213 protein-coding genes, 1 tRNA gene and 3 pseudogenes (2 of these 217 only partly in view) are annotated in these 229573 nt (G+C 68.6%); 118 read left to right on the top strand and 99 right to left on the bottom strand.

What is annotated here, in order from left to right; genetic code table 11:
- Positions 1–436 carry the 3' portion of an SDR family oxidoreductase gene (locus G6N23_RS19725; protein WP_085259194.1) on the top strand. Its footprint begins 428 nt before the window's first position, so only the last 436 of its 864 coding nucleotides appear in the window; the start codon falls outside the window, past its left edge; it ends in the stop codon at positions 434–436.
- 126 nt (positions 437–562) lie between these two features.
- Here the strand turns inward: G6N23_RS19725 and G6N23_RS19720 are convergent, their stop codons facing one another.
- The 3 genes from G6N23_RS19720 to G6N23_RS19710 form a co-directional block, all read right to left on the bottom strand.
- Positions 563–2089, bottom strand: a complete 1527-nt coding sequence (locus G6N23_RS19720; RefSeq protein ID WP_085259193.1) for a PE-PPE domain-containing protein — start codon at positions 2087–2089, stop codon at positions 563–565.
- Between the two features lie 79 nt (positions 2090–2168).
- The gene (locus G6N23_RS19715; protein ID WP_085259192.1) at positions 2169–2984 is read right to left on the bottom strand and encodes a tyrosine-protein phosphatase; all 816 of its coding nucleotides are present in this window, start codon (positions 2982–2984) and stop codon (positions 2169–2171) included.
- A 75-nt stretch (positions 2985–3059) separates the two neighbouring features.
- Positions 3060–3203, bottom strand: coding sequence for a hypothetical protein (locus G6N23_RS19710; protein ID WP_095173665.1), 144 nt, complete (start codon positions 3201–3203; stop codon positions 3060–3062).
- 130 nt (positions 3204–3333) lie between these two features.
- Here G6N23_RS19710 and G6N23_RS19705 point away from each other — a divergent pair, with 130 nt between their 5' ends.
- On the top strand, positions 3334–3981 hold the full coding sequence (locus G6N23_RS19705; RefSeq protein ID WP_085259231.1) for a TetR/AcrR family transcriptional regulator: 648 nt from the start codon (positions 3334–3336) through the stop codon (positions 3979–3981).
- Here G6N23_RS19705 and G6N23_RS19700 read toward each other — a convergent pair.
- The gene (locus G6N23_RS19700) at positions 3978–4877 is read right to left on the bottom strand and encodes an alpha/beta hydrolase (protein ID WP_085259191.1); all 900 of its coding nucleotides are present in this window, start codon (positions 4875–4877) and stop codon (positions 3978–3980) included. The genes G6N23_RS19705 and G6N23_RS19700 overlap by 4 nt on opposite strands.
- A gap of 49 nt (positions 4878–4926) precedes the next feature.
- Between G6N23_RS19700 and G6N23_RS19695 the strand changes: the two genes are divergently transcribed.
- Positions 4927–6267, top strand: coding sequence for an FAD-binding oxidoreductase (locus tag G6N23_RS19695; RefSeq protein WP_085259230.1), 1341 nt, complete (start codon positions 4927–4929; stop codon positions 6265–6267).
- Positions 6268–6276: 9 nt separating this feature from the next.
- Here the strand turns inward: G6N23_RS19695 and G6N23_RS19690 are convergent, their stop codons facing one another.
- The 3 genes from G6N23_RS19690 to G6N23_RS19680 form a co-directional block, all read right to left on the bottom strand.
- Complete coding sequence (locus G6N23_RS19690) at positions 6277–6813, bottom strand: TetR/AcrR family transcriptional regulator (protein ID WP_085259190.1); 537 nt, start codon at positions 6811–6813, stop codon at positions 6277–6279.
- Positions 6814–6998: 185 nt separating this feature from the next.
- Positions 6999–7811 (bottom strand): thioesterase family protein, encoded by an 813-nt coding sequence (locus G6N23_RS19685; protein WP_085259189.1) that lies wholly within the window; start codon positions 7809–7811, stop codon positions 6999–7001.
- A 15-nt stretch (positions 7812–7826) separates the two neighbouring features.
- The gene (locus G6N23_RS19680) at positions 7827–8696 is read right to left on the bottom strand and encodes an SMP-30/gluconolactonase/LRE family protein (protein ID WP_372508910.1); all 870 of its coding nucleotides are present in this window, start codon (positions 8694–8696) and stop codon (positions 7827–7829) included.
- A 77-nt stretch (positions 8697–8773) separates the two neighbouring features.
- Here G6N23_RS19680 and G6N23_RS19675 point away from each other — a divergent pair, with 77 nt between their 5' ends.
- Positions 8774–9688, top strand: a complete 915-nt coding sequence (locus G6N23_RS19675; protein ID WP_085259188.1) for an acyl-CoA thioesterase — start codon at positions 8774–8776, stop codon at positions 9686–9688.
- On the opposite strand, the gene G6N23_RS19670 is transcribed toward G6N23_RS19675, so the two are convergent.
- Positions 9683–10378 (bottom strand): DUF427 domain-containing protein, encoded by a 696-nt coding sequence (locus G6N23_RS19670; protein ID WP_085259187.1) that lies wholly within the window; start codon positions 10376–10378, stop codon positions 9683–9685. The two genes, G6N23_RS19675 and G6N23_RS19670, sit on opposite strands and share 6 nt — an antisense overlap.
- A gap of 144 nt (positions 10379–10522) precedes the next feature.
- Between G6N23_RS19670 and G6N23_RS19665 the strand changes: the two genes are divergently transcribed.
- From G6N23_RS19665 to G6N23_RS19635, 7 genes are read left to right on the top strand one after another with little or no spacing between them, the layout of a single operon-like run.
- Positions 10523–11080, top strand: a complete 558-nt coding sequence (locus G6N23_RS19665; RefSeq protein ID WP_085259228.1) for a hypothetical protein — start codon at positions 10523–10525, stop codon at positions 11078–11080.
- Positions 11080–11796 (top strand): NIPSNAP family protein, encoded by a 717-nt coding sequence (locus G6N23_RS19660; RefSeq protein WP_085259186.1) that lies wholly within the window; start codon positions 11080–11082, stop codon positions 11794–11796. Before G6N23_RS19665 ends, G6N23_RS19660 begins: the two co-directional genes overlap by 1 nt.
- A gap of 50 nt (positions 11797–11846) precedes the next feature.
- Positions 11847–13019, top strand: a complete 1173-nt coding sequence (locus tag G6N23_RS19655; RefSeq protein WP_085259227.1) for a cytochrome P450 — start codon at positions 11847–11849, stop codon at positions 13017–13019.
- A gap of 4 nt (positions 13020–13023) precedes the next feature.
- Entirely contained in the window at positions 13024–13992 is a 969-nt protein-coding gene (locus G6N23_RS19650; RefSeq protein WP_085259185.1) for a zinc-binding dehydrogenase, read from the top strand.
- Positions 13989–14741 (top strand): HpcH/HpaI aldolase family protein, encoded by a 753-nt coding sequence (locus G6N23_RS19645; RefSeq protein WP_085259184.1) that lies wholly within the window; start codon positions 13989–13991, stop codon positions 14739–14741. Before G6N23_RS19650 ends, G6N23_RS19645 begins: the two co-directional genes overlap by 4 nt.
- The gene (locus G6N23_RS19640; RefSeq protein WP_085259183.1) at positions 14741–15472 is read left to right on the top strand and encodes an SDR family NAD(P)-dependent oxidoreductase; all 732 of its coding nucleotides are present in this window, start codon (positions 14741–14743) and stop codon (positions 15470–15472) included. Before G6N23_RS19645 ends, G6N23_RS19640 begins: the two co-directional genes overlap by 1 nt.
- The gene (locus G6N23_RS19635) at positions 15454–16932 is read left to right on the top strand and encodes a flavin-containing monooxygenase (RefSeq protein WP_085259182.1); all 1479 of its coding nucleotides are present in this window, start codon (positions 15454–15456) and stop codon (positions 16930–16932) included. The genes G6N23_RS19640 and G6N23_RS19635 overlap by 19 nt, the downstream gene beginning before the upstream one ends.
- Here G6N23_RS19635 and G6N23_RS19630 read toward each other — a convergent pair.
- Positions 16913–18028 (bottom strand): alcohol dehydrogenase catalytic domain-containing protein, encoded by a 1116-nt coding sequence (locus tag G6N23_RS19630; RefSeq protein WP_085259226.1) that lies wholly within the window; start codon positions 18026–18028, stop codon positions 16913–16915. The genes G6N23_RS19635 and G6N23_RS19630 overlap by 20 nt on opposite strands.
- Positions 18029–18042: 14 nt before the next feature.
- Between G6N23_RS19630 and G6N23_RS19625 the strand changes: the two genes are divergently transcribed.
- The 16 genes from G6N23_RS19625 to G6N23_RS19550 all read left to right on the top strand — a co-directional run bounded on the left by G6N23_RS19625 (position 18043) and on the right by G6N23_RS19550 (position 34241).
- The gene (locus tag G6N23_RS19625) at positions 18043–18528 is read left to right on the top strand and encodes an acyl-CoA thioesterase (RefSeq protein WP_085259181.1); all 486 of its coding nucleotides are present in this window, start codon (positions 18043–18045) and stop codon (positions 18526–18528) included.
- A gap of 36 nt (positions 18529–18564) precedes the next feature.
- Positions 18565–19005 carry an SRPBCC family protein gene (locus tag G6N23_RS19620; RefSeq protein WP_085259180.1) on the top strand — a complete coding sequence of 147 codons (441 nt, stop codon included), beginning with the start codon at positions 18565–18567 and terminating at the stop codon, positions 19003–19005.
- Positions 19006–19063: 58 nt separating this feature from the next.
- A complete protein-coding gene (gene fadD5 / locus G6N23_RS19615; protein WP_085259179.1) occupies positions 19064–20680 on the top strand; it encodes a fatty-acid--CoA ligase FadD5 in 1617 nt (538 codons plus the stop codon).
- Between the two features lie 300 nt (positions 20681–20980).
- Positions 20981–21718 (top strand): MlaE family ABC transporter permease, encoded by a 738-nt coding sequence (locus G6N23_RS19610; protein WP_095174103.1) that lies wholly within the window; start codon positions 20981–20983, stop codon positions 21716–21718.
- 1 nt (position 21719) lies between these two features.
- A complete protein-coding gene (locus tag G6N23_RS19605) occupies positions 21720–22589 on the top strand; it encodes an ABC transporter permease (protein WP_085259177.1) in 870 nt (289 codons plus the stop codon).
- Positions 22589–23809 (top strand): MCE family protein, encoded by a 1221-nt coding sequence (locus tag G6N23_RS19600; RefSeq protein ID WP_085259176.1) that lies wholly within the window; start codon positions 22589–22591, stop codon positions 23807–23809. The genes G6N23_RS19605 and G6N23_RS19600 overlap by 1 nt, the downstream gene beginning before the upstream one ends.
- The gene (locus tag G6N23_RS19595) at positions 23806–24834 is read left to right on the top strand and encodes an MCE family protein (RefSeq protein WP_085259175.1); all 1029 of its coding nucleotides are present in this window, start codon (positions 23806–23808) and stop codon (positions 24832–24834) included. The genes G6N23_RS19600 and G6N23_RS19595 overlap by 4 nt, the downstream gene beginning before the upstream one ends.
- Positions 24831–26429 (top strand): MCE family protein, encoded by a 1599-nt coding sequence (locus G6N23_RS19590; protein WP_085259174.1) that lies wholly within the window; start codon positions 24831–24833, stop codon positions 26427–26429. The genes G6N23_RS19595 and G6N23_RS19590 overlap by 4 nt, the downstream gene beginning before the upstream one ends.
- Positions 26430–26435: 6 nt before the next feature.
- Complete coding sequence (locus G6N23_RS19585) at positions 26436–28001, top strand: virulence factor Mce family protein (RefSeq protein ID WP_085259173.1); 1566 nt, start codon at positions 26436–26438, stop codon at positions 27999–28001.
- Positions 28002–28018: 17 nt separating this feature from the next.
- Positions 28019–29170, top strand: coding sequence for an MCE family protein (locus tag G6N23_RS19580; RefSeq protein WP_085259172.1), 1152 nt, complete (start codon positions 28019–28021; stop codon positions 29168–29170).
- Entirely contained in the window at positions 29164–30756 is a 1593-nt protein-coding gene (locus tag G6N23_RS19575) for an MCE family protein (RefSeq protein WP_085259171.1), read from the top strand. The genes G6N23_RS19580 and G6N23_RS19575 overlap by 7 nt, the downstream gene beginning before the upstream one ends.
- The gene (locus tag G6N23_RS19570) at positions 30726–31382 is read left to right on the top strand and encodes an Rv1363c family protein (protein WP_085259170.1); all 657 of its coding nucleotides are present in this window, start codon (positions 30726–30728) and stop codon (positions 31380–31382) included. Before G6N23_RS19575 ends, G6N23_RS19570 begins: the two co-directional genes overlap by 31 nt.
- Positions 31379–32332: an RDD family protein gene (locus G6N23_RS19565; protein ID WP_085259169.1), complete on the top strand. Its 954-nt coding sequence runs from the start codon at positions 31379–31381 to the stop codon at positions 32330–32332. Before G6N23_RS19570 ends, G6N23_RS19565 begins: the two co-directional genes overlap by 4 nt.
- Positions 32329–32874, top strand: a complete 546-nt coding sequence (locus tag G6N23_RS19560) for an Rv1363c family protein (protein ID WP_085259168.1) — start codon at positions 32329–32331, stop codon at positions 32872–32874. Before G6N23_RS19565 ends, G6N23_RS19560 begins: the two co-directional genes overlap by 4 nt.
- Positions 32871–33572, top strand: a complete 702-nt coding sequence (locus tag G6N23_RS19555) for a mammalian cell entry protein (protein ID WP_085259167.1) — start codon at positions 32871–32873, stop codon at positions 33570–33572. Before G6N23_RS19560 ends, G6N23_RS19555 begins: the two co-directional genes overlap by 4 nt.
- 3 nt (positions 33573–33575) lie before the next feature.
- Positions 33576–34241 carry a YoaK family protein gene (locus tag G6N23_RS19550; protein ID WP_085259166.1) on the top strand — a complete coding sequence of 222 codons (666 nt, stop codon included), beginning with the start codon at positions 33576–33578 and terminating at the stop codon, positions 34239–34241.
- An 87-nt stretch (positions 34242–34328) separates the two neighbouring features.
- On the opposite strand, the gene G6N23_RS19545 is transcribed toward G6N23_RS19550, so the two are convergent.
- The 10 genes and pseudogenes from G6N23_RS19545 to G6N23_RS19500 form a co-directional block, all read right to left on the bottom strand.
- Positions 34329–35138: a mannan-binding family protein gene (locus G6N23_RS19545; protein ID WP_234808473.1), complete on the bottom strand. Its 810-nt coding sequence runs from the start codon at positions 35136–35138 to the stop codon at positions 34329–34331.
- A gap of 37 nt (positions 35139–35175) precedes the next feature.
- The gene (locus G6N23_RS19540; RefSeq protein WP_085259164.1) at positions 35176–35784 is read right to left on the bottom strand and encodes an Rv1363c family protein; all 609 of its coding nucleotides are present in this window, start codon (positions 35782–35784) and stop codon (positions 35176–35178) included.
- Positions 35785–35803: 19 nt separating this feature from the next.
- Positions 35804–37054 (bottom strand): MlaD family protein, encoded by a 1251-nt coding sequence (locus G6N23_RS19535; protein ID WP_085259224.1) that lies wholly within the window; start codon positions 37052–37054, stop codon positions 35804–35806.
- Positions 37051–38277 (bottom strand): MCE family protein, encoded by a 1227-nt coding sequence (locus G6N23_RS19530; RefSeq protein ID WP_085259225.1) that lies wholly within the window; start codon positions 38275–38277, stop codon positions 37051–37053. Before G6N23_RS19530 ends, G6N23_RS19535 begins: the two co-directional genes overlap by 4 nt.
- Positions 38278–38315: 38 nt before the next feature.
- Positions 38316–39521, bottom strand: coding sequence for an MCE family protein (locus G6N23_RS19525; protein WP_085259163.1), 1206 nt, complete (start codon positions 39519–39521; stop codon positions 38316–38318).
- Positions 39518–40571, bottom strand: a pseudogene (locus G6N23_RS19520) (MCE family protein). Before G6N23_RS19520 ends, G6N23_RS19525 begins: the two are co-directional and overlap by 4 nt.
- 4 nt (positions 40572–40575) lie before the next feature.
- Positions 40576–41670: an MlaD family protein gene (locus G6N23_RS19515; RefSeq protein ID WP_085259162.1), complete on the bottom strand. Its 1095-nt coding sequence runs from the start codon at positions 41668–41670 to the stop codon at positions 40576–40578.
- Positions 41667–43316 (bottom strand): MlaD family protein, encoded by a 1650-nt coding sequence (locus G6N23_RS19510; RefSeq protein ID WP_085259161.1) that lies wholly within the window; start codon positions 43314–43316, stop codon positions 41667–41669. Before G6N23_RS19510 ends, G6N23_RS19515 begins: the two co-directional genes overlap by 4 nt.
- Positions 43316–44173, bottom strand: a complete 858-nt coding sequence (locus G6N23_RS19505; protein WP_085259160.1) for an ABC transporter permease — start codon at positions 44171–44173, stop codon at positions 43316–43318. Before G6N23_RS19505 ends, G6N23_RS19510 begins: the two co-directional genes overlap by 1 nt.
- 1 nt (position 44174) lies before the next feature.
- Positions 44175–45044: an MlaE family ABC transporter permease gene (locus G6N23_RS19500; RefSeq protein ID WP_085259223.1), complete on the bottom strand. Its 870-nt coding sequence runs from the start codon at positions 45042–45044 to the stop codon at positions 44175–44177.
- 369 nt (positions 45045–45413) lie between these two features.
- On the opposite strand from G6N23_RS19500, the gene G6N23_RS19495 reads away from it, so the two are divergent.
- Positions 45414–46007 (top strand): hypothetical protein, encoded by a 594-nt coding sequence (locus G6N23_RS19495; RefSeq protein ID WP_234808471.1) that lies wholly within the window; start codon positions 45414–45416, stop codon positions 46005–46007.
- Between the two features lie 75 nt (positions 46008–46082).
- Entirely contained in the window at positions 46083–46736 is a 654-nt protein-coding gene (locus G6N23_RS19490; RefSeq protein ID WP_085259158.1) for an Rv1363c family protein, read from the top strand.
- 27 nt (positions 46737–46763) lie between these two features.
- On the opposite strand, the gene G6N23_RS19485 is transcribed toward G6N23_RS19490, so the two are convergent.
- From G6N23_RS19485 to G6N23_RS19470, 4 genes are all read right to left on the bottom strand, one after another.
- A complete protein-coding gene (locus G6N23_RS19485) occupies positions 46764–47852 on the bottom strand; it encodes a phosphodiester glycosidase family protein (RefSeq protein ID WP_085259157.1) in 1089 nt (362 codons plus the stop codon).
- Between the two features lie 123 nt (positions 47853–47975).
- On the bottom strand, positions 47976–48698 hold the full coding sequence (locus tag G6N23_RS19480) for a pirin family protein (RefSeq protein WP_085259156.1): 723 nt from the start codon (positions 48696–48698) through the stop codon (positions 47976–47978).
- A gap of 18 nt (positions 48699–48716) precedes the next feature.
- Positions 48717–49841 (bottom strand): NDMA-dependent alcohol dehydrogenase, encoded by a 1125-nt coding sequence (locus tag G6N23_RS19475; RefSeq protein WP_085259155.1) that lies wholly within the window; start codon positions 49839–49841, stop codon positions 48717–48719.
- Between the two features lie 68 nt (positions 49842–49909).
- Positions 49910–50653 (bottom strand): glucose 1-dehydrogenase, encoded by a 744-nt coding sequence (locus G6N23_RS19470; protein ID WP_085259154.1) that lies wholly within the window; start codon positions 50651–50653, stop codon positions 49910–49912.
- Positions 50654–50701: 48 nt separating this feature from the next.
- On the opposite strand from G6N23_RS19470, the gene G6N23_RS19465 reads away from it, so the two are divergent.
- Genes G6N23_RS19465 through G6N23_RS19455 form a run of 3 tightly spaced genes read left to right on the top strand, consistent with a single transcriptional unit; the run spans position 50702 to position 52842 of the window.
- Positions 50702–51541, top strand: a complete 840-nt coding sequence (locus G6N23_RS19465; RefSeq protein WP_085259222.1) for an alpha/beta hydrolase — start codon at positions 50702–50704, stop codon at positions 51539–51541.
- 45 nt (positions 51542–51586) lie between these two features.
- Positions 51587–52339, top strand: coding sequence for a DUF2786 domain-containing protein (locus G6N23_RS19460; protein WP_085259221.1), 753 nt, complete (start codon positions 51587–51589; stop codon positions 52337–52339).
- The gene (locus G6N23_RS19455) at positions 52336–52842 is read left to right on the top strand and encodes a TIGR04338 family metallohydrolase (RefSeq protein WP_085259153.1); all 507 of its coding nucleotides are present in this window, start codon (positions 52336–52338) and stop codon (positions 52840–52842) included. The genes G6N23_RS19460 and G6N23_RS19455 overlap by 4 nt, the downstream gene beginning before the upstream one ends.
- Before the next feature lie 33 nt (positions 52843–52875).
- On the opposite strand, the gene mymT is transcribed toward G6N23_RS19455, so the two are convergent.
- Positions 52876–53025 carry a copper-binding metallothionein MymT gene (mymT, locus tag G6N23_RS19450; RefSeq protein WP_085259152.1) on the bottom strand — a complete coding sequence of 50 codons (150 nt, stop codon included), beginning with the start codon at positions 53023–53025 and terminating at the stop codon, positions 52876–52878.
- Positions 53026–53143: 118 nt separating this feature from the next.
- Here mymT and G6N23_RS19445 point away from each other — a divergent pair, with 118 nt between their 5' ends.
- A complete protein-coding gene (locus G6N23_RS19445) occupies positions 53144–53803 on the top strand; it encodes an O-methyltransferase (protein ID WP_085259220.1) in 660 nt (219 codons plus the stop codon).
- Between the two features lie 128 nt (positions 53804–53931).
- On the top strand, positions 53932–54375 hold the full coding sequence (locus tag G6N23_RS19440) for an SPW repeat protein (protein ID WP_085259151.1): 444 nt from the start codon (positions 53932–53934) through the stop codon (positions 54373–54375).
- Positions 54376–54401: 26 nt separating this feature from the next.
- Here G6N23_RS19440 and ilvD read toward each other — a convergent pair whose 3' ends face one another.
- The gene (gene ilvD / locus G6N23_RS19435; RefSeq protein WP_085259150.1) at positions 54402–56123 is read right to left on the bottom strand and encodes a dihydroxy-acid dehydratase; all 1722 of its coding nucleotides are present in this window, start codon (positions 56121–56123) and stop codon (positions 54402–54404) included.
- Positions 56124–56201: 78 nt separating this feature from the next.
- Between ilvD and G6N23_RS19430 the strand changes: the two genes are divergently transcribed.
- The 4 genes from G6N23_RS19430 (at position 56202) to G6N23_RS19415 (ending at position 59639) form a co-directional block, all read left to right on the top strand.
- Positions 56202–56786: a DUF305 domain-containing protein gene (locus tag G6N23_RS19430; protein WP_085259219.1), complete on the top strand. Its 585-nt coding sequence runs from the start codon at positions 56202–56204 to the stop codon at positions 56784–56786.
- The gene (gene ricR / locus G6N23_RS19425; RefSeq protein WP_085259149.1) at positions 56783–57076 is read left to right on the top strand and encodes a copper-sensing transcriptional repressor RicR; all 294 of its coding nucleotides are present in this window, start codon (positions 56783–56785) and stop codon (positions 57074–57076) included. Before G6N23_RS19430 ends, ricR begins: the two co-directional genes overlap by 4 nt.
- Positions 57077–57153: 77 nt before the next feature.
- Positions 57154–58365, top strand: a complete 1212-nt coding sequence (locus G6N23_RS19420) for an MFS transporter (protein ID WP_085259148.1) — start codon at positions 57154–57156, stop codon at positions 58363–58365.
- 161 nt (positions 58366–58526) lie between these two features.
- Entirely contained in the window at positions 58527–59639 is a 1113-nt protein-coding gene (locus G6N23_RS19415; protein WP_095173669.1) for a L,D-transpeptidase, read from the top strand.
- Positions 59640–59642: 3 nt separating this feature from the next.
- Here the strand turns inward: G6N23_RS19415 and G6N23_RS19410 are convergent, their stop codons facing one another.
- Positions 59643–61628 (bottom strand): M13 family metallopeptidase, encoded by a 1986-nt coding sequence (locus G6N23_RS19410; protein WP_085260579.1) that lies wholly within the window; start codon positions 61626–61628, stop codon positions 59643–59645.
- 53 nt (positions 61629–61681) lie between these two features.
- On the opposite strand from G6N23_RS19410, the gene G6N23_RS19405 reads away from it, so the two are divergent.
- Both G6N23_RS19405 and G6N23_RS19400 read left to right on the top strand, forming a co-directional pair.
- On the top strand, positions 61682–62398 hold the full coding sequence (locus G6N23_RS19405; protein ID WP_085260580.1) for a hypothetical protein: 717 nt from the start codon (positions 61682–61684) through the stop codon (positions 62396–62398).
- Positions 62395–63108, top strand: coding sequence for a hypothetical protein (locus tag G6N23_RS19400; protein WP_085260581.1), 714 nt, complete (start codon positions 62395–62397; stop codon positions 63106–63108). Before G6N23_RS19405 ends, G6N23_RS19400 begins: the two co-directional genes overlap by 4 nt.
- Before the next feature lie 9 nt (positions 63109–63117).
- Here the strand turns inward: G6N23_RS19400 and G6N23_RS19395 are convergent, their stop codons facing one another.
- Together G6N23_RS19395 and G6N23_RS19390 are read right to left on the bottom strand one after the other, a co-directional pair.
- Positions 63118–63633, bottom strand: a complete 516-nt coding sequence (locus G6N23_RS19395; RefSeq protein ID WP_085260582.1) for a helix-turn-helix domain-containing protein — start codon at positions 63631–63633, stop codon at positions 63118–63120.
- Positions 63630–66614, bottom strand: coding sequence for an MMPL family transporter (locus tag G6N23_RS19390; protein ID WP_085260583.1), 2985 nt, complete (start codon positions 66612–66614; stop codon positions 63630–63632). Before G6N23_RS19390 ends, G6N23_RS19395 begins: the two co-directional genes overlap by 4 nt.
- Here G6N23_RS19390 and G6N23_RS19385 point away from each other — a divergent pair.
- Positions 66565–66729: a hypothetical protein gene (locus tag G6N23_RS19385; protein WP_162291741.1), complete on the top strand. Its 165-nt coding sequence runs from the start codon at positions 66565–66567 to the stop codon at positions 66727–66729. The genes G6N23_RS19390 and G6N23_RS19385 overlap by 50 nt on opposite strands.
- A 72-nt stretch (positions 66730–66801) precedes the next feature.
- A pseudogene (locus G6N23_RS19380) lies at positions 66802–67278 on the top strand (hemophore); the annotation flags it as partial.
- Positions 67279–67294: 16 nt separating this feature from the next.
- On the opposite strand, the gene G6N23_RS19375 reads toward G6N23_RS19380, so the two are convergent.
- The gene (locus G6N23_RS19375) at positions 67295–68476 is read right to left on the bottom strand and encodes a lysylphosphatidylglycerol synthase transmembrane domain-containing protein (protein WP_234808587.1); all 1182 of its coding nucleotides are present in this window, start codon (positions 68474–68476) and stop codon (positions 67295–67297) included.
- A gap of 78 nt (positions 68477–68554) precedes the next feature.
- Between G6N23_RS19375 and G6N23_RS19370 the strand changes: the two genes are divergently transcribed.
- Positions 68555–69691, top strand: a complete 1137-nt coding sequence (locus tag G6N23_RS19370) for an AI-2E family transporter (protein ID WP_085260584.1) — start codon at positions 68555–68557, stop codon at positions 69689–69691.
- Here G6N23_RS19370 and G6N23_RS19365 read toward each other — a convergent pair.
- The 3 genes from G6N23_RS19365 to trmB form a co-directional block, all read right to left on the bottom strand.
- Positions 69651–72566 carry a trehalose monomycolate exporter MmpL3 gene (locus tag G6N23_RS19365; protein WP_085260585.1) on the bottom strand — a complete coding sequence of 972 codons (2916 nt, stop codon included), beginning with the start codon at positions 72564–72566 and terminating at the stop codon, positions 69651–69653. The two genes, G6N23_RS19370 and G6N23_RS19365, sit on opposite strands and share 41 nt — an antisense overlap.
- Positions 72567–72637: 71 nt before the next feature.
- The gene (locus G6N23_RS19360; RefSeq protein WP_234808597.1) at positions 72638–73294 is read right to left on the bottom strand and encodes an NYN domain-containing protein; all 657 of its coding nucleotides are present in this window, start codon (positions 73292–73294) and stop codon (positions 72638–72640) included.
- A gap of 32 nt (positions 73295–73326) precedes the next feature.
- Positions 73327–74100, bottom strand: coding sequence for a tRNA (guanosine(46)-N7)-methyltransferase TrmB (gene trmB / locus G6N23_RS19355; protein ID WP_085260876.1), 774 nt, complete (start codon positions 74098–74100; stop codon positions 73327–73329).
- A gap of 165 nt (positions 74101–74265) precedes the next feature.
- Between trmB and G6N23_RS19350 the strand changes: the two genes are divergently transcribed.
- The 5 genes from G6N23_RS19350 to fadD4 all read left to right on the top strand — a co-directional run bounded on the left by G6N23_RS19350 (position 74266) and on the right by fadD4 (position 80585).
- Positions 74266–75243 (top strand): hypothetical protein, encoded by a 978-nt coding sequence (locus tag G6N23_RS19350; RefSeq protein ID WP_085260586.1) that lies wholly within the window; start codon positions 74266–74268, stop codon positions 75241–75243.
- Entirely contained in the window at positions 75240–76850 is a 1611-nt protein-coding gene (locus G6N23_RS19345) for a hypothetical protein (protein ID WP_085260878.1), read from the top strand. Before G6N23_RS19350 ends, G6N23_RS19345 begins: the two co-directional genes overlap by 4 nt.
- Before the next feature lie 133 nt (positions 76851–76983).
- Positions 76984–78804, top strand: coding sequence for a phosphoenolpyruvate carboxykinase (GTP) (locus G6N23_RS19340; RefSeq protein ID WP_085260587.1), 1821 nt, complete (start codon positions 76984–76986; stop codon positions 78802–78804).
- A 79-nt stretch (positions 78805–78883) separates the two neighbouring features.
- Positions 78884–79021, top strand: a complete 138-nt coding sequence (locus tag G6N23_RS19335) for a hypothetical protein (RefSeq protein WP_179961141.1) — start codon at positions 78884–78886, stop codon at positions 79019–79021.
- A gap of 34 nt (positions 79022–79055) precedes the next feature.
- Positions 79056–80585, top strand: coding sequence for a fatty-acid--CoA ligase FadD4 (fadD4, locus tag G6N23_RS19330; RefSeq protein ID WP_085260588.1), 1530 nt, complete (start codon positions 79056–79058; stop codon positions 80583–80585).
- Here the strand turns inward: fadD4 and G6N23_RS19325 are convergent, their stop codons facing one another.
- Both G6N23_RS19325 and G6N23_RS19320 read right to left on the bottom strand, forming a co-directional pair.
- Positions 80586–81623: an FAD/NAD(P)-binding protein gene (locus tag G6N23_RS19325; RefSeq protein ID WP_234808588.1), complete on the bottom strand. Its 1038-nt coding sequence runs from the start codon at positions 81621–81623 to the stop codon at positions 80586–80588.
- Positions 81624–81773: 150 nt separating this feature from the next.
- The gene (locus tag G6N23_RS19320; protein WP_085260589.1) at positions 81774–82937 is read right to left on the bottom strand and encodes an acyl-CoA dehydrogenase family protein; all 1164 of its coding nucleotides are present in this window, start codon (positions 82935–82937) and stop codon (positions 81774–81776) included.
- A gap of 27 nt (positions 82938–82964) precedes the next feature.
- Between G6N23_RS19320 and G6N23_RS19315 the strand changes: the two genes are divergently transcribed.
- Positions 82965–83942 (top strand): MaoC family dehydratase, encoded by a 978-nt coding sequence (locus G6N23_RS19315; RefSeq protein WP_085260590.1) that lies wholly within the window; start codon positions 82965–82967, stop codon positions 83940–83942.
- Here the strand turns inward: G6N23_RS19315 and G6N23_RS19310 are convergent.
- From G6N23_RS19310 to G6N23_RS19300, 3 genes are read right to left on the bottom strand one after another with little or no spacing between them, the layout of a single operon-like run.
- Positions 83939–85093: an acyl-CoA dehydrogenase family protein gene (locus G6N23_RS19310; RefSeq protein WP_085260591.1), complete on the bottom strand. Its 1155-nt coding sequence runs from the start codon at positions 85091–85093 to the stop codon at positions 83939–83941. The two genes, G6N23_RS19315 and G6N23_RS19310, sit on opposite strands and share 4 nt — an antisense overlap.
- Position 85094: 1 nt before the next feature.
- Complete coding sequence (locus G6N23_RS19305; RefSeq protein ID WP_085260592.1) at positions 85095–86150, bottom strand: acyl-CoA dehydrogenase family protein; 1056 nt, start codon at positions 86148–86150, stop codon at positions 85095–85097.
- Between the two features lie 4 nt (positions 86151–86154).
- On the bottom strand, positions 86155–87051 hold the full coding sequence (locus G6N23_RS19300) for an alpha/beta hydrolase (protein WP_085260593.1): 897 nt from the start codon (positions 87049–87051) through the stop codon (positions 86155–86157).
- Positions 87052–87139: 88 nt separating this feature from the next.
- Between G6N23_RS19300 and G6N23_RS19295 the strand changes: the two genes are divergently transcribed.
- On the top strand, positions 87140–88372 hold the full coding sequence (locus G6N23_RS19295; RefSeq protein ID WP_085260594.1) for an alpha/beta hydrolase: 1233 nt from the start codon (positions 87140–87142) through the stop codon (positions 88370–88372).
- Between the two features lie 45 nt (positions 88373–88417).
- Positions 88418–89833 carry a WS/DGAT/MGAT family O-acyltransferase gene (locus G6N23_RS19290; RefSeq protein WP_085260595.1) on the top strand — a complete coding sequence of 472 codons (1416 nt, stop codon included), beginning with the start codon at positions 88418–88420 and terminating at the stop codon, positions 89831–89833.
- A gap of 106 nt (positions 89834–89939) precedes the next feature.
- On the opposite strand, the gene fadD12 is transcribed toward G6N23_RS19290, so the two are convergent.
- A complete protein-coding gene (gene fadD12, locus G6N23_RS19285; RefSeq protein WP_085260596.1) occupies positions 89940–91577 on the bottom strand; it encodes an acyl-CoA ligase FadD12 in 1638 nt (545 codons plus the stop codon).
- Between the two features lie 5 nt (positions 91578–91582).
- Positions 91583–92323, bottom strand: a complete 741-nt coding sequence (locus tag G6N23_RS19280; RefSeq protein WP_234808598.1) for a 1-acyl-sn-glycerol-3-phosphate acyltransferase — start codon at positions 92321–92323, stop codon at positions 91583–91585.
- Between the two features lie 160 nt (positions 92324–92483).
- On the opposite strand from G6N23_RS19280, the gene G6N23_RS19275 reads away from it, so the two are divergent.
- From G6N23_RS19275 to G6N23_RS19260, 4 genes are all read left to right on the top strand, one after another.
- A complete protein-coding gene (locus G6N23_RS19275) occupies positions 92484–93263 on the top strand; it encodes a crotonase/enoyl-CoA hydratase family protein (protein WP_085260881.1) in 780 nt (259 codons plus the stop codon).
- 173 nt (positions 93264–93436) lie between these two features.
- Complete coding sequence (locus G6N23_RS19270; RefSeq protein ID WP_085260597.1) at positions 93437–95272, top strand: acyl-CoA dehydrogenase; 1836 nt, start codon at positions 93437–93439, stop codon at positions 95270–95272.
- Between the two features lie 299 nt (positions 95273–95571).
- Positions 95572–100386 carry a PGRS repeat-containing protein gene (locus tag G6N23_RS22470; RefSeq protein WP_157997498.1) on the top strand — a complete coding sequence of 1605 codons (4815 nt, stop codon included), beginning with the start codon at positions 95572–95574 and terminating at the stop codon, positions 100384–100386.
- A 71-nt stretch (positions 100387–100457) separates the two neighbouring features.
- Positions 100458–100949: a hypothetical protein gene (locus G6N23_RS19260; RefSeq protein WP_085260598.1), complete on the top strand. Its 492-nt coding sequence runs from the start codon at positions 100458–100460 to the stop codon at positions 100947–100949.
- 23 nt (positions 100950–100972) lie between these two features.
- Here G6N23_RS19260 and G6N23_RS19255 read toward each other — a convergent pair whose 3' ends face one another.
- The 3 genes from G6N23_RS19255 to G6N23_RS19245 are packed head-to-tail and all read right to left on the bottom strand — an operon-like array spanning position 100973 to position 104069.
- On the bottom strand, positions 100973–101728 hold the full coding sequence (locus G6N23_RS19255; RefSeq protein WP_085260599.1) for a hypothetical protein: 756 nt from the start codon (positions 101726–101728) through the stop codon (positions 100973–100975).
- A gap of 43 nt (positions 101729–101771) precedes the next feature.
- A complete protein-coding gene (locus G6N23_RS19250; protein ID WP_085260600.1) occupies positions 101772–103244 on the bottom strand; it encodes an aldehyde dehydrogenase in 1473 nt (490 codons plus the stop codon).
- Positions 103245–103298: 54 nt separating this feature from the next.
- Positions 103299–104069 (bottom strand): class I SAM-dependent methyltransferase, encoded by a 771-nt coding sequence (locus G6N23_RS19245; protein ID WP_085260601.1) that lies wholly within the window; start codon positions 104067–104069, stop codon positions 103299–103301.
- A 44-nt stretch (positions 104070–104113) separates the two neighbouring features.
- On the opposite strand from G6N23_RS19245, the gene G6N23_RS19240 reads away from it, so the two are divergent.
- Both G6N23_RS19240 and G6N23_RS19235 read left to right on the top strand, forming a co-directional pair.
- On the top strand, positions 104114–105268 hold the full coding sequence (locus G6N23_RS19240) for a glycosyltransferase family 4 protein (RefSeq protein ID WP_085260602.1): 1155 nt from the start codon (positions 104114–104116) through the stop codon (positions 105266–105268).
- Between the two features lie 19 nt (positions 105269–105287).
- The gene (locus G6N23_RS19235; RefSeq protein WP_085260603.1) at positions 105288–105710 is read left to right on the top strand and encodes a thiol-disulfide oxidoreductase DCC family protein; all 423 of its coding nucleotides are present in this window, start codon (positions 105288–105290) and stop codon (positions 105708–105710) included.
- A gap of 20 nt (positions 105711–105730) precedes the next feature.
- On the opposite strand, the gene G6N23_RS19230 is transcribed toward G6N23_RS19235, so the two are convergent.
- Positions 105731–107245 (bottom strand): HNH endonuclease signature motif containing protein, encoded by a 1515-nt coding sequence (locus tag G6N23_RS19230; protein ID WP_085260604.1) that lies wholly within the window; start codon positions 107243–107245, stop codon positions 105731–105733.
- Between the two features lie 198 nt (positions 107246–107443).
- Complete coding sequence (locus tag G6N23_RS19225) at positions 107444–108064, bottom strand: TetR/AcrR family transcriptional regulator (protein WP_085260882.1); 621 nt, start codon at positions 108062–108064, stop codon at positions 107444–107446.
- A gap of 157 nt (positions 108065–108221) precedes the next feature.
- Here G6N23_RS19225 and G6N23_RS19220 point away from each other — a divergent pair, with 157 nt between their 5' ends.
- From G6N23_RS19220 to G6N23_RS19205, 4 genes are read left to right on the top strand one after another with little or no spacing between them, the layout of a single operon-like run.
- The gene (locus G6N23_RS19220; RefSeq protein ID WP_085260605.1) at positions 108222–108944 is read left to right on the top strand and encodes a hypothetical protein; all 723 of its coding nucleotides are present in this window, start codon (positions 108222–108224) and stop codon (positions 108942–108944) included.
- Positions 108941–109693, top strand: coding sequence for a hypothetical protein (locus G6N23_RS19215; protein ID WP_085260606.1), 753 nt, complete (start codon positions 108941–108943; stop codon positions 109691–109693). The genes G6N23_RS19220 and G6N23_RS19215 overlap by 4 nt, the downstream gene beginning before the upstream one ends.
- Positions 109690–110298, top strand: a complete 609-nt coding sequence (locus G6N23_RS19210; RefSeq protein WP_085260607.1) for a cytochrome c oxidase subunit 3 — start codon at positions 109690–109692, stop codon at positions 110296–110298. Before G6N23_RS19215 ends, G6N23_RS19210 begins: the two co-directional genes overlap by 4 nt.
- A gap of 5 nt (positions 110299–110303) precedes the next feature.
- On the top strand, positions 110304–110582 hold the full coding sequence (locus G6N23_RS19205) for a cytochrome C oxidase subunit IV family protein (RefSeq protein ID WP_085260883.1): 279 nt from the start codon (positions 110304–110306) through the stop codon (positions 110580–110582).
- Here G6N23_RS19205 and G6N23_RS19200 read toward each other — a convergent pair.
- Entirely contained in the window at positions 110564–112261 is a 1698-nt protein-coding gene (locus G6N23_RS19200) for an MmpA family trehalose lipid delivery protein (RefSeq protein WP_085260608.1), read from the bottom strand. The genes G6N23_RS19205 and G6N23_RS19200 overlap by 19 nt on opposite strands.
- Before the next feature lie 6 nt (positions 112262–112267).
- Entirely contained in the window at positions 112268–113533 is a 1266-nt protein-coding gene (locus G6N23_RS19195) for a cell envelope lipid trafficking protein PgfA (RefSeq protein ID WP_157997499.1), read from the bottom strand.
- 156 nt (positions 113534–113689) lie between these two features.
- Between G6N23_RS19195 and G6N23_RS19190 the strand changes: the two genes are divergently transcribed.
- Positions 113690–114829 carry an acyltransferase family protein gene (locus G6N23_RS19190; protein ID WP_234808599.1) on the top strand — a complete coding sequence of 380 codons (1140 nt, stop codon included), beginning with the start codon at positions 113690–113692 and terminating at the stop codon, positions 114827–114829.
- On the opposite strand, the gene G6N23_RS19185 is transcribed toward G6N23_RS19190, so the two are convergent.
- Positions 114766–116094, bottom strand: coding sequence for an oxygenase MpaB family protein (locus G6N23_RS19185; protein ID WP_095174107.1), 1329 nt, complete (start codon positions 116092–116094; stop codon positions 114766–114768). The genes G6N23_RS19190 and G6N23_RS19185 overlap by 64 nt on opposite strands.
- A gap of 100 nt (positions 116095–116194) precedes the next feature.
- On the opposite strand from G6N23_RS19185, the gene G6N23_RS19180 reads away from it, so the two are divergent.
- Positions 116195–116776 (top strand): TetR/AcrR family transcriptional regulator, encoded by a 582-nt coding sequence (locus G6N23_RS19180; RefSeq protein WP_085260884.1) that lies wholly within the window; start codon positions 116195–116197, stop codon positions 116774–116776.
- Positions 116777–116782: 6 nt separating this feature from the next.
- Here the strand turns inward: G6N23_RS19180 and G6N23_RS19175 are convergent, their stop codons facing one another.
- The gene (locus tag G6N23_RS19175) at positions 116783–117760 is read right to left on the bottom strand and encodes a phosphotriesterase family protein (protein WP_085260612.1); all 978 of its coding nucleotides are present in this window, start codon (positions 117758–117760) and stop codon (positions 116783–116785) included.
- Positions 117761–117842: 82 nt separating this feature from the next.
- Here G6N23_RS19175 and G6N23_RS19170 point away from each other — a divergent pair, with 82 nt between their 5' ends.
- Positions 117843–118793 (top strand): acyl-CoA thioesterase, encoded by a 951-nt coding sequence (locus tag G6N23_RS19170; RefSeq protein WP_085260885.1) that lies wholly within the window; start codon positions 117843–117845, stop codon positions 118791–118793.
- 3 nt (positions 118794–118796) lie between these two features.
- Here G6N23_RS19170 and G6N23_RS19165 read toward each other — a convergent pair whose 3' ends face one another.
- Positions 118797–119255 carry a MarR family winged helix-turn-helix transcriptional regulator gene (locus G6N23_RS19165; RefSeq protein WP_085260613.1) on the bottom strand — a complete coding sequence of 153 codons (459 nt, stop codon included), beginning with the start codon at positions 119253–119255 and terminating at the stop codon, positions 118797–118799.
- Positions 119256–119413: 158 nt separating this feature from the next.
- Between G6N23_RS19165 and G6N23_RS19160 the strand changes: the two genes are divergently transcribed.
- The 5 genes from G6N23_RS19160 to G6N23_RS19140 all read left to right on the top strand — a co-directional run bounded on the left by G6N23_RS19160 (position 119414) and on the right by G6N23_RS19140 (position 123464).
- Positions 119414–120511 (top strand): LLM class flavin-dependent oxidoreductase, encoded by a 1098-nt coding sequence (locus G6N23_RS19160; RefSeq protein ID WP_085260614.1) that lies wholly within the window; start codon positions 119414–119416, stop codon positions 120509–120511.
- Entirely contained in the window at positions 120508–121101 is a 594-nt protein-coding gene (locus tag G6N23_RS19155; RefSeq protein WP_085260615.1) for an FMN reductase, read from the top strand. Before G6N23_RS19160 ends, G6N23_RS19155 begins: the two co-directional genes overlap by 4 nt.
- Before the next feature lie 17 nt (positions 121102–121118).
- Positions 121119–121718 carry an NAD(P)H:quinone oxidoreductase gene (gene wrbA / locus G6N23_RS19150; RefSeq protein WP_085260616.1) on the top strand — a complete coding sequence of 200 codons (600 nt, stop codon included), beginning with the start codon at positions 121119–121121 and terminating at the stop codon, positions 121716–121718.
- 121 nt (positions 121719–121839) lie between these two features.
- Positions 121840–122523 (top strand): TetR/AcrR family transcriptional regulator, encoded by a 684-nt coding sequence (locus G6N23_RS19145; RefSeq protein ID WP_085260617.1) that lies wholly within the window; start codon positions 121840–121842, stop codon positions 122521–122523.
- Positions 122520–123464, top strand: coding sequence for a R2-like ligand-binding oxidase (locus G6N23_RS19140; protein WP_085260618.1), 945 nt, complete (start codon positions 122520–122522; stop codon positions 123462–123464). Before G6N23_RS19145 ends, G6N23_RS19140 begins: the two co-directional genes overlap by 4 nt.
- A 15-nt stretch (positions 123465–123479) precedes the next feature.
- Here the strand turns inward: G6N23_RS19140 and G6N23_RS19135 are convergent, their stop codons facing one another.
- Positions 123480–124856 carry an NADP-dependent succinic semialdehyde dehydrogenase gene (locus tag G6N23_RS19135; protein ID WP_085260619.1) on the bottom strand — a complete coding sequence of 459 codons (1377 nt, stop codon included), beginning with the start codon at positions 124854–124856 and terminating at the stop codon, positions 123480–123482.
- Between the two features lie 112 nt (positions 124857–124968).
- Between G6N23_RS19135 and G6N23_RS19130 the strand changes: the two genes are divergently transcribed.
- The gene (locus G6N23_RS19130; RefSeq protein WP_085260620.1) at positions 124969–125904 is read left to right on the top strand and encodes a hypothetical protein; all 936 of its coding nucleotides are present in this window, start codon (positions 124969–124971) and stop codon (positions 125902–125904) included.
- 83 nt (positions 125905–125987) lie between these two features.
- Here G6N23_RS19130 and G6N23_RS19125 read toward each other — a convergent pair whose 3' ends face one another.
- Both G6N23_RS19125 and G6N23_RS19120 read right to left on the bottom strand, forming a co-directional pair.
- On the bottom strand, positions 125988–130235 hold the full coding sequence (locus G6N23_RS19125; protein WP_085260621.1) for an alpha-(1->3)-arabinofuranosyltransferase: 4248 nt from the start codon (positions 130233–130235) through the stop codon (positions 125988–125990).
- Between the two features lie 58 nt (positions 130236–130293).
- Positions 130294–130467 (bottom strand): DUF2613 domain-containing protein, encoded by a 174-nt coding sequence (locus G6N23_RS19120; RefSeq protein WP_013827163.1) that lies wholly within the window; start codon positions 130465–130467, stop codon positions 130294–130296.
- Between the two features lie 245 nt (positions 130468–130712).
- Here G6N23_RS19120 and G6N23_RS19115 point away from each other — a divergent pair, with 245 nt between their 5' ends.
- Both G6N23_RS19115 and G6N23_RS19110 read left to right on the top strand, forming a co-directional pair.
- A complete protein-coding gene (locus G6N23_RS19115; protein WP_085260622.1) occupies positions 130713–131891 on the top strand; it encodes a glycoside hydrolase family 3 N-terminal domain-containing protein in 1179 nt (392 codons plus the stop codon).
- 80 nt (positions 131892–131971) lie between these two features.
- Positions 131972–132598, top strand: coding sequence for a TetR/AcrR family transcriptional regulator (locus G6N23_RS19110; protein WP_085260623.1), 627 nt, complete (start codon positions 131972–131974; stop codon positions 132596–132598).
- A gap of 11 nt (positions 132599–132609) precedes the next feature.
- Here G6N23_RS19110 and G6N23_RS19105 read toward each other — a convergent pair whose 3' ends face one another.
- Positions 132610–134097, bottom strand: a complete 1488-nt coding sequence (locus tag G6N23_RS19105) for a PE-PPE domain-containing protein (RefSeq protein ID WP_085260886.1) — start codon at positions 134095–134097, stop codon at positions 132610–132612.
- Positions 134098–134235: 138 nt separating this feature from the next.
- Between G6N23_RS19105 and G6N23_RS19100 the strand changes: the two genes are divergently transcribed.
- A complete protein-coding gene (locus G6N23_RS19100; protein WP_085260624.1) occupies positions 134236–134832 on the top strand; it encodes a TetR/AcrR family transcriptional regulator in 597 nt (198 codons plus the stop codon).
- A 1-nt stretch (position 134833) separates the two neighbouring features.
- Here the strand turns inward: G6N23_RS19100 and G6N23_RS19095 are convergent, their stop codons facing one another.
- Positions 134834–135676 (bottom strand): MaoC/PaaZ C-terminal domain-containing protein, encoded by an 843-nt coding sequence (locus G6N23_RS19095; RefSeq protein ID WP_085260625.1) that lies wholly within the window; start codon positions 135674–135676, stop codon positions 134834–134836.
- Between the two features lie 5 nt (positions 135677–135681).
- The gene (locus G6N23_RS19090) at positions 135682–137055 is read right to left on the bottom strand and encodes a 3-oxoacyl-ACP reductase (RefSeq protein WP_085260626.1); all 1374 of its coding nucleotides are present in this window, start codon (positions 137053–137055) and stop codon (positions 135682–135684) included.
- A 138-nt stretch (positions 137056–137193) separates the two neighbouring features.
- Between G6N23_RS19090 and G6N23_RS19085 the strand changes: the two genes are divergently transcribed.
- Positions 137194–138528 (top strand): acetyl-CoA C-acetyltransferase, encoded by a 1335-nt coding sequence (locus tag G6N23_RS19085; RefSeq protein WP_085260887.1) that lies wholly within the window; start codon positions 137194–137196, stop codon positions 138526–138528.
- Between the two features lie 170 nt (positions 138529–138698).
- On the opposite strand, the gene G6N23_RS19080 is transcribed toward G6N23_RS19085, so the two are convergent.
- The 3 genes from G6N23_RS19080 to G6N23_RS19070 all read right to left on the bottom strand — a co-directional run bounded on the left by G6N23_RS19080 (position 138699) and on the right by G6N23_RS19070 (position 142452).
- Positions 138699–139412: a DJ-1/PfpI family protein gene (locus G6N23_RS19080; protein ID WP_085260627.1), complete on the bottom strand. Its 714-nt coding sequence runs from the start codon at positions 139410–139412 to the stop codon at positions 138699–138701.
- Positions 139413–139430: 18 nt separating this feature from the next.
- Positions 139431–140399: a GlxA family transcriptional regulator gene (locus G6N23_RS19075; protein WP_085260628.1), complete on the bottom strand. Its 969-nt coding sequence runs from the start codon at positions 140397–140399 to the stop codon at positions 139431–139433.
- Positions 140400–140616: 217 nt separating this feature from the next.
- Positions 140617–142452: an acyl-CoA dehydrogenase gene (locus G6N23_RS19070; RefSeq protein ID WP_085260629.1), complete on the bottom strand. Its 1836-nt coding sequence runs from the start codon at positions 142450–142452 to the stop codon at positions 140617–140619.
- A 260-nt stretch (positions 142453–142712) separates the two neighbouring features.
- On the opposite strand from G6N23_RS19070, the gene G6N23_RS19065 reads away from it, so the two are divergent.
- Complete coding sequence (locus tag G6N23_RS19065; RefSeq protein ID WP_085260888.1) at positions 142713–143198, top strand: flavin reductase family protein; 486 nt, start codon at positions 142713–142715, stop codon at positions 143196–143198.
- A gap of 63 nt (positions 143199–143261) precedes the next feature.
- Positions 143262–144131, top strand: coding sequence for an inositol monophosphatase family protein (locus tag G6N23_RS19060; protein WP_085260630.1), 870 nt, complete (start codon positions 143262–143264; stop codon positions 144129–144131).
- Positions 144132–144174: 43 nt separating this feature from the next.
- On the opposite strand, the gene G6N23_RS19055 is transcribed toward G6N23_RS19060, so the two are convergent.
- From G6N23_RS19055 to G6N23_RS19035, 5 genes are all read right to left on the bottom strand, one after another.
- Entirely contained in the window at positions 144175–144930 is a 756-nt protein-coding gene (locus G6N23_RS19055) for a succinate dehydrogenase/fumarate reductase iron-sulfur subunit (protein ID WP_085260631.1), read from the bottom strand.
- Positions 144930–146846: a fumarate reductase/succinate dehydrogenase flavoprotein subunit gene (locus G6N23_RS19050; RefSeq protein ID WP_085260632.1), complete on the bottom strand. Its 1917-nt coding sequence runs from the start codon at positions 146844–146846 to the stop codon at positions 144930–144932. Before G6N23_RS19050 ends, G6N23_RS19055 begins: the two co-directional genes overlap by 1 nt.
- Before the next feature lie 47 nt (positions 146847–146893).
- Entirely contained in the window at positions 146894–147724 is an 831-nt protein-coding gene (locus tag G6N23_RS19045; protein ID WP_085260633.1) for a succinate dehydrogenase subunit SdhC, read from the bottom strand.
- Positions 147725–147791: 67 nt separating this feature from the next.
- On the bottom strand, positions 147792–148088 hold the full coding sequence (locus G6N23_RS19040) for an Rv0250c family protein (RefSeq protein ID WP_085260634.1): 297 nt from the start codon (positions 148086–148088) through the stop codon (positions 147792–147794).
- Positions 148089–148256: 168 nt separating this feature from the next.
- Entirely contained in the window at positions 148257–148712 is a 456-nt protein-coding gene (locus tag G6N23_RS19035) for an Hsp20/alpha crystallin family protein (protein ID WP_085260635.1), read from the bottom strand.
- A gap of 227 nt (positions 148713–148939) precedes the next feature.
- Between G6N23_RS19035 and nirB the strand changes: the two genes are divergently transcribed.
- Positions 148940–151504, top strand: a complete 2565-nt coding sequence (nirB, locus tag G6N23_RS19030; protein ID WP_085260636.1) for a nitrite reductase large subunit NirB — start codon at positions 148940–148942, stop codon at positions 151502–151504.
- A complete protein-coding gene (gene nirD / locus G6N23_RS19025) occupies positions 151501–151884 on the top strand; it encodes a nitrite reductase small subunit NirD (protein ID WP_085260637.1) in 384 nt (127 codons plus the stop codon). The genes nirB and nirD overlap by 4 nt, the downstream gene beginning before the upstream one ends.
- Positions 151885–151892: 8 nt before the next feature.
- Here nirD and G6N23_RS19020 read toward each other — a convergent pair whose 3' ends face one another.
- The 12 genes and pseudogenes from G6N23_RS19020 to G6N23_RS18965 all read right to left on the bottom strand — a co-directional run bounded on the left by G6N23_RS19020 (position 151893) and on the right by G6N23_RS18965 (position 166464).
- Complete coding sequence (locus tag G6N23_RS19020; protein WP_085260638.1) at positions 151893–153020, bottom strand: uroporphyrinogen-III synthase; 1128 nt, start codon at positions 153018–153020, stop codon at positions 151893–151895.
- Between the two features lie 27 nt (positions 153021–153047).
- Positions 153048–154439: a nitrate/nitrite transporter gene (locus G6N23_RS19015; protein WP_085260639.1), complete on the bottom strand. Its 1392-nt coding sequence runs from the start codon at positions 154437–154439 to the stop codon at positions 153048–153050.
- 248 nt (positions 154440–154687) lie between these two features.
- Positions 154688–155404: a sirohydrochlorin chelatase gene (locus tag G6N23_RS19010; protein ID WP_085260640.1), complete on the bottom strand. Its 717-nt coding sequence runs from the start codon at positions 155402–155404 to the stop codon at positions 154688–154690.
- Positions 155401–155700: pseudogene (locus tag G6N23_RS19005) on the bottom strand (winged helix-turn-helix domain-containing protein); the annotation flags it as partial. The pseudogene G6N23_RS19005 and the gene G6N23_RS19010, both read right to left, overlap by 4 nt.
- 87 nt (positions 155701–155787) lie before the next feature.
- A complete protein-coding gene (locus G6N23_RS19000) occupies positions 155788–157194 on the bottom strand; it encodes an MFS transporter (protein ID WP_085260642.1) in 1407 nt (468 codons plus the stop codon).
- 259 nt (positions 157195–157453) lie between these two features.
- Entirely contained in the window at positions 157454–158677 is a 1224-nt protein-coding gene (locus G6N23_RS18995; protein WP_085260643.1) for a sodium-dependent bicarbonate transport family permease, read from the bottom strand.
- A 112-nt stretch (positions 158678–158789) separates the two neighbouring features.
- Positions 158790–159335: a GNAT family N-acetyltransferase gene (locus G6N23_RS18990; RefSeq protein ID WP_085260644.1), complete on the bottom strand. Its 546-nt coding sequence runs from the start codon at positions 159333–159335 to the stop codon at positions 158790–158792.
- A gap of 8 nt (positions 159336–159343) precedes the next feature.
- On the bottom strand, positions 159344–160237 hold the full coding sequence (locus G6N23_RS18985; protein ID WP_085260645.1) for a 5-oxoprolinase/urea amidolyase family protein: 894 nt from the start codon (positions 160235–160237) through the stop codon (positions 159344–159346).
- Between the two features lie 31 nt (positions 160238–160268).
- Positions 160269–160928 carry a 5-oxoprolinase subunit B family protein gene (locus G6N23_RS18980; RefSeq protein ID WP_085260646.1) on the bottom strand — a complete coding sequence of 220 codons (660 nt, stop codon included), beginning with the start codon at positions 160926–160928 and terminating at the stop codon, positions 160269–160271.
- An 89-nt stretch (positions 160929–161017) separates the two neighbouring features.
- The gene (locus G6N23_RS18975; protein ID WP_085260647.1) at positions 161018–161977 is read right to left on the bottom strand and encodes an ABC transporter substrate-binding protein; all 960 of its coding nucleotides are present in this window, start codon (positions 161975–161977) and stop codon (positions 161018–161020) included.
- Between the two features lie 19 nt (positions 161978–161996).
- Positions 161997–165596 carry a hydantoinase B/oxoprolinase family protein gene (locus G6N23_RS18970; RefSeq protein ID WP_095173674.1) on the bottom strand — a complete coding sequence of 1200 codons (3600 nt, stop codon included), beginning with the start codon at positions 165594–165596 and terminating at the stop codon, positions 161997–161999.
- Positions 165586–166464 (bottom strand): type II toxin-antitoxin system RelB family anti-toxin, encoded by an 879-nt coding sequence (locus tag G6N23_RS18965; protein WP_085260648.1) that lies wholly within the window; start codon positions 166462–166464, stop codon positions 165586–165588. The genes G6N23_RS18970 and G6N23_RS18965 overlap by 11 nt, the downstream gene beginning before the upstream one ends.
- 151 nt (positions 166465–166615) lie before the next feature.
- Between G6N23_RS18965 and G6N23_RS18960 the strand changes: the two genes are divergently transcribed.
- The 3 genes from G6N23_RS18960 to G6N23_RS18950 are packed head-to-tail and all read left to right on the top strand — an operon-like array spanning position 166616 to position 169636.
- Positions 166616–167827: an acyl-CoA dehydrogenase family protein gene (locus tag G6N23_RS18960; RefSeq protein WP_085260649.1), complete on the top strand. Its 1212-nt coding sequence runs from the start codon at positions 166616–166618 to the stop codon at positions 167825–167827.
- A complete protein-coding gene (locus tag G6N23_RS18955; RefSeq protein WP_085260650.1) occupies positions 167824–168852 on the top strand; it encodes a phosphotransferase family protein in 1029 nt (342 codons plus the stop codon). Before G6N23_RS18960 ends, G6N23_RS18955 begins: the two co-directional genes overlap by 4 nt.
- Positions 168853–168874: 22 nt before the next feature.
- Positions 168875–169636, top strand: a complete 762-nt coding sequence (locus G6N23_RS18950; protein WP_085260651.1) for an SDR family NAD(P)-dependent oxidoreductase — start codon at positions 168875–168877, stop codon at positions 169634–169636.
- 1 nt (position 169637) lies between these two features.
- Here G6N23_RS18950 and G6N23_RS18945 read toward each other — a convergent pair whose 3' ends face one another.
- Entirely contained in the window at positions 169638–169979 is a 342-nt protein-coding gene (locus G6N23_RS18945) for a hypothetical protein (protein WP_133055466.1), read from the bottom strand.
- A gap of 70 nt (positions 169980–170049) precedes the next feature.
- Between G6N23_RS18945 and G6N23_RS22465 the strand changes: the two genes are divergently transcribed.
- Together G6N23_RS22465 and G6N23_RS22150 are read left to right on the top strand one after the other, a co-directional pair.
- Positions 170050–170181: a hypothetical protein gene (locus G6N23_RS22465; RefSeq protein WP_264070003.1), complete on the top strand. Its 132-nt coding sequence runs from the start codon at positions 170050–170052 to the stop codon at positions 170179–170181.
- A 31-nt stretch (positions 170182–170212) separates the two neighbouring features.
- The gene (locus G6N23_RS22150) at positions 170213–170371 is read left to right on the top strand and encodes a hypothetical protein (protein WP_234808589.1); all 159 of its coding nucleotides are present in this window, start codon (positions 170213–170215) and stop codon (positions 170369–170371) included.
- Positions 170372–170376: 5 nt separating this feature from the next.
- Here G6N23_RS22150 and G6N23_RS18935 read toward each other — a convergent pair whose 3' ends face one another.
- Complete coding sequence (locus tag G6N23_RS18935) at positions 170377–170547, bottom strand: hypothetical protein (protein WP_157997500.1); 171 nt, start codon at positions 170545–170547, stop codon at positions 170377–170379.
- Positions 170548–170729: 182 nt separating this feature from the next.
- Positions 170730–171614: an SDR family oxidoreductase gene (locus G6N23_RS18930; RefSeq protein WP_085260653.1), complete on the bottom strand. Its 885-nt coding sequence runs from the start codon at positions 171612–171614 to the stop codon at positions 170730–170732.
- Positions 171615–171698: 84 nt separating this feature from the next.
- Here G6N23_RS18930 and G6N23_RS18925 point away from each other — a divergent pair, with 84 nt between their 5' ends.
- Positions 171699–172271 carry a TetR/AcrR family transcriptional regulator gene (locus G6N23_RS18925; RefSeq protein WP_085260654.1) on the top strand — a complete coding sequence of 191 codons (573 nt, stop codon included), beginning with the start codon at positions 171699–171701 and terminating at the stop codon, positions 172269–172271.
- A 169-nt stretch (positions 172272–172440) separates the two neighbouring features.
- On the top strand, positions 172441–174105 hold the full coding sequence (locus G6N23_RS18920) for a steroid-22-oyl-CoA synthetase (protein WP_085260655.1): 1665 nt from the start codon (positions 172441–172443) through the stop codon (positions 174103–174105).
- Here G6N23_RS18920 and ligD read toward each other — a convergent pair.
- The gene (gene ligD, locus G6N23_RS18915) at positions 174102–175334 is read right to left on the bottom strand and encodes a non-homologous end-joining DNA ligase (RefSeq protein ID WP_085260656.1); all 1233 of its coding nucleotides are present in this window, start codon (positions 175332–175334) and stop codon (positions 174102–174104) included. The genes G6N23_RS18920 and ligD overlap by 4 nt on opposite strands.
- A 67-nt stretch (positions 175335–175401) precedes the next feature.
- Here ligD and fadD2 point away from each other — a divergent pair, with 67 nt between their 5' ends.
- Positions 175402–177072: a long-chain-fatty-acid--CoA ligase FadD2 gene (fadD2, locus tag G6N23_RS18910; protein WP_085260657.1), complete on the top strand. Its 1671-nt coding sequence runs from the start codon at positions 175402–175404 to the stop codon at positions 177070–177072.
- 130 nt (positions 177073–177202) lie between these two features.
- Positions 177203–178090: a type IV toxin-antitoxin system AbiEi family antitoxin gene (locus G6N23_RS18905; RefSeq protein WP_085260890.1), complete on the top strand. Its 888-nt coding sequence runs from the start codon at positions 177203–177205 to the stop codon at positions 178088–178090.
- A 95-nt stretch (positions 178091–178185) separates the two neighbouring features.
- Here G6N23_RS18905 and G6N23_RS18900 read toward each other — a convergent pair whose 3' ends face one another.
- Genes G6N23_RS18900 through G6N23_RS18885 form a run of 4 tightly spaced genes read right to left on the bottom strand, consistent with a single transcriptional unit; the run spans position 178186 to position 183137 of the window.
- Positions 178186–180384, bottom strand: a complete 2199-nt coding sequence (locus tag G6N23_RS18900) for an acyl-CoA dehydrogenase family protein (protein ID WP_085260658.1) — start codon at positions 180382–180384, stop codon at positions 178186–178188.
- A 33-nt stretch (positions 180385–180417) separates the two neighbouring features.
- The gene (locus G6N23_RS18895; protein ID WP_085260891.1) at positions 180418–181368 is read right to left on the bottom strand and encodes a 2-hydroxyacid dehydrogenase; all 951 of its coding nucleotides are present in this window, start codon (positions 181366–181368) and stop codon (positions 180418–180420) included.
- Positions 181365–182480, bottom strand: coding sequence for an alpha/beta hydrolase family protein (locus G6N23_RS18890; protein WP_085260659.1), 1116 nt, complete (start codon positions 182478–182480; stop codon positions 181365–181367). The genes G6N23_RS18895 and G6N23_RS18890 overlap by 4 nt, the downstream gene beginning before the upstream one ends.
- Positions 182481–182483: 3 nt before the next feature.
- Positions 182484–183137 (bottom strand): TetR/AcrR family transcriptional regulator, encoded by a 654-nt coding sequence (locus G6N23_RS18885; protein WP_095173676.1) that lies wholly within the window; start codon positions 183135–183137, stop codon positions 182484–182486.
- Between the two features lie 89 nt (positions 183138–183226).
- Between G6N23_RS18885 and G6N23_RS18880 the strand changes: the two genes are divergently transcribed.
- The gene (locus G6N23_RS18880; protein WP_085260660.1) at positions 183227–183802 is read left to right on the top strand and encodes a VOC family protein; all 576 of its coding nucleotides are present in this window, start codon (positions 183227–183229) and stop codon (positions 183800–183802) included.
- On the opposite strand, the gene G6N23_RS18875 is transcribed toward G6N23_RS18880, so the two are convergent.
- Complete coding sequence (locus G6N23_RS18875; protein WP_085260893.1) at positions 183799–184446, bottom strand: TetR/AcrR family transcriptional regulator; 648 nt, start codon at positions 184444–184446, stop codon at positions 183799–183801. The genes G6N23_RS18880 and G6N23_RS18875 overlap by 4 nt on opposite strands.
- 67 nt (positions 184447–184513) lie before the next feature.
- Here G6N23_RS18875 and G6N23_RS18870 point away from each other — a divergent pair, with 67 nt between their 5' ends.
- Both G6N23_RS18870 and G6N23_RS18865 read left to right on the top strand, forming a co-directional pair.
- Positions 184514–185422 (top strand): oxygenase MpaB family protein, encoded by a 909-nt coding sequence (locus G6N23_RS18870; protein ID WP_085260894.1) that lies wholly within the window; start codon positions 184514–184516, stop codon positions 185420–185422.
- Positions 185423–185687: 265 nt separating this feature from the next.
- Positions 185688–186653: a hypothetical protein gene (locus G6N23_RS18865; RefSeq protein WP_085260661.1), complete on the top strand. Its 966-nt coding sequence runs from the start codon at positions 185688–185690 to the stop codon at positions 186651–186653.
- A gap of 64 nt (positions 186654–186717) precedes the next feature.
- Here G6N23_RS18865 and selB read toward each other — a convergent pair whose 3' ends face one another.
- The 3 genes from selB to G6N23_RS18850 all read right to left on the bottom strand — a co-directional run bounded on the left by selB (position 186718) and on the right by G6N23_RS18850 (position 189941).
- Positions 186718–188514, bottom strand: coding sequence for a selenocysteine-specific translation elongation factor (gene selB, locus G6N23_RS18860; RefSeq protein WP_085260895.1), 1797 nt, complete (start codon positions 188512–188514; stop codon positions 186718–186720).
- Between the two features lie 13 nt (positions 188515–188527).
- Complete coding sequence (gene selA / locus G6N23_RS18855) at positions 188528–189835, bottom strand: L-seryl-tRNA(Sec) selenium transferase (protein WP_085260662.1); 1308 nt, start codon at positions 189833–189835, stop codon at positions 188528–188530.
- 11 nt (positions 189836–189846) lie between these two features.
- Positions 189847–189941 (bottom strand) — tRNA-Sec (locus G6N23_RS18850).
- Between the two features lie 120 nt (positions 189942–190061).
- Between G6N23_RS18850 and selD the strand changes: the two genes are divergently transcribed.
- On the top strand, positions 190062–191048 hold the full coding sequence (selD, locus tag G6N23_RS18845) for a selenide, water dikinase SelD (RefSeq protein ID WP_085260663.1): 987 nt from the start codon (positions 190062–190064) through the stop codon (positions 191046–191048).
- Positions 191045–191257 carry a hypervirulence associated TUDOR domain-containing protein gene (locus G6N23_RS18840; RefSeq protein WP_085260664.1) on the top strand — a complete coding sequence of 71 codons (213 nt, stop codon included), beginning with the start codon at positions 191045–191047 and terminating at the stop codon, positions 191255–191257. The genes selD and G6N23_RS18840 overlap by 4 nt, the downstream gene beginning before the upstream one ends.
- Here G6N23_RS18840 and nrfD read toward each other — a convergent pair.
- The 3 genes from nrfD to fdh form a co-directional block, all read right to left on the bottom strand.
- Positions 191254–192231 (bottom strand): NrfD/PsrC family molybdoenzyme membrane anchor subunit, encoded by a 978-nt coding sequence (gene nrfD, locus G6N23_RS18835; RefSeq protein WP_234808600.1) that lies wholly within the window; start codon positions 192229–192231, stop codon positions 191254–191256. The genes G6N23_RS18840 and nrfD overlap by 4 nt on opposite strands.
- A gap of 74 nt (positions 192232–192305) precedes the next feature.
- A complete protein-coding gene (locus tag G6N23_RS18830) occupies positions 192306–193280 on the bottom strand; it encodes a 4Fe-4S dicluster domain-containing protein (protein WP_085260666.1) in 975 nt (324 codons plus the stop codon).
- Positions 193280–196570, bottom strand: a complete 3291-nt coding sequence (fdh, locus tag G6N23_RS18825) for a formate dehydrogenase (RefSeq protein ID WP_085260667.1) — start codon at positions 196568–196570, stop codon at positions 193280–193282. The genes G6N23_RS18830 and fdh overlap by 1 nt, the downstream gene beginning before the upstream one ends.
- A gap of 89 nt (positions 196571–196659) precedes the next feature.
- On the opposite strand from fdh, the gene fdhD reads away from it, so the two are divergent.
- The 15 genes from fdhD (at position 196660) to eccE (ending at position 214157) form a co-directional block, all read left to right on the top strand.
- Positions 196660–197484, top strand: coding sequence for a formate dehydrogenase accessory sulfurtransferase FdhD (gene fdhD / locus G6N23_RS18815; protein WP_085260668.1), 825 nt, complete (start codon positions 196660–196662; stop codon positions 197482–197484).
- A 220-nt stretch (positions 197485–197704) separates the two neighbouring features.
- On the top strand, positions 197705–197998 hold the full coding sequence (locus G6N23_RS18810; protein WP_085260669.1) for a type VII secretion protein EsxS: 294 nt from the start codon (positions 197705–197707) through the stop codon (positions 197996–197998).
- Positions 197999–198032: 34 nt separating this feature from the next.
- A complete protein-coding gene (locus G6N23_RS18805) occupies positions 198033–198320 on the top strand; it encodes a WXG100 family type VII secretion target (protein WP_085260670.1) in 288 nt (95 codons plus the stop codon).
- Positions 198321–198392: 72 nt separating this feature from the next.
- A complete protein-coding gene (locus G6N23_RS18800) occupies positions 198393–199292 on the top strand; it encodes a class I SAM-dependent methyltransferase (protein WP_085260671.1) in 900 nt (299 codons plus the stop codon).
- Positions 199293–199558: 266 nt separating this feature from the next.
- Positions 199559–201391, top strand: a complete 1833-nt coding sequence (gene eccA, locus G6N23_RS18795) for a type VII secretion AAA-ATPase EccA (protein ID WP_085260672.1) — start codon at positions 199559–199561, stop codon at positions 201389–201391.
- The gene (gene eccB, locus G6N23_RS18790; RefSeq protein ID WP_085260673.1) at positions 201388–203010 is read left to right on the top strand and encodes a type VII secretion protein EccB; all 1623 of its coding nucleotides are present in this window, start codon (positions 201388–201390) and stop codon (positions 203008–203010) included. Before eccA ends, eccB begins: the two co-directional genes overlap by 4 nt.
- Entirely contained in the window at positions 203007–206969 is a 3963-nt protein-coding gene (gene eccCa, locus G6N23_RS18785; RefSeq protein WP_085260674.1) for a type VII secretion protein EccCa, read from the top strand. The genes eccB and eccCa overlap by 4 nt, the downstream gene beginning before the upstream one ends.
- A 31-nt stretch (positions 206970–207000) precedes the next feature.
- Positions 207001–207309 carry a PE family protein gene (locus tag G6N23_RS18780; protein WP_085260675.1) on the top strand — a complete coding sequence of 103 codons (309 nt, stop codon included), beginning with the start codon at positions 207001–207003 and terminating at the stop codon, positions 207307–207309.
- Positions 207310–207311: 2 nt separating this feature from the next.
- A complete protein-coding gene (locus G6N23_RS18775; protein ID WP_179961164.1) occupies positions 207312–208754 on the top strand; it encodes a PPE family protein in 1443 nt (480 codons plus the stop codon).
- A gap of 45 nt (positions 208755–208799) precedes the next feature.
- Positions 208800–209093, top strand: coding sequence for a type VII secretion protein EsxS (locus G6N23_RS18770; RefSeq protein ID WP_085260669.1), 294 nt, complete (start codon positions 208800–208802; stop codon positions 209091–209093).
- Positions 209094–209107: 14 nt separating this feature from the next.
- The gene (locus G6N23_RS18765; protein WP_085260670.1) at positions 209108–209395 is read left to right on the top strand and encodes a WXG100 family type VII secretion target; all 288 of its coding nucleotides are present in this window, start codon (positions 209108–209110) and stop codon (positions 209393–209395) included.
- 33 nt (positions 209396–209428) lie between these two features.
- Entirely contained in the window at positions 209429–210301 is an 873-nt protein-coding gene (locus G6N23_RS18760) for an ESX secretion-associated protein EspG (RefSeq protein ID WP_085260677.1), read from the top strand.
- A gap of 24 nt (positions 210302–210325) precedes the next feature.
- Positions 210326–211759 carry a type VII secretion integral membrane protein EccD gene (gene eccD / locus G6N23_RS18755; protein WP_095173678.1) on the top strand — a complete coding sequence of 478 codons (1434 nt, stop codon included), beginning with the start codon at positions 210326–210328 and terminating at the stop codon, positions 211757–211759.
- Positions 211756–213171 (top strand): type VII secretion-associated serine protease mycosin, encoded by a 1416-nt coding sequence (gene mycP, locus G6N23_RS18750; protein WP_085260678.1) that lies wholly within the window; start codon positions 211756–211758, stop codon positions 213169–213171. The genes eccD and mycP overlap by 4 nt, the downstream gene beginning before the upstream one ends.
- Entirely contained in the window at positions 213168–214157 is a 990-nt protein-coding gene (gene eccE, locus G6N23_RS18745) for a type VII secretion protein EccE (protein ID WP_085260679.1), read from the top strand. Before mycP ends, eccE begins: the two co-directional genes overlap by 4 nt.
- Here the strand turns inward: eccE and G6N23_RS18740 are convergent.
- From G6N23_RS18740 to bluB, 3 genes are read right to left on the bottom strand one after another with little or no spacing between them, the layout of a single operon-like run.
- Complete coding sequence (locus G6N23_RS18740; RefSeq protein ID WP_085260680.1) at positions 214154–215347, bottom strand: alpha/beta hydrolase family protein; 1194 nt, start codon at positions 215345–215347, stop codon at positions 214154–214156. The genes eccE and G6N23_RS18740 overlap by 4 nt on opposite strands.
- A 53-nt stretch (positions 215348–215400) precedes the next feature.
- Positions 215401–216300, bottom strand: coding sequence for an amidohydrolase family protein (locus G6N23_RS18735; protein WP_085260681.1), 900 nt, complete (start codon positions 216298–216300; stop codon positions 215401–215403).
- Entirely contained in the window at positions 216297–216878 is a 582-nt protein-coding gene (bluB, locus tag G6N23_RS18730) for a 5,6-dimethylbenzimidazole synthase (RefSeq protein ID WP_234808603.1), read from the bottom strand. Before bluB ends, G6N23_RS18735 begins: the two co-directional genes overlap by 4 nt.
- A gap of 106 nt (positions 216879–216984) precedes the next feature.
- On the opposite strand from bluB, the gene G6N23_RS18725 reads away from it, so the two are divergent.
- From G6N23_RS18725 to G6N23_RS18710, 4 genes are all read left to right on the top strand, one after another.
- Positions 216985–217326 carry a hypothetical protein gene (locus tag G6N23_RS18725; RefSeq protein WP_085260683.1) on the top strand — a complete coding sequence of 114 codons (342 nt, stop codon included), beginning with the start codon at positions 216985–216987 and terminating at the stop codon, positions 217324–217326.
- Positions 217323–218000 (top strand): phosphatase PAP2 family protein, encoded by a 678-nt coding sequence (locus tag G6N23_RS18720; protein ID WP_085260684.1) that lies wholly within the window; start codon positions 217323–217325, stop codon positions 217998–218000. The genes G6N23_RS18725 and G6N23_RS18720 overlap by 4 nt, the downstream gene beginning before the upstream one ends.
- Positions 217987–218223 (top strand): hypothetical protein, encoded by a 237-nt coding sequence (locus G6N23_RS18715; RefSeq protein WP_085260897.1) that lies wholly within the window; start codon positions 217987–217989, stop codon positions 218221–218223. The genes G6N23_RS18720 and G6N23_RS18715 overlap by 14 nt, the downstream gene beginning before the upstream one ends.
- 61 nt (positions 218224–218284) lie before the next feature.
- The gene (locus G6N23_RS18710; protein ID WP_085260685.1) at positions 218285–218941 is read left to right on the top strand and encodes a L,D-transpeptidase family protein; all 657 of its coding nucleotides are present in this window, start codon (positions 218285–218287) and stop codon (positions 218939–218941) included.
- 16 nt (positions 218942–218957) lie between these two features.
- Here the strand turns inward: G6N23_RS18710 and G6N23_RS18705 are convergent, their stop codons facing one another.
- Positions 218958–219260: a DUF732 domain-containing protein gene (locus tag G6N23_RS18705; RefSeq protein ID WP_085260686.1), complete on the bottom strand. Its 303-nt coding sequence runs from the start codon at positions 219258–219260 to the stop codon at positions 218958–218960.
- Between the two features lie 16 nt (positions 219261–219276).
- A complete protein-coding gene (locus G6N23_RS18700) occupies positions 219277–219579 on the bottom strand; it encodes a DUF732 domain-containing protein (RefSeq protein ID WP_085260687.1) in 303 nt (100 codons plus the stop codon).
- Between the two features lie 242 nt (positions 219580–219821).
- On the opposite strand from G6N23_RS18700, the gene G6N23_RS18695 reads away from it, so the two are divergent.
- Together G6N23_RS18695 and G6N23_RS18690 are read left to right on the top strand one after the other, a co-directional pair.
- Positions 219822–220970 (top strand): PPE family protein, encoded by a 1149-nt coding sequence (locus tag G6N23_RS18695; RefSeq protein ID WP_234808591.1) that lies wholly within the window; start codon positions 219822–219824, stop codon positions 220968–220970.
- Positions 220971–220981: 11 nt separating this feature from the next.
- Positions 220982–222238, top strand: a complete 1257-nt coding sequence (locus tag G6N23_RS18690; RefSeq protein ID WP_085260688.1) for a PPE family protein — start codon at positions 220982–220984, stop codon at positions 222236–222238.
- A gap of 11 nt (positions 222239–222249) precedes the next feature.
- Here the strand turns inward: G6N23_RS18690 and G6N23_RS18685 are convergent, their stop codons facing one another.
- Positions 222250–222864, bottom strand: a complete 615-nt coding sequence (locus tag G6N23_RS18685) for a TetR/AcrR family transcriptional regulator (protein ID WP_085260689.1) — start codon at positions 222862–222864, stop codon at positions 222250–222252.
- Between the two features lie 38 nt (positions 222865–222902).
- Between G6N23_RS18685 and G6N23_RS18680 the strand changes: the two genes are divergently transcribed.
- The 4 genes from G6N23_RS18680 to G6N23_RS18665 all read left to right on the top strand — a co-directional run bounded on the left by G6N23_RS18680 (position 222903) and on the right by G6N23_RS18665 (position 226542).
- On the top strand, positions 222903–224129 hold the full coding sequence (locus tag G6N23_RS18680; RefSeq protein ID WP_085260690.1) for a hypothetical protein: 1227 nt from the start codon (positions 222903–222905) through the stop codon (positions 224127–224129).
- Between the two features lie 89 nt (positions 224130–224218).
- Complete coding sequence (locus tag G6N23_RS18675; protein ID WP_085260691.1) at positions 224219–224953, top strand: hypothetical protein; 735 nt, start codon at positions 224219–224221, stop codon at positions 224951–224953.
- 254 nt (positions 224954–225207) lie between these two features.
- Positions 225208–225591 (top strand): Rv0313 family protein, encoded by a 384-nt coding sequence (locus G6N23_RS18670; RefSeq protein ID WP_085260692.1) that lies wholly within the window; start codon positions 225208–225210, stop codon positions 225589–225591.
- A gap of 75 nt (positions 225592–225666) precedes the next feature.
- A complete protein-coding gene (locus tag G6N23_RS18665) occupies positions 225667–226542 on the top strand; it encodes a glycoside hydrolase family 16 protein (RefSeq protein WP_095174109.1) in 876 nt (291 codons plus the stop codon).
- On the opposite strand, the gene G6N23_RS18660 is transcribed toward G6N23_RS18665, so the two are convergent.
- Positions 226539–227213 carry a TetR/AcrR family transcriptional regulator gene (locus tag G6N23_RS18660; protein ID WP_085260693.1) on the bottom strand — a complete coding sequence of 225 codons (675 nt, stop codon included), beginning with the start codon at positions 227211–227213 and terminating at the stop codon, positions 226539–226541. The genes G6N23_RS18665 and G6N23_RS18660 overlap by 4 nt on opposite strands.
- Positions 227203–228042 carry an oxidoreductase gene (locus G6N23_RS18655; protein WP_085260694.1) on the bottom strand — a complete coding sequence of 280 codons (840 nt, stop codon included), beginning with the start codon at positions 228040–228042 and terminating at the stop codon, positions 227203–227205. Before G6N23_RS18655 ends, G6N23_RS18660 begins: the two co-directional genes overlap by 11 nt.
- A gap of 137 nt (positions 228043–228179) precedes the next feature.
- On the opposite strand from G6N23_RS18655, the gene G6N23_RS18650 reads away from it, so the two are divergent.
- Complete coding sequence (locus G6N23_RS18650) at positions 228180–229001, top strand: glycoside hydrolase family 16 protein (RefSeq protein ID WP_085260695.1); 822 nt, start codon at positions 228180–228182, stop codon at positions 228999–229001.
- Here the strand turns inward: G6N23_RS18650 and G6N23_RS18645 are convergent.
- A protein-coding gene (locus G6N23_RS18645) for a hypothetical protein (RefSeq protein WP_085260696.1) crosses the window boundary here: on the bottom strand, positions 228998–229573 show its 3' portion. The gene runs 234 nt beyond the window's last position; only the last 576 of its 810 coding nucleotides appear in the window; its start codon lies off the right edge, out of view; it ends in the stop codon at positions 228998–229000. The two genes, G6N23_RS18650 and G6N23_RS18645, sit on opposite strands and share 4 nt — an antisense overlap.

The raw sequence follows: 229573 nt of genomic DNA, 5'->3' as shown, positions 1-229573 counted from the left end.
CGGCCGGGTGGTGGTCGCCACCTCCACCAGCGGACTGTTCGGCAACTTCGGGCAGGCCAACTACGGGGCAGCCAAGCTCGGCCTGGTCGGCATGATCAACACGCTGGCCATCGAGGGCGCCAAATACAACATCAAGGCCAACGCGATCGCTCCGATCGCCGCCACCCGGATGACCGAGGACATCCTGCCGCCGGAAGTGCTGGAGCGGCTCAAGCCCGAGTACGTCGCACCGGTGGTCGCCTACCTGTGCACCGACGAGATCGCCGAGACCGGCTCGGTGTTCATCGCCGGCGGCGGCAAGGTGCAGCGGGCGGCGCTGTTCGAGAACGCCGGCGCCAATTTCGACAACCCGCCGTCGGTCGATGACGTCGCCGCGCAGTGGTCGACGATCGCCGACCTCTCGACGGCCAAGGCAGCCAGCTTCTCGCTGCAGTAGGGCGTCCCGCACCACGCGTCCCACCCGTCACGAATTGTTCACCGAGTGTGCGGTTCGGTTGCCGAATCGGCCGATTTTCTAACCAAACCGCACACTCGGCGGCGGGGCGTAACTCCCGGAACGCTCTCAGAGTCCCAGGCCGGCGAAAATGGCGTTGATCTCCGAGATCGTGTTCGTGATGAGCTGGACCTCGAAACCGGCCGCCAGTGTGTAGATCGCGGTGTTGGCCGCGAACGGCAGACCGAATGCGTCGAGCAGATCACCGTTTTGCAGGTTGGTGGTGAACAGGCTCAGGTCGTAGGACGGCACGCTGGTGAACAGCGCGTTGGCGATGTCTGACGTCCCCGACAGCGCACCGTTGATCGCCGAGGTAGCGCTGGTGAACGCGTCGATGATGTCGGACAACGACGGCAGGGTCGTCACCGCCGTGTGCGTGACGGCGTCCGAGACCGCGGGGGAGAACGCCGCCATCAGCGCCGCCGGATCGGCCAGGTCGGCCTGGAACGCCTGCCAGCCCTGCTCAACCCGGTCGACGAGATCGTTGAACACCGTCGTCGGGTCGACGTCGGGGAACAGCCCGAACGGCGTGGCCACGTTGGCCGGTGCCGTCGAGTAGCCGAAGTCGCCGTCGCCGTAGCCGAGGTTGATCAGGTACGTCAGGGCCGGACCCAGCAGATCCTGCAGCGGTTTCGGCAGCAAGGCCACCAGCGGTGCGGTCTGGTCGATCATGTAGTAGTCGGTGAGGCTGCCCGGCGTGCCGAGCGACTCCGAGCCGGGCAGCAGGTGCGCGTCGGCGATCTGCTCGGGTGTCGGGCCGTTGCCGTCCACGCCTCCGTTCAGGTAGGTGCCGTGCAGCGTCCGGATGCCCAGGAAGGCGTTCAGGTCGGCCAGGAAGTTCAGCGGGTAGCGGGGGAAGTCGGTGAAGCCGTCGTATTCCATCGAGTAGATCGTGGTCTGGAAGGCATCCGACGGGGTCGAGCTGTCGAAGCTGAAGCCCAGGCTCGGCAGGTTCAGCGGCAGGTCGTGCGTCTGCCCCGAGGTCGTCTCGAAGCCGCTGAAGCGCTCCAGAATGCCGCCGTTGGGCGCGCTGGGGTCGCCGATCAGCAGGAATTGCACGGGCGAGCCGCCGAGGCCTTCCGCCTGCAGCTTCTCCATCTCCAGGCTGGCGATGGTCGCGCTCTGCGAGTAGCCGAACACGGTGCTGGTGGCGCCGGCCGCATTGTTGGTCTTGATCCAGTCGTCCAGGATCGTGAGGCCCTGACCGACCGAGGTGCTCTGGGCGGGAAAACCGCTGGCATCGTTGGGGTAGTTGAAGCGCAACACGTTGATGCCGTCGAGTGGATAAAGCCCCTCCGGCGTGAAGACGCCGTTCGCGAGCACACCGGGGTAGGTGGTGCCGGGATAGATCGGATGCAGCGGATTGTCGATGAAGAGCTGGTCGGCGGCCTGCACATACCCGGACCCGGGGATCGGGATGCCGCTGCCGCCGATCACCAGCCCGATCGCCGGATCGGTGGCACTGGCGGTATCGCCGACCGTGAGGAGCACGGCCCGAGCCTGAACGTCGGGTGGTGCTATCGGGCTGATCGCGACGATGCCGGCACCGAGGAGGGCGCAGCCAATCATCTGGTAGGGGCGGTGTTCAAGTTTCATGAGAAACCCCCTAGATAAACCTAGGTACCGACGTTAACTTTCCGGCTGGTCGAAGGCAAGGGGAATTTTCGGGTGGCCCTCAGCCGAGCAATGCGACGCGCAGGGCCTCCCGCTCGGCATCGAGGACACCGCAGGCGTGCAGGAAGCCGTCCAACGAGCCGAAGTTCTGCTCGATCGAGGCATGGGCGGCCTCCAGATAGTCGGCACGCACGCCGAGCACCTCGTCGGAGAGCCGCGCCTCGGTGAAGGTCAGCACCTCGGGAGTGATCTCGTCCTCCGGCCGCTGCCGGATCATGTCCATGATCCGGTCCCGCAGGACCGGTACCGCAGCATTGCTCCGCAGGTAGTCGGCCACCACCGCATCCCGGTCGACTCCGGCCGCCTGCAGCACCACCGCGACGACGAAGCCGGTGCGGTCCTTGCCGGCGAAACAGTGCGCCAGCACCGGCCGGCCCGCTGCCAGAAGCGACACCACCCGCTGCACCGCCCGGCGGGATCCGCCGAGGGTGGGGAAGCGCTGGTACTCCTCGAGCATGTAGCGGGCGGCGACATCGGCGGCCGAGTCGGCGTCGGGTTTCTCGGCCATCATCTTGCGGAAGGCGTCCTCGTGCGGCGACGAACTGTCGGGCGACTGGTCGCCCGCCAGGTCGGGGAAGGGCAGCAGGTGGATATCGACACCGTCGGGCACCAGGCCCGGCCCGCGACGCGTCACCTCCCGGGGGGAGCGCAGGTCGGCGACATCGGAGACGCCGATCCGCAGCAGCTGTTCGCGGCCGCGATCGTCGAGGCGGCTCAGCTCGCTGGACCGGAACAGCCGGCCCGGGCGCAGCGCGCCGGTGGTCTGGGAAACGTCGCGAAAATTCCACGCCCCGGGCAGTTCCGGCTGGGAGGTCACGTGGTCACGATAAGTCACCGCAGCAAATGGCCCCCGATCCGCGGTGGATCGGGGGCCGTGACGTCTGATGGGGGACTAGATCGGCGGGTAGTTCTGCGGGGGGTAACCGCCGCCCCCGTCGACACCGCGCAGACCCCAGGTGAGGTACTTGAAGAAGAACTCGGCTTCGTCGCTCAGCTCGTAATCCGGATTCGGATCGTAACCGTAACCAGGACCCATGTCATCAACCCCTCAGCTTGGATTGCACCAGTTTAGTCGCCTCGTCAACGCCCCAACAGCGGACTGCATAGAATCCTTCCAACCAGTTGATTGAGACCGGATGACTCCGGCGGCCGAATAGCGAGTGCACATGCCAAACGACAAGGGCGGGTCGGGGAACTCCGCCCAGGGGCCCTCCCGCCGCGAGGAGTTACTCGCGGTCGCCACCAAGCTGTTCGCCGCCCGCGGCTACCACGGCACCCGGATGGACGACGTCGCCGACGTGGTCGGCCTGAACAAGGCGACTGTCTACCACTATTACGCCAGCAAGTCGTTGATCCTCTATGACATCTACCAGCAGGCCGCCGAACGGACGCTGGCCGCCGTGCACGACGACCCGTCGTGGACCGCACGTGAGGCGCTGTACCAGTACACGGTGCGTCTGCTCGACCAGATCGCGGTCAATCCCGAAGGTGCGGCGGTCTACTTCCAGGAGCAGCCCTACATCACCGAGTGGTTTACCGAGGAGCAGGTCGCCGAGGTCCGGGAGAAGGAAGCCCAGGTCTACGAGCACGTGCACGGCCTGATCGACCGCGGTATCGCCAGCGGCGAGTTCTACCCGTGCGATTCGCATGTGCTGGCGCTCGGCTATATCGGGATGACGCTGGGGGCCTACCGCTGGCTGCGGCCCAGCGGACGACGCAGCGCCAAGGAGATCGCCGCGGAGTTCAGCACCGCACTGCTGCGCGGGCTGATCCGCGACGAGACCATCCGCGTCGAATCGCCGTTGGGGGTCTAGGCGGCCGGCGCTTTGAGGTTGCGGTCCAGGAACTCCAGCTGGTCGGCGACCACCCGCTCGAAGGCGTCGCCGACGTAGATGTCGAAGTGGCCCTCGGCGTAGCGCTTCACCGTGCCGCGGGGCGCCCGCGCGGCGTAGCGCAGCGTGGGGCCGGGCGGGGCGACCGAGTCGCTGTCGCAGACGCAGAACAGGATCGGGCAGGTCACCTTGGCCGCCAGCCGGCCCGGGCGGTAGCCGAGGACCTTCATCCCGAATCGTGCGGCGACTTCATTGCGCACGGTCTGCCCCTCCGGAACCAGCTGCAGGTAGCCCCGGTAGGAGTCCGGCGTGGTCATCAGCGCGACCTCCCCGGGGCGGCCGGCGGTGGCCACCATCACCGGTGGGTTGCCCAGCCGGGCCGCGGCCAGGTCGCGCATGGCCAGCAGGCTGACCCGAGCGAGGGTCAGCGGCGGGATGGTGCGTGCCGAGGCGATCCCGTCGGTGAACGGGCACTGCGCCACCACCGCCGCCACCGGCAGCCGTGCCGCGGTGGCGATGACGTGTCCGCCGCCGAACGAGGTGCCCCACAAGCCGATTCGGGCCGGGTCGATCCCGGCCAGGTTGTGCGCGAAGTCGACCGCCGCGGCCCAATCGGCCAACTGCATTCCCACGTCGAGCAGCTGGCGCGGTGCACCGTCGCTCGCGCCGAAATTGCGGTAGTCGAAGACCAGGCAGGCGTAGCCGGCCGCGGCGAACCGCTCGGCGTAGGCATCCAGGCGCATGGTGCGCACCGCACCGAGTCCGTGCGCCATGACCAGCAGCGGCGCCCCGGTCGGCCCGGCACCGTCGGGCCGGTACAGCCAGGCACTGACCGAGGCGTTGCCGGATCGGAAAGAGATGTCTTCGCGGGTTGCCATGCCAAAAAGGTAGCGCGGCATGTGATAGACCGGGGCGGTGTCAGCGAGCCTGCTGGGAAGCCTGGCCGAGGTGGTGGGTCCCGCCCACGTCACCGACGATCCCGACGTGCTGGCCGGACGCAGCGTCGACTACACCGGCCGCTACCGGGGGCGGGCCGGCGCGCTGGTGCGGCCGGGATCGCCCGACGAGGTTGCCGCGGTGCTGCGGGTCTGCCGGGACGACGGCGCGTACGTCACCATCCAGGGCGGCCGCACCTCGCTGGTGGCCGGCACCGTCCCCGAACACGACGACGTGCTGCTGTCCACCGAGCGGCTCACCACCACCGGTGACGTCGACGCGAAAGAGCGTCGGGTGCACGTGGGCTCCGGCGTCACCCTCGCGGCGGTGCAGCAGGCCGCTGCGGCAGCCGGCCTGGTGTTCGGAGTCGACCTGACCGCCCGCGACACCGCAACCGTCGGCGGGATGGCCTCGACCAACGCCGGCGGGCTGGCCACCGTGCACTACGGCAACATGGCCGAGCAGGTGCTCGGCCTGGAGGTGGCGCTGCCGGACGGCTCGCTGCTGCGCCGGCGCAGCGCGGTGCGCGCCGACAACACCGGCTACAACCTGCCGGCGCTGTTCGTCGGCGCGGAGGGCACCCTGGGCGTCATCACCGCCCTGGATCTGCGACTGCGCCCGGCACCGGCGCACCGGGTCACCGCGGTCTGCGGCTTCACCGAGCTCGACGCCCTGGTCGATGCCGCGCGGGTCTGCCGCGACGTGGACGGCGTCGCGGCGCTGGAGCTGGTCGACGCCCGTGTCGCCGCGCTCACGCAGGAGCGGCTCGGCGTCGCCGCGCCGGTGGCCGGTGACTGGCTGCTGCTGGTGGAACTGGCCGGGGACAGCGATCAGAGCGACCGACTCTTCGGCCTGCTCCAACAGGTGTCGGCCGCCGACCAGCCGGCGGTCGGCGTCGACGCCGCCACCCGGCAGCGGCTCTGGCGGGTCCGTGAGGCGGTGGCCGACGTGCTGGGCGCGTTCGGCCCACCGCTGAAGTTCGATGTCTCGCTGCCTTTGGCCGCCGTCGCCGGATTCGCCGCAGCGGCGCGAACCGTGGTGGGCAGGCACGCACCGGAGGCGCTGCCGGTGCTGTTCGGCCATATCGGGGAGGGCAACCTGCACCTGAACGTGCTGCGCTGCTCGGCGGCGGCCGAACCCGGTCTGTACGCGGCGATGATGCAGCTCATCGCGGAGTGCGGCGGCAACGTCAGTTCCGAACACGGGGTGGGCAGCCGCAAACGGCCCTTCCTGTCGATGTCGCGCGGGCCGGCCGATATCGCCGCGATGCGCACGGTCAAAGCGGCGTTCGATCCGACCGGTTACCTCAACGCCGCCGTGCTCTTCGACTGATCGGGGCCGTCAGTCCCGGTGCCGGATCCCCACCGCCTGACGCAGCTGCGCCAGGAACTGGTCGGAGTCGTCACTGCGAATGATGTAGTGCGAGATGGCAATCCGGATGGCCGCCGCCGCCTTCACCGCGGCATCCGGACCGGACAGCATCCGCTGCAGCCCCTCGCGCATCGGGACGATGATCCGGGAGAAGTCACTGAGCACATGCTTGGGTTCGATGTCGATCATCCGCACCCCGGTGGAGGAATGCTGATAGTCGACGATGAAACGCAATGCGGCATCCAGTTTTTCGGTGCCCTTCAGGCCCTCGGTGGCCCTGCTGAGGCCATTGTCGAAGACGTGGCGTTCGTAGCGCGAGAACGCCGAGATCAGTTCCTCTTTGGACGGGAACCACCGATACAGGGTGGGGCGTGACACGCCGGCCTGGGAAGCAACCTCCGACAGGCTGAGCTTGGTCATCCCGTTGCGGCCGAGGACCTCGGCGGTGGCCGCGAGGATCCGCTGGCGGGTCGAACCGTCGGGGCCGTCCACCGTGCTGCGGGTCATACCGGAGACTTTACAAAAAATAGCGAGAGTGTCACGCGGGTTCGGTGTCGTGCCATCGTTCCTCACCGTCGCGGGGCACCAGGGATAGGGCGGTGGGGCAATTATCGTGATCCGAGCGCCACAAGTCACGTGCGAGCACCGCTGCCACCACCGCGTGTCGTCGCGGTCTTCGCGGGGCCGGGTTGCTAACGCCGTCGCACCAGCACCGATTGCTGAATGCCGGCCACCGCACCCTGCTCGTCGAAGAGGGTGCCGATGGTCGTCGCGATGCCGTCCGGTCCGTAGTTGGTCTCGGCGCGGATCCCGATCCACTCGCCGTCGGGAATCCGGTGCACGTGCACCACCAGGTCGGTGTTGAGAAATGTCCACGTGCTGATGTCGAGTTTGGTGCCGACGCCGTTGGCGTCGTCGGCCACCGCGAACAGCCGCTGCAACGGGGTCATCGCCTCGCCGGCCACCAGGTCCACGACCGGTGAGATCCAGGACTCCCCGGCGCCGGGCGCGAGCGGCTTCGTCAGCCACCGCCAGTCCAGGCTGTGCACGTAATTGCGGTCCCAGTTCGCCTGCATGTTGTTGCTGCGGGCCTCGCTGACCGGCCGCAGCGGGGGAGCCGAGGCGTGCCGGACGTCACCGGTGTCCAGGGTCTGCAACCGCCACCCGGTCGCCCGGGCCACCGGCCGGGGACGTTGGTCGGGACCCGGTGCCAGCATCTCGGCGCTGATGAGTTCGATCTGCTTGCCGGCCCGGTCGACCTGCGCCCGGACCCACAGCGCACCCTCGGCGGGAACCGGCCCCAGCAGATCGACGGCGACCCGGCTCAGCCGGGTGTCGTCCCGGGCCTCGTGGCGCTCCAGTGCACGCACCAGCAGCGCCGAAACCGGTGCGGCGTGCTGGATCTGAGCCGACCAGGTGCCGCGAACCAGATCGGTGGCGCAGAATTTCTCGCCCCGCGGGTCGGCGGCGTCGAGCAGTTCGTAGTAGGAGTCCGTTGTGTCCACGTGTCGGATTCCCGTTCAGGGCAGCCCGGCGCCGGGTGTCTCCACGGTCACCATGTCCAAGCGGGATTCGCGTGTCCCGATCAGCCGCTTGGGGTAGGCGTCGGTGCTGGACAGCAGGAACAGGGTGCGACGGTTGGGCCCGCCCAGTGTGCAGGCGATCGCGGCCCGGTCGCCGACGTCGATGCGGTGGGTGACGGTGCCCCCCTGCGTCACGCGCTCGAACTGGTGGGCCAGCGTCATCGATGTCCAGACTCCGCCCGCCGCGTCGAGCGCGATGCCGTCGGGTGGTCCGTCGAGCGCGTCGGCGAAGATCCGGCGGTCACGCAGTCCGCCGTCGGCGCCGATCGTGAACGCCGTGAGCCGGCGGCCCATCGATTCGGCGACGATCAGCGTGGCACCGTCGCCGGTGATCACCATCCCGTTGGGAAAGTCGAGGTCCGTAGCGACGACGTGCACGCCGCCGTCCGGGTCGAGTCGCACGATCACGCCGCCGGTGTAGGCCTGCGAACCGATGTAGCTGCGGCCGGTCGCATCGATCACCATGTCGCCGAGATCGGCTGACACGTAGCCGCTGAGGTCGGCCAGCGTGGTGACCGTATCGCCGTCGTAGCGGAGCACCTGACGGTTCTCGGCGGACGCGATCAGCAGCGATCCGTCCGGCCGGAACCCCAGCCCGGCCGGGGTGTGCCCGGGCAACGGCACCGTCGTCATCGAGCCCCGCAGGTCCACCGTGTGGACCGCTTCGCCGAGCATGTCGGAGAACCACAGCAGACCCTCGAACCAGCGCGGGCCTTCGCCGAAGCAGAAGCCACCGGCCAGCGGTGCCGGAGTCGGTCCGGCCGCCGGGGTGTCGGGTTCGGAGCTTGTCTCGGCGATGCTCGACACGTTGTCCTCCAGTCCTGCGGTCGTGGGCGCAACCAGGCCTACTTTACAAAACGTGATGCGAATGTCACGCTCGCGGAATGGCTGAGATTTCCGCAAGCACCGGTACTGCCGATGGCGTAGAGACCTCGACCGCGCACTGGTCGGTCAGCGGCCTGCTCGACCTGTTCGAGGTGACAATGGATGGCCCGGACCGGTTCACCGGTGCGACGGGCCTCGCCACAGACGACGAACGACAGGTGGTGGAAGGCACCCAGCTGCTGGCGCAGGCCATCGTCGGAGCGGCGAAACGCTTCGGCGACAAGTCCATCCGTTCCGTGCACGCCGTGTTCGCCCGAGCGGTGCTGGTGGGGGAGCCGGCGGACTACGCCATCGACGTGGTCAGCGAGGGCCGCTCGACGGCCACCGCGGTCATTTCGGTGTCGCAGAGCGGCAAGCGCTGCGCGACCATGACGGTGCTCGCCGACCTCCCGACGGCCGACGTCATCACCCACCACTTGCCGCGCCCGGACGTCGCCTCACCCGCGCAGGCCAACCCCTGCGAGATGGCCATGCAGGGACGTCAGGTGCGCTTGGTCGACGTCGTCGACGTCAACAGTCCCGACGAGGTGGGACCGCCCGAGCTCTACGCCTGGCTGCACTACGACCCCATTCCCGTCCGTGACGACCTCGCCAAGGCGTTGATCGCTTATTTCACCGGCCATTTGGGCATCTCGACCACAATGCGCGCGCACGCCGGCATCGGCACCAGTCAGTCGCACCTGACGGTGTCCACCGCGCCGATGACCGTCACGGTGAGTTTCCATGAGCCGGTGCGGTGGGACGGCTGGATTCTCTACGGGCACGAGAGCACCCAGGTGGGCGCGGGCATGTCCTACGTCCGCGGCACCGTACACACCGAAGAGGGCGCGCTCATCGCCTCATTCGCCCAGGACGGCCTCATCCGCCCGCTGCGCACCAGCGACAGCAAGATCTCCGAACATGCGCGGCTATAGCGCCGCGTGGTCAACGGGCGCCGGCAGCGCCGCGAAGCCGCCGGCACGGGTCATGTCGAAGCTGAAAAACCCTGCGATAGGCAGACTTTCGGGCAAGGGTTCGGGATAACTCCAGGCCACGTCCTCGATAACGGTGTCGCCGACGACGGCGGACCAGTACCGCGCGTAACCCTTGTAGTTGCAATAGGTCGACGTCGTCGACGGCTGCAGCAGATCGGTGCGGACGAATTCCGGGGCGACGTACAGGCGGGGCTGCAGGGCGGTCTCGAATACGATCACCGTGACCTCGGTGTCCACCAACGCCTCGCCCGCGACCTCGACACGCAGTGCGCGCCGGGTGGGCCGGCAGTCGACCCGGTGATACGGGTTGGGCGGGTAGTGCACGAGCCGGCGGCCCTCCTCGAACCAGGTGTCCACCGCATCCCACGGGACCTGGACGAACCCCGGCGCCTCCGGCACCTCGCTGTGCGGCAGGGCGCCGACAGCGCCGGCCGGGAAGGCGTAGCTGAGCGGTTGACCGCGGCGGTGCACCAGCAGGACGCGTTCGGTGTCGAGCACGACGCGATCAGCGCGGACCGCCCGTACCCGGCGGGGGTGCGGTTCGACGTACACCAGATCTCCGGAGATCTCCGGGGAGAACCAGCCGGCGCGCTCGGTGCTCAGTGGGCCGTGCCCGGCGACCAGACTCATTTCACCGCACCCCTTGTTCAGATTGTGACTTTACAAAGTAGGCCCCAACTGTAATATCTCCCCAGAGTTGCGTCACGCGGCTGGGCGATACCCGCCAGGCCCGGTGATGCCTACCGGATTCTCATGACGAGCTGGGATGATGCGATGACGAGCACCGCTGCGGCACTGGAACCGCCGGCCGAGGAACGGTATCTGCGCTACCGCCTTGACGTCATTGCGCTCGACGTCACCGCGCTGGTGCAGGCGGCCGGCGGGTGGCTGTATCACCGGGTCGCCACCGGGTGGGACGTCACCGTGATGGTGCCGCCGCATCAGAACCTCCGGCCGCTGCAGATCCTCGGCGTACACACCGCCGACCTGGAGACCGGGCTGTCCGCGGCGACCGCCGACGCGGCGGGACACGGCCTGGCCGTCGTCGCCGACGCGTTCGTCAGAGATCCCCGGATCCGTCAGCGGGTGCAGCTGGCGCTGCGGCACAGCGTGACCGAGGTGGTCCTGTGGGGCGAAAGCTGGCCGGTGGCCATGAATCGCCGGCTCGGCGCGGTGCGCCATGTGCTCACCGTCGCGGGGCGGGCGTTCAAGAGGCAAGCACTCGTGGCCGCCGACGCCCCGGTCGACGCTCTGAGCGACTGTCCGGAGATGTTCCGAAGCGACCAGAAACGCTGCCTGCCTGTCAGTTCCGATCTGGTGCCGGTCGATTGATGCGCAAGCACCACGGCCACACGCTGCTGTATCTGCACGAGACCATCGACCTGGGCCGCGGCCTGAGCGCCGAATTCACCAGTGCGTTCACCGACGTCTACCAGCCGATGATGAACGAGCTGGGCGCCCGGCTGTACGGGATGTGGGAGACCACCCGCTACAACGGACACTGGCCGCAGGTCACGATCGTCTGGGAGATCGACGCCTTCGCCGACTACGCCCGCATCGGGCGGGCGCAGGGCCCCGATGGCAGCCACGAGCCTCCCGCCGCCGAGTGGTCGGCGTACCTCACGGGCATCGGCGCCTCCGGCGAGGGCCGCATCATGTACCCCGGCCCCCACAACAAGACCCTGTCGCAGCTCTGCGACGCCGGCTTCGACGCCACCCTGGTGATCCAGGAGATCATGCAGACCAAGCCCGGCCGCCAGGATGACTACATCCGGGAGCTGGAGCGCCTGTACGTGCCGTGGTCAGAACGCACCGGCAAACGCTGGCTCGGTTCGTTCACCACCACGTTCCGCTTCAACGAGGTCATTCACTACTGGGCGCTCGACGGTGACTGGGACTGCTTCGCGCAGCACTACCCGTCCTGGAAGGACCAGCCGCCGGCTGAGATCGTGACCTGGATGAGCGTAGCGCCGGCGCTGCGGGACGGCTGGGAGGACTCCATCCTGCAGGCCCTGCCGCCCTCCCCACTCCAGGGAGGCACTGCGTGAAAACAGTTGCGGCCCCGCACTTCTCCTATGACCCGTTCGATCCGGCGGTGATGGCCGACCCGCTGCCGTACTACCGCGTACTGCGCGATCACCATCCGGTGTACTACGTGCCGAAATGGGATCTGTATGCGCTGTCCCGGTTCGACGACATCTGGGACGCGCTCGCGGTCGGTGACGGCACGCTGGTCGCCTCCGAGGGAACGTTGCCCGCGGCCAACGTACTGGCCCACCACAACAGCGGACCGGTTCCGGATCCGCCGTTGAAGCCCCTGCCATTCCACGCCGTCTTCGACAAACCGATCTACGACGACATCCGCCGGCTGCAGTCACCGGCGTTTAGACCCCGGTCGGTGGCCGACTGGGAGGGCCGGATCCGCGCGCTGGCCAATCAGCGGCTGGACGAGCTGCTGCCGCAGGGCGGCTTCGACCTGACCGGTGACTACGGCGGAATCGTGGTGGCCCAGGTGGTCTGCGAGTTGCTGGGTATCCCGCTCGACTGCGCCGCCGAGGTGTTGGCGGCGGTGAACGCCGGCAGCCTCGCGCAGGCCGGCAGCGGCGTCGACACCGCCGCCGCCCGGCCCAACTACCTGGAGTACCTCATCCCGGCCGTGCAACGCCGGCGTGCCGGCCGGCGGTGCGACGAGCTGCCGATCGTCGACGGGATGCTGCGCTACCGCCTCCCGGACGGCCGTGCGCTCGACGACGTCGAAGCGGCCACCCAACTGCTGTGCATCTTCATCGGCGGCACCGAGACGGTGCCCAAGATCGTCGCGCACGGACTGTGGGAGCTGGCGCGCCGTCCCGAGCAACTCGCCGCGGTGCGGGCCGACCGGAACGGGGTGGAACGCGCCCGCGAGGAGATGATCCGCTACTGCGCACCGGCGCAATGGTTCGCCAGGACCGTCCGCAGACCGTTCACGCTGCACGACACCGCCATCGCGCCGGGGCAGCGCATCATCACGCTGCTGGCCTCGGCTGCCCGCGACGAGCGCGAGTACCCCGACCCCGACGAATTCCACTGGAACCGCCCGGTCAAACGCTCACTGGCGTTCGGCCGCGGACAGCACTTCTGCATCGGCTACCACCTGGCCCGGCTGGAAGTCACTGTCCTGGTGCAGGAATGGCTGCGCCGGGTCGGCGACTACCGCATCGTCGACGACGGCGCCACCAGACTGCCGTCGAGTTTCCAGTGGGGCTGGAACACCATCCCGGTGGAGGTCTGACGACATGTGGGCCCACCGGCTGATCGCGCCATACGAATTCGAGCGGATCGAGGTCCCCGACCTCACCGAGCATCAGGTCGGCGAGGACCAGGTGCTGCTGGCCTTCCTCGCCGCCGGGGTGTGCGGCAGCGACCTGCCCGCGTTCCGCGGGGCCCAGGGCAGGCTGCCCGGTGACAGCGGTGTCAGCGCGGCGGAGAAGGACGGTTTCCCGATCCACGAGATCGTCGGCGAGGTGATCGCCAGCCGGCACCCGCGGCACCGGCCCGGCGACCGTGTCGTCGGCTGGGCGTCCGGCTTCGACGGGCTGATGGCGCGGGTCGTCGCCGACGGTGAGGGGCTCGCCGGCTACGACCCGACGCTGACGCCCGCCCAAGCCGTGGGCCTGCAACCGCTGGCGTGTGTGCTCTACGCCGTCGAACAGCTTCCCGACCTGGCCGGCCGCCATGTGGCGGTGCTCGGGCAGGGCTCGATCGGCCTGCTGTTCAGTGCGGTCGCCAAAGCCGCCGGAGCGCGTCGCGTCACCGGCGTAGACCCCGTCGACCGGCGCGAGGTGGCCGCCGCCTTCGGCGTCGACACGGTGGTGCAGTCCACCAGCGATCGCTGGGTGCGCCACCTGGACACCGCCGACCGGCCGGAGATCGTGATCGAGGCGGTCGGCCACCAGGTCGCCACCTTGGGCCATGCCGTCGAAGCCGTCGCGCCCGGCGGCACCGTGTTCTACTTCGGTGTCCCCGACGACGACAGCTACCCGATCAGCATGCGCACCATGCTGCGCAACAACCTGACGTTGATAGCGGGTGTGACCCGGGACCGCGGGCGGATGCTGGAAGCCGCCGGCAAGTTCGCCGCCGAACATCCCGACCTGCTGGGCGACTACATCACCCATGTCTTCGGTTGCGAGGACGCGCAGGCCGCCTTCGAATTGGCGACCCGCCCGGTGCCGGACCGGGTCAAGATCGCGATCGTCGCATGACCTCGGCGTTGCGTGCCGCGCTGACCGAGCGGGCACCGCTGTGGGGCGGCTGGATCACCGGGCCGACGGTGCTGGGGCCGGAGGAATTCGCCCGGGCCGGCTACGACTACGTGGGCTTCGACGCCCAACACAGCTACCTCGACGACGCCGCGATCGCGGGGATGCTGCGCCATGTCGAACATCTGCCGATCGCCACCGCGGTGCGGCTGCCGAATGCGGACCCGGCGCCGATCGGCCGGGTGTTCGATGCCGGTGCCGACGCGGTGATCATCGCGATGATCGAGACCGCCGAGCAGGCGGCGGCCGCGGTCTCCGCCGCGCGCTACCCGCCGTCGGGTGTCCGCAGCTTCGGCCCGCTGCGGCCCGCGCTGGGCCGTGACCTGAGCGCCTTGGAGTCGCGGGCGGACGTCTTCGCCATGATCGAAACCGCCGGCGCACTGGCCGAGGTGAAGCAGATCTGCGCGGTACCCGGACTGGCCGGGGTCTACGTCGGGCCCGCCGATCTGGCGGTCTCGATGGGAGTGGACGTCGCCCAGGCCACCACCCACCCCGACCTGCGGGAGGCGATGTCCCGGATCCGGCAGGCGGCGTCCGCGGCGGGCGTGATCGCCGCGATCCACGGTGGATCCGGTGCGGCCGGACGCACGTTGGCCGGGCTGGGCTACCAGATGATCACGCTGGCCGCCGAATCCCAGGCGCTCCGGTGCGGGGCGCTCGAGCATCTCGACGAAGCCAGGGGCAGCCACTGATGAGCCGGGCACGGGTCGCCCTGGTCACCGGCGCCGCCCGCGGCCAGGGGTGGGCGATCGTCGAACGGCTGCGCGCCGACGGGTTCGCCGTCGCCGCCTGCGACATCAACGAAACGGAACTGGCTGCTGCCGTCTCGGCCCGGGCCGACGCCGCGGTGATCGGGGTCGCGCTCGACGTGACCTCCCCGGCGCAGTGGGACGCCGCGGTGGCAGCGACCGTGCAACGCTTCGGGGCGCTGACCGCGCTGATCAACAACGCCGGCGCCCTGCACCGGGCGGCGATCGCCGACGAAACCCCGGAGGCTTTCGAAAACGCCTGGCGGGTCAACTGTCTCGGCCCCTTCCTGGGCGTCCAGGCGGCGCTCCCGCAACTGCGCGCCGCCGAGGGCGCCGCCATCGTGAACACCTGCAGCACCGGGGCGATCCGGCCCTTTCCGCAGCACAGCGCCTACGGATCGTCGAAGTGGGCGTTGCGCGGGCTGACCCAGACCGTCGCCGCCGAACTGGCAACGGCCGGGATCCGGGTCAACGCGGTCTTTCCCGGGCCGATCGCCACCCCGATGCTCGACGACACCACCCAGCAGCGCCTTGCCGCGGTGGCCGCGACCGGGCGGCTCGGCCGGCCGGGCGAGGTGGCCGACGCGGTGGCGTTCCTGGTGTCTGACGCGGCGTCGTTCATCACCGGCGCCGAACTCGTCGTGGACGGCGGCCAATGCCTGCAGATCCGATGAGGGTCGGCATCATCGGTGCCGGGCCGGGTGGCCTTGCGCTGGGAATCCTGCTGCGGCGCGCGGGCTTCACCGATTTCACCATCTTCGACCGCGAGGACGGCGTCGGCGGCACCTGGCGGATCAACACCTATCCGGGTCTGGCGTGCGACGTCAAATCGCACCTGTACTCCTACTCTTTCGATCTGAACCCGCACTGGTCGCGGCAGTGGTCGAAGCAACCCGAGATCCTGGCGTACTTCCAACGCTGCGCCGCCGATCACGGTCTGGAACCGCACCTGATGCTGGGCACCGAGATCCGCTCCGCGGGGTGGGAACACGACCGACGGCAGTGGTGTCTGACCACCGCCGACGGCAACGAGCACCGGTACGACGTCGTGGTCTCGGCGGTCGGTCTGTTCACCCAGCCGGTGCTGCCCGACCTCGCCGAAGAGCAGCCGTTCACCGGCACCGTCATGCACTCGGCGCGCTGGGATCACTCGGTGCGGCTCGACGGCGCCCGAATCGCCGTGCTCGGAACCGGTTCCACCGCCGCGCAGCTGGTGCCGGAGCTGGCCCGGGTCGCCGAGAAGGTCTATTCGGTGCAGCGGTCGCCGACCTGGATCCTGCCCAAACCGGATCGCGGCTACACCCCGCGGGAGCACTGGGTGTTCACCCGCATCCCGCTGGCCAAGCGGCTGTACCGGATGCGGCTGTGGCTGCGCAGCGAGGCGAACATCTCGGTGATCGAGAACGGCAGCGACAAGACCCGTCAATTCACCGCGACCGCTCGAGAACTGCTGGACCGGAGCATCACCGACCCCCGGCTACGCGCCGCGCTGACCCCCGATCACCCGCTGGGCTGCAAACGCCTGGTGTTCTCCTCGGACTACCTGACCGCGCTCGAGCGACCCAATGTCGAGGTGGTGACCAGCCCGGCCAAGGCCCTGCGGTCGCGATCCCTGATCACCGAGGACGGCACCGAGTGCGAGGTCGACGTGGTGGTCTGCGCCACCGGGTATGCCGCTGCGGACTACCTCGGCCAGATCGAGGTGACCGGCGAGGGCGCCACCACCCTGCGGCAGGCCTGGCGCGACGGGCCGCACGCCTACCTGGGCATGGCGATGCCCGGATTCCCCAACTTCTTCATGCTCTACGGACCCAACACCAACGTCGGCTCCAACAGCGTCATCTTCGTGCTGGAAGCCCAAGCGCGCTATATCGTCCGGGTGCTCAAACATTTGCGGCGCCGACGCAAAACCTATGTCGCGGTGCGGCCCGCCGCGCTGGCCGCCTTCATCGCCAAGATCGACCGCTGGATGCACGGCACGGTATGGACCACCCGGTGCAGCAACTATTTCCGCGCCGCCAACGGCCGGGTGGTCACCCAGTGGCCCCGCGGCGCCGGCGCCTTCTGGGCGATGACCCGCCGGTTCCGGGCCGCCGACTTCGTCTTCGAACCGGTCACGGCTGATCGAACGTGATGACCTGGCGCACCGCGGCGCCGTCGGCCAACCGGTCCATCGCCTCATTGATGCCGTCGAGAGTGATGTCGGCCGACACCAGCTGTTGCACCGGCAACCGCCCGGCGCGCCACAGCGCGATGAATCGCGGGATGTCCCGCGCGGGCACCGCCGACCCGAGATAGCTGCCGATCAGCGAGCGTCCCTCGGCGACGAAGCCCAGCGGAGACAGACTGATCCGGGCGTCGGGCGGCGGCAGGCCGACGGTGATGGTGCGGCCCCCGGGGGCGGTCAGATCGATCGCGGTCTGCAGCGCGGCCGGATGGCCGACCGCCTCGATCACCATCGGAGCGCGCACACCGGCGTCGACGGCCTGCTGCGGCGTGTAGGTGCGTTGCACCCCCAGGCCGCTGGCCGCGGCGAGCTTCTCGGGGAGCTGGTCGATCGCGATCACATCGACGCCGTCGTGCGCCAGCACGGTCAGCACCGCCGCCATGCCCACCCCGCCGAGCCCGACCACAGCCACCGTCTGCCCGGGGGCCGGGCGGGCCACGTTCAGCACCGCGCCGCCACCGGTCAGCACCGCGCATCCCAGCAGCGCCGCCACCGGCGGGGGTACGTCCTCGGGCACCGGCACGGCGCTGGTCGCGCTGACCACCGCGTGGGTGGCGAAACCGGAGACACCGAGGTGGTGGAAGACCGGCTCGCCGGCCCGGCGTAACCGGATCCCGCCGCCGAGCAGGGTGCCGGCGCCATTGGCCGCGCTGCCCGGTTCGCAGGGGGTCAGGCCCCCGGTGGCGCACGCCGCGCACTGCCCGCACCGGGGCAGGAAGGTCAGCACCACCCGCTGCCCGGGCACCACCGTGTCGACGCCCGCACCGATCGCCTCGACGATGCCGGCCGATTCGTGGCCGAGCAGCATCGGCACCGGCCGCACCCGGTTGCCGTTGACCACCGACAGATCGGAGTGGCAGACCCCGGCGGCTTCCACCCGGACCAGCAGTTCCCCCGGTCCCGGAGGCGCCAAGTCCAGCTCCGTCACCGTGATCGGCCGGGACCGCGCATAGGGTCGTGGCGCCCCGATCCGCTCCAGCACCGCGCCGCGGATGGCAACCATGCTGGAATACAACCATGAGTTCCGCCGCAGCGGTTCCGCCCGCCCCGGAAGGGTTGACCAGCCGCGACTTCCCGGTGCACTGGCCGGTGCTGACCCGCTGGGCCGACAATGACATGTTCGGCCACCTCAACAACGCGGTGTACTACCAACTGTTCGACACCGCGATCAACGGATGGATCGCCGCCAACGTTCACGAGGCAGACCCGGTGGCGATGCCGGAGCTGGGGGTGGTGGCCGAGTCGGGCTGCCGTTTCCTGGGCGAACTGGCTTTCCCGGACCGGCTCGCGGTCGGCCTGGCGGTCACCCGCTTGGGGCGCAGCAGCGTCACCTACCGGCTCGCGGTGTTCCGGGCCCCGGATGCCGAAGCCGTCGACGACGCGGCCGGGGCTGCGCTGGCCGCGCTCGGACACTGGGTGCACGTCTACGTCGATCGCAGCACCCGGCGGCCGGTGCCGATCCCCGACGGCATCCGGGCACTGCTGGCCACCGCCCAGGTTTAGCCCGGCGGCCGTTTCGGGGGTGGCTATGCTCGGCGGGTGCCGCTCGTGAGCAAGACCGTCGAAGTCGCCGCCGACGCCGCCACCATCATGGGAATCGTCGCCGATTTCGAGGCGTACCCGCAGTGGAACCAAGAGGTCAAAGGAATCTGGGTGCTGGCGCGTTACGCCGACGGCCGGCCCAGTCAGCTGCGGCTGGACGCGTCGTACTCCGGCTTCGACGGCACCTTCATCCAGGCCGTGTACTACCCCAGCCCCACCCAGATCCAGACCGTCCTCCAGCAAGGCGACCTGTTCACCAAGCAGGAGCAATTGTTCTCGGTGGTCGAGATGGGACCCACCTCGCTGCTCACCGTCGACATGGACATCGAGACCGAGATGGCGGTGCCCAAGCCGATGGTCAAGAAGGCCGTCGGCAACGCCCTGGACTATCTGGCCGACAATCTCAAACGGCGCGCCGAAGAACTGGCGGCGGGTTAGCCTCAGCGTCGGGCGCAGCGGTCGACGCAGCGCCGTAGTCACGAAGCGGAGAGCCGAATTGACCCACCCAACAACTGATCCCGCCGAGCAGCCCTACCGCGCCCGACGCCAGAACTGGGTCAACCAACTGGACCGGCACGCCCTGATGCAACCGGATGCCACGGCGCTGCGGTTCCTGGGACAGACCACGACCTGGGCGCAGCTGCGGACGAGGGTCGGCGCACTGGCCGACGCGCTGAGTCGCCGCGGAGTCGGTTTCGGCGACCGGGTCATGATCCTGACGCTCAACCGGACCGAGTTCGTCGAGGCGGTGCTGGCCGCGAACATGCTGGGCGCGATCGCCGTCCCGGTGAACTTCCGGCTCACCCCGCCGGAGCTGGCCTTCCTGGTCGCCGACTGCGAGGCGCGGGTGCTGATCACCGAGACGGCGCTGGCGCCGGTGGCCGTCGCCCTGCGGGAGCTGACTTCCCTGCTGGAAACCGTGGTGGTGGCGGGCGAGGGCAGCGAAAGCAGCGCGGGCCTGATCGCCTACGAGGACCTGATCAACGAGACCGGCGAACCGCATCGGCCGGTGGATATCCCGAACGATTCGCCGGCCCTGGTCATGTACACCTCGGGAACCACCGGCCGGCCCAAGGGCGCGGTGCTCACCCACACCAACCTCACCGGCCAGGCCATGACGGCGCTCTACACCGCCGGCACCAGCGCCGGCGACGTCGCTTTCATCGGGGTGCCGTTCTTCCACATCGCCGGCGTCGGGAACCTGCTGCCGGGCATGTGGCTGGGTATCCCGACGGTGATCAATGCGCTCGGTGCGTTCGACGCCGGCCAACTGCTCGACGTGCTGGCCGCCGAGAAGGTCACCGGCATCTTTCTGGTGCCGGCGCAGTGGCAGGCGGTCTGCGCCCAACAACAGGCCAACCCGCGCGACATCCGGCTGCGGACCATGTCCTGGGGCGCGGCGCCGGCCTCGGATGCGCTGCTGCGGCAGATGGCGGAGACCTTTCCGGGCACCAAGATCCTGGCGGCATTCGGCCAGACCGAGATGTCGCCGGTCACCTGCATGCTGCTCGGCGAGGACGCCGTCCGAAAGCTGGGATCGGTCGGCACCGTCATCCCGACCGTCGCCGCGCGGGTGGTGGACGACAACATGAACGACGTCGCCGTCGGCGAGGTCGGTGAGATCGTCTACCGGGCGCCCACCCTGATGAGCGGCTACTGGAACAACCCGGAGGCCACCGCCGAGGCCTTCGCCGGGGGCTGGTTCCATTCCGGGGATCTGGTCCGGATGGACGACGAGGGCTACGTCTGGGTGGTCGACCGCAAGAAGGACATGATCATCTCCGGCGGAGAGAACGTGTACTGCGCCGAGGTGGAGAACGTCTTGGCCGGCCACCCCGACATCGCCGAGGTCGCCGTGATCGGCCGCCCGCACGAGCGGTGGGGCGAGGTCCCGATCGCAGTCGCCGCGGTCACCCGGGCAGATCTGGCCCTGGCCGATCTGGACGCCTACCTGACCGAGCGACTGGCGCGTTATAAGCACCCCAAAGGCTTGGAGATCGTCGACGCCCTGCCGCGAAACCCGGCCGGCAAGGTGCTCAAGACCGAGCTGCGGATCCGCTACGCGAGCGACCCCGGATCCGAGTCGGTCAGCGCCGCAAGAGATACCGCCTGAGACCATGACGGTTGAGGTGGCGGCACATTACTCTCCGGTAGGAAACCTGCGCATGTTGCGCCGAATCGATGCCACTCTCACGGAGCCATCAGGTATGGTCCGATGGTCGCCAACGGCACGTTGGGTCGCTATGGTGACGCGGGTCTCGAACAAACCATGGACGGACGGGAGACACACTGTGCGACGCGATCCCTTGCTGCGTCGTGACGCGGGGTCTCCGATGAGGGGGGTGTTGTGACCGCTCCTGCGCGTCCCCGCCTGGCCGATTTCGCCCGTGACCGGCTGGTGCCGCCATTGGTGATGGTCGGCGGGTTTTTCCGGATGTGTGCGCTGACAGCTCGTGCACTGTTCGTGCCGCCGTTCCAGTGGCGCGAGACGCTCCAGCAGGGCTGGTTCATCACCAGCGTCGCCCTGGTGCCGACCATCGCGGTCGCCATCCCACTGACCGTGCTGCTGGTCTTCACGCTGAATATCCTGTTGGCCCAGTTCGGAGCTGCCGACGTCTCGGGCGCCGGCGCCGGTATCGCGGCCGTCACCCAGCTGGGGCCACTGGTCACCGTGCTGGTGGTGGCCGGCGCGGGTTCGACCGCCATCTGCGCCGACCTGGGCGCCCGCACCATCCGCGAGGAGATCGACGCGATGGAGGTGCTCGGCATCGACCCGATCCATCGCCTCGTGGTGCCCCGGGTGATCGCCGCCACCGTCGTCGCGCTGTTGCTCAACGCCCTGGTGATCGTCATCGGCCTGTTCGGCGGCTTCCTGTTCGGGGTGTATCTGCAGAACGTGTCCGGAGGGGCGTACCTGTCCACGCTGACGTTGCTCACCGGACTGCCCGAGGTGCTCATCTCGACCGTCAAAGCCAGCGTGTTCGGACTTATCGCAGGCTTGGTCGGTTGTTATCGGGGTCTTACCGTTCGGGGTGGGTCCAAAGGGCTCGGAACGGCGGTGAACGAGACGGTGGTCTTGTGCGTGCTCGCGCTGTTCGCCGTGAACGTGGTGCTGACCACCATCGGCGTGAAGTTCGGAACGGGGACCTGACATGTCGACATCGGCAGTGCTGCGGGCCCGGTTTCCCGGGCTGATCGCGAACTACCACCGCTACGTCGGGGCGGCCGGACGTTCGCTCGACAAGAGCGGCCAGATGGGCTGGTTCTTCCTGACCGCGATCCGGCAGATCCCCTGGGCGCTGCGTAGATACCGCAGGGAGTCGCTGCGCCTCATCGCCGAGTTGGGCATGGGCACCGGTGCGATGGCCGTGATCGGCGGCACCGTGGCCATCATGGGCTTCGTGATGCTGGCCGGCGGCTCACTGATCGCCATCCAGGGGTTCACCTCGCTGGGCAACATCGGGGTGGAGACCTATACCGGTTTCGCCGCGGCGCTGGTCAACGTCCGAGTGGTCGGTCCGGTCAACGCCGGCATCGCCCTGGCAGCGACGGTCGGGGCCGGAGCCACCGCCGAACTCGGCGCCATGCGGATCAGCGAGGAGATCGACGCGCTGGAGGTGATGGGGATCAACTCCATCTCCTACCTGGTGTCCACCCGCGTGGTGGCCGGCTTCACCGTGATCATCCCGTTGTACGCACTGGCGCTGATCATGGCGTTCGCCTCGCCGCAGATCGTCACGACGCTGTTCTTCGGACAGTCGTCGGGCACCTACGACCACTACTTCCGAACCTTCCTGCGACCCGACGACGTGTTCTGGTCGTTCCTGGAGACCATCTTGATCGCGGTGGTGGTGATGATCACGCACTGCTACTACGGGTTCAACGCCAGCGGCGGGCCGGTCGGTGTCGGCGCGGCGGTGGGCCAGTCGATGCGACTCTCGCTGATCTCGGTGCCGACAGTCGTCTTGTTCGCCGCGTTGGCGCTTTACGGCGTCGACCCCAACTTCAACTTGACGATGTGATGGCGATGGCAATCGGGAGACAGAACAAGTCGCAGACCCCGCCCTACCGGATCGCGGGCGTGGTGACCGTCGCGGTCCTGGCGCTCATCACCGGGTTGGTGTACGGCCAGTTCCGCGGGGCATTCACCAAGACGACACCGCTGACCATGGTGGCGCCGCGGGCCGGCCTGGTGATGGATCCGGGTGGCCCGGTGACCTACAACGGGGTGCAGATCGGGCGGGTGGCCGCCATCTCGCCGACGGAGTACCAGGACAAGCCGGCTGCCAAGTTCACCCTCGATGTGGACCCGAAGTACATCAACCTGATTCCGTCCAACGTCGAGGCCAACATTCTGGCGACGACGTTGTTCGGTAACAAGTACGTGGCGCTGACTGCGCCGGAAAACCCGACACCGCAACGCATCACCACCAAACACATCATCGCCACGTCGGTGACCACGGAACTCAACACCCTGTTCGAGACCGTGACCAAGCTGTCGGAGAGCGTGGACCCGGTCAAACTGAACCTCACCTTGCACGCCGCGGCGGAGGCGTTGACCGGCCTCGGGAACAAGTTCGGCGAATCGCTGGTCAACGGAAACGCGATCCTCGACGACGTCAACGCCCGGATGCCCTCGTTCCGGCGCGACCTCAAAGGCTTCGCCAACCTGGGAGACGTCTACGCCGACGGCGCACCGGATCTGGTCGGCTTCTTGGAGAGCTCGCCCACCACGGTGCGGACGATCACCGCTCAGCAGAAGCAACTGGACGCCGCGCTGCTGGCGGCGGCCGGCGTGGGCAACCTCGGTGCCGACATCACCGACCGGTTCGGCCCGTACTTCCGGGCGCAGTTCTCCGACCTGGTTCCGGTGTCGGCGTTGCTGGACGAATACAGCCCGGAACTGTTCTGTGCCATCCGAAATCTCGCCGAGGGGGCGCCAAAGGTGTACGAATTCCTCGGCGGTGGAGACGGTTACGCGCTCGACACCGTCAGTGAGCTGGTCAGCCCGGCCAACCCCTACCTCTACCCGGATAACCTGCCGCGCTACAACGCCCGCGGCGGGCCCGGCGGGGCACCGGGCTGTTGGCAGGAGATCACCCACGACTTCTGGCCGGCGCCGTACCTGGTCGCCGACACCGGAGTCAGCCAAGCGCCGTACAACCATTTCGAGGTCGGATCGCCCTGGGCCATCGATTACGTCTGGGGACGCCAAGTCGGGGATAACACGATCAACCCATGAACATCACCAGAACCGCTATCAAACTCGGCGTCGTCGGCACGGTGCTGCTGCTCTTCACGGTCGGCTTGGTCGTGGTGTTCGGCCAGGTCCGGTTCGACCGGACGGCCCGCTACTCCGCGGAGTTCACCAACGCCAGCGGCCTGCGCCAGGGCCAGTTCGTCCGCGCCTCCGGGGTGGAGATCGGCAAGGTCAAGAGCGTGCACCTGGTCGACGGCGGCCGCCGCGTCGTGGTGGACTTCGACGTCGACCGCTCGCTGCCGCTGTACCAGTCGACCACCGCGCAGATCCGTTACGACGACCTCATCGGCAACCGCTATATGGAACTCAAGCGGGGTGAGGGTGAGGGTGCGGATCAGCGGCTGCCCGCCGGCGGGTTCATTCCGGCCTCTCGCACCCAGCCCGCCCTCGACCTCGACGCGCTGATCGGTGGTTTCAAACCGGTGTTCCGGGCGCTGGATCCGGACAAGATCAACACCATCGCCTCGTCCATCGTCACCGTGTTCCAGGGACAGGGCGGCACCATCAACGACATCCTGCAGCAGACCGCGCAGCTGACCGCGCACATCGCCGACCGTGACGCCGCGATCGGCGAGGTGGTCAAGAACCTCAATACCGTGCTGGACACCGCGGTCCGGCACCGCCAGACGTTCGACGAGACGGTCGACAACTTCGACAAGCTGGTCAAGGGGCTCAACGACCACCGCAGCGGCCTGGCCTTCGGCACCGCCGAATTCGGTAACGCCGCCGGCAATCTGGCCGACCTGCTGGCCGACAACCGTCCGCAGCTGCACAGCATCTTCCCGGTGGCGGGCCCGGAGCCGCCGGACCGGATGGCCGACGTCGAGGGTCTGTTGCAGCGGATTCCCAAGGCGATGAAGCTCATCGGACGCACCGGTGTCTACGGTGACTTCTTCAACTTCTACATCTGTGACGCGACCATCAAGCTTCCGGGCCTGCAGCCCGGGGGACCGGTTCGCAACGTCCGGCTCTGGCAGCAGCCGACCGGGAGGTGCACGCCCCAGTGAGGACTCTGGAACCGCCCAACCGGGCACGCATCGGCGTGATCGGCATCATCACGGTCGTGCTGGTGACGCTGGTGGGGCAGACCTTCACCACGGTGCCGATGCTGTTCGCCGAGCCGAGCTACTTCGGGGAGCTCTCCGACACCGGCGGGCTCAGCGCGGGAGACAAGGTCCGTATCTCGGGCGTGGACGTCGGCAAAGTCCAGGACCTGTCCATCCAGGGTGACCACGTCCTGGTGCGGTTCTCCGTCGGCGCCAACCCGATCGGCACCGACAGCCGGATCGGGGTGAAGACCGACACCATTCTTGGCCGGAAGGTCTTGGCGATCGAACCCAAGGGCGAGAAGAAGATCGCGCCGCAGGGGGTGCTGCCGCTGGGACAGAGCACCACGCCCTACCAGCTCTACGACGCGGTCTTCGATGTCACCAAGGCGGCGGGCGGCTGGGACATCGACACCGTCAAGCGGTCGCTGAAAGTGCTCTCGGAAACGGTCGAGGAGACCGCTCCCGACCTGAGCGCCGCTCTCGACGGCGTCGCCAAGTTCTCCGACACCATCGGCAAGCGCGACGACGAGATCACCCACCTGCTGGCCCAGGCCAACCAGATCGCCGCCGTGCTGGGAGACCGCAGCAACCAGGTCGACGCGGTGCTGCGCAACACCCAGACCCTGGTGGCCGCGTTCAACCAGCGCAGCCAGGCCATTTCGGCGCTGCTGGGCAACATCGCCTACTTCGGTGAACAGGTGCAGGGCCTGGTCAAGGACAACCCCGGCCTGGACCTGCACCACGTGTTCGAAGAGGCCGAGAACATCACCGGCATGCTCGTCCGGCGCCAAGACGACCTGCGGGAGATCCTCACCACGTTGGGCCGGTACCTGACCATCGTCAACGACGCGATCGCCTCGGGGCCGTACTTCAAGGTCTCGGCGCTCAACGTGATTCCGTTCTGGATCCTGCAACCGTGGGTCGACGCGGCGTTCAAGAAGCGCGGCATCTCGCCGGAGGAGTTCTGGCGCAACGCCGGCCTGCCGGAGTTCCGCTACCCCGACCCCAACGGGACCAGGTTCGCCAACGGTGCACCGCCGCCCGCGCCGCAGGTGATCGAGGGCACGCCCGAGCACCCCGGGCCGGCGGTCGCGCCGGGTTCGCCGTGCTCGTACGCGCCGGCGGCCGGACTGTTCCCGACCCCGGGCAACCCGCTGCCCTGCGCGAACCTGGACCCGAACGCGGGACCGTTCGGCCCGAGCGGACCGTACCCGGGCCCGACCGATGTGTTGGTCTCGCCGGCAAACCCCGATGGGTTGCCGTCGACGCCGGGAATTCCGATCGCCGGCCGGCCGGGCGAGGCACCGCCGGTGGTGCCGGGCACCCCGGTGCCGATGCCCGACGCCAATCCCGGAGCGCGCTCCGAACCGATGGGCCCGATGCCCGGGCCGGCTCCGGCCAACCCGGGTGCGGCGCCTCCGCCGGGGCCCAGGGCGCCCGGACCGCCGGCACCGCCCGGGCCGGGCGACCAACTGCCGGCGCCGTTCATCGCACCCGGTGAAGGCGGAAACAGTCAGCCAGGCGGCGGCGGCGGCTCACTGGAAGGGAGGTAGCCGGACGTGGGTACCGTTTTCGACGTTCGTAACGTGCGACTGCCCCAGATGTCGCGTGCGACGGTCATCGTGGGCTCCGCGCTGCTGGTGTTGGCACTGGTGGCGGGCTTCGGCGGCCTGCAACTGTTCCGCAAGCTCACCAGCACCACCGTGGTCGCCTACTTCCCCCAGACCGACGCGCTGTACCCCGGTGACGCGGTCCAGATCATGGGCGTGCGGGTCGGCGCGATCGACAAGATCGAACCGGCCGGCGACAAGATGAAGGTCACCCTGCACTACCGGAGCAAGTACAAGGTGCCGGCCGACGCCAAGGCGATCATCTTGAACCCGACCCTGGTGGCGTCGCGCAACATTCAGCTGGAGCCGCCCTACCGCGGTGGCCCGGTGCTCGCCGACAACGCCGTGATCCCCGAGGAACGCACCGAGGTTCCGGTCGAGTGGGACACCCTGCGCAACGACGTCACCAACATCATCACCAAGCTGGGTCCGACCAAGGAGCAGCCGAAGGGACCGATCGGCGAAGCGATCGAGAGCTTCGCCGACAGCCTGGCCGGCAAGGGCCAGCAGCTCAACACGACGTTCAGCAGCCTCTCGGATGCGCTCACCGCGCTGAACAAGGGCCGCGGCGACTTCTACGCCGTGACGCGCAGCCTGGCCCTGTTCGTCCGGGCGCTGGACCACAACGACCAGCAGTTCGTCGCGCTGAACCGGGACCTGGCCAAGTTCACCAACAACCTGACCAGCACCGATCAGGCGCTCGCGCAGGCCGCCGACCAGTTCTATGCCACCATGACGATCATCCGGGCGTTCTTGAACCAGAACCAGGAGCCGCTGGTCAAGAGCATCGACAACCTCGCCCAGGTGACCACCGCGATCACGCAGCCGGACCCGCTGGAGGGCTTCGAGACCGCATTGCACGTGCTGCCGAACGTGCTGGCCGGTGCGGGCGAGATCTACCACCCCGCCCAGGGCGCCGTCACCGGCTTCCCGGTGCTGCCGAACTTCGCCAACCCGATGCAGTTCATCTGCAGCGCGATCCAGGCCGGTAGCCGGCTGGGCTACCAGGACTCGGCCGAACTGTGCGCGGAGTATCTCGCCCCGGTGGCCGATGCGATCAAGTTCAACTACCTGCCGTTCGGTATCAACATCTGGACCAGCGCCTACACCACGCCCAAGCAGATCGCGTACTCCGAGCCGCGACTGCAGCCGCCACCGGGATACAAGGACACCACCGTTCCGGGTATCTGGGTGCCGGACACACCGCTGTCGCACAAGAACTCTCAGCCGGGCTGGATCACCGCACCCGGAATGCAGGGTGTGCAGCCCGGCCACGACACCGAGCGGCTGTTGACGCCCGAGTCACTGGCGCAGTTGATGGGCGGCCCGGATCCGGCGCCGATCCAGTCCCAGTACCAGACCCCGCCCGGGCCGCCGAACGCCTATGACGAGGCTCCCGGTCCGCTGCCCTTCGTCGGCCAGCCCCCCGGGGTGGCTCCGATCGCGCCGCCCCCGCCCGGGCCCAACGTGATCCCGGGCCCGGTGGCACCGCTTCCTCCGCGAGGTGAAGGCTGATGAGACGGACAACCGTGATGAAGACGGTCAGCCGGCGGGGCCGGCAAGCCCTGGTCCTGTTGATGGTGGCGCTGACGCTGACCTCATGTCGGGACTGGCGAGGAATCGCCAACGTTCCGCTTCCGGGCGGGCCCGGCAGCGGCCCCGGTGCCTACACGGTCTACGTGCAGGTGCCGGACACCCTCGCGCTCAACGGCAACAGTCGGGTGTTGGTCGCCGACGTGTTCGTCGGCGTGGTCGACCAGATCGAGTTGAAGAACTGGGTCGCCACCTTGAAGCTCAAGCTCAACAAGGACGTCCACCTACCGCGTAACGCCACGGCGAAGATCGGACAGACCAGCTTGCTGGGGTCGCAGCACATCGAACTCGCGGCGCCGCCGAAACCGGACGGCGAACTCAAGGACGGCGACACGATCGGGCTGAACAATTCGTCGGCGTTCCCGACGATCGAGCGCACACTCGCCGGTCTGTCGTTACTGCTGCACCGGGGTGGGTTGTCCGACCTGGAGACCATCACCACCGAATTCGACGCGGTCGTGGGTGGCCGGGCCGAGCAGATCCGGTCCTTCCTGGACAAGCTGGACACGTTCGTCGGCTCGCTGAACGATCAGCGCGACGACATCACCCACGCCATCGACTCCAGCAACCGCCTGTTGAGTTACATCAGTGCCCACGACAACGCCGTCGACAAGGTGCTGACCGACTTCCCGCCGCTGTTCAAGTACTTCAACGCGCAGCAGCAAGTCTTCATCAACGCCATCGACGGGATCGGCCAGTTGGGCCGGGCGACCAACGAACAGATCGCCCCGGTCCGCTCCGACCTCCACAAGGTGCTGACGTCGATGCAGTGCCCCGCGCGTGAACTCCGCAAGGCGTCGCCGTACATACCGGACCTGTTGCAGGTCATGATCACCGCGCCGTACCACGTCGACGGTGCCTTCAAGGCGGTCCGCGGCGACTTCATCAACTCCTCGCTGGTCGTGGACCTGACCTACGCGTCGATCGATAATGCGATCCTGACCGGCACCGGGTTCTCGGGGATGCTGCGGGCGCTCGAACAGTCCTTCGGCCACGATCCCGAGAAGATGATCCCGGACGTCCGGTATACGCCGAACCCCGCCACCGCACCCGGCGGTCCCTATGTGGAAAGGGCTGACCGGAATTGCTGACGTCTCAGATCAAACGGCAGCTGATGATCTTCAGCGTCCTGACCGTCGCCGCCCTGGCGGTGCTGGGGGTGTACTACCTGCGTCTGCCGAGCCTCGCCGGGCTCGGCCAGTACAGCCTCAAGGCGAACCTGCCCGAGGCGGGCGGCCTGTACAAGACCGCGAACGTCACCTACCGCGGAACCATCATCGGGCGAGTCACGGCGGTCGAGCCGACCGAAACGGGCGCGCAGGCGACGATGCAGATCTCCAACGATTACAAGATTCCAGCCGACGCGTCGGCGAACGTGCATTCGGTGTCGGCGATCGGTGAGCAGTACCTGGATCTGGTGTCCACGGACAACCCGGGCCAGTACCTGAAGAACGGCCAGACGATCACCAAGGGCACGGTGCCGTCGGCGATCGGGCCGGCACTGGACGCCGCCCAGCGTGGCCTGGCTGCGTTGCCGACCGGAAAGATCTCGGCGGTACTCGACGAGACGGCGACGGCCGTCGGGGGCTTGGGCCCGTCGCTGCAGCGCCTGGTCGACTCGACGCAGGCCATCGTCGGTGATCTCAAAGCCAACCTCGGCGATGTCGACGACATCATCGAGAAGGCAGCCCCGATCATCGAAAGCCAGGTCCAGTCGAGCGACTCGATTACGCAGTGGGCGCGCAACCTCAACATCCTCAGCAGCCAGGCCGCGAGCCGGGACGAGACGGTGAAGCACATCATCACCGATCTGCCGCCGCTGGTCGACCAGGTGCACACGATATTCAGTGACACCCGGGACAGCCTGCCGCAGATGATGGCGAACGCGGCGATCCTGACCGAGATGGCCAGGCGCTATAACCGCAACACCGAGCAGGTGTTGGTGTTCCTGCCGCAGGCCGGTTCCATCGTCCAGACGGTCAGCTCGACGTTCCCGGGGCGCGCATCAATAGACGTGGCACTCGGGGCCTTCCCGGGCCCGGTTTTCCCGATCCCGATTCCGGGCCTGAGCCTGGGCTACCCGCCGCCGTGTCTGACCGGCTACCTGCCGGCATCGGAGTGGCGGGCGTTCGCCGACACCAGTCCCGCCGACCTCCCCGACGTCTCCTGCCGGATTCCGCAGGACACGCCGTCGAACAACGTGCGCGGCGTCCGCAACATCCCGTGTGTCGACGTGCCGGGCAAGCGGGCCCCGACGCCGAAGGATTGCCGCAGCGACAAGCCGTACATTCCGATGGGCACCAACCCCTGGTACGGCGACCCGAACCAGATCCGCAACTGCCCGGCACTGGGGGCGCGCTGTGATCAGCCGATCGAACCGGGCCACGTGATCCCGGCGCCGTCGATCAATAACGGCCTCAACCCGCTACCGGCGGATATGGTGCCCCCGACGCCGCCGCCGCTGAACGACCCGCTGACCCGGCCGGGTACCGGTAGCGTGCAGTGCAACGGGCAGCAACCGAACCCTTGCGTCTACACCCCGGGTGGGGGTCCCGCTGCAATCTACAATCCACAGAGTGGCCAGGCGGTGGGGCCGGACGGCGTCGAATACTCCGTCGAGAACTCGACCAACATAGGAGACGACGCATGGAAGGGGATGCTGGCACCGTTCCGGTGAGTCCGGACGGGGAGCAGCAGACCGCAGACACCGCCGAGACCGCAGACACGACGGACGAGGACACCGCAGCAGACACCGCGACGACGGAGCCGGTACCGACCGATGTGGCAGACGCCGGGTCGGGGCAGTCCCGCCTCGGGCGTCGCCACCTGGTCGCCCTGTGTGTCGTGCTGGTCGTGCTGGCCGCGGGTCTAGCGACCGCGGGATACCTGGGGCTGCGGGATCACGCCGCGAGCCAGGCCATGGCGCGTGACAACGCGGAGGCGATCGCGGCGGCCAAGCACTGCGTGTTGGCTACCCAGGCGCCCGACAGTGCCGATATCGCCTTGGCGCAGCAGACGATCCTCGACTGCGCCGCGGGAGAATTCCGAACCCAGGCCACTTATTTCGCGGAGATCTTCGTCCAGGCGTATCGAGCGGCCAAGGTGCACATCGAGCTCACCGAGATGGGCGCCGCGGTCGAGCGGAACAATCCAGACGGCTCGGTCGACGTGCTGGTGGCCTTCCGGGTCAAGGTCGACAATGTCGAGACCCAGGGCAAGGAGGTCGGCTACCGGCTGCGGGCTCAGATGGTCCGCGAGGACGGTCAGTACCGGATCGGAAGACTTGACCAGGTGGCGCGGTGACCGACGCAGTAACCGCGGTGCCGCAGGCTCAACCGGCCGGGTGGCGGACCCGAGCGGCCGCGCTGGGCGTCGACCTGCTGCCCGGCGTGATCGTGCTGGCCGCGATGGCGCTGGCGGCGCTGTCCTTCCCGCACCGCGGAATATGGTGGTGGATCGCGGTGACGATCGCCGGGCTGGCGATCCTGGCGACCGCGGTCAACCGGACGTTGCTGCCGGCGTACGCCGGGTGGAGCCTGGGCCGCGCGTTCCGCGGGATCGAGGTGGTGCGCGGCGGCGGCAAGGCCGAGACTGTCGGCGCCGGCCGCCTGCTGCTGCGCGACGTGGCGCACCTGCTCGACACCGCACCGGTCTTCGCCGGCTGGCTCTGGCCGCTGCGCGACAGGCGTCGGCGCACCTTCGCAGATATCTTGGCGCGCACCGAGGTTCGCCCGGCCGTCAACCGGCAGCCCCCGGTGGGCATCCGGACCCGGACCGGCGCGGTATTCGGAGCGGCGGCCGCCCTGAGCGTCATCGCCGCCGTGGCCGGCTACTTCCTGGTCTACCAGCCCGAACACGCGTCGGATGTGGCGAGGACCCAGGTCTCCCGGCAGGGTCCGAAGATCGTCGCGGACATGCTGTCCTACGACCCCGAGTCGCTGCAGGACGATTTCGCCCGTGCCCAATCGTTGGCGACCGCGAAATACCGCGAACAGTTGGTGCCCCAGCAAGAAGCGATCGGCGGCGCCAAACCGACACCGAACTACTACCGGGTTGCCGATGCCGCGGTGCTGAGCGCGACGCCGCACCGGGCGACGATGCTGCTGTTCCTGCAGGGTCAACGCGGGGCTCCCGGCAAGGAGCGCCTGATCAGCGCCACTGTGCGGGTCACGTTCGCGAAGACGGCGGGGGACTGGCTCGTCGACGACCTCACCGTCGTCAGCAAGCCGCTGCCCGCCGAGGAGGAGAAATGAGTCCGCGGCGCCGGATCGGCCCCGACGACACGCCGCTGTTCGTCGAGCGCAACGCCCCGAGTCGGGTGCTGGCCACCGCACTGGTCGCCGCTGTGCTGCTGGGGGTCGCGGCGATCACGGTGTGCGCCCTGGTGCTGGTCTCGCACACGTCGCACCATCGGGCGGCGATGCGAGACGTCGAGGTGCTCGGCGAGGTGCAGTCCTTCATGACGATGTTCACCTCGCCGGATCCGTTCCACGCCAACGACTACCTGGCCGACGTGCTGGCGCACGCCACCGGTGAATTCGAGAAGGAGTGCCAGGACAAGGCCAACCGGATCCTGCTCGCGGTCGCGCGTAGCGAACGGACCACCGGGACGGTGACCGGGGCCGGGGTCGAGCGGTGGAACGACGACGGCAGCGCGAATGTGCTGGTGGCCGTGGAGAACACCGGGAAGTCACCGGACGGCAAGCAGGATGTCAGCGCCGCGTCCCGCTGGCTACTGACGGCAGAGAAGGAAGGGGACCAGTGGAAGATCAGCAATCTGAACCAGGTGCTGTGACCGAGACGTCCTCCGAGACCGGGGACGGTCGGATCGACCTGGAAGGCGACGACAGCGGCGAGCCCGAGGCCGGCGGAACCGACACCGACGGTGACACCGAAAGCAACGAGGCGGCTGATGGCGCCGAGGTCGAGGCCGGCGAGGAAACCGAGGCCGAACCCGAAAAGCCCCGTGCTCGTGGGCGAATCGGCCTGCGGGTGGCCGGAGCGCTGGCAGCCGCGCTGTTCGTGGCCTCCGCCGCCTTCGCCGCCGGCGCGTCCCAGCCGTATCTTGTCGACCGGGCAGAAGTGGCCACCAAACTGGATATCGCCCGCACCGCGGCCCGAGCGATCCACACACTGTGGAACTACACGCCGGAGAACATGGACACGCTTCCGGACCGGGCGGCGGTCTACCTCAGCGGCGACCTGGAAGCCCAGTACCGCAAGTTCATCGCCACGATCGCCGAGAGCAACAAACAGGCCAAGGTCACCGACAGCACCGAGATCGTCGGCGCCGCGGTCGAATCGCTGGACGGCCCCGAGGCGACCGTGCTGGTCTACACCAATACCTCGGCGACCAGCGAACTGAGCAAGAGCATCCCGCAGATCAAGTACCTGACCTACCGGCTGTACATGAAACGCGACCAGAACCGCTGGGTGGTCACCAGGATGCCGACGATCACCTCGCTGGACCTCACACCGCGGTTCCCGAACTGAGCCATGCCGGTCACCTCGCCGCTGTCACAACGGCGCACGGTGGCGGCATTGCTGCTGCTGACCTTCGCCACCGGGCTGATCGACGCGGTCAGCGTGCTGGTGCTCGGGCGGGTGTTCGTCGCGAATATGACCGGCAATGTGATCTTTCTGGGCTTCCTGTTCGTCGCCCACACCGGCATTGACCTGACCGCGGCGATCGTGGCGGTCGGTGGGTTCCTGCTCGGCGCGATCGTCGGCGGTCGCCTGGTGCGGGCACTGGGCCGGCGTCCCCGGACCTGGGTCACCACCGCGCTGGGCATCGAGGTGGCACTGCTGGTGGGGCTGGCCGCGCTGGCAGGGTTCGGTGTGCTGCGTTACCACGACGCCAGCAAGCTGATCCTGATCCTCGGCCTCGCGATGGCCTTCGGCGTGCAGAACTCGACCGCGCGCCAGTTCGGCATCCAGGAGCTCTACACCACCGTGCTCACCTCGACCATCGCCGGCATCGGCGTGGACAGCAGGCTGGCCGGCGGCACCGGGAACCGCGAAAAGCTGCGCTACGGCGTGGTGTTGACGATGATCGGCGGCGCCGTCGTCGGAGCGACGCTGACCCATGTCGCCGTTGCGCCGGTGATCGCGCTGACAGCGGCCGTGGTCACGGTGAGCCTGCTGCTCTTCCGTTACGGCTGAGCAGCGCAGGCGAAAGTGCCTCAGGCCCAGCTACTGTTGCGGCGGTCCCTGCGTCGCCTCTCCTTCGTCGAGGCTCGCTGAACCGCTCTACTGTTGCGGCGGTCCCTGCGTCGCCTCTCCTTCGTCGAGGCTCGCTGAACCGCCGTATTCCGGGCGGAGGATGGAACGCAGCGCCGCCAGCGGGATGTGCGCCTGGACGTTACCGCCGTCCATGTACCACTGCATCTGGTTGTACTGGACCGGGGAGTCGTGGCCGACCGGATAGTCGGGCATGTACAGGATCAACTCATCGGGGGTCAACGCCCACGACCGGTAACCACCGGAGAACACCTTGTCGGGGGTGAAGCGCTCCGCGACGAACGGGTAGTCGCCGGGCCGATGCTCCCAGAACGCCCGGTCGAGGGCCTCGGTGATGTAGGGCTCGCCGAGTTGCGGAATCGTCGCCAGCGGATCGACCCCGGGCCTGGTGATGTCGGCCAACTGCAGTTGCCGGCCGCCGGCCATATCGAAGGTGAAGGTGCGGTAGGCATTGTTGATGTACGGACCGTCGGAGTGGTAGTCCTCGTGGAAGACCGCGGTGAGCGCGTCGCCGTGCTGGAAAATCTCGAAATTCTCGTTGCCCCAACTGTCGGCGACCATCGAAGCGCCCTTGGCGCGCCAGTTGGTGAACAACTTCGCCAGGTAATCGCGGATCGGTGGCCCGGCCACCGGGTGATCGACCAGATCCCCCGGCACCGCCATCCGGATGTAGCGGGTTGCCAGCCGCTCGGAGTGCACGTCGGTGCTGCAGTAGTGCCCGTCCCAATCGCCGCCCAGCCCGTTGCAGAACGACGGCGCCGAGGCACCGGCGTCCGGTGTGGCCGCCACCGCCAGTGCCACCGTGGCCAGGGCCGTCATCCCCGTCAGTAGTCGGGTCGCCCACATAGCTTCCCTCCTAGGGCAATTCGACCTTGCTCGCCAGCCATCGACCGTCGACCTTCTGCATCGTCATCTTCATTCGGCTGCGATCCACCCGCGGATCAGGACGGGTGGTGTTGGTGACTGTTTGGTTGACCATCACCAGCACCACCACCTTGTCGGCGGACTCGGATTGGACGGCCGAGTCCACCACGACGCCCTGCGCCGACGCCTTGTTGTCGATCAACAGCTGGCGCAGCTGGACGCTGGCCTTGGTATAGGTGTCCTTGAAATCCCCGGTCGCGCCGTTGAGCACTGCGGTGAAGTCGTCGTCCACCCTGTTCGAGTCGATGCTGGTCAATACCTGGGCGTAGTCCACCGCGGCACGCTGCCCGGCTGCCCCGGCAGCGGCGATCCGGTGCTGCTGCCACAGTTGCCAGCCGAGCCCGCCGACCAGGCCGAACACCACCAGGTAGGCGGCGGCGATGCCCCCGAGCGTCAGCGACTCCCGCCGCGTCCGGGGGGACCGTGACCGCGGTGCCGGCAGCGCGGTGGTCTCGGCCGGCTTTTCGGCCGCGGCCGACTCCGCCTCGCGCGCAGTGGTTTTGTCGTCTTCGGTGGCATCCGGCTCGTCGTCGGTACTCATGGTGGCGTCTCCTTGAACATCAGCGTGGCGGCTCGATCAACAACGGCGGGCCGCCGTAGTCGGTGGGAATCGTGTAGCGGCCCTTGGGGGTCGGGTCGGTGGTCGCCGCCAGGTCGGCGCCGGGCGGCGGGCCGGCGGTGTCATCGCCGGGCGGACGCGGCGCGTTGTGAGCACCCCGTACCAACACGGACTGATCGGTGTCGCGACAGTAGCCGTACAGGAACGGTTCGGGGAAGTCCGCTGCCGACGGGGGCCGCCGCGGTGTCCCGTAGTCGCAGGTGTAGCGCGGGTAAATGTCGACGGTCGCCCACATTCCGCCCTCGTGGATCGCCGAGTCGAGCGCCGCGACCGTCGAGCCGCGGTAGTTCGGGAACAGCGCGTTGAGCGCCGGCGCCCGGACGTAGAGCAACTGTGCCGTGGTGACCAGGTTGCCGAGCAGCCCGACCATGGTGTCGGAGTTATCGTCGAAGAGCCCGTCGACCGACGACAGCATCCCGGGCGCCTGGTCGACCAGGCGTTGATAGCCGCCGATCATCGGGTTGATGCCCTTGAACACCTTGTCGAGGTTGTCCGTTGTGGCGGCCAGACCGTTGTTGACGTCGCTGAGCATGGTGAGCACGACCCGGCTCGATGTCAGCAGGCTCACCGTCTCCGGCAGCACCGTATCCAGGGTGGACAGCAGGAAGGTGCCGCCGTCGACGATGTCGGTGAGCTTGCGCGGGCCCTCATCGGACAGGCTGAGTTCCTTTTTGACCAGCTCGAGCTTGCCCGGGTCGGTCTGGGCCAGCATGCCGTCGGCGTCGGCCAGCAACTGCGAGATCGGAATCGGCGTGGTCGCCTGGTCCCGCGAGACCACGCTGCCGCCGGACAGGAACGGACCGGTGCTCGACAGGGGCTCGAAGTCGATGTACTGCTCCCCGGCGGCCGACAGGCCGGAAACCCGCACCTTGCTGGCCGCGGGAATCTGCACCGTCGACTCGATGTTGGCGACCGCGTCGACACCGGTACTGGTGATGCGCAGCGACTCGATCCGGCCCACCGGTACCCCGCGCACCGACACGTCCTGGTCGGTGAGCAGCCCGCCGGAATCCGGCAGCGCGATGGTGATCTGGTAGGTCGAGCGCGTCGGGTTCACCCGCAGTGCGCCCACCAGCAGGTAGGCGGTCCCCACCACCAGGGTCATCGCCAACGCGACCCCCGACAGCAGGTTCTTGCGCCGGTAACCGGCGCGGACCAGGGCCACCAGGCGCCGGCTGAATGCGTCGATCATGGCCTCGGTCCCGGTCCCGGCGGCCCCGGTCCCGGCGGGCCCGGCTCGACGGGGCCCCACTCGGCTTCGGCCGGGGTCGGCGGTATCGGCGGACCGACCGCCGTCCACGGTGCCTGCCCCATGTCGGAGTCCGGACCGCGTCCCACCACGCGTTCTTGTAGGCGCCACAGCGCGTACTTGATCGAGCCGGCCATCTTGGCCCAGTCGTAGCGCTTCGGGCCGTGGAACGCCGGGTCGCCCTTGAACCCGGCGTCGGGCATCGAGCCCCACACCAGACGGTCGATGCTGGCGTGCACCGAAACACCCGACCCGGAAGTCATCTTGATGAACGGCGCCACCAGCCGGTTCAGGGCGTACAGGCTGGTGTTGGGGTCGGTCGCCACGTCGTTCCACGCGCCGGCGAGCAGGTTGGCGTCCTTGATGAAGCTGTGCCCGGAATCGTCGGTCCCGGCAATCGACGGGAACCGGGTCAGCTGCCGGCTGGTCGCGCCCAGTTCCTCGACCAGGTCGGCGAGCTGGCTGGTGTTGTCCACCAGTGTGTCGGTCGCCGGACCGGCCGCGTCGAGGACGTCGGTGAGCGCGGCGCTGCGGGCATCGAGCCGGTCGGCCAGTTGGCTGGTTTCGCGCAGCGCCGTCTCGATCTCGCCGGAGCGGGCGTTGAGTTTCGCCAGTAGCTCGTTGGACTGGTTGATCAGCTTTCCGAATGCCTTGCCCTGGTCGCCGGTCGCCTTCCCGGCGCCGTTGACGAGATTGGTGAAGTTCTGCACCGCGCCACCGTTGACCAGCAGCGCCGCCGAGCTCAACACCGATTCCACGGTGGCCGCTGACGCGGTGGACTCCAGCCCGATGGCGTCGCCGCCCTTGAGCAGCGGCGCCGACGGGTCGAGGTGAACCGGCGGCTTGATCGCCACGAACACGTCACCGAGCGGGGTCGCCGACCGCAACTCGGCGGTGCTGCCCACCGGGATCCGGACGCCGTCCATGATGCGCAACGTGGTGACCGCGGTGTAGTTGCGCGCGACCATCGACTCCATCTGGCCGATGTCGGCACCGGAGAGCTTCACCTTGGCGTGCCCGGGCAAATTCAGCGCGTTGGCGAACACCGCGGTGATCAGATAGCCCCCGCTGCCGATACCCGGAGCCGGCAGCGGCAGGCTGTCCAGGCCGCTGGTGCCGCAGCCGGCCGCCGACGACGCGATGGTCGCGCTGCACAGCAGCGCCATCGCGGCCTTGGCTGTCCGCCTGTTGCGCGCCGCCACGTCTACTGCCCCATCATCGAGAGGCCGTCGAGGACATACGTCAGACCGAAGTCGGGGCCGTAATCGGCCAGAGTTCCTGTGCCACAACCCAACTGTCGAAGGTGCATCATGTTGCACAGCTCCTTGGTGCTTTGGCTGTCGACGAGGATCTTGTCCACCAGGGCGTGCAGCCGGACCGCCCCGTTGTTGGTGTCGACGGCGTTATAGAGGTTTTCCATTGTCATCGGCAGCAGGTTGAGGAGTTCTGCCAGGTCGCGCTGCTTGTCCACCAGGGTGGTCACGGCGGTGTCGCCGTTGAGAATGGCATGCTTGAGGTTGTCCCGGTTGGCCTGCAGCAGCGACGTCGCCTGGGTGACGATCTCGTTGATCTTGCGGCCGGTGCGCCCGGTCCCGAAATCCTCGTTGGCGAGCATCTGACTCAACTGGCGTGTGGTGGAGCCGAATTGACGCAACTTCGCGTCGTTGCGGGCCGCCGCGTCCATCAGCGAGCTGAGGTTGGTGATGATCGTGGTCAGCTGATCGCCGGTCGTCTCGCCGCGGTCGGAGCTGAGTTGCAGGGCCCGTGACAACTCGCTCAGCGTTGATTTGATCCTCTCGCCGTTGCCGTCGGCGATGTCGGCGCCGGCGTTGATCACGTCGGCCACCGGCCCGTTGCCCTTGCCGTCGCCGCCGAGCGATTTGGAGACCTTGTCGAGCATGTCCAGCACCCGATCGAACGCGACCGGCGTCCGGGTGCGGTTCAGCCCGATGGTGGTGCGGTCGGCCAGCACCGGACCGCCCGCATACGCCGGGGTCAGCTCGATCTGCCGTGCGGTCAGGATCGAGGTGTTGATGGTCACGGCGCGCACGTCGGCGGGGATCTTCACGCCGCGGTCGACGGTGAATTCGGCCTCGACGTACTCGCCCTTCGGAGTGACCTTGCGGATCTTGCCCACCGGCATCCCGAGCACCGCGACCACATTGCCTTCGTAAAGCCCTGCGGCGCTGTCGAATTGGGTGGTGACAGTGATATGACCGCCGAACGGGTTGAAGTAGTAGGCGGCCGCGGCGGAGACGATCAGTGCCCCGGCGATCAGCGCAGAGATCAGCGCCGTGACGCGGCGCCGGCCGGTGGGGGTGACTGTCGGCGCCGAACGGCGCGGCACCGCGACGGTGTCTGTCGGCTCCTCGATCGGATCGTCGGCGGCGACGGTCGGTGGCGCGCTCATTTGCAGTCCTTGAAGTACTCGATCATGCCGAACTGCTTGGCGCGGCCGCTGATGGCGCACATCCACGAGTCGATCGCGATCCCGTTGCCGGCGAAGAACTCGATACCGGGGCCGTAGCCGGTGGCGTTGGTGATACCCCGCAATGGTGGCGGCGCGGACTGGATCAGGCTGCGCAACAGGTCGTCGTGCTGGCCGAGCATGTCCGACAGCGCCCGCACGTTGATCAGCATCTCGTCGAGCATCGACCGGTCGGTGACCACGACGTTGTTCAGATTGCCGGTGAGGTTGGTCAGCGCAGCCAGCATGGCGTGGAAGGTGTTCTGCCGTGCCACCAGTTCCCCGATGAAGTCCTGGCCCTGATCAACCAGGTTTCCCAGGTGCGTCTGCTGGTTGCGCAGCGTGTTGGCCACCCGCTGGGTGCTGGCGAGCAGGGTGCCGAGCTGATCGCGCCGATCGGCGGTGAGCTTGGCCAGCGAGTGCAGATTGGCCATCGCTTGCGGAATCACCGGGGGGAAGTCCGCTCAGTTGTTGGCCGAGCACGGCCAGGGACTGCCCGAACTGGTCGGAATCGACCTGGTCGAACGTGGTGGTGGCGTCCTCCAGCAGCGACTCCAGCGAGTAGGGGACCTCGGTGTGGGCGAGGTTGATCCGCTTGCCGGGCAGTGCGCCGGAACCGGCGGGCTCCAGTTTCAGATACCGCGACCCGAGGATCGTCATCACCTGGATCTTCGCCCGGGTGTCCTTGCCCAGCCCGATGTCGTTGCGCACGGTCAGGCCGGCTTCGACGTGGTCACCGGCGAGCCGCATGCTCGCTACCCGGCCCACCTCGATGCCCGCGACCACGATCGGGTTGCCGGGGGCCAGCGCGGCGGCTTGGGCGAACTCCGCGGTGTAGCGGGTATAGCCGACGCCGAGCACCTTGACGAACAGCGCCGCGGCCACCACGACAGCCACCACGGCCAGTGCCCCGAACCCCAGCCAGGTGGTGTTGTAGGACTCCAGCGGCCGCGCCCGCCGCTGGCGGAAGAAGGTGCCGGGCCGTGACGTCATCGCGTTACCCATCGACGGTGTTCCTGCACTTCGGCGTGTGCCAGGCCAGGTTCTTCTGGGTTATCGGGCGAGCATTGCCGGGGGTCGCCGCGTTGACGATGATCGTGGTGATGTCGTTGAGGCCCGGGAAGAATCCGGCGACGTTCAGGTCGCAGAGGTAGGCGTTGCCGTAGGCGCCGTCCCCGAACGCCCGGCCCAGGCCCTTGAGCAGCAGCGGCAGGTTGGCCCCGGTGAACGCCAGCTGCGGTTCGATGCCGGCCATGTGCTTGGTGAAACCGGGCTCGCGGTTGATCATCTCCTCCAGGGACGGGAAGACCTCGTCGGCGATCCGCGAGAGCTGCCGCGTCACCTGGGCCAGCGACCCGACCGAGGACTGCAACGCCGGGCGGCGCGAGTCCAGGTCTGCTACCGCGATGCGGGCCTGGGTCAGCGCATGGTCGAGCTGGTCGTTTTGTCCGGCGATGGTGCCGGTCAGTCTGTTCAGGCTGGTGATGAGACCACCCAGCATCTCGTCGCGCCCGGCCAGTGTCGCGGTCAACGTCGACGACTGGTCCACCAGCGCGGTGATCGACGCCTGGTCACCCTGCAGCGACTGCAGCACACCGCGGGTCAGATCGTCGGCCTGCTTGGGATTGAGCAGCGACATCAGTGGTTTGAAGCCGTTGAGCAGGGCGCCGACGTCGAAGGACGGTTCGGTGTGCTCGACGCCGATCACGCTCCCGCGGGGCAGCAGTTCGGTGCTGCCGTGGGAACCCAGCGACAATCCGAGATACCGCTGGCCGATGATGTTCTGATACGTCACCGACGCGACCGTGTTGCCGTACAGCTTCTGGTCGCTTTGGACGATGAACGAGACTTTTGCTTTCGGGGGGCCGGCCGGCTCCCCGTCCAGTTCGACCTTCTCCACCCGGCCCACCCGCACCCCGGCCATCCGGACGTCGTCGCCCTCGCGCAGCCCGTAGACGTCGGTGAACACCGCCGCGTACGGGGTCGTCGCCCCGGCCACATCGCGGCGCAGAGTGGCGTAGACCAGCCAGGTCAGCACCATCGCGACGACCATGAACAGGGACAGTCCGATCACGGGACCGCGGCATTTCACTTCTGCCCTCCGGTGCTTGCGGGGGCCGGGGCGAACGACACCGCGTTGCCCCGCGCGAGGGGACCGAGCAACAGCTGGGTGGCCACCGATGCCGGCTGACGCTGCCCGGTGATGACACCGAGCTGGTCGCGTTCGGTCTGGCTGCCGACCGGACCGACATTGCCGCCGAAGGCAGCGGGACCGACATTGCCGCCGAAGGCGGCGGGACCGACCGACCCGACTGCGCCGCTAAAGGACGATGCGGGCGCAACCGGCGCCGGCGGCTGCCACTCCGGGGCGTGCGGTTGGGCCGGGATGGGAGGGCTCGCCGGTGGTGGCGGCGCGGGGTCGAGCGGGTCGGCGTTGCTGGGTACTCGCGGGAAGGGCCCGGTCCACCAGGGCAGTGGCGGGTTGGTGTCCGCCAGGCTGCGATCGGGGTTGATCAGCGGCGGCCCGACGGCACGCAGGTTCCCGTCGGGGCCGATCTCGGTGCCCGCCGGTGGTTCGAGGCCGGGCGGGAAGCGGTAGTACTGCGGCAGCAGTGTCTCGGGGAGGTCGGGCCGTACCGAGATCATCGGTGCGGTGAAGCAGCTCGGTCCCTTCAGTTCGCCGTACTGGGGGCAGTCCGCCCGGGTGTAGGTGTGCAGCGGGGTGAAGGACAGGTTGGCTCGCATGGTCTTGGTGATCAACCGGGGATCGTAGAGCTGGTCGAAGAACAGGTCGGAGAGCCGGTTGACCCGGGTGAAGATCGGGACGAACTTGTCGGCGTTGTTGGCCAGCACCCCCACCACCGGGGTGAGGTCGTGGGTGATGTGGATCAGCTGGTCGACGTGGTTGTCGAACGCCTCGCGGGCAACGCCCACGGTGTACTGGCCGCCGCCGACCAGCGAGGCCAGCTCGGCGCGCTTCTCCGCGAACGCCCGCATCGGCTCGACCGCCTGGTGCAGTGCGTCGACCAGGTCGGGGGCGCTTGCCTGCAGGCCGTGGGTGGCGTCGAGCAGCGCCGAGACCGTCGAGGGGCCGGGTTCGGTGGCGACGATGCCGTTGAGCTGATCCAGCAGTCGCGACATGTCGGCGCCGGCGCTCAGCAGCTTGACGCGCCGGTTGTCGGTGGCCGCGCCGACGGCGGCCAGGATGCCCAGACTGTGGTCCTCGCGGCCGCGGCCGGTGGCGGCCAGGATGTCGCGCAGTTTGGAGACCGTGGTCTGGAAGATCACCGTCGACAATTCAGCGTTCTCGGCGATGTGCGTGCCGTCGCGGACCTTCGAGCCGTCGGCTGCCTCAGATCCTGGGTCGACCAGCTGAATCGACGACACCGCGAAGACGTTCGACGGCACCACCCGGGCGGTCACCGAAGTCGGGATGTCCTTGGCGTGGTCGGGTTTGAGGTTGATGTGCACGTAGTTGGGTTTGCCGTAGGCGGCCGGGATCACGTCGGTGACGTTGCCGACCAGCAGGCCGTGGTACTTGACGTCGGACTGGGCGGGCAGTCCGTCGCCCACGTTCATCAGTTCGGCCACCACCCGCACGTAACTGTTGAGCGCGCCGGTGGACTTGGCCAGCAAACCGGCGGTGGCCAACGCGATCACCACCAGCACCGCGACGCCGGCACCCAGCAGCTGCTGTTCGGAGGGACCGCGCCCGTCGGTGTCGAGTGAATTGCCCATCAGCCACCGAACCTCGCGCCGGAGTCGATGCTCCACAACGCCATCGTCAGCAGCATGTTGACCATGATCACGATCGTGATGGACGCCCGCATGGCGCGGCCGGCGGCCACCCCGACGCCTTCCGGCCCGCCGGAGGCGTAGAAGCCGTAGTAGCACTGCACGGTGGAGGCCAGCCACACGAACACCACGCACTTGAGCACCGAATAGACGATGTCCTTGCCGCTCAGCATCATCGTGAAGTAGTGCAGGTACGGGCCGATCGACCCGCCGCTGATGATGCCGGTGACAACCTGACAGGTCAGGTAGGTGATCGCCAGGCAGGCCACGTACAGCGGGATCACCGCGAGCGTCGCGGCCAACAGCCGGGTGGTGACCAGGAACGGGATCGGCCGGATCGCGATCGAATCCAGCGCGTCGATCTCCTCGGCGATCCGCATCGCGCCGAGCTGCGCGGTGAACCGGCAGCCGGCCTGCATGGCGAACGCCATCGACGCCATGATCGGCGCCAGCTCCCGGGTGTTGACCAGCGAGGAGATGATCCCGGTCGCCGGGCCGAGGCCGAGCAGGTTCAAGAAGTTATAGCCCTCGATGGCCACCAGCGCGCCGGCGGTGAAGCCGAGCACCACCGCCACCCCGGCGGTCCCCCCGCCGACCACGATGGAGCCGTTGCCCCAGGCGATATCGGACAGCAGCCGCACGAACTCCCTGCGGTAGTGCCGCAGCACGGTCGGGACACCGGCCGCCGCGCGGCCGAAGAAGACCAGCATGTGGCCCAGCCGGATGGTGGGGCCGGATGCCATCCGGTAGGCCCGCAACAGCGGGCGCGCGATCGCCGGGACGTACGGGGAGACCGTCAACTCACAACCCCGTCCGGGGATACAGCACGTTGTAGAGCTCGCTGATGCCGACGTTGACGATCATCAGCACCAGGATCGACTCGACCACCGACGCGTTCACCGAGTTGGCCACACCGGCCGGCCCGCCCCGGGTGGACAGCCCCTTCTGGCAGGACACCACCGCGACGATCGCGCCGTAGACCACCGCCTTGATCAGCGCGACGACCATGTCGCCGGTGGTGGCGAACGAGGAGAAGGTCGCCACGAAGCTGCCGGGCGCACCCTTCTGGAAGTAAACGTTGAACAGATAGCTGGCCAGGAACCCGACGAAGCAGGTGATCCCGGTCAGGGCGACGCCGACCATGATGGCCGCGCCGAAGCGCGGGACCACCAGGCGGCGGATCACCGAGACGCCCATCACCTCCATGGCGTCGGTCTCCTCGCGCATGGTGCGCGAGCCCAGGTCGGCGGTGATGGCCGAGCCGACCGCGGCGGCCATCAGCATCGCCGCCACCAGGGAGGCGGCTTGACGGATGACGGCCAGCCCGGCGGCCGCGCCGGCCAGCGAGGTCGCCCCGACCTGGTTGGCCAGCAGTGCGAACTGGATGGACAGCGTCACCCCGATCGGCAGCGCCACCAGGATCGTCGGCAGCACCGCGGTGTTGGCCATGAATGCGCTCTGCCGGACGAACTCGCCCCACTGGAAGCGGCCGGTGAACAGGTCGATGAAGAAGAACTGCACGGTGCGCACTGCCAGGACGCACTGCTCGCCGACCGTGGTCAGCGATGCCAGCGGGTGGCGGTTGACGTAGCCGACGGTCCAGTCTTCGATAGCGGCCACCCCGTCAAGGGGCGCCTCATCGGCGAACTCACGCTGTGCCTGAGTGGTCATCGGTCGCCGGTCGTGCACTTGTGGTCACCTGGAGCGGACGAGTCCCCGGGGGGCCGATGATTCATGGCGGACATGGTAGCCACGGTTCTTACTCCAAGGTAGGGTTCCGCGATTCCGGCACCGAAGGGTGAAGGAACCGGTGGGATGTGCGCCGCGACGGTCCGAAGGCAACCCATCAGACGTCAGCGCGGCCTTTCATCCGGCAATGATGTCGGACACCATGCCGCCGCATGGGCGCTTCGGGCAACATGACTCGGGTTATGGACGGGTTACTCACCGGTAGCACCGATTTCGCGGATTCGGTGTCCTGCGAGTGGCTTCGGTGGCGATACTCGACGCTGGACGAAGCCGAGTGCGGGGAGACTGACGGTGCGGAGATGGTGGGTGCGGGCCGCCGCCGGTCTGGCCGCCTGCGCGGCGGCAACCGGGGTCCTGCCGGTGCCGGGCTCCGCCGTCGCAGACTCCGACCGGCCGCCGGCGCTTCCGGTATTTGCGCCCGTGCCCACCGACTGGTCGCCGCACATGGATTTCTGGCCGTACAACACCTTCACCTACCAGGTCACGCCCGAGATGATCGGCGGCATGTCGGACTCGTGCCAGTGGTTCGACGCTCAGTTCGGCCCGTTGATGGGCCAGATCAACGACTTCAACCGCACCCTCGCCGAGCGCCATGACGTCTACGTCGGCCTGCAGCCGCAGGCCGACGCGGTGCTGGCCAACATCGACCGGTCGACGGGTTTCCTGGGCCCGCGCCTGGCGCCGTTGACGATCCGCAACACCCCGGACAACTACGGACCGTATTCGCCGATCTACGGCGGCGAGCAGCTGACCGAGGTGTTGTTCCAGTTGTCCCGCATCGCCGACAGCATGAGGAAGAAACAGCCGGCCGGCTTCACCCGTGCCCATATCGATTCCGCCGCCGGGTGGGGCGATGCCTTGCGCAATTCCGGAGCCTGCACCTGAGCGCCCGCCGCCGCCGGTTCGGGTAGGTTCTGGTGCGTTGCGGCCGAACGGCTCGGTGCAGGGAGGGTAGGGCAGGTGTCGGACCGTGAAGACGAGGAAGCGGCCGACCTCGAAACGGGGACCGAAACGGCGGCCGAGACCGCCGAGGAGCCCGAGACGGTGACCGTCGAGTCGCCGCCCGCCGAGGCCGAGGCCGAGGCTGAAGCAGAGGCTGAGGCCGTCGAGGAGACCGCCGACGCTGTCCCCGCGACGGCGAAGAGCTCAAGGTGGCGGTGGATCGCCGCTGCGGTGCTGGTGCTGGGCCTGATCGGTGTGGCCTACGAGGGCTGGCTGCTGTACGCCCACCATCAGCGCGCGGTGGCCGCGGCGCAGGCGCTCGACGCCGCCGAGAAGTACACCCTGGTGCTGACCGGGGTGGATCCGGGCGCGATCGACAAGAACTTCGCCGAGGTCCTCGACGGGGCCACCGGCGAGTTCAAGGATATGTATGCCGCATCCAGCGAGCAGCTCCGCCAACTGCTGATCGAGAACAAGGCCGCCGCGCACGGCACCGTCATCGACGCGGCGGTCAAGTCCGCCACCAAGAACAAGGTCGAGGTGCTGCTGTTCGTCGATCAGGCGGTGAGCAACAAGGCCGCTCCGCAGACGAAGATCGACCGCAGTCGCATCGTGATGACCATGGAGAAGGTGAACGGGCGCTGGCTGGCCGCCAAAGTCGACATGCCGTGAACAATGACGGCGAACCGTCGACCGCGGCTAGTTGAGCGCCAACCAGCTGGGCAGCGCGCGTTCGTGAGCGTCGCACAGCACCTGAGCGGTGTCGCAGGATCCGCGCGGCACACCGGCCCCGGTCCACATGCCACCGGAGTCGCGGCGCAGCACGACCGCAGACGACGTACCGCCGTCGAGCAGGATGGCGTGATCGCTGCCCAGCCCGCGGAACAGATCCTGCATATTGTCCGGTGTGTAGCTGCCGCCCTGGAAGATGTACATCTCGTCTTTGGCCCGCGAATAACCCAGGGCGGTGCGTGCCGCGCTCGGTCCGCCGTCGTTGAGTTGGCCGGTGACGCCCGGGGCCAACAGGCCCAGCCCGCTCACCGCGACGAACCGGTCCCCGCGTTCCACCAGGCCGGTGATCGTCGGGCCGGCCGCGTCGTAGTCCCCGCCGTCGCGGCCGCCGCGCGGCCACAACACATATGGTGCGCCACGGGTCGGCAGGATCATCGTGGTCAACGTCGACCAGTGCTCATTGCCGCCGGACAGTCCCTGCTTGCCGGCGTAGGGGATCGTGCCGGTGACGGCGACGTTGGCCCGGCCTTTGCCGCGGGTGTTGTCGACGTAGGCGCCCAGCGGTGAACTGCATTTGGTGGTCCGCCAGGATCCGCCCCGCTGCCCGCGGATGTCGAAGAAGTTGGCGTTGATCGCCACCAACGGCCGGCCCAGCACCTGCCAGGCCTGCAGCGGTGTGTACAGCTCGGAAGCCTGTAGCAGCCCCTCGCTGGTGCGGGCCCGCGGATCGCGTTCGCAGCGGCTCTGGGAACCGCTGTGGCTGTCGACCAGCAGGTGCGGCTCGATGCGCTGCGAGGCCGCCTTGAGGACCACCAGGTGCCCCCCGTTGGACATCTCGTACCAGTCCCCGGCGGCGTTGAGCATCGGTGCGGGATGCCCACCGCCGAAGTTGTAGACCAGGTAGGAGCCCGGGGTGCGGGCGATCGCGGCAGCCACCTGGTCTTGGGCGGCGGCGTGCGCGGTCGGCTGGCCGGGGCCGATCGCCAGGGCTGCGCAGAGCAGCACCGCGCTGCAGCCGGCTGCTAGGCGACGCGCAAAAGCCGCTGGAGTCGGCACTGTTCGTCCCTTCGGCTCCGGACTGGGTGACACCGGCTCACGTTAGCCACCCGAACCGCCGGGAAACCGTACGTGACCGGACTGTGCCGCATCGGTGGCAGATCGGTTATCCCCCAGTGATGATCAGCCGCCGAGCCGGCCCCGCATCTCCCACACCAGGATCTCGGCCGGCGCCTCGGCGTGCACCCGCTGACCGGCGCCGCCGGTGAATCGGACCGCGTCACCGGTGTCCAGTGGGCCGACGCCCTCCAGATCGGCCCGGCCATCAGCGATGAACAGATGCAGATACGGCGCGTCGGGCAGTTCGACGCTGCCGCCGGGCGCCAATCGGGCGGCGTACAGCGTGGCGTCGGCGTTGCCGATGGTGATCGCCGCGTCGGGATCGCTGCCCGAGGCGACCGTGACCAGACCGCCGCCCGCCAGCGCGTCGCCGATGTCGCGCTGCTGGTAACCCGGAGTGCGCCCCGGGGTGTCCGGCATGATCCACATCTGCACGAAATGCACCGGGGCGTGATCGGATTCGTTGCGCTCCGAATGCAGGATGCCGGTGCCGGCCGACATCCGCTGCGCCAAGCCCGGGCCGATCACCCCGGAGTTGCCGAGTGAGTCGCGGTGGCCCAATTCGCCGGACAGCACCCAGGTGACGATCTCGGCGTCGCGGTGCGGGTGGGTTTCGAAACCGGACGCCGGTGCCACCACGTCGTCGTTGTTGACCAGCAGCAGACCGTGATGGGTATTGTCCGGGTCGTAGTAGTCGTTGAACGAGAACGAATGCCGCGAGGTGAGCCACGGTGCGCGGGTGACCGCCCGGTCTGCGGCCCGCCGCATGTCGAGCGTGGGAGGCATGAACTCCAGGCTAGCCCGTCACCAGTCCGACTCGTCGAAGGTGATCACGCCGCGGATGTTCTTGCCGTCGACCATGTCCTGATAGCCGTCGTTGATGTTCTCGAGCTTGTAGGTCGTGGTGATCATCTCGTCGATCTTGAGCAGCCCGGACTTGTAGAGGCCCACCAGTCGCGGCGTCTCGATGTGCGAGCTGCCGCCGCCGAAGATGTTGCCCTTCAACGTCTTCTGCAACATGGTGAACAGGAACAGGTTCAACTTGACGTCGGCGTCGACCATCGATCCCATGCCGGTGACCACGCAGGTGCCGGTCTTGGCGGTCAGCGTCAGCGCCTCTTCGACGTATTCGCCCTTCATGTCGCCGACGGCGATGATCACCTTGTCGGCCATCAGACCCCAGGTCTCTTCCATGACCGGCATCAGGGCCTCGGACATCGACGGGTACACGTGGGTGGCGCCGAACTTGACGGCCGCGTCGCGCTTGAACGGCACCGGGTCGATCGCGATGACACGTCGAGCGCCGGAGAGCACCGCGCCCTGCAGGGCGCTCATGCCGATACCGCCGACGCCGACGATGATGACGGTCTCGCCGGGCTTGACCTCGGCGACGTTGGTGGCCGACCCGAATCCGGTGGGCACCGCGCAACCCATGATCGCCGCCGTCTCGAACGGCACGTCGTGATCGATCTTGACCACCGAGTCCTGGTGCACGGTCATGTACGGGGAGAAGGTGCCGAGCAGGTTCATCGGGGAGACCGCCTGGGATCCGGCGTGGATCCGGTTGGTGCCGTCGGCGATCGCCTTGCCGCCGAGCAGGACCGCCCCGCGGTCACACAGCGAGCGGAAACCCTTCATGCACGGCGGGCAGGAACCGCAGGCCGGGATGAAGGCCATCACGACGTGGTCGCCCTCTTCCAGGCCGGTCACCCCCCTGCCGACCTTGGTGATGACGCCGGCGCCCTCGTGGCCGCCGAGCGCCGGCAGGCCGATCGGGGTCGCGCCGGTGGTCAGGTGGTAGTCGGAGTGGCACATACCCGCGGCGTGCATCCGGACCTGGACCTCACCGTCGACGGGGTCGCCCAGGTCGATCTCGTCGACCCGCCACGGCGAGTTCAGCTCCCACAACAATGCGCCCTTGGTCTTCATGACCGGCCATCATAGAACACGTTCCAGAAGCTGCCCCGACGGGTGCTCTCAGCTGGGCGGATGCCTCCCTAGCCGGTCTTGTGTGGGATGCCCACAGACAGGCCTCCGTCGATGACCAGGTCGGCCCCGGTCATATAGGAGGACTCGTCCGAGGCCAGGAAGACCACCGCGGTGGACACCTCCGCGGACTTGGCGCCCCGGCCCAGCGGAATCTGTAGCGAGTCGTCGGGGATCGCGATCGTCATCCGGGTGCGGATCAGCCCGGGCAGCACACTGTTGATCCGGATGTTGTGCGGCGCCAGTTCCACGGCGGCGGCCTTGGCCAGCCCGCGCACCCCCCATTTCGACGCGACGTAGCCGTACAGACCGGCGGTGCCGCGCATTCCCTCCACCGAGGAGATGTTGATGATGGAGCCACCGCCGGCTGCCTTCATCGGGGCGACCGCGGCGTGCATGCCCAGCATGGTGCCGGTCAGATTGACGTCGAGGACCTGCTGCCAGCCGGCGAGGTCGAAGTTTTCCAGCGCGTTGTACTTGGCGATCCCGGCGTTGTTCACCAGGACGTCGAGGCTGCCGAAGGCGTCGACCGCGGTCGCGGCGGCCGCCTGCCATTGCTCGGGCCGGGTGACGTCGAGGCGGACGAACCGCGCGGTGTCGGGACCCAGCTCGTCGGCGAGCTTGGTGCCCTCCTCGTCGAGGACGTCGCCGATCACGATCTTCGCGCCCTCTGCGGCCAGTGCCCGTGCGTGTGCTGCACCCATGCCCCGCGCGCCGCCGCTGATCAGGGCAACCTTGCCCTCGACTCGTCCCATGGCGCCTCAGGTTACCGGGGCGCGATGTTTGCCCGTTACGCTGCCCTGATGGCCGTCACCCGCACCGAGCGAACCTTCCAAGGTGTGCGCGGAGTGCGGATCGTCTACGACACCTGGACACCGCAAGCGGCCCCCCGCGCCGTGGTGGTGCTCTCGCACGGCTTCGGTGAGCATGCCCGCCGCTACGACCATGTCGCGACCCGGTTCGGTGAATCCGGACTGGTGACCTACGCGCTGGATCACCGCGGCCACGGCCGCTCCGGGGGCAAGCGGGTGCTGTGCCGGGACATCTCGGAATACACCGGCGACTTTCACACCTGTGCGGGAATCGGCGCCCGGGAACACCCCGGGCTGCCGCGCGTGGTGCTCGGGCACAGCATGGGTGGAGCGGTCGTGTTCAGCTACGGGGTGGACCGCCCCGACGACTATCAGTTGATGGTGCTGTCCGGGCCCGCGGTGGACATGGCCGGCACGGTGTCGCCGTTGCTGGCATTCGTCGCCAAGGCCCTCGGCGCCGTCGCCCCCGGCCTGCCGGTCGAGAAGCTCGACAGCAGCCTGGTCTCCCGCGATCCCGCGGTGGTGGCTGCTTATGACAGCGATCCGCTGGTGCACCACGGCCGGGTGCCCGCCGGGGTGGCGCGGGCGCTGATCAAGGTCGGCGAGACCATGCCGTCGCGGGCGGCCGCCCTCACGGCGCCGCTCCTGGTGGTGCACGGCGCCGAGGACGGCCTGGTGCCCGCCGAGGGCAGCAGGCGGTTGGCGGAGAGCGTCGGGTCCACCGATGTGCGGCGGACCGTGTATCCGGGTCTGTATCACGAGGTGTTCAACGAACCCGAGCGCGCGCTGGTGCTTGACGACGTGGTGGCCTGGATCGACGCGCACCTGTGAGTCGCCGTCGGCACCTCGTCGCCCGCGTCGGTTAGCGTGGCCGACATGAGCACCGACGACAAGATGTTGGCGCGCATCGCCGCCCTGCTGCGCCAGGCCGAAGGCACCGACAATGCGCATGAGGCCGAGGCGTTCATGGCCGCCGCGCAGCGGCTGGCCACGGCGACCTCCATCGACCTGGCGGTGGCACGGGCGCATTCCGCCGCCCGGACACCGGCGACCACACCGGTGCAGCGCACCATCACCATCGGATCGCCCGGCGCCCGCGGCTTGCGCACCTATGTTCAGCTGTTCGTGGGAATCGCCGCGGCCAACGACGTGCGGTGCGACGTCGCGTCGAACTCCACGTTCGTCTACGCCTACGGTTTCGCCGAGGACATCGACGCCACCCATGCCCTCTACGCCAGCCTGGTCGTCCAGATGGTCCGGGCCTCGGACACCTACATCGCCACCGGCGCGCATCGGCCCACCCCGACCATCACCGCCAGGCTCAACTTCCACCTCGCGTTCGGCGCCCGGGTGGGCCAGCGGCTGGCCGAAGCGCGCGACGAGACCCGCAAGGAGGCCGAGCAGGACCGTCGTCGTCCCCCGGGTACCGCGATCGCGTTGCGTAACAAGGAGATCGAGCTGCACGACTACTACCGCAGCGCGTCGCAGGCGCGCGGCACCTGGCGGGCCACCCGGGCCTCGGCGGGATATTCGTCGGCAGCGCGACGGGCCGGGGACCGGGCCGGCCGGCGAGCACGGCTGGGCGATGACCCCGAGTTGTCGGTGGCGCGGTCCGCGCTGGAGCGGTGACCGAGCGTTCCGAGCGCGACACCCAGCGCGCCAAGGTCTACGCCGCGGAGATCTTCGTGCGGACCTTGTTCGATCGCGCCACCGAGCGGGGTTCGGGCGACATCGACTTCTTCGGTACCAGGTTGACCCTTCCGCCGGAGGCCCGCTTCGGCTCGGTGGTGGCGGTACAGCGCTACGTCGACGACGTGCTGGCGCTGCCGTCGGTGCGCAGTCGGTGGCCGGGTGCGGTGGGACTGAGTGTGCGCGCGCGCCGCGGCGCCACCGCGGCGCACTACGAAAAGCACGGCGTGGCAGGCGTTATCGCGGTGCCGGACCAGCGCGGTGGGGACTGGGCGCTGCGGGAGCTGGTGGTACTGCACGAGATAGCCCACCATCTGTGCGACATCCAGCCGCCGCACGGTCCGGAATTCGTCGCCACGCTGTGCGAGCTGGCCGCGATCGTGATGGGCCCCGAACTGGGCCACGTGCTGCGGGTGGTGTTCGCCCAGGAAGGCGTCCGGTGACGCACGGCCGGGGTGCGTCACCGGCGCCTGTCCTCAGCTGCTGACGGGGACCAGATCCTCACCGCAGGTGCATTTGTAGGCTGCGCCGGCATCCGGGCAGTGGCACGCGGATTCAATCCGAACTCGGCATCCGCAGTCTCCGTGACCACAGGTCAGCACCGTTCCTGCCTCGTAGTTCGCCATGTGTCGCTCCTTCCGTGAGATCCGGCGGGCGCCGGTGCGACTAACTATATACCCTATAGGGGTATAGGGTAAAGGGCTCCGCGACGGAAATCGTGATAGCGGGATAGCCTCGGTGGACGTGACTGAAACTCCAACGCCCCGCGACGTCGACACCCTGCTGGACCGCATCCTTGCCGGCGATGACCCGGAATTGCAGGCTGCGCTGGCCGCCAGCGACGCGGCCGGGCTACCGCCGATCGCGGTCTCGGCGCAGCAGGGCAGGTTCTTGAGTCTGCTGGCGACCGCGACCCGCGCCACCCGCATTCTGGAGATCGGGACGCTGGGCGGCTACAGCACGATCTGGCTGGCGCGGGCCGCCGGGCCCGGCGGTGCCGTGGTCACGCTGGAGTACGAGCCGAGACACGCCGAGGTCGCCCGGGCCAACCTGGACCGTGCCGGCGTCGGTGACCGGGTGCAGGTGATCGTCGGCCCCGCGCTGGAGACCCTGCCGAAGCTGACCGGCAACCCCTTCGATCTGGTGTTCATCGACGCCGACAAGGAGAACAACGTCGGCTACGTCAATTGGGCGGTGAAGCTGTGCCGCCCCGGGTCGGTGATCGTGGTCGACAACGTGATTCGCGAGGGAGCGATTCTGGAGCCGCGGTCCGACGACGTGACGGCGCGCGGCAGCCGGGAGGCGTTGGAGCTGATGGGCAAGCATCCGAATCTGCAGGCCGCGGCGCTGCAGACCGTCGGTGTCAAAGGCTGGGACGGTTTCGCCCTGGCCGTGGTCCGATAGCGCCGGCCAGCCGCGGTTCGCCGGCCACTTCTTCGTTGCTGGTGAGCGGCCGCCGGGCGTAATCTTTCATCAGATGGATGGGTGCAGCTGGTACCAAACTGCCTGCCGCATAACAGAAAGGTTACGAAATGAGTACAGTCCATTCATCAATGGAACACCACCCTGATCTGTTAGCTCTACGCGCACGCTACGAGCGTGCCGCCGAGTCGATGTCTGCTCAGGGAACCTTCGGATTGACGGTGCTGGCGGCCGTCTACGGGGCGGTGTCCCCGTGGATTGTCGGATTCGATGCCACCACCAGGCTGGCAGTCAGCAACCTGGTCGTGGGACTCTGCGTCGCATTCCTGGCGTGCGGGATGGCGGCGGCGCTGGACCGCATGCACGGGTTGGCGTGGACCCTGCCGGCGTTCGGGGTGTGGTTCATCGTGTCGCCGTGGATCGTGATGCGCGGATCGCCCAGCGCGGAGATGATCTGGTCCAACGTGATCACGGGTGCGTTGCTGACCATCCTCGGCTTGAATGCCGCGTACTTCGGCATGCGGGCTCGGGGCGAGGCGGCCAGACACGCCTGACGCGCCGAAAAATCGCCGAAGGAGGCTTACCCGCAGACCGCCCCGATCGCCGCCGAACCCACCAGCTTGCGGTACTTCGCCAGCACGCCGGTGGTGTAGCGCGGCGGGGGAGGAGTGAAACCGTCCGCGCGGGAGGCGAATTCATCGGGGTCGGCCACGATGTCCAAGGTCGCATTGGCCACGTCGAGCCGGATCTTGTCGCCGTCGCGCAGGAACGCCACCGGCCCGCCGTCCACCGCCTCGGGGGCGATGTGGCCCACGCACAGCCCGGTGGTGCCGCCGGAGAACCGGCCGTCGGTCAGCAACAGCACGTCCTTGCCGAGGCCGGCGCCCTTGATCGCTCCGGTGATGGCCAGCATCTCGCGCATACCGGGTCCGCCCTTGGGGCCCTCGTAGCGGATCACCACAGCGTCTCCGGCGCTGATCGTGCCGTCTTCGAGCGCATCCAGTGCCGCGCGCTCACCGTCGAAAACCCGTGCGGTGCCCTCGAACACGTCGGTGTCGAAGCCTGCCGACTTGACGACCGCGCCCTCCGGCGCCAGGGACCCGCGCAGGATGGTGATGCCACCGGTCGGGTGGATGGGATCGGTCAGTGCGTGCAGCACCTTGCCGTCGACGATCGGGGGGTTGAGCTCAGCGATGTTCTCGGCCATCGTCTTCCCGGTGACGGTCATGCAGTCGCCGTGCAGGAGGCCCGCTTCCAGCAGGGTCTTCAACATGACCGGCACCCCGCCGATCTTGTCGATGTCGTACATGACGTGCGCACCGAACGGTTTCACGTCGGCCAGGTGTGGAACCTTCGCCCCGACCCGGGAGAAGTCGGCCAGGGTCAACTCCACCTCGGCTTCGCGGGCGATCGCCAGCAGGTGCAGCACCGCGTTGGTGGACCCGCCGAACGCCATCACCACCGCGATCGCGTTCTCGAACGCCTCCTTGGTCAAGATGTCGCGGGCGGTGATGCCGCGGCGCAGCAACTCCACCACCGCCTGGCCACTGGCGCGGGCGTAGCCGTCGCGGCGCCGGTCGACTGCCGGCGGGGAGGCGCTGCCCGGCAGTGACATTCCCAGCGCCTCGGCGGCACTGGCCATGGTGTTGGCGGTGTACATGCCCCCGCACGCGCCTTCGCCGGGACAGATGGATCGCTCGATGATGTCGACGTCCTCGCGGGACATCAGTCCGCGCGAACAGGCTCCGACCGCCTCGAACGCGTCGATGATGGTCACCTCGCGCTCGGTGCCGTCGGACAGTTGGGCATAGCCCGGCATGGTGGAACCCGCGTAGAGGAAGACTGACGCCAGGTTGAGGCGCGCCGCGGCCATCAGCATCCCGGGCAGCGACTTGTCGCAGCCGGCCAGCAGCACCGAGCCGTCGAGTCGCTCGGCGCACATCACCGTCTCGACGCTGTCGGCGATCACTTCGCGGGATACCAGGGAGAAGTGCATGCCCTCATGCCCCATCGAGATGCCGTCGGAGACCGAGATGGTGCCGAACTCCAGGGGGTAGCCGCCGGCTTCGAAGACGCCTTCCTTGGCGGCTTTGGCCAACCGGTCCAGCGACAGGTTGCACGGGGTGATCTCGTTCCACGACGACGCCACACCGATCTGGGGCTTGGCGAAGTCGTCGTCGCCCATGCCGACGGCCCGCAACATGCCGCGGGCGGCGGTCTTCTCCAGGCCGTCGGTGACGTCACGACTGCGCGGTTTGATGTCGGCGGACGCCGCTGAGGCGTCGGTGCTCCCAGAATTCACCAGCTCAGTATGCCGGTAGGGGGTGACCGGACAAAACGAATAAAATACCCCGCGGGGGTATGCGCTAGAGTGTTGCGCATGAGATCAGCCCTCGCCGTCGTCGTCGCGCTCGCCATCGGCGTCGCTGCCGGCGCCTGTAACCGCCAGTCGCCGGAATCTGCGCCGGAGCCCGCCGCGTCGAGCAGTCCTTCGGCGGCCAACACCGGCAGCCCCGCCGACATCGCCTTCCTGGAGAACATGGTCGTCCACCACCAGCAGGCGCTGGAGCTCACCGCCATGGTGCGGGGACAGAGCACGGATCCCGCGCTGGTGGTGCTCGCCGACCAGGTTGCCGCGCAGCAGCGCGCCGAACTGCAGGGCTGCCAAGCGCAGCTGTTGCAGTGGGAGGCGCCCGGCGTTCCGTCCGGCGGGCATGGCGCGGACCCCGATATCCCGGGCATGGTGGATCAGGCCACCATGGACAAACTGCGGGGACTGCGTGGCCCGGCTTTCGACAAGCTCTGGCTGCAATCGATGATCTCCCACCACCGGGGTGCGATCGCCATGGCGCACAACGAGATCCAACATGGCCAGAGTCCGGAGGCGATCAGCATCGCCCAGTCCCTGGCGGCGCGACAGCAGACCGAGATAGATCAGATGAACCAACAGTTGGGGACACTATGACCACCGATGCTCCCGGGTACTCCCCGCGGAAAGACAACTACGCCAAGCGGTTGCGCCGCATCGAGGGACAGGTGCGGGGTATCGCCAAGATGATCGACGAGGACAAGTACTGCATCGACGTCCTCACCCAGATCAGCGCGGTCAACAGCGCCCTGCGCTCGGTGGCGCTGAATCTGCTCGACGAGCACCTTGCGCACTGTGTCAGCGGGGCCGTCGTATCCGGCGGCGAGGAGGCCGACGCGAAACTCACCGAAGCCTCGGCCGCTATCGCGCGGTTGGTTCGTTCCTGACGCCCGCGCCGCTACCATGTGACCAGCAGTTACCGGGAGCGCGATGCGCCAACACCACTCGACGCTGCCCCCACACCATGACTGTCGAATCTGGAAATACCCGAACCGGTCCGTGGACGCCCCGGATCACAGCGCAGCTGGCCATCCTGTCGGCGGCCGCGTTCATCTACGCCACCGCTGAGATCCTGCCGGTCGGGGCGCTGCCCGCGATCTCGGAGGGCCTGGGTGTCAGCGAAGCGCTGGTCGGGACCCTGCTGGCCTGGTATGCGGTGGTGGCGGCGGCGACGACGATCCCGCTGGTGCGCTGGACAGCCCACTGGCCACGCCGCCGGGTCCTGCTGATCACCCTGTTCTGTCTGACCGCCTCGCAGGTGATCTCGGCGATGGCGCCGAACTTCACCGTGCTGGCCGCCGGCCGGGGGCTGTGCGCCGTCACCCACGGCCTGATGTGGTCGGTGCTGGCGCCGATCGCCACCCGCTTGGTGCCGCCCAGCCACTCCGGCCGGGCGACCACGGCGATCTACGTGGGTACCAGCCTGGCGCTGGTGGTCGGTATCCCGCTGACATCTGCCATGAGCCTGCTCTGGGGCTGGCGGCTGGCCGTCGTCGTCATCACCGTGGCGGCGGCGATCATCACTGTGGCGGCCCGCGTCGCGCTGCCCGCACTGGTGCTCAGCACCAATCAGCTGGCGCTGGTCGGGCGGCATCACCACCGCAACGGGCGGCTGCTGGGGGTGAGCACGCTGATGCTGGTCGCCGTCACCGGCCACTTCATCTCCTACACGTTCATCGCGGTGATCATCGGCGACGTGGTCGGTGTGCCGGGGGCCCGGCTGGCCTGGCTGCTGGCCGCGTTCGGCCTGGCCGGCCTGATCGCGATGCCGCCGCTGGCCAGACCGCTGGATCACCGGCCCAAGGCGATCACCGGCGGCTGCATGGCGGCGATGTCGGCGGCGTTCGTCGTCCTGGCGGCGTTGTCGATCGGCGGGCATCACACCACCGGCACGACCGTGGTGGGCGCGGCCGCGATCGTGTTGTGGGGGGCGATGGCGATGGCGGTGTCGCCGATGCTGCAGTCGGCGGCGATGCGCACCGCACCCGACGATCCCGACGGTGCGTCGGGGCTCTACGTGACGGCGTTTCAGGTCGGCATCACCGGCGGTTCGCTGGCCGGGGGTCTGCTGTTCGAGCGGGCCGGAACGTCGGCGATGTTGAGCGCATCGGCTCTGCTGGTGGGCATCGCGGCGGTGGGGATAGCGTCCAGCAAGCGGCTGTTCGTCGTTCCCTGAGGTTCCGCGCACGGTTACCTTCGCCACGGGGCAGGACGGTCAAATCGCAGCTCAACCCGGGTGCCGACCCGTTTCGCGTCGTTTTCGGCTCGCTGTAGGAGTTAGCTGGGGCTCGCCTTGTGCCACACTTGAAGCCAAGATTGTCCACCGGAGGTATACGCATGTCGGGATGGAAGCTCGCGGGCATCGGGGCCTGGCTGTCCACCGCGGGAATGGCCGCGGTGCTCACGCTGGGCTGCGGAGCGGCGCTGGCCGACCCACCGCAGCAGCCCGGCGACCCGGCGCCGGTGGACGCCGGGCCGGTCGATCCGGCCGGGCAGCCGCCCCCGCCGGAGCTGCCGCCACCACCGGACCCGTTCGCTCCGCCGGCGCTCCCGGCGGATCCGCCCCCGCCGGCGCCCCCGGCCGATCCGATGGCGTTCCCGCCCCCGCCGGAGCCCGCCCCACCCGCCCCCGGTGAGCCGTTGCCCGGCGAGCCGGCACCGCCGGGTGCGACACAGCCGGGTGCGGTTCCGGTGGCGGCCGGGCCCGTGGCCGGGCAGAACCCGGAGCCGTTCACCGGCACCCCACCGTTCCTGCCGCCCTCGTTCAACCCGCTGGACGGGTCCATGGTGGGTGTCGCCAAGCCGATCATCATCAACTTCCAGCGGCCGATCGCCGACAAGGCGATGGCCGAGCAGGCGATCCACATCTCCTCGAACCCGCCGGTACCCGGCAAGTTCTATTGGATGACTCCCAGCCAGGTGCGCTGGCGCCCGTTCAACTTCTGGCCGGCCCACACCACCGTCACGATCGACGCGGCCGGCACCAAGTCGACCTTCCGCACCGGCGACTCCCTGGTGGCCACCGCCGACGACAAGTCGCATCAGATGACGATCACTCGGGATGGCAAGGTGGAGAAGGTCTTCCCGATGTCAATGGGCATGTCGACCGGTGGGCACGAGACCCCCAACGGCACCTATTACGTGCTGGAGAAGTTCCCCACGGTGGTGATGGACTCCTCCACCTACGGGGTCCCGATCAACTCCACCTACGGCTACAAGGTGACCGTGCAGGACGCGGTCCGCATCGACAACAGCGGCGGCTTCGTGCACAGCGCCCCCTGGTCGGTCAACGACCAGGGCAAGCGCAACGTCAGCCACGGCTGCATCAACCTGAGCCCGGCCAACGCCAAATGGTTCTACGAGAACTTCGGCAGCGGCGACCCGGTCGTGGTGAAGAACTCCGTCGGCACCTACACCAAGAACGACGGCGCCCAAGACTGGCAGATGTAGCCGTCAGTTCCAGATGCGGACCCGCTGGGCGGGCTCCAGGTACAGCGCGTCGTCGCGAGTGACACCGAACGCCTCGTAGAACGCGTCGATGTTGCGGATCACCCCATTGCAACGGAACTCCGGCGGCGAATGCGGGTCCACCGCCAGGCGCCGGATCGCCTCGGCGTCACGGGATTTGGTGCGCCACACCTGCGCCCAGCCGTAGAAGACGCGCTGCACGCCGGTCAGGCCGTCGATTACCGGCGCCTCGGCCCCGTTCAGCGACAGCTGGTAGGCGAGCAGGGCGATCGACAGCCCGCCCAGGTCGCCGATGTTCTCCCCGACGGTGAACGCCCCGTTCACGTGCCGGCCGGGGTCCAGCGCGCGCGGCACGTAGGCCTCGTACTGGGCGATCAACGCTTCGGTGCGGGTGCCGAATTCGCTGCGGTCGGCGTCGGTCCACCAGTCGATCAGGTTACCGTCGCCGTCGTACTTGGCGCCCTGGTCGTCGAAGCCGTGGCCGATCTCGTGGCCGATCACCGCACCGATCCCGCCGTAGTTGGCGGCGTCATCGGCGTCGGGGTCGAAGAACGGCGGTTGCAGGATCGCGGCGGGGAAGACGATCTCGTTCATTCCCGGGTTGTAGTAGGCGTTGACGGTCTGCGGTGTCATGAACCACTCGTCGCGGTCCACCTCCTGACCCAGCTTCGCCAGTTCACGGTCGTAGTTGACCGCGTAGCCGCGCAGGAAGTTGCCGTACAGGTCCGCCCGGTCGGTGACCAGCGCCGAATAGTCACGCCAGGTGGCCGGATAACCGACCTTGGCGGTGAACTTGTCCAGCTTGGCCAGCGCCCGCTCCCGGGTCTCGGGGGTCATCCAGTCCAGGCCGGTGATGCTCGTCCGGTAGGCCTCCCGCAGGTTCGCCACCAACGCATCGATGCGGACCTTGGCGTCCGGCGGGAAATGCCTTGCGACGTAGAGCTTTCCGACGGCGTCACCCATCATCGACTCCACCAGGGACACGCCGCGCTTCCACCGGTCCCGGATCTGCTCGGTTCCCGACAGCCGGCGCCCGTAGAACTCGAAGTCCTCGGCGACCAGGGCATCGGTCAGGATCCCGGCGCGGCCGTGAATGAGCCGCCATCGCGCCCAGTCCTGCCAGTCGGAGAGCTCTATGGATTCCCACAGTGCGGCGAACGCCGTCAGGTAGTCGGGTTGGCGCACCACCAGTTCGGTGGCGACATCGCCGGAGACGCCGAGGGCGCCGACCCAGCCCGCCCAGTCGAAACCAGGCGCCTCCTTCGGCAGGCCGGCGAAGGTGCGCAGGTTGTAGCTCAGCTCGGCGTCGCGGCGCTTGACCACATCCCAGTGCGCACTCGCCAGCGCGGTCTCCAGCGCGACGATGCGGGCCGCGACCGCTTCGTAGCCGCTCGGGTCTCCGCCATAGACCAGCGCGAACATCCTGGCGATGTGGTGCGGGTAGGCGGTGAGGATCTCGGCGTGCTGTTCGTCGCGGTAGTAGGACTCGTCCGGCAGCCCGAGACCCGACTGGGTCAGGTGCAGTAGGTAACGGGTGGAGTCCTTGGAATCGGTGTCCACGTAGAGGCCGACGCCACCGCCGACGCCGGTGCGCTGGCACGCGCCCAGCACCACCGCCAGGGCGTTGCGGTCTGCGGCGGTGTCGATCGCGGCCAACTCCGCCAGTAGCGGCTGCACACCGCGGGCCTGCACGGTCTGCTCGTCGAGGAAGCTGGCGTACAGATCGCCGATCCGTCGTTCGTCGGTACCGGCCGGTGCGTCGGACCCGGCGGCTTCGGTGAGCAGCTCGCGGACCTGGATCTCGGCCCGGTCGAACAGGGCGCGGAAGGCTCCATCGGTGGCGCGGTCCGGCGGCATATCGTAGCTGTCGAGCCAGCGACCGTTGACATGACCAAACAGGTCGTCCTGCGGGCGGATGGCCCGGTCGAGATGGCTGAGATCGAGGCCGGAACGCGTCGCTGGTGAGGTCATCGGTGCCCATCCTTTCACGGCGAACGGTACAGCCGTCCTGTAGCGTCACCGCCATGCCTGACGAGGAGCAGCCCGACATCTCCACCGAAACGGACGACGGCGTCGGCGATCCCGGTGCGGCCACCGTGGAGGCGGCCGGCGCCGAGGGCGAAGCCGACGCGAAACCGGTCGTCAAAAAGCCCGCCCCCGGCAAGCCGGCGGCCAAGGCGGCCAAGGCGGCCAAGGCGTCCAAGGGCGGCGTGTTCTCCAGCTACGGACTGGTTTCGGCGTTCCTCGGCTTGGTCGCGGTCGGTGCGTTGGTGTTCGCTTTGATCACCTGGAATGTGCACCGGCGCGACGTCGACGAGCGCGCCTACCGCAGTCACGTGCTGCAGACCGCGGCCAGCTGGACCAGTGTGCTGATCAACCTGAACGCCGAGAACGTCGAAAAGGGGATGGCGCGTCTGCGCGACAAGACCGTCGGCGAACTCAACGCCGAGTTCGAAGCCGCTTTGGCGCCCTACCGGGACGTGGTGCAGAAGATCCAGTCGCGCAGCAGCGGCCGGATCGAGGCGGTCGCGATCGAGATGGAGCGCCACAACCTGGACGACCCGGCCGCCACCACCGAGCAGTCGCCGAGTCCCGGCCGCACCGACCCGGTGATGGTGATCGCCACCTCGATCGCCGAGAACGTCGGCGGTCGGCCGCAGACCGTGCACTGGGCGCTGCACCTCGACGTCAGCGACGTCGACGGCCACCTGATGATTTCCCGATTGAGGTCGATCCGATGAGCAAGCTGGGCAACCTGAAGTCGCGGACACTGTGGCGGGTACTGGCTTTCGACATTGTCGCGCCGCTGGCCGCGATCGGCGGTCTGCTGCTGGTCGGGCTGATGCTCGACTGGCCGCTGTGGTGGGTGTCGGTCTGCTCGGTGCTGGTGCTGCTCATCGTCGAGGGCATGGTGGTGAACTTCCTGCTGCTGCGCCGCGATGCCGTCACGGTCGGCACCGATGACGACCGGCCGGGCCTGCGACTGGGCGTGGTCAGCCTGGCCGCCACGGCGCTGGTCGCCGCGGCGGTGCTCGGCTACCTGCGCTGGACGGTGCCCGACCAGGAACTGGAGGCGGACTCCGGTGAGGTGGTCAAGACCGCCGTCGCCATGGCCGAGGCCGCGGCCACGGTCTCGCCGGCCAACCCGGACGCCTCGATCGAGAAGGCGGCGGCGTTCATGGTCCCGGACCGGGTCAACGCATTCCGGGAGAGCATCGGCCGGACGGCCACCGAGATGGCCAACCGCAACATCGCCGTGGACGCGCAGACGCTCAGCGCGGGCGTCGAGGCGCTCGGCCCGTCGGCAGCTCGGGTCGCGGTGGTGCTGCGCAGCGTTCAGTCTGTGGCGAACCAGCAGGTGAAGCAGGCGGTGGTGCCGGTGCGGGTGACGCTGACCAAGCGCGGGGGCCAGTGGATGGTGCTGGAGATGTCACCGATTCACGCGCGCTGACCCGCGGCCTCAGATGGCGTCGGGCGTGCCGCGGGTGTGCATCTTGACGAACCGGTCCGACAGCCGGCGCATCCGGATCATCAGCGAGGCCGGCGGACTGACCTTGCCGTCGAGGTATTCGCTGAGCGTGTCGGGGGGCACCCCGACCCGCGAGCAGAATTCCTGTCGGCTCAGGCCCGACCGCTCGATCAGCACCCGCACGTGGCGGGCGACCTCGGCGCGTTCGTTGGCCTCCAGGTGCGCGCGGGCTCGGGTCAGCACCTCCGACAGCGCCTTGGAGATGCCATAGGGTTCGGTGCCCTCCAGCACCTCTTCGACCTGGCGGGCGGTGCGCCCGTAGGGGTCGCGTTTGAGGGCCACCACGATCAGCTGCCAGGTGGCGATGTCGCCGGTCTGCAGGGCTGAGCGGATGGCAGAGGTGGGCCAGAACTCCACCGGCCGGTCGGTGCTGCCGGGCCGGGAATCGGGTCTTGAACCAGCCCGGGGTGGCTGCGATCCACGGCGTCGGTCCGCGGCCAACGTCACCTCGCCTCCTCCAGCATCGCCACCGCAACAGCCAGGCAGCGGCCCCGGACGTGGTCCCAGTCCGTGCCCGGTAGCGCACCGTCGCCGGAGGCGTCCTCCGCGCGTTCGGCGGGTTCCGGGTCGGCGAGCCGACAGAGCAGCTGCGTGGCCATCCATTGTCGTTCGGCTGGTTGACCAGAGTAGTACCTGTCGATCCCGCTGAGCGCCTCAGCAACGGTTTCCGGGTCGAGCACGTCGGCGAGCTCGGCGAGCTCGGCGTAGTCCCGGCGGCTGTTGCGCGACATCAGCAGGTACCCCTTGAGCCGCAGCGTCTCGGCGCAGGTGGGAATCTGCAGCCGGTCGCCGGTGGGCAGTTGGACGGCCGCGGTCTCCATCGGGCGCCGCCGTGACAGCGCCGGAATCTCGAGCCCGATTTCGTTTGCCGCCCACGCCTCGGTTTCCAGCGCGTCGAGCGCGACCGCGAGCCGGCGTCGCCACACCGTGACCGGGTGCACCGGCCGCACCGCCTTCGGCATCGCCCGACCGGTGCCGGTGCGCGCCTGCCAGCCGCCGGCCAGTCTGGCCAGCGCGTGGCCCCTCATCTTGCCGCCGGCGGGCGCCGCCGCCGCGCCGACCGGCAGCGCTTCGATCTTGGTGGTGACAATCTCGGCGTGGCCGCAGCCGCGCAGCGCCAGCGGGTCGCCGACACAGACGGCGTCGGGAACCAGGTCTTTGAGCCGGGCCGCCGATTTCACCACCACCCGCAGGTCGGCGCTGGGCGTGATCAGCGCGGAGATGTCATCGGGGATCACCACGACGTCGCCCAGATCCACTGTGGGCAGCGGCTTCTCGAAGTCCACCGAGGGCAGGATCCGGGCCAGCCAGCGCGGCAGCCACCAGTTCCACTCGTCGAACATCGCCATCAGTGCCGGCACCAGCACCAATCGCACCACCGTGGCGTCCACCGCGATCGCCACCGCGCAGGCCACCCCGAGTTCGGCGACCAGTGGCATGCCGGCGAACGCGAATCCGATGAATACCGCGATCATGATCAGAGCGGCGCTGGTGATGGTGCGCGCGCTGGTGCTCACACCGTGGGCTACGGCGTCATGGGTGTTGCCGGACTGCAGGAATCGTTCCCGGATCCGGGTCAGCAGGAAGATCTCGTAGTCCATCGACAGGCCGAACGTCATGGCCAGCACGATCGGCGGGATGAAGCTGTCGATCGACCCGGTGGGCGCGAGCCCGAGTCGTTCCAGCCACCCCCACTGGAACACCGCCACCAGGCTTCCGTAGGCGGCGGCCACCGACAGCACCGTCATCACGACGCCCTTGAACGCCAGGAACACCGACTGGATCGAGATCAACAGCATCAGGAACGCGATCAACGCGACGAACACCAGCACCATGGGTTCGGCTGCCGCGACCCGGTCGTCGAAGTCCTTGATCAACGCGGTCGGCCCGCCGACGTCCACTCGCACCGACGGCGAACCGGCCGCCGCGGGAAGGTGTTCGCGCATCCAATCGATGGTCTCGCGCGCGCCCATGTCCTCGGGATCGACCGACAGCACCGCGGACAGCAGGCCACTGCTGTCGTCGTTGCCGAAGACCGGCGGGGACACCGAGGCGATGTTGGGCGCCTGCGTCATCGCCTGACGGACCGCCGAGAAGGTCTGGGCGTGCGAGGGCGCCGACGCGTTCGCGCCGGGGATGGTGACCAGCACCCGGACCGGCCCCAACGCACCGGGGCCGAGGGCCTGGGCTGCCGCGGCGACCCCGCCGCGGATCTCATGGGAGGAGTCGAACTGACGCAGCATGCTGTTGCCCTGCTCCAGCGACAGCGCCGGCGCCGCGAGTGCCAGCAAAAAACCGGCAGCCAGCAGCGCCGACACCCACGGGCGGCGCATCACCCAAGCCGTCCAGCGGGCCCAGAACCGTGACGGCACGTTCTGCGGGCTGCGTGACCAGTGCAGCAAAGCCGACCGTTTGGCGACCGGGCGACCGAACACGGCCAGCACCACCGGGGTGAGGCTGACCGCCGCCAGCACCGCAACGGAGACCGCCAGGATCGCCCCGGTGGCCATCGACACCAGCACCGGCGTGTTGATCAGATAAAGGCCGGTCAGCGAGGCCACCACGGTCAGGCCGGACAGCACCACCGCCAGCCCGGACGTCGCCATCGCGGCGTCGACCGCCTCCTGGGGCTGGCGGCCGGCCCGCAGTTCCTCGCGGTAGCGCATCAGGATGAACAGCGAGTAGTCGATCGCCAGCGCGATCCCGAACATCGACACCGTCGAGGTGACGAACACCGACATCGCGGTGAACATCGACAGCAGGTAGACCAGCCCCATGGTGACGATCACGGTGCCGATCCCGAGCGCCAGCGGGATGGCGGCGGCCGCCAGGGAGCCGAACACCGCCAGCAACACGATCAGCACGATCGGCATGTTCCACTGCTCGGCCGCCGCGATGTCCTGCTTGGTCTTCGCCGATGCCGCCGCCCCCAGCGCGCCCTGCCCGATCACGTACAGGTTCACCGAACCGTTCTCGATCCGGCCGGGTTGCTCGCCTTCCACCCCCAGCTTGGTCCGCAGCTTCTTGGCGACGTCGACCGCTCCGGTGTTGTTGAAGTCCACCCGGAGCGACACCACGTAGGGCCGGTCGGGCCGTGGCGGCGGCTGGGTGTGATCGGGAATCACCGTCACGCTGGAGGCTTCGCCGGCAACCTGCTGCAGCAACGCGACGGCGTGCCGCATGTCCTGGTAGGTGGCCTCGGCGCGCGGGGCGGCTACCAATGCCAGTGGCGAAGCGCCCTGGTCGGGGAAGTGGTCCTCGAGCTGATACTGCACGTGGAGCGACTGCGAACCCTCCACCTCGAAGCCCCCGCCGGTGAGGTGACCGGACTGGGTGGCGGCAAGGTAGAGCGCCGGGACCACAGCCAGGAGCCAACCTGTGAAGACCACCCAGCGGAATCTGCGCAGGTTGCTGCTGAAGCGCATCATTAACTGCTGGATTTCGGTCTCCCCGCTCTCGCCCGCACCGGTGCGTCGCGTGCTGCGAGCCTACCGCAGCCGGCTGTTGCGCTGGCGGTTTCTCCTCGCCTCTGAGCTGGTCTGATGCCGTCTGGGAACCGCACTGTGACCAGGCCGACGTGTGCTCGGGTGGCGGCGGCCGGTGGTTGCTGACAGGATGGCGCTCGGACCTCTCGGATCGTGCCGGTGCCGCCCGCGGAGCATCCTTCGGCAGCAGAACACCAGTGCGCGTCCGCAGCGTGGCGGAACCGACCGGGAATCTCGCCAGTTGTTAGGAGTGTTCGTGAATATCACCCGTGCCGCCCTGCGGCGCAGCCTGTCGGGCGTGATCGCCGCCGCCGCCCTGGGCGGCGCTGTCACCGCCACCGTCCTGGCGGTCCCGTCCGCGCCCTCGGCGACCGCTTCCAAGGACCCCTGCGTGGCCAGCGAGCTCGCCCGGACGGTGGGTAAGGCCGTCACCTCCACCGGCGACTACCTCGACTCGCACCCGGACACCAACCAGGTGCTCACCGGGGCCCTGCAGCAGCAACCGGGCCCGCAGACCCTGGCAAACCTCAAGAGCTACTTCGACGCCAACCCGAAGGTCGGCGATGACCTGGCCAAGATCACCGCGCCGGTGACGGAGGTGAGCGACCAGTGCAAGCTGGCGCTCAGCCTGCCGCAGGTGCTCGGGCTGCTGCAGGCCGCACAGGCTCAGGGCGGACTGCCGGGCGGGCTGCCCGGCGGCGGCCTGCCGGTGAGTGGCCCGCCGGCCGGCGGGGTGACTCAGCCGGTGGCGGTTCGGTAGCGCCACCGTCGGCGGCGTCCTCGGTGCGGAAGACGAAGAAGAACACCACCCAACCGACGGCGCCGACGAGCAGCCAGCTGATCAGCCGATAGACCAGGACCGCGGAGATGGCGTCCGGCAGGCTCATCCCGCTGGACACCAGGCCCGGCACCAACACCGCCTCGACGACCAGCAGTCCGCCCGGGATCAGCGGAATCGTTCCTGCGGCACGGGCGGCGGCGTAGGCCACCGTCAAACCGGCCACCGACGCCCGTCCGCCGGCGGCATAGGCCGCGCACGCCAGGCAGGCGATGTCGGCGACCCAGTTGAACACCGACCAGCTGAATGCCGTCGACGCCGCTCGGCGGCCCAGGCTGACCGATTCCAGTTGCGCCAGCAGTCCGCGCCAGGCCGCCAGGCCGGTGCCGGCGGGCTTGTCGCGCACCGAGTTGACCCAGCACAGCGCGCGGACACCGATACCGTCGATCAGCTCCGGCCGTGATGCGACCGCCTGGGCCAGCAGCAGCAACGCGACGAAGCCGCCGAGGGTCAGCAGCAGGATGAACGGATTGTTGCGTGCCCCGAGCAGGAAAGCCCCGCCGAGCCCCAACAGTGCCAGCCCGACCGCCTGCAGCACTCCCGACATCACCAGCTGCCACGACGCCACCACCGGCGACGCTCCCCAGCGCCGTTGCTGCCGGTACAGGAAGGTCGTCGACAGCACCGGACCCCCGGGCAGCGTGGTGCTCAGCGAGTTGGCGGCGTAGAAGGCGGCCTCGGATCGCCACTGGCTCACGGTCACCCCGGCCGAGCGCAGCAGCGTGCGCTGGATCTGCGCGAAGCTGTGCATGGACGCCGCCGCCGCCAGAACCGCGCCGAACAGCCACCGACCGTCGGCGCTGCACAGACTGCGCCATGCGGTGGCCAGCTGGTCCCACACCAGCACGACCTCGACGGTCAGCACCACCGCGATGACACCGAGGATCACCGGACGCACCCACCGGTAGCGGGCGCCGGCGGGACGTTGCGGGGCCCGGGGCGGGGCGCCGATCACGTCGTGGGACACGGAATTAGAGGTTAACGGCGCGCCATGGATATTCGGCTACTCGATGTGCTCCCGCTGCGGCATCGTTACGCTACCGGGATGTCAGCCAGCGCAGACGAATCCGTACATCCCACGGTGCGCAAGGCGGCGGCGTGGGCCTGGCGCCTGCTGGTGTTGTTCGCCGCGGCGCTGGTGGTACTGCTGATCGCCCGGCGGCTCGAAGTGATCGTCGTCCCGGTGGCGCTGGCGATGATGATGTCGGCGTTGCTGCTGCCCGGCGTGGATTGGCTCGACCGGCGCGGGGTGCCGCGCGGCTTGGCGGTGTTCCTGCTGCTGCTCGGCGGGCTGGCGGCGCTCGCCGGATTGCTGAGCTTCGTGGTCGACCAGTTCATCGACGGGGTGCCCGGCCTGGTCGAGCAGGTCACCCAGGTGGTCAACTCGACCCAGCGGTGGCTGACCGAGGGGCCTCTGCATCTCAGCCGCGATCAGATCGACAGCGCCGGCGACACCGTTATCACCGGGTTGCGCAACAATCAGGCCAAGCTGACCAGCGGGGCGCTGTCGACGGCCGAGATCATCACCAAGATCTTCACCGGCGCCTTCGTCGTACTGTTCACGCTGATCTTCTTCCTCTACGGCGGCCGCAACATCTGGCGGTTCGTCGTCAAGTTCTTCCCGAGTGAGGTGCGCGAACGGGTGCACGAGGCCGGGATCGCCGGCTTCGAGTCGCTGATCGGCTACATCCGGGCCACCTTCCTGGTGGCGCTGGTCGACGCCGTCGGAATCGGCGTCGGTCTGGCGATCATGGCGGTGCCGTTGGCGCTGCCGCTGGCCTCCCTGGTGTTCCTGGGCGCTTTCATTCCTTTGGTCGGTGCGGTGCTCACCGGACTGCTGGCGGTGCTCGTCGCGCTGATCGCCAAGGGCTGGATCTATGCGTTGGTGACCCTGGGCCTGATCATCGCGGTCAACCAGCTGGAAGCCCATGTGCTGCAGCCGTTGGTGATGGGCCGCGCGGTGTCGATCCACCCGCTGGCGGTGGTGCTGGGAATCTCCACCGGAGGAATCCTGGCGGGCATCGTGGGCGCGCTGCTGGCGGTCCCGCTGATCGCCTTCATCGACCGGGCGGTGCGGGTCCTGGTCGGTCCGTCGGACGACAGCGTGTCCGACACGTCGTCAGACCCACCGGCCGTCACGATCAGTACCGGCCCTCCCGACGCAGCAGCTCCGCCGCACTGAGACCACCGGCGGCACCGCGCCGCTGCGGGTTGTCGCCGGATTTGTCGCCCTGGTCGCCGGGAGCGGTGAGCTTCTCGGTCGGCGGGTTGTCCGGGTCCGGGGGGTTCGAGGGGGCGCCCGGGGAACCCGGAACCGGGATGGCCGTGGTGGGGGCGTTCTCGACGTTCTCGGCCTCCGGGCTTTCCGGGGGCTTGGGCAGCGATCGCGTCTGCTCCTCGGAGGGCTGCGACTCCGGGGTGTCGGGTCGGCCCCGCGGGCGCGACGACGGCGCGCCACGGCCACCGCGCAGTTCGCCGAGCCATGACTCGATCTCGCGTTCCGGAACGGCCCCGTCGTTGCCGGGGGACTCCACCCGCTCGGTCACCGCCTCGGCCGCCGAGAACCGGGTGGTGGGCGGCTCGTCGGGACCGGTGCTGATCCGGTTGGTCCGGGCGCCCGACGGATTGCCGGTCACCGGCCTGGTCGGCAACTGTTCGACTGGGCGCGGGCGGGCCTGGACGGATCCGCTCGGGGCGGGGTGCGTGGGGTCGTGCGCGGGCCGCGGCGCGGCGGCACCTACCGGCGTCGGCGCGGCCGTCGCCGCCGGGAAGCGGCGGGTCACCTTCCGCCGCTCGTCGGGCAGCCGGATCTCGCCCAGCCCGATCCGGTTCTGCAGGCGCTTCATCCAGCGCGGAGCCCACCAACAGTCGTCGCCGAGCAGCTTCATCACCGACGGCACCAGGAACATCCGGATCACGGTGGCGTCCAGCAGCAGCGCCGCCATCAGGCCGAACGCCAGGTACTTCATCATCACCAGATCGGAGAACACGAACGACGCGGCAACCACGGCGAGAATCAGGGCGGCGGCGGTGATCAGCCGCCCGGTGGTCGCCGTACCGATCCGGATGGCTTCGGTGGTCGACATCCCGGATTCTCGGGCCTCCACCATCCGGGAGACCAGGAACACCTCGTAGTCGGTGGCCAGACCCCAGCCGACCGCGACAACCAGCGCGATCACCACCACCATCAACGGTGTGGGAGTGAAATTCAGCAGCCCGGCGCCGTGCCCGTCGACGAACATCCAGGTGAGGATTCCCATCGTCGCCCCGATGGTCAGCGCGCTCATCACCGCCGCCTTCAACGGCAGCACCAGTGAGCCGAACGCCAGGAACATCAACAAGGTGGTGGTGGTCAGCAGGATCACCAGCATCAGTGGCCCTTTGTCGACCATCGCGTGGATGCTGTCCTGCTCAAGCGCGGGGGTGCCACCAACCAGCACGGTGAGGCCCTTGGGTGTGCTCATGGCGCGCAGCGCCTTGATCTTCTGGGCCGCGTCGTTGCGGTTGATCAGGCCGTTCTCAATCACCCGGGCGGAGTGGTCCTTCGACGCTCCGGGCAGATACGGACGCTCCTTCCACATCTCGGCCGGGTCGTCGTCCGGCTCGACGAAGCCGCTGATCGCCATGGCCCGGTTGCGGATGTCGGCGACCTGCTGATCGGAGACCGGCTTGTCGGCGGTGCTCTGGATCACCAGCGTCAGCTTCTCGGTGCGGAAACCGGGAAAGATCTCGTCGAAGTGCTCCTGGGCCACCCGGGCGGTGTTGTCCGGCGGCAGGTACTTCTCGCTCATCCCGCCGAACGTCAGCTTGCCCAGCGGGATGATCAGCAGGATCATCGCGACCACGATCGGGATCGCAAACGCCAACGGCCGCTTCATCACGAAGTTGACCAGCTTGCCCCAGAAGCCGGCCTCGACCTCTTCGCGGGTCTTGGTCTTCTGGGTCTTCTCGGCGAACCAGCCGATGATGCGGTTGGAGAACTCCCAGTCCCGCAGGAACGGAACACGGTAGAGCGTGCGGACCCCGAGCGCGTCGACGTTGGAGCCCAGCACGCCCAGGATGGCCGGCAGCAGGGTGATCGACAGCAGTGCCGCCAGCCCCACCGCGGCGAAGAACGCATAGGTCAACGAGTGCACGAAACCCTGCGGCAGCACCAGCAAGCTGGCGCACGAGGCGATGATCAGCACCGCCGAGAACACCACCGTGCGTCCGGCGGTCATCACCGAGCGCCGGACCGCGGCCTCGGTGTCATAGCCCTCGGCGATCTCCTCTCGGAACCGGCTCACCACGAACAGGCCGTAGTCGATCGCGATACCGAGACCGATCAGCGAGACCACCGGCTGGGCGAAGAAGTGCACCGGCCCGAAATGGGTGGTGAGCTGCAGGATGCCCGTCGCCCCGGCGATACTCAAACCGCCGACGATTACCGGCAGGCTGGCGGCGATCACCCCGCCGAACACGAAGAACAACACCACCGCCACCAGCGGAAGGGCCAGCACCTCCATGCGCTGCTGGTCGCTGGCAATGGTCCCGGTCAGTGCGCTGGCGATCGGTTGCAGACCGCCGAGTTCGACCTTGCCGCCGTCGAGTTTCTGTAAGTCGGGTTCGGCCGTCTGGAAATTCTTGAGGATGGTGTCGTCGTCGTCGCCCTCGATCTGGATCGAAGCGAAGGCGTGCTTCTTGGCCGGGTCGGCCATGTTGGCGAGCGCTTCGGGATTGGTGAAGTAGCCGACCCAGCTCATGATCTGATCGGGATGATCGGCCTTGACCTTGTTCAGCCCGTTCTTGATCCCGTCGAACCACGCCTTATCGTCGACGGTCTCGCCCTCCGGCGCGGTGAACACCGCCACCACATGACTGGTGCGATCTCGGCCGTACACCTCGTCGCCGAGGACCGAGGCCTTGACCGACTGACTGCCGTCGTCGTAGAAGCCACTTTGGGTGACATGGTCACCCAGACTCATGCCGTAGACCCCACCGCCCAAGCAGAGCGCCACCATCACGCCGATTACGATGAACCGGTAGCGGTATACAGTTCGACCCCACCAGGCGAACACCTATACGCTCCTCACTAAAGTCTGTTGAGACATCTTTCGACCCGCGCGCCCCTTGTCAGGCTGTCCAGTTGTCACTCGCGCGAGGCCAGCAGTGAGCTCAGCGGCCGGAACGGCTGCAACCATGCGCCCTGCTCCGGCAGCGAATCCAGGCTGATCCGCGGCAGCCGCTCCCGGAATACACCAGGAATGTCTTCCAGGTCGACAAACTCCAAGGTATCCGAGGCTAGCGCCCAGCTGGCATGTTCGCGAAATCCGAGCACGCAGACGGCTATGCCGAGCCCGCACAGTTCTTCCAGGGGTTCCCGGAACGCCTGGCCGTCGGCGGAAGCCACCGCCACCGCGGCCAGTCCCTGCTCCTTCCGCAACGCGATGTGCGCCAGCATGTCGGAGTCGACATCACTGTCCTCGTCGATCTTCGGTTTGGCGAAGACCGCGAAACCCACGTTACGCAACGCCTCCACCCACGGCCGGACGACATCGGCGCTGCCCGGCGCGATGTTGGTGAACACCGTGGCCTCGGGTTCGACCGGCCACTGCGGGTGGCTCGCCGAGATCTCGGCGGTGCGGTTCAAAAGCCAGCGCCCGAGCGCGTCGAAGCGGGGCCGCTCCACCCCGGTCGGACGCCGCCCGAGGATCGCACCCAGACCCATGTCCAGATTCGGGGCGTCCCACACCAGCAGCACCCGGCGGGCCCGCGGCTCCTCAGCGGCCGGGTCCGCGATGACCATCGACGGGCCGGGGACCTCCGCCACGGTGTCGCTCACAATGGCTTCTCCCAGATCAACTCGGTGATCACACTGCCTGCGTCGCGGCCCTTCGCTTCGTACTTGGTGGTGGGCCGGGCGACCGAAATCGGTAATCCGGCGCGCCTCGAAGGGTCGGAAGGGTCGGTCACCCGGCGCAGGCCGGGCTCGCCGTCGCCGGCCTCGGCGATCTGTTCGGCGTAGCCGGCGTGGTCGGTCGCCGCGTGCAACACCCCGCCCGGCCGCAGCCGGTCCGCGATCAGGGCCATGGTGGACGGCTGCAGCAGCCGGCGCTTGTGGTGTCGGGCCTTGGGCCACGGGTCAGGGAAGAACACCCGCACTCCGATCAGGGACTCTCGCGCGATCAGGTGTTCCAGCACGTCGAGGCCATCGCCGCGCAGCAGCCGGATGTTGCCCAGCTGTTCCCGCTCGATCGCGCAGAGCAGCTGCGCCAGGCCACGCTCGTAGACCTCGACGGCGATGACGTCCAGATCGGGCTCGGCGCGGGCCATCGCGACCGTGGAGGTGCCGGCTCCGCAGCCGATCTCGAGCACCAGCGGGGCGTCCCGACCGAACCAGGGGCGCGGGTCCAGCGGATCGGGGCGGCCGGCACCCTCCGGCGCCACCACGTCCGCGCCCAGCTGGGGCCAGAGCCGCTCCCAGGTCTGGCGCTGGCCGGTGGAGAGCGCGGAGTGGCGATAGCGGACGCTGAAGTTTCGGCCACGCCGTGGGGTCGGTGCTTCGATATCGGCGACGTCTGATGGCGTCTCGACGTCGCGCTGCGCATGCATGCAGTCCATGGTGGCCCATGGGGTGCTGTGTACCCACGGCGCGGTCCACATTGATACCCAACAGTTGCCTAGATCGGCGTCGAAGCGCAGTGGTGACTCGCATCACGGGAGCGCAGCTGACACCATGGCCTCGAAGGTGCGGGCCGATTGGGCGATGCGGGAGGCATGGTCGTGATACAGGGGCACCAGCTCTTCGCCGACGGGCTGACCCGGCTGGCCGGCGAGATCTCCGATCCGGGGCTGTCGTCGATTGCCGCGGGCGTCGTCGCGCCGCTGCGGGTTGCGGTATTCGGCCGGCGCGGGGTGGGCCGGCGCACCGTCGCGGCAGCGTTGTCCGCCGCCGGGGTGTGCGTCGCCGACCGGCCTGACGCACCGGCAGACGCCCTCGTCCATGTGGTCGCCGAAGCGGTCAAGCCGGAGGACACCGCCGCGGTGCGGGCGGCGCGGCGCAGGCCGGTGCTGGTGGTGCTGAACAAAGTGGACCTGGCGGGGTGTTGCGGTGTCACCGACGTCGCGGCCGCCACTGACGCGCCGGCTGAATCGATGTCGGCGCTGTTCGCGCTCGCCGGGCTGGGGGAGCGACTGGACGCTGCGCTGTGGTCGGGGTTGTGTGGAATCGCTGCGCAGCCCGCCGACCTCAGCTGCGCCGAACACTTCGTGCGCTGCCCGCACGGGGTGCCGCGGCCGGTGCGCGAGCGGCTATGCGCCACCCTCGACCTGTCCGGGATCGAGCGGGTGCTCGAGCTGGCGCGGCGAGGCGGCACCGTGACGCAGGCCCGGATGATGCTGCGCCGGCTCAGCGGCGTCGACGGCGTCGTCGCGCGCCTGGGCGCACTGGGCGCCGGGGTGCGCCACCGGCGGATGTCGGAGGCGGTGGCCCGGCTGGAGGCGCTGGCGGTCGGCCGGGATTTCGCCGCCCGCATCGATGAGTTCCTGACCGATGACGCGACGGTGGCGGCCCGGATGTCCGCGGCGGCGGTCGTGCTCGGAGAGCGATGGGCGCCGGGCGACCCGGTGCTGCGGCGAGCCCGCCGGTGGCAGGCCTACCGCACTGCACCGGTGGGCATCACCGGGCGTGCCTGCGCCGCGGACATCGCCCGTGGGTCGCTGCGGGAGTGGGCCGCGACACGGGACCGCTCATGACCGCCGCTCGCGACATCGCCGACCCCGACCCGGCCGCCGCGGTGGACGCCCTGGTGGCCGAGATCGCTCCGGGGGTGCGCCCGCCGGCGGTGCGGCGCTGCGACGCCATCATGGTGACCGGCCCCTGGCTGGCGGGGGTCAGCGCGGTGGCGTCGGCACTGGCCGACCGGCTCCCGCAGTGGCGCGTGGTGGAAGCCACCGACCTGATGCCGGGGGAGGTGCCCTCGGCGGTGGTGTTCGTGGTGTCGGCGGCCGCGGCACTGACCGACTCGGACTGCGCGCTGCTCGACGCCGCGGCCGCCCACACCGACGTGGTGATCGGTGTGGTGTCCAAGATCGACGTGCACCGCCAGTGGCGGGAGATGCAGGAGGCGGCCCGCGAGACCCTCGCCGACTACGCGCCGCGGTACCGCGACGTGGCGTGGGTGGGGGCGGCCGCGGCACCTGAGCGGGGAGATCCGCGGGTGGACGGGCTGGTCGCCGAACTGGCCGAACTGCTCGGTGACGGTGCGGTAGAGCGCCGTAACCGGTTGCGGTCCTGGGAGTTTCAGCTGCGCACCGACGCCGATCGGATCGACCGCGACGCCCGCGCGGAGGGCCGGCGCGCCCGGGTGGCGCTGCTGCAGGAGCAACGCGACGAGGTGGTGCGGCAGCGGCGGATCACGAAATCCGAGCGGACGATCGCATTGCGCAGCCGCATCGCCCAGGCCCGGGTGCAGCTGGCCCACTTCGCCCGCAAGCGCTGCGCCTCGGTGCGCGGCGAGCTCGCCGAGGACGCCGCGGGAATGACCCGGCGCCGGCTGCCTGAGTTCGAGGCCTATGTGCGCGACCGGTTGCAGGAGGTCGTGGCCGAGGTCGACCAGGGCGTCGCCGAGCACCTGGCCGACGTCGCACAGGAGTTGGGTCTGTCCGGGGACACCGCGGCGGCGCCCTCGACCCCGCCGGCTCCGCAGAGCGAGCCCGGAGCGCCGGCGTTGGCGTCCCGGCGCCTGGAGACCCAGCTGATGACTCTGCTCGGCGCCGGTTTCGGTATGGGGGTGGCGTTGACGCTGAGTCGGCTGTTCGCCCATCTGGCCCCGGGTTTGACCGTGGCCGGTGCGGTGCTGTGTGTCGCTGTCGGGGTGGCCGTCACGGTGTGGGTGGTCCACATCCGCGGACTGCTGCGCGACCGGGCGGTGCTCGATCGCTGGGTGGGAGATGCGGCCGCCGCGCTGCGTTCGGCCCTGCAGGAGCAGGTGGCGCTGCGGGTGGTGGCCGCCGAGTCGGCACTGACCGCTGAACTGGCCGAGCGCAACGAAATCGAGGCGGCGCGGGCCGCTGACCGGATCGCCGCGCTGGACCGGGAACTGCGTGAGCACGCCGCCGCGAGCGCCCGGGCCGCGGCGGTGCGAGATCGGCAGCTGCCGACGCTGCAGCGGGCACTGGCCGCGGTGCGCTCCGAACTCGGCAGTTCAGCGAGCCTCGACGGAGGAGAGGCGACGCTGGGGCTGCCGGATCAGCCGAGCAGTTCAGTGAGCCTCGACGGAGGAGAGGCGACGCTGGGGCTACTGCCGGATCAACTGGATGAATCGGGTCCGGAGGAGACCACGCGAGCGGCCGCCGACTAGCCGGGTGTACGCCCGCTTCGCCGCGCGCCGATATGCACGGTAACCTCTTATCTAATGAAGGTATAAGAGGTGGACTGCGGCGCACATCAGCGGCAACGCCACGAAGTGACACAGGTTACAACAGGAGAGTTCAATGACCTCAGCGACCATCCCCGGTCTGGACACCGCCCCGACAAAACACCGCGGGTTGCTGGCCTGGGTCCAGGAGGTCGCCGAGCTCACCCAGCCGGACCGGGTGGAGTGGTCTGACGGTTCGGACGGCGAGTGGGACCGGTTGATGGCCGGGCTGGTGGAGGCCGGAACCGCGGTCAAGCTCGACGAGGCGAAGAAGCCGAACTCCTACCTGGCGCTCTCCGACCCCGCCGATGTGGCCCGGGTCGAGTCCCGGACGTTCATCTGCACCCGCACCGAGGAGGGCGCCGGCCCTACCAACAACTGGATGGACCCCGACGAGATGCGGGCCACCATGACCGAGCTGTACCGGGGCTGCATGCGTGGTCGCACGATGTACGTGGTGCCGTTCTGCATGGGGCCGCTGGGTGCTGAGGACCCCAAGCTCGGCGTGGAGATCACCGACTCGGCCTACGTGGTGACCTCGATGAAGGTCATGACCCGGATGGGTACCGCGGCGCTGAACAAGATCGGCACCGACGGGGACTTCGTCAAGGGCTTGCACTCGGTGGGTGCGCCGCTGGCCGAGGGTCAGCAGGACGTGCCGTGGCCGTGCAATGAGGAGAAGTACATCACCCACTTCCCGGAGACCCGGGAGATCTGGAGCTACGGCTCCGGCTACGGCGGCAACGCGCTGCTGGGCAAGAAGTGTTACGCGCTGCGGATCGCCTCGGCGATGGCCCACGACGAGGGTTGGCTGGCCGAGCACATGCTGATCCTCAAGCTGATCTCTCCGGAGAACAAGGCCTACTACATCGCCGCCGCCTTCCCGTCGGCCTGCGGCAAGACAAACCTGGCCATGATCCAGCCCACGATCCCTGGTTGGCGCGCGGAGACCCTCGGCGACGACATCGCCTGGATGCGGTTCGGTAAGGACGGCCGGCTCTATGCGGTCAACCCGGAGGCCGGCTTCTTCGGCGTGGCGCCGGGCACCTCCTACAGCTCCAACCCGAACGCGATGAAGACCGTCGAGGCCGGCAACACCATCTACACCAACGTCGCGCACACCGACGATAACGACATCTGGTGGGAGGGCATCGACGGGGAGACCCCGGAGCACCTCACCGACTGGAAGGGCAACGACTGGACGCCCGAGTCGGGCACCCCTGCCGCGCACCCGAACTCGCGGTACTGCACCCCGATGTCGCAGTGCCCGATCCTGGCCCCGGAGTGGGACGACCCGGCCGGTGTGCCGATCTCGGCGATCCTGTTCGGCGCTCGGCGCAAGACCACCGTTCCGTTGGTGAGCGAGGCCCGCGACTGGCAGCACGGTGTGTTCATCGGCGCCACAATGGGTTCCGAGCAGACAGCCGCCGCTGAAGGCACAGTGGGCAAGGTCCGTAGGGACCCGATGGCGATGCTGCCGTTCATCGGCTACAACGCCGGCCACTACATGCAGCACTGGATCGACATCGGCAAGAACTCCGACGAGTCCAAGCTGCCGAAGGTGTTCTTCGTCAACTGGTTCCGCCGCGGCGAGGACGGCCGCTTCCTGTGGCCCGGATTCGGTGAGAACAGCCGGGTGCTCAAGTGGATCATCGACCGGGTCGAGGGCAAGGGCTCCGGCGAGTCCACGCCGATCGGCACCGTGCCGCACGCCTCAGATCTGGAGCTGGCCGGACTCGAGGTCGACCCCGCCGATGTGGAGCAGGCGCTGACCGTCGACGTCGACGAGTGGCGTGCCGAGTTGCCGCTGATCGAGGAGTGGTTCGAGTTCATCGGCGACCAGCTGCCCACCGGCCTGCGCGACGAATTCGACGCCCTCAAGCAGCGCCTGGGTTAATCCCTGGCGAGCAGACACGGGGTTAGTCCGACTGGACTAAGACTAAGACCGGTAATTTCGGGTCATAGCGGGTTGGTCGATGTCGCACGGTTTCGCGACGCTGTTCTCGACCGGGAATCTTCCCGACCGCGTCCGTACCGATCCCGACGTCGCCGCCGCCCTCGTTGCCCGGGGCGCCTTTATGATCAGCGAACTCGGCCCGAACCCGACCAGTTGACACCCGTCAAGTTTGGCGGCGGTACAGTCTGCGCATGCAGATTCGCGAGCATCTCGGCGCCGACAAGCCGGCCATCATCTTGCACCCGTCCGGCACCGTCATCACCTTCGATGACCTCGAGGCGCGCGCCAACCGGTTGGCGCACTACTTCCGCCGCGCCGGGCTGGTCGAGGGTGACACCGTGGCGATCCTCATGGAGAACAACGAGCACATCCATGCGGTGATGTGGGCGGCGCGGCGCAGCGGCCTGTACTACGTTCCGATCAACACCCACCTGACCGCCGCCGAGGCCGCCTACATCATCGACAACAGCGCCGCCAAGGGAGTCATCGGTTCCGCAGCGCTGCGCAAGACCTGCGAGAACCTGGCCGAGTACCTGCCCAACGGCCTTCCCGAGCTGCTGATGATCGCCTCGGGAACCGAAGAGGCCGACCTGGACGGTTGGCAGCGCTATCCGGAATGCGTTGCCGATCAACCCGTCACGCCGATCGACGACGAGATCGAGGGCGACCTGCTGCAGTACTCGTCGGGGACCACCGGGCGACCCAAGGGGATTAAACGTGCACTGCCGCATCTACCGCCGGCCGAGGCGCCGGGGCTGATGTCGATGCTGGTGTCGGTGTGGATGACTCCCGACTCGGTCTATCTGAGCCCGGCGCCGCTGTATCACACCGCCCCGTCGGTGTGGTCGATGCAGGTGCAGGCCGCCGGTATCACCACGGTGGTGCTGGAGAAGTTCGATCCGGAGGGCTGCCTCGACGCGATCCAGCGCCATCGGGTCACGCATGCCCAGTTCGTTCCGGCCCACTTCACCCGGATGCTGAAATTGCCTGACGCGGTACGGGATTCCTACGACGTCTCCAGTTTGCAGCGGGTGATGCACGCGGCGGCGCCGTGCCCGGTGGAGATCAAGAAGCAGATGATCGACTGGTGGGGCCCGATCGTCGACGAATACTACGCCTCCTCCGAGGCGCACGGATCGACGCTGATCAGCGCCGAGGAGTGGCTGGCCCGTCCGGGCTCGGTCGGCAAGCCGATGATGGGCGGGGTGCACATCCTCGACGAGGACGGCAACGAACTGCCCGCCGGCCAGCCCGGCGAGATCTATTTCGAGGGCGGCAACACCTTCGAATATCTCAATGACCCGGACAAGACGGCCAATTCGCGCAACAGCCGCGGATGGGCCACCGTCGGCGACATCGGTTACCTCGACGAGGACGGGTATCTGTACCTCACCGACCGCCGGCACCACATGATCATCTCGGGCGGTGTGAACATCTACCCGCAGGAAGCCGAGAACCTGTTGATCACCCATCCGAAGGTGATGGACGCGGCGGTGTTCGGCATCCCGGACAACGAGATGGGACAGCGCGTCAAAGCGGTGGTGCAAACCGTCGATCCGTCCGACGCCACCGACGCCTTCGCCGAGGAGCTGTCAGATTGGCTGCGAGAACGATTGGCGCACTACAAGTGTCCGCGTTCGATCTCCTTCGAGGCGCAACTGCCGCGCACCGACACCGGCAAGCTGTACAAGAACGAGCTGGTGGCGAAGTACTCCGGGTGATCACGTGCTGTAGCGCAGCCACAGCGGCAGGGCATCATCGAGCAACTGGATGAACTTGTGCAAGCCGACCCGGTACTCGCCGGATCCCAGCGGGGTAATCCGGTATTCGGGGAAAGCGATGCCGATCCCGAACAGCCCGGGAGCCAGGATCCCGTTGCTGGCATCGTAATTCAGCGGCCCCCATTGAGGTGTCACCGGAAGCTGTCTGCGCTCGAATCCCACGGTGTAGACGACGTGGCTGCACTCCCGGAGGCGCTCACCGAACTCGGGACTGTTGACCGAGCACCTGTCCAGGCGCGGCGGGTAGGTTCCGTCGATGTTCTCCCGGGCCCACCGGGCGGCCTGCCCTTTGAGGCCGGTGTCGTCGAACAGTATCCAATCCTGCAGATAAACAGCATATTTGAGCGGGCTGCGATAGAAGTTGATCACATTGCGTACCGGCGTCTCCAGAAGGTTCGGCAGGGCGATCATCGACGAGTGCGACGAGCCGAACACGGCGACGACGGCCCCGTCGAGATCGAGTTCTGCGAGTTTGCCTGGATCGAGGGCGGCTTCGACCGGGATCTCTTCGAGCCCGGTGTGGCTGAGCTTCCTGGGAACCGATCCGATCGCAAGGATGACGTTCTTCGACGTGAGGTCGCCCTGACCGGTGCGTACCGTCCAGCGGCGGTCACGTAGCCAGAGCTCGGTGGCCACCGTCGGCATCGGTACGACCTCCTCGCGCAGCTGACCCGAGACCCACACCAGCGGATCGGCGACCATCCGCAGCGGGCACGTCTGGCCCGGATCGATGTTCCCCAGTTCAAACGGAGGCGCTTGTCCGAAGCGAAAGGACGCGGAGGCGTTCAGGTAGTCGAGAAACAGTCCGACGTGAGTGTTGCTGGGCACGGCCCGCCATTTGGCTCCGAGATCGCCGGCGCCAAATTCCGGGTCTATCCACGCGATCTCCTTCCCGGCGATGCCGTGGTCAAGTAGCCGGCCCACCGCGGCGATGCCGGCCGGGCCCGCGCCGACCACGGCCCAGGAATAGCTGCCCATACCGCGATAGTTCCATCCGACCGACTTCCTCCGGTAGGACGCGACGCTCGAACCGGACGCAAATCGGCCCAACACGGCGCCTTCGGTGGTGCCGGTTGGGGCGACCCGAACCGGGCAACCACCTCCGGGAACACCGGCGGCCCGAGCGGGCTAGATCCCGCCGCGGGCCACCAACTGTGCGGCGATCACGTTGCGCTGGATCTCGTTGGTGCCCTCGCCGACGATCATCAGCGGTGCGTCCCGGAAGTAGCGTTCCACGTCGTACTCGGTGGAGTAGCCGTAACCGCCGTGGATGCGCACCGCGTTCAGCGCGATCTCCATCGCCGTCTCGGAGGCGAACAGCTTGGCCATGCCGGCTTCCATGTCGCAGCGCTGCCCGCTGTCGTAGCGTTCGGCGGCGTAGCGGGTGAGCTGGCGGGCGGCGGTCAGTTTGGTGGCCATGTCGGCCAGATAGTTACCGACACTTTGATGCTTCCAGATCGGCTGACCGAAACTCTCCCGTTGCTGGGCGTAGGCCAGCGCGTCCTCCAGCGCGGCGGTCGCCACCCCCAAGGCTCGTGCCGCCACCTGGATGCGACCGGTCTCCAGGCCCTTCATCATCTGGGCGAAGCCGTGGCCCGGTACTGCGCCCAGCACCGCCGTGGCCGGCACCTGGCAACCGTCGAAACTCAGCTCACAGCTCTCCACGCCCTTGTAGCCCAACTTGGGCAGGTCTCGGGAGATCGTCAGTCCGTCAATCGGGTTGTCCACCAGCAACACCGAGATCCCGCTGTGCCGCGGGGTGGCCTTCGGATCGGTTTTGGCCAGCAGCGCGATCAAACCCGAGTAGCGAGCATTGGAGATCCAGGTCTTGGCGCCGTTGATCACCAACGTGTCGGGTGCCGCAGCAGGCACCGCGGTGGTGGTCATGTTCTGCAGGTCGCTGCCGCCTCCCGGCTCGGTCAGCGCCATGGTGGCCCGCAGCGCGCCGGTGGCCATGGCGGGCAGATAGCGCTGCTTCTGCTCCTCGGTGCCGAACAATGTCAGGAGTTTGGCCACGACGGTGTGCCCGCCCATCGCGCCGGCCAGGCTCATCCAGCCACGCGCCAGCTCCTGGGTGATCAGTACGTAGCACGGCATCGACACCGGGTTGCCGCCGTATTCCTCGGGGATGGCAAGCCCGTAGATGCCGAGGTGCTTCATCTGCTCGATCCAGGCCTCGGGATAGGTGTTGGCGTGTTCGACATCGCGAACGGTCGGCTTCACCTCCCGGTCGACGAACAGGCGGACGGTCTCGACCAGAATCGACTCTTCGTCGGTCAGCGGGGACGTCATTGGTTCACCGTATGTCAGGATTTCCAGATGACGAGCGGCCCCTACTTCGACGAACTCCAAGTCGGTCAGGTGTTCGACGCGGCCCCGGCGATGACGCTGACAGCCGGCGCCGCCGCACTGCATCAGGCGATCCTCGGCGACCGGCTGCGTCTGCCGCTGGACGCCGAGCTGTCCCGGGTGGTCACCGGGGCGACCACGCCGCTGGCCCACCCTGGCCTGGTGTGCGACGTCGCGATCGGGCAGTCCACGTTGGTCACCCGCCGTGTCAAGGCCAACCTGTTCTACCGGGGCCTGGCCTTCTTCCGATTCCCGGTGATCGGCGACACGCTGTTCACCCGCACCGAAGTCGTGGGGCTGAAACAGAACTCGGCGAGGCCCGGCCGGGAGCCCACCGGGCTGGTGGCGCTGCGGGTGACCACCATCGATCAGGTCGACCGGTTGGTGCTCGACTTCTACCGCTGCGCGATGCTGCCGCTGTCACCGGGTGCTTCCGACACCGGCCACCGCGACGATCTGTCCACCGTCGGCGCCGGACTCGCGGCGCCACCGGATGTCACCGCGCACTGGGACGCCGAAGAGTTCCGGCGGCGGGTTCCCGGCCCGCATTTCGACCATGCCGAGGCCGGCGTGAAAGGTGCCGTGCTGACCAGTAGCGGCGATGTGGTCAGCTCGGCCCCGGAATTGGCCCGCCTGACACTCAATATCGCTGCCACCCACCATGACTCGCGGGTGGCGGGGCAGCGCCTGGTCTACGGCGGCCACACCATCGGACTGGCGCTGGCGCAGGCCTGCCGTCTACTGCCGAATCTGGTCACGGTGCTGGGCTGGAAGTCCTGCGATCACACCGGTCCGGTCCACGAAGGCGACACCCTCTACAGCGAACTGCATGTCGAATCGGCCGCCGACAACGTCCTGGGGTTGCGATCTCTGGTCTATGCGGCCGGGGCCGCCGGCGAGACGGATCGTCAGGTGCTGGACTGGCGTTTCACCGCCCTGCAGTTCTAGTGCGGGAGTTCGCGGAACGGGGCATCCCGGTACGGGTCGGGCTCCTTGGGCAGGCCGAGCACCCGCTCACCGATGATGTTGCGCTGAATCTGATCGGTGCCGCCTCCGATGGAGGTGAAGTAGGCGTTGAGCGCCCGGAACGTCACCGCGTCACCGACCGGATTCTCCGGTCCGCTCAGCATCGACTCGGCGCCGACGATCTCAGTGGCCACCCGGGCCGTCTCGTGCAGGATCCGGGACATCGCGATCTTGCCGAGCGCCAGCAGGGTCGCGGCCTCGGCGCGGTCGGTACTGGTCTTGGCCCGCTGGGTGTTCCACCGGTTCACCGTGGACAGCGCTTGCGCGCGGGCGATCTGCTGGCGGATGTGGGAGTCGCCCAGGCAACCGGCGTCGCGCGCCAATTCGACCAGGTCGCCGGACTTCTCACGGCGGCCGCGGGTGGTACGCGCGACATCACCCATCAGCCGGCGCTCGTAACCCAACGCGACCTGCAGCACCGACCAGCCGGCACCCGGCTCACCGATCCGGTTCGCGTCGGGCACCCGGGCGTCGGTCAGGAACACCTCGTTGAACTCCGATTCGCCGGTGATTTGGTGGATCGGTCGGATCTCCACACCGGGCTGGCGCATCGGCAGCATGAAGAACGTGATGCCGTTGTGCTTGGGCACATCGGGGTCGGTACGCGCCACCAGTAAGCCGTAGTCGGCGGTGGTCGCGAACGACGTCCACACCTTCTGCCCGTTGACGATCCAGTCGGAGCCGTCGCGTTCGGCGCGGGTGCGCAGGCCGGCTAGATCCGATCCCGCGCCGGGTTCGCTGTAGAGCAGGCACCACTTGCTCTCGCCGCGCAACGCCGGGGGCAGCAGCCTGCGCTTCTGATCTTCGGAGCCACAGTCGTGCACGGTGCAGGCGAACAGGTCGGCCCGGTCGTGCCCTGTTCCCGGGGCGCCCACCGCCGTGAATTCGGCTGCCACCATCCGGGATTGACGGTCGGTGAGCCCGCGGCCGTAGCAGCTCGGCTCCCAGCTGGGTGCGGCCCAGCCCGCTTCCAGGACGGCCGTGGCGAAGGTGGCCCGGTCGGTGTCGGGTGACCAGTTGGCGGCCAGCCAGGCCCGGACCTCGGCCCGCAAGGCGTCGTCGGTGTCGGTCATCTCACGCTCCGATCTCACGCAGGTAGCGCTCGCGGTGCCAGGAGGGGCTGCCGAACAGCTGGGCGTCGCCGCGGGCCCGGCGCAGATACCGGTGCGCGGGGTGCTCCCAGGTGAATCCGATGCCGCCGTGCACCTGAATGTTGGTGGCGCCCACGAAGACGAATGCGTCCGAGCAGTAGGCCTGTGCCAGCGCGAGGTCGGCGAGCCAGCCCGGCGAACCGTCGGCGGCAGCCGCGGCGACGTGGCGCGCGGCCGACACCGCGGACTCGGCCTCCAACAGCATGTCGGCGCACATGTGCTTGACGGCCTGGAAGCTGCCGATCGCCCGGCCGAACTGATAGCGGGTCTTGGCGTAGTCGCGGGCCATCTCCATCGCGCGCCGGGCCGCACCGGCCTGCTCGCCGAGCAGCGCCACCGCCGAGTGGTCCAGCGCCACCGTCAACGCCTCGACGCCGCTTCCCGGCGTGCCGACCGCGGTGGCCGGGGCATCGGCGAAGCGGACGGCGCACAACCGGCGGGACTGATCGACCGTAGTCGACGGTTCCACGGTGACGCCCGGCCCGGCGGGATCGACGGCGAAAACGCCCGGCCCGGTGTCGGTGGTGGCCAGGACGTAGAGCAGATCAGCGGAGTCGGCGTCGAGCACGAACCGCTTCTCACCGGTAACCAGCGCCGTCCCGTCGCCGCGCGCGGATGTCACGGGAGCCGCCGGCGGGCGGGTCGAGGCACCCTCGGCGAAAGCGACCGCAACCCGGGACCGCCCGGCGGCGATCGCCGGCAGCACGGTCTCGCTTTGCGTCGGATCATCGAGGACCGCAAGGAGATTCACCGCGAGCACGGCCGTCGACAAGTACGGGCCGGCGAACAGTGCCCGGCCCAGCTCCTCGGCCACCACGCCCAACTCGACCGGTCCGGCGCCGGCGCCACCGTACTGTTCGGGCACCAGCAGCCCCAGCAGGCCCATCGCGCCCAGTTCGTCCCAGCCACCGTCGTCGGTCTTGGCCATCAACTCGGCGATCGCACCGCGCAGCGCGCGCAGCTCCTCAGAACCCACCATCTGATCAGCCCTCCCGAGCGAATGCGTTTCGCAGGCTGGCGCACTGGCTGGCGAAGAACGACCGCGAGACCGGCGCCTTGGCCAGCAGCAGATCGAAACCATGGAACGCACCCGCGATGGTTCCGACCTCGCACGGCACGCCTGCCTGCCGGAGCCGGTCCGCGTAGGCCAGATCCTCGTCGTGGAACATGTCCAGGGTGCCCACGCCGATCCAGGCCGGCGCCAGCCCGCTCAGATCGGTGCGCCGAGCCGGCACCGCGACCTGCGGATCTGCATCGCCCAGATACGACGTCCAGCCGAACCGATTGCTCCGCGGGCTCCACAACCGGTAGCCCGGATCGGCCGGTAGCTGCGCGCTGCGATCGTCGAGCATCGGGTAGACCAGCAACTGCAGCACCGGTTGGACCCCGCCGCGGTCGACGGCCAGTTGCGCCAGAGCGGCCGCCAATCCACCGCCTGCGCTCGCCCCGCCGATCGCCACCCGCGCCGGGTCGACTCCGGGCAGCCCGGCCAGCGTCGTCAGCCCTTCCCAGCAGTCCTCCAACCCGGCGGGATAGGAGTGCTCGGGTGCCAGCCGGTAGTCCACCGACGCGACGGTGATACCGAGTTCGTCGCTGAACCTCCGGCAGAGCCGGTCATCCTGGGCGGCCTGGCCGAGCACGTAGCCGCCGCCGTGGATCCACAGCAATGCAGGGGCGGGGTCGGTGGACCCGTCGCGTGGCCGAAAAACCCGGACGTTGCCGCCCGACGGCAGCGGCAGCACGTCGATGCCGCCGGGTTTGCGACGGCCCTGCATGCCGGCGAGCGCCCGCAGCAGGGGCAATGTCCGGGGCCCGATTCCGCCACGCGGAAGAAATCGGGCGGCTCTGCGCAGATCTGGATGGAACCCGCTGCTTACCACTGGCTCAGTATTGCCGGTCCCCGTTGACGGCGGCCGACTACCCACCCGATTACCGTTTACTCTCGCGTCAGCGCGGTACTCTCCCCCAATGACAGCAGCACCGCAGACCGGGGAGACCGGTTGGAACCTGACCGGCCGCCTGCGCTGGTTGAAGCGGGCCCGACCTGCGGACTACCTGCTGGCATTCAGCGTCGCTTCAGCTTCCCTGCCGGTGGTCGGGAAGCGGCTGGAACCCCTGGGCGGGATGACCGCGATGGGGGTGTGGGGTACTCGCCACATGCCGGAGTTCCTGTCCAGCGCGGCCAAATCGTGGCTGACGCCGGGGGCCGCCACCGTCCGCCAGCGCCAGCGTGAACAGACCCGGGCGGTCTCCGAGGCCGCCCTGCGCGGCGTCGTCACCGCCGCCGACCTGGACATCGACTGGCCCCAGCCGCAGCAGGCGCCGCCGGTGTGGAAGGCGTGGCAGCACCGGCGCCACATCCACCGTTCCGGCGTGCGGTACGGCAGTGACCCCGCCCAGGTGCTCGACGTGTGGGCTCCCCGAGAGTTGCCGACGACACCGGCTCCGGTGCTGATCTACATCCCCGGCGGCGCCTGGGTGCACGGCAGTCGGACGCTGCAGGGCTATGCGCTGCTGTCGCACCTGGCCGAGCGCGGCTGGGTCTGCCTGTCCATCGACTACCGGGTCGCGCCGCACAACCGCTGGCCGCGCCACATCATCGACGTCAAGACCGCGATCGCCTGGGCGCACGCCAACGTCGACAAATTCGGCGGCGATCGCAACTTCATCGCCGTGGCGGGCTCCTCGGCCGGCGGACATCTGGCCGCGCTGGCCGGACTGACCGGAAGCGGCCGGGGCGATCGGGACTACGCCGACCAACTCCCCGACGGCGCCGACACCTCGGTGGACGCCGTCGTCGGCATCTACGGACGCTACGACTGGCAGGACCGGTCCACTCCCGAGCGGGTCGCGTTCGTCGACTTCCTGGAACGGGTGGTGGTCGGCAGATCGATCCGGCGACACGGTGACCTCTACCGCAAGGCCTCGCCGATCGCGCAGGTACATTCCGGGGCGCCCCCGTTCCTGGTGGTGCACGGCAGTGCCGACACCGTAATCCCCGTCGCGCAGGCCAGGGCCTTCGCCGACCGGTTACGGGCCGTGTCCCACTCCAAGGTCGGGTACCTGGAACTACCGGGAGCAGGACATGGCTTCGATATGACCGACGGAGCCCGCACCGGTGCGGTGAGCACGGCAATCGGGTTGTTCCTCAATCAAATTCATCGGGACCGCACCACGATCGGCAGCAAACAGGTCATCTGAACACCGGCGGCCGCGGTAAGGTCCCTGCATGGGGATGGTTCGACGGTGAAGCGGCTCAGCGGCTGGGACGCGGTGCTGCTTTACAGCGAGACACCGAACGTGCATATGCACACCCTGAAGGTGGCGGTGATCGAGCTGGACCTCGACCGGCGCGGGTTCGACGTCGAGGCCTTCCGCCGGGTGATCCATAGCCGGCTCTACAAGCTGGACCCGTTCCGCTACCAACTCGTGGACATCCCCGGCAAATTCCACCACCCGATGTGGCGGGAGAACTGTGAAGTCGACCTGACCTACCACATCCGGCCGTGGTCGCTGCCTGCGCCGGGCGGTCGCCGCGAACTCGACGAGGCCATCGGGCAGATCGCCAGTACGCCGCTGGACCGTAGCCGCCCGCTGTGGGAGATGTACTTCATCGAGGGCCTGGCGAACCGGATCGCGGTGGTCGGCAAGATCCACCACGCGCTCGCCGACGGAATAGCCTCGGCGAATCTGATGGCCCGCGGAATGGACCTGCTGACCGGCCCGCAGTTCGAACGGGATTCCTACGAAACCGATCCACCGCCGACCGGTGGCCAACTGGTGCGTTCGGCGTTCCGCGACCATCTGCGGCAGTTGGGCAGGATCCCGGCGACGATCCGCTATACCGCGGCCGGCGTCGGGCGGGTCCGGCGCAGTAGCCGGAAGCTGTCCGCCGAACTGACCCGGCCGTTCACCCCGCCACCGACCTTCATCAACCACATGCTCACCGCGGAACGCCGGTTCGCCACCGCCACCCTCGCGCTGGCCGACATCAAGGCGACCAGCAAGCAGTTGGGGGCCACGATCAACGACCTGGTCCTGGCGATCTCGGCCGGCGCGTTGCGCACGCTGCTGCTGCGCTACGACGGAAAGGCGGACCATCCACTGTTGGCGTCGGTGCCGATGAGCTTCGATTTCTCCCCGGACCGGATCTCCGGCAACCGGTTCTCCGGAGTCCTGGTGGCGTTGCCGGTCGACGTCGAGGGCGTGCTGGAACGGGTCGAAAATGCCAGGCAGGCAGCCAATCTGGCTAAGGAGGCCCACCACCTGGTCGGGCCAGAGTTGGTCAGCAGGTGGTCGGCGTACCTCCCGCCGGCGCCGGCGGAGTCGCTGTTCCGGTGGCTGTCCAGCCGGGACGGGCAGAACAAGGTGCTCAATCTCAACATCTCCAACGTGCCCGGCCCGCGGGAGCGGGGCCGGGTTGGGGGCGCGCTGGTTACCGAGATCTACTCGGTGGGACCGTTGACCGCCGGCAGCGGATTGAACATCACCGTGTGGAGTTATGTGGACCAGCTCAACATCTCGGTGCTGACCGACGGCGCCACCGTTGACGACCCACACGAGGTGACCACCGCACTGGTGAACGAGTTCGTCGACATCCGCCGTGCCGCTGGACTTTCCGAGCAGCTGACGACCGTCGAAACGGCGATGGCCCCGGCCTGAGTCGGCCGTCTGGCGGGGCTCGCCCGATTCGCCGAGCGTGCAACGGTTGCGAAAATCTTGGCGAAAACTGGCGGTCGCTACACGTTCGGCGCCCCCCGGCGTGAAATCAGTCGCCGGCCATCGCCTGCAGTTCACGGCGCAGTACTTTGCCGGTGTTGTTGCGCGGCAGGGAGTCCAGGATGCTGATCTGGCGGGGCACCTTGTAGCCGGCCAGGTGGTCCCGGACGTGCTGCTTGAGTTCCTCGGGTGTGACGCAAGCGCCCGGCTCCAAGACGACGAAGGCCACCAGGCGCTGCCCGTAGTCGGCGTCGTCGACACCGATCACGGCGGCCTCGGCGACGCCGCCATGCCTGGTCAGTGCCTTCTCCGTCTCGATCGGGTAAACGTTCTCGCCGCCGGAGACGATCATCTCGTCGTCGCGGCCGACCACGAAAAGCCTTCCGGTGTCATCGAAGTAGCCCAGGTCGCCGGATGCCATGAAGCCGTCGTGAAACTGCTTCGAGTCGCCGCCGGTGTAGCCGTCGAACTGCGACGAATTGCGGACGAAGATCTGCCCGGTCTGCCCGGGCGGCACCTCGGTGCAATCGGCGTCGAGGATCCGGATCTCGGTTCCCGGAGCCGGACGCCCGGCCGTGTCGGGGGAGTAGCGCAGGTCTTCCGGCGTGGCCAGCGCGATCATGCCGGCCTCGGTCGCGTTGTAGTTGTTGTAGACCACGTCACCGTAGGCGTCCATGAACGCCGTCACGACGTCCGGGCGCATCCGCGATCCGGATGCAGTTGCGAACCGCAGTGAGCGGCAAGGGTATTGGGCCCGGATTTCATCGGGTAAACCCATGATCCGGTCGAACATGACCGGTACCACGCACAATCCGGTCGCGTCGTTGTCCTCCACGAGCGCCAGGGTGGCCTCCGGATCGAACTTGCGCCGGGTGGCGATGGTGCAGGCCATCGTCAAGGCCAGTGCCAGCTGGGAGAACCCCCAGGCGTGAAACATCGGTGCGGCGATGACGACGGTTTCCTCGGTGTGCCAAGGGATTCTGTCAAAGATGGCCTGAAGATCGGCGATCCCGCCGCCGCCGCGCCCGGAGCGACGGGCACCTTTCGGAGTGCCGGTGGTTCCGGAGGTGAGCATGACCAGCTTGCCCGAGCGGGTCGGCTTGGCCGGGCGCCGCCCGGCGTTGGCATCGATCAGGTCGTCCGACGTCAGGCCGGGAATCGGACTGTCGGTCCAGCTGACCACCCGGACGCATTCGGTGTCGGCCGGCAGGGCCAGATCGACCGCGGCGGTGAACTCCGCGTCGTAGAAGATCAGGTCGACGTGTTCGCGGGCCACGATCTCGGCCAGCGCCGGCCCAGCGAAGCTGGTGTTGAGCAACAGTACGTCGGCGCCGATCCGGTTCGCGGCGGCCAGCGCCTCGATGAAGCCGCGGTGATTGCGGCACATCAGGGCGACGGCGCGTGGTGTTCGGCCCGGCAGCCGTTGCAGGGCGGCGGCCAGCGCATCGCAGCGCCGGTCGAGCTGCGCATAGCTGCACGTGCCGCGTTCGTCGATGATCGCCGCCCGCTCCCCGCAACGCTGCGCCGCCATGGCGATCCCGGTGGTGGTGGTGCCGCCGTCGGCGGCCGCCGCGGCGGCGATCCGCAGGTACTTGTCGGGCCGCAGCGGCGCCAGCAGCCCGGCACGGGTGAAGGTTTGCAGCATCGATCCGATCCGGGCGAGCCGCTCGAACGGTCCGGGGGCCATCCCGCTCAGCCCAGGATCGGGAGGCGGCGCTCGCGCGCCAGCTCGTCCAGTGCGTCCTGCATGACGGCGCGCACGTGCGCGTCGACGACGTCGATATCGGGGTCTTCACCGAATTCGGCGATGATGTCGATGGGCTCGCAGACCTGCATGACGATCTTGGTGGGCAGCGGCAGGTTGATCGGCAGCACCGCCGACAGCCCGAACGGGAAGCCGAACGAGATGGGCAGGATTTTGGCGCGCAGCAGTTTGTCCAGCCGCAACGCCTTGGCCAGTCCGGTGCCACGCGACAGGTAGAGCTGGCTTTCCTGACCGCCGATGCCGACCGTCGGCACCAGCGGCACGTGCGCGTTGATCGCCGCGCGGATGTAGCCTTTGCGGCCGCCGAAGTCGATCTTGTTCTCCTGCAGGGTCGGCCGGTAGACGTCGTAGTCACCGCCGGGGAAGACCACCACCACGCCGCCGGAGCGCAGCGCCTCGTCGGCGTTGGAGTGGTTGGCGGGGATGAAGCCGGTCTTGCGGAAGAAGTCGGCGGTGACGCCGGTGAAGATCAGGTCGTGGCTCAACGTGTAGACGGGACGCTCGTAGCCGAACTTGTCGTAGAAGCCGGTGGCGAATACCGGGACGTCCATCGCGAACAGGCCGCCGGAATGGTTCGACACCACCAGGGCGCCGCCGTTGGGGAACGACTCCAGGCCGCGCACCTCGGCCCGGTGGTATCCCTTGACGAGCGGACGCAGCAAACCCATCACCCGCTCGGTCAGGCCCGGATCCCACTTGGTGATGGGCCTGGGCACGTCATCTGACCAGTCGTTATCCGGTGTGTCCACCGTGGCCCCTTCAATTGAAACGTGTTCTAGTTTTGCCCATGTTACCGGCCCGGCAGGGGTGGTCGATAGCATCGGCGAGATGAGCGATGACGCCAGCGTGAAACCGGAAGTCCTGGTCGAACAACTCGACCGAATCCTGATCATCACGATCAACCGTCCCGAGGCCAAGAACGCGGTCAACGCCGCGGTCAGCCAGGGTCTGGCGGACGCGATGGACCGTCTCGACGACGATCCGGGCCTGTCGGTGGGGATCCTGACCGGCGCCGGCGGGACGTTCTGCGCCGGAATGGATCTCAAGGCGTTCGCGCGGGGCGAGAACGTGGTGGTGCCCGGTCGCGGGCTCGGCTTCACCGACCGACCGCCGGCCAAGCCGCTGATCGCCGCGGTCGAGGGATATGCCCTGGCCGGTGGAACCGAGCTGGCCCTGGCCGCCGACCTGATCGTGGCGGCGCGCGACGCGGTTTTCGGGATTCCCGAGGTCAAGCGCGGGCTGGTGGCTGCGGGCGGCGGGCTGTTGCGGCTTCCCCAGCGCATCCCGCAGGCTCTCGCCATGGAGCTGGCGTTGACCGGTGAGAGCCTGCCGGCAGTGCGGGCACATGAACTGGGCATGGTCAACGTGCTGGCCGAGCATGAGACGGTGCGCAACGCCGCGATCATGCTGGCCGAGAAGATCACCGCCAACGGGCCGTTGGCGGTGGCCGCCACCAAGCGGATCATCACCGAATCGCGGGGCTGGGACCCGGCAGAGATGTTCGCCGAGCAGCTCAAGATCGCCCTGCCGGTGCTGACCTCCAAGGACGCCAAGGAGGGCGCGGTGGCGTTCGCCGAGAAGCGCCTGCCGCAGTGGACCGGCACCTGACGCTCCTCGCATCGACCTTGCTGGTTCGTGTCGACCTGCCCCGAGTCGAACTTCGTCGTCGGGCTCAGCGCGGCGTCGACAGCTGAGGCCGACCGCGGAGCGCGCCGCGGCTCTCCCGGCTGGGATGCGCTGAAACCCCGGTAGCCGTCGCGGGTCCGGCGCATGCTTGACCCATGGGTCATTACAAGAGCAATGTCCGCGACCTGGAATTCAATCTGTTCGAGCTGCTGGGGTTGGAACAGTGCCTGGCCGAGGGCGCCTTCGGCGATCTGGACGGCGACACCGTGCGCCAGATGCTGGCCGAAGCCGCCCGGCTCGCCGAGGGCCCGGTGGCCGAGTCGTTCGCCGAGAGCGACCGCCATCCACCGGTGTTCGACCCGGACACCCATACCGTGTCACTGCCCGAGCCGTTCAAGGCGTCGCTGCGGGCCTGGCAGGAGGGGGAGTGGTTCCGCATCGGCCTGACCGAGGACGTCGGTGGCGTACCGGCGCCGGCAATCGTCTCCTGGGCGATCAACGAACTTGTGCTGGGCGCCAATCCCGCGGTGTTCATGTTCATGGCCGGGCCGGTCTTCGCCAACATCCTCTACGACCTGGGCAACGAACAACAGAAGCACTGGGCGGCCATGGCGATCGAACGCAACTGGGGCGCCACCATGGTCCTCACCGAGCCCGATGCAGGTTCCGACGTCGGCGCCGGCCGGACCAAGGCGATCGAGCAGCCCGACGGCAGCTGGCACATCGACGGCGTCAAGCGGTTCATCACCAACGGCGACAGTGACGACCTGTTCGAGAACATCATGCACATGACCCTGGCCCGTCCCGAGGGCGCCGGGCCGGGAACCAAGGGGCTCAGCCTGTTTCTGGTGCCCAAATATCTGCCGGACCCCGAGACCGGCGAGCCCGGTGAGCGCAACGGGGTGTTCGTCACCGGGCTGGAACACAAGATGGGACTGAAGGTTTCGACCACCTGCGAGCTGACCTTCGGCCAGCACGGCACCCCGGCGAAGGGCTGGCTTGTCGGCGACTCCCGCAACGGCATCGCGCAGATGTTCCACGTCATCGAGTACGCGCGAATGATGGTGGGCACCAAAGCGATCGCTACGCTCTCGACCGGGTATCTCAATGCGCTGGAGTACGCCAAGACCCGTATTCAGGGCGCCGACATGACCCAGATGACCGAAAAGACCGCGCCACGGGTGACGATCATCCACCATCCGGACGTGCGTCGTGCCCTGATGATGCAGAAGGTCTATGCCGAGGGGATGCGGGCGCTGTACCTCTACACCGCGGCCCACCAGAACCCGCAGGTGGCCATGTTGGTCTCAGGCGCGGATGCCGAGCTCGCTGAGCGGGTCAACGACTTGCTGCTGCCGATCGTCAAAGGGGTCGGCTCGGAACGGGCTTACCAATACCTGACCGAATCGCTGCAGACGTTCGGTGGATCCGGGTTCCTGCAGGACTATCCGATCGAGCAGTACATCCGCGACGCCAAGATCGACAGCCTCTACGAGGGCACCACCGCCATTCAGGCGCAGGACTTCTTCTTCCGCAAGATCGCCCGCGACCGCGGCGTGGCACTGGGGCATCTGGTAGCCCAGATCGAAGAGTTCCTCGACAGCGGCGACGCGCGTTCCGAGCTTGCAGACTCCCGCAAACTGCTGGCCACCGCTCTCGACGATGTGCGGGCGATGGCCACCACGATGACCGGATATCTGCTCGGTTCGCAGCAGGATGCCCGCGAGCTCTACCGGGTGGGCTTGGAGTCGGTGAGGTTTCTGCTCGCCGCGGGTGACTTGGTGATCGGCTGGTTGCTGTTGCGGCAGGCCGAGATCGCGCTGGGTTCCCTGGATCGTGATCCGTCCGACGCCGACCGGGACTTTTACGCTGGAAAGGTTACCGGGGCAACGTTTTTCGCGGGCGTTGTGTTGCCGCGACTCGGCGCTGAGCGACGTATCGTCGAAAACGACGACCTGGCGGTGATGGAGCTGAGCGAGGACGCCTTCTAGGCTCTGGCCGGCTTTGGCCAGGCTTTGGCCGTCTTTGGCCGTCTTTGGTGGTCGCCGGCCTGCCGTCCACACCGCGAGCGTTGCGCGCGGGGCCGACCCGGCGCGCGATACGCCATTTTCATAACCCGAGGCACCCGATGTTGGGAATGCCCCAGTTTTAGGGACAGCCCGCATTTTTGACGCTAGCGTCAGAATTACCTAAGTTTCGGGCGCGTCAATTATGAGAGAGGCCTGGCCAAATGGCTGAGATTCGCCGTAGCCGTCGTGGAAGCAAGCGCAAGTCGTCGGCTGGAAGGCGGGTGATCGGATCCGCGGCTTCGGTGGGGGCCTTCTTGTCATTCGGGCTGGCGCCGTTGGCCTCGGCGCCGATGGCGAACGCAGACTTCGACGATCTGTTCACCGACCTGTTCGATCCAACTGCCTGGGGCAATCTGTCGACGGACTTCAACAGCCTGTTCACCTCGGACTGGGATCTGGCCGGGGGTGCCGATGCCAGCGGTGCCGAGTTGGCCCAGATGTGGGACACGTACTTCTACGCCCCGTTGCATGACGGGCTGCAGGACTGGATCAACTCTGACTTCGGGGCGCAGGTCAACGGCGTGATCAACCAGCTGTTCGCACCGTTCACCGAGGGCTTTTGCGGGATGATCTGCAACGGACTCGATGGCACGGCCGAAAGCGTCGATGGCCAGGCCGGTGGTCTGTGGTTCGGTGACGGCGGCGACGGCTGGTCGTCGGACCTCGAGGGTGTCGTCGGCGGTAACGGTGGGCATGCCGGTGGTATCGGCGACGGCGGCGACGGCGGCGCCGGAGGCTTCGGCGCCGACGGCGGTAACGGCGGCCACGGCGGCGAGATGTGGGGCAACGGCGGCGATGGTGGAGCCGGTGGGGCCGCCACGGCCACCTTGGCGGCGGGCAACGGCGGCATCGGCGGCAGCTCAGGTCAGGCACAGGACTTCTTCGGCATGGGCGCCATCGGCAACGGCGGCGACGGCGGTGTCGGCGGCGCGGGTTGGACAGGCGCCAATGGCACGGCGGGCACCGCGCCCGGCGGCACCGGTGGCAACGGGACGGCCGGCACCAACGGTGGTAACGGCGGCGCTGGCGGTGCGGGTTCGTCGATTCTGGGTCTGGGCGGCAACGGCGGCGCCGGCGGCGCCGGTGGTAACGGCGGCAACGGCGGGACCGGGGCGACCGGGGCAGCCGGGACGTTCGATGACAACGGGGATGGCAACGGCGGCACCGGCGGCAACGGCGGCGACGGTGCGATCGGCGGCAACGGCGGCAAGGGCGGCGCGGCCGGTACCGGCGCCTCGCTGTTCGGCGGCGGCGGCGTCGACGGCGTCGGTGGCGATGCCGGTAACGGCGGTGCTGCGGGTGTGGCCGGTGACGGCGGGGCCGGTGCGGCCGGGACCGCCGCGCACGTCGACGGCGGTAACGGTGGCACCGGTGGCGACTCGGGCACCGCTGCGGCCGCGGGCAGTGCCGGCACGGGTTCGGCCAACGGCAACGCCGGCGCGGCCGGCGCCGGACCGACCGGGGGCAACGGCGGGGCCGGAGGCAATGGCTACGACGCGTCGACGGGCGACGTCGCCGGTGCCACCGGCGGCAATGGCGGCACCGGCGGTAATGGCGGCGCCTACGGCAACGGCGGTGACGGCGGCATCGGCGGCAGGGGCGCCAACGGCCTCGCCGGCGACGCGGCTGCCGGTACCGACGGCACGATCGGTGGCGCCGGTGGCACCGGTGGGGCCGGCGGCCAGGGCGGCTCGGTCGCCGGCAATGGCGGCAACGGCGGCAACGGAGGTGTCGGTGGAACCGGTGGTGCAGGTACCAGCGGCACCGATGGCGCCGCGGGCACCGACGCGGCCGCCGACAGTGGAGCTGACGGCGGCATCGGCGGCGATGGCACCGACGGCACCAACGGTGGTGATGGTGGCGCCGGCGGCGCGGGAGGTGCCGGGGGCACGGCTGCCCACGGCAACGCCGGAAACGACGGCGCCGGTGGTCTGGGCGGCGACGGTGGAGCGGCCGGCAACGCCGGAAACGGTGGTGACGGCGGCGACGGCGCCAACAGCCTCACCGAGACCGTCGGCGGCAAGGGCGGCGACGGCGGTCAGGGCGGCGACCGCGGAACCGCCGGCAACGGCGGGCAGGGCGGCCTGAGCGGCGATGGCCAGACCCGGTCAGCTGATGGTGCGGCCGGCGCCGCCGGGACCGGCGGCAACGGTGGCCGGGGCGGCGACGGCAGCGGCGGCCAGGTGATCACCGTCGCCGGCCAGCAGGTGATCCAGAACGGCGCCGACGGTGGTGCCGGCGGTGCCGCCGGGGCGGAAGGCACCGGCGGCGTGGGCGGCAACGGTGGCGCGGGTGCGAACGGCACCGATGGCGTCACCGACCCGGTGACCGGTGATGGCACGGCCGGGTCGGCCGGCGGCAACGGCGGTGCCGGTGGTGCCGGCGGCGCCGGCGGCAGCACGTCGGGCGACGGCGGGGCGGGCGGTAACGCCGGCGTCGGCGGCAAGGGCGGTAACGGTGGCGGCGGTGCCGACGCCGAGGCGGGCAGCGGTAACGCCGGTGGCAACGGCGGCAGTGCCGGCGCCGGTGGCACCGGCGGGGCCGGCGGGCAAGGCGGCTCGGCCACCAACGGCAACGGTGGCGCCGGCGGTAATGCCGGTGCCGGCGGCGATGCGGGCACCGCGGGAAGCGGTGGTGACGGCGCCGGTGGCGGCACCGCGGATACCGCCGGTAAGGGTGGTGACGGTGGTGCGGGCGCCGACGGTGGTAACGCGGGCACGGCCGGCAACGGCGGTACCAGCGCCGGTGGTGGCAGCGTGGGCAACGCCGGCGACGGCGCCGCGGACGGTGCGAATGCCGATGGCGGTACCGGCGGTAACGGCGGCAACGGTCAGGTGGTCACCATCGGCGGTGTGCCGGTGGCCCAGGCCGGCGGCGACGGTGGCGCGGGCGGTGATGCCGCGACCAATGGCAACGGCGGAACCGGCGGTAACGGCGGTACCGGCGCCAACGGGGTCGACGGTGAGACCGACGGTGACGGCAACGGAACCACCGGCACCGACGGTGGCGCCGGTGGCGCCGGCGGCACCGGCGGTGCCGGCGGTACCGACTCGGGCAACGGTGGCGCCGGTGGACACGGTGGTGATGCCGGCGACGGTGGCGCCGGCGGAAGCGGCGTGGACGGCCCGAACGGCGGCACCGGCGGCTTCGGTGGCAGCGGCGGTACGGCCGGAAACGGTGGCACCGGTGGCACCGCGGCGAACGGCACCGGCGGTGCCGGTGGGGATGCCGGCAACGGCGGTGACGGCGGTACGGCGGGCAATGGCGGCAATGCCACCGACCCGGCCGGAACCGGCGGGGCCGGCGGCACCGGCGGCAACGCCGGCAATGCCGGCGACGGCGGCACCGGGGGCACCGGTTCGGTCAGCGGCGGCAAGGGCGGCGACGGCGGTGACCGCGGGACCGCGGGCTCCGGTGGCTCCGGTGGCACCAACGGCGACGGCACGACCGCTGCCGACGGCGACGACGGCGCCGACGCAACCGACGGCGGTGACGGCGGTGCCGGCGGCGCGGGCCTGGACGGCCAGCTCATCACCAACGCCGACGGCAGCGTGACCGCGCAGGCCGGCGGCCTCGGCGGTGACGGCGGCAACGCCGGCCGGATCGGCAACGGCGGCGTGGGCGGTGACGGCGGCAACGGTGCCTCCGGCTTCGGCGACGGTGGCGTCGGCGGCGCCGGTGGTGACGGCGGCACCGGTGGTGACGGCGGCACCGAATCCGGCGACGCCGGTAACGGCGGTAACGGCGGCGATGGCGGCACCATCACCGGCGTTGACGGTGCTAACGCGGCGGCGGGTTCCAACGGCAACGGCGAGGATGGCGGCGCCGGCGGTAACGGCGGTGATGGCGGTAACGGCGGTGACGGCGGCAACGCCGCCCACGGCGCCGGCGGCCTCGGCGGCAACGCCGGTAACGGTGGCGGCGCCGGTGATGGCGGTAACGGCGGCAACGGTGCCGGCGGCACCTCCACCAACCAGATCGACGGCCCCGCCGGTAACGGCGGCAATGGCGGCGATGCCGGGCAGCACGGTGGTGCGGCCGGCACCGCCGGGCACGGCGGAACCGGCGAGAACGGCCAGCAGGCCGCCGACGGGCAAGCCGGCAGCGCGGGCAGCGACCGCGCCGACGGCGGCGACGGCGGCAAGGGCGGCGACGGCGCGAGCAGCCGGGTCACGGTCAGGATCGTCGACGGTAAGCCCGTTTACACGGTCACGTCCCTCGCGCAGGCCGGCGGCACCGGCGGTGACGGCGGCAATGCCTCCACCCTGGGCGATGGTGGGCGCGGTGGCGACGGCGGTATGGGCGGCGCCATCGGCCTGGGCGGCAATAGCGCTTCCCCCGACATCACCGGAAAGGACGGTGGCAACGCCGGCAGCGGCGGAAACGGTGCCGGTGAGGGCGGCTCCGGCGGTGATGGCGGCCGTGGCGGCAACGGCGGTGGTGCTGCCAGCAGTGCGAACAACAGAGACACCGTCCTGGGCAACGGCGGCGCCGGTGGCAGTGGTGGAACCGGCGGCGTCAACGGCGCCGGTGGTAACGGCGGCAGCGGCGGCACCGGCGCTACTTACTCAGGCTCTGACTCCCAAGGCATCGGCGGCATCGGCGGCACCGGCGGTACCGGTGGGACCGGCACCGACGGTGGCCGCGGCGGCGGCGGCGGCGGCGGTGGCGGCGGAGGCGCCAGCGACCACGGTGGGACTACGAACCCCACCAACTACTTCGGCCACGGCGGAACCGGCGGCGCCGGTGGTGCCGGCGGCGATGCCGATGGCATTGGCGTGATCGGTGGCGCCGGGGGCACCGGTGGGACCGGCGGCGTCGGCGTCGGCATCGACGAGATCGGCACCGGTGGCACCGGCGGCGCGGGTGGCGCCGGCGGCCTCGTCGGCCCGAACGGCGACGGGACGGGGGGCAACGGCGGTGCCGGTGGCACCGGCACCGACGGGACGACCGGCGGCGACGGCGAGGCCGGTACCGCGGGCCAGGCCGACGGCACCCCCGGTACGGCGGGCGGCGCTGGCTCGAACCCCGCGTAACGCCGAAGCGCGACCAACGACCCCGGCACACCCACCGGGGTCGTTGTTCGTCGGCCACTACGCTCGCCGTTGTGGACACCCACACCCGGAAGTACCGACTACCCGACCACGGCTACACCCTCGTCCGGTGGGCGCACGAGCTGGCCAAAGGGCGCGGCGCGGTGGTGGTGGAACCCGATGTCGAGGGCATCCGTCGTCCCGACGGGGCACTGACTTTCGTCGATGCCGCGCCGTTCAAGACCGCGTGGCAGGGGCCGCTGTCGGTGCTGCGTGAACTGCTCGACCTCGAGGCCCGGGAGATCCGGGCGTGGAGCAAAACCGGCTTTGCCCGTTTCCACCGGGTGACCGCAGCCCGGCGAGTCGACCGGATCTGCCGGGAGCGGGGCAGCGAAGCCGCCGTCGACTGGGTGCTGGCGAACGCGACCGCCGAGGTGAACATCGGCGAGTTGCGGGACCGGCTGGGCGCGCGTCTGTACCACGCCGGCGGATTCGACGAGGACTACTACCGCGCCGAGGTGGGGCGCTGCATCGAACACCGCCGCCGGCGCCATCTCAACGGCTGAGCCCGCTGGCCTCAGCCGCGCCGTTACCGAACCTTGTAGGTGGACGGCCACGAGACCCGGGTGTCGTCGCCCACCAGGGCCGTACCTTTGGCGCCGACGGTGACGTTGTAGGCCTCCTGGCCCGGGCCGACTTCGCGGTTGGCGTGTTCTTGCGCCAGGTAATACAACTGGTCGATCTCCAGGTCGACGAACGCGACGAAGCTGGTCTTGCGCACCGCGTCGCCGAAGCCTGCGGTCATCCGGGAGGTCAAAAGATGCGCCCCGATCGCCACCGCGGCCAGGATGGCGAACGGAATCACCCAGTAGCACAGGTAGGTCAGCGCCGAACCGGTGTCGTGCAGGGTGGCGTCGGGCAGTGTGATCGGCGGGATCAGTGCCGACGCGGACATCGCCGCAAGCGCGCCCAGCCACAGCCACGTCAGCCGGTCGACGACGGGCGCGAACAGCTCGCTCTGCTCCACTGCCGCGGGCAGATCCGCCCGTGCGGCGGCCTGCACCAGGGGATTGCCGAGTAGCCGGTTGATCAGTACCACCGCGAACAGTGCGGCGAAACTCAGCGGCAGCACCCACCGCTGCGCGCCGCCGAGCGCCGGTGCCAGCGCCAGCACCGCGAACGTCGCGACGGCACCGATTGACGGGATCCGGGCCGCGGCCTCACGGCTGCTGAGCAGGGCGGCGACCCCGACGGCCAGCGCCACCGTTGCCGCGATCAGCAGCGGCGCATGTCCCACCAGCACCCAGTACACGGCCCACGGTGCAAACCACAGCAGCACGCCCACGGCCGAAGTATATGGGCTTACCGTTGCGCCGACGGCAACGCGCTCAGGCGTCCAGTGTGTAGCCCATCGGCATCAGCACGCTCTTCTGCTGGGTGAAGTGCTCGACGCCTTCCTTGCCGTTCTCCCGCCCGATACCGGAGTTCTTGTAGCCGCCGAACGGACAGCACGGGTCGAAGGCATACCAGTTGATCGCGTAGGTGCCGGTGCGGATCTTCTTGGAGATCTCGATGCCGCGCGGGACGTCGCTGGTCCATACGCTGCCGGCCAGTCCGTACACCGAGTCGTTGGCGATCTTGATCGCGTCGTCCTCGGTGTCGTAGCCGATGATGGACAGCACCGGCCCGAAGATCTCCTCCTGGGCGATGGTCATGGAGTTGTCCACGTCGGCGAAGACCGTCGGCTGCACGAAGAAGCCGTCGTCCAGACCTTCGGGACGGCCGCCGCCACACACCAGGCGGGCGCCCTCCTCGATGCCCTTCTTGATGTAGCCCTCGACCCGCTCGCGCTGCTTCTCGCTGATCAGCGAGCCGACTTGGGCGGCCGGGTCACTGGGCACGCCGACCGGCATGGCGGTGACGAAGTTCTTGATCGCTTCCACGATCTCCTCGTATCGCGAGCGCGGCGCCAGGATGCGGGTCTGGGCCACACAGGCCTGCCCGGTGTTCATGATTCCGGAGAACACCAGCATCGGGACGGCCGACGCCAGGTCGACGTCTTCGAGCACGATGGCCGCCGACTTGCCGCCGAGCTCCAGGGTGCAGGGCTTGAGCAGCTCCGCGGCGCGCTTGCCGATCTCCTTGCCCACGGCCGAGCTGCCGGTGAAGGAGAAGATGTCCACGTCGGCGTTGGAGGTCAGCGCCTGGCCGGTCTCCACGCCGCCCGGCACCACCGAAAGCACGCCCTCGGGCAGACCGGCGTCGGCGAACGCCTGCGCCAACGCATTGGCGGTCAACGGGGTCTCGGCGGCCGGCTTGAGCACCACGGTGCAGCCGGCCAGCAGCGCCGGGCCCAGCTTGTTGACCGCGAGGAACAACGGCACATTCCACGCCACGATCGCCCCGACCACACCGAGCGGTTCCCGGCGCACGATCGTCTGCCCGTAGGCGCCGGTGCGGATCTCTTCCCAACTGACCTCGTCCACGGCGGGCCCGGCGAAGAAGTTCAGCGCGCCGATCGAGCTCAGCCAGTGCATGGTCTCGACGCCCATCGGCGGCTGACCGGTCTCGGCGGCCAGCAGCGTGGTGAACAGTTCCTTGCGCTCCTCCATCAACTTGATCGCCGCGGCGATGACGGCAGCCCGCTCGGCCGGCGGGGTCGACGGCCACGGCCCGGAGTCGAAAGCGGCGCGCGCGGCCGCCACCGCCGCATCCACATCTGCCTTGGTCGCCAGCGGGACCTTGCCGACGTACTCGCCGGTGGCCGGAGAGCGGACTTCGATCACCTGGTCGGTGGACGGGGCGGTCCACTTGCCGCCGATGAAAAGGGTGTCGTATTCGGTCGCGGTGCTCACGGTCATGGCGCAACCCTACCTAGCCGACGCGAGGATTAGAACACGTTGCAGTCAATGGACTCAGTCGGCTTGTAGAACCAGCACCAGATTGCTGACCAGGAACTCGCGAAGGCCGGGTGCAGAGGTCATCCACCACGCCCATCGCGGGTGATAGCGGGGGAAAGCCGCGACGAGCGCACCGGTGTGACGGGCCCAGTCCAGCCCCTCGGCCGCCGACACCGCAAACAGTGACGAACCGTAGTTGTTCTTGGGCGGGTGGCCGTGCCTGCGGGTGTAGCGAGCCGCGGCTCTGCGCCCGCCCAGATAGTGGGTCAGGCCCATTTCGTGGCCGCCGAACGGGCCCAGCCACACCGTGTAGGACAGCAGGACCAGCCCGCCCGGCCTGGTGACCCGCAGCATCTCGTCCCCGAGCCGCCAGGGCCGCGGCACGTGTTCGGCGACGTTGGACGACAGGCAGATGTCCACGCTGTCGTCGGCGAACGGCAACGCCATCCCCGACGCCCGCACGAAGGTGCCCGGGGAGGTCGCGGACCCGGCCGCATGCATTGCATGCACTTCCCCGGGGTCGGGTTCCACACCGATGTAGCGCAGGCCGGCCTCGGCGAATGCGGTCGCGAAGTAGCCCGGCCCCCCGCCGACGTCGAGCACGGTGCTCCCGATCGGGTCGTCCCCGTGCACGCCCCGCCACAGGTCGGTGACCAGGGCTGCGGTGTCGAGGGCCAGCGCACCATAGAACCGGGCCGGGTCGCTCTGTTCGTAGCGGAACTGGCTCAGCAGGTGCACCGAGCGGGCCAGCGTCGCGCGTCGGGCGAACAGATCGGTGGCGGCCACCGGCCCAAGCCTAGGCCCAGCCCGCGGGACTACCCTGTTCTCCTGTGTCCGGTGTGCGCTCCGTCCTGCTGCTGTGCTGGCGTGACACCGGGCATCCGCAGGGCGGCGGCAGTGAGGCCTACCTGCAGCGCATCGGCGCGGAGTTGGCCGCCGCCGGAGTCGCGGTCACGCTGCGCACCGCCCACTACCCGGGTGCACCCAAACACGAAGTCGTCGACGGGGTGCGGATCAGTCGCCGCGGCGGTCGCTACACGGTGTACCTGTGGGCACTGGCGGTGATGGCGGCCGCGCGCGTCGGGCTCGGCCCGCTGCGGCGGGTGCGGCCGGACGCGGTGATCGACACCCAGAACGGCCTGCCGTTCCTGGCGCGGCTGATCTACGGACGCCGGGTCGCGATGCTGGTGCACCACTGCCACCGTGAGCAATGGCCGGTGGCCGGACCGGTGTTGAGCCGGATCGGCTGGCTGGTGGAGTCGCGACTGTCGCCGTGGCTGAACCGGCGTAACCAGTACGTGACGGTGTCGCTGCCCTCAGCACGCGATTTGATCGAACTGGGTGTGGGCGCCGAACGCATCGCGGTGGTGCGTAACGGCCTCGACGAGGCGCCGCCGGCGACGCTGTCCGGCCCGCGAGCCGAGGCACCCAGGGTGGTGGTGCTGTCCCGGCTGGTGCCGCACAAGCAGATCGAGGATGCCCTGGATGCGGTCGCCGCACTGCGTAGCCGGGTGCCCGGTCTGCGCCTCGACGTCATCGGCGGCGGTTGGTGGGGCGATCGCCTGGTGCAGCACGCCACGGCCCTGGGGATCACCGACGCGGTCACCTTCCACGGCCACGTCGACGAGGACACCAAACACCGACTGGTGCAACAGGCGTGGGTGCATGTGCTGCCGTCCCGCAAGGAGGGGTGGGGGCTGGCTGTCGTCGAGGCCGGCCAGCACGGGGTGCCCACCATCGGCTATCGGGCCTCCGGCGGCCTGGCCGATTCGATCGTCGACGGGGTGACCGGGCTGCTGGTCGACGATCACGACGAACTGGTCGGGCAGCTTCACCGGTTGCTGGCGGACGCGGTGCTGCGCGAACAGCTCGGCGGCAAGGCGCAGGACCGCAGCGCCGAATTCTCTTGGCGGCAAAGCGCTGACGGCCTGCGCGAGGTGCTCGAGGCGGTACGCGAACGCCGCTACGTCAGCGGCGTGGTCTGAGCGACGTGGCGGTGCACCGATGACGAACGCCCACGCTGCGCCGGTGCTGCTCTACGACGGCGTCTGCGGAGTCTGCAACCGATCGGTCCAGACCATCCTTCGCCACGACCGGCGCGGCACCCTGCGATTCGCCGCCCTGGACAGCGACTTCGCCCGCGCGGTCATCGAGCGCCATCCGGACCTGCAAGGCATCGACTCCATGGTCTTCGTCGACGACCCCGGTCAACCCGGCGAGCAGGTCAGCGTTCGATCGGCGGGGGCCCTGAAGGTGGTGCGCTATCTGGGCGGGCCGTTCCGGCTACTCCTGGCGGCCCGCATTATTCCCGCTGGAATCCGTGACCGTCTCTACGACCGCTTCGCCGCCGTCCGCTATCGAATCGGCGGCAAGCATGACACTTGTCCGGTGCCGGCGCCGGAAGTGCGCGCACGGTTCCTGGGTTGAGGGCAACATTGCTCGGCGGCTCAGGATGGCGGGGGCCTGGTGTTGAGAGCGCGTTCGGCGGCGATGGCCCGGGCGCGGTTCTGGGCCCGAGTCCGTCGTCGGGTGGGCATCATCAGGGTTCGGCCAGCCGAATCCGATTGTCGGCCAGTCGGTACGGGTAGGCGGCCGGTCGGTTCGCAGAGGGCGGGGAATAACAGCCGACTGCCGGGGTGGGTGGTGTAGGTTTGGCCGGTCGGACTGAGCCAGTCGATGGTCCCGTCGGCGTGTTGCCGGTCGCGCCAGCCGTGAAACGTCTTGATTAAGTGGTGTTTTCGGCATAGGCAACGCAGGTTTGACGGATGTGTCAGGCCGCCGAGAGCATAGGCGATGGCATGGTCGAGGTCGCAGAATTCAGCCGGCCGGTCACAACCGGGCCACCGGCACGTCATGTCCCGGCAGCGCACAAACTCATCGAGTGCGGTCGAGGGCCGGTACTTCGGTTCGGGGGGACTATCGGGTCCAGGGTGTCGCACCGGCTTGACGGTGGCGCCGGCGGCGATCAGTTCGGCCAGCATCGGTGCCGGGATCAGGGGTCCGCCCAGCAGCAGCGCGGGCCGGGCTTTCGGGGGCGGGTCGGGCTCGGCAGGGCGTGCTACTGGAGCAAACAGGTTCCGTCGGTCGATCGGCGGCGGCGGTGGGTCTTCACCGTTGCGGTGCGCGTCGACAGCGGTACCCATGCTTTCGGCGCTGGCGACCACGTGGATCAGCACCGAACTTGCCGGACGGTCCTGGGTGCCGGGGCAGTCCTCGTTGCCGCACCCGCAGGCCAGGGTCTGCCCGCCGGCGGCCAGCGCGCCGAGGGCGTCGGCGCGGCGTTGGGCGATGGTGCGCGGATCGTCGTCGCAGACGCTGTGCGCCATCGCCATCAGCCGCCGGTCGAGTGCTTCGGCGTCGTGGGCGTGCAGCCGGCCCCACACCGGGGTGGTGGCATGGTCGGTGTTGCGTTTGTCGACCACCAGGTCGCGGGAGCGGGCATTTTGCCGGCTGCGGCGCAGGGCCTCCGGGTCGTGCGCCTCGACGACCGCGTCGATGGCCTGCCCAGTCTTGAACGCCGACAGTGGCCCGTAGTGCAGGGCGTCGGCGGCTAGGGCGGTATCGACCGCGGCAAGCGCCCGACTGTCTTCGATCAAGGTGGTGTGCCAGGAGATGGTGGATACCAGTGCGGCGTTGAGCAGTCCGGCGGCGAACAGTGCCGCCACCTTGGGGAGACGTTCGCGCAGCGCCGAAGCCAAATACATCTGCCCGGATGCCTTCCCGTGGCTGATATCGCAAGCCGCACCGACTTCGGAGGCCACCGCGTCCCAGCCGTCGCAGGCCCATTTCGAATGCGCTGGGTCGTCGTAAAGTTTGCGGCCCATCAGCTCGGCGATCGCCGCCAGGCGGCGGGAAGCCGCGACGGACTCCGCTTGGGCCCACCCTCCGATCGCTGCCACCAGCGCGGCCTCGTCGAGCTCAGCGAGGGTGTCGGGGCCGGGCAGGTCGGTTGATTCGAACATACGTTCGATTGTATGCCTTTCCACTGACTCAAACTTTTTGTCAGGGTCGCGCTATTCACAGCGTGGCCATGAGGAGGTTGAGTGGGGCATGGCGCGCTAACTGAAAGTCCGTGTGTCATGCCGCTGTCGAACTACTACCTCCGGTTCCAGCGGACGGGACTGATTGTCAGGACCTAGTCGCTCCGGATGGCGCTGCCATCAGGCCTGCGGAACCATGCTGCGCAGGCTGCTGGTGACGAATTTCCGCAGCGCCACATCGCGTTCGCCTTCAGATTCTCCGGCCGTGGTGAGCAGCGCGTAGACACCGAGCAGGAAGAACGCCGCACTGTGGTAGGAGTCCACGTCATCGTAGAGTTCGCCGCGAACGCGTGCGCGTTCGATCTCGGCGGCCAGCAGGACGAAGGTCGGGTGATTGGTCCACTGCTCCGGTTCGGGCCGGTTGGGCGAGAAGTAGAGGCTCAGGACATCGCGGAACAGGGCTGAGCCCCAGCGATTTTCGAGGGCCAGAACCAACTCCACGATCACCGTCAACACCGCGGCCAGCTCACGGCGCGTGTCGAGGAATCGGCTCAGTTCTTCGGCAAGGCGCATTTCGTCTCGTCTGATCAGCTCGAGAAGTACATGCTCCTTGGTGGGGAAGTGGAAGTAGAAGGTGCTGCGTGCCACCCCCGCCGCTGTGGCGATGGCGTTGATGTCTGCGGCGTTGGTGCCGGCCCGCTGAAACTCCACGATCGCGGCATCGAGGAGGCGGGCCCGTGTTCTGCGGCGCTGGGCCTCACGCTGGGTCGCACTGGCTGGCACGCGCTCATTGTGCCGCACCCGAGCCACTCACTGACCACTGTCACCCAAAAAGACACTAAACGGGCCCCAGTATGCATATTCGAGTGATCGAACCCCATTTCTCGTTGTCATTTGTCAGTGAGTGTGTTAGACCTAGCAACCGAGCGGGTGGTGGCGGACCAGGCAGGGGCGGGCGATGACGGCAGCGACGGCGATGAACACCAGGGGCCAGCGCATCCTGTTGTGGACGGTGCCGCCGGCGGCGGCATTGTTCGCGCTGGCCTATCTGTTGTTCCCGGTGTTCTCGCCGCCGCTCTCGCCGACGTTGACCCCCGAACAGGTCGCGGCTTTCTTCGCCGAGAACGTGACCGGCATATTGGGCGTCACGATCCTGTGCAACCTCATCGCGTGCTCGCTGGTTCCGCTCTTCGCGGTGACCGCGGTGCAGATTTCCCGGACCGCGACGTCGAGCAGCGTCTTCACCTACGCCTACCTGCTCTGTGTCGGGGTCGGACTGACCGCGTTCATCCTCGCCGACTACTGCTGGGCGATGGCGGCGTTCCGGCCCGAACGCGACCCGCAACTCATCAGCCTGCTCAACGACATGGCGTGGTTCTTCTTCGTCGCACCCGTCGGCACCATCATCGTGCAGAATCTCTGCCTGGCCCTCAGCATCTACCTGGACGCCCGACCGGACCCGGTCTTTCCGCGTTGGGTGGCACACTTCAACATCGGGGTGGCGGCCCTGCTGGTGCCGAGCGCATTTTCGCTGCTGCATAAAACCGGGCCCCTCGCCTGGGACGGCTCGCTGTCGTTTACCCTGCGGCTCAGCGTTTTCGCGGTCTATCTCGTGGTCATGTTCGCCGTCCTCCGCGATGTGGTGAATCGCCAGGGTGACGAGCCTGAGGCGTTGGCATGACCACGACCGCGAAACTGGATCAGTGGATCGCCTTCTGGTCCGTCCCGGTCTTCTTCGCCCTGTTCGGGCTGGTCTTCGTTCCCTTGAGTTGGATGATGCCGCCCCGCTCGCCGAGCGCCTCGCAGACCCAGATCCTCGACTTCATGCAGGCGCACAATCTGCTGATCGCCTGCACCGTACTGACGCTGGCTTTCGGCCTGGCGCCGGTGTCGAATGCGTGTTACCTCATCCAGATCAAGCGGATGTCGGTCAGCCCGGTGTTTCGGTACACCGTCATGATGGGTGCGACCACCGGCACGATCGTCGGCATGCTGTTCGGCATGTTCTGCTTCGGGCTCGGCGCATTCCGGTCCGGCTACGACCCGGCCATCCTGGCGATGCTCTACGACTTCGGCTACCTGGCGTTCATCGGTTCGCTGGGATGTTTCTGCATCATGTGGATGGCATTCGGCCTCGCGATCATTCTCGACAAGAACAACATTCTGCCGAAATGGCTGGGCTACTACACTGTTTGGCAATACGTGACGGAGTTGATGGCGGCCCCGGTGTGGATCACCGAGTCGGGGCCCTTCGCCTGGAACGGTCTGATGACGTTCTGGCTCGCCATGACGTTGTACGTGTCATGGCAGTTCCTTGTGTACGTGTGCATCTACCGGTCGATCAAGAACCAGCCTGAGGTCGAGCTCGAAAACGCCTGGGTTACCGACGAACCCGCGGCTACCGGTTCCCACCAGAGGGCCGCCACATGACCGAGGTCGCAGCGGAGCCCGGCATAGGTGCCGACGCGACCCCGGACCGCCGGGCGCGCAGCCACCTTCCCGGTGAATCGAGCATGTGGTTCTTCGTCATCGGCGACCTGTTCATCTTCGCCGCCTACTTCGTGTCCTACATGTACTTCCGCGGCCAAGACCAAGCCGTGTTCCTGGCAAGTCAAGCCAAAGTGAACCTCAACATCGGCATCGTCAACACCGTTGTGCTGCTGACCAGCTCGCTCTTCGTGGCACTGGGCACGTCCGCGGCCCGAGCCGGCAAGACCACCGATGCGCACCGGTCGTTCTGCCTCGCAGTGGCCTGCGGCGCGGCCTTCCCCCTGCTCAAGATGTTCGAATACATCCCGGAGATCACCGCTGGAATGACACCGGGAACGAACCTGTTCTTCATGTACTACTTCGTGATGACGGGAATGCACCTGTGTCACGTTTTCCTGGGACTCGTGATCCTGTGCTTCGTCGTCCGCAGCCTGCGCGGACCGGCGAAACCCCGAATCTCCTTGGTGGAAACCGGCGCAATCTACTGGCACATGGTCGACGTGTTGTGGCTGATCCTGTTCGCGTTGCTGTACCTGATGAGGTGATCGCTGTGACTGCCTACCGTGGTAACCCCCTGATCTTCGTGTGGGCCCTGCTCACGCTTGTGACCATCGCGTCGTGGCAGACCGCCCGGGACGCCGGCGAGTCACACCACCTCAACGCCACCGTGACCGTCATCGTGTTGTTGATCGCCGCAATCAAAACCCAACTGGTGATATGGCATTTCATGGAGGTCCGGCACGCGCCCACCTGGCTCAAGATGACCACGAACGGTTGGCTGCTGGCGCTATTCGGATTGCTGTTCGGCTGCTACTTCGCCGCCGGATAGCATCGCCGAATCAGCGGCGCCGCCAGACCGGCCGCACCCACCGCCAGCATTGCCAGCCAGATCAGATGCGCCGCCAGCACAGCCCGGCGCGGGCCCGCGGAAACCTTGGGCGCGCGGCCACCGACCCGGTAGACGGTGAAGTCGGAATCGCGGTAGGCGATCGGCAGCCGCATCAGAGTCTTTGCCGCATTGCCCATTTCGCCACCCGCGGCGGACTCGGACACCACCCATCCCACCCCGTGGACGCCGAGCGTGGCTGGTTCGGCGCCCGACAGTAACGCCTGCTGCACCGCGCGGGCGTGATTGCCTTCGCCGGGTACGGTCTGGCCGCCGACGTTCAGATCGCCGGTGGCCAGCACCTCGGCGCGCACCCACCGGCCCAACGGGTCGAGCACCGGCGCCGGGCCGGCCCAGGAGAAGTGCCGCATCGTGTCGGCCGGCAGCACGGCCACCGGCCGCGGATCAGCGTTGATCTTCGCGGCCACCGCCGCCCAGCCGGGCGGGTACGCCACCGGTTCGACCCGCCCGGCCACGCCCCAGGCCAGGTCGGGAAGCGCGACGATCAGCGCGACACAGCACACCAGTGCCGCCCGCGCCGCGGGTAGCCGGTCCCGCAGACCCGCCACCGCGCCGGCGCCGGCCAGCGCGTAACCGGGCACCGCCAGGGCCACCCACTTCTGACCGTCGCGCAGCATCCCTGCGCCGGGCACGACATCGACCGCCCAGCGCAGCACCGCCAGCCCCGGGCCGGTGGCCAGGATCGCCAACAACAGCACGGTCGCGCCCGCCAGCACCAGCATCGGCCGCGCGGCGGGGCGGTCTCGCACCACCGGCAGCCCCAGCGCCACCACACCCAGGAGCGCCGCCGTCGCCACCAAGGCGAGAACCGTTGTCCGCGAGCCCGGTACCGCGTCGGCGTTCCAGATCCCGCCGAGCCCGGCGAGGCTGCCCAGGGTGCCCAGCCCCGGTTCGGCGCGGGCCGCGAACGCCGCCACCCCGGCCGACTCGCCGCGACCAGACCCCGGCCCCACTACCAGGGCCATCAGCCAGGGCAGCGCCGCGGTGGCTGCGATCGCCACCGCACTGGTCGCACACCACCACTTCGGCGGCCCGGAACCCGGCACCGCGACGCACACCAGCGCCACCACCGCGGCCAGCAGCAGCCCGGTCGGGGTCAATCCGGCCAACGCCAGGAAGAACACCAACCCGAACAGCCCGGCGCTGCCGGTTCTCAGTGCCAGCATCGCCACCGCAACCCATGGCAGGCACCCGTACCCGACCAGCAGGCTCCAATGTCCCTGCAACAACCGCTCGGCCACGTAGGGATTCCAGATCGCGACGGTGACCGCCACCAGCTGTCCGGGCAGCCCGGCATCCGGCAGCACCGCGGCAACCAGCCGCGCCGCACCGTAGCCGGCCAGCCACAGACCCGCGATCAGCAGCGCTTTGACCACGATGCCGCCGTCGGCCAGCCGCGAGGCCAGCGCCACCGCGAAGTCCTGCGGTACCGCCCGCGGCGCCGCCTCACCCAGGCCGAGGGCGGTCGACGTCAGATACGACCGCGGCGTCGACACCGCATCGCGCAACAGGAGATAGCCGGGGCGCAGCAGCGGCGCCAGAATGAGCAGCGTCAGCCCCAGTGCATAGCACGGCGCGAACCAGCGCCCGGCTCGCACCACCCGGGGTCAGGGCTGATCGGCGGCCGGATCCGGGTTTCCGCGATCCGGTGGGCTGGGCTCGGGCGGCGTCGCCGGGCGGTCCAACTGGGGGCGTTGCGTCGGCAGCTTCTCCGTCTCGGCCTCGGCACCGGACGTAGGCTCGGTCGTCGGTGATCTGGGCGCGAAGCCGCCGAAGAATCCACCGTCGGAGCCACCGCCCGGCCGGCCCAGGGCGGTCTCGGCGGGCAGGCTGAACCAGCCGACCAGGACGCCGCCGATCAGACAGATCAGCCCCGCGGCGGTGAAGGTGATCGGCAGGACGCGCGACCACAGAGCGACCCGGTCCCGCTCGTTGCGGGCGGCGTCGACCTGCGCCTCGATGGTCTCCTCGGAGCTGGTGACGGTGTAGTCGGCCAGCGCCACCTCGGGCTTGAGCGGGTCGCGAGCGTAGTAGTGGTTGGCGTGCACCTTCGATTTGACGATGGTGCCCGAGACCGGATCCACCCACATCGTCTTCTGCGCGGCGTAGTACCGCGTCATGGTGATGTCCTCGTCGGGGTCGCCGCCCTCGATGTTCCACATCCGGGCGGGAGCGGTGATCTCCCCGTCCTCGTCGTGGCCGTACAGCGACGGGTAGCGCACCGGCTCGGACAGGGAGCCGTCCGGGTCGTAGCCGACGTTCTGGACGAACCGGTAGGTGGTCAGTCCGTTGACGTCGTCCTCGCCCTCGTAGTTGGCCTCGTAGGCCTTCTGCGCGATCGGGTCGAAGTACTGGTAGGACTGCTTCTGGGTGTCGAAGGGGAACCGGTAGGACAGTCCCTCGTGCGGCAGTGCGATGTTGGTGGGCGGGCTGTCGTCGTCGTAATTGCGCGGGCGCTGCACCGAGCCACCCGGGTGGGCGTCGTCCGAAACCGCCTCGGCGGAGGCGCGATTCAGCGTCACGGTGTCGACGATGGCCAGCAGCAGGCCGGTGTCCTTCTGCCTGTCCGCACGCCGCAGCGACGAGCCGGCCTGCAGGGTCACGACGTCGGCGTTGGCGGGCGCCTCGACCCCGATCTGCTGCTGGGACACCAGCGGCACATCCTGGTCGACGACGGCGTGTTCGCTCCCGAGGGACTCCGGGTCCAGCGCGGCGCCGGAGCCGTTGCTGATCAGGGTCACGTCGAGATCAAGCGGAATCTTGGCGATCTTGCCCGCGGTATAGGTGGACAGCAGCAGTGCCGCGATCAGCAAAGCGGCGCCGAGGCCCATGACTGCGCATGCCGCGATACGCATCATGATTGCTCGGTTCACGTCGCCGTACCCTCCCTTTTCAACCCGCACCTAAATCTGTCTGACCCTAACAGCAGAAGTTCAAACAGCTACTGTGTGTCCATTGATGCTTTGGACCGCGATCAGGTGAACCAGCAGGTCGGCGGCGTGCGCAGCTTCCTGCCCGCCGTCGAGGGGATGCGCGCCTGCGCCGCGATCGGCGTCGTTATCACCCACGTCGCCTTTCAGACCGGGCACTCCTCGGGGATCACCGGCCGGCTGTGGGGGCGTTTCGACATGGCGGTGGCGGTGTTCTTCGCCTTGAGCGGGTTCCTGCTGTGGCGTGGACATGCGGCGGCCGCGCGCGGGTTGCGCCCGGCGCCGCCCGCCGGGCACTACCTGCGGTCTCGCGTCGTGCGGATCATGCCGGCCTACCTGGTGTCGGTGGTGGTGATCCTGGCGCTGCTGCCCGACGCCGGTGGCGCCAGCCTGACGGTGTGGCTGGCCAACCTGACGATGACGCAGATCTATGTGCCGCTCACCCTGACACCGGGACTGACCCAGATGTGGAGTCTGGCGGTGGAGGTCAGCTTCTACATCGCCCTGCCGGTCCTGGCGCTGGGGGCGAAGCGCCTGCCGGTGCGCGCCCGGGTGCCGGTGATCGCCGCGGTGGCGCTGCTCAGCCTCGGCTGGGGATTCCTGCCGATTCATACCCCCTACGGGGTGAACCCGCTGAACTGGGCGCCGGCCTACGGCTGTTGGTTCGGGGCGGGCATGCTGCTGGCCGAGTGGGCGTTCAGCCCGGTCACCCGGGTGCACCGGCTGGCGCGCCGGCGACTGCCGATGGCGTTGCTGACCCTGGTGGCGTTTGTGGTGGCCGCCTCTCCGCTGGCCGGCCCGGAGGGGTTGACCTCGGCCACGGTCGGCCAGTTCATCGTGCGCACCGCGATGGGCGGCCTGCTGGCCTGGGCGCTGCTGGCGCCGTTGGTGCTGGACCGGCCGGACACCCCGCACCGATTCCTCGCCAGCGCGCCGATGGTCACACTGGGCCGCTGGTCCTACGGGATCTTCATCTGGCACCTGGCCGCGCTGGACATGGTGTTCCCGGTGATCGGCCGATTCGCGTTCACCGGGGACATGGCGGTGGTGCTTGTGCTGACCATGGTGTTCACCGTCGCGATCGCCGCGGTCAGCTACGCCCTGGTGGAGCAGCCGTGCCGGGAGAAGCTGCGCGGATGGGAGACCCGGCACCCGGCCGAGCGGCCCGACGCCTCTCAGGCGGCCTTGCCGGACGGCGTGTACTCGGCGGCGTCGCTGGTGTACTCCGGCTTGCCGTAGGTCTCCAGCCGCCGCTTGAGCAGCCGGAGCACGTAGGCGCCGGTGATCCGGCGCAATCCCGGGGTTCGGACGGCACGTTCGACGACCATCAGGCGGCCCAGCACGAACGGAGCCGTGAGGGCGATCCGCACATAGTCGCCCGCCACCAGCGTGACGCCCATCTTCGCCGCTTCGGCGCGCTTGCCGCCGGTGAACATCCGCACGAAAAAGAGCTTGCTGTAGCTCTTCTCGACGGCGTCGGCGATGCGCTCGCGCAGGGTGTCCTCCTGCCGCAGGTAGGCGGTCATGGTCGAGCGGACCAACTCCCCACAGGTGTCGTGGTCGAAGTCGTCGCGCAGCAGTGCCGCACGGGCACTGAGCACCCGGATGATCTCGCCGGGCGTGGTCGGCAGCAACTCCTCGGGCAGGCCGAGCAGAACGCAGCGGTAGCGGGTGAACTCGACGACGGCTCGCTCGCTCGCCGTGAACTCCGTGCGCCCCTTTCGGCGGGCGTCCATCGCGATGACGTAGAGGTCGATCATGCCGGCCGGCATCTGATCGAGCTGCGGAATCGGCAGCCCGTAGATGCCGACGTCCCACTTCGGGGAGCGCTTGAGCGCGTTGAAGCGGACCATCGAGTGCATCAGCCGCACCATGGCGGCGGCCTCGAAGCCCGGCCCGTACCGCTCCAGTGCGCCGGGCAGGGTGGTGACTGCGAAGAAACTGGTGGTGTCGTTGACCCGCCCGGCGGCCCGCTTCCCCGACAGCGCGCCGGTCAAGGCCATCGGCAGCGCCGCATAGGTATTGAGGAAGGTCGCGATGAACGCGCCGCGGACGACGAACGGGGCCAACAGCGCCATCGGGACGCGGGAGTGCTCGGCGCCTTTGCGAACCAGATCCATGTCCAGCCAGTCCGGAACGGTTTCCATGTCGGCGATGAACGCGGCCAGCTGGGGCGGCGCGTCGGGCACCGCGTCGATGCCCTCCTTACAGGCCAGCTTGAGCATGCTGATCAGGGTGCTGACGCTGTACTGGCCCATCAGCGCGGCGTAAGAGTCGGACACCACATCGCCCAGCCAGGTCGCCGTCGAGATCAGCTCCACGGCGGCGTCGTCGGCCAGCAGCTTGGCTCGGGTGGAGGGCTTGCCGCGCAGTGCCGACACGTCATCGGGACTGGTGGTGGTGCGGTAGGGCTGCGTGTTGAAGTCCAGGTCGCCGTAGAGCTCCGGCAGCAGCTCGGCCTGACGGCGGACCCGCTCCTGCAGCTCGGGGTAGTACACGGGCAGCGTGGGCACAGAAGACCTCCGATTAACTAACATATCGTTAGTTACAAGTAACAGATCGTTAGTTATGCTGTCAAGCGTGATCCCGAGCAGCCGGCGGCGGATGACTGGCGAGGCACGGCGTGAGCAGATCCTCGATGTCACCCATGCGATCGTCGACGCCGAGGGCTTCCACGCGGCGACGCCTAACCGGGTCGCGTTGGCGGCCGGCGTCAACCGGTCACTGATCTACCAGCAATTCGGAAGTCCCGCAGGGCTTTTCGTCGCGCTCATCGACCGGGAGGCGGGCCGCGCCGCAGCCCAGTTCGCCGATGCGATCACCGGCACCGAAGACCCCGAGGCCGAGGGCTTCCTGGCACGGGTGTTCGACGGGGTGCTGCGCGCCGCCGACGGCCATGCGCCGACCTGGCGGTTGTTCCTCTTTCCGCCCCAGGGGGCGCCACCGGAGCTGCATCAGCGCCTCGCCCGCGCCGAGGCCGCCGTCCGTGGCTTCCTCACCCGCGAGTTGCTGCGCAGCGTTCCGGATCTGGCGGACCCGGACTACACCGCCCGCATCGTCTACGCCGTCGGTCGCGAGCTGCTGCAGCTGCGGCTCAGCGATCCCGAACAGGCCACACCCGAGCGGCTGCAAGCGCTGCTTCGCGCTCTGGAGCTGAACGCCGGGAACCGATCCCAGCCGCAGTGACCGGCCTCAGTAGGCCCCGGAGTGCTCGAAGATCTTGCGTGGATTGTCGACCAGCATGGTACGCAGCTGGTCATCGGTGACGCCGCGCTGCCGCAGCGCCGGGATCACGTCATTGTGGATGTGCAGGTAGTGCCAATTGGGCGCGGCCACCGAGCTCAGTTCGCCGGGCAGCGCGTCGAAGTAGCAGTTGGCGTCGTGGGAGAGCACCATCTTGTCGGCGTGCCCGCGCTCGCACATGGCCGCCACCGTGTTGACCCGGTCCTCGAACGGCAGGATCAGGTCGATGCCGAACCGGTCCATGCCCAGATACGAGCCGGCCGCGATCAGTTCCTCCAGGTAGCCCAGATCGGTGCTGTCCCCGGAGTGTCCGATCACCACCCGGGACAGGTCGACGCCTTCCTCTTCGAAGATGCGCTGCTGTTCCAGGCCGCGGCGCAGTCCGGCGTGGGTGTGGGTGGAGATCGGTGCGCCGGTCCGCCGGTGTGCCTGGGCGACCGCGCGCAGCACCCGCTCGACGCCGGGGGTGACACCGGGTTCGTCGGTGGCGCACTTGAGGATCGCCGCCTTGATCCCGGTGTCGGCGATGCCGGACTCGATGTCGCGGACGAACATGTCGGCCATGATCTCCGGACCGTCCAGCATGGTTCCGGGGCCCCGGTAGTGGAAGTAGAACGGCACGTCGTTGTAGGTGTAGACGCCGGTGGCGACCACGATGCTCAACGCGGTGCCGGCGGCGACGCGGGCGATGCGCGGGATGTAGCGGCCCAGCCCGATCACCGTCAGATCGACGATGGTGTCGACCCCGGCGGCTTTCAGCTCGTCCAGCCGGGTGATCGCCTCGGCCACCCGGGCGTCCTCGTCGCCCCAGGCTTCAGGATAGTTCTGGGCGATCTCGGTGGTCATGATGAACACGTGTTCGTGCATCAGGGTGACACCGAGGTCGGAGGTGTCGATCGGTCCGCGCGCGGTGCTCAGCTGTGACATGGCTTGATACTAGGGAGATACCCGCCATCTGCGCCGAGAATTGGTGTCAGGTCCGCTGATCCGTCGGAGGGGAGGCATGTTCATGACGTCAGAGGGGGCGGCGCAGCCGCGTTCGAGCACCACGCTGCGGTTCCTGGCCAAGGCGACTGATGTCGGCTACGGCGACCGGATCGATGGCGGACATGTGCTGGAGTGGGTGGACAAAGCCGGCTACGCGTGTGCGGCGGAGTGGAGCGGACGGTACTGCGTGACCGCGTTCATCGGTGACATCCGCTTCACCAGGCCCATCGCCGCGGGGGAGCTCGTCGAGGTCAATGCGCGCATCGCCCATACCGGGCGCAGCAGTATGCACCTGGCCATCACGGTCTCTTCCGGAGATCCCCGCACCGGGGATCTCACCCGGACAGCGCAGTGCCTGGCGGTGTTCATCGCGGTCGACGACGACAGCAAACCGGTTGCGGTGCCGGAGTTTATCCCCCGGACCGAGCGGGAGCAGCGCCTGCAGTCCGCGGCCCGACGCCGCGCCGCGAAGCGTGCCGACATCGACGCCGCCCTGACCGTTCAGCACTACAGCGACGACAGCTCGGCGCCGTGCGCGGTGCTGCGATTCCTGGCGGCGCCCACCGATGTCAACTGGGGCGGAAAAGTGCACGGCGGCAAGGTGATGCGCTGGATCGACGAGGGTGCATTCCTGTGCGCCTCGCAGTGGACCGGTGCACAGGTGGTCGCCTCGCGGATCACCGGTATTCGGTTCTACCGGCCGATCGTGATCGGCAACATGATCGAGGTCCGTTCCCGGCTGATCCACACCTCAGCCAGGCGGTTGTATATCAGCGTGCATGTTCGTTCGTCCGACGTGCGAACTGGTGCCGGCGAGATCGCGGCGCACGCGATGGCGCTGTTCGCGGTGCTCGGCGAGGATGGGCGCGCGATGACTGTGCGGCAGTGGAGTCCGGTCACCGACGAGGATCGTCGGCTGGACCGGCACGCACTGGAGCTCGCCGAGGTGTTGCGTCGCGCCGAGGCGGGGTAGTGCTCATGGGTTGCCCAACAGGTTGTCGCGGATCTGTGCGTAGGAGTGGGTGAACAGTTCCACCTCCCGCCGGCTGAGTAAGTCGAAGAGGTTGGCACGCACGGCGTTCACGTGGCCGGGCGCCGCGGCCCGCAGCTTTTCCGCGCCTGCGTCGGTGAGCTCGGCGTAGAGCCCGCGCTTGTCTTCGTCGCACTTGACCTGGTGAACCCAGCCGGCGTCGGTCAGCCGCTTGACGGCGCGAGTGACCCCGCTACGGGTCGCCACCGTGATATCGGCCAACTCGTTCATCCGCATCCGGTGCTGCGGGGCCTCGGACAGTAGCGCGAGGATCTCGAAGTCGGACAGGTTGATCCCCGACTCGGTGGCCAGCTGCCGGTCCAGGACGCGAAGCAGCAACCGCGTGCTGTCGAGATAACCGCGCCACATCCGCTGTTCCCCTTCGTCTAGCCACGACGTCTGCATGCTCCGAAATATAGTTGATATCGATATGGTTGTCGAGGGGTGGATGTCGTGGTTAACGTGCAAATTACCTCAGTTCAGGATCTAAAACTCGTTTTGATCGCAACTATCGTGTAGCGTGGCGAACCCGAAGCAAGGAGGCAGTCGTGTCGAGTACCGGTATGCAGTTCGGCATCTTCACCGTCGGCGATGTCACCGTCGACCCGACCACCGGCCGAGCGCCGACCGAAGCCGAGCGGATCCAGGCGACCGTGGCGATCGCCAAGAAGGCCGAGGAGGTCGGCCTGGACGTCTTCGCCACCGGCGAGCACCACAACCCGCCGTTCGTGCCGTCGTCGCCGACCACCCTGCTGGGCTACATCGCGGCGCAGACCGAGCGCATCCAGCTGACCACCGCCACCACGCTGATCACCACCAACGACCCGGTGAAGATCGCCGAGGACTACAGCGTGCTGCAGCACCTCGCCGACGGCCGGGTGGACCTGATGTTGGGGCGCGGCAACACCGGCCCGGTGTACCCGTGGTTCGGCAAGGACATCAGGGCAGCCCTGCCCCTGACGGTGGAGAACTACCAGCTGCTTCGCCGGCTGTGGCGGGAGGAAGTCGTCGACTGGAGCGGCGAGTACCGAACCCCGCTGCACGGGTTCACGCTGGCGCCGCGACCACTGGACGGGGTCCCCCCGTTCGTCTGGCACGGCTCGATCCGCAGTCCGGAGATCGCCGAACTAGCCGGGCACTTCGGCGACGGCTTCTTCGCCAACCACATCTTCTGGCCACCGTCGCACACCAAACGGATGGTGGCGTTCTACCGTCAGCGCTTCGAGCACTACGGCCACGGCGGCGCCGACCAGGCGATCGTGGGGTTGGGCGGTCAGGTGTTCATCAGGCCCAACAGTCAGGACGCGGTGAATGAGTTCCGGCCCTACTTCGACAACGCCCCGGTCTACGGCCACGGCCCTAGCCTGGAGGAGTTCAGCGCCCAGACCCCGCTGACGGTCGGCTCGCCGCAACAGGTCATCGACAAGACCCTGAGCTTCCGGGACTACGTCGGCGATTACCAGCGCCAGCTCTTCCTGGTCGACCACGCGGGCCTGCCGTTGAAGACGGTGCTCGAGCAGCTCGACCTGCTGGGTGAGCACGTCGTCCCGGTGCTGCGCAGGGAGTTCGCCATCGGCCGGCCCGCGCATGTGCCCGGCGCGCCGACGCACCGGGCGCTGGTCGAGGCCGCGAGCCGGCCCGAGATCGAGAAGGCGTCATGAGGCTGGTAGTGGTGAGCGGTGGACTGCGCGAGCCGTCGTCCACCCGGCTGCTGGCCGACCGGCTCGACGAGGCGGTACGCGCAGAGCTCGGCCGGGCCGGCATCGACGTCGTCACCGAGGTGGTCGAGCTGCGCCGGCTGGCCCGGGCGATCACCGACGCCATGGTCACCGGGTTCGCCGCACCGGAGTTGGAGCAGGCGTTCGAGAAGGTTGCCGACTGCGACGGGTTGATCGCGGTGACGCCGACGTTCAATGCGACGTTCAGCGGATTGTTCAAGTCGTTCTTCGACGTGCTGCCCGAGCGGACATTGAATGACACGCCGGTGCTGATCGCGGCGACCGGCGGAACCGAGCGGCACTCGCTGGTGCTCGACCACGCCCTGCGTCCGCTGTTCTGCTATCTGCACGCGCTGGTGTCGCCGACCGGTGTGTACGCCGCCACCTCAGACTTCGGAGTGCAGGGGCTGTCGAAGCGGATTGCCAAGGCGGCCAGCGACTTCGCCCGGCTTTTAGCGATCTGCGGACCCGGCCGTGGCAATACGGTCACCGCGGAACTCGATGAGATACACCGCCTGCTTGCAGGCGCTTAACAGAAGGAGCAGTGAAAATGACGAAGTTGGCGGTTATCTACTACTCGGCCACCGGACACGGCACGGCGATGGCGCAGCGGGTAGCCCGGGCGGGCGAAGCCGCGGGCGCCGAGGTGCGCCTGCGGCACATCGAGGAGACGCGGGACCCGGCCACGTTCGCCCAGAACCCGGCGTGGACCGCGAACTACGAAGCGACCAAGGATCTGCCCGCGGCCACCGGTGACGACATCGTCTGGGCGGACGCCGTCATTTTCGGTTCGCCCACCCGATTCGGTTCTCCCTCAGCGCAATTCCGTGCCTTCCTCGACGGGCTGGGCGGGCTGTGGGCCAAGGGCGAACTCGCCGACAAGGTCTATGCCGGCTTCACCTCAAGCCAGACCGTTCACGGTGGGCAGGAGGCCACGCTGCTGAATCTGTATGTCTCCCTGATGCACTTCGGCGGGATCCTGGTGCCGCCGGGCTACACCGACCCGATCAAGTTCGGTGACGGCAACCCCTACGGCGTCGGGCACGTCACCGGTCCGGACAACCAGAACGAGCTGACCGAGACCACCCTGGCAGCACTCGATCACCTGGCGACCAGGGTGGTGGGCGTCGCCGCCAAGCTCGCCGGGTAGCGCGGGCCGGGACGGCCGGGTCGGGTGCGTCCGGGGCGGCCGATCCCGGCGCCGAATGGGTATTGAAACGTGACCGGACTCACACTAGAGTGACCAGTGGTCATTCCAGTGAGGTGGTGCGATGCCGACGGTGACGTGGGGACGTGTCGACCCGGCGCGCCGGGCTGCGGTCCTGGAGGCCGCCGAGGCGGAATTCAGCGCACGCGGTTTTTCGCACGGCAGCCTGAACGTCATCGCCCGGCGCGCCAAGGTCGCCAAGGGCAGTCTGTTCCAGTACTTCGCCGACAAGGCGGACCTGTATGCGTTCGTGGCCGACACCGCCGGTCAGCGGGTCCGTTCCTACATGGAGCGACAGATCGTCGAACTCGACTCCGACCGGCCGTTCTTCGAGTTCCTCACCGACCTGCTCGACGTGTGGGTCGCCTACTTCGCCGACCACCCGCGGGAGCGGGCGCTGCATGCCGCGGCCAGCCTGGAAGTCGACTCCGACGCCCGGATCAGCGTGCGGACCGTCATCCACCGTCACTACCTGGAGGTGCTGCGCCCACTGGTGCGGCAGGCGCGGGACCGCGGCGACCTGCGCACCGACGCCGACACCGAGGCGCTGCTGTCGCTACTGCTGCTGATCTTCCCGCATCTGGCGCTGGCCCCCTACCTGCGCGGCATCGATCCCATCCTCGGACTCGATGAGCCCACCCCGGAACAACCGGCCCTGGCGGTGCGCCGGCTGGTAGCCGTGCTGGCCACGGCATTCGGTGGCGAGACGACTCGCCATCGGCATCCATCGGAGGAGGCAGTTCCATGACCCGTACCCACTTCGACTCCCTGGCCGCAGGCGGACTGAACTGGGATAGTTTGCCGCTCAAGCTCTTCGCAGGGGGCAACGCGAAGTTCTGGAACCCCGCCGACATCGACTTCTCCCGTGACCGGGCGGACTGGGACGCGCTGACCGACCGGGAACGCGACTACGCCACCCGGCTGTGCGCGCAGTTCATCGCCGGTGAGGAATCGGTGACCCAGGACATTCAGCCGTTCATGGCGGCGATGCGTGCCGAGGGCCGGCTCGGTGACGAGATGTATTTGACCCAGTTCGCTTTCGAGGAGGCCAAGCACACCCAGGTGTTCCGGATGTGGCTCGACGCCGTCGGCATCACCGAGCAGCTGGACAGCTTCCTCGAGCCCCTGCCGACCTATCGGCGGATATTCAACGAGGAGCTGCCCGAATCGCTCGGCACCCTGGCGGCCGATCCGTCACCGGCTGCGCAGGTGCGGGCGGCGGTGACCTACAACCACTTCGTCGAGGGCACGCTGGCGCTGACCGGCTACTACGCCTGGCACACGATCTGCGTGCAGCGCGGCATCCTGCCCGGCATGCAGGCCCTGGTCGGGCACATCGCCGACGACGAACGACGCCACATGGCCTGGGGCACGTTCACCTGCCGGCGTCACGTCGCCGCGGACGACGCCAACTGGGCGGTCTTCGAAGCCCGGATGAACGAACTCATGCCGCTACTGGGCAGCTACACCGCCGAGGGAGACGCGATCTACGGTGGCGACACCCCATTCGGCCTGTCCCCCGACGTGGTGTTCAACTACGCCATGGACAAGGGGATGCGGCGGTTCGGCACGATCAGCAGCGCCCGCGGCCGGCCCGTCAGCGAGATCGACGTGGACTACAGCCCGGTGCAACTGGAAGACACGTTCGCCGATGAGGACAGCAAGCTGTTGGCCACGGCCTCGGCCTGAACCCGGTGCCGGGCCTCAGGCGACCCACACGGTCTTGAGGTTGCAGAACTCGCGAATGCCGTGGCCGGACAGTTCCCGGCCGTAGCCCGACCGCTTGATGCCGCCGAACGGCAACTCCGGATACGACACGGTCATCCCGTTGATGAAGACCTGGCCCGCCTCGATCTCGTCGGCGAATCGGCTGATCTCGTTCTCGTCGCGGGTCCAGGCATTCGATCCCAGGCCGAACGGGCTGGCGTTGGCGATCTCGATGGCCTCGTCGATGCCGGCGGCCCGGTACACCGACGCCACCGGCCCGAACACCTCTTCGGTGAACAGCGGCATGTCGCGGGTGATGTCGGTGACCACGGTGGGCGGATAGAACCAGCCCGGGCGGTCCAGTCGCTTTCCGCCGCATCGGATCACCGCCCCGGCTGCGGCCGCGTTGTCGACCTGCTGCTCGACCTCGTCGCGGCCCTGCTCGGTGGCCAGCGGCCCGACGTCGGTGTCCGGGTCGGTGGGATCGCCGACCCGCAGCGCCGACATCTGCTCCGTGAACTTGGCGACGAAGTCGTCGTAGATGTCGGCGTGGACGATGAACCGCTTTGCGGCGATACATGATTGACCGTTGTTCTGTACCCGGGCGGTGACCGCGGTGCGCACCGCGGCCTCCAGGTCGGCCGACGGCATCACGATGAACGGGTCGCTGCCGCCCAGTTCCAGCACGGTGTGTTTGACCTCGTCGCCGGCGATGGCCGCGACCGACCGCCCGGCCGGTTCACTGCCGGTCAGGGTCGCCGCCACCACCCTCGGGTCGCGCAGCACCCGCTCGACGGCGCCCGATCCGATCAGCAGGGTCTGGAAGCAGCCATCGGGAAAGCCCGCGCGGGACAACAGGTCCGAGAGGTACAGCGCGGTCTGCGGCACATTGGAGGCGTGTTTGAGCAGGCCGACGTTACCGGCCATCAGGGCCGGCGCGGCGAACCGCACCGCTTGCCAGAGCGGGAAGTTCCACGGCATCACGGCCAGCACCACCCCGAGCGGCTGGTAGCGCGCATACGCCCTCGACGCGTTCACCGTCGCGGCGTCGGCGGGCTCATCGGCCAGTAGTGCTGCGCTGTGGTCGGCGTAGAACCGGAAGCCCTTGACGCATTTGAGCGCTTCGGCCTTGGCCGAGGTCAAGGTCTTGCCCATCTCCAGCGTCATCATCGCGGCGACTTCGTCGGCCTCGGCCTCCAGCAGGTCGGCGGCCGCGTGCGTCCAACGGGCACGCTGGGCGAAATCGGTGCGACGGTACTCGACGAAGCGGGCTGCGGCGCGGCCGATCGCGGCGTCGATCTCTGCTTCGGTGGCTGCGGTGAACGTCTTGACCGTCTCCCCGGTAGCCGGGTTGGTGGTGGCGATTGCTGGCACGCGGGGTCTCCTTCGGGCGCTGCGGTATGACGTGTGCAGGTCCAGCCTGCCACCATCGGACCGCGTAGGCTCGCGACGAACCAGCCTCAGACATCGATACGGGAGTCAACGGATGCGTTTCAACCCCCCGCCCAACTGGCCGCCTGCGCCGCCCGGCTGGGCGCCGGATGCCGACTGGGCGCCGGATCCGACGTGGCCGCCCCCGCCTCCCGGCTGGCAACTGTGGGTCGACGACTTCGGTCAGGGCGCAGCAGCTCCGGTGCCTTATCCGCCGTACGGGCCGCCGTGGCCGATGCCGGCACCCGACCACGGACACCGGCAACGCAAGGTGTTGTGGCTTTCGCTGGCCGCGGCCGCGGCGGCGGTCGTGGTGGTCGTCGGACTGGTGCTGGGCTTCGGCGGCCGGCTCACGGCCGAGGAGAAACCGTCGCGCAAACCCGACATCACCGAGCTGACCTCGGAGATGCTGGTCGACCGGGCATCCTTCCCGGACTCCTCGGGCGGCAAATGGATCAGCGGGGTGAACAGCGCCGGCGACAGCCCATCGGAGATGCCGAACCTGACCGTCGACCCACCGGAATGCGCGGACTTCTACTCCAGTCCCCAGTCGGCCTCCCAGACGGCGACGGCCACCTTGGCGCAGCTGCAACCCGGTGGTCTGCACTCGATGAGGGTGCGCCTGGCTCTGACGCCGGACCGCCCGAATCTCAAGGCCGTTCTGGACAAATGCCAGTCGTTCAAGCAGACCTTCGAGAGCGGCGGGCGGAGCGTCACCACTGATATCCAGCTCAGCCCGCTGGACGCCGAGGGAGTGCCGCCCTGGGCGGTCGCGACGGTGATCACGAGTTCCAGTAAGGCCGCCATCCGGCTGCCGATCGCGATCACCGCTTCCACCATCTCCGGGTACTACCGCGGCGTGCTCGTCGTGGCGACCAGCAACGAAATCGGGCTGCGGACCGAGCAGGACGAGGCCGACGATGCCGCCAATGCCGAGGCCCTGGTGAAACTGTTCAACACTCAGATCGAGAAGCTCGAAGCCGCACCGTAATTGGGGCGCTGCCGGGCCGGGGTTCGCAGCAGGCACCCCAGAGTTCCCCTGGGCCCGACTCCGTCGGGTTTGCGACCACCGGGTTAGTCGCGGTGGCCCGCTGCGCCCGACTCCGTCGGGCTTGCGACCACCGCCACCGCCACCAGTACCGCAACCGAGACCAAAGCCGCCAGCTGCACTCCCGCGGAATTGCCGGCGTAGCCGTCCACCGACCGCCACGGATGGCGGCACAACACCGCACCGGCCAGGATCAGGCCACCGGCGCTCAAACCGAGTCGAGCCGCATCAAAGGCGCGCCGGCGATGCCGCAGCGCGAACAACACGAGCAGCGCCGCCCCGAATACAACGGCTCCGGCGGTCCCGGCGATCAGGGCGCCGACCGCCAGCGCGCCGAGCACCGCCACCCGGCGACCGGGTTGCCAGGGCTGCGCCGGCGGACCGGGATCGTGGGTCCGGCGCGCCGGCCACCAGGCCAGCAGGGCCAGCAACGGCAACAGGGCCAGGCCACCGGCCATCCCCAGGCGGTACATCCGGTTGGGCGCGAACACACAGGTGATCGTGCCGTCGGTGCCCGCGGGCACCACCCAGCCCTGCTGCCATCCGTTGACCGCGACCGGGACCAGCCGGGTGCCCTCCGGTGTGCGCGCCACCCAACCGGCGTTGATGCTCTCCGGGACGACCAGCACCCGGGGCGTCGCCGCGCCGGAGACCGACACCTCCCGACGGGCCGCACCCCAGCTGCCGATCACAGCGGGCGTCGTCACCGAACCTGCGACGCCGTGCGCGGCCGCCGGCCCGGACAGCGTCGCGCCGTCGACGACGAACGCCGATCCCGGGCTGATCAGCAACTCCTGCTCGCCGGGCGGCAAGGCGATCGGCTGAGTGTCGCAGGGCCGTGCCGGCACCGGTTCGTCGTCGAGCAGGGCCCCCACAGTGGTGGTGATCGAGGTGTGGACGAACCGGCCGGCGATCGCGATGATCGGGCCGTGGCCGCAGCCGATACTGACCCGCCGAGACCGGTTGCGCGAGGCGTCGGCGGGGGACACCGGACGGCCGTCGGCGCCGAGCACAGCGACCTCGGCCAGCCCGGGCGGTTTGAGCTGGTCGAAGCCGATCGCCGTCCGGTCGATCACGTCCTGCCAGTCCAGCAAGCTGATCGTGACGGTGTCGGTGACCTGCGGCTGCAACCGCACCCGGTGTTCGTCCGACTCGCCCAGCTCCCGGACCTGCGGACCGGAACCGAGATCGACGGCCACCAGCCTGGGCCGTGCCGGCAGCGGGGACCTGCTGGCGGCGAACCGCAATCCGGTTACCTCGACCGGCCGCGGCAGCGTGAGGGTCAGTGTCGGCGGAGAACGGTGGGCGACCACGCGTTGCGACGCCGTCCAGGAGGTGCGCGGATCGCCGTCCGCGGCGGCGTAGGCCGATCCGAGCACGTCGAGCACATCGGCGTCGCCGTGGGCGCGCGTGGTGCCAGGCTCGGCGATCAGGTCGACCAGGTGGGGGCCCTGGCGGGGCCGCACCCAGACGGTCGGGGTCACCGACATGGGCCGCGGCACGTTCAGGGTGCGGCTGAAGGTGGCGGGCTCCTCGGGCTCCAGCATCATCGAGGCCGCGCAGCGGACCGTGTCGGATGCCGCCGCACACCCGGTCCGGCCGGGCAGGCCGGCCCCCAGATCCCACTGCGCAACCTGCGCACCCGCCGGTGGAGCCGGGACCAGCGCGGTGTGGCGCAGGTCGACCGGATGCGCGAAACCGGAGGCGTCGTACTGGGTGACCGACAGGTCGGTGATCCCGAACTGCACGCCGGCTGAGCCGTCGTCGGTGCCCGACGCGGTGATCCGCACCCAGGGCGTCTCGCCGTAGGGCAGCGCGGCGATCAGCGGCTCGCCCGCCTGGTCGAACCGCAGTGTGGTGGTGCCGTTGACGGTGGAGATCTGGATGCGCCGCACCTGCGCGCCGACGGCCGTCGCGCTGGGCGTCACGGTGATGGTGCCGTTGGTCAGCGGGTGGTCGAAGTCCACCTGCAGCCACTGACCTACCGCCGACTGCAGCGCGTTGGACACCCAGGCCGTGCCCGGGTCGCCGTCGATGGCGGCGGCCGGCGACGTCGACGGTGCGACGTCGGGCAGGGTGGTGGCATCCGAGGAGGAGCTCGACGCGGTGAGCCGCCCGCCGACCCAGCCGCCGAAGACGGTGGCGGCACCGGGCGTCGGATAGTCCGGCACCCGGCTGTGGGTGTGGCGGGTGTCGCCGGCGGCCCGGATCGTCGACGAGTGGTCGTCGACCCGGCCGTAGTCGGTCTCGCGAGCCAGCGGCGTGTCGGTGACGGTGACTCCACCATGGCCGGGGGCACCCAGGTCGGCGCGGCGGGCGTCAGCGGCCATCAGCACCGGACCCAACACCGGCTCGCCGCGCAACCGGCGGTGTTCGTCCAGCCGCAGCAGCACCTCCGGGCCCCCGGCGACCCGCGGCATCCGGTCCAGCTCCGCCAGGTACGGCGCGCCCGGATTCGCGTCGTCCGCCGGATCGCCGACGCGGTAGATCTCGATCGCCGGATAGGCCGGGCGCAGGCCGCTGTCGGACACGAATCCCGGCACCGTGCCCGATCCCACCGGCTCGCCGAACTGTGCCACCCGGTGCAGTCCGGGTGAGCCGTCGACCGCGCGGTGCACCAAGAGCGGCCTCGCCGACCGCGAGGTGTCAGGGTCCAGGTCGTTACGGACCACCAGATATGAGATGCCCTGCCGGGCAAGGGTGTCGGCCAGCCCGGCCGAGGGGCGGCCGGCGGCGAACAGGCGCTGCACCGAGTCCAGCGCCCGGATGGTCTGCGGCGGGGTCAGCGGAATCGAGTCCCGGACCCCCCAGGGGCCGGCGTCGAGCACCTGCAATGGTTCGTCGTGACTGCTGCCCCAGGTCTGGGTGGCGAATGGTGCGCCCGGAGCCACCAGGACCCGCCCCGGCGTCGGCCCGCCGTTGTTGTGTTCGCCCAGCCAGGCCGCGGCGTCGCGCCAATACTGGGGCAGCGCGGAAAATGTTCCCGGCGGGGTGAGCCGGCCGGTCCAGGCCAGCGAGGTGCTGACCATCAACGCGGTCAGGATCACCAGGCCGACCGCGGCGGCCTTGTGGTGTTCGGGGTGAACGTAGGCACGCCGCCACACCGCCGTCGGCGCGCTGCCCGGCAGCGGGATCCGGGACAACAGGTAGGTCAGCCCCAACACCAGCGGAATCCGGATCACCGACTCGAGCTTGTGCACGTTGCGCAGCGGGGCGCCGGCGCCGTCGAGGAACGCCTGCACCGGGTGGGCCAGCGGCGAACCCAGGCCGCCGGCATAGCCCAGCGCCAGCAGGGTCACCCCGACCAGCAGCATCGTCACCAGCCGCCCGGCGCCGGGAAGTCGCCGGCGCAGCAGGCCGGTCAGTCCGGCGAGCCCGCCGGCGGCCACCAGACAGGTGCCCAGGATCATCACCGGGCGGGTGACCAGGGGTGCCCCGGCGGTGGCGTTCGGAGCCACGAACGGTGTCCAACTGTGGGTGCCGCGCAACATCTCGGTCAGCGACGTCCACCGGGTGGTCACGCCGGCGGATTCGATGAAGTCCAGGAACGGCGGACTGACCCGGCCCAGTAACACCAGGGCCACCACCCACCACGTCACGGCCAGTGCCAATGCCAGCAACCACCAGCCGGTGAAGGACCACCAGCGCCGGTTCGGGCGATGACACAGCCACCAGATGATTGCCGGGAGGCAGCCGGCCAGCGTCGCGACGGCGTTGACGGCGCCCATCAGGGCGACCGCCACCCCGGCCTGGCCGGCCAGCATGCGCACCGGGCGCCCCGGGCGTTCGGTCCCCGGCGCGCCCAGCGCCCGGATGACCGGCAGCAGCACCCACGGGGCCAGCATCATCGGCAGGGTCTCCGACGAGATCGAACCCAGCGTGGTCAACACCCGCGGGGAGAGGGCGAAGGCCGCGGCGCCGATCAGCCGCGCGGTCGGAGTCCCGATCCGCAGCGTCTCGGCAACCCGCAGCAGGCCCCAGAATCCGACCGTGAGCAGCAGGGCCCACCACAGTCGTTGGACGACCCAGCCGGGCAGCCCCGCCACCTCGCCGATCAGGAAGAAGGCGCCGTGCGGAAAGAGGTAGCCGTACGCCTGGTTCTGCACCTGGCCGAACGGCAGTTCGCTGCTCCACAGGTTGACGGCGCGGGCCAGGAACCGCAGCGGATCAGCGGTCAGGTCGAGTTTGGTGTCGGGGGAGATCCGCCCGGGCGACTGGATGAAGCTGCAGGCCAACGCGAGCGCAGCGACCAACCACAGCCAACGCCTGGACAACCGTCCTACACCTTGCGACTCCGCCTGCGGACGGCCGGAAGCTGGCGGCGTCCGCAGGTCAGCCGCGGTTGCCGTATTCCACCCTGTTCAACACCGATGACTGCGGGTCGCCTCCGGCGATCTGCGGCTTGGTGTCCTGTTGCACCATCAAGGTGACCCCGAAGACCGCTGCCGCGCCGAGCAACACCCCGACGACGATGCTGATGGCTGCCGGCACCACGAACCGAGGCATGGTCTGGCTCCTTCCGCAATCCCGCGAGGTGAACTCGGGGCGCCATCGAACTGCCCCCGCTGGACCCCGACCGCCAACGTAGCATGCGGGTCCTGCGTCCCGGCGGTTCAGCGAGGCTCGACGAAGGAGAGGTGACGCTGGGACCGCCGCATGGGCCCCGGCGGTTCAGCGAGGCTCGACGAAGGAGAGGTGACGCTGGGACCGCCGCATGGGCCCGGTTCGTCCGGTCGTGACAGCATGGTGCGATGCCTGGACCGCTGACTCGACAACTGCCCGGCCTGCTGCTGGCGGCCGCCCTGCTGCCGGCGCTGGTGACCTCCTGCTCGCATGGAACCCAGACGCCTGCACCGGCATCGGAGGCGGAGTCGCCCGGTGCCACGACTTCCGGAGCAGCGGTGGCTCCGCTCTGCGGGCAGCTGGCGGCGTTGCCGATCCGCGACAAGCTGGCGCAGTTGGTGATGGTCGGGGTCCGCGATGCGGCCGACGCACGGGCCGTGGTGACCGACCATCATGTCGGCGGCATCTTCATCGGCAGCTGGACCGAGTTGTCCCTCCTGACTGACGGTTCGCTCAAGGAGATCGCCGGAACCGACGGGCTGCTGCCGCTGGCGGTCAGCGTCGACGAGGAGGGCGGCCGGGTGTCGCGGCTGTCGAAGTTGATCGGGCCCTCGCCGTCGGCGAAGGAGCTGGCCGCCACCCGCAGCGCCACGCAGGTGCGGGAGCTGGCGGCCGAGCGGGGCCGCAAGATGGCCGACCTGGGTATCACCGTGGACTTCGCGCCCGTCGTCGACGTGGTGGATGCCGGTACCGACGACGACACCGTGATCGGGGACCGCTCGTTCGGTTCGGATCCGGCCAAGGTCACCGAGTACGCCGGCGCGTACGCCCAGGGGCTCCGCGATGCCGGGCTGCTGCCGGTGCTCAAGCACTTTCCCGGCCACGGTCACGGCTCGGGCGACTCGCACACCGCGGGGGTGGTGGTCACGCCGCCGTTGGCGCAACTGCAGGACGAGGACCTGGTGCCCTATCGCACCCTGGTCACCCAAGAGCCGGTGGCGGTCATGATGGGCCACCTGGAGGTGCCCGGCCTGACCGAGGACCCCGCCAGCCTGAGCCCGGCGGCGGTCACGCTGTTGCGCACCGGCACCGACTACCACGGCCCGGCTTTCAGCGGCGTGGTGTTCAGCGACGACCTGTCGTCGATGGCCGCCATCACCGAGCACTACGGCGTCGCCGAGGCGGTGTTGCGCAGCTTGGCGGCCGGCGTCGACGTCGCGCTGTGGGTCACCACCGACGAGGTGCCGGCGGTACTCGACCGACTGGAGCAGGCCGTGGCCGCCGGCGAACTCAAGCAGGAAGGGATCGACGCCTCGCTGGCGCGGGTGGCAGCGATGAAAAAGCCCGGGACACACTGCCACCGGTGATCTCGCCACCGCGACCGATCACAGAAGTTACTCTTCGGTAAGATCATCGGTCAGGCAGAACGCGGAAGGACTCCGAGTCGATGGCAGCTGGCAGCAAGCGGTTACCGCGGGCCGTACGTGAACAGCAGATGCTCGACGCCGCGGTACAGATGTTCTCGATCAACGGCTACCACGAGACCTCGATGGACTCGATCGCGGCGGCCGCCCAGATCTCCAAGCCGATGCTGTATCTGTACTACGGCTCCAAGGAGGAGCTGTTCGGGGCGTGTCTGGACCGCGAGCTGCAGCGCTTCGTCGAGGCGGTGCGCACCGCTATCGACTTCCAGCAACCCCCGAAAGACCTGCTACGGAACGCGGTTCGGTCGTTTCTGCACTACATCGACGCCAACCGGGCGTCGTGGATCGTGATGTATGCCCAGGCCACCAGTTCGCAGGCGTTCGCTCATACCGTGCGCGAGGGCCGCGAGCGGATCGTGGAGCTGGTCGGCCGGCTGTTGCGCGCCGGGACCCGCAACCCCGAGCCCAGCGTCGACTTCGAGCTGATGGCGGTGGCGCTGGTGGGCGCCGGCGAGGCGATCGCCAGCCGGGTCAGCACCGGCGACACCGACGTCGACGAGGCGGGCCAGCTGATGATCGACCTGTTCTGGCGCGGCCTCAAGGACGCGCCCGGCGGCCGGGACGAGGCGGGCAGCGCCGCGGTCGGGTGACCGGCGCGGGCTCAGGCCGTGAAGAGGTCCTGGATGGTCGCGGTGATGTCTGCGACCGCGCCGTTCAGGGCGAGGAATTCGAAACCGGCCGCCAGGGTGCCCAATCCGACGAGTCCGGCGACCGGCAGGCCGATCGCGTTGAGGATGTCGCCTTGGGCCAGTTCCTGGGCGAACACGCTGGCGGCATACGCCGGTGCGGTGGTGAGTAGGGCGTTGAGGATGTCGGCAGTGGGGAGCAGGGTCGCATACGCCGTCGAGGCGATGCTGCTGAGCGCGTTGACGATATCGACCAAGCTGGGCAGCGTGTTCATGACCGCCGACCCGGTGCCGCCGAACAGGTCCGCCGCGGTGGGTAGCGACAGGTGCGACAGGTCGTCGACGAATGCGTTCCAGCCGTCCTGGGCGCCGTTGCCCAGCGCGGTGAGCACCTCCCCCCAGTCGAGGTCGGTCGGGAACAGCTCGAACGGGGTGGCCACGTCGGCCGGGCCGGCCGACCAGCCATCGGTGATGCTGCCGTAGCCGAGGTTCACCAGGACCCGCATAGCCGGTTCCAGTAGGTCGTAGAGCGGCTGGCCGAAGAGCGGGATCGACTGGAGCGGCATCAACAGCGGCAGGATCTCGCTGGGAATCATGAAGTACTGGGCGTTTCCGGCGTAGTCCTCGCTCATCGGCAACTCGATGGCCGTCGCCAGCTGCTCGGGGGTCAGATCCGGATAGATGGTGTGCTCGTAGATGATGCCCAGGACGGCGTTGAGGTCGGCGAGAAAATTGATCGGGTACTTCGGGAAGTCGGCGTAGCCGTCGTATTCCAGGGTGTAGACGCTGGTGGCCCACGGCGCGTCGTCCGGGATCGCGCCGTTGAACGTGATGCCCAGGCTCGGGATGCTCGGGTAGCTGCCGTCGGTCAAGACATCCATACGTTCGAACAGGCCGCCGTTGGGATTGTTGGGGGCCCCCAGCAGCACGAAGGACAGCTGGTCGGCGGTCGGCTGCTGGTCGGCGGGCAGCGCCAACAGATCGCGCATGACCATGGTGGAAATGGTGCTGCTCTGCGAGTAGCCCAGTACGACGAGGTTGTTGCCCTCCGCGATCTGCTGGTTGATCGTGTCGTGCAGGATGGTGACGCCCTGGGCCAGGGATGGGTCCAGTTCCAGGCTCTTGACGCCGCTGTTGGGGTAGAGGCCCTCCGGGGTGAACAGACCGTTCGCCGCATCAACGGGGTAGGTGGGCTGGCCGGCGAAGAACGGGGTGCTGGGGTTGATGTAGCGGGCGCTGAGCGCGTCGATGTAGCTCTGGGGAGGTATCGGCAGGCCGCTTCCGCCCATGATCCAAGATTCGGTGTCCAGCAATTTCGCTTGAGCCAGCACCGATTTCGTCCCGGCCGCGGCAGCGGGGTTCAGCGCCGGTGCCACGCTCAGTGCGACTGCCGAGGTGATCGCCAGCGGTGCGCCGAGGGCCCGCAGCGCCCGAGTGGTGTCAAGACGAAACGTGAAGGTCATCGGCATGTCCTTACAATTGACTTCTAGTTGCGGTCCTCACACCTGAGCAGCGGGAATGTCGGCCGAACCCGAGTTGACTGTTCACCTGAACAGCTAGATTAACTGTGACGGAGCTGTTAGCGCAATAGGGGAATCCCAATGAAAAATGCCACGCGGGCCGAACAGCGTGTCGCCACCCGTCGAGCCATGGTGGACGCGGCCGCCGAGTTGCTGCGGGCCGAGGGGGTCGCGGCGGTCACGACGCGCCGGGTTGCCGGCGCCGCGAAGGTCTCGCAGAGCACGGTGATGTACCACTTCCCGACCCGCGATGACCTGGTTAACGCGGCCGTCGCCCAGCTCGCCCTCGAGCTGGCCGATCAGGCTCGCGTCCATTTCGAGGAGACCACCGCAACCGCTGCGCTGGACCTGCGCGGTTTCCTCGATCTGCTCTGGCGTGAATTCACTACTCCGCAAGCACTTTCGGTAGCCCACTTATGGGCTGCGTGCTGGACGGACCCGCAGGTCGCCGAGACCGTGAAGTCGTTGGAGCAACACATCTTTCGCCTGGCCGTCACCGCCGCCGAAGCGCTGCCCGCTCCCGCCCCGGGCTTTGACGCAACCGCCTACATGGACACCGTGGTGGTGGTCATCCGTGGGCTGGTGATCTCGATCCCGGTGTGGGGACTTGACTTCATCAACGCGCATTGGGAGGTCAGCAAAGCCAACCTGCTGCGCGCCGCCGGTGTCCGGAGTTGAGCTATAGCCCCCGCACCGTGCCGGTCAGATACGGATAGCCCTTGGCGACGTTGCGCAAGGCCAGATCCCAGCCGCCTTCGACCCGGTCGACGTAGAGACCCGGGCTGGCCGGTAGCAGCATCGGCTTGCCGAATCGCACCGAGTAGTCAACGGCGTCCGGCAGTGCTCCCTCGATGTTCGCCAGAACCGCTGCCGCGGAGAACATCCCGTGAGCGATCACGGTCGGGAAGCCGAACAGCTTGGCGCCGAGTCCGCTGGTGTGGATCGGGTTGTGGTCGCCGCCGGCCGAGGCGTAGCGCCGGATCTGGCCGGGGGTGACCCGCAGTACCGCGTTCGGCGGGCCCAGCTTGGGCTGTTTGACCGGCGGCGGCTTGGGTTCGTCGGACAGGCTGGTGCGCTGCTGATGCAGAAACGTCGTCACCTGATGCCAGGCCGGATCGTTGCCGACGTTGATGTCGGTGACGATGTCGACCAGCAGGCCCTTGCGATGCTCGCGCAGGTTCTCCGCGTGCACGCTGATCCCGACGGTGTCGGTGACCGAGATCGGCCGGTGCTGGACGATCCGGTTCTCGGTGTGCACCGAACCCATTGCGGCGAAGGGGAAATCGAAGCCGGTCACCAGCGACATCACCGTCGGGAAGGTCAGCGCGAACGGGTAGGTCAGCGGTAGGTGATCGCCATAGCGCAGCCCGGTGACGGCGGCGTATTCGGCGACATGGCCGGGGTTGATGGCCAGCTCGTCGACCCGCAGGATGCGGTCGGGCAGGGTGCCGGCGCGCCGTACGAGCGGCAGCGCCCCGGCGACCGCGCGCACCATGTTCTTCCACCCACTCGGTTGGGACATGTCTGTCACGCCCCCAACATGGCCTGGCCGCAGACCCGGATCGTGTTGCCGGTCACCGCATTCGACGCCGGGCTGGCGAAGTAGCCGATCAGCTCGGCGACGTCGACGGGCTGGCCGCCCTGGAACAGCGAGTTGAGCCGTCGGCCGACCTCGCGGGTGGCCAGCGGGATCGCCGCCGTCATGTCGGTCTCGATGAATCCGGGGGCGACGGCGTTGATCGTGATGCCCTTGGGTGCCAGCACCGGCGCCAGCGCGTCGGTCAGCCCGATCATCCCGGCCTTGGTGGCCGCATAGTTCGTCTGGCCGCGGTTGCCGGCGATGCCGGCCATCGATGACAGGCCGATCACCCGGCCGCCCTCACCGATGCTGCCGCTCGACACCAAGCCCTCGGTAAGCCGTTGCGGCGCAAGCAGGTTGACCGCCAGCACCGCGTTCCATCGGGCGTCGTCCATGTTGGCCAGCAACTTGTCGCGGGTGATGCCGGCGTTGTTGACCAGCACGTCGGCCTTACCACCGTAGTGCTCCTTGAGGTGCGCGGTGATCGCCTCGACCGCGTCGTCGGCGGTGACGTCCAGGGCCAGTGCGGTGCCTCCCACCCGGGCGGCCGTTTTCTCCAGCGCTTCGGCCGCCTGCGGCACGTCGATGGCCACCACCTTGGCGCCGTCGCGGGCGAACACCTCGGCGATGGTGGCGCCGATGCCGCGCGCGGCGCCGGTGATGATCGCCACCTTCCCCTCCAGTGGGCGGTCCCAGTCGGCGGGGGCGGTGGCGTCATCGGCGCCGACGTAGAACACCTGACCGTCGACATAGGCCGAGCGGGCCGACAGGATGAAGCGCATCGTCGATTCCAGGCCGGTGGCTCCGGGCTTGGCGTCCGGCGACAGGTACACCAGTTGCGCGGTGGCGCCGCGCTGCAACTCCTTGGCCAGCGAGCGGGTGAAGCCCTCCAGCGCGCGCTGGGCGATCCGCTCGTCGACGCTGCCGGTCTGATCCGGGGTGGTGCCGACCACCACGAGGCGGCCGCAGCGCCCCACGTTGCGTAGCAGGGGGGTGAAGAACTCGTGCAGCCCGGTCAGCCCGGCCGGCGAGGTGATGCCGGTGGCGTCGAAGACCAGACCGCCGAACGAGTCGGCCCACCGACCGCCGAGGTTGTCGCCGACCAGCTCGTAGTCGCCGGCGAGCGCGGCGCGCAGCGGCTCGGCCACCCGGCCTTCGCCGCCGATCAGCAGTGGTCCGGCCAGCGGCGGCTCGCCGACCCGGTAGCGGCGCAGCGGCTCGGCCTGCGGAACGCCGAGTTGCTTGGACAGGAACGATCCGGGGCCGGAGTTCATGATCTGGGACAACAGGTCCGAGGGAAGCTTGGGGGCCTTAGGGGGCATCGTGCTGCCTTCCGTGTGGGGACGTGTGCCTGGTGCAGGCGACGGTGTCGACAACGAACTTACTCCAGAGTAAGAATACTGGGTAGTATCGGTTCAACCGCCCCGGCGATGCGGGGCGCCCCAGTAGACGGAGTGATCGTGGCATCTGGATCAGCTGCTAAGCCCACACCCGCCGACACCGGCGCGCGACGTCGCGTCGCCGTCCTCGGTGGCAATCGCATCCCCTTCGCGCGTTCCGACGGCGCCTACGCCAGCGCGTCCAACCAGGACATGTTCACCGCGGCGCTCGGCGGCCTGGTCGACCGGTTCGGCCTGGCCGGCGAGAAGCTGGACGCGGTGATCGGCGGCGCGGTGCTCAAGCACAGCCGTGACTTCAACCTGATTCGCGAGTGCGTGCTGGGCTCGGCGTTGTCGCCCTACACACCCGCGTTCGACCTGCAGCAGGCCTGCGGCACCGGGCTGCAGGCGGCGATCTGCGCCGCCGACGGCATCGCCGCCGGCCGCTACGAGGTCGCGGCCGCCGGCGGGGTGGACACCACCTCGGATGCGCCCCTGGAGGTCGGCAACGAGCTGCGCCGCACGCTGCTGGCATTGCGCCGGTCCAAGTCGAACTTGCAGCGCCTCAAGCTGGTCGGCAAGCTGCCCGCCGCCCTGGGAGTGGAGATCCCGGCCAACAAGGAAGCGCGGACCGGCCTGTCGATGGGCGAGCACCAGGCCGTCACCACCAAGCAGATGGGAATCAAGCGGGTCGACCAGGACGAGCTGGCCGCCGCCAGCCATCGCAACATGGCCGCCGCCTACGACCGCGGTTTCTTCGATGATCTGGTCACACCGTTCCAGGGGCTCTACCGCGACAACAACCTGCGGCCCGAGTCGAGCCCGGAGAAGCTGGCAACGCTCAAGCCGGTATTCGGCGCGAAGGCCGGCGACGCCACGATGACGGCGGGCAACTCCACGCCGCTGACCGACGGCGCGTCGGTGGCGCTACTGGCCAGCGAGGAGTGGGCGGCCGCACACCAGCGAACCCCGCTGGCCTACTTCGTCGACTCCGAGACCGCCGCCGTGGACTACGTCAACGGACCCGACGGGCTGCTGATGGCCCCGACCTACGCGGTGCCGCGGCTGCTGGCCCGCAACGGGCTGACCCTGCAGGACTTCGACTTCTACGAGATCCACGAGGCGTTCGCGTCCACGGTCCTGTGCCACCTGGCGGCGTGGGAGTCCGAGGAGTACTGCAAGGAGCGGCTGGGCCTGGACGCGGCGTTGGGCGCGATCGACCGGTCCAAGCTCAACGTCAACGGCTCGTCGCTGGCCGCCGGACACCCGTTCGCGGCCACCGGCGGGCGGATCGTGGCCCAGGCGGCCAAGCAGATCGCCGAGGCCAAGGCCGCCAAGAAGAACAAGCCGGTGCGGGCGCTGATCTCGATCTGCGCGGCCGGGGGTCAAGGCGTGGCCGCCATCCTGGAGGGATAGCGGGTCGGCGCCGAAGACGACGTTTGTGTTGCGTCAGCGCGGGGTAGTCGACAAGACGGTTTGCTCCGCGGGGTCGTCTGCCCCCAGCGGCACCGCGGAGCAACCCGGGCTTGGCCCGCCGCTGGACTGAGGGGATCCAGCGGCGGCCAGCTTCTGTCCGATGACTGCCGCTAACCGCGCCGGGCTCGGGCAGTCCCGATCGCCCGGTCCCACAACAGCAGCGCGGAGGCCTTCAGCTGCGCCGGTTTGGCCAGATCCTTGGCCATCAGCGTGGCAGCGGCCGCCTTGGTCTTCGCCGACGCCTTGGACATGTGCCCGGAGTCGAACGGTGGCTGTGGATCGTATTCCATCGACAACTGGATGACCTTCGCCCGGTCCTCGCCACCGATCCGCCCGGCCAGCCACAACCCGAGGTCGATCCCGGCCGAGACTCCCGCACAGGTGACGATGTCGCCGGAGTGCACGATGCGTTCGTCACCGACCGGGGTGACGCCGAAAGCCCTGAGCGCGGGAAGCGCCATCCAGTGCGAGGTGGCGCGTTTGCCGGCCAGCAGCCCGGCGGCGGCCAGGATGATCGACCCCGAGCACACCGACGCCGTCCAGGTGGCCGTCGGGTGCGTTCGTCGCACCCAGTCCAGCAGCCCCTCGTCACGGGCGTGTTCGGTAGTCGTCATGCCGCCGGGTATCAAAACGACGTCGGGGGAGGGTGTTTCGTCGAAGGAGTGGGTGGCCCCGACGACGAGCACGCCGGAATCGGCGGTGATCGGTCCGGGCTCGTGCCAGACGAATCGCACCTGCGTGTCCGGCAGCCAGCGCAGCACCTCATAGGGGCCGATGAAATCCAGGGCGGTGAAGCCGGGATACAGCACGATCGCGATCTGCATGAGTTTTCCCTTCCGGTGTCAGGCGAATGTTTTGCGGTAGTGATCGGGGGAGACGCCGAGCCGGCGGATGAAGGTGCGGCGCAACGTCTCTGCGGTGCCGAAGCCGCAGCGTCCGGCGATCGCCACGACGGTGTCATCGGTTTCCTCGAGCTGCCGGCGCGCAGCCTCGGTCCGCACCCGCTCCACGTAGGCGCCGGGAGCCAGCCCGACCTCGTCGGTGAAGACCCGGGTGAAATGCCGTGGACTCATGGCAGCACGGGCCGCCAGGTCGGAGATTCGATGCGGGCCGGCGGGTGCGGACTCGATCAGTTCCTGCACGTCGCGGATCGGCCGGCGACGGGCCCGGGGCAGCCAGACCGGGGCGGCGAACTGGGTCTGCCCGCCCGGCCGGCGCAGGTACAGCACCAGCCAGCGGGCCACCGTCTGGGCCAGCTCGATGCCGTGATCCTCTTCGACCAGTGCCAGCGCCAGGTCGATCCCGGACGTGACACCCGCTGCGGTCCACACCGATTCCGAGCTGCGTAGAAAGATCGGTTCCGGGTCGACGTCGATCGCCGGGAACTCGTGCGCCAGTGCGTCGGCGAATGCCCAGTGGGTGGTGGCGCGACAGCCGTCGAGCAGTCCGGCCGATGCGGCCAGGAAGGCCCCGGTGCACACGCTGATCACCCGGCGGGCGTGTGCCGCGGCGGTGCGGATCCACGCCAGGGTTGCCGGGTCGGCACGGGCCGCGTCGACCCCGATACCGCCGGGCAACACGACCGCGTCGACGGCTTCGGTGGGGTCGGGCAGGGCGGTGGTCGCCAGCATCGGGCCGCTGCTGGTGGCGATCGGCCGGCCGTCGGTGCTCGCCACGGTGATCTGGTAGCCGTCGTCGCCGCGGCCCGCACCGAGCAGCGCCAGCGAGGCCCCGGCGAATACCTCCGCGGGCCCGAAGACGTCCAGCGACTGGATGCCCGGATAGCCGAGGATGACGACCTTGCGTGTCACGCCATTAGTGTCGGTCGGCCGGCCCCGTGGCGTCTACGCCATGTATCCCACAAATCAGGACACGCGCCCTTGTGGCGCGAGCAGACGCAGAATCGCACTATCCGGCACGGGATAGTGCGATTCTGCGTCTGCTCGCCGGGTGTCACCAGCCCGGGAATGCAACAGGCCCCCAGGGGATCGCCCCGGAGGCCTGCGCGGTCTGTGTTGTGGTGAGGACTCAGAACGCCGCTTCGTCGAGCTCCATGATCTCGTTGTCGATGGCGTCGAGCACCGAGCGGGTGCTGGTCAGCAGCGGCAGGAAGTTCTTGGTGAAGAACGATGCCACCGCGATCTTGCCCTCGTAGAAGGCCCGGTCGGCGCCCTGCGTGCCGGCGTCGAGCTTCTCCACGGCCACCGCGGCCTGACGGGCCAGCAACCAACCGATCATCAGGTCGCCGACGCTCATCAGGAAGCGCACCGAACCCAGACCCACCTTGTAGATGCTGGAGATGTCCTCCTGCGCGGCCATCAGGTAGCCGGTCAGCGTCGCCGCCATGCCCTGCACGTCGGCCAGCGCGGTGGCCAGCAGCTCCCGCTCCGCCTTCAACCGGCCGTTGCCGGACTCGTTGGCGATGAACGCCTCGATCTCGCCCGCGACGTGTGCCAGCGCCTGGCCCTTGTCCCGGATGATCTTGCGGAAGAAGAAGTCCTGCGCCTGGATCGCGGTGGTGCCCTCATAGAGCGAGTCGATCTTGGCGTCGCGGATGTACTGCTCGATCGGGTAGTCCTGCAGGAAGCCGGAACCGCCCAGGGTCTGCAGGCTCTCGGTGAGCTTGGCGTAGGCCTGCTCGGAGCCGACACCCTTGACGATCGGCAGCATCAGGTCGTTGACCTTGACCGCCAGCTCGGCGTCCACCCCGTGCAGGGCCTTGGCCACCGCGGCGTCCTGGTAGCTGGCGGTGTAGATGTACAGCGCCCGCAGGCCCTCGGCGTAGGCCTTCTGGGTCATCAGCGACCGGCGGACGTCGGGATGGTGGGTGATGGTCACCCGGGGCGCGGCCTTGTCGGTCATCTGGGTCAGGTCGGCGCCCTGCACCCGCTCCTTGGCGTACTCCAGCGCGTTGAGGTAGCCGGTGGACAGGGTGGCGATGGCCTTGGTGCCCACCATCATCCGGGCCTGCTCGATCACGTCGAACATCTGCGCGATGCCGTTGTGCACCTCGCCGACCAGCCAGCCCTTGGCCGGCACGCCGTGCTGACCGAAGGTGAGCTCACAGGTGGCCGAGACCTTCAGGCCCATCTTGTGCTCGACGTTGGTGACGAACACCCCGTTGCGCTCACCGAGCTCACCGGTCTCGAAGTCGAACAGGAACTTCGGCACGAAGAACAGCGACAAGCCCTTGGTGCCCGGCTTGGCGCCCTCGGGGCGGGCCAGCACCAGGTGGAAGATGTTCTCGAACAGGTCGTCGGAGTCAGCAGAGGTGATGAACCGCTTCACACCGTCGATGTGCCAGGAGCCGTCGTCCTGCTGGACGGCCTTGGTCCGGCCGGCGCCCACGTCCGAGCCGGCGTCCGGCTCGGTGAGCACCATGGTCGAGCCCCAGCCGCGTTCGGCGGCGATCACGGCCCACTTCTTCTGCTCTTCGGTGGCGACGTGGAAGAAGATGTTGGCGAAGCCGGCGCCGCCGGCATACATCCAGACCGCCGGGTTGGCGCCGAGGATGTGCTCGTGCAGCGCCCACATCAGCGCCTTGGGCATCGCCATCCCGCCGAGCTCGTCGGCGATGCCGACCTTGTCCCAGCCGGCCTCCAGGGTGGCGCGCACCGACTTCTTGAAGGATTCGGGAAGGGTCACGGTGTGCGTGGCAGGGTCGAACACCGGCGGGTTGCGGTCGCCCTCGACGAATGAGTCAGCAATCGGCCCCTCGGCCAGCCGAACCATCTCGCCGAGCATCTCCTGAGCGGTGTCGACGTCCAGATCGGCGTACTCGCCCTGGCCGAAGACCTGGTCTAGCCCGAATACCTCAAACAGGTTGAAGACCTGGTCACGGACATTGCTCTTGTAGTGGCTCACTACTTCCTCCTCATGGAATGCCACCTGCGGTTGGGTACTCAGGCTTAAGTTACCCACCAGTAACGTGCCCTGAAATATACCTCCTGAAACGTGTAGTGCAAGCCAGTGTGAGCTACATGTCATAAGCTAATTAACCAACCAGTTGGTCTCATGCAGGTCGGGGATGGTTTACGGCCGATTCAGCCGAGGCCCCGACTCGGCGGGTAGGGTTCATCAGCGACCGATCCGACGAGGTGAACGAGTTCCCGGTGAATGCCCACGTGAGTTCCGCGAGCAATCTGAGCCCATCGTCGCTGCGGGAGGCGTTCGGGCATTTCCCGTCCGGCGTGGTGGCCGTCGCGGCCGAGGTGGACGGCGTGCGGGTCGGGTTGGCGGCCAGCACCTTCGTGCCGGTCTCGCTGGAGCCCCCGCTGGTGGCGTTCTGCGTGCAGAACACCTCGACGACGTGGCCGAAGCTCAAGGACTCGCCCCGGCTGGGCATCAGCGTGCTCGGCGAGGCTCATGACATCGCCGCCCGCACCCTGGCCGCCAAGACCGGCGACCGGTTCGCCGGGCTGGAGACGGTGACCAACGAAGGCGCGGTGTTCATCAAGGGCACCGGAGTGTGGCTGGCCAGCGCGGTTGAGCAGTTGGTGCCCGCCGGCGATCACACCATTGTGGTGCTGCGGGTCTGCGAGGTGACGGTTGATCCTGAGGTCGCGCCGATTGTTTTTCACCGCAGTTGTTTTCGCCGGCTCGGGGAGTAGCCCGGCGTCGGTGCCGCTGCGCCGGAGATGCGACAGCCGCCGCGCGTGTGTTGCGATGGGCAGATGGCGACTCTCAGTAGTGAACCCGGGCGGTTGCGGTCCACGGCCGAGACGCTGGTGGCCGAGGCGGCGGAATTCGTCCGGCGTCGCCGCGCCGAGGTGTTCGGCGCGGACCCGGCCGACGCGGCCCGCGACCTGGTCCAGACCAAAAGCAGCCCGACCGATCCGGTGACGGTGGTCGACACCGAGGCCGAGCGCTTGATCCGCGATCGGCTGAGGCAGCTGCGGCCCGGCGACGCCGTGCTGGGCGAGGAAGGCGGAGGCTCCGGCGACGTCTCCGGCCGGGAACCCGGCGCCGTCACCTGGGTGGTCGACCCGATCGATGGCACCGTCAACTTCATGTACGACGTGCCGGCCTACGCGGTGTCGGTGGCGGCGCAGATCGGCGGAGCGTCGGTGGCCGGCGCCGTCGCGGACGTGGTCGGTGGTCGGATCTACTCGGCCGCCCGCGGGCTGGGAGCCCAGGTCAGCGACCGGGCCGGCATCGCCGCGCTGCGCTGCACCGACGTCTCCGAGGTGTCCATGGCCCTGCTCGGGACCGGGTTCGGCTATTCGCCCCGGCGGCGCGAGGCGCAGGCGCAGTTGCTGGCGCGACTGCTGCCGCGGGTGCGCGATGTCCGTCGGATCGGGTCAGCGGCGCTGGACCTGTGCATGGTGGCCGCCGGGCGTCTCGACGTCTACTACGAACACGGGATCAAGCCGTGGGATCACGCGGCCGGGTCGTTGATTGCGGTCGAGGCGGGTGCGCGACTGGTGCTGCCCGGTCCGGAGCTGGACAGCGGTGACGTGATCATCGCCGCAGCGGACGGTATCGCCGACGAATTCATCGCGCTGCTGCGGCGTGAGGGTGGTTTGGCGCCGATTCCGCAGTAGCAACGCCGGGCGCCGGCGATCCCGGCGTGCTCGTCTATCCGGCTCAGTCGGACTTGCGGCCGAAAATCTTTCGGCCGGCCCAGGCGATCGGGTCGTATCGGTGACCGACCACCCGCTCCTTCATCGGGATGATGGCGTTGTCGGTGATCTTGATGCCTTCCGGGCACACCTCGGTGCAGCACTTGGTGATGTTGCACAACCCCAGGCCGGCGTCGTCCTGGGCGAAGTCGCGGCGGTCGGCGGTGTCCAGTGGGTGCATCTCCAACTCCGCCAGCCGGATGAACATCCGCGGCCCGGCGAACCGGGGCTTGTTCTCCTCGTGGTCGCGGATGACGTGGCAGACGTTCTGGCACAGGAAGCACTCGATGCACTTGCGGAACTCCTGGGAGCGCTCCACGTCCTTCTGCTGCATCCGGTACTCGCCGGGCTTGAGCCCTTCCGGCGGCTTGAACGCCGGCATCTCGCGGGCTTTCACGTAGTTGTAGGACACATCGGTGACCAGATCCCGAATCACCGGGAAGGTCCGCACCGGGGTGACGGTGATGGTCTGGTCCGGGGAGAACATCGACATCCGCGTCATGCACAACAGTCGCGGAAACCCGTTGATCTCGGCGGAGCACGATCCGCATTTGCCGGCCTTGCAGTTCCAGCGCACCGCCAGGTCCGGGGTCTGGGTCGCCTGCAAGCGGTGGATGACGTCGAGCACCACTTCGCCCTCGTTGACCTCGACTTCGAAGTTCTGCAGCTCGCCGCCGTCGATGTCACCGCGCCAGACCCGCAGCTGGGCGTTGTATGTCATTACGCTCTCCGTCCCGGGTGTTGGGCCAGTTCTTCGTCGGTGTAGTACTTCTCCAGCTCGTCGATCTCGAACAGCTCCAGCAGGTCCTCGCGCATCCCGGGCTGGGCCTCGGGGGTGATCGCGATATTGGGGACCGCACTGTCATCGGTGACTCGGCAGACCAACAAGGTCTTGCGCCAGCCCGAATCCATGCCCGGGTGGTCGTCGCGGGTGTGCCCGCCGCGGCTCTCGGTGCGTTGCAGCGCGGCCTTGGCCACGCACTCGCTGACCAGCAGCATGTTGCGCAGATCGACGGCCAGGTGCCAGCCCGGGTTGTATTCCCGGCCCCCGTCGACGGCGACGGCGGCGAACCGGGCCTTGAACTCCTCGATCCGGGACAGCGCCTGCTCCAGTTCGCCGGCGTTGCGGATGATGCCGACCAGATCGTTCATCGACTGTTGCAGGTCGGCGTGCAGGGTGTACGGGTTCTCCGCGGCACCGCCGCCGCGCGGCCCGTCGAAGGGCGCCAGCGCCAGATTCGCCGCGGCCTCCAGCGCCGCCGGTGCCACCACCGGCCGAGCGCCCAGACCCTGCACGTACTGCGCCGCGCCCAACCCGGCGCGACGGCCGAACACCAGCAGGTCCGACAGGGAGTTGCCGCCCAGCCGGTTGGAACCGTGCATCCCGCCGGAGCATTCGCCGGCGGCGAACAGTCCGGGCACCGCCGCCGCACCGGTGTCCGGGTCGACTTCGATGCCACCCATCACGTAGTGGCAGGTGGGGCCGACTTCCATTGCGTCCTTGGTGATGTCGACCTCGGCAAGCTGCATGAACTGGTGATACATCGAAGGCAGCCGGCGCTTGATCTCCTCCGGCGTCAGCCGGGAGGCGATGTCAAGGAACACCCCGCCGTGCGGCGAACCGCGTCCGGCCTTGACTTCGGAGTTGATGGCGCGGGCCACCTCGTCACGTGGCAGCAGGTCCGGCGTACGGCGGGCCGAGTCGTTGTCCTTGAGCCACTGATCGGCTTCTTGCTCGGTCTCGGCGTACTGGCCCTTGAACACCGGCGGGATGTAGTCGAACATGAACCGGGTTCCGTCGGAGTTCTTGAGCACCCCGCCGTCGCCGCGGACGCCTTCGGTGACCAGGATCCCCTTGACGCTGGGGGGCCACACCATCCCGGTCGGGTGGAACTGGACGAATTCCATGTTGATCAGCGTCGCGCCGGCTCGCAGTGCCAGCGCATGGCCGTCACCGGTGTACTCCCAGGAGTTGGAGGTGACCTTGAACGACTTACCGATGCCCCCGGTGGCCAGCACCACCGCCGGCGCCTCGAACAGGACGAACTTGCCGCTTTCGCGCCAGTATCCGAATGCCCCGGAGATAGCGCCGGTGTCGTCTTTGAGCAATTCGGTGATGGTGCACTCGTGGAAGATCTTGATCCGGGCCTCGTAGTCGCCGAACTCGGCGTGATCGTCCTGCTGCAGCGAGACCACCTTCTGCTGCATGGTGCGGATCAGCTCCAGGCCGGTGCGGTCGCCGACGTGCGCCAGCCGCGGGTAGGTGTGACCACCGAAGTTGCGCTGGCTGATCTTTCCGTCTTTGGTCCGGTCGAACAAGGCGCCGTAGGTCTCCAGCTCCCAGACCCGCTCCGGCGCCTCGCGGGCGTGCAACTCGGCCATGCGCCAGTTGTTGAGGAACTTGCCGCCGCGCATGGTGTCGCGGAAGTGCACCTGCCAATTGTCCTTGGAGTTGACGTTGCCCATCGACGCCGCGCAGCCGCCCTCGGCCATCACGGTGTGCGCCTTGCCGAACAACGACTTGCACACCACCGCCACGCTAAGGCCCTGCTGACGGGCTTCGATAACCGCGCGCAGGCCCGCGCCGCCGGCACCGATCACGACCACGTCGTAGGAGTGCCGTTCGACTTCAACCATGAATTCTCGCTTACCCTTCGTGTGAATACGGTTGTCGGCCTTGGGATTCAGCCGATGAACCTGAAATCAGTGATGGTGCCGCTGGCCACCAGCGCGACGTAGAGGTCGGTGAAGGCCAGCGTGGCCAGGGTGATCCAGGCGAACTGCATGTGCCGGCCGTTGAACCAGCTGATCTTCGTCCAGAACCAGTAGCGGATCGGATGTTTGGAGAAGTGGTTGAGGCGGCCGCCGAACACGTGCCGGCAGGAGTGGCAGCCACCGGTGTAGGCCCACAGCATCGCCACGTTGAGCAGCAGGACGATGTTGCCCACCCCGAATCCGAAGCCGCCCGGCCCGGTGTCGGAGTGCAGCGCCACGATCGCGTCGTAGGTGTTCAGTGTGGCCAGGGCGAAGGCTGCGTAGAAGAAGTAGCGGTGACTGTTCTGCATGATCAGCGGGAATCGCGTCTCACCGGTGTAGTGGGCGCGGGGTTCGGGCACGGCACACGCCGTCGGTGACTGCCAGTAGGCCCGGTAGTAGGCCTTGCGGTAGTAGTAGCAGGTGAGGCGGAAGCACAGCAGGAACGGCAATACCAATGCGCCCAACGGAATCCAGCGGGGGAACTCCGGCAGCCAGACGCCGAGGTGACTGGATCCGGGCACGCACGACGCACTGATGCACGGTGAGTAGAACGGTGTCAGGTAGTGGTACTGGTCAACCCAGTAGGCGCTGCCCCAGAAGGATCGCACGGTCGCGTAGAGGATGAACAGGTTCAGGCCGAGGTTCACCCGCAGCGGCGACAGCCACCAGCGGTCGGTGCGCAGGGTGCGATCCGCGATGCGTGCGCGAGTCGCCGAGAAGACGCCGGTGCCAGGACGGTTCACGGCGGGTGCGCTCATCTGTGGGGTTCCCTTCGGCTGGAGTTCGTCGGAGGGCGCCCCTATGCAAGCAGCACCCGGTGGGGTGTCAGTACCTGCCCTGGCCGCCGACGCCCTCGTCGTCGACGTCACGCCAGAATTCGCTGTCGTATTCGGTGTCGGGGATGGCGATCTTCTCCTGGGCACGTTCGGCGGCCCAGCGCTGCAGGTCGAGCTCGCCGGCGTCGGACTCCAGGAGCGCGACGTCGGTGAGGATGCGCTCGGCGTCCATCTCGATGCGGCGCATCCCGGGGATGTCGCCGAATCGGGTCTTCAGCCCCAGCACGCAGCGCCGCAGGTCGCCAATCAGGTTGTGTAGTTCGGCGAGTTCGGATGTGCCAGACACCGGTGCCTCCTCAGGTGTTACGGATCACAGTACGTTCACCCGATGCTAGTCACATCCAGAACCGGACGTGAGACAGATCACGTTGCGGCGGTGGCGCGTGCGGCACACGAAAAACCCCCACACACGCTGTGTGCGGGGGTTTTCCGGGCTCGGCGCGCCGGGTCGGGCCTACTTCGTGATGGCGATCCGTCGCGGCTCGCTGCCCGCATAGACGCCGGCCACCCGGACGCTGAGCACACCGGCGTCATAGGACGCCGTGACGGCGTCGCCGGTGACATGCGCCGGGACCCCGAACGAGCGGCGGAAGGAGCCGTAGCGCACCTCGCGCAGGGTCCGGTCGGCGTCGGCGGGGTCGGTGCCGGCGTACTCATCGCGACGTTCGCCGTGCACGACCAGTCGCCCGGCGTCGAGCTCGACGGTGACGTCCTTGTCCACGTCGATGCCGGGGAGTTCCAGGCGGATCACCGCGTCGTCACCGTCCTTGGTGATCTCGGCGGCGGGGTAGAAGCCGCTCGACGGCGTCCGCCAGTCGCTCGCGGTGGCTGGGCCGAAGAAGTCGCGTACCCACCGGTCGGTGTCGAAGGGGCGATTGAACGGACGTTGCCACAGGGTCAGAGTGCTCATCGGAGTCCATGCCTTTCTTGAGGGTGATCGCTGCGTGCCGGTCGGATGCCGGCCCGTCACTGGAAAGAACTTGAGTCGACCACGCTAAAGTTCCGCGTTCGCCGACGGTGAACAACCCCACAGTTCTACGGTCCTGGCAGGCGACCTCACAGGCCCGTGAGCACACCGTCACACGCTTGTAACGCATGGCGATACTGCGGCAATATCGGCTTTCTAATCTCATCCGCATGAGCCCGATCGAAACCCCCCGCGCCGTCCGCGACCTCGTCGTGGTCGGGCACGGAATGGTCGGCCACCGATTCGTGGAGGCTCTGCGCAGCCGGTCCGACAGTGGAAGCTGGCGGATCACCGTGCTCGCCGAGGAAGCCGAACCTGCGTACGACCGGGTCGGCCTGACCTCCTACACCGAGGGCTGGGATCGATCCAGGCTCGCGCTGCCCGGGAACGACTACGCCGGTGACGACCACGTCCGGCTGAGGCTGCGTGCCCGGGTCACCGAACTCGACTTGGCCGGCAAGTCGGTGCTCGCCGCGGACGGGCAGCGCTACGGCTACGACACCCTGGTGCTGGCGACCGGGTCCCGCGCGTTCGTCCCGCCGGTTCCCGGCCACGACCTGCCCGGTTGCCACGTCTACCGGACCCTGGACGACCTCGACGGCATCCGTGCCGACATGGAGTGCATGCTCGAAGCCGGACACACCCGCACCGGGGTGGTGATCGGCGGCGGGCTGCTCGGGCTGGAAGCCGCCAATGCCCTGCGCAACTCCGGGATACAGCCGCACATCGTGGAGATGGCGCCGCGGTTGATGCCCCAGCAGCTCGACGAGGCCGGCGGCATGCTGCTGAGCCGGATGATCTCCGAATTGGGCATCGCGGTGCACGTCGGTGTGGGCACCGAGTCGATCGAGCAACTCACCCACCAATACGGCTCGCCGACCCTGCGGGTACGACTCTCCGATGGAAACGAGATCGAGGCCGGGCTGGTGATCTTCGCGGCCGGGGTGCGCCCGCGCGACGAACTCGCCCGCGAGGCCGGCCTGGCGATCGCCGAGCGCGGGGGCGTTCTGACCGATCTGTCCTGCCGGACCAGTGATCCCGATGTGTACGCGATCGGTGAGGTGGCTGCCATCGAGGGCTGCTGCTACGGCCTGGTGGGGCCCGGTTACACCAGTGCCGAGGTGGTCGCCGACCGGCTGCTCGAGGGCGCCGCCGAATTCGGCGAGGCCGACATGTCCACCAAGCTGAAGCTGCTCGGGGTCGACGTGGCCAGCTTCGGCGACGCGATGGGGGCCACCGAGAACTCGCTGTCGGTGGTGATCAACGACCCGGTGAAGAACACCTACGCCAAGCTGGTGCTCTCCGACGACGCCAAGACGCTGCTCGGCGGCATCCTCGTCGGTGACGCCTCCTCCTACGGCGTGCTGCGCCCGATGGTCGGCGCCGAGCTGCCCGGTGATCCGCTGGACCTGATCGCCCCGGCCAGTGACGGCGGCAAGACCTCGCTGGGGATCACTGCGCTGCCCGCGACGGCGCAGATCTGCTCCTGCAACAACGTCAGCAAGGGCGACATCGTCGAGGCCATCGGGAACGGCTGCCACGACGTGCAGGCACTGAAGGACTGCACCAAGGCCGGAACCTCGTGCGGTTCCTGCATTCCGCTGCTCAAGGATCTGCTGATCGCCGAGGGGGTGGAGCAGTCCAAAGCACTCTGCGAACACTTCGATCAGTCGCGAACCGAGCTCTTCCAGATCATTCAGGTCACCGGTATCCGCACCTTCTCCGAACTGCTGGAGCGCTTCGGCTCCGGGTACGGCTGCGATATCTGCAAGCCGACCGTGGCGTCCATCCTGGCCTCGACCGGATCCGAGCACATTCTGGAGGGCGAGCAGGCCGCGCTGCAGGACTCCAATGACCACTTCCTGGCCAACATCCAGCGCAACGGCAGCTACTCGGTGGTTCCGCGGGTGCCGGGCGGCGAGATCAAACCCGAACACCTGATCCTGATCGGCCAGGTCGCCCAGGAGTTCGGTCTCTACACCAAGATCACCGGTGGGCAGCGGATCGACATGTTCGGCGCCCGGGTGGATCAGTTGCCGGCGATCTGGCGCAAGCTGGTCGACGCCGGCATGGAATCCGGTCAGGCGTACGGCAAGTCGCTTCGCACGGTGAAAAGCTGCGTGGGCAGCGACTGGTGCCGTTACGGACAGCAGGACTCGGTGAAGATGGCTGTCGACCTGGAGCTGCGCTACCGGGGTCTGCGTGCCCCGCACAAGATCAAGATGGGGGTCTCCGGCTGCGCCCGGGAGTGTGCCGAGGCGCGTGCCAAGGACGTCGGCGTGATCGCCACCGAGATCGGCTGGAATCTCTACGTCGGCGGCAACGGCGGCATGAGCCCCAAGCACGCCCAGTTGCTGGCCAGCGACCTCGACACCGAGACGGTGTTCCGCTACATCGACCGGTTCCTGATGTTCTACATCCGCACCGCGGATCGCCTGCAGCGCACCGCGCCGTGGATCGAGTCGATCGAAGGCGGCCTCGACCACGTCCGGCAGGTCGTCTGCGAGGACTCACTCGGGCTGGCCGAGGAGTTCGAGGCGGCGATGGCCCGCCACGTCGACAACTACACCGACGAATGGAAGGGCGTTCTCGACGACCCGGAGAAGCTGTCACGCTTCGTGTCGTTCGTCAACGCCCCCGACGCCGAAGACCCCACCGTCGCGTTCACCGAGCGCGATGGCCGCAAGATCCCGTTGCCCATCCCGGTTCTGCGCTCATCTGAGGAGGAATCATGATCACTGTCAACAACCTTCGGCCTAACAACATTGAGGCATGGACCACTGCCTGCCGGTACGACCAGCTGATTCCTGGCCTCGGTGTGGGTGTGCTGCTCGACAACGGCAAGCAGGCCGCGCTGTTCCGGCTCGCCGACGGCTCGGTGCATGCGGTGTGCAACGTCGACCCGTTCTTTCACGCTGCGGTGTTGTCGCGCGGGATCGTCGGGGACCGCGGTGGCCGGCTGTCGGTCATCTCGCCGCTGAAGAAGCAGGCGTTCGCGTTCGACGACGGCAGTTGCCTGGATGACCCCCGAGTCTCGGTCCGGGTGTACCCGACCCGGATCGTGGACGGCTACGTGCAGATCGGCCGGATCGGGGCAGCCCGGGCCGTGGCCTAGCCGCAGCCCTAATCCACCGCCAGCCGGTAACCGCGCTTGACCACGGTGGCGACGATGTTCTTGTCGCCCAGGGCGGTTCGGAGTCGCAGCACCGCGGTTTCCACCGCATGAGTGTTACTCCCGTTGCCCGGCAGCGCCTCCAGCAGATCATCGCGTGACACGACCTTGCCAGGGTTGTGGGCCAGCACCCGCAGGGTGGCCATTCCGGCGGGCGATATCGACCGGGTCACCCCGTCGACCATCACGCAACTGCTGCGGACCTCGATCCGGTGGCCGGCCGCGTACACGGTCTGGGTGCGCAACCGGGGCAGCTGGTCGACGATATGGCGGGCCAACGCGCCCAGGCGCATTCGCCCCGGCGACGAGGTGGGCACCCCCAGTAGCGCCAGCGGCCGCGCGGTCACCGGACCCACACACATCGCGTGCACATCCGAGCGCAGTGCCCCGAGCAGCTGATCGGTGAGGCCGAGTTCGGTGGCCCGCATCAGGGTCGCCAACACGGCCGCGGCCGATGTGAAGCTGACGGCGTCGAATTGTCGCTGGGCGATCTCGGTGGTCAGCTGGTCGAACTCACCGCCCGGCCGGGCTGCACGCCACCGGTAGACCCTGATGGGCAGCACGTCGGCTCCCCCAGAACGGAGTTGGTCCAACAGCTCGGGAATCGGGTCGCCGCCGCCGGTGGAGCCGTGCAACTGGACCGCGATTCGGCAGCCCCCGATGCCGGATTGCAATAGATAGCCCAGCATCGCGGCCGACGACTCGGATTCGGGCGACCACTCCTCGGGCAGCCCGGCTGCGCGCAGGGCGCCGACCGCCTTCGGCCCGCGTGCCACGATGCGGGCGGACCGCAGTGCCGTGATCAGATCGTCGACGAGCCCCCATCCCTCGGCGGCGGCGATCCAGCCGCGGAAGCCGATTGCGGTCGTCACAACCAGGATGTCAGGCGGTACGGCTATCAATTCCTCGGTGCGCCGGCGCAATTCGTCGTCGTCGGTCAGATCGATCATCGCGATCGCCGGCGCCGCGCAGACGGTGGCGCCGTGGCGCCGCAGCATGGTGCAGAGCTCGTCGGCGCGGCGAGCCGAGGTCACCGCAACCCGGTAGCCGCTCAGTGGTGTGTGATCTGGCCGGCTCATGAGCATCCCTCTGCGGTGGTGGATGCCTTATGCCGGAGCCAGCGCGGCCCGGACCGGTTGGACAACGAGGATCGGGCTGCGCACGTACCGCAGCCAGGTCACGCCGGCGGCGACGACATAGCCTGCCAGGAAGATCCAGAATGCCGCCGTCGCCGAGCCGCTGGACAGATATGACTGGCGCAGAGCCAGATTGATACCGACACCGCCGAACGCGCCGATGGCGCCGGCGAATCCGATCAGAGCACCCGACATGGCTCGCGCCCACTGCCGACGGTCGCTCTCGCTGAGACCCAGTGCGTGACTGCGGGCCTCGAACACCGACGGGATCATCTTGTACACCGAACCATTGCCGATCCCCGAGACGATGAACAACGCTACGAAGCCGATGACGAAGCCCACCATGGTGGAGCTGGCCGTCGGGCCGGCGCGATGGTCGTTGATGACGCTGACACCGGCGAGCAGTCCCGCGGCGGCGAACATCCCGCCGAAGGCGGCCAGGGTGACCCGGCCACCGCCGATGCGGTCGGCGATCCGGCCCCCGATGATGCGCGCCACCGATCCCAGCAGCGGCCCGAGAAAGGCGATTTGGGCAGCGTGCAGCGACGCCTGCGCGGGGCTCTGTCCGCTGCCCACGAAGCTGATCTGAAGCACCTGGCCGAACGCGAACGAGTACCCGATGAATGAGCCGAAGGTCCCGATGTAGAGCAGCGCGATGATCCAGGTGTCGGCCGCGGGCAGGATCGCGCGCATCGCGGTCAGATCGACCTTGTGGTTTTCCAGGTTGTCCATGTACAGGGCCGCGCCTATCGCGGTGATCGCGAGGAACACCAGGTAGATCGCGCAGACCCAGTGCGGCTGGCGATTGCCCACGGTGGCCAGCACCGCCAGGCCGACCAGCTGGATCAGCGGCACCCCGAGGTTGCCGCCACCGGCGTTGACCGCCAGTGCCGAGCCCTTGAGCCGGTTCGGGTAGAACGCGTTCACGTTGGTCATCGACGCGGCGAAGTTGCCGCCACCGAGACCGGTCAGGGCTGCGCACACCAGATAGGGCCACAGCGGCAGCCCCGGGTGGGCCAGCAGGACCATCATCGCCACCGTCGGGATCAACAGGACCAGCGCGGAGAAAATCGTCCAGTTGCGGCCGCCGAACTTCGCGGTGGCCATCGAATACGGGATGCGCAGCCCGCCGCCGGCCAGGGTGGCGGTGGCCGCGAGGAGGAATTTGTCCCCGCTGGAGAAGCCGTACACCGATTCGGGCATGAACAGCACCATCACCGACCAGATCGACCAGATCGAAAATCCGACGTGTTCGGCGATGGTCGACCAGATCAGGTTCCGCCGGGCGATCTTGCCGTTACCGGCCGCCCAGGCCACGGTGTCTTCGGGATCCCAATCAGTGATGACGTGTGAACGAGGCATGTGGTAACCGTAGAAATCGTTCGTTACCGCAAAGCTGCACCTGATGTCCCCCCCGTGAACTTCTGCTCACGGTCCGGTGGGGTGGATGTGAGACTCGATCGGTGTCCGCACCGTTGCAGCGGGCAAAACCGCCACGTCCGGGCCGTATTCGGGTGATTTCACACCTGCTGGCGGTGCGGGCGGCGCTCGGCTCACAGGCGGTCCGAAAACACCCACGCCGGAGTCGGCGGATGAGGAGATTCTCGCTACTACTGACCGTCGCGAAAAAGCCCTGACCGCAACGGCAGCCGGGTCTGTGCGGTGATGAATCGGTTGGCGACGATCCGGGCGAGGCCGGGATGGGTGCCCAGTGGTTCGGTCACCAGATCCGCCCCCGCCTCGTGCAGGCGCCGCTGAAACAGTCCGTCGGCCATCAGATACGAGGCGACCACCACCCGGGTCGCGCCCTGACTGCGCAAGGCCGCCACCGCGTCGGGGACGGTGGGCCCGCCGGTGGCGGCGAACGCCACTTCGACGCGCGTGCCGAGAAACCCCGACAGCATTCGCGCGGCCTGGTCCAGATCGGCGCGCGCCGTCGGATCCGACGAACCGGCCGCGGCGAGGACCACCGAGTCCCCGACCCGCCAGCCTGATTCGGCCAGTCGCGCGGCGACCACAGCGGCCACGCTCCGGTCCGGCCCCAAGGCCGGCGTCATGGTGACGTCCGGGTGTCCGCTGGCCAGCACGTGTGTGGGTACGTCGACCCCGACGTGATAGCCGCGGGCCAGGAAGGCCGGCACGACGATTGCCGGACGGCCGGTATCGGCTTCGGCGGCAAGAACCTCCGTCGGGGTGGGGCCCAGTACGTCGACGAAGGCCACCCGCACCGGCTGAGCCAGCAGCGCGCCCACCCGCTCGGCGAGTTCGCCGATCATGACGATGCCCTCGGGCCGGCGGGTGCCGTGTGCGACCAGGATGGGGATCATGCGGCCCCCGGTTGGTCGTCGACCGCAAGCCGGTATCCCCGCTTAACCACGGTGGCGACGATCTGGCTGTCGCCCAACGCGGTTCGCAGCCGAAGCACCGCGGTGTCCACCGCATGTGAGCTGTTGTCCCGTCCGGGCAGGGCCCGCAGCAACGTGTCTCGTGGCACGACGCTGCCCGGGCGGTGCGCCAGCGCCCGCAGGGTGGCCAGGCCGGCGGGAGACACCGGCTTGATCATCCCGTCCACGAAGACCCGACCGTCCTCAATCGTGATGAGGTGACCGGCCGCTTGAACGGTGCTCATGTATAAGGTTTAGCGGCAGCCGATTTCAACGGTGTTACCGACCGATTTCCAATCCGTTGCCCGGTGGGGCAGCGATTCAGCTCACACCGGCACGGTTTCGGCGTCACGCGGGGCCCGCGGGCTCGTGCCGCCCCGCACCCGCGGCGGCCGGCGAACGTACATCACCCAGGTCAAAGCCGCTGCAGCGCAATACGTCGTGAGGAAGATCCAGAAGGCCGGCGTCTCGGTGCCCGTGCTGGCATAGGCCTGCCGCAACGTCAGGTTGATGGCGACCCCGCCCAGCGCGCCGACCGCGGTGGCGAACCCGATCAATGCTCCGGAATGCGAACGCGCCCAGTGCCGGCGCTCGGCTTCGCTGCAGTCCAGCGACCGGCTGCGGGCCTCGAAGATCGAGGGGATCATCTTCAGCACCGAGCCGTTGCCCATACCGGCCAGGATGAACAGCGCCATGAATCCGGCGATGTAGAGCATGACGGTGGTGGAGGTGACCGTGCCGGGGGTGCGGTCGTCGAACGTACTTGTGAGGGCCAGTAGGGCGGCGGCCAGGATCATTCCGGCGAAGACGACGAACGTGACACGTCCGCCTCCGCGGCGATCGGCCACCCGGCCCCCGTAGATGCGCGCCAAGGCGCCCAACAGTGGCCCCAGGAAGGCGATTCGGGCGGCATACAGCGAGGCCTCCGCGGGACTGTGGCCGGTCTCCTCGAAAGTGACGTGCAGCACCTGCGCGAAGGCGAACGCGAAGCCGATGAACGACCCGAACGCGGCGCAGTACAGCATCGAGATGACCCAACTGTCGGGGACCGACAGGATCGATCGGATGCTGCCCACCTCTTTCGCACCGTGGTCGAGGTTGTCCATGCGCAGGGCTGCGCCGATGCCGACCAGGGCGAGCAGCACCAGGTAGACACCGCAGACCAGCTCGGGCTTGGTGTTGCCGACGGTGGCGAGCACCAACAGTCCGACCAGCTGGATGGCCGCCACCCCGAGGTTGCCGATACCGCCGCAGAGTCCCAGTGCGACGCCCTTGAGGCGTTGCGGGTAGAAGGCGTCGACATTGGCCAGCGACGCCGCGTAGTTGCCGCCGCCCAGCCCGGTCAGGGCCGCACACACCAGATACATCCACAGCGGCTGACCGGGGTTGACCAGCAATAACAGGGTCCCGACGGTGGGTATCAGCAGAATCAGCGATGAGGACACCGCCCAGTCGCGGCCACCGAACTTGGCGGTGGCCGCCACGTACGGTATCCGCACACACGCACCGACCAGGGTGGCGACCGCCGCGAGCAGCAGCTTGTCACCCGGTTTGATGCCGTAGACCGATTCGGGCATGAACAGCACGACCACCGACCACAGCGACCAGATGGAGAACGCGACGTGCATGGTTGCCGTGGACCAGATCAGGTTGCGTCGGGCGATGGCTTTGTTGCCGTTCTCCCAAGCCGCGCGGTCCTCTGGGTCGAATTCGCTGAGATGGGTGGGCGTCATTGAAAACTCCTCGTGCTCTGAGCCACCGTCGCGCCGGGTTGGCTCGGCGCGGTGGGCCGCGGTGCGAACATACCGATGTGAACTGGCAAGTTGCGGTGTGGAAGCTGTAAATGCCTTGGAGTGCAGCCCTACTGGTACACGCCGCCCGGCCCGGAACCGTTCACGGTGTGGGCAACGTCACGTAGTGCATGTGCGCGCAGCCGATTTCACACCGGCATAACGAGATTGATCGCGGCCGGTCAGGAAATCCTCTGCCCGGTCAGCTGATTGGTAGCCAGCTGTTGACAGCGTGAGTGATCTGAAGATACAGCGGAATGCCGATGGTCACGTTGTAGGTGAACGTCAGGCCCAATGATGAGGCGAGCGGCACCGTCGGACTGGCCTCCGGGATCGCGATTCGCTGCACCGCGGGAACGGCGATATACGACGCCGCGCCGCAGAGCACGGCGAACAGTACGTAGCTGCCCGTCTCGAAGTGGATCCCGGTGACTTGCGAGTAGGTGTGGATGATGAAAATCCCCGCTGTGGCAAAGATATTCGGGGCCAGCAACCCGAATGCGATCAATCCACGGCCCGCGGTCCGCAGGTCCTTGAGTTTGCGCGACGCCGTCATGCCCATCTCGAGCAGGAACAGGCACAGCATGCCCTGGAACGCCGTGACGAAGACGTGGTCGCCGTCCTCGATGACCGAGGCACCCTGCAGGCGGCCGAAGAAGCCGATGATGACTCCACCGAAGAGCAGGTACAGCCCCGGGTTGAGCAGTACTTCACGCAGCAGGGGTGCGCTGACCGGCGCCGCCGCCGTCACCACCGGCTCGACGGCGACCGGTTCGGGATGTTCGCGCTTCTCCAGCGACATCTCCAGCTCGTCTTCGACCTCTAACTGACGCCGGGTCTGGGGATGCTGTGCGCCCAGCTGGGCGGCGGTGACCAGCTCCAGGCGCGCCTTGGGGTTGTACCCGGGCTCGTCGGGCATGTTGCCCAGCGGGTCCATTCCGCGCTCCCGTAGCCGCGCCACCAGGAGCAGCGCCACGATGCACCCCGGGATCTCCATGATGGCCAGCATCACCGGCATGTAGGCGTCGAACGCGATGTCCAACGCCGCCAGCACGCCCAGACAGGTGGCGAACGTGCCCGCCGAATCCGACCCGTAATAGCCGGCCACCGTGGCTCGGTCGATACGTCGCATCTTGGTCATCCGGGTCAACAGTGCATAGGCGACGAATCCGATCGTGAGGTTGGTGAAGAACCCCAGCACGATGAAACCGAGTACTCCGCCGATGCTCGATGCGTCGATGGTGGCGAGCTCCTCGCCGCCCCGCCAGCCGATCGCCAGCAGCAGGTACAACGTCAAGCCCTGATACAGAACGTAGGGAAATTCGAATTGAACCTTCAGCAGGGGGATCAGGAAACCCAGGTAGAAAAAGAGGAGCAGCGGCTTGAAGAGGTTATGGGTGAAGTTGTGCCAGAACTCAAAGAGCATGGGGTCTCCCGTGTTGGTGTCCAGCGGGACAGAATACGTCGTGTGCCTGCCCACCGGCTGGCGTGAAGTGTCGCGTTTGCTGTGAGCGCCGCGACGGGTGGAAACACCCGGCCTACCAGACGTCGCCCTCGCGCCAGTCGCAGGCCAGCTCGGCGGTGGTATCCAACCCCAGGTCAACCGGCATCACGAAGACCGTGCCGTCCGCCTCCGGGGTGCGGACCGGCCCGGTCGGGGACAGCACGGAGGTCGGCCCGCGCCACGGTAGCCAGCCCCGCGCGGTGTAGAGCCGGCGACTGATGTCGGCCGAACTGAGCGCACCGAGCTCGAAGGCACCCCGGATCACCTGTTCGCAGGCGTCCAGGACCGCGGTGGCCAGCCCTCGTCCGCGGTGGTCCTCCCGGACGGCGACGGCTTCGACGTAGCCGCAGCGTAGGGATCGGCCCTGGTAGAGCAGCTGGCGCCGGATCACCGAGCCGTGGGCGATCAGGGCGCCGCGGTGCCAGATCAGCGCGTGCATCCCGCCGAGTGCGTGCTGCCAGTCGGCGTCGGAGAACGCATCCCCATAGGCCTCGATGACCAGCTGATGGGCGCCGCGGCGGGTCTCGTCGTCCAGATCGGAGGTGTGGATCAGGCGGGCGGTGTTTACCTTGCCGGGCACCCGCCGGCCTACCAGGTGGAGTGGTCGGAGGAGTGCCGACGCGGCCGCGACCAGTGCATCCGTACGGTCTGACCGGGCTTGACCTGGGCCAAGGTGTCGACGTCCTCCTCGACCACCACACCGACCACCGGATAGGCGCCGGTCACCGGGTGGTCGGGGCCGAGGATGATCGGAAACCCGTTCGGCAGAACCTGGATCGCGCCGCGGTCGGCGCCCTCGGCCGGCAACTGCCGGCCCGGCCAGCGGTATTCCAGTGGCATCCCGACCAGCCGCATCCCGACCCGGTCGCTGTGGTTGGTGACCAGCCAGTTGGTGCGCACCATGATGTCGGGGTCGACGAACCAGTCGTCGCGCGGCCCGGGCGTCACCCGCAGTTCTACGACGTCGTCGGGGATCGTCGCCACCGGCGCCTGGTCGATCTCGGGATAGTCACCGGTCGGTTCGCCGACCTGCAGCACGTCGCCGTCGCGCAACGGCGCCGGCCCGATCGCGGCCATCACGTCGTAGCTGCGTGAGCCCAGCACCGGCGTGACCTCGATGCCCCCGCGCACCGCCAGATAGGTTCGCAGACCCGACCGGGGTGTGCCCAGCGAGATCACCTGGCCGTCGTGGACGCGCTGGATACTGTTGGTGCCGAACGAGACTCCGTCGACTTCCGGGTCGGTGTCGGCGCCGGTGACCGCGATGTCGACGTCGCCGCCGCGGACCCGCGCGGAAAATCCGCCGAACGCCACCTCGACGGTGGCCCGGTCGTCGGGATTGGCCAGCAGACGGTTGGCCAGTGTGTGCGACCTACGGTCGGCGGCCCCGGACCGGGTGACGCCCAGATGGCCCAGCCCGGCCCGACCGAGGTCCTCGACCAGAGCCAGTGGGCCGGTGCGCAGTACCTCCAACGTGGTCATGTCATCCTCCCGTTCCCGATTCCCGCCACCGTCACGCGGCCCGGAATTGCACCGTCAGGCCCGGTGTGAGCAGCGCCGGGTCGGGCCGCCCCAGATCCCACAGCACCGCGTCGGTGCGCCCGATCAGCTGCCAGCCGCCCGGCCACTGGCGCGGGTAGATGCCACTGAACTGGCCGGCGAGCGCCACCGAACCGGCCGGGACGGCGTCGCGCAATTCGGCCCGGCGGGGCACCTGCAGCCGCGGGTCGCCGCCGATCAGGTAGGCGAAACCAGGAGTGGAACCGCCGAAGCCGACTCGCCAGGGCGTTGCGGTGTGGGCGTTGATCACCTGCGCGACGGTCAAGCCGGTGCGCTCGGCCACCTCGGCGAGGTCCGGGCCGTCATAGACCACGTCGATCACCACGTCGACGGCAGCGTCGCGCGCGGTGGTCTCGATCTCCTGCGGTTCGACGCTCAGCTTGGTCAGCCGGCGCCGGACGTCGTTCTGGTGGCCGGGTGCGGCCAGCTTCACCAATACGGTGCGGGACGCCGGCACGATGTCGAGCACGCCGGGCAGTGCCGCGGCGTTCAGGGCCGCGGTCCATGCCAGTACCTCGGCGGTGTGCTCGAACTGCAACAGCAGCGCGCAGTCGCCGTAGTCGAGGAATCTGTCGGTCTTGGGGAGATCAGGGAAAGCCAGTGTCGCGCCCATACCCCCGACCGTAGCCGTGCAAAGTGATCCAGGCCACACTTCTGCGGGCTATGCCAGAGGGGCCTTACCAAACGCGCAGAGTTGGGTCCCTACCCGACGATTCCGGCGATCGGCCCGGGCAGCTGCTCGGCCACCAGCGGGTAGCTCAGCGGGGAGGCGAAGGCGATCGCCCCGGCCTGATCCTTGGTGGTGAAGACGCTCCGCGACTCGAAGGCGGCGATGTCGGGATCGTCCAGCAGTGCCCGGCGTTCGTCGTCGCTTTCGGTGGTCCAGATCAGCACGTCGGCGCCGCCGAGGGTGGAACCGATCCGGTCGTGCTCGATGACCGCCGGGACGTCGGCGACGGTCAATCCCATCTGGGCGAGAAACTCGGTGCGCCAACCGGTGGCGGCGGCGACGAAGCCGTGCTCAGGGCCGCCCTCGCGGCGGCCCGCCAGCAGCAGCGCCTTCTTGCCGGTGAAGTCGGGATGCGCGGCGGCCACGTCGGCGAACTTGGCGTCGACGCCGTCGATGAGCGACCGCATCTGCTGAGGCTGGTGCACCGCCTTGCCGATGGCGGTGGCCTGGGTCTTCCACGGCTCGAAGAATGCTTCGCCGCCGGACTGCGGCACGGTCGGCGCGATCGCCGACAGCTTCTGATAGGTCTCGGCGTCCACCCCGGCGTTCGTCGCGATGATCAGGTCCGGCTTGAGGTCAGCGATCTGCTTGACCGCAATCCCGTTGTCCAAGTCCAACACCGCCGGTTTGGCGGGACCGAGGCGCTGCTGCGCCCAGGGCCAGACCGCGTACGGTTGGTCGCCGAACCAGGCGGTGACGGCGATCGGTACGACGCCCAGCGCCAGCAGGTCGTCCTGCCCGGTGTAGCCCGCACAGACCACCCGCTTGGGTGGTTCGCCGACGGTCGTCTCGCCGAAGAGGTGCGCTATGGTCACCGGTCCCGGGGCGCCGCGGTCATCGTGGCGTTCGGATGTGCAGGCCGCCGACAGCGCTGCGGCTCCGGCTGTGCCGCACAGGCCGAAGAAGCCGCGTCGGCTCCACTGGTCGCGCATCGCGTGAGATTAACGCCGTTCAGACAGCTTCGCCATACCCGCCGCCGCCGGGAGTTTCGATCACCAGGGTGTCGCCGGGCGCCACGTCGGTGGAGTCGCAACCGGCCAGTTCGGTCACGGCGCCGTCGGCACGCTCCACCCGGTTGTGTCCGAGTGCCCCGGGCGATCCGCCGGCCATTCCGTACGGGGCGACAGCCCGATGTCCGGACAGGACGCTGACCGTCATCGGCTCGCGGAACTCGATCCGCCGCACCCCGCCGTCGCCGCCGCGCCAGCGACCGGACCCGCCGCTACCGCGCCGGATCGTGAACTCCCGCACCAACACCGGGAAGCGCATCTCCAGCACCTCGGGGTCGGTCAGCCGGGAGTTGGTCATGTGGGTCTGCACCACGCAGGCGCCGTCGAACCCGTCACCGGCGCCCGAGCCGGAACCGAGCGTCTCGTAATACTGGTGGCCGGCGTTGCCGAATGTGACGTTGTTCATCGTCCCGGACCCCTCCGCCTGCACCCCCAGCGCGGCCAGCAGCGCCCCGGTGATCGCCTGGGAGGTCTCGACATTGCCGGCCACCACCGCGGCGGGGTAGCCCGGTGACAGCATCGTCGCCTCCGGGATGGCGATCTGCAGCGGCCGCAGACAGCCGTCGTTGATCGGGATGTCGTCTTCCACCAGGGTGCGGAACACATAGAGCACCGCGGCGGTGGCCACCGACGACGGCGCGTTGAAGTTCGTTGCCAGCTGCGGCGAGGTTCCGTCGAAGTCGATGGTGGCGCTCCGCGCGTCCCGGTCGACGGTCACCCGCACAGCGATCGTCGCCCCGGAATCCATCACATAGCGGTACTGGCCGTCGTCGAGGGAATCGATGACGCGTCGCACCGCCTCCTCGGCGTTGTCCTGGACGTGGCGCATGTAGGCCTGCACCACATCCAGCCCGAAATGGGCGATCATGGCCTGGATCTCGTCGATCCCCTTCTGGTTGGCGGCGATCTGAGCTCGCAGGTCCGCGAGATTCGTATCGGGGCTGCGCGAGGGGAACCGGCCTCCGGTGAGCAGTGATCGGGTCTGCGCTTCGCGCAACCGTCCGTCGTCGACCAGCAGCCAATTATCGAACAGGGCGCCTTCCTCCTCGACGGTGCGACTGTCCGCGGGCATGGAGCCCGGTGTGGTCCCGCCGATTTCGGCGTGGTGGCCCCGGGACGCCACGAAGAACAACACCGGGTCGCCCGGTTTCGCCGAGTCGGGGTAGACCGGGGTGACGACGGTGATGTCCGGCAGGTGCGTACCACCGTGGTAGGGATCGTTGACCGCGTAGACCTGGCCGGGCCGCATCTGCCCGGCCCGCCGGGCGATCACCTCCTTGACGGTGGCGCCCATCGACCCCAGATGTACGGGGATGTGCGGTGCGTTGGCGACCAGGTTGCCGTCCGCGTCGAACAGTGCGCAGGAGAAGTCCAGCCGCTCACGGATGTTCACCGATTGAGCGGTGGCTTCCAGTCGGGTGCCCATCTGCTCGGCGATGGCCATGAACAGGTTGTTGAAGATCTCCAGCAGCACCGGATCGGCATCGGTGCCGGCATCCACCGGTGCGGCCGCGGTCGTTCGCCTCAGCACCAGCTGCCCGTCGGCGGTCAGACCGGCCTGCCAGCCGTCGTCGACGACGGTGGTCGCGTTGTCCTCGGCGATGATGGCCGGCCCGGTCACCAGGTCGGCCTGGGTGAGCGATTCCCGGCGGCGCAGCGGGGCCTCGCGCCAGCGGCCGCCGGTGTAGAGGCGAACTGCTTCGGTTCCCGGCGGTGCGATCTCGGCAATGCCTGTCAGGTCGGGTTGTTCGGTGAGCCCGGTGGCTTCGACCGCGACCGCTTCGGCGATCAGCGGACGGTCCATCAAGAACGAATACATGCCGCGGTGGATGGCTTCGAATGCCGTCCTCATCTGGCCGACGTCGCCGAGCTCGACCGGTATCGACGTGTCGGTGCCCTGGTAGCGCAGGTGAACCCGACGCACCACCCGCATCCGGCCGGCCGGAACGTCTTGGGCGGCAAGCTCGGCGCGGGCCCGCTGCTCGAGCTCGTCGGCTACCCGCACCAGGTCGGTGGCATCGGATTCGAGCCGGGCCTCTATCGCCTGCTCCCGCATGACGGTGGTGTCGGCCAACCCGATGCCCAGGGCGGACAGCACACCGGCCATCGGTGGCACCAGCACGGTGCGGATGCTCAGTTCGTCGGCGACCGCGCAGGCGTGCTGTCCACCGGCGCCGCCGAAGGTGGTCAGCGCGTAGCGGGTGATGTCGTGGCCCTTGGCCACCGAGATCGTCTTGACCGCGTTGGCCATGTTCGCCACCGCGATGCGCAGGAACCCCTCGGCCACCTGCTCCGGGCTGCGGTCATCAGCGGTGGCCGAACGGATTTCGGCAGAAAGCCGGGTGAAGGCCTGTCGCACCGTCGCGGCATCCAGCGGTTGATCGCCATCGGGTCCGAACACCGCCGGAAAGTGCGCCGGTTGAATGCGTCCCAGCATCACATTGGCGTCGGTGACGGTCAGCGGCCCGCCGCGCCGGTAGCAGGCCGGTCCCGGATCGGCGCCCGCGGATTCCGGACCCACCCGATACCGGCTGCCGTCGAAGTGCAGGATCGAGCCGCCTCCGGCGGCAACGGTGTGGATGTGCAGCATCGGGGCCCGCAGCCGCACCCCGGCGACCTCGGCGGTGAACACCCGCTCGTATCCACCGGATCCCACGCTGTAATGCGAGACGTCGGTGGAGGTTCCGCCCATGTCGAACCCGATCACCGAGTCGAATCCGGCCAGCGCCGACATCCGCACCATCCCGACGATTCCGCCGGCGGGGCCGGACAGGATGGCGTCCTTGCCGCGGAAGTGGTCGGCGGCGGCCAGTCCGCCGTTGGACTGCATGAACATCAGCCGCACTCCGCCGAGCTGATCGGCGACCTGAGCGACGTAGCGGCGCAGCACCGGCGACAGGTAGGCGTCGACGACTGCGGTGTCGCCGCGCGGAATCAGTTTCGGTAGTGGGCTGACATCGCACGACAGCGAGATCTGGGTGAAGCCCAATTGTTCGGCCAGCGCACCGATGGCGCGTTCGTGCAAAGGGTTTCGATAGCTGTGCAGGCACACCACCGCGAGCGCACGAATCCCGTCGGCGTGAGCCGCGCGCAGCGCGTCGCCCAGGGTCTCCAGGTCCGGCGGGCGCAGCACGCTGCCGTCCGCACCGATGCGTTCGTCGACCTCGATGACCTGCTCGTAGAGCTGCTCGGGCAGCACGATGTGCCGATCGAAGATGCGGGGCCGGTTCTGGTAGGCGATCCGCAGCGCGTCGCCGAAGCCGCGGGTGATGACCAGCACGGTGCGCTCCCCGGCGCGCTCGAGCAGGGCGTTGGTGGCCACCGTCGTGCCCATCCGCACCGCGTCGATGATCCCGGCCGGAATCGGAGTCTCGTCGGGGACTCCCAGCAGCGCGCGGATGCCGGCCACCGCGGCATCTCGGTACTGTGCCGGGTTCTCCGAGAGCAGCTTGTGGGTGACCAGCTGGCCGTCGGGCCGCCGGGCCACGATGTCGGTGAAGGTGCCGCCCCGGTCGATCCAGAACTGCCACTTACCCGACACGGTTCATATTCTGCTTCGTCAGCAGCGATACCGCGAACTCGGCGTAGGCGTGCGCGGTCTCCTCGGGTGTCGCCGGGCCGGCGGCATTGAACCATTGCGGCAGCGATGTGCACATCGTCGCGATGGCGCGCCCGGCAATCCGGCGGTCCCCGACGTCGTCGAGCACGGCGGCACCGCCCTCATCGGCGACGCGGTCGATAGCGGCGTCGAGTATGTGCTGCAAGGCATTCCGGGATTCGGCAATGCGCTGCCGGTTCGCCGCGGTCAGGCTGCGCATCTCGCTTGCTCCGATGAAAGCCGACTTCTGACGATGAGTGTGAAACAGTGCCAGCGCCTCGACGATGCGCCGCACCTCCTCGATACCGGTGGCGGCACCGGTGCGGGCGGCCTCGACACGCCAGTGCAATTCGGCCATGGTCGCATCCAGGATCGCGACCAGCAGCGCCTGCTTGTCGGGGTAATGGTGGTAGATGCCGGGCACGCTCATGCCCGCGCGTGCCGCCACGTCGCGCATGGTGCTGCCGTGGTAGCCGGTGTCGACGAAGGCATCGATGGCCGCGCTCAGCACGGCACCCACAACCAGCGGCGGAAACGTTCGCCAGTCGCGGTGGACGGACTGTGGATCCTCGATGGCTGACGTGTCGTCCGAGGGGGTGGGTCCCGGGACGGTGCCCTGCAGGATCTGGGTCTCGGTCACGCCCAGCGCCTGCGCGTACTGCTGGAGACGAGTTACCGAGATTCCGGTCTTGCCGTTCTCGACGGCACTGACGGTCGCTGCGCTGACCTGTAGCCGTCGCGCCAACTCCCGGACGGTCAGACCCCGGGCCCGACGCGCCGCCCGGATCACACCGCCGGCCGATCCCGCCATTTTCCTCCCTGTGTTCAGAAAAACTGAACTATAGCTGCCCGGGGCGACTTCGCCAATGCCTTGTTTTGACTGGACAGCGCCTTCTGTGCCAAGGTTTGCACTGTTCGGGCCGAACGATTGGTCGGTTAGGTGACGGTGGTGATGGAGTGACATGGCAATCGAGCTGAGCTACTCGCCGGACGTGACGGCGCTCGTTGAAAAGACGCAGGCATTCATCGAAGACGTGGTGCTGCCCGTGGAGGACCGCCACGGTGGCGACATCGCCGCCGCGGGCGGTGACGCGGTGATCAAGGACCTGCAGGCCGCGGCCCGCGGGGCGGGGGTGTTCGCACCGCATGCCCCCGTCGAATACGGCGGCCTGGGCCTGAACATGTCCGACCGCGCACCGGTGTTCGAGGCCGCCGGATATTCACTCTTTGGTCCGGCCGCGGTGAATATCGCTGCCCCGGACGAGGGCAACGTGCATCTGCTGGCGGAGGTGGCCAGCGCCGATCAGAAGGCGCGCTACCTCGCCCCGTTGGCCGCCGGCGAGGTGCGGTCCGCCTTCGCGATGACCGAACCGGCGCCCGGTGCCGGCTCGGATCCAGCGGCGCTGGCCACCAAAGCCGAACGCCGGTCCGGAGACTGGTACATCAGCGGACGGAAGTGGTACATCACCGGTGCGGACGGCGCCGCCTTCTTCATCGTGATGGCCCGAACCTCCGGGGAGGCCGGACAGCGTGGTGGCGCCACCATGTTCCTGGTCCCCGCCGACAGCCCCGGCCTGACCGTCGGCCGGCACATACCGACCCTCGACCGCTCCATGGTGGGTGGTCACTGCGAGGTGCTCTTCGACGACGTGCGGGTTCCCGAGGATGCGGTGCTCGGCGAGGTGGACCGCGGCTTCGAGTACGCCCAGGTCCGCCTTGGCCCCGCCCGCATGACGCATGTGATGCGGTGGCTGGGCGCGGCCCGCCGTGGGCATGACACCGCGCTCGCCCATGTCGTGCAGCGTCAGGCGTTCGGATCCGCGCTCGGTGATCTGGGCATGATCCAGCACATGGTGGCCGACAACGAAATCGACATCGCCGCGACCCGGGCGCTGCTGGTGCGGGCCTGCTGGGAACTGGACCAGGGCGGCAGTGCAGGCGACGCGACATCGATCGCGAAGACCTTCGCCGCCGAGGCGATCTTCCGCATCGTCGACCGCAGCGTGCAGATGTGTGGCGCGCTCGGCGTCACCGAGGATCTGCCGCCCGCGCGGCTGTCCCGGGAGGTCCGTCCGTTCCGTGTTTACGATGGCCCCTCGGAGGTGCACCGCTGGGCGATTGCCAAACGCCGCATCGGTGCGGCCCGACGGGCGCTCAAGGCGACTCAGCAGTGACGGTCGAAGGCCTGGATCCGGCCGCCCTGCGCCGGTACCTCATCGACCGCGACGTACCGGTTCGGGGTGACCTCGCCGTCGAACTGATCGCCGGTGGCCGGTCCAACCTCACCTTCAAGGTCAGCGACGAGGTGTCGGCGTGGGTTGTCCGCAGGCCGCCGCTTGGCGGCCTGACACCGTCGGCGCACGATGTGGGCCGCGAATTCGTGGTCACCCGGGGGCTGTTCGGCACCAACGTGCCGATCGCCCGGCCCGTTGCGTTCGACGCCGACGGCACGGTGTGCGGTGCGCCGCTGACCGTGACCGAGTTCGTGACCGGCCGGGTGTTCCGGCACACCGACGATCTCGATGCGCTGTCCGACGCCGAATTGGCCGCCAGCGCCGCAGCGCTGGTACGCATACTCGTCGACCTTCATGCGGTCGACTACCGTGCGGTGGGGCTGGAATCCTTCGGCAGGCCGGACGGATTCCTGGAACGCCAGGTTCAGCTGTGGGCCCGCCAGTGGGACCTGGTGCGGACCCGCGAGAGCGACGATGCGGTCACCGGCGACGTGGCGAAGCTGGCCGCCGCACTCGCCGACGCCATCCCGTCAGGCGCCGAGCCCTCGGTCGTGCACGGCGACTTCCGTATCGACAACACCATCTGCGATCCCGAGCACGCCGGCACCATCCGGGCGGTCGTGGACTGGGAGCTTTCCACGCTCGGTGATCCGCTCACCGACATCGCCCTGATGTGCGCCTACCGGTCACCCGCGTTCGACCTCGTGTTCGGCCACCCCGCCGCGTGGACCAGTGTTCGGCTGCCGTCCGCCGATGCCCTCGCCGAGCAGTACGCGCAGCTCTCCGGACGCGACCTGGGGGACTGGAACTTCTACTTGGCACTGGCGAACTTCAAGATCGGGGTCATCGCCGAAGGAATCACCCATCGGGCTCAGCACGGCGTCGGAAACGTGCTGCATGCCGATCAGGCCGCGCAGGCCGCGCCGGAATTCATCGCCGCGGCACGAAAAGCATTGAATCGCTGACGAATCGAGAAAGGTGAATCGGGTGGGTGTACTGGACAAATTCCGGATGGACGGCCGGGTCGCGGTGGTGACCGGGGCGTCCTCGGGTCTGGGTGTGTATTTCGCCCGGGCGTTCGCCGAGGCCGGCGCCGACGTGGTGCTGGCCGCGCGGCGGGTGGAGAAGCTCGCCGATGCCGCCGAGCTGGTCGCCGGAACGGGACGCGCGGCCCTGCCGGTGGCGACCGATGTCGCCGATCCGGCGGCGGCCACCCGCATGGTGGAGGCCGCGATGGAGCGCTTCGGGCGGGTCGATGTGCTGATCAACAACGCCGGCATCGGAACCGCGCACCCCGCCACCCGGGAAACGCCGGAGCAGTTCCGCGAGGTGATCGACATCAATCTCAACGGGGCCTACTGGGCCGCGCAGGCCTGCGGGCGAGTGATGGGACCGGGGTCGGCGATCGTCAACATCTCCAGCGTCCTGGGACTGACCACGGCGGGGCTGCCGCAAGCGGCGTATGCCGCCAGCAAGGCCGGGCTGATCGGGCTGACGCGGGATCTGGCTCAGCAGTGGGGGAGCCGCAAAGGCATCCGGGTCAACGCGATCGCTCCCGGATTCTTCGCATCGGAGATGACCGAACAGTACCGTCCGGGCTATCTGGAAAGCGTCTCGCACCGCATCGTGCTGGGCCGGATGGGAGACCCCGAGGAACTCGCGGCCACGGCCGTATGGCTGGCCTCGGATGCCGGTGGTTACGTCACCGGGCAGACCGTCGTCGTCGACGGCGGGTTCACGATCAACTGAGTCAGTCTGCAACATCGGAGAACCGGATCGGGTCCTCCGGGCGGTCGTAATGTGCGTACCGCGCTTCCTCTTTCGTCACGTCGTCATATCCGCTGAACTGCACAGACAGGTCGTCGGCAAAGAGCAGCAACTGCTTGGACTTGAGGATCTGCGGGTCGTCGATGTCGAAGACCCGCGGCGGGGCGCCGTCCAGCGCCTTTTGCAACCGGGCCAAAACGGCCTCGTGGCCGGGACGGAACGGTTGCAGCGCGGCGGCTACGGCCGACGGTTCCGCCCGGGCGAGCTCGGGCCCTTCCTCGCGGGTTTCGTTGTCGAAGTCCCGGATCACCAAGTAGAAGGTCACCGAGGGGAGGCTACTCGGCTCCGCTTCCGCGACCTCTGAGCCTGCCGCGTCCAGGGGTGACAGCGCGGCCTTGGCCCGCCCGTGTGCGGTCGCAGCCCGGGACGTTGCGGCGATCGCCACCACCGATTCGGCAGACGTGCAGTGGATCGACGGCGAGGGCGTCGCCACCGGCCACCAGGAGCTGGATCGCCAAGGCCACTGAACTACAGGAAAAGCTGCGCGGTCTACCTTTCGTGAAGGCCGGCCCGGTTCGCCAGACCCGCGGGCTGGGTTTTCTGGCATGGGAGGCCCGCACGCCCGACGACGCCACTGTGGCTTCCGGCTTCGATGTGGCCGAGATTGCGAACGACCGAATCATCCGGATGTGGACGGTGCTCAACCCGTCGGGATAGCGACGCTAGGTCGACCGGGCATCGGTCAGTATCTCCACCAACGGCCCCGAGTGGTTGAGGGCTTCGGCGATAACGGAATTCAGTTCGGCCGGATCACTGACCTGTTTGCCGTACGCGTCACAGTCGCGCGCGAACGCGGCGAAGCGGTCGTTAACTAGTTGACTGAACAATTGCATGAGCGTGAGCCGGAAGCGCGAAACGCCCCTCCGGGCGGTCGTAATGCGCGAACCGCGCTTGCTGTTTCGTCACGTCGTCCTATCCGCGGAACTGCGCCGATAGATCCCTCGGCAAAGGCCAGCAACTTTATTGGACTTGAGGATCAGCGAGCCGTCGATGTCGAAGGCCGGCGGGCCCTTCCTCACAGGTCCGGGTAGCCCCCCGCGCTGAGATCAGCGAGCAGGCTGGGATGGCTGGGCTGCCAGCCGAACCGCTTGCGGGTGAGTGCACTGGAGGAGGGCTGGTCGACGGCGAAGATGGCGCCGAGTACGCCGTAAGACTCTGCCGCGACGGGCTGGACCGGTAGGCGCAGCCGGCTGCCGATGACTTCGGCGATCTCACGCATCGGATCACCTTGGTCGGCGACGGCGTGCAATATCGAACCGGCCGGCGCCTCTTCAACAGCGATCCGGAAAAGCCGTGCCGCGTCGAGTCGGTGCACCGCAGGCCATCGCTGGCCGCCGTCGCCGACGTAGCCCGAAACTCCGGTGCGCCGCGCCGACGCAATGAGCATGCTGGCGAAGCCGCAGCGCCCGCCCGCCTCGTGTACCGACCGTGGTAGCCGCACGAGTGCGGATCGGACACCGTGCTCGGCCAGCTTCACGACGGCCTGCGAGGTGCGGCCGCGGCCCCCGACCGGGCCCTCGGTCTGCGGAGGATCTTCCTCGGTGCTCGGGCGGCCGGCCACCGTTGGGGTGCCCGCCGCGAGTATTAGCGGCTTACCGGTGCCGACCAGCACTTCGCCCACCGCCGCGATCGCGCGGGCCTCGGCCTGGATGCCGGCCTCGAGATTGGTGAAGTCGTTGGAGAAGGCGAGGTGAATGACACCGTCGGCGTCGTCGGCCACCCGCTTCAGCATGTCGGTGTCGGCCAGGTCCCCCGAAACCGCCTCGGCGCCCAGTCGCCTGATGAGGCCGGCGGACGCCTCGGACCGGGCCAGACCGAGAGCCTGATGACCTGCAGCGATGAGTTCGGAGACGACGGCTGTCCCGATTCCTCCGCTGGCTCCGGTGATGAAAATGCGCATGGACGGCTCCGATCGGTGACGGGATAAATATCCCATCACTATACGCGGCGATGGGACATAAGTCGCATCACTAATATGATCGTCATGGCCCGCTGGCAACCGGACGCACGTGAACGCTTGGTTGCCGCGGCGCTGGAACTTTTCAACGAACAGGGGTACGACGACACCACCGTCGCGCAGATCTCTGAACGTGCTGGGCTGACCAAGAGCACGTTCTTCCGGCACTTCCCGGACAAACGGGACGTCCTGTCGGCCGGTCAGGAAGCGATCGGCCGCCTCCTGGCTGAGGGCGTCGCCGCTGCGCCCGCGGGCGCCACACCGCTGAACGCGGTATGTTCCGGCCTGCGGTCGGCTGCCTCGGCATTCACGCAGCTGAATCGGGAACTCGCCCCCAAGCTCAAGGCAGTCATCGCTACCAGTGCGGAGCTGCAGGAACGTAACGCGCTCAAGCAGATTGGGTTGGCCGCTGCCATTGCCGGAGCCCTTCGTCTGCGTGAGGTCCCCGAGCTGACCGCGGCCCTGGCCGCTGAACTCGGGGCGCTGGCGCTCAAGAAGGCGTACGCCCAATGGGCTGAGCCCGGCGAAACGCGGGATCTCGGGGACATCGCGTGCGAGGCGCTGCGCGAGTTGCACGGCGCAATGGCCCATCTCGAATAACGGACACCGAAATCGATCATCCAGCAGACGGACGCGGTGATGACCGGGTTGGCTGATGCGGTGATGATGGTCGCTGGACCCGACAGCAGCCGAATTGAGGAGTGTGATCTGTGGTCGTCATTGATCCCCACCGGCCCTTCCGCAGCGACGTCGATCTCGTCCACCCCTGATGCCTGACGACATCGCCTCCGCGCTGCTGGCCCGCCTCGGCGATCAGCATCCGGGACTGCGCACCCGGCAGCGGGATTGGACCTGGGACGAAGTGGTGCGAGAGTCTGCCGCGCGTGCTGCACTGGCCGCCGAACTCCGCCGTCACGGACCCTTTCACATCGGCGTGCTGCTGGACAACACCCCCGACTTCGTGTTCTGGCTCGGTGCGAGCGCGTTGTCGGGCGCGGTGATCGTCGGGATCAACCCCACCCGCGGGGACGCCGAGATGGCCGCCGAGATCCGCCACGCCGACTGCCAGCTGATCGTCACCGACACCGCCGGATCCGACCGGCTGCGCGGTCTGAACCACGGCCTGGACTCCGAGCGCTTCCTGGTCATCGACGGCCCGGACTATCCCGCACTGGTCGACGCGCACCGGGTGGAGCCGGCCGCCGCTGCCGGCGTCGGCGCCGAAACGCTGATGTTGCTGTTGTTCACCTCCGGCACCACCGGCGCCTCGAAGGCGGTCAAGTGCAGCCAGGGCCGGCTGACCCGGATCGCCGAAACCGCCACGAACAAATTCGGCCACGTGCGCTCCGATGTCGACTACTGCTGCATGCCGTTGTTCCACGGCAACGCGATCATGGCGTTGTGGGCGCCGGCGCTGGCCAACGGAGCCACCGTCTGCCTGACGCCGAAATTCTCTGCGTCGCAGTTCCTTTCCGACGTGCGGTATTTCGGCGCGACGTACTTCACCTATGTCGGCAAGGCCCTGGGTTATCTGTTGGCCACCGAGGAGCGTCCCGACGATGCCGACAACACCCTGGTCCGTGGCTTTGGCACCGAGGCGTCGCCGCAGGATCAGGCGGAGTTCCTCCGTCGGTTCGGCGCCGTGCTGCATGAGGGCTACGGGTCCAGTGAGGGCGGCAACGCCGCGCTGCCCGACCCGGCGGCGCCGCCCGGCGCGTTGGGCCGTCCTGCACACTCCGGCATCGCCGTCGTCGATCCACAGACCCGTATCGAGTGCGCCCGGGCGGTCCTGGACGAGCACGGCCGGGTGACCAACGCCGACGACGCGGTCGGCGAGATCGTCGACAAGACCGGCGCCCGTGACTTCGAGGGCTACTACAAGAACGAAGATGCCGACGCCGAGAAGATCCGCGACGGCTGGTACTGGACCGGCGACCTCGGCTACCGCGACGGGGCCGGCTTCCTGTACTTCGCCGGCCGGCGCGGCGACTGGATCCGGGTCGACGGTGAGAACACCTCGGCACTGACCATCGAACGGGTGCTGCGCCGGCATCCGCTGGTCATCAGCGCCGGGGTGTACGCGGTGCCCGACCCCCGCTCTGGCGATCAGGTGATGGGCGCCATCGAGGTCGCCGATCCGGTGGGTTTCGACGTAGCGCAATTCGGGGCGTATCTGGGCGCCCAGGCCGACCTCGGCAGCAAGGGCACACCCCGGTTCCTGCGGATCTCGGCCGGCCTGCCGGTCACGGGTTCGAACAAGGTGCTCAAACGCGAACTGCAGGAACAACGTTGGCACACCGACGACCCGGTCTACCGCTGGGTGGGCCGTGGCGGGCCGGTCTACACCCGGATGACCGACGACGACAAGCGTTCCCTGGACGCCGAATTCGCGTCCTACGGCCGGCAGAGTTATATCTCCCTGCCCCGCCGCTAGACCTTTCCGCCCTCCCAGGGGCTGTAGTCGGCGATCAGCTCCTCCTGCGGAGGGCGCTGCCCGGCCGGAACGTGCTGCAGGTTGATCCGGACCCGGTACCAGATCGAGCTCGGACCGCGCATGCCGTCGAGCAGTACATCCTCAGGCGCCAGCCGTTTCGCCGCCGCGGCGTGCCGTTCCCGCCACAGCTCCAGCGCGGCCATCGCCTCGTCGCGGGTCTTGGTGCGGGCGATCTCGATCAACGGCAGCGGTGAGGTGCGCCGGCCGTCGATGTTCTTGCGTGCGCCGCGCGGTGCCTTCTCCGCCGGGCCCTGCGCTTCGGCCAGCTCCAGCAGCGGCTCCAGATCGCCGACGGTGTCATCCATGCCGGCCCACGGGTCGCCGATCGCCGCGACCCGCTCCGGCACCGTGGCAATGGTGAACGTCGCCGGATCGGACTCGGGAACCTCGTCCCAGTACAGCGGTGTGGACACCCGAGCGTCGGCGGTGGCACGCACCGAGTAGGCCGAGGCGACCGTGCGGTCCTTGGCGTTCTGGTTGAAGTCGACGAAGACCCGGGCGCCCCGCTCTTCTTTCCACCATCGGCTGGTGGCCGCCTGTGGCGCGCGCCGCTCGATCTCACGGGCCACCGCCTGCGCGGCCAGCCGAACCTGCGGAAACTGCCAGCTCGGTGTGACGCGGGCGTAGATGTGCATGCCCCGCGAACCAGACGTCTTGGGCCAGGCGGTCAGCCCGTGATCGGCCAGCACTTCCCGGGCCAGCAGCGCCACCTCAACGATCTGCGGCCAGCCGACGCCGGGCATCGGATCGAGATCGACCCGCAGCTCATCGGGATGGTCCAGGTCGGCGGCGAGCACGGGATGCGGGTTGAGATCCACGCAGCCCAGGTTGATCACCCAGGCCAGCCCGGCCGCATCGTCGATGACGACCTCTTCGGCGGACCGGCCCGAGGCGTAGCGCAGTTCGGCGACCGACACCCAATCCGGACGCTTGGCCGGTGCCCGCTTCTGGAAGACGGCTTCGGCGTCGATGCCGTCGACGAAGCGTTTGAGGATCATCGGCCGCCCGGCCACGCCCCGCAGCGCGTCGTCGGCCACCGCCAGGTAGTAGTGGATCAGGTCCAGTTTGGTGCGCGGGGCGCTGCCGTCACGGCCCGGGAACACCACCTTGTCCGGGTGGGTAACCGCCACCCGGTGTCCCGCCACTTCCAGCGACAACCCGCCGGTCATGAAGCCATGCTAATGATCGGGTCGAATCCGCCGCCCGGCAGCGACCTGAGTCACATAAGGTTGCTCCATGGCAAAGCTCACCGACCTGCCCGGCCAGGCCGTAACCACGCTCAGCCGCTACCTTGAACGCGGTAGCGCCGAGCTGCACTATCTGCGCAAGGTCATCGAATCCGGTGCCGTGAGACTCGAGTCGCCGCGCATCATCGCGAACGCACTCGCCGACGGAGCCCGCTGGGGCGAGCTGGGAATGATTCCGGCCCTCAATGCCCGCCGCAACCCCGACGGCCTCGCCGTCATCGACGACGACGGCAGTATCACCTTCAAAGAGCTCGACGACGCCGCGAACGCGGTGGCCAACGGCCTGGTGGCGATGGGCGTGCGGGGCGGCGACGGGGTGGCGATCCTGGCCCGCAACCACCGCTGGTTTCTTATCGCCAACTACGGCTGCGCCCGGGTCGGCGCCCGGCTGATCCTGCTGAACAGCGAATTCTCCGGCCCGCAGATCAAGGACGTCTCCGAACGCGAAGGCGCCAAACTGATCATCTACGACGACGAGTACACCGCCGCGGTCGCGCAGGCCGACCCGCCGCTGGGCAAACTGCGGGCGCTGGGTGTCAATCCGGATTCCGAGGAGCCGTCGAAGAGCACCGACGAGACGCTGGCCCAGCTGATCGCGCGTAGCAGCAAGGAACCGGCGCCGAAGGTCACCAAGCACGCGTCGATCATCATCCTGACGTCCGGCACCACCGGCACCCCCAAGGGCGCCAACCGCAGCACCCCACCCACGCTGGCGCCGATCGGCGGAATCCTGTCGCACGTCCCGTTCCGCGCCGGTGAGGTGACGTCGCTGCCCTCGCCGATGTTCCACGCGCTGGGCTACCTGCACGGGACCCTGGCGATGTTCTTCGGCTCGACGCTGGTGCTGCGCCGGCGCTTCAAACCGGCCACCGTGCTGGAGGACCTGGAGAAGCACAAGGTGACGGGGATCGTCGTCGTCCCGGTCATGCTGTCGCGGATCCTCGACCAGCTGGAGAAGACCAGCCCCAAACCGGACCTGTCGCATTTGCGGATCGTGTTCGTCTCCGGTTCGCAGCTCGGGGCCGAGTTGGCCACCCGGGCGATGAAAGACCTGGGGCCGGTGATCTACAACATGTACGGCTCCACCGAGGTCGCGTTCGCCACCATCGCCGATCCGGACGACCTGCAGTACAACCCGGCGACGGTGGGACAGGTGGTCAAGGGCGTCAAGGTCAAGATCCTCGACGACAACGGTCATGAGCTGCCGCGGGGTGAGGTCGGGCGGATCTTCGTCGGCAACTTCTTCCCGTTCGAGGGCTACACCGGCGGCGGTGGCAAGCAGATCATCGACGGATTGCTGTCCTCGGGCGACGTCGGCTACTTCGACGAGCGCGGCCTGCTCTACGTCAGCGGCCGCGACGACGAGATGATCGTCTCCGGCGGCGAGAACGTCTTCCCGGCCGAGGTCGAAGATCTGATCAGCGGACACCCCGACGTGGTCGAGGCGACCGCCCTGGGCGTCGAGGACAAGGAGTGGGGTGCGCGGCTGCGCGCCTTCGTGGTCCGCAAGGAAGGCTCCAGCGTCGACGAGGACGCCATCAAGGTCTACGTCAAGGAGCACCTGGCCCGCTACAAGGTGCCGCGCGAGGTGGTGTTCCTCGACGAGCTGCCGCGCAACCCCACCGGCAAGATCCTCAAGCGCGAACTCCGCGACCTGTAGGGCGCACGTTCTTCCGCGAGCAGACAGAGAATCGCACGTAGGGGTCCTCCCGCGTGCGATTCTGTGTCTGCTCGCGGGTTATCCCCAACGGTGACTGGCCGCGGATGTGGCGTCCGCAGACACTGCGGGGATGTTTGACGATGCACGCACGCTGCTTCGCGACGCCGGCGGTCTTGCCACCACGCGGCAGTTGTTGACGGTGATGACCCGCCAGCAACTCGACGTTCAGGTGCGCAACGGCGGACTGGTCCGGGTCTGGTACGGCGTTTACGCCGCAGTGGAGCCCGACCTGGTTGGGCGTCTGCGCGCGCTCGACCTACTCATGCGGCAGCCCGCGGTGGCCTGCATGGGAACCGCAGCTCGGCTCTACGGCTTTGACACCGAGAGCACGACCGCGACTCATGTCCTGGACCCCGGGGTGCGGATGCGACCAACCACCGGCCTGATGGTGCATCAGCGATCCGGGGCCCCCTTGCGTTCGGTTGCAGGACGCCTCGCTACTTCGCCGGCCTGGACCGCGGTGGAGGTCGCGCGTGAACTTCGGCGGCCCCGGGCGCTCGCAACACTTGATGCAGCGTTGCGCTCGGGGTGGTGCACATCGCGCGAGTTGGAACAGGCAGTACTGGAGCAGTGCGGTCGGCGCGGGATCATCGCGGTGCGTGACCTGTTGCCCTACGCCGACGGGCGCGCCGAGTCGGCGATGGAAAGTGAAGCGCGGCTGGTGATGATCGATTACGGCGTTGCTACCCCTGAGCTTCAGTACCCGATCCATGGGCGGAACGGCGAAGTGTGGCGCGCCGATTTCGCCTGGCCGGAAGTGATGGTGGCCGCGGAATACGAGAGCATCGATTGGCATGCGGGCGGCCCAGCCATGCTGCGGGACAAGATCCGCAATGGCGGTATCCAGGATGTTGGCTGGACGTCGATTCCCATTGTCGTAGACGATGTCCGGCGTCATCCCGCCCGGTTGGCTGATCGGATCAACCGCCAGTTGGCCCGCTCCCGGCTGGCGAGCTGACCAATCCGGCTATCCCTGCCGAGCAGACGCAGAATCGCACGCAAAAGCCCCCGGGAGTGCGACTCTGTGTCTGCTCGCGGTACAGAAAGGCACCCTTACGGATCGCGGGGCAGACCCAGCAGACGCTCGGCGATGATGTTCAGCTGGACCTCCGAGGTGCCGCCGTAAATCGTTGTGGCACGGCTCATCAGCAGGTACTCGGCCCACTTGCCCGGCAGCTGCTCGCGGTCCCCGATCGCGGCGTCGCCGCCGAACGTCCCCACCGCGAACTCGGCGTAGCCCTGGCCGGTGCGCATCGACAGCAGCTTGGACACCGCCGCCGCCGGCATCGGGTCCTGACCGGCCAGCGTCAACAGCGTCGAGCGCAGATTGAGCAGCTTGGCGGCGTGCCCCTCGGCGATCAACTCGCCGGCCCTGCGGTGCTCGCCCTGATCGAACTGGCCGTCGCGCATGAACGCCACGAACCCGTCGAGGCTGGCCAGGAACGGCATCTCCGAGCCGCCGATCGAGACCCGTTCGGCCGTCAGCGTGTTGCGGCTGACCTCCCAGCCCCGGTTCACCTCGCCGAGCACCAACTCATCCGGGACGAACACGTCGTCGATGAACACCGTGTTGAACATCGCCCCACCGGTGAGTTCACGCAGCGGACTGATCGTCACGCCTTCGCTTTTCATGTCCAGCAGGAAGTAGGTGATGCCGTCATGTTTGGGAGCCGAGGTGTCGGTGCGTGCCAGCAGAGCCCCCCAGCTGGAGAACTGCGCGGCCGACGTCCAGATCTTCTGACCGCTGATCCGCCAACCGCCGTCCACCTTGGTGGCCTTGGTGGTCAGGCTGGCCAGGTCCGAACCCGCGCCGGGCTCGGAAAACAGTTGGCACCACACCATTTCCCCTCGGAACGTGGGCGGCAGGAAGCGCTGCTTCTGCTCGTCGGTGCCGAATGCCACGATCGACGGGATCAGCCACGCCGCGATGCCCATCGCCTGTCGGCGCACCCGCCCGGCGGTGAACTCCTGCTCGATGATGATCTGCTCGATCGGCTCGGCGGCCCGCCCCCACGGCTTCGGCAGGTAGGGCAACACCCAACCGCCCTCGGCGATCGCCACGGTGCGCTCGTCGTGCGGCATGGCCTTGAGTGCGGCCACCTCGGCGCTGATCTCGGCGCGCAGCTTCTCGGTCTCAGGGTCCAGGTCGATGTCGATCTTGCGCATCCCGCCGGCGGTGGCGGTGTCGAGGACCTGCTGCGGGTAGTCGGCGCGGCGGCCGAATGAGGCGGCCAGGATCAGCGCTCGCCGGTAATAGACGCCCGCGTCGTGTTCCCAGGTGAAGCCGATCCCGCCGTGCACCTGGATGCAGTCCTGGGTGCAGCGTTGCACCGCCTCCGGGGCCAGGGTGGCCGCGACGGCCGTTGCGAACTGCACCGTCGCACCCGCGGCGTCCCAGCCGTTCTTGTCGGCCTCGTCGATCGCCCGGGCGGCATCCCACACCGCGGCGGTGGCCCGTTCGGTGGTGGCGATCATCTCGGCGCATTTGTGCTTGATCGCCTGGAACTGACCGATCGGCCGGCCGAACTGTTCGCGGATCTTGGCGTACTCGGCGGCGGTGTCGGTGGCCCACCGGGCCACCCCGACCGCCTCGGCGGACAGCAGCGTGGAGATCAGCGCGTGTGCCCGCACCCGGCTGAGGTTGCTCAGGACGGCCGTGTCGGCGACCTCGACACCGTTGGCCCGCACGTGGGCGATCGGACGCAGCGGGTCCACACTGGTCACCGGTTCGATCTCGAGTTGGTCGGCGCCCAGCACCACCCACGCCTCACCGCTGTCGATCGCCACCGGCAGCACCAGCAAGGACGCCTCGGCGGCCGCCGCGACGGCGCGGGCCTCGCCGCGGATCACCAATCCGTCGGAGTGGGCGGTGGCCGTCAATCCCTGGCTGAGAGTGTAGGCGGCGATGGTCTCGCCGGTGGCCAGCCCGGCCAGCTCGGCGGCGGCCGGGTCGTGTGCGGCGATCAGGGCGCTGGCTATCGCCGAGGGCACGAACGGGCCCGGCACCGCGCCGTAGCCGAATTCGGCCAGCACCACCGCGAGCTCCAAGATGCCGAAACCCTGCCCGCCGACCTGTTCGGACAGGTGCACACCGGCCAGACCCTGTTCGGCGGCGGCCCGCCAGTACGGCGGCGGATTCTCGACCGGGGTGTCCATCGCCGCGTGCAGCAACTCGGACGGCACCGCCCGGGTCAGCAGCGACCGCACGGAATCGGCCAGGTCCTGATGCTCAGAAGTGATCGCTATCGGCATGATGCGCCTTTCGGTGTGGACGTAGTGGTCAAACTAACAACCGGTCGGTTGGTTGACCACGTGGGCCAGGGGTTGGCCGTCTCGCAACCGACGGCAGTTGTCGACGGCCGCGGTCAGATAACGGCGCATGGTGTCGGCGGTATACCAGCTGACATGCGGGGTCAGCACCACGTTGTCCAGGCCGAGCAGGGGGTTGTCCGCGCCGACGGGTTCGACGGCAAACACGTCGAGCCCCGCCCCGGCCAGCCGTCCGGTGGCCAGTGCCTCGGCCAGGGCGGGTTCGTCGACGACGTCACCGCGTGAGGTGTTGATCAGAATCGCGTCCGGCTTCATGCGCGCCAAGCCGGCGCGGTCGATCAGGCCCGCGGTCGCCTCGGTGAGCGGCACGTGCAGCGACAACACGTCGGCTTCGGTCAGCAGATCCGGCAGCGGCCGCCACCCGGGCCGACCGTCGTCGCGGGTGCTGGTGTGCAGTACGCGGGCGCCCATGGCGGTCACCATCCCGGCCACCCGCTGGGCGATGCTGCCGTAGCCGACCAGGCCGACGGTGCAGCCGCCGATGTCGCGGCAGTACTCACCGAGATCGGGATCGGTGGGCCAGCCGCGGCCCCGACGGGTCGAGCGATCCAGCGGTAGCAGCCGGCGCAGCACGGCCAGCATCAGCAGGACGGTGCCTTCGGCCACCGATGCGGCGTTGGCGCCCGGCATGTTGGCCACCGCGACACCGCATTCGGTGGCGGTGTCGACATCGATGGTGTTGATCCCGACGCCGAACTTCTGCACCAGCCGTAGTCGGGGCCCGCTGCGCAGGTCCTGCCCGGTCAGCGGCCGCAGCACATGCCAGATCACCTCGGCATCAGTCAGTTCGCGACGGAAGGTGGTGTCGTCGTCGGCGGCACACCACCGGATGTCCAGCCAATCGGATTCGGGCGCAACGAAATCGCTGACCTTCGGGCCGGGTACGAAGTGCGCCAGGACCCTCAACCCCACCGTTGGCCTATCCACTCGGCGATGATGTCGGCCTGAATGTCGCGGGCACCCGGGGTGGCGAAGTAGTGGTCGGTGTCGACGCTGCGCAGGGTCTTGTCGGTCGCGGCCAGGCCGGCGTGAATGCGCTCGGCGTCCGACGGGAATACCCCGGTGTCGGCCTCGGCGTTGATCACCAGCGCGGGCTCATGGATCCGGCCCAGGTGCGGTTCGGCGCTGGTCTGGGCGGTGCGCAGGCTCCACATTCCGAGCCAGTTGCGCAGGGTGCAGGACGCGGCGATACCCCGCGCGGACCGGTTGGCCTTGACCGGCACACCGGCGTAGCACATGTTGGGCGCACGAGTGGTGGGCTCCAGGGTCGGGTCGACCATGCGCGGGTCGGCCCACGTCCGCATCACGCTGAACGGTCGGTCGGAGAACCCCTCGGCGCCAATGCGTTTCAGCTCGGCTTCGGCCCAGTCGGTGATGGCGTGGTTGCGGGCGACCTGTGCGGCGCGGTAGCGGGTGATGAATTCCGGTGCGTAGGGCGGGCCGTTACCCTCGGCGAAGATGTCGAGGTCGGGATCGGACTGCACGGGGTCGTTCTCGTCGACGACGGCACCGTCCATCCAGGCGGTCAGCACCTCGGGACGCCCGGGGTGGGCGGCACTGGCGACGTAGCCGTCGGCGGGTAGCAGGTCGGTGAGCCCGGCCGCGGGCCGCATCCCGGGCAGCGGCGTGACGTTGGGGTGATGCGCCTGCGACTGGTAGGCCGCCATCAATGACCCGCCGCCGGAGTTACCCAGCAGCACCACCGTCTTCACGCCGGCCACCTCGCGCAACCACCGGACGCCGACCCCGATGTCCACCAGGGCGTGGTCGAGCAGAAAGTTGCTTTCGAAGCCGCGGAAGCGGGTGTTCCAACCCAGAAAGCCGATCCCGCGGGCAGCCATGAAATCGGCGAGGTAGTGCTCGCTGAAGTCGATCTGGTAGTGGGTGGCGATCATCGCCACATCCGGATTATGGCCTGCGGCACGGTGATACAGGCCCTGACAGGGGTGTCCTCCGGCCCCGGCGCGGTCCGCGGTGGGAGACGGCAGGCCGATGAACTCCCGGATGATCTCCGTCATGGTCTAAGAACCTTCCTCGGCGTAGATGGCCCGATAGAACACGTTGGCCAGGGTGCGGATGCAGGCGTCGTCATCGGGGTCGGCCGGCTCGGAGCCCGCGGGACGCGGCGTGGCCAGTTGGACGTAGCAGAACTGGTTGAGCATCGACACGATCGCCACCGCGAGCAGTTCCGGGTCGTCGTCGGCGCAGTAGCCGTCGGATTGGGCGCGCTTGACCATTTCGACGATGAAAGACGCTGGTACCGCGCATATTTCCGCCCAGTACCGGGCGAAGTCGTCGTTGACCATCGCCAGCTGGGAGACCCCGACCATCTCGGCCAACCGGTTGCGGTAGGTGTGCCAGTGCGCGGCGGCGGCCTGCTCGATCCGCTCCCGGTTGGACAGGCCGTGGCGCACCGCGCTGGATGCGCGTTCGCCGGCCTCGTCGCGAAATCGCAGTGCCCACTCGCGGACCATGGCCTCTTTGGAGTCGTAGTAGTTGTAGAACGACGCCGCCGACCGGCCGGCCTCGGCGGCGATGTCGGCGATGGTCGTGGCCAGGACACCTTTGCGGGCGATCACCGAGCGCGCCGCCGAGTCGATCGCGGCCTGGGTGCGCCGGCCCCGGTGGGTGGGTAACGGGGCGCGCGGAGCGGGCTGCTCGGAGAGGGGCGCCACCGAATCACCGATTCCTGTCACTGGAGGGTCTGGATAAGAACTGAATCTGATGTTAGATTCAGTTTCGGGTCTTGACCAGAGGAGTCGCCATGATCAAACCGCGCGGTGTCAACGCCGAGTTCGAGATCAGCGGAATCAATCACGTCGCGTTGGTCTGTGCCGACATGGCGCGAACGGTCGACTTCTACAGCAATGTGCTCGGCATGCCGCTGGTCAAGTCACTGGACCTGCCCGGCGGGATCGGTCAGCACTTCTTCTTCGATGCCGGCAACGGTGACTGCGTCGCGTTCTTCTGGTTCGCCGACGCTCCCGACCGCGTACCTGGAATCTCATCGCCGGCCGCCATTCCCGGCATCGGTGAGATCACCAGCGCGGTGAGCAGCATGAACCACCTCGCGTTCCACGTGCCGGCCGAGAAGTTCGATGCTTATCGCCAGCGCCTCAAGGACAAGGGTGTGCGCGTCGGCCCCGTCCTCAATCACGACATGTCCGACTACCAGGTCAGCGCAACCCTGCACCCCGGCGTCTATGTGCGGTCGTTCTACTTCTTCGACCCGGATGGAATTACGTTGGAATTCGCCTGTTGGACAAAAGAATTCACTGCAGACGAGGAGCACGCCACACCGAAGACCCAGGCCGACCGGCGGGTTCCGGCGGCACCCTAGTCCCGATACAGGCTCGGATCGCCGAGTTTGTCCAACAGCGCGGCCAACTGCTCGATCAACGACTCGGGTTTGAATCGCACTTCGCCGGCCAGCCAGGCGCTGATCGTCTGGGCCACCCCGCCGACGACGAAGTGTCCAGCGGCCTTGATCCGGTCGTTCTCCGGCAGGCGCAGGGCGGTGCCGGCGTGCTGACCGGACAACATCGCCAGCAGTGCGCTGGATTCCACCCGCTTGCGCACGACGACCGCGTTGCTCAGATGCACGCTGAACAACAGCCGCCCGATCCGCGCATCGCCGACGATGGTCCGCACGATGTTGGCGATGCCGGCCCGGGTCTGCTGGTCGGGCGGCGCCGACGTCACGATCGACTGTGTCTTGGCAGCCAGGTCGGCGATGACGGAGTCGAAGACCGCACTGACGAATTCGTCTTTGTCGGCGAAGCTTTCGTAGAAATAGCGCGCGGTCAGGCCGGCCTGCCGGCAGATACCGCGCACCGTCAACTCGGGGATCTGCGGCACCTCGGCCCCGAGCAGATCGAGTCCGGCCTCTAGGAGCCGGGCCCGACGCGATGCACGCCGGTCGGCGGCGTCGACACCGCCGTACGGGCGCGTTCCCGAGACATTGGTGTCGACCATGCCCATCATCTTGACACCGAGGCCGAACACGGAGCAATATCAGGAAACACATGTTCTCAGAATTGGGGTGGCGGCGATGACGGCAAGCGCATTGCTTCAGCAGGTCGAGCGGCCGGTCAGTGCACCACCGGACCCGAGCCGTCGCCGCGCTCCCAGGCAGCGCGGGGGCCTGGACATGTCCGACGGCCTGTTCGGTATGTCGTTGATAGCCGGCTCGGCCAACGTGATCATGCAGTTGGCGCGCCCGGGTGTGGGCTACGGGGTGGTGGAGAGCAAGGTCGACAGCGGCCGCGCCGATCTGCACCCGATCAAGCGGGCCCGCACCACGATCGGCTACCTGGCGGTGGTGGCCCTGGGCACCGAGGCCGAACGGCAGGCGTTCAAGAAGGCGGTCGACAGCGCCCATCGTCAGGTCCGCTCCACCAAGGGCAGCCCGGTCAAGTACAACGCCTTCGACCCGGAACTGCAGTTGTGGGTGGCGGCGTGCTTGTACAAGGGATCGGTCGACCTCTACCGGATGTTCTACGGCGAGATCGACGAGGAGGAGGCCGACCAGCAATACCAAGAGGCCAAGATCTTCGGCACCGCGTTGCAGATGAACGAGGAGATGTGGCCGGCCGACCGAGCGGCGTTCGACAAGTACTGGCAGGACCAGCTGGACTCCAACATCCACATCGATGGGCGGGTCCGCGACTACCTGTACCGCATCGCCGCGGCCCGGATGCGTGGGCTGACCCTGCCCGGCCCGCTGCACAAGCTGGTGGAAGGGCCGATGCTGTTCATCACGACCGGCTTTCTGCCGCAACGGTTCCGAGACGAGATGCGGCTGCCGTGGGATGCCAACAAACAGCGTCAGTTCGACGCCCTGATCGCACTGTTGCGGATCGTCAACAACGCCACGCCGGGGCCAGTGCGACGCTTCCCGTTCAACGCCTTGATGACCGACATGCGGTGGCGGATGCGGACCGGCCGGCCGCTGGTGTGAGGTGCGCTGACCGCCACTGCTTCGTCCCCTGGTTAGCGCCGTCAGGTGGTAGGACGCCAGGTACGGAGCCGCGACCGGCGAGGAACGAACTGCACACCGCGGCGGCGAAGGCGAGAGCGAATCCCGCGACAAACGCGGAGATCAAGGGAATCCGTTAGTTCCCAAAAACAACCTGTGAGAAAACTTGACGCAGAATCGGGACAGCCCTACAGTTACGCTACCGTCAATAGAAAAAGAACGACGGTTTCTAACAAGGGAGAATGTCATGAAGTTCCGTGCACTGGGTGTGGCGGTAGGTGGCGCCGCGGCAGCGGCGTTCCTGGCGGCCGGGACTGCCAACGCCGACACGGCCGAAACGCCGGCGCCTACGTGGACGCCGGTGTACCAGATCGACACCGCGGAGGTCCTCCAGCAGGCGAACTCGTTCATCAACACGTGGGCCGTCGGGTCCACTTTCGTCAGCAGCGAGGCCACGCTGGTGGGAACGACGTACCTCACGCCGTCGACGGGTGGGCTCAACACCCTGTTCATCGACGAGGCCACCAAGGACGTCTACAACCAGAATCAGCTGGGTCTGGGCTTCACCAACCTGTACTACGACGCCGACGGTGACGGCAAGGACGTCGTCGACATCCTGAAGACGCCGTTCGGAAACTTCAACATGTCATCGATGGCGTCGTTGTTCGCCCCTGCCGACGTGTCGACGCTGACCGAGGCCTCGCCGGAGAAGGCGCTGGAGAGCGCCGGGCTGTACAGCGCGCTGAACCTGGCGTATGGCAAGGACATTCCGGAGAACCTGACCTGGACGCCGGTGTACGGCACCGACGACGCCCAGTTGCTCGTCGACAACGATCCGTTCTCGCAGACCTGGAAGCTGGATGCCACCTTCGTTCCCAGTGCGGGCGACACGCTGGTTGGTACCAACTACCTCACGGAGTCGCTGTTCGGCGCCGGGATCAACGACGTGTTCGTCACCGACGATGGCGACGTCTACGCCCAGAACCAGCTGGGCTTCGGCATCACCAATCTCTACTACAACGCCGCCGGTGACGACACTGCCGCCGTCGACTTCCTCAAGACGCCGTTCGGCAACATCGACATGTCGTGGGCGGCGTCGTGGTTCGCGCCGGCCGACTACTCCGACGTCGACGTGATCACCCCCGACGCCGACCTGGCAGCCGCCGGTCTGTACAGCGCGCTCGACCTCGGCTTGCCGACGCCGGACGCGTAACCGACCACAACAGCACGCACGAAATGCCCCGGCTCGCCGGGGCATTTCGTGTTTGCGGGACCTGTTAGCGCACCACTTCGCGCTGGACGGCATCGATCCGCCGGGTCCAGCCCCGAGCGTCGAGGTACTCCAGTAGCGGGATCATCACCCGTCGGGTGGTGTGCAGCGCTTGCCGGGCCTGGCTGGCGGTGAACGGCTGATCCAGCCGAGCAAGCTCCCGCATCGCCATGGCGGGCGCGGTCGGCAACAGCACCAGGTGATCGGTGAGCCGCAACAGCCGCCCGACCCGTTCGGCCGCGGCCAGCTCACGGGAGCCCAGGTGCAGCGCGGCCAGGTCGTCGGCTTCCGGTGCATGGAACGGATCGGCGGCCAACCGCGATTCGAGCTCGGCGATCGCGGCGTCGGCCGGTCCCAGATCGCCGGGCGGGCCGGGCAGCCGGATCAGCCCGTGGTGCTGCTCCAGGCCGGTGCTGTAGACGACGTCGTCGAGCAGGGCCGGATCGGGGAGGGCTAACACGTCCACGGCTGCACCCCGGGAGAGCCCGGCGGCCAACGGATCTCGCTGCCGCAGTTCGTGCACTTCGGTCTGCAGGCGCTCCCGCCAGGCGTCGTAGGTGGGGGCATGCACCCACCAGTCGCCGATCACTCGGACGTGGGCGGGCACCGTGGTGTAGTCGCAGCCCAGGATGTGCAGTCGCTGTCGGGTGACGGCGCCGCGCCGCGCCACCTCGGCGTACGCCCGGCCGGTGTGATCAGTCAGATCCATTTCGGCCAGTGCGGCGGACCGCCGGCTCGCGTCGCCGCGCCGGTGCAGGGCGGGCGGGTCGGCGTCGAGCACCAGCGCCCCGCCGAGCAGGCGGCGGCTGCCGGGGTTGCGCAGCAGCAATCGGTCGCCGGGGATGAGCGGCAGCGGGCGCTGCAGGGTGAGCCGGGCATGGTCGTCGTCGAAACGCCGCAATCTCGCCGGTATCGCCGCGGTTCCGATGTGCACGGTGAGCTGTTCCGGCGCCGTGCCCAGCCCAGCTCCGGTGCTGCGCCGCACGTCGATGATTCCGGTGCGGCGCCAACTGTCCGGCGTGGTCAAGGCGGCACCGCGATGCACCGCATCGACGGCGATGCCACGCAGGTTGACCGCGACCCGAGCTGTGGGCCCAACAGTGGTCATCGGTTCACCGCAGCACTGCAGACCGCGGACGTCCACCGGCGCAAGTCGATCCCCGGCGAGCAGGTCCAGGTGGTCGCCACGGGTCAGCGTGCCGGAAGTCAGCGTGCCGGTCACGACCGTCCCGGCACCGCTGACCGGAAACACCCGATCCACCCATAGCCGCACCCGCCCGTCGGCTCGAGGCGCAGGCACGCCGGCCAGTACGTCGTCGAGGGCGGTGCGCAGCCGGTCCAGCCCGGTTCCGTCGACCGCCGACACGGCGACGACCGGGGCATCGCGCAGGCCGGTCTGGGCCAGCTCGATTCGGGCTTGCTCCGACACTTCATCGACACGTTGCGCGGTGGCGCGATCGGCGCGGGTGAGCACCACCAGGCCGTGCGAAACACCCAGGGCGGCAACGGCGTCGCGGTGATCATCGGATTGCGCACACCAACCCTCGTCGGAGGCGACCACGAAGCACACCGCCGGGGCGGGACCGAGCCCGGCCAGGGTATTGGGCAGAAACCGCTCGTGGCCCGGCACGTCGACGAAAGCCACCTGCCGGCCGGACGGCAGCCTGGTCCAGGCGAACCCCAGATCGATGGTGAGCCCGCGGCGGCGCTCCTCGGCCCAGCGGTCGGGCTCCATGCCGGTGAGCGCGCGCACCAGGGTGGATTTGCCGTGATCGACGTGGCCGGCGGTGGCGACTACGAACATGGTCGGAACACGCTCAGCCGATCCGGTCGAGGGCGGCCCGTACCGCGGCCAGCAGTCGCTCATCGTCATCCGGCGGAACGCAGCGCAGATCGAGCAGGCAGGCGCCGTCGTGTACCCGGGGCAGTACCGCGGGCTCGCCGGTGCGCAGCGCGGCGGCGACGGCCTCGGGCAGCCGGACCGCCCAGCCCCGCAGGGGTACGCCGGGGGCGCCACCGCCACCGACCCGGCCGTCGTGGGCGACCACGCCGGCCCCTACCGCGGCAGCCAACCGTTCAGCCCGGGTGCGCAAGTGATCCGGGTCGGCGTGCAGCGCCTGGGTCACCGGGGCGGCCGCGCCGGCGACGGTTGCCTCCAGTGCGGCCAGTGCGAGCTTGTCGGCGCGGACGGCACGAGCCAGCGGGTGCCGCGCGAGCCGGGTGATGATCTCGGCGCGGCCCAACACCATTCCGGCCTGCGGCCCGCCGAGCAGCTTGTCGCCGCTGGCAGTGACGACATCGGCGCCGTCGGAGAGCGCGGTGGCCGCATCCGGCTCCTCGGGCAGCAACGGGTCGGGCCCCAGCAGGCCGCTGCCCAGGTCGGCTACCAGTGGGACGCCGTATTCGCTTGCCAGTGGCCGTAATTCGCGCAGTCCGACGGCGGCGGTGAAGCCGAGCACGGCGAAGTTGCTGGGATGCACCTTGAGGATGCAGCCGGTTTGTGGGCCGAGGGCTTCGGCGTAGTCGCGCAGGTGGGTGCGGTTGGTGGTGCCCACTTCGCGCAGCGCCGCGCCGGTGGATGCGATCAGGTCCGGCAGCCGGAAGCCGGCTCCGATCTCGATCAGCTCACCCCGGCTGACCACCACCTCTTTGCCGGCCGACAGCGCGGTGGTGGCCAACACCAGGGCGGCGGCACCGTTGTTGACCACCAGCGCGTCCTCGGCGGCCGGGCAGGCGGCCCGCAGCGCGGCCCGGGCGGCGACACCACGCTGGGACCGGGCGCCGGTGGTCAGGTCGAGTTCGACGTCCACATAACCGCTGGCCGCGACCAGCGCATCGACTGCCGCCTTCGATAGCGGGGCGCGACCGAGGTTGGTGTGTACCACTACGCCGGTGGCGTTGAGCACCGGCCGCAGGGTGGTTGCCGAACTGTGCGAAAGCTGCTCCAGCAAAGAGGATTTCACCTGCTCGGGATCAAGATCGCCGCGCCGCGCCCGGTCCTGGGCGTCGCGCACCAGGGCGCGGACGACGTGGTCGCCCAGCCGGGTGCGTGCCTCGGCCACCGCCGGCAGCGTCAGCAGTGCGTCGGTACGCGGAATGCCGCGACGCGGATCGATCTGGCTCACAGCGCCTCCTATGGCGGAGGCGGACGGGAATCGAACCCGCCAGACCGAGCTGCTCGGCCTCACCGGTTTTGAAGACCGGGGAGCCCACCAGGACCCAAACGCCTCCGAGGATCAACCTATCGGCTGAGCTGCCCCGCGCGCGGTAAGTCACATCCGTCTCGGGCGTCCCGTGGCTGGACCAGGACGTCCTCACCTGCCCGGTGGTGCGTCAAGGGACACTGAACGGATGAATCCAGATGTCGTCCGGCTGACCGGCTACGCGCACGGCGGCGGCTGCGCCTGCAAGATCCCGCCCGGTGAACTGGAGGACGCGGTACGCGGCCTGGTCGGGCAGCCACACGATCGGGTCCTGGTCGGTCTCGATGACGGCGATGACGCGGCCGCGGTGCTGGTGCGTGACGACCTTGCGGTGCTGTCCACCGCGGACTTCTTCACCCCCGTCGTCGACGACGCCTTCGACTGGGGCCGAATCGCCGCCGCCAACGCGCTCTCGGACATCTACGCGATGGGTGGAACCCCGGTGGTGGCGATCAACTTGGTCGGGTGGCCACGGGAGACGCTTCCCATGGCGCTCTTGACCGAGGTGCTACGCGGCGGACTGGAGGTCGCGCAGCAGGCGGGCTGCCCGGTGATCGGAGGGCACTCCATCGACGACCCGGAGCCGAAGTACGGCATGGCGGTCACCGGGGTGGCCGACCCGAACCGGTTGCTGCGCAACGACGCCGCGGTGCCCGGGCTGCCGCTGACGTTGACCAAACCGATCGGGGTGGGGCTGCTCAACAACCGGCACAAGCGCACCGGTGAGGTGTGCGCCGAGGCGGTGTCGGTGATGACGGAGCTGAACCGCGACGCCGCGCAGGCCGCGTTGGCGCACGGTGTCGGGGCGGCCACCGACGTCACCGGCTTCGGACTGCTGGGTCACCTCCACAAGATGTGTCGGGCCTCGGGCGTGGGCGCGGTGATCGACCATGCGGCAGTGCCGGTCATCGAGGACGCCCGCGGGGCGTTGCGTGACGGGTATGTCTCCGGCGGCAGCCGGCGCAACCTGGACTGGGTGCGTCCGCACCTGCGCCCCGGCCCCGGAATCAGCGAGGATGAGCTGCTGCTGCTGGCCGACGCCCAGACCTCCGGTGGCCTGCTGGTTGTCGGAGAGCTTCCCGGGTATCCGGTGATCGGGCATACCGTGACCGGAAGTGGAATCGAGGTGCGATGAGCAAGTTCAAAGTCGGCGATCACGTGCGATGGAACTCCGAGGCCGGGCACGTGACCGGCAAGATCACCAAGGTCCATACCAAAGACACCGAATACAAGGGACACACCCGACGCGCCAGCCCCGATGAGCCGCAGTACGAGATCAAAAGCGACAAGACCGACCACATCGCCATGCACAAGGGATCGGCGCTGGAGAAGCTCAGGGATTAGCCCGCCGTGGTGATCGAATCCCCGGTGATGCCCGCTGCACGTCGTGCCGCCAGGCGGCGTTTCTGCGGCTCGATCGTGTAGCGCGGGTCCTTGGCCGATTCGATGCCGGCCTCGAACACCCCGAACCGGGTCAGCGCAGAGGCTGCCAGCAGCGCCAGCCCCGATACCGCCGCCACCGCGCGATTCCGCCCACCCAGTAACGTCCCGACGCCGCCGGCGACCGCCAGGCGTTCACTGGCCCGCAGCATCGTCCCGGCGCGGCCCCGATGCAGCGGTTCGGCGGCGACCGGGTCCATCCGGTGCGCCATGGCGCGCGTCGCGATCACATCGCCGAGCACCCCGAGCACGGCCAGCCGTCGCGCCGGCCCGGCCTCGCCCACCGGGGTGGTCAGCATCGCCAGCCCGCCGGAAGCCAGGCTCGCCGAGCTGACGAACACGAACGGCAGGTCGCGGTGCGCGTCGTGCCAGGTCGGGGTGGCAGTGTCGCCCAGCAGCACCGCGGTGTAGACGGCCAGCGGGGCCGCGAACGCGGCGGCCTCCAGGCCGGCCGGACCCTCCGCGGCGCGCAGCACCCCGCGCAGCGGGCCCAGCGGCAACCGCCCGCCGGTCATCCGATCCACCTCGGCGGCGGCGGCGACCGCGGTGCCGGCACCGAACCCGGACAGGATCCACGAGCCCAGGCTCATCGGTGAGGTCAGTTTGATCGTGCGCAGCATGTTGATGAAGCGTTCCGGGCGACCGAGGTCGCTGATCAGGGCCGCCGCGCTCAACACGATCGCCACCAGCGCCGCCAACCGCGAGTTGCGCCGCAACACGTTTCGGCCGGTGAGCTGGGCGCCGGCGGCCAGCAGGCCGGAGCCGCCCGCCAGGCCGCCGAGGAACAGGTACGCGGCGATCTCATGGGACCACGGCGCGGGCTTGACCACCGGGCGCCCGTAGTAGGAGGTGAACTGCACATCGGGCACCATCGGCATCTCGCGGCCGCCGTCGCCGCCGCCCCGGCGCCGGCGTCGGCCGCCGCTGCGCCGTGGACCATCCGGCACCGTGCTCACGAGCGTCCCCCCAGGAATGCGAGCGCGGCGGCGGCCAGCATGCCGGCCGCGGCCAGTGCCGAGCGCTTGAACATCGCCGGCAGGTCCGCGGTGCCCACCCGCGGATCCGGTGGCAGGCCGTACACCTCCGGCTCGTCGAGCAGCAGGAAAACCGACCCGGTGCCGCCGACCCCGTCGTGTTCATTGGCGCCGTAGAGCCGGGCCTCGGTGCGGCCCTGTGCGTGCAGCCGGGCCACCCGCCGGCGGGCGTCGGCGACGAGCTCATCGTGGTCGCCGAACTTGATCGATTCGGTCGGGCAGGTCTTTGCGCACGCCGGGATCTCGCCGTCGCCCAACCGGTCGTAGCACATGGTGCATTTCTGGGCTATGCCGGAGTTGCGCACCCCGGGGGCTTCGCCGCGGGCCGTCCTCGGTGCCGCCGTGCCGTCGGTGCGGCGCTCGATGACGCCGAACGGGCACGCCGGCACGCAGTTGCCGCAGCCGTTGCAGACGTCGTCCTGCACCACCACCGTGCCGAACTCGGTGCGAAACAGCGCGCCCGTGGGGCAGACGTCCAGACATCCGGCGTGAGTACAGTGTTTGCACACGTCCGAGGACATCAACCAGCGGAACTGATCCGTGTCGGGCGGCGCGACATCCGCGGTGGCTTCTAGGCCGCCAGGCATTTTCGGCATGCCCAGGCTGATCAGCCGCCGGCCGGACTCGCGAGCCTCCTCGATCGCGTCGCGGCCCTGCTCGATGAACGCGACGTGCCGCCAGGTGTTGGCGCCCAGGGCGCCGGTGTTGTCATAGGACGACCCGAGCAGCTCCAGCTCGCCGTCGGCCGGGTTGTGATTCCACTCCTTGCAGGCCACCTCGCAGGCCTTGCACCCGATGCAGATCGAGGTGTCGGTGAAAAACCCCTTGCGCGGGGGTTGCGAGGGCCACCGGGCATCGGCAGCGGGGTCGGTCGGTCCGGACAGTTGGCCCATCAGCCCCGCCTCTCCGGGTCGATATCGGTATTTCCGGTCTCCGGTGTTGCGCCGGAACGGCTTTGGTACTCGGCGATCAGGCGCAGCAATTCCGCGCCGTGCGGGCGCCGGCCCGGCCGGATGTCACACGACCCGGCCTTGGATTCCTGGATCTGCACGTTGGGGTCCAGGGTCACCCCGAGCAGATCGTTGGCGGCATCCCCGCTCACCACCGCGTCGCCGCCGACTCCCCAGTGGTACGGCAACCCGATCTGGTGCACGGTGTGCCCGCCCACGATCAGCGGCGTCATCCGGTCGGTCACCAGCACCCGCGCCTCGATCGCCGCCCGCGGCGAGATGATGGTGGCCCAGCCGTAGTTCTCCAGGCCCCGCTCGGCGGCCAGGGCGGGGGAGACCTCGCAGAACATCTCCGGTTGCAGCTCGGCCAGGTACGGCAGCCAGCGGCTCATCCCGCCGGCGGTGTGGTGCTCGGTGAGCCGGTAGGTGGTGAACACGTACGGGTAGACATCGGCGCCGGGCTCCCCTGCGCTCGGAGCCGACAGATTGTCTTTGCGGGGGAAGGTGATTCGGGCGGGATTGCGCTGCTGGCGATAAACAGCGTTGGCGACCGGCGACTCCTGCGGCTCGTAGTGGGTCGGCAGCGGCCCGTCCACCAGACCCTTGGGTGCGAACAGCCAGCCCTTGCCGTCGGGTTGCATGACGAACGGGTCGTCGCCGGCCAACGCGTCCGGACCACCCGAGGCCGGATCGGGTCGAGCACCCGGGGCACGGTCGATCACGAAGTCGGGCACATCATGGCCGGTCCAGCGGCCGGCCTGGGCATCCCACCAGACGTAGCGTTTGCGTTCACTCCACGGCACCCCGTCCGGGTCGGCCGACGCGCGGTTGTACAGGATCCGGCGGTCGGCCGGCCAGGCCCAACCCCATTCGGATTGGTTGGGGCTCGGGCCGCCGCGCGGCACCCGGCGGGCGGCCTGGTTGACGCCGTCGGCGTACACCCCGGAATAGATCCAGCAGCCGGCGGCGGTGGAGCCGTCGGCGCGCAGCTCGGTGTAGGACGACACCGGGCGGCCCGCGTCGTCGCCGGTGAGCTGCCGGCCGTTGATCTCGGCCAGCACGGACTCCGGATCGGGTTCCCCGTGCTCATCGACCGGGTAATCCCAGACCAGATCCAGCAGCGGCCGGTCCCGCGGATCCGTCGACCCGGCGAGCTTGGCGCGGATTCGGTTGCCCAGCTCGATGAAGAATTGCAGCTCGCTGATGCAGTCTCCCGGCGGGGCGACGGCCTGATGACGCCATTGCAGCAGCCGCTGGGTCTGGGTGAACGTCCCGGCCTTCTCGACGTGGCCGGCCGCCGGCAAGAAGAACACCTCGGTCTCATTGTCTTGCGCGCGCAGCTCTCCGGAGGCGATCTCCGGGCCGTCCTTCCACCAGGTGGCGGACTCGATCAGGTTCAGGTCCCGCACCACCAGCCACTTCAGGTGCGACATGCCCAACCGTTGTTGGCGGCCGTTGGCCGAACCGACCGCCGGGTTCTGGCCGAGCAGGAAGTAGCCCTCCACTTCGTCGGCCAGCATTCCGGTCACGGCCTGATAGGTGCCGTGTGGGCCGGTCAGCTTCGGCAGGTAGTGGTAAGCCCAGTCGTTGTCGGCGGTGGCGGCGTCGCCCCACCACGCCTTGAGCAGGCTGACCAGGTACGCGTCGGCGTTGGCCCAAAACCCCTTCTGGCTCTTCGATCCGACCCGGTCCAGGTACTGCTCCAGGGTGTCGTCGCGCCCGGCCTTGGGCATCGGCAGGTAGCCGGGCAGCAGGTCGTAGAGCGTCGGGATGTCGGTGGAGCCCTGAATGCTGGCGTGCCCGCGCAGCGCCATGATGCCGCCGCCGGGCCGGCCCACGTTGCCCAGCAGCAGCTGCAGGATCGCCGCGGTGCGGATGTACTGGGCGCCCAGGGTGTGCTGCGTCCAGCCCACCGCGTAGGCGAAACAGGTGGTGCGTTCGCGTCCCGAGTTGGCCGTGACCGCGCGTGCCAGGTAGCCGAACGCCTCGGTGTCGATGCCGCAGACGTCGCGGACCATCTCCGGCGTGTAGCGCGCGTAGTGCCGCTTGAGGATCTGGAACACTGTGCGCGGGTGGGTCAGGCTTTCGTCGCGCCGCACCCGGGCGTGTTCGAGTGCCGGTCCGCCGCTGCCCAGCGTCTCACCGGCCGAGCGCCCCGATGCGCTGGCGCCGTGCTCATGGCCGCCGCCGGGTGAGCCGATGTCGTCGCCCCCGGCGTCCGCACTTTGGTAGGCCCAACTCGACGGGTCGTAGTGCCCGGTCTGCGGATCGAATCCGGAGAACAGCCCGCCCAGGTCCTCGGTGTCGCGGAAGTCCTCACTGACCAGCGTCGCGGCATTGGTGTAGGCCAGCACGTAGTCACGGAACCACAGGTCGTGGGTGAGCACGTGGTTGATCAGCGCACCCAGCAGCACCACGTCGGAGCCGGCCCGGATCGGAATGTGCTTGTCGCACACCGCCGAGGTGCGGGTGAACCGCGGGTCGACGTGGATCACCACCGCGCCGCGGGCCCTGGCTTCTTCGACCCACTGGAACCCGACCGGATGGCACTCGGCCATGTTGGAGCCCTGGATGACGATGCAGTCGGCGTTCGCCATGTCTTGCAGGGTCTGCGTCGCGCCACCGCGACCGAAGGAGGCTCCCAGACCGGGAACCGTGGCGGAGTGTCAAATACGAGCTTGGTTGTCGATCTGAATCACGCCGGCGGCGGTGAAGAGTTTCTTGATGACGTAGTTCTCTTCGTTGTCCAGCGTGGCGCCGCCCAGCGAGGCGATCCCCATCGTTCGGTGCAGCGCGCGCCCCTTCTCGTCGTGGTCCTGCCAGGCGTTGCGCCGCGACGCGATGAACCTCTCGGCCACCATGTCGATCGCGGTGTCCAGTTCCAGCGGCTGCCACTGCGTCGCCCGCGGGGCCCGGTAGAGCACGGTGATCTGCCGGCCCGGGGAGTTGACCAGCTGTTCGCTTGCCGAGCCCTTCGGGCACAGCCGCCCGCGGGAGATCGGCGAATCCGGATCACCCTCGATCTGCACGACCTTCTCGTCCTTGACGTAGACGCGCTGACCACAGCCGACCGCGCAGTACGGGCAGACACTGCTCACCACCCGGTCGGCGGTCGCGGTTCGCGGTGCGATGGCGCGGGTGCGTTCGGAGGTGACGGCCGGCCCGCGGCCGAACACATCGCCGGTGCGCAGTTGCCGGATTACCGGCCACTCCAGGAATTTTCGCTGAACCATCTCGCCAGCGTAGCCCCGGCGTGCTCGAACGACCCGCCATTCCGGGGCAACCGGGCACGGGGCCGCATCGGACCCGGGATGATGGGGCGATGAGTCGGATTACGCAGCGTCGGCGGGTCAGCCACCTTGCCGCCGGTGACGCGACGCAGCGGCCCGAGACGCTGGCGGTCGAGGAACCGCTGGAGATCCGGCTGGGCGGTGTTCCGCTGACGGTCACGATGCGCACGCCGGGATCGGATATCGAGCTGGCGCAGGGCTTTCTGCTCACCGAGGGAATCATCGCCAGGCGCGATGACGTGCTGACCGCGCGATACTGCGCCCACCCGGACGGAACCAACACCTACAACGTGCTGGACGTGACGCTGGCCCCGGGCGTCCCGCCGCCGGCGGTCGACGTCACCCGCAACTTCTACACCACCTCGTCCTGCGGAATCTGCGGCAAAGCCTCGCTGGAAGCGGTGCGCCTTGCCAGCCGCCACAGCCCCGGCGACGACCCGGTTCGTCTTACCGCGGCGGCGCTGACGGCGATGCCCGATCAGTTGCGGGCCGCCCAGGATGTCTTCGCCACCACAGGCGGCCTGCATGCCGCGGCGCTGTTCGACTTCACCGACGGCGGCAGTATGCGGGTGGTCCGCGAGGACGTCGGCCGGCATAACGCCGTCGACAAGGTGATCGGGTGGGCACTCGAACACGCCGCGGTGCCGCTGACCGGGAGCGTGCTGCTGGTCAGCGGGCGGGCCTCGTTCGAGCTGACCCAGAAGGCGGTGATGGCCGGGATTCCGGTGCTGGCCGCGCTCTCGGCCCCGTCGTCGCTGGCCGTCGACTTGGCCGTCGAATCTGGATTGACCCTGGTGGCCTTTCTGCGGGGCGCTTCGATGAACGTTTACAGCCGGCCCGACCGCATCGTCGGCTGACAGGTCCGCAATCGCGGATATATCACCGGTCAACGATTCGTAGATCCTGTTAAATACCGGATGATTTGCCCTCAGCTGTTGACCTGACCGACGTCCCCGGGCGTACCGTCATTCCAGTGCCGCAGCGACTCCGCGACGACGCGGGCAGCGACTTGTCGCGGCCCGGGAACCGGACCGGCGTGGTTCGCGACTAACCGGTAGTGGAGAAAGGAGTGCGGTGATGAGTTTGTTGGATGCCCATATTCCGCAGTTGGTGGCGTCGGAGTCGGCGTTTGGGGCTAAGGCGGCGTTGATGCGTTCGACGATGGCGCAGGCCGAGCAGGCGGCGTTGTCGGCGCAGGCGTTTCATGTCGGTGAGGCGGCGGCGGCGTTTCAGGGGTCGCATGCGCGGTTTGTGGCGATGGCGGCGCGGGTGAATGCGTTGCTGGATATGGCGCAGGTGAATCTGGCTGATGCGGGCAGTACTTATGTCGCGGCTGATGCTGCTGCGGCGTCGGGTTACACCGGGGTTTAAGGGATATCGGGGCCAGAGAAAGGAACACAGTCTGATGTCGCAGATTATGTACAACTACCCGGCGATGCTGGCTCATGCCGCGGAGATGAATGGGTATGCGGGCACGTTGCAGGCGGTGGGTGCTGATATCGCCAGTGAGCAGGCGGCGTTGTCGGCGGCGTGGCAGGGCGATACGGGGATGACGTATCAGGCGTGGCAGGTGCAGTGGAATCAGGCGATGGAGGAGTTGGTGCTGGCTTATCGTGCGATGGCGAGCACGCATGAGACCAACACCTTGATGATGAACGCCCGCGACACCGCCGAAGCCGCCAAGTGGGGCTGACCGGTCGGGGACCGCGAGTAATCGGGGATTCCTCGCTGGTTACAGCGGCGTAGGGTCACTGGAATGCCTGAGATGCGCAGTGAAGGTGACAGTTGGGACATCACCACGAGTGTGGGCATGACCGCGTTGCGGGTGGCCGCCGCCAGGGCGTTAGAGGCCCGCAAGCCCGATCCGGTGGTGGTCGATCCTTATGCGGAGGTGTTCTGCCGGGCAGCGGGCGGGGACTGGCAAGCGGTGGTGGAGGGCAACCTGCCCGATCATCGACTGTTGACCAGTGATTTCGGCGAGCACTTTGTCAACTTCCAGGGCGCGCGTACCCGCTACTTCGACGACTACTTCCGCCGCGCCGCCGACGCCGGGGTGCGCCAGGTGGTCATGCTGGCGGCCGGGCTCGACTCCCGGGCCTACCGATTGGACTGGCCGGACGGGACGACGATCTTCGAACTGGACCAGCCCCAGGTGCTGGCCTACAAGAGTTACGTACTCTCGCAGCGCGGCATCCGGCCGACGGCGGAGCGGCGCGAGGTCGCCGTCGATCTTCGCGAAGACTGGCCCGCGGCGCTTGTCGCCAGTGGCTTCGATCCGGCCCAGCCCTCGGCCTGGATCGCCGAGGGCGTGCTGGTCTATCTGCCGGCTGACGCGCAGGAGCAGTTGTTCACCGGCATCGACGGCCTGGCCGCTCCGGGCAGCCAGGTAGCGGTCGAGGACGGCGCCCCGCTGTCCGACGAGGACTTCGCCGCGGCGGTGGAGGCCGAAGTGGCGGCCGACGACGACAGTCGCACCTTCCACCGGTTGGTCTACAACGAGCGCTGTGCGCCGGCCGATGAGTGGTTCGGCGCGCGGGGCTGGACCGCGGTGGCGACGCCGTTGGCGGACTACCTGCGCGAGCTGGGCCGCCCGATTCCGGGTCCGGACAGCGAGGCTGGCCCGATGATCGCGCGGAACTCACTGGTCCGGGCGATCAAACGGTAGGGATCGCCGAGAACGTCAAACCGCCTTCGCCAACCAGCCGCGGATGCGGTAACGTGCCACGCAATCGAAAATGATTTTCAATAAGGAGCGGTAATGGGTTGGACCGATGCCGGTGCTTGGGTGCCGGCTCTACCTGCCGACCAAGCGCCACGCGCGGTGACGGAAGCCACTCGACGATCGTCCCGACCGACCTCGACAGTTAGCTTATGCAATGCTAACTTCAGCCGAGTTAGCTTAGGCAACACTGGTGAAGGGGCGAGCCACGCATGAACAACGGTGACGCGGCTCTGTTGACACCGCAACCACGGGTTGACGAGGAAACCCTCAGCCGGTTCGCCACCTGCTGCCGTGCCCTGGGTATCCCCGTCTACCAGCGGCAACGGCCGGCCGACCTGGCCGCGGCCCGCACCGGCTTCACCGCGCTGACCCGGGTCGCGCACGAGCAGTGCGACGCCTGGACCGGCCTGGCCGCCGCCGGCGACCAGTCGCCGCGGGTGCTGGCCGCCGCCTCCCAGACCGCCGCCACCGCCGGGGCGCTGCAGCGGCGTCTGGACCTGCCGCAGGGCGCGCTGGGCTTCCATTACGACACCGGCCTGTACTTGAAGCTGCGCGCCACCGAAGCCGACGACTTCCACCTTGCGCATGCCGCCCAGCTGGCGATGGCGGGCCGCTGCGCGGAGGCCAACGAGCTGGTCGCCGAGATCACGCAGCGGCGTCCGGACTGGAACGACGCGCGCTGGCTGGCGATCGCGGTGAACCACCACGCCGGGCGCTGGTCGGACATGGTCAAAATGCTGACCCCGATAGTCAACGACCCCGACCGCGACGAGCTGTTCACCCACGCCGCCAAGATCGCCCTCGGCATCGCGCTGGCCCGGCTGGGCATGTACGCCCCGGCGTTGTCCTATCTGGAGGAGCCGGAAGGGCCGATCGCCGTGGCCGCAACCGACGGGGCCCTGGCCAAGGGACTGATCCTGCGGGCGCAGGGCGACGACGAGACGGCCGCCGAGGTGCTGCAGGACCTCTACGCCGCCGACCCGGAGAACGAGCAGGTTCAACATGCGTTGTTGGACACCAGCTTCGGGATCGTCACGACCACCGCGGCGCGGATCGAGGCGCGGACCGATCCCTGGGACCCCGAGACCGAGCCGAGCGCCGAGGACTTCATCGACCCGGCCGCCCACGAACGCAAGGCCGAACTGCTGGCCGAGGCCGAACGTGAACTCGGAGAGTTCATCGGCCTGTCCGAGGTCAAGAACCAGGTGCAGCGGCTCAAAAGCTCGGTGGCCATGGAGGTGGTGCGCAAGCAGCACGGACTGGCCGTCGGCCAGCGCACCCACCACCTGGTATTCGCCGGCCCTCCCGGGACCGGTAAGACCACCATCGCCCGCGTGGTGGCAAAGATCTACTGCGGCCTGGGGCTGTTGAAGAAAGAGAACATCAAAGAGGTGCACCGTGCCGACCTGATCGGCCAGCACATCGGGGAGACCGAGGCCAAGACCAACGCGATCATCGACAGTGCGCTGGACGGCGTGCTGTTCCTCGACGAGGCCTACGCGCTGGTGGCAACCGGCGCCAAGAACGACTTCGGGCTGGTCGCCATCGACACCCTGCTGGCGCGGATGGAAAACGACCGCGATCGCCTGGTGGTGATCGTCGCCGGCTACCGCGCCGACCTGGACCGGTTCCTGGACACCAACGAAGGTCTGCGGTCGCGGTTCACCCGCAGCATCGATTTTCCGTCCTACCAACCGCCGGAGCTGGTCGAGATCGCCTACAAGATGGCCGAGCAGCGCGACAGCCGCTTCGAGCAGTCCGCGCTGGAGGAGATGCAGGCGCTCTTCGGCCAGCTGGCCGAGGCGTCGCACCCCGACGCCAACGGGATCGCCCGGCGCAGCCTCGACATCGCCGGCAACGGCCGGTTCGTCCGGAACCTGGTGGAGCGCTCCGAGGAGGAGCGCGAGTTCCGGCTCGACCATTCCGAACAGTCCGGTACCGGTGTGTTCACCGATGAGGAGCTCATGACCATCACTACCGAAGATGTCCGTAACTCGGTGACGCCGTTGCTGCGTGGCCTGGGTCTGGAGGCGAACGCGTGAGCGGCGCTCAGCCCGACCGCAGCGATGAGGAGCGGCGTTCGTTCGCCTCGCGCACCCCGGTCAACGAGAACCCCGACCGGGTCGAGTACCGGCGGGGTTTCGTCACCAAGCATCAGGTCAGCGGCTGGCGGTTCGTGATGCGGCGGATCGCCTCGGGCGTCGCCCTGCACGACACCCGGATGCTGGTGGAGCCGCTTCGCTCGCAGGCCCGTGCGGTCCTGATGGGCCTGCTGGTGCTGGCCACCGTGGCGGGCGGCTGCTTTGTGTTCACCCTGATCTGGCCCAACAGTGCGGCCGCCAACGACCCGGTGCTGGCGGACAAGTCGACTTCGGCGCTGTACGTGCGGGTCGGCGACCAGCTGCACCCGGTGCTGAACCTGACCTCCGCCCGGCTGATCGTCGGGCGCCCGGTCAACCCAACCGCGGTGAAAAGCACTGGGCTGGATAAGATTCCGCGCGGCAACCTGATCGGCATTCCGGGCGCCCCGGAGCGGATGGTGCAGAACGCCAGCCGTGACGCGGACTGGACGGTGTGCGACTCGGTGGCCGGTACGGCCGCCGGGGTGACGGTGATCGCCGGGCCGCCGGGCGACGGCGGATCCCGCGCCGGCGCGCTCGACGCACAGCAGGCGGTGCTGGCCGACAACGGTGCGGGCGCCTGGCTGCTGTGGGAGGGCAAGCGCAGCCGGATCGATCTGTCCGACCGTGCCATCACCGGTGCCCTCGGGATCGGTGAGCGGGGCTCGGCCGTCCCCACGCCGCGTTCGATCTCGACGGGCCTGTTCAACGTGATCCCGGAGGCGCCCGCGCTGACGGCACCGCTGATCCCCGGCGCCGGCGACAAGCCGTCGTTCGACCTGCCGGCCGACGCTCCGATCGGCGCGGTCGTGGCGGCGCACACCTTGGAGGGCGGCTCGGAGGCGACCGTGCGCTACTACGCGGTGTTGCCGGACGGCCTGCAGCCGATCTCCGGGGTGCTCGCGGCGGTGCTGCGTAACACCGACTCGCACGGGCTGGAGAAGCCGCCGCTGCTCGGCGCCGACGACATCGCGCGACTGCCGGTGTCGCACGCGCTGGACACCTCCCGCTTCCCCGAGAAACCGGTCAGCCTCACCGATCCGGTGGCCGACCCGCTCACCTGTGCGCACTGGAGCCGGGCCGCCGGGGCCAGTACCAGCTCGCTGACGCTGCTGTCCGGCTCCTCGCTGCCGCTGCGCGACGGCGTGCGCACCCTGGATCTGGTCGGCGCCGGTGTCGGCGGGACGGCCGCCCGGGTCGCCCTGGACCCGGGCACCGGCTACTTCACCCAGAGTGTCAACAGCGACCCCACCGCCAATCCCACTGCGGGCCCACTCTTCTGGATCTCCGACACCGGGGTGCGCTACGGGGTCAACACCGAAGGCGGTACCACCGGTGGTGACGGTGACACCGTGTCCGCGCTCGGGTTGAGCCAGCCCGCACTGCCCATTCCGTGGTCGGTGCTGTCGCAGTTCGCCCTTGGACCGACCTTGTCGCGCTCCGACGCGCTGCTGGCCCACGACGGGCTGGCGCCGGACCAACGGCCCGTCCGCCGCGCTACGGCCGATCTGGGCGCCACTACCGGGGGAGAGACCCGATGAGTCGTTTGATTTTTGAGGCGCGTCGTCGGCTGCCGGCGCCGCCCACCGACAAGGGCACCATCACCATCGAGCCGCCGCCGGAGTTGCCGCGGGTGGTACCGGCGTCGTTCCTGCAGCGGGCGCTGCCGGTGGTGATCGTGATCCTGATCGTCGGCATGGTGATCGCGATGGTCGCCACCGGTATGCGGTTGATCTCGCCGGTGATGCTGTTCTTCCCGTTCGCTCTGCTGGTCGCGGCGGCGGGTATCTATCGCGGTGGGGACAAGAAGGCCCGCACCGTCGAGGTCGATGCTGAGCGGGCCGACTATCTGCGGTATCTGTCGGTGGTCCGGGACAACATCCGGGGTTCGGCCGCCAAGCAGCGCGCCGCCGCCGAGTGGTCGCACCCCGACCCGTCGGAGCTGGCCGTCGTTCCCGGTTCGCGCCGGCAGTGGGAGCGTGATCCGCACGACGAGGACTTCCTGGTGGTGCGCACCGGGCGGCATTCGGTGCCGTTGGCCAGTGCGGTGCGGGTCACCGACACCGCCGACGAGATCGATCTGGAGCCGGTGTCGCACAGCGCATTACGCAGCCTGCTCGACACCCAGCGCACCGTGCGCGACGTACCGGTCGGGCTGGACCTGACGAAGGTCTCCCGGATCACCGTGCTGGCCGAGAAGGACGGTGCCGCCGAAGACGTCGCGGGTGCAATACGGGCCTGGGTCGCCCAGGCCGTCACCTGGCACGACCCGACCATGCTCGGGGTGGCGCTGGCCTCGCCGGAGCTGGAGAGCCCGGCCTGGTCATGGCTGAAGTGGTTGCCGCAGGTGGATATTCCGGGTTCTGTCGATGGCGTCGGCCCGGCCCGCTACCTGGCCGGCAGCGCCGAGGAGTTGGTGGGGTTGTTGGCGCCGGTGCTGGCCGAGCGTCCGGCGTTCACCGGCGAGCCGGCCGAGTCGGGCCGGCATCTGCTGGTGATCATCGATGACCCGGACTTCGACGTGGCCGCCTCGGTGTTGGGGGCCGCCCGCGCCGGGGTCACCATCGTGCAGCGCGGCAGGGTCGCACCCAACCGCGAGCAGTATTCCGACCCCGAGCGCCCGATCCTGCGGATCAGTGCCGGGGGGAAGTTCATCGACCGCTGGCAGACCGGCGGCTGGCAGCGCTACGTGGATCAGGCCGACGCGTTGACCGTCGAAGAGGCGGCGCATTTGGCGCGGCGGCTGTCGCGGTGGGACTCCAACCCGACCCATGCCGGGCTGCGTTCGGCGGGCACCCGCGGCGCCAGCTTCACCACGCTGCTGGGTATTGCCGACGCTTCGCGCCTCGACGTGCCCGCGTTGTGGGCGCCACGCAGCCGCGACGAGGAACTGCGGGTTCCGATCGGGGTCACCGCGACCGGTGAGCCGCTGATCTTCGACCTCAAGGATGAGGCCGAGGGCGGCATGGGCCCGCACGGGTTGATGATCGGCATGACCGGTTCGGGTAAGTCGCAGACCCTGATGGCGATCCTGCTGGCGCTGCTGACGACGCACTCGGCCGACCGGCTGATCGTGATCTACGCCGACTTCAAGGGTGAGGCCGGCGCCGACATCTTCCGGCACTTCCCACAGGTCGTCGCCGTCATCTCGAATATGGCGGAGAAGAAGTCGCTGGCGGAGCGGTTCGCCGACACCCTGCGTGGTGAGGTGGCGCGGCGTGAGCTGTTGCTGCGCGAGGCCGGCCGCCAGGTCCAGGGCAGTGCGTTCAACTCGGTGACCGAGTACGAGGCGGCGATCGCGGCCGGGCATGATCTGGCGCCGATCCCGACGCTGTTCATCGTCGCTGACGAGTTCACCTTGATGCTGGCCGATCACCCGGAGTACGCCGAGCTGTTCGACTACGTTGCGCGCAAGGGCCGTTCGTTTCGGATCCACATCCTGTTCGCCTCGCAGACTTTGGATGTCGGCAAGATCAAGGACATCGACAAGAACACCTCGTATCGCATCGGGTTGAAGGTCGCCTCGCCGAGTGTGTCGCGCCAGATCATCGGGGTCGAGGACGCCTATCACATCGAGTCCGGCAAGGAGCACAAGGGCGAAGGCTTTTTGGTGCCCGCACCGGGCGCGGCGCCGATCAAGTTCCGCAGCACCTACGTCGACGGCATCTATGACCCGCCGCGGCAGTCCCGGGCCGTGGTGATGCATGCGATTCCCGAGCCCAAGCTGTTCACCGCCGGTGCGGTCGCCTCCGGTGCCGAGACCACCGTGGTGACCGAGCCCGACGATGAGACGCACGCCCCGCCGCGCAAGCTGATCGCCACGATCGGCGACCAGCTGGCCAACTACGGGCCGCAGGCACCGGTGCTGTGGCTGCCGCCGCTGGACGAGACGATCCCGCTGAACGCGGCGCTGGCCCGGGCCGGCGTCGGCGAGCGGCAGCTGCGCTGGCCGCTGGGTGAGATCGACAAGCCGTTCGACATGCGTCGTGACCCGCTGGTGTTCGATGCCCGCTCGGCCAGCGGCAACATGCTCATCCACGGTGGCCCCAAGTCGGGAAAGACCACCGCATTGCAGACATTCATCATGTCGGCGGCGCAGCTGCACTCGCCGCGCGAGGTGAGTTTCTACTGCCTGGACTACGGTGGCGGGCAGCTGCGCGCCCTGCAGGACCTCGCGCACGTCGGCAGTGTGGCCTCGGGGTTGGAGCCCGAGCGGATCCGCCGCACCTTCGGTGAGCTCGAGCAGTTGTTGACCGCCCGCCAGCAGCGCGAGGCGTTCCGGGACGGCAGCATCGGCTCGCTCAACGACGGTTACGGCGAGGTCTTCCTGGTCATCGACAACCTGTATGCGTTCAGCCGGGACAACACCGATGCGTTCAATACCCGTAACCCGTTGCTGGCCAAGGTGACCGAGCTGGTCAACGTCGGGCTGGCCTACGGCATCCACGTCGTGGTCACCACCCCGAGCTGGCTGGAGGTGCCGCTGGCGATGCGTGACGGCCTGGGGCTGCGTCTGGAGCTCAAGCTGCACGACCCGCGGGACAGCAATGTGCGGGTGGCCGGGGCCCTGACCCGCCCGGCCGAGGCCGTGCCGGCCAACCAGCCGGGCCGCGGCCTGACCATGGCCGCCGAGCACTTCTTGATCGCCCAACCCGATCTGGGCCAGATCGCCGAGATCAACGCGCGTCACCCCGGGCTGGCCGCCCCACCGGTGCGGCTGCTGCCGACGAACCTGGCGCCCGAAGAGGTCGGGACGCTGTGGCCGGCACCGGAACGCATCGTGATCGGTGTGCGCGAAGAAGACCTCGCTCCGGTGGAGGTGGACTTCACCGACAACCCGCTGGTGATGGTGCTCGGGGATGCCAAGTCCGGCAAGACCACCCTGTTGCGGCACATCATCCGCACCGTGCGGGAGAACAGCACCGCCGAGCAGGTGGCCTTCACCGTGCTGGATCGCCGCCTGCACCTGGTCGACGAACCGCTGTTCGCCGACAACGAGTACACCGCCAACATCGACCGGGTGATCCCGGCGATGCTGGGCCTGTCCGCGCTGATCGGCTCGCGCCGGCCACCGGCCGGGCTGTCGGCGGCGGATCTGGCCGGGTGGAGCTACCAGGGCCACACCCACTACCTGATCATCGACGACGTCGACTCCATCCCGGACTCCCCGGCGCTGAGCGGGCCGTACGCGGGTCAGCGGCCGTGGACCAACCTGATCGGGCTGCTGTCCCAGGCCAATGATCTGGGGCTGCGGGTGATCGTCACCGGCCGGGCCACCGGCTCGGCCCACGCGTTGATGACCAACCCGCTGCTGCGGCGCCTCAACGACCTGCAGGCCACCACGCTGATGCTCTCGGGCAACCCCGCTGACAGCGGCAAGATCCGCGGCCAGCGCTTCGGCCGGTTGCCGGCGGGCCGGGCGATGCTGCTCGGCGACGGCGACGAACCCACCTACCTGCAGTTGGTCAATCCGTTGTTCAGCCAGAGTCTGACGCGCTGATGCGCATCGAAGTGCGGAAGGAGAAATTGTCATGACGCTCAATGTGGTTCCGGAAGGTCTCGCCGCGGCCAGTGCAGCGGTCGAGGCGTTGACCGCCCGTCTGGCGGCCGCGCAGGCCAGTGCCGCCCCGCTGATCACCGCGGTGCTGCCGCCGGCGGCCGACCCGGTCTCGCTGCAGACCGCCGCCGGTTTCAGTGCCCAGGGCAGCGAACACGCCGCGGTGGCCGCCCAGGGCGCCACCGAACTCGGCCGCGCCGGTGTCGGTGTGGGGGAGTCCGGCGTCAACTACGCCGTCGGCGACGGTGCGGCCGCTGCGACCTATGGCGGCGGCAGCGTCTGATGATCTCCGCCCCGGTCTGGATCGCCTCCCCTCCGGAGGTGCATTCAGCATTGCTGAGCAGCGGCCCCGGCCCGGGTCCGCTGCTGAGCGCTGCCGGGGTGTGGAATGCGCTGAGCGTCGAGTACGCCACGGTCGCAGACGAATTGACCACGCTGCTCGGTGCGGTGCAGAGCGGCGCCTGGCAGGGCCCCAGCGCCGAGCAGTACCTGGCGGCTCACGTGCCGTACCTGGCGTGGCTGGGTAAGGCCAGCGCGGACAGCGCCGGAGTGGCCGCCCAGCACGAGGTGGCGGCCTCGGCCTACGCCAGCGCGCTGGCGTCGATGCCGACGCTGGCGGAGCTGACCGCCAACCACATGACGCACGGGGTGTTGGTCGCCACCAATTTCTTTGGTATCAACACGATCCCGATTGCGCTCAACGAAGCCGACTACGTCCGGATGTGGATCCAGGCGGCCACCACCATGAGCACCTACCATGCGGTATCCGGTGCCGCGCTGGCGTCGGCGCCGCGCACGGTCCAAGCACCTCCGGTGGTCAAAGCCGACTCGGCGCAACCGGCGGCGGACACTCCGGGCGGCGCGGATTTCTTCACCCAGCTGTTCAACCAGCTCGGCCAGCTGCTGCAGGATCCGGCCGGAGTGATCCGGGAGATCATGAGCAGCCCCAGCGCCTTGGTGACCTGGTTCCCGCTGCTGTTCTTCATCGCCTACGAGGCGTTCTTCATCCCGTTCGGCTTCACCTTCTGGGGGGTGATGCTGGGCGCCTCGATCCTGGTGCCGATCGTGCTCGGCGTCGGACTGAGCTATCTGGCCAACCTGGGCGAAGAAGGCGCACCCGAGGGCGTCGCCGAGTCCGTGCCGAACGCGGCCAACCCGTCGGGTGATCAGCCCAAGGCGGTGGTGGCGGGCTTCAGCTCCGGCATCGCCACGCCCGGTGCGCCGGGTGTGCCGGTTGCTCCGGCCACCTCGGCGGTCGCGCCGCCGCCCCCTGCGGCGGGCGTGATGGGATTCGGCTACCTGGTTGCCGGTGGCGATCCCGGCGCCGGTCTGGGTCCGACCCTGACCGACCGGAACAAGGCGCAGGCACCGGCCTCGCGGGTGCCCGCGGCCGCCGCGGCGGTAGGCAGCGCGGCGCGCGACAAGGCCCGGGCGCGGCGGCGCCGGCGCGCCGTACTGCACGACCACGCCGACGAATACATGGATATGGATTCCGGTCCGAGCTCCGGACCGGCGGAAGAGCCCGTGCCGGCGCCTGCTGCGGCGGGTTCGGACCGCGGGGCCGGTCCGCTCGGTTTCACCGGAACCGTGGGCCAGCGCCGCGCTGCGACGGCGTCCGGGCTGGCCACGTTGGCCGGCGACGGATTCGGGGGCGGACCCAATGTGCCGATGTTGCCGGACACCTGGAGTGAGAACGACCCGGACGATCCGGCGTCGGAGTCGAAGTAGAAGTGTCGAAGTAGAAGAGTCCAAGGAAGAGAAAGGAGTGCGGTGATGAGTTTGTTGGATGCCCATATTCCGCAGTTGGTGGCGTCGGAGTCGGCGTTTGGGGCTAAGGCGGCGTTGATGCGTTCGACGATGGCGCAGGCCGAGCAGGCGGCGTTGTCGGCGCAGGCGTTTCATGTCGGTGAGGCGGCGGCGGCGTTTCAGGGGTCGCATGCGCGGTTTGTGGCGATGGCGGCGCGGGTGAATGCGTTGCTGGATATGGCGCAGGTGAATCTGGCTGATGCGGGCAGTACTTATGTCGCGGCTGATGCTGCTGCGGCGTCGGGTTACACCGGGGTTTAGGGAGGGTTTGTCTGATGTCGCAGATTATGTACAACTACCCGGCGATGCTGGCTCATGCCGCGGAGATGAATGGGTATGCGGGCACGTTGCAGGCGGTGGGTGCTGATATCGCCAGTGAGCAGGCGGCGTTGTCGGCGGCGTGGCAGGGCGATACGGGGATGACGTATCAGGCGTGGCAGGTGCAGTGGAATCAGGCGATGGAGGAGTTGGTGCTGGCTTATCGTGCGATGGCGAGCACGCATGAGACCAACACCTTGATGATGAACGCCCGCGACACCGCCGAAGCCGCCAAGTGGGGCTGACCCAGGTGATCCGCTCGACGAGAGAACGTAGCGATGGGTGCTGAGCCCAACGCTGCCGAACTTACCGTCGAGCAGGCCTGGTACATCGCGGAAACCGTTGGCGCCGGGTCTTTCCCGTGGGTATTGGCGATCACCATGCCCTACACCGACGCCAGGGAACGCGGTGCGTTCATGGCGCGCCAGCGCGATGAACTGACACAGATGGGAGTCGTCTCGCCGGACGGCACGGTCAACCGGAGCGTGGCCGACTGGATCCGGGTGGTGTGCTTCCCGGACCGGTGGCTGGACCTGCGTTACGTGGGTTCACCGTCCAGCGGGGCCACCGAGATGTTGCGCGGCATCGTGGCGCGCCGCGACCAGGGCGCCGGTAACACCCGGACGGTGGTGGCGCTGCGCAACGCCCAACTGGTCACCTTCACCGCGATGGACATCGACGACCCGCGGCTGCTGGTCCCGGTGCTCGGGGCCGGATTGCGGCAGCGCCCCCCGGCGCGGTTCGACGAGTTCACGCTGCCCGCCCGGGTCGGAGTGCGCGCCGACGAGCGGTTGCGCGCCGGCGCCCCACTCGCCGAAGTCCTGGACTACCTGGGCATTCCGGCCTCGGCGCGACCGGTCGTGGAGGCGGTGTTCTCCGGCCCGCGCAGTTATGTCGAGGTTGTCGCGGGCTGCGCCCAGGACGGCCGGCACACCACCACCGAGGTCGGGATGAGCCTGGTCGACACCGACGAGGGCCGAATCCTGGTCACCCCATCGCAGGCCTTCGACGGCGAGTGGGTGTCGACCTTCCGGCCCGGAACCGACTTCGCGACCGCTGTCGCGATCGAACACCTGACCGCCACACTGCCCGACGGGCAGTGGTTCCCCGGTCAGCGACTGTCCCGAGATTTCACCACCCAGCTGACCTAGCAGATAACAGAGTAGGGAACATCAATGACCGACGCCCCGGTGCTGAGCAGCGCCGTCATGCCGATCGTCCGCATCGCGGTCCTGGCCGACAGCCGACTGACCGAGATGGCCGTACCCGCGGAGTTGCCGCTGCGCGAAATCCTGCCCGCGGTGCAACGCCTGGTGGCTCCCGACACCGGCGATGACAGCGAACCCGCCGACGGTGCGACGACCCGCCTGAGCCTGGCGCCGGTCGGTGGCGCGCCGTTCAGCCTGGATGCCAGCCTGGACACGGTCGGCGTGGTGGACGGCGACCTGCTGGCGCTTCGGCCGGTGCCGGTCGGACCGGCTGCTCCCGGCATCGTCGAGGACATCGCCGACGCCGCCGTCATCTTCTCGGCGTCTCGGCGTAAGCCCTGGGGGGCCACCCACATTCAGCGCGCCGCGCTGGCCGCCGGAGTGGGATTGATCTTCGCGGCCACCGGGCTGGCCACCGCGCACCGCGCGGTCACCGGCGAACCCGCCGGATTGTTCGCGGTGGCCGCCATCGCGGTGCTCACCGTTCTGGCGGCGCTGGCGGCCCGGACGCGTTCGGTCGACGCCGCGCTGTCCCTGTCGATCGCGGCGCTGGTGCCGGTCGCCGCCGCAGGCATCCTCGCGGTACCCGGCCTGTTCAGTCCGGCCCACCTGGTGCTGGGCGCGGCCACCGTCAGCGCGTGGTCGTTGATCTGCCTGATCCTTCCGCTGGGCGGCCGCGGTGAGCGCGGGATCGCGTTCTTCACCGCGGCAGTGGTCGCCGGCGTCGGAGTCCTGGGCGCGGCTGCTGTGAAAACGTTCTGGGAGCTGCCGTTCCTCAGCCTCGGCTGCGGGCTGATCACCGCGTCGCTACTGCTCACCGTGGCCGCCCCGCAGGTCTCGGCATTGTGGGCGCGACTGCCGCTGCCGGTGATCCCGGCACCGGGCGACCCGACCCCGTCGGCGCTGCCGCAAAGCGTTCTCGAAGACCTGCCGCGCCGGGTCCGGGTCACCGACGCCCACCAGACCGGGTTCATCGCCGGTGCCGTGTTGCTCGCCGTGCTCGGTTCGGTGGCCATCGCCGCGCAGCCCGAAGGACTTTCGGGCTGGGCCTGGTACGTGGTCGCGGGCATCGCGGCGGCCTCGGTGCTGCGCGCCCGGGTGTGGGATTCGGCGTGGTGCAAGGCGTGGCTGCTGGCCCAGCCGCACCTGACCGCTGTCGTGCTGCTGGTCTGCTACGCCGCGACCGGCCGGTATGCGGCCGCCTTCGGCGCGGTGCTGGTACTGGCCGCCCTGGTGGCGGTGTGGGCGGTGGTCGCGCTGAGCCCGACGGTCGCATCGCCGGACAGCTACTCGCTGCCGGTTCGGCGGTTGGTGGGCTTCCTGGCCTCCGGCGTCGACGCCACCCTGATCCCGGTCATGGCCTACCTGGTCGGCATCTTCGCCTGGGTTCTGTCTCGATGACGAGATCCACCACGAAGGTCGGAATGGCCGGTGCGGCAGTGGCATTGACGCTGCTGCTGGCCGGTCCGCCGGCGTCGGCGATCACCCCGCCGAAGGTCGACCCGACGGTCCCGCCGCCCAGCGGGGCACCCGGCCCCGTCGCGGCGATGGAGCAGCGCGCCGACTGTGCGAGTTCGGGCTTGCTGCCCGGCAGCGACGTGAGCACCGCGCCCGCCGGGCAGCGGATGCTCGACCTCCCCGCGGCATGGCAGTTCTCCCGCGGCGAGGGCCAGACGGTGGCCGTCATCGACACCGGCGTGCGGCCGGGACCGCGGCTGCCGGCGGTGGACCCGGGCGGCGACTACATCGGCACGACCGACGGACTGACCGACTGCGACGGACGTGGAACGCTGGTCGCCGGGATCATCGCCGGCCAGCCCGCGCCGGAGGGCCAGGACGGTTTCACCGGGGTGGCCCCGGCGGCGCGGCTGCTGTCACTGCGAACCGCCTCGGCGACGATCTCACCGAGGCTGGCCGGGGACGACCCCCGGACGACTCGCGTGGTCGTCGACATCACCGCCCTGTCGCGGGCCATCGTGCGCGCCGCCGACCTCGGTGCACGAGTCATCACCATCTCCACCACGACCTGCCTGCCGGCCGACCGCAACGTCGACCAGAGCGCGCTGGGCGCGGCGCTGCGCTACGCGGCGGTGGAAAAGGACGCCCTGATCGTGGCGGCCGCCGGCGACAACGGGCAGACCGGATCGGTCGGCGGCGGCAGCGAGGCATGCGAGTCCAATCCGCTCACCGACCTCAGCCGGCCGCACGACCCGCGCAACTGGACGGGCGTCACCTCGCTGTCGGTGCCGTCGTGGTGGCACCCGTACGTGCTGTCGGTGGCGTCGCTGTCCCCGGCGGGGCAGCCGTCGGCGTTCACCATGGCGGGGCCATGGGTGGGCGTCGCCGCACCGGGCGAGGACATCGTCTCGGTCAGCAACCGCGACGACGGCGGTCTGGCCAACGGGCTTCCCGGCAATCAGGGCAGGCTGGTGCCACTCACCGGCACCGGGTATGCCGCCGGTTACGTCGCGGGGGTGGCCGCGCTGGTGCGCAGCCGCTATCCCGACCTGAATGCCATGCAGGTGGCGCACCGGATCGTCTCCACCGCCCACAACGGCGCCCGTGCGCCCTCGGGCCTGGTCGGAGCGGGCAGCATCGACGCGGTGGCCGCCCTGACCTGGGAACTGACGCCGGCCGCCGATCCTGCCGACTCACCGTCGAAGAAGCTCTCCCCACCGCCGGCTCCGCAACCCGAGGACCCGGCGCCGCGGATCGTGGCCTTCGCCGGAACCGCGCTGCTGGCCGGGCTGGTCGCCGCCGTCGCCGTCGGCGCCGCGGCGGCAGCCCGCCGACGAAAGGAAAACCAGCTGTGAGCCCGCACCGTTCCACCATTCCCCGGCCCGGCCCGGCGCGAATCGCTTTGGTGCTGCTGGCCGTCGTGCCGGCGGTGATGGCCTACCCATGGCCGGCCACCCGGGACCGCTGGGTGCTCGGCGTGGGTATCGCCGTGACGCTTCTGCTGTTGAGCTGGTGGCAGGGCCTGCATCTCACCACGATCGTCCGCCGCCGGCTCGCCATGTCGCGCTCACGCCGTGGCGTGCACACCGGCCGGCGCGCGATCTCCGGCGGTGCGCGGGCCACGGCAGCGCTGCGGATCACCGCCTCGGCGGCCGGGGATGCGTTGCCGCTCTCGCTGATCGCCGGTTATCTGAACCGCTACGGTCTGCGGGCCGATGCCGTGCGCGTCACCAGCCGCGGCGCCCGGTCGGACGGCGGTGCCGCCGTCTTCGACACCTGGATCGGCCTCACCTATTCGGCCGCGCCGAATCTGGCGGCGCTGCAAGCCCGTTCGGAGCGGATCCCGCTGCAGCGGACCGCTGATATCGCGGCTCGGCGGCTGGCCGATCATCTCCGCGAGATCGGCTGGGACACCGCGCTTGTCGACGGGGACGAGATTCCCTCGCTGATCGACGCGGGGGCGCGGGAATCGTGGCGGGCGGTAGTCGACGACTCGGGCGATCACATCGCCGCGTACCAGGTCGCGATCGATGCGGCGCTGGCGGACACGTTGAGCCGGATCCGGGCTTCGAATGCTGGGGAGACCTGGACGACACTGGAATTCGCCGACGACGGCGGCCAGCTCACCGTCGCCGCGGCGTGCGCACTGCGCACCGGGTCGGCGCCGGACGGCGCCGCCCCCCTGGCCGGACTAGTGCCCGAGCAGGGCAATCACCGCGGCGCGCTGCTGGGCCTGCATCCGCTGTCGGGGAGACGTCTCGACGGCCACACCGCGCTGTCAGACGGCGAACTCGCCGGACTGCACTGGCCCGTCGCGGCGGCCGGTGTGCCCGCGCGCTAGAACATGTATCCGCGCAGGAATGCGGTCATCCGGCGCAGGTAGGTCGGCTGGCTGACGTGCAGTATGTGGTTGCCGGGGAACCAGTGCAGTGCGCAGCGATCCCAGTGCCGCCATAGCATTTCGGACTGCTCCGGCGGCGCCAGCCGGTCACCCAGGCCGGTGATGATCAGCCGCCGGTCCTTTGCCACCAGCGGCGGGTAGTTCAGCGGGGAGTGGTAGGCCGTGGCGGCGGTGAAGTCGTCCCGGGGGACGCGGCCCAGCAGCTGCCCGGCCTGTACCACCATATTGGCCGGAAACCAGTCCCGGATCTCCGAATCGACCGAGACCACCGGAACATTGGGGATGACCGCCTGCAGTCGGGGTTCGACGGCGGCCAGCAGTGCGCTGGTGTAACCACCCAGTGACAGGCCGGTCAACGCGATGCGGTCGACGCCGGTGAACTCGAGATAGTCGATCACCGAACGGAAGTCGTGGACGGCTTGGGCCATCGCCTCGGCGAAGCCCGACATGCCGTGCGAGAAGATGCCGTATCCGCTGAACGGCGAGTGCTTTTCGGCGCGCCGCCCATGGAACGGCAGGGTGAACAGCACGACGTCGTAACCGGATCGGTAGAACCAGGGCAACGAGAAGAACAGGCCGTTGAACAAATAGGCCGACCCCATGAACCCGTGGATGACACACAGCGTCGGCCGTGGCCCGTCGTCATGACGCCAGTGCTGGAACCGGGCGGTGTTGTTCTGGGCCAGGGCACTCCAGGAGTCCCGCATGGCCGGGTTGACCGCTTCGAAACCACTGTGGAACGCCACATTCTCCACCACCCCGCGCGCCACCCGTTCGGCGAGCGGATTGGCCCGCCGAGACGAGATCCGGGGCAGCGATGCCGGGGCCGGAAACGAGCGGGCCGGGTCGTGCGCGGCGGCCAACTCGGCGTAGAACGCCAGCCGTTCCCGCTCCCGCCGCGACTGCTCGCGCCCGACCGCGGTGGTCAGAACCGACGGGATCATCGATGCGGCGACCATGGAGGCGACCGCGGTGCGCAAGCCGATATCCGCCACCGCCGAGACATCGACGATCAGCTTGTCGCGTAACGACAACTCGCTGCGGTCCGGCAGGCCGTGCTCACCGGCGTCCTCGCCCGGAATGTCGGGCATCGGGATGGGCGGAGTCAGCGGGGTGGCGTCAGAGGTCACGGTCGCCGGCCTTTCTCGGGGTGCGGTCGCCCCCGTGGAGGCGCGGGGCACCGTCAACCGGATGGTAGCGCGATCGCGAACAGCCGGGCCGCGTTGTCGTGGAGAACGCCCCGCAGCCAGGTGTCGTCGATGCCGGGAACTGCGGTGATGGCGGTCAGCGCATCGGGATAGCCGTACGGGATGTTCGGAAAGTCGCTGCCGAACACGATCCGGTCGCCCGCGGCGCGCACTCGCGCCTGCTCGCCGGGCGGAAACGGCATGAGTTCGTCGACGAACGCGGTGAACGCCATCGTGGTGTCCAGGTGCACTGCGGCCGAATCCAGGCAGATGTCGAGGAACTCACGGTATTCCGGCATGCCCATGTGTGCGATGATCAGGCTCAACCGCGGATGACGGCGCAGTAGGCGCCGAATCGGCTCCGGACCGGTGAACCGTCCGGGTTGTGGTCCCGAGCCGCAGTGGATGACGACCGGAATTCCGGAGTCCTCGATCACGCCCCAAACCTCGTCGAGCAGTGGGTCATTGGGGTCGTAGTCACCGACCTGGATGTGCGCCTTGAAAACCCGGGCACCGGTGGCGATCGCCGCACCGACGTAGTCGGCTGCGCCCGGCTCGGGGTAGAACGTCGCGGTGGCCAGACAATCCGGTGTCTCCCGGGCGAATTCGGTCGACCACTGGTTGAGCCATTCGGCCATCTGCGGTTTGTGCGGGTAGACCAGCGAGGTGAATCTGCGTACCCCGAACGCCCGCAGCGTCTCGACCCGGTGGACCTCATCGGTGCGGTAGGTGATGGGCCAGCTGCGACCCACCATCGGGCCGGCCGAGTCGAAGTAGTTCCACACCTTGTCCATCACCGACTTCGGCATGAAATGGGTGTGCACATCGATGATCCCGGGCAGCCCGAGTCCGGCCCAGATCCGCCGCACCACGGCGGCTTCGTCGTCGTGCGTCACGCCTGCTCCCAGCTGTTCTCGGAGACGAACTCGCTCAAAGGTTTCCGGTACGCCCAGTCGTCGAGCTCCAGTGCGGGCCGGTCCGGAAACTCCGGGACCGGACCCAGACAAAGGATCGCCACCGGCTCGGCGTCGACGGGCATGCCCAACAGCTGCGCCAGCGGCCGCGGTTCGAACAGTGACACCCACCCCATGCCCAGTCCCTCGGCACGGGCGGCCAACCAAAGGTTCTGGATGGCGCAGGACACCGACGCCAGATCCATCTGGGGCAACGTGCGGCGACCGAAGATGTGGGCCTGCCTGCCCTCGCGCAACGCCACCACCAACAGTTCGGCGCAGTCGCGGATACCCTCCACCTTCAGTGCCAGGAATTCCTGTTCCCGTCGCCCGAGCGCGCGGGCGGTGCGGTGGCGCTCCTGGTCGACAAGGGTGTGGATGGCATGCCGCAGGCTGTCGTCGGTGATCCGCACGAATCGCCACGGCTGCATGAGCCCCACACTCGGCGCGGCGTGTGCCGCCGCCAGCAGGCGCGCCAGCACGTGTGGATCGACTGTGCTGTCGGGTACGAACCGGCGCATGTCGCGCCGTTCGGCGATCACCCGGTACACGGCTTGGCGCTCCGGTGCGCTGAAGAAAGGATCGGCCACGCGATCATGGTAGGAGCCATCCGAAGGGACACCCGCGATGAAACGTACCGAACCGCTCTGTCAGCCGCCCATCGACGCCGCCGCGCGCCTGGTATACGGCGAACCGCACCAGACCCCTGACGGCGCCACCGTCATCACGGCCGCCCGGATCCAGGCCGCCGGGCGCGATGGCGCCGCGGTGACCGCCACGCCGCTGGGCGTGGTGGTGATCCGTGGTGACCGGGCCAAGTGGGTGCCAACCGTCGATGCCGACCGGATCGCGCTGGTGGGGGTGATCACCGGACTGGTGTCGGCGGTGATCGCATCACTGGCGGTGCTGCGCCGCCCGCCGTGGCCTGACCTGCGGGCCGGCGGCGATCGCCGTGACGGGGCCGCATGACGCGTTCGGCTGCGCGTGCCACCGCTTTGGTCTCGGTGGCGGCCGCGGTGGCGGTCTACGTCCTGATGCTGCTGGGCTACCGGCAGGGCTGGGGCTGGCTCGCCTCCGTCGACTCCGCGGCGTTGGACGCCAGTTACGACATCGGCATCAAGCATCCGGACTGGGTGAGGTTCTGGGACGGATTGTCCACGGTTTTCGCGCCGGCGGTGTTCCGGCTGCTAACCATGGTCGCGGTCGTGGTCGAGGTGGTGCGGCACCGGCTGCGGTCGGCGCTGTTCCTGCTGGTGGCGGTCGAGATGAGCGGGTTGCTCACCGTCCTGGCCAAGGGTTCGGTCGATCGGCCCCGGCCGGTGACCGCGTTGGCCGCGACATCGTCGTCGTCGTTTCCGTCCGGGCACGCCCTGGGGGTGACGGTCGGGGTGGGCGCCCTGCTGGCTCTGGCGCTGCCGTTGCTGCGGCGCGGGGCCCGGGTGGCGGCGGTCTGTGCCGGCGTGCTGGTGGTGGCAGCGGTTGGTGTTGCCCGGGTGGCGCTCAATGTGCACCATCCCTCCGATGTGTTGGCCGGCTGGGCGATGGGCTGGGCGTACCTGGCGATCTGGGCGGTACTGCTCAAACCGTGGGGGGTTGACCGGCCGGGGCCCGCAGCACAGGATGATCGTGATGACCAGCTGTGAGCCCGATCCGGTCGGGGCGCTCGTCTGCTCCCGCAAGGGCTGCAGCGCCGAAGCGACCGTCGGCATGCTGTGGAACAACCCGAAGCTGCACACCCCGCGGCGGCGCAAAGTCTGGCTGACCTGTCCCGAACACCGGGAGTACTTCCGCGGCTATCTGTCCTCGCGCGGGCTGCTCAAATCAGAGGTCCCGGTCGAAGATCTCGAGCGTCGCGCCGAACCGTAGAACGCCCGGCGCGCCGGGCCCGGTGTTTGACCCGCCCCCGGCAGGCACCGATGATGAGTCAATGCGCCGACTGCTGAGCATGTTCTGCGCTGCATTGTGCACCGCCGGTTTGACGCCGGTCGCATCGCCGAGCGCCCGAGCCGACGTCAATCCGTGGTTCGCTCAGTCCGTCGGCAATGCGAGCCAGGTGATTTCGGTTGTCGGGGTGGGTGGTTCGGACGCCAAGATGGACGTCTACCAGCGCGGCGCGACGGGTTGGCAGCCGGTCGCCGCGGGAATCCCCACCCATGTCGGCTCGGCCGGGATGGCGCAGAAGGCCAAGAGCGGCTACCCGGCGACGCCGATGGGTGTCTTCACCCTGCCGTACGCGTTCGGTACCGCGCCGAATCCCGGTGGGGGACTGCAGTATGTCCAGGTCGGGCCGGACCACTGGTGGGACGGCGACGACCACAGCCCGACCTTCAACACCATGCAGGTCTGCAAGAAGGCACAATGCCCGTTCGACACCGGTGAGAGTGAGAACCTGCAGATCCCGCAGTACAAGCACGCGGTGGTGATGGGCGTCAACACCGCCCGCACGCCGGGCGACGGCGCGGCCTTCTTCTTTCACACCACCGACGGCGGCCCGACCGCGGGTTGCGTGGCCATCGACGACGCCAAGCTGGTGCAGATCATTCAGTGGCTGCGCCCCGGCGCGGTCATGGCCATCGCGCAATAGGCCGCAACGGTCGTCGTCAGGCCTCGGCGCAATACGTCGACCGGGCGATGCTGACGAACTGGTGCGCCTTGGTCAGCGTCAGGCTGGGGTTGGCGTTCTTCACGCCTTTGGCCGCCTGGTTGGTGCTGTGACCCGAGGCGAGATACTCGCATACGGTGTGGCCGCCGGCCACCGCATCGACGGGGTTCGGGTAGGAGATGCCCACCTGGTCGAGTGCGCCGAGGAAACCGCTGTCGGAGGGCTCGGCGGCCGCCGGTGCGGCCAGGCCCAGCAGACCGGCCACCGTGAACGCGGCCAACACGGGCTTGCGAACCTTCATGGCTTCCTCCGTGAATCTAGTTGGGGCAGAACGCGGTTTTCGAAAACGCCACGAAACGGGCGGCGTTCTTCACCGACAGGCTGCGATTGGAGATCTTCAGGGCACGCGCGGCCGCATCCGGCCCATGCCCGGACTGCAGATAGTCGCAGACCTGCCGGCCGACCGCGACGGCCTCCTGGGGATCGGTGTACTCGATGCCTGCCTGGTCGACCGCAGCGAGAAACACTGCGTCAGGGTCGTTCTCGGCGTGTGCGGGTGCGGCCAGGACGACCAATGCGGCGGCCCCGACCGCGGTCACAATCCATCGTGCGTATTTCACAATGGAATCAGCATCGCTGCCCTGAATTAACCAACAGCGGCCTCAAAATGAATGCCAGATGAACACTGTCGGCCCGATACGCGACCAATGCGTCCTACTGATGTCTGCACACCCAACAGTTCATCGACCCGCCACCGTGTTGACCACCTCGTTGTAACCTCCGGTTCACCTGAGCGACGTTTCGTTAATCCCCGCATAACCAATTGAGTGCCGACATCACAGGAGCTGAGCGAGGAGACGCCGTGTACCTGGACTACGGGGTACTGCCTCCGGAGATCAACTCCGGACGCATGTACACCGGACCCGGATCCGGATCGATGCTGACCGCCGCCGCCGAGTGGGAGAAGCTGGCGGCCGAAGTGCACACCGCCGCGGCCGCGTACGACTCGGTGACTTCCGGATTGGCCACCGGGCCCTGGACCGGACCGACGGCGACGGCGATGGCAGCCGCCGCGCAACCGTACGTGACCTGGCTGCGCGGCACCGGCGCCCAGGCCGAACAGACGGCTCGCCAGGCATTGGGCGCCGCGGAAGCCTATTCGACCGCGTTGGCGTCCGTGGTCCCCCCAGCGGTGATCACCGCCAACCGCGTCATGCTCAAGCAGCTGGTCGCCACGAACTTCTTCGGGCAGAACTCGCCGGCGATCGGTGAGGCCGAGCTCCAGTACGCCGAGATGTGGGCTCAGGACGCCGCCGCCATGTACCGTTACGCCGGTTCCTCGGCCGCCGCCTCGGCGCTGACCGCGTTCAGCCAACCGCCGCAGACCACGAACTCGGCCGGTCAGGTCGCCCAGTCCGCTGCGGTCGCGCAGGCCGGGTCCACGGCGGTCACCGGCAACACCGCTACGGCACTGTCGTCGCTGACCTCGATAATCGGTCAGGTGTCGCCGTTCACGGGGCTGGCGACGCAGGGTATGAGCGCGACGATGACGGGTTGGTCGGGCACCGCGAACTTCCTCAGCAACCTCAACAACGGCATCGGTCTGACGGCCTTCAACGCCGAAAACCCCGGCGGCCTGGGCGAGATCCTCAACCCGCCGTTTCTCGGCCCGGCCGGCCTGGGCCCGGGCGGGCTGAACCTGGGCGGGGGTCTGGGTAGTGCGGGTCTCGGCGGAGCCGGGTTGTCGGCGAGTGCGGGCAACGCGCTCAAGATCGGCGGACTGTCGGTGCCGCACGGCTGGGCGATGCCGGTCACGCTCGCTTCGAACGTCACCCCGGCCGGGCTGGCGTCCGGCGTGCCGATGGCCCCGGCCGCCGCCGGCGGCATGCCGGGAACGGCGTTCGGTGAGACCATGCTCGGCACCCTGGCCGGCCGAGGCCTCGGAGCCGCGACCGCCCGCGCCGCTTCGAACCGTCGCACCGTGGTGCCGCGCCCGCCGGCAGCAGGCTGATCCGAACCGACATGGATTTCGCGCTACTTCCTCCAGAGGTCAACTCCGGAAGGATGTACACCGGCCCGGGGGCAGCCCCGATGCTCGCGGCGGCGGCGGCCTGGGATGCCCTGGCCGCCGACCTGGAGACGGCGGCGGTCGGCTACTCCGAGGTGGTCTCGAGCCTGATCGGCCACGAATGGTCGGGCCCGGCGTCGGCGGCGATGGCCAAGGCGGCGACGCCCTACATCGCGTGGCTGCAGCAGAGCAGCGCCAAGGCCGAACAGACCGCAATCCAGGCCAAAACGGTTGCCGCAGCCTATGAGACCGCCTTCGCGGCGACGGTGCCGCCGGCGGTGGTGGCCGCCAATCGGGCGTTGCTCGCGACACTGGTCGCCACCAATTTCTTCGGGCAGAACACCCCGGCCATCGCCGCCACCGAAGCGCACTACGCCGAGATGTGGGCCCAGGACGCCGTCGCGATGTACAGCTACGCAGCGGCCGCGGCGCCCGCCAGCACACTGCCGCCGTTCGACGAGCCGCCGCAGACCACCAACCCGGCCGGGCTCAGCGCCCAGTCCGCTGCGGCCTCACACGCGGCCGGCACCAGCGGCCAGACTCAGCTGAACGGCGCGATACAGGCGGTGCTGCAACAACTGTTCCCACCGGCCGGCTCGGCGGATACGCCGCCGGCGTCGCTGGCCGACCTGATCAACCCGCTGACGCCCTACACCAGCGTTGCGGCCAGCGGGATCAGCTTCGACTCCAGCATGTACACCGTGGTGAGCAACGGTGCCGGCTGGGGAAGGCTGCTCTACGTCCGCGGTGGTGTCGGGGGCGCCTTGACGTTCGAGGGGCTGGGACCACGCGGCGTGTTGTCGGCGGCCACGACGCCGGCGGTCGGGGCGGGCCTGGGCCGGGCCACCCCGATCGGGGGACTGTCGGTGCCGCCGACCTGGGCGACCGCGGCTCCGGAGATGCAGCCGACCGCATTCACCCTGGCCGCCGCCGAGACCCGATTGCCGGCCGCCGTCGGCCTGCCCCCGGGGACGGCGTTCCAAGAGGCGATGATGGGAACGACCGCGGGCCAGGGCGCGACGACCGACACCAGCAGCCGTGGCGGCCAGAAGACCGGCAAGAAGAACGAAGAGCAAGACGGACAGCCGGCCACCACGCTGACCAATGGCAGCGGCTGGCTGGCCTCGTCCTGGGCCTACCACACCCGAAGGCGCGAGGGGCAGCCGCTGCCGGCTCATTGGCGGTCGAGCTCGTCGGACCAGCCCGCATAGCCGACGCGCCGCTAGCCGCGCTCGCGTTCCAGGTAGTAGCTGACCATCTCGATCAGCGTCCGCCGCTCAGTCTGCCAGTCGAAGGCACCGCCGATGATCATCTGCGCCAACACTATTCCCCGCAGTGCCGCCCAGATCACTTCGGCCACACCAGAATCCGCCGGGTCGTCGGAGACCAGCCGGCCCAGGTGGCTGATCGCTGCGTTCATCTGTAACAGGTGCTGGTGGGACTGCTCGCCGAGGCTGCCGCGGGTGGCCCGCAGGATCTCGAACGCGGCCAGCGAGGTCGGGCTGGCGTAGCAGCTCCACGCCGTGTCGACGACGGCCTCGATGCGCTGCCGCAGTTCCAGTTCGCCGACGTCGACCGCCGACAGGCTGGCCAGCAACCGGGCCACGCCTTCGTCAACCACGGCCATCAGCAGCCCGTTGCGGTCGCCGAAGTGGTATTGGATGACCCCCCATGTCACCCCGGCCCGCTCGGCGACGTGCTTGGCGGTCGCCGCGCCGAACCCTTCCTCGGTGATGCAGCGCACTGTCTCGTCGATGATTCGCGCCCGGGTGTCGTCGCCGCGTTTGCGGGGCGCGCTGGTTCGCCGAGTCGGGCTGGGACCTGCCGGAATAACCATTGTTGACTTTATAACATAGTCCCGTCTATTTTTTCCACGTGACCGAATCCAGGTATGCGTCGCTGACGCGCGACGAGTTGGCCGTGCTGGTACCCGAGCTGCTGTTGATCGGGCACATGATCGACCGCTCCGGAATGGCCTGGTGCATCAGCGAATTCGGCCGCGAGGAGATGCTGCAGATCGCCATCGAGGAATGGGCGGGCTGCAGTCCCGTCTACACCCGGCGTATGCAGCGGGCGCTGGGTTACGTCGGCGACGATGTGCCCACCATCTTCAAAGGGTTGCAGTTCGACATCGGTTCCCCGCCGCAGTTCATGGACTTTCGCTTCACCGTGCACGACCGCTGGCACGGCGAGTTCGAGTTGGCCAGCTGCGGTGCGCTGCTCGACGTGGAACCGCTGGGCGAGGACTACGTCTTCGGCATGTGCCACACCATCGAGGACCCGACGTTCGACGCCACCGCGGTGGCGACCAACGTCAAGGCGCAGTGCCGCCCGGTGCACCGCCCGCCCCGCACGCCATCGGACCGCCAACCGCACTGCTGCTGGACCGTCATCATCGACCAGTCCTACCCGGACGCCCAGCCGATCCCGGCGCTAGCGGTGATCAGCGAAACCCGCGCCGCCACGTGGGAACTCGGCGCGATTGATTCCTCCGATGAGGGACTGGCGGATTACACCGGCCCGCTGTTGTCCGATGTCGACTTCGCCGCGTTCTCCCACTCGGCGCTGGTGCGGATCGCCGACGAGGTGTGCCTGCAGATGCACCTGCTCTATCTGTCCTTCGCGCTGGCGGTGCGCGCCCGGGCCGACACCGACGAGCTGGCCGCCTCGGTGGGCCGGCGCCAGCTCACCGGGCTGGCCGGGCTGGGTGCGATGCGCATCAAGAACGCCCTGCGGCTCTCCGACGACGTCGACGGGGCGCTGCGCACCTTCGAGCTGCACCCGCTGCTCAATCCGGCCGGATATGTGCGCGCCGAGATCGGCGAGGGCCGCATCGTCGTGCATCACTCGCCCGCCCACGACGACAGCGCCTGGATCACGCTGTGTTCGCCGGCCGAGGTCAACCCGCTGCAGGCCATCGTGACTGCGGTCAACCCGCACCTGCGGGTGACGGTCGACGGATCCGACACCGACTGGACCGCGACGGTGAGCGAGACCGACACCGCGGCGGCCGAGTTACCCGAGGTGATGGTGACCAAGGTCAGCGGCGGGGCCAACTTCGTGTTCCGGCCCCGGAAATCGTTGCCGCTAACGGTTGTATAACCCTATGGTCTCGGCGGTGGCGGCGCACCCTGTCCTGCCTCTACCGTGGTGACGATTCCCCGCCGTTGTCGATCCAAGGTATGCCGCATATGTACGACCCGCAGGACGACGAGGTCACCCGGGAAGCCGACGCAATCGGGGCAACCGAGATGGCACCGACGGTGACGTCTGCCCCCGGAACCGGTTCCGTCGTGGACGCCTTCGCCTGGTCGCAGGAGGACGGCAGCGCCAGCGCCGAACCGGTGCCCTACGTCGACGACTTCTACGACCCGGCGCCGGGCACCGGCCGCCGTCCGGTCGCGCCACCGCCCGCGGCACCCGTGCCGGCCCGTCGGCACCCGTCGCAGTGGCCGCGCTACGCACTCGGTATCGGCATCCTGGTCGCGCTGATCGCGGTCGCCGGTGCGCTCTACAGCCTGGCGCGCTCCACCGAGGACGAGGCGCCGGTGCAGCCGGGCACCAGCGCCGTCGTGGTGCCGCCGGTGTCCAGTGCATTGCCGCCACCCCCGGCGCCCGTTGTCCCGCCGCCGCCGGTGGCCACCACCGCGGCTCCGCCCCCGGTGACCACCACCGAGCCTCCGGTCACCACGACAACGGCGCCGCCCACCACGACCACGACCACGCCGCCGCCGAGCACGACGACCACGACGACGGCACCGCCCACGACGACCACCACCGTGCCCACGACCACCACGGTTCCCCCGACCACGACCGCGCCGCCGACCACCACGGTGCCCCCGACCACCACGGTGCCGATGACGACCGAGTACCTGCGAATTCCGTTGGTGCCGATACCGATTCCGATCACCGTTCCGGAGAACTGACCGCGCCCCGGAGCAGGGGCACCAGCATGCGACTGGCACTGCTGATCCGGCTCGGTATGCCGTTGAACCGGTGCCGCGGCCGATTCGCTGGCTGCCGTCGCACTCCTGCCTGTGGGCGCTACGCTCCTCGGCTGGGCAGTCGGCGCCGGCTGATCGATGAACGCGACCGGGTTGACGCCGCCTGACGCTGGCCGGGCACTCCCCGCCGCAGGCACACTGGGGTGTGGCCATCGCGGCCGGAAGGGTGGTTAGCCATGAGTGACGACGGTGCCTTCGGATTCGACTCCGAGGACCTGGACCGGGTGATCCGAGAGGCGAGCGAAGGGCTGCGCGCGGCGTTCGACCGTTTCGCCGGCGGATTAACCTCCGGCAACCGAGGGGGCTGGGGCGCGATCTTCGCCGACCTGGCTCAGGCGGCGCGCTCGGGGCCGCCGACCACCGGCGAGACCGGTGACGGAGTGTGGGCCATCTACACCGTCGGCGATGACGGCGCGGCCCGGGTCGAGCAGGTGTACGCCACCGAGATCGAGGCCTTGCGCGCCAGCCAACGCAACCCAGATCCCAAACGAAAAGTACGGTTTTTGCCCTATGGAATTGCCGTCGGTGTGCTGGACGACAGTGCTGAGGAAACCGAGTGAGATAGCGCCCCGACAGGCGGGGCTCGCTTGGTTTGACACGGTTCTGACGTGAGTTACATTGCCACCGTGTCCGAGATGAACCGCCGCCAAGTGATGATGATGCTCGGTGCCGGGGCGCTGGCCGCCGCCGCCCCGAATCCGTTGGCCAGAGCCGTTCCAGTGCCTCCTGGAGCGCCCGGCGACCCAGCCGATCCCGCCGCACCGCCGGCCGCAGCTGCCAAGCCCGGCGGCTTCATCTGGCATGACGAGTTCGACGGGCCGGCCGGTTCCGCCCCGGATAGATCGAAGTGGACGGTCTCCAATCACCGAACCCCGATTCGTCGTCCGGTCGGCTGGGACCGGCCCGAGTACTTCTACCAATATCGCGACAGCCGCCAGAACGTCTTTCTGGACGGCAAGTCCAATCTCGTCATCCGTGCCACCCGCGACGGCAACACGTTCTTCGGGGGGCTGGTGCACGGCAACTGGCGCGGCGGCATCGGCACCACCTGGGAAGCCCGGATCAAGCTGAACTGCCAGACCGCGGGCTGCTGGCCGGGATGGTGGCTGTCCAACGACGACCCGGGTCGCGAAGGCGAGATCGACCTGATGGAGTGGTACGGCAACGGCGAGTGGCCGTCCGGCACCACGGTGCATGCCAACCCGTTCGGCACCGCGTTCGAAACGTTCGCCCTCCCGGTCGACGGGAACTGGCACAACTGGCGGGTCACCTGGAACCAGAGCGGCATGTATTTCTGGCAGGACTACGTCGACGGGATGGAGCCCTACTTCAGCGTCCCGGCCGTCGGCATCGAAGACGTGGAGGAACCGGTCCGGGTCTGGCCGTTCAACGATCCCGGTTACACGGTCTTCCCGATCCTGAACCTCGCCGTCGGCGGTTCCGGGGGCGGGGATGCCCGTCAGGGGTCCTACCCGGCCGACATGCTGATCGACTGGGTGCGGGTCTTCTAGCGGAGGCTAGCTCTCCGATTTGCGCTGCGGTCTGAGCCGGAAGGCTGCGCCGAGTTCGTTGGCAGCACACCGCGCAGCGCGGCCGCGGCCAGCCGCCGGGCGTGTTCCTCGGTGAGTGGGCAATGCCCGGTCATGCGGCGAAAGATCAGCGGCCCGAACAGCAGATCGATGACGTCGTCGACCGCGACGTCGGCATCGATATCGCCGCGGGTGATTCCCCGTCGCCACAGTTCGGTGATCGCCGCGCGTCGACCGTCGAGAAAGTACTCGCGAAAGTACGCCGCGCCTGCCGCATCGTCGACGCACGCCGCGAGCAACTGGGCGAACACCTGACCGCGGGTGCTCGCGTAGAACGCCGACACCCGCACCACCTGTTCGGTGAGATCGCCCACCGCGCTTCCGGTATCCGGCAGCGGCAGATCCTGGGCCATCATCGCCCCGAAAGCCTCGGCTGCCACCGCAGTTCGCGACGGCCAGTGCTTGTAGATGGTGGCCTTGCTGGCCCCGGACCGGGCCGCGATCGCGTCAACCGTGGCGGCGGCGAACCCGCCCTCGTCGAGTAGTTCTGCGGTCGCGTCCAAGATGGCCTGGTGGATTCGGTCGCTGCGGGTGCCGGTGGGACGGATGAAGGGGCGGCGGTCGCCCGCCCCGCCGTCGGGCTCAGGCGACATCGTCGAAGTCGGTCGATTCCGAGACGCTGCGCCACTGGGCCAACTCGGCCTGCACGTGGGCCAGCTTGGCCTCTACCGCTGCGATGGTGTCGTTGCCCAGCTGCAGGCGCACCGGGGGCCGCTCGGACTCGACCACGTCGATGATGGCCGCGGCCGCCTTGACCGGGTCGCCGGGCTGGTCGTGGTTGCGCTCGCCGGCCGTGATGCGCATCTGACCCGCCGGACCGTCGGCGTAATCGTCGATGCGGTTCTGCTGGATCTGCAGGCTGGACGAGTCGAGGAAGTCGGTGCGGAAGTAGCCGGGCTCCACCACCATCACGTGGACCCCGAGTGGTTTCAGCTCGGCATGCAGTGCCTCCGAGAGTGCCTCGACGGCGAATTTGGTCGATGCGTAAACACCCCATCCGGGCGAGCTGACGAACCCGCCCACCGAGGAGATGTTGACGATTGCGCCGGACCGCTGCGCCCGCAGCACCGGTGCGACCGCGCGCGTGACGGTCAACAGGCCGAACACGTTGGTGTCGTAGACGGCACGCACCTCGGCGTCGGTGGCCTCCTCGACCGCACCGAGCAGCCCGCGGCCGGCGTTGTTGACCAGCACGTCGATTCGGCCGAAGCGCTGCACCGCGGCCTGCACGGCCTGACGGGCCTGCTCCTCGTCGGTGACGTCCAGCGCTACGGCGAGCACGTTCTCGTTGTCGCCGAGAGCGTCGGTGACGGCTGCGGCGTGGCGTGCGGTGGCGACCACCCGGTGGCCGCGGTCCAGCAGATCCCGCGCGATCTGCAGGCCGAATCCGCGGGATGCTCCGGTGATGAACCAAACGCTCATGTCTTGTACCGCCCTCCGTTAGTGAACTGTACGTTCAGTTTAGATCGGTCCCGCGGCCGACGCAAGCATGAATTCCTGTCCAATCCGATCGCTGTTGTCGGCGCGCCCCGGCGGACGATCAATGCGACCATTCGAAGATGCCCGAGATGAATCGCCGCAGCATGATGTTGACCACCGGAATCGGGATGCTGGCCACCGCGATGCGCGCTCCGCAGGCGTGGGCGCAGCCGGCGCCGGCGGGCCCACTGCCCGCCGCCCCGGCCCAGACCTACCTCTTCCACGACGAGTTCGACGGTCCCGCCGGTTCGGCCCCCGATTCGGCGAAATGGGCAGTAGCCCGGGCGCGGGAATCCATGAAGGATCCGACGTTCTGGGAGCGGCCCGAGAACGTCGGGCAATACCGCGACGACCGCCAGAACGTCTTCCTCGACGGCAAGTCCAACCTGGTGCTGCGCGCCGCCAAAGACGGCAACACCTACTACAGCGGCAAGGTCCACAGCCGGTGGACCGGCGGCATCGGCCACACCTGGGAAGCCCGCATCAAACTGAACTGCCTGACCCCCGGCGCCTGGCCCGCCTGGTGGATGGGCAATGAGGATCGCGGCGAGATCGACGTGCTGGAGTGGTACGGCAACGGCAACTGGCCGTCGGCGACCACCGTCCACACCAAGGCGAACGGGGCCGAGTGGGCGACCCAGCAGATCGCCCTGGACAGCGCCTGGCACACCTGGCGGTGCCGCTGGGATGACGAGGGCATCCGGTTCTGGCGCGACTACGTCGACGGCGCCGCGCCCTACTTCACCGTTCCGGCGAACTCGATCGCGGACTGGCCGTTCAACGACCCGGGTTACCAAGTGTTTTCGGTGTTGAATCTGGCCGTCGCCGGTTCGGGTGGTGGCGACCCCGGGGCGGGCAGCTATCCGGCGGAGATGCTGGTCGACTGGGTGCGGGTGTTCTAGGCGGCGGTGTGTTCGTCGAGCCAGGCCACACCTTCCTGGGCCGCCCGGAACAGCGCGTCGCGCTCGCCGAAGTAGCCGGCGATCGCCCCGAGCCCGGGCAGGACACTCAGACGCTGGTAGAGCTTCTTGGGCTGTGGCCGTTTGGCCGCCTCCTCAAAGGTCGCCCGCAGGATCCCGGCCAGCTGCCAGACGGTCCCGATGACGCCCTGGCGTTCCGGCGGCGGTTCGGGTTCGGGCGGCGTCGGCACCTCCACGTCGTCGGGCAACTGCCGGTCGCACAGCACCGCGGCGAGCAGTCGCACCTGCTCGCTCCGGTCGGTGACGCCGTACTCCCGGGCCAGCGCGCACAACACGATCGCGTGGTTGACGAATCCGGCCAGTTCGCCGACCGGCACCACCCGCGCCAGCCACCCGAAGACGCGCGGTGACGCCACCACGAGGGTGTTCAGCGCGCCGACCCGATGCACCCACCAATGGATGCGCTCGTCGCGGCTCATCCGCTCCCAGGCGGCGGTGCCGGGAAGGTCGGCGGCATTCATCAATTGAGCCCCGGCGATTCGGGCCCGATCGGC

The organism is Mycolicibacter terrae (assembly GCF_010727125.1).
GTDB classification, from domain to species: Bacteria; Actinomycetota; Actinomycetes; order Mycobacteriales; family Mycobacteriaceae; genus Mycobacterium; species Mycobacterium terrae.
Note: the sequence above shows the minus strand (reverse complement) of the source record. Positions and strands in the feature narration are given on the sequence as shown.

Coding starts and splice junctions, on each gene's coding strand:
- G6N23_RS19160 (WP_085260614.1), top strand. CDS start 119,414: ATGCAGTTCGGCATCTTCACCGTCGGCGATGTCACCGTCGACCCGACC.
- G6N23_RS18715 (WP_085260897.1), top strand. CDS start 217,987: ATGACCAGCTGTGAGCCCGATCCGGTCGGGGCGCTCGTCTGCTCCCGC.
- G6N23_RS18830 (WP_085260666.1), bottom strand. CDS start 193,280: ATGGGCCAACTGTCCGGACCGACCGACCCCGCTGCCGATGCCCGGTGG.
- wrbA (WP_085260616.1), top strand. CDS start 121,119: ATGACGAAGTTGGCGGTTATCTACTACTCGGCCACCGGACACGGCACG.
- G6N23_RS19315 (WP_085260590.1), top strand. CDS start 82,965: ATGACGAGCGGCCCCTACTTCGACGAACTCCAAGTCGGTCAGGTGTTC.
- G6N23_RS19235 (WP_085260603.1), top strand. CDS start 105,288: ATGACGAACGCCCACGCTGCGCCGGTGCTGCTCTACGACGGCGTCTGC.
- selB (WP_085260895.1), bottom strand. CDS start 188,514: ATGTTCGTAGTCGCCACCGCCGGCCACGTCGATCACGGCAAATCCACC.
- G6N23_RS19600 (WP_085259176.1), top strand. CDS start 22,589: ATGGCGATGGCAATCGGGAGACAGAACAAGTCGCAGACCCCGCCCTAC.
- G6N23_RS19625 (WP_085259181.1), top strand. CDS start 18,043: ATGAGTTCCGCCGCAGCGGTTCCGCCCGCCCCGGAAGGGTTGACCAGC.
- G6N23_RS18870 (WP_085260894.1), top strand. CDS start 184,514: ATGACGGCAAGCGCATTGCTTCAGCAGGTCGAGCGGCCGGTCAGTGCA.
- G6N23_RS19400 (WP_085260581.1), top strand. CDS start 62,395: ATGAGCAAGCTGGGCAACCTGAAGTCGCGGACACTGTGGCGGGTACTG.
- G6N23_RS19675 (WP_085259188.1), top strand. CDS start 8,774: ATGGCTGAGATTTCCGCAAGCACCGGTACTGCCGATGGCGTAGAGACC.
- G6N23_RS19560 (WP_085259168.1), top strand. CDS start 32,329: ATGAGTCCGCGGCGCCGGATCGGCCCCGACGACACGCCGCTGTTCGTC.
- G6N23_RS19175 (WP_085260612.1), bottom strand. CDS start 117,760: ATGTCACAGCTGAGCACCGCGCGCGGACCGATCGACACCTCCGACCTC.
- mycP (WP_085260678.1), top strand. CDS start 211,756: ATGACGAGATCCACCACGAAGGTCGGAATGGCCGGTGCGGCAGTGGCA.
- G6N23_RS19510 (WP_085259161.1), bottom strand. CDS start 43,316: ATGGGCAATTCACTCGACACCGACGGGCGCGGTCCCTCCGAACAGCAG.
- G6N23_RS19345 (WP_085260878.1), top strand. CDS start 75,240: ATGACCGCCGCTCGCGACATCGCCGACCCCGACCCGGCCGCCGCGGTG.
- G6N23_RS18995 (WP_085260643.1), bottom strand. CDS start 158,677: ATGCTCTTTGAGTTCTGGCACAACTTCACCCATAACCTCTTCAAGCCG.
- G6N23_RS19095 (WP_085260625.1), bottom strand. CDS start 135,676: ATGTCCCAACCGAGTGGGTGGAAGAACATGGTGCGCGCGGTCGCCGGG.
- G6N23_RS19180 (WP_085260884.1), top strand. CDS start 116,195: ATGACTGGCGAGGCACGGCGTGAGCAGATCCTCGATGTCACCCATGCG.
- G6N23_RS19390 (WP_085260583.1), bottom strand. CDS start 66,614: ATGATGCGCTTCAGCAGCAACCTGCGCAGATTCCGCTGGGTGGTCTTC.
- G6N23_RS18975 (WP_085260647.1), bottom strand. CDS start 161,977: ATGCGCGACCAGTGGAGCCGACGCGGCTTCTTCGGCCTGTGCGGCACA.
- G6N23_RS19420 (WP_085259148.1), top strand. CDS start 57,154: ATGACTGTCGAATCTGGAAATACCCGAACCGGTCCGTGGACGCCCCGG.
- G6N23_RS19060 (WP_085260630.1), top strand. CDS start 143,262: ATGGCGACTCTCAGTAGTGAACCCGGGCGGTTGCGGTCCACGGCCGAG.
- G6N23_RS18685 (WP_085260689.1), bottom strand. CDS start 222,864: ATGGTTATTCCGGCAGGTCCCAGCCCGACTCGGCGAACCAGCGCGCCC.
- G6N23_RS19635 (WP_085259182.1), top strand. CDS start 15,454: ATGCCTGCAGATCCGATGAGGGTCGGCATCATCGGTGCCGGGCCGGGT.
- eccD (WP_095173678.1), top strand. CDS start 210,326: ATGACCGACGCCCCGGTGCTGAGCAGCGCCGTCATGCCGATCGTCCGC.
- G6N23_RS18670 (WP_085260692.1), top strand. CDS start 225,208: ATGAGTGACGACGGTGCCTTCGGATTCGACTCCGAGGACCTGGACCGG.
- G6N23_RS19080 (WP_085260627.1), bottom strand. CDS start 139,412: ATGCAGATCGCGATCGTGCTGTATCCCGGCTTCACCGCCCTGGATTTC.
- eccA (WP_085260672.1), top strand. CDS start 199,559: ATGAACAACGGTGACGCGGCTCTGTTGACACCGCAACCACGGGTTGAC.
- G6N23_RS19540 (WP_085259164.1), bottom strand. CDS start 35,784: ATGAGTACCGACGACGAGCCGGATGCCACCGAAGACGACAAAACCACT.
- G6N23_RS18875 (WP_085260893.1), bottom strand. CDS start 184,446: ATGATGGGCATGGTCGACACCAATGTCTCGGGAACGCGCCCGTACGGC.
- G6N23_RS19440 (WP_085259151.1), top strand. CDS start 53,932: ATGAGTACAGTCCATTCATCAATGGAACACCACCCTGATCTGTTAGCT.
- G6N23_RS18675 (WP_085260691.1), top strand. CDS start 224,219: ATGTACGACCCGCAGGACGACGAGGTCACCCGGGAAGCCGACGCAATC.
- G6N23_RS18760 (WP_085260677.1), top strand. CDS start 209,429: ATGGGTGCTGAGCCCAACGCTGCCGAACTTACCGTCGAGCAGGCCTGG.
- fadD12 (WP_085260596.1), bottom strand. CDS start 91,577: ATGGCCCCCGGACCGTTCGAGCGGCTCGCCCGGATCGGATCGATGCTG.
- G6N23_RS18725 (WP_085260683.1), top strand. CDS start 216,985: ATGAAACGTACCGAACCGCTCTGTCAGCCGCCCATCGACGCCGCCGCG.
- G6N23_RS19280 (WP_234808598.1), bottom strand. CDS start 92,323: ATGGGTTTGCTGCGTCCGCTCGTCAAGGGATACCACCGGGCCGAGGTG.
- G6N23_RS19405 (WP_085260580.1), top strand. CDS start 61,682: ATGCCTGACGAGGAGCAGCCCGACATCTCCACCGAAACGGACGACGGC.
- G6N23_RS19605 (WP_085259177.1), top strand. CDS start 21,720: ATGTCGACATCGGCAGTGCTGCGGGCCCGGTTTCCCGGGCTGATCGCG.
- G6N23_RS19210 (WP_085260607.1), top strand. CDS start 109,690: ATGACCGAGGTCGCAGCGGAGCCCGGCATAGGTGCCGACGCGACCCCG.
- G6N23_RS19305 (WP_085260592.1), bottom strand. CDS start 86,150: ATGGTGGGTTCTGAGGAGCTGCGCGCGCTGCGCGGTGCGATCGCCGAG.
- G6N23_RS19310 (WP_085260591.1), bottom strand. CDS start 85,093: ATGACCGACACCGACGACGCCTTGCGGGCCGAGGTCCGGGCCTGGCTG.
- G6N23_RS18780 (WP_085260675.1), top strand. CDS start 207,001: ATGACGCTCAATGTGGTTCCGGAAGGTCTCGCCGCGGCCAGTGCAGCG.
- G6N23_RS19410 (WP_085260579.1), bottom strand. CDS start 61,628: ATGACCTCACCAGCGACGCGTTCCGGCCTCGATCTCAGCCATCTCGAC.
- G6N23_RS19055 (WP_085260631.1), bottom strand. CDS start 144,930: ATGACATACAACGCCCAGCTGCGGGTCTGGCGCGGTGACATCGACGGC.
- G6N23_RS19170 (WP_085260885.1), top strand. CDS start 117,843: ATGACGTCAGAGGGGGCGGCGCAGCCGCGTTCGAGCACCACGCTGCGG.
- G6N23_RS18720 (WP_085260684.1), top strand. CDS start 217,323: ATGACGCGTTCGGCTGCGCGTGCCACCGCTTTGGTCTCGGTGGCGGCC.
- G6N23_RS19250 (WP_085260600.1), bottom strand. CDS start 103,244: ATGACCGTGAGCACCGCGACCGAATACGACACCCTTTTCATCGGCGGC.
- G6N23_RS18890 (WP_085260659.1), bottom strand. CDS start 182,480: ATGACGGAGATCATCCGGGAGTTCATCGGCCTGCCGTCTCCCACCGCG.
- G6N23_RS19350 (WP_085260586.1), top strand. CDS start 74,266: ATGGTCGTGATACAGGGGCACCAGCTCTTCGCCGACGGGCTGACCCGG.
- G6N23_RS19105 (WP_085260886.1), bottom strand. CDS start 134,097: ATGACCTTCACGTTTCGTCTTGACACCACTCGGGCGCTGCGGGCCCTC.
- G6N23_RS18665 (WP_095174109.1), top strand. CDS start 225,667: ATGAACCGCCGCCAAGTGATGATGATGCTCGGTGCCGGGGCGCTGGCC.
- G6N23_RS19215 (WP_085260606.1), top strand. CDS start 108,941: ATGACCACGACCGCGAAACTGGATCAGTGGATCGCCTTCTGGTCCGTC.
- G6N23_RS19415 (WP_095173669.1), top strand. CDS start 58,527: ATGTCGGGATGGAAGCTCGCGGGCATCGGGGCCTGGCTGTCCACCGCG.
- G6N23_RS19335 (WP_179961141.1), top strand. CDS start 78,884: ATGTCGCACGGTTTCGCGACGCTGTTCTCGACCGGGAATCTTCCCGAC.
- G6N23_RS19220 (WP_085260605.1), top strand. CDS start 108,222: ATGACGGCAGCGACGGCGATGAACACCAGGGGCCAGCGCATCCTGTTG.
- fadD2 (WP_085260657.1), top strand. CDS start 175,402: ATGGCAAAGCTCACCGACCTGCCCGGCCAGGCCGTAACCACGCTCAGC.
- G6N23_RS19035 (WP_085260635.1), bottom strand. CDS start 148,712: ATGAGCACTCTGACCCTGTGGCAACGTCCGTTCAATCGCCCCTTCGAC.
- G6N23_RS19630 (WP_085259226.1), bottom strand. CDS start 18,028: ATGGTTGCCATCCGCGGCGCGGTGCTGGAGCGGATCGGGGCGCCACGA.
- G6N23_RS18900 (WP_085260658.1), bottom strand. CDS start 180,384: ATGCCGATAGCGATCACTTCTGAGCATCAGGACCTGGCCGATTCCGTG.
- G6N23_RS19700 (WP_085259191.1), bottom strand. CDS start 4,877: ATGGCAACCCGCGAAGACATCTCTTTCCGATCCGGCAACGCCTCGGTC.
- G6N23_RS19690 (WP_085259190.1), bottom strand. CDS start 6,813: ATGACCCGCAGCACGGTGGACGGCCCCGACGGTTCGACCCGCCAGCGG.
- G6N23_RS19320 (WP_085260589.1), bottom strand. CDS start 82,937: ATGACGTCCCCGCTGACCGACGAAGAGTCGATTCTGGTCGAGACCGTC.
- G6N23_RS19325 (WP_234808588.1), bottom strand. CDS start 81,623: ATGGGCAGCTATTCCTGGGCCGTGGTCGGCGCGGGCCCGGCCGGCATC.
- G6N23_RS19045 (WP_085260633.1), bottom strand. CDS start 147,724: ATGAGCGCACCCGCCGTGAACCGTCCTGGCACCGGCGTCTTCTCGGCG.
- G6N23_RS19710 (WP_095173665.1), bottom strand. CDS start 3,203: ATGGGTCCTGGTTACGGTTACGATCCGAATCCGGATTACGAGCTGAGC.
- G6N23_RS19295 (WP_085260594.1), top strand. CDS start 87,140: ATGACAGCAGCACCGCAGACCGGGGAGACCGGTTGGAACCTGACCGGC.
- G6N23_RS18705 (WP_085260686.1), bottom strand. CDS start 219,260: ATGAAGGTTCGCAAGCCCGTGTTGGCCGCGTTCACGGTGGCCGGTCTG.
- G6N23_RS19670 (WP_085259187.1), bottom strand. CDS start 10,378: ATGAGTCTGGTCGCCGGGCACGGCCCACTGAGCACCGAGCGCGCCGGC.
- bluB (WP_234808603.1), bottom strand. CDS start 216,878: ATGCGCCGGTTCGTACCCGACAGCACAGTCGATCCACACGTGCTGGCG.
- selD (WP_085260663.1), top strand. CDS start 190,062: ATGAATCCAGATGTCGTCCGGCTGACCGGCTACGCGCACGGCGGCGGC.
- G6N23_RS19000 (WP_085260642.1), bottom strand. CDS start 157,194: ATGACGCCCACCCATCTCAGCGAATTCGACCCAGAGGACCGCGCGGCT.
- G6N23_RS18810 (WP_085260669.1), top strand. CDS start 197,705: ATGAGTTTGTTGGATGCCCATATTCCGCAGTTGGTGGCGTCGGAGTCG.
- G6N23_RS18650 (WP_085260695.1), top strand. CDS start 228,180: ATGCCCGAGATGAATCGCCGCAGCATGATGTTGACCACCGGAATCGGG.
- ligD (WP_085260656.1), bottom strand. CDS start 175,334: ATGACCGGCGGGTTGTCGCTGGAAGTGGCGGGACACCGGGTGGCGGTT.
- G6N23_RS19340 (WP_085260587.1), top strand. CDS start 76,984: ATGACCTCAGCGACCATCCCCGGTCTGGACACCGCCCCGACAAAACAC.
- G6N23_RS19165 (WP_085260613.1), bottom strand. CDS start 119,255: ATGCAGACGTCGTGGCTAGACGAAGGGGAACAGCGGATGTGGCGCGGT.
- fdhD (WP_085260668.1), top strand. CDS start 196,660: ATGAGTCGGATTACGCAGCGTCGGCGGGTCAGCCACCTTGCCGCCGGT.
- G6N23_RS19650 (WP_085259185.1), top strand. CDS start 13,024: ATGTGGGCCCACCGGCTGATCGCGCCATACGAATTCGAGCGGATCGAG.
- G6N23_RS18840 (WP_085260664.1), top strand. CDS start 191,045: ATGAGCAAGTTCAAAGTCGGCGATCACGTGCGATGGAACTCCGAGGCC.
- G6N23_RS19500 (WP_085259223.1), bottom strand. CDS start 45,044: ATGACCACTCAGGCACAGCGTGAGTTCGCCGATGAGGCGCCCCTTGAC.
- trmB (WP_085260876.1), bottom strand. CDS start 74,100: ATGCATGCGCAGCGCGACGTCGAGACGCCATCAGACGTCGCCGATATC.
- G6N23_RS19145 (WP_085260617.1), top strand. CDS start 121,840: ATGCCGACGGTGACGTGGGGACGTGTCGACCCGGCGCGCCGGGCTGCG.
- G6N23_RS19655 (WP_085259227.1), top strand. CDS start 11,847: ATGGCCGACCCGCTGCCGTACTACCGCGTACTGCGCGATCACCATCCG.
- G6N23_RS19020 (WP_085260638.1), bottom strand. CDS start 153,020: ATGAGCCGGCCAGATCACACACCACTGAGCGGCTACCGGGTTGCGGTG.
- G6N23_RS19610 (WP_095174103.1), top strand. CDS start 20,981: ATGGTCGGCGGGTTTTTCCGGATGTGTGCGCTGACAGCTCGTGCACTG.
- G6N23_RS19570 (WP_085259170.1), top strand. CDS start 30,726: ATGGAAGGGGATGCTGGCACCGTTCCGGTGAGTCCGGACGGGGAGCAG.
- G6N23_RS19270 (WP_085260597.1), top strand. CDS start 93,437: ATGGGTCATTACAAGAGCAATGTCCGCGACCTGGAATTCAATCTGTTC.
- G6N23_RS19050 (WP_085260632.1), bottom strand. CDS start 146,846: ATGGTTGAAGTCGAACGGCACTCCTACGACGTGGTCGTGATCGGTGCC.
- G6N23_RS19115 (WP_085260622.1), top strand. CDS start 130,713: ATGCCTGGACCGCTGACTCGACAACTGCCCGGCCTGCTGCTGGCGGCC.
- G6N23_RS19470 (WP_085259154.1), bottom strand. CDS start 50,653: ATGGGACGAGTCGAGGGCAAGGTTGCCCTGATCAGCGGCGGCGCGCGG.
- G6N23_RS19665 (WP_085259228.1), top strand. CDS start 10,523: ATGACGAGCACCGCTGCGGCACTGGAACCGCCGGCCGAGGAACGGTAT.
- G6N23_RS19550 (WP_085259166.1), top strand. CDS start 33,576: ATGCCGGTCACCTCGCCGCTGTCACAACGGCGCACGGTGGCGGCATTG.
- G6N23_RS18690 (WP_085260688.1), top strand. CDS start 220,982: ATGGATTTCGCGCTACTTCCTCCAGAGGTCAACTCCGGAAGGATGTAC.
- G6N23_RS18800 (WP_085260671.1), top strand. CDS start 198,393: ATGCGCAGTGAAGGTGACAGTTGGGACATCACCACGAGTGTGGGCATG.
- G6N23_RS19090 (WP_085260626.1), bottom strand. CDS start 137,055: ATGCCCCCTAAGGCCCCCAAGCTTCCCTCGGACCTGTTGTCCCAGATC.
- G6N23_RS19015 (WP_085260639.1), bottom strand. CDS start 154,439: ATGCCTCGTTCACACGTCATCACTGATTGGGATCCCGAAGACACCGTG.
- G6N23_RS19720 (WP_085259193.1), bottom strand. CDS start 2,089: ATGAAACTTGAACACCGCCCCTACCAGATGATTGGCTGCGCCCTCCTC.
- G6N23_RS18655 (WP_085260694.1), bottom strand. CDS start 228,042: ATGAGCGTTTGGTTCATCACCGGAGCATCCCGCGGATTCGGCCTGCAG.
- nirB (WP_085260636.1), top strand. CDS start 148,940: ATGAGCCCGATCGAAACCCCCCGCGCCGTCCGCGACCTCGTCGTGGTC.
- G6N23_RS18805 (WP_085260670.1), top strand. CDS start 198,033: ATGTCGCAGATTATGTACAACTACCCGGCGATGCTGGCTCATGCCGCG.
- G6N23_RS19360 (WP_234808597.1), bottom strand. CDS start 73,294: ATGGTCATCGCGGACCCGGCCGCTGAGGAGCCGCGGGCCCGCCGGGTG.
- G6N23_RS19100 (WP_085260624.1), top strand. CDS start 134,236: ATGAAAAATGCCACGCGGGCCGAACAGCGTGTCGCCACCCGTCGAGCC.
- G6N23_RS19595 (WP_085259175.1), top strand. CDS start 23,806: ATGAACATCACCAGAACCGCTATCAAACTCGGCGTCGTCGGCACGGTG.
- G6N23_RS19580 (WP_085259172.1), top strand. CDS start 28,019: ATGAAGACGGTCAGCCGGCGGGGCCGGCAAGCCCTGGTCCTGTTGATG.
- nirD (WP_085260637.1), top strand. CDS start 151,501: ATGATCACTGTCAACAACCTTCGGCCTAACAACATTGAGGCATGGACC.
- G6N23_RS18660 (WP_085260693.1), bottom strand. CDS start 227,213: ATGTCGCCTGAGCCCGACGGCGGGGCGGGCGACCGCCGCCCCTTCATC.
- G6N23_RS18980 (WP_085260646.1), bottom strand. CDS start 160,928: ATGGGCGCGACACTGGCTTTCCCTGATCTCCCCAAGACCGACAGATTC.
- G6N23_RS18770 (WP_085260669.1), top strand. CDS start 208,800: ATGAGTTTGTTGGATGCCCATATTCCGCAGTTGGTGGCGTCGGAGTCG.
- G6N23_RS19645 (WP_085259184.1), top strand. CDS start 13,989: ATGACCTCGGCGTTGCGTGCCGCGCTGACCGAGCGGGCACCGCTGTGG.
- G6N23_RS18930 (WP_085260653.1), bottom strand. CDS start 171,614: ATGCGCATTTTCATCACCGGAGCCAGCGGAGGAATCGGGACAGCCGTC.
- G6N23_RS18985 (WP_085260645.1), bottom strand. CDS start 160,237: ATGACCACGTTGGAGGTACTGCGCACCGGCCCACTGGCTCTGGTCGAG.
- G6N23_RS19190 (WP_234808599.1), top strand. CDS start 113,690: ATGCGCGCCTGCGCCGCGATCGGCGTCGTTATCACCCACGTCGCCTTT.
- fadD4 (WP_085260588.1), top strand. CDS start 79,056: ATGCAGATTCGCGAGCATCTCGGCGCCGACAAGCCGGCCATCATCTTG.
- G6N23_RS18960 (WP_085260649.1), top strand. CDS start 166,616: ATGGCAATCGAGCTGAGCTACTCGCCGGACGTGACGGCGCTCGTTGAA.
- G6N23_RS18880 (WP_085260660.1), top strand. CDS start 183,227: ATGATCAAACCGCGCGGTGTCAACGCCGAGTTCGAGATCAGCGGAATC.
- G6N23_RS18965 (WP_085260648.1), bottom strand. CDS start 166,464: ATGGCGGGATCGGCCGGCGGTGTGATCCGGGCGGCGCGTCGGGCCCGG.
- G6N23_RS19275 (WP_085260881.1), top strand. CDS start 92,484: ATGAGCGATGACGCCAGCGTGAAACCGGAAGTCCTGGTCGAACAACTC.
- G6N23_RS18920 (WP_085260655.1), top strand. CDS start 172,441: ATGCCTGACGACATCGCCTCCGCGCTGCTGGCCCGCCTCGGCGATCAG.
- eccCa (WP_085260674.1), top strand. CDS start 203,007: ATGAGTCGTTTGATTTTTGAGGCGCGTCGTCGGCTGCCGGCGCCGCCC.
- G6N23_RS19130 (WP_085260620.1), top strand. CDS start 124,969: ATGCGTTTCAACCCCCCGCCCAACTGGCCGCCTGCGCCGCCCGGCTGG.
- G6N23_RS19480 (WP_085259156.1), bottom strand. CDS start 48,698: ATGCCTCCCACGCTCGACATGCGGCGGGCCGCAGACCGGGCGGTCACC.
- nrfD (WP_234808600.1), bottom strand. CDS start 192,231: ATGCCGATGGTGCCCGATGTGCAGTTCACCTCCTACTACGGGCGCCCG.
- G6N23_RS19465 (WP_085259222.1), top strand. CDS start 50,702: ATGGCCGTCACCCGCACCGAGCGAACCTTCCAAGGTGTGCGCGGAGTG.
- G6N23_RS19640 (WP_085259183.1), top strand. CDS start 14,741: ATGAGCCGGGCACGGGTCGCCCTGGTCACCGGCGCCGCCCGCGGCCAG.
- G6N23_RS19110 (WP_085260623.1), top strand. CDS start 131,972: ATGGCAGCTGGCAGCAAGCGGTTACCGCGGGCCGTACGTGAACAGCAG.
- G6N23_RS18935 (WP_157997500.1), bottom strand. CDS start 170,547: ATGCAATTGTTCAGTCAACTAGTTAACGACCGCTTCGCCGCGTTCGCG.
- G6N23_RS19525 (WP_085259163.1), bottom strand. CDS start 39,521: ATGAGCGCGCCACCGACCGTCGCCGCCGACGATCCGATCGAGGAGCCG.
- G6N23_RS19370 (WP_085260584.1), top strand. CDS start 68,555: ATGTCAGCCAGCGCAGACGAATCCGTACATCCCACGGTGCGCAAGGCG.
- G6N23_RS19535 (WP_085259224.1), bottom strand. CDS start 37,054: ATGATCGACGCATTCAGCCGGCGCCTGGTGGCCCTGGTCCGCGCCGGT.
- G6N23_RS19140 (WP_085260618.1), top strand. CDS start 122,520: ATGACCCGTACCCACTTCGACTCCCTGGCCGCAGGCGGACTGAACTGG.
- ricR (WP_085259149.1), top strand. CDS start 56,783: ATGACCACCGATGCTCCCGGGTACTCCCCGCGGAAAGACAACTACGCC.
- G6N23_RS18765 (WP_085260670.1), top strand. CDS start 209,108: ATGTCGCAGATTATGTACAACTACCCGGCGATGCTGGCTCATGCCGCG.
- G6N23_RS19120 (WP_013827163.1), bottom strand. CDS start 130,467: ATGCCTCGGTTCGTGGTGCCGGCAGCCATCAGCATCGTCGTCGGGGTG.
- G6N23_RS19530 (WP_085259225.1), bottom strand. CDS start 38,277: ATGGCGCTGCTGTGCAGCGCGACCATCGCGTCGTCGGCGGCCGGCTGC.
- G6N23_RS19010 (WP_085260640.1), bottom strand. CDS start 155,404: ATGATCCCCATCCTGGTCGCACACGGCACCCGCCGGCCCGAGGGCATC.
- G6N23_RS18710 (WP_085260685.1), top strand. CDS start 218,285: ATGCGCCGACTGCTGAGCATGTTCTGCGCTGCATTGTGCACCGCCGGT.
- G6N23_RS19230 (WP_085260604.1), bottom strand. CDS start 107,245: ATGTTCGAATCAACCGACCTGCCCGGCCCCGACACCCTCGCTGAGCTC.
- G6N23_RS19475 (WP_085259155.1), bottom strand. CDS start 49,841: ATGAAGACCAAGGGCGCATTGTTGTGGGAGCTGAACTCGCCGTGGCGG.
- G6N23_RS19545 (WP_234808473.1), bottom strand. CDS start 35,138: ATGACGGCCCTGGCCACGGTGGCACTGGCGGTGGCGGCCACACCGGAC.
- G6N23_RS18905 (WP_085260890.1), top strand. CDS start 177,203: ATGTTTGACGATGCACGCACGCTGCTTCGCGACGCCGGCGGTCTTGCC.
- G6N23_RS19460 (WP_085259221.1), top strand. CDS start 51,587: ATGAGCACCGACGACAAGATGTTGGCGCGCATCGCCGCCCTGCTGCGC.
- G6N23_RS18925 (WP_085260654.1), top strand. CDS start 171,699: ATGGCCCGCTGGCAACCGGACGCACGTGAACGCTTGGTTGCCGCGGCG.
- G6N23_RS19155 (WP_085260615.1), top strand. CDS start 120,508: ATGAGGCTGGTAGTGGTGAGCGGTGGACTGCGCGAGCCGTCGTCCACC.
- G6N23_RS19430 (WP_085259219.1), top strand. CDS start 56,202: ATGAGATCAGCCCTCGCCGTCGTCGTCGCGCTCGCCATCGGCGTCGCT.
- G6N23_RS19660 (WP_085259186.1), top strand. CDS start 11,080: ATGCGCAAGCACCACGGCCACACGCTGCTGTATCTGCACGAGACCATC.
- mymT (WP_085259152.1), bottom strand. CDS start 53,025: ATGGCGAACTACGAGGCAGGAACGGTGCTGACCTGTGGTCACGGAGAC.
- G6N23_RS19705 (WP_085259231.1), top strand. CDS start 3,334: ATGCCAAACGACAAGGGCGGGTCGGGGAACTCCGCCCAGGGGCCCTCC.
- G6N23_RS18865 (WP_085260661.1), top strand. CDS start 185,688: ATGAAGTTCCGTGCACTGGGTGTGGCGGTAGGTGGCGCCGCGGCAGCG.